We start from the raw sequence: 228,966 nt of genomic DNA on the forward strand, positions 1-228,966 counted from the left end.
GTGTCGATCAGCTCCAGGACGCGCTCGGTGCCGGCGCGGGCCTGCTGCCCCACCGTGAGCACCACGGCCAGCATGCGGACCGGGCCGACGAGCTGGGCGAGGTAGGTGGAGAAGGCGACGAAGGTGCCGAGGGTGATGTGCCCGCCGACCGCCAGCCAGCCGCCGATGGCGAGCATGGCGACCTGGCCGAGGGCGGGAACGGCCTGCAGGGCCGGGGTGTAGGTGGAGTTCAGCCGGATGGTGCGCAGCCGCCCGGCGAAGAGCCGGCGGCTGACCTCGCGCAGCTTCCCGGTCTCCTGGTCCTCCTGCCCGAAGCCCTTGACCACGCGGACGCCGCTGACGGCGCCGTCGACCACGCCCGCGACGGCGGCGGCCTGGGCCTGGGAGTACCAGGTGGCGGGGTGCAGACGGGAGCGGCTGCGCCGGGCGATCCACCACAGGGCCGGCGCGACCGCGAGGGCGACCAGGGTCAGCGGCAGCGACAGCCAGGCCATGATCACCAGGGAGATCAGGAAGAGCAGGATGTTCCCGATGGTCATCGGGAGCATGAAGAGCAGGCCCTGGATCAGCTGGAGGTCGCTGGTGGCCCGCCCGACGACCTGGCCGGTGGACAGCTCGTCCTGCCGGCGGCCGTCGAGCCGGGTGATCGTCCCGAACATCTCGGTCCGCAGGTCGTGCTGGACGTCGAGGGCGAGGCGGCCGCCGTAGTAGCGGCGGACGTAGGTGGCGGCGTAGACGAGGACGGCGGCGCCGAGCAGGGCTCCCACCCAGGGGCCCATGGAGCGGCTGTGGTCGCCGATCACGTCGTCGATGATCACCTTGGTGATCAGCGGGACCACGGCCATGACGGCCATGCCGGCGAGCGAGGAGCCGAGCGCGAGGACGACGTCCTTCGGGTACCGCCACGCGTACGCGGCCAGTCGCCGTGCCCATCCCCGTTGCTCGCTCACGCGGGTGCCCTCCGTCGAAATCTCCTGATCTACCGGAAGGCACCAACACACGAAGAAGCGGATTTCATCCCTCCGCAACAAAACGGGGGCGGCGGCGGGCTCCGTGCCCGCGGTGGACTCAGATCCGTACGCGCAGGTGGTAGAACCGCGTCGTCTGTACCGCGTTCTGGTTGTCGTCGCTGACCAGCAGCACCTTCAGGCGACCCTTCGAGTACCCCGTGACGGCCATCCCCTCGATGGTGTCGAGCAGCGGGTTCGGCTGGGGCTGCTTGGCGGTGGCACCGAGGGAGGGGCAGGCGGCGAGGTCGGCGAGGTCGGCGAGGAGGGTCTTCCTGATCGGGCGGACGCCCGGCTGCCCGGTCAGATTCCCGACGCCGGAGGTGTCCGTGGCATGACGCGGGTCGGCCAGGTAGAGGCGGACGGTGTTGCCGACGCCTGAAGTGAAGCCGCGCTCCAGGACCAGGAGGCGGCCGTCGGGGGTGGCGTGCACCTCAGGGACGCCCAGGCCGGCATCGAGGGGATGGCGTACTGCGCGGCCGGGCGGAAGCGGCCGCCCTTCGCGCGGGTCCAGGTCTGGAAGCGGACGAGGGTCGCCGAGTCGCCGGAGAGCGCGTTCTCCATCGAGGCCGGCAGGGTGCGGCCGCCGGGCAGGAGGGTCAGGCCCGCGAAGGTCTGGTTGGCCGTGGCGCGGCTGGCGGGGGCGACCAGGAGCGGGGACGGGACCGGGAGCCGGTCGAGGATCCTGCCGTCGGCGCTGTAGCGGCGGATCGACGGCTCGGTCTCGGAGGTGATCAGCCGGGTGCCGTCCCGGTCGACGACCAGGACCCTGTTGATGGCTCTCCGTGGGAGAAGGAGCGGCGTTCGGTGCGTGCGCTCGGCGTGCGTGCCGGGCGTCGCGACGCCACGGAGAGCCGTCAGAAGGGTCCTAGGCCCTCACTGTCGAGCGCGGCGCCCTGCTCGTCGGCGAGCCGCACGACCCGCTTGGGGGCGAGGGTCCGGGCGTCCAGGTCGAACAGGGAGGAGCGGTCCTCCAGGGCGGCGATCGAGCCGTCCGTGTCCACCGCGAGCGCGGAGAAGTCGCCGACGAAGGTGCCGTCGTACGTCGTCTTGTCGAGCGCGTCGGAGAAGCGGTCGACGGAGACGGCCGGCGAACAGGAGTGAGAGGCGCGGGTGGTGGCCGCGGCGGGCCCGGCGGCGGTCAGGCAGGTGGCCGCCGCCAGGGCCGCGGTGGTGGTCGCGAGTACGGATCTCAGGCGCATCGGCGCCCCCGTAGGACGGGACGGTGACGGGCGGGAGACCGGCGGGCCTCAACTGGCGGCGAGATCCCTGTGGATGACTTTCGCAACGCCCTGGATGGAGTTGATGCCGTAGCTCATGGTGCTGTTGCCCCACGTGAGCACCGTGATCATGTAGTCGTGGCCGCCGCCGTTGAACGTGCCCAGGCTGTGCACCCGCCAGCCGTGCGTGGAGCGCTGCAGCCAGCCGTTCTTGACGTGCCAGGTGACCCCGGACGGGGTGCCGTACGGCGTTCCCCAGCGCTGCGAGGAGATGACCTGGCCCATCAGCTTCAGAATGTAGGCGCGGGAGTTGTCGCTCAGCACCGAGTTCTTTCCGGTGATCAGCTTCAGCAGCTTCTGCTCGTCGGTGACGTTGACCTGCGTCAGGCCCCAGTAGTTGTTCGCGCCGGGGACGGTGTTCGTCATCCCGGCGGCGGTGAGGAAGCCCTTGATCTTCGTCATGCCGAGCTGCTTCCACAGCTTGCTGGCCGCGGTGTTGTCCGACTGGGTGATCATGGCCTTGGCGAGCGAGATCTCGGTGTCCGTGAGGTAGCGGTTGTGCTTCTTCGCGTCCCACAGCAGCGTGGCGAGGATGGTGACCTTGACGATGCTGGCGGAGTCGTAAGAGTTGCCGGCGCGCAGCGAGCAGGTCGTGTTGGTGGTGCGGTCGTAGAGGCCGACGGCGATGGTGCCCGAGCGGCCCGCGACGGCGGTGGTGATGTCCTTCTGCAACTTGGTGGCCAGCGCCGCCTTGGAGGACGTGCAGCTGACGGCGGTGACCGCCGAGGCGGGCGCGGCGGCCACGACGGGTATGAGGACGCCGAGTCCGACGGCGCCGGTGACGAGCGCTCTGGCACGTCTGGTGGAAGTCCCGAGATTCATGCCCCTGTTGACACACAGGTTCGGGTGAAAGGTTGTACGCGTGATCTGCCGCCTTGGGCAAAGCCTGTCCCATGCGTGACCGGGGCTTGGCCGATTCACAGCCGGGAGCTAGGTCCGGCACAGCCCGCACCCACGCCCCCTCTGCACGATGCGCTCGTGACATCTGCCACCGATCCGCACCCCCACACCGAGCCCGCGTCCGCCGACTGGCCGCCGCCCGCCCCACCGACGGCACCGCCGGACCGGGCGCCGCGCTGGTCGCTGCCCGCCCTGATCGCGATTCTCGTCGTGGCGGCCGTCCTGTACGCCTGGAACCTGTCCGGGTCCGGCATGAACACCTTCTACAGCGGTGCCGTATGGGCCGGCACCCAGAGCTGGAAGGCCTGGTTCTTCGGCTCGCTGGACCCCGGCAACTTCCTGACCGTCGACAAACCGCCGTTCGCCCTCATGGTCATGGGCCTGTCGTGCCGCCTGTTCGGCTTCGGCACCTGGCAGATGATGGTGCCTCAGATCGGCGCCGCCCTGGCCACCCTGTGGATCCTGCACTCCTCCGTGAAGCGGGTGTGGGGCCATGTCGCGGCGACCGTCGCCGCGCTGGTGCTGGCGCTGACCCCGATCACCGTCGCCATCAACCGCGACAACAACCCCGACACGCTCCTGGTGTTCCTGATGGTGGCGGGTGCGGCCCTCGCGCTGCGCGCCACCCGTGACGAGCGGCTGCTGCCGCTGCTCGGCTCGGCCGCCTGCTTCGGCCTTGCCTTCAACACCAAGCTGCTCGCGGGCTGGATCGCCCTGCCGGCCGTCTTCGCCCTCTACGTCTACGCGTCGAAGGCGCCCTGGGCGAAGCGGATCGTCAACCTGCTGCTGGCCGCGGTCGTGCTGGCCGTCTCCAGCTTCTGGTGGGCGATCGCGGTCTCCCTGGTGCCGGCCGCCGACCGGCCGTACATCGGCGGCTCCACGGACGGCTCCGCCTGGGACCTGATCATGGGCTACGACGGCCTCGGCCGGGTCTTCGGCGGCGAGGGCAACGGCGGGGGCGGGGGCGGCGGAGGAGGCGGCTTCTCCGGCTCCGCGGGCCTGGGCCGCATGTTCAACGACATCCTCGGCGGCCAGATCTCGTGGCTGCTGCCGTTCTCCGCGATCGCCCTCGTCGGCGGCCTGGTGCTGTGCGGGCGGGCCCCGCGCACCGACCTGAGGCGGATGGCGCTGATGCTGTGGGGCGGCTGGACCGTCCTGCACTACGTCATCTTCGCGACCGCCCAGGGCACGATGCACCCCTACTACACGACCGCGCTCGCCCCGGGCATCGCGGCGCTGTGCGGCGGCGGTGGGGTGATGCTGCTGGACGCCTTCCGCCGCGACCGCCGCTGGGCGTGGGTGCTGCCCGTCGCCTTCGGCGTCACCGGGATCTGGGCGATCGTCCTGCTGCGCCGCGCCTCCGGCTGGAACAGCTGGCTGTGGCCGGTGGTCGGCGTGCTGACCGTGGCGGCCGTCGTGGGCATGCTGGTGCTGCGGTCCGGCAACCGGACCCGGCTGCTGACGGTCTCCGTGGCGGCGGCCGTGGTCGCCTCCCTCGCGGGCCCGACGGCGTACGCCGCGTCGGAGCCGTTCGGTTCGAGCGGCGGCGGCATGGGCGGCACCAACCCGACCGCCGGTCCCACCACGGGCGGCGGCTTCGGCGGGCCCGGCGGTGGCGGCAACCGGGGCGGCTTCCCGGGCGGCGGCGAGATGCCGGGCGGCACCGGGCAGGGCGGCCGGAACGGCCAGGCGGGCGGCTTCCCCGGCGGCGGCGAGATGCCGGGGGGCGGTCAGGCGATGCCGGGTGGCGGGAGCGGTGCCGGCCAGGCTCCCGGCGGTACCGGCGAAATGGGCGGTACGGCACCCGGCGGTACGGCACCCGGCGCGACCGGTGCGGCCGGGCGGCGCGGTGGCATGGGCGGCGGCCCGGGCGGCATGGGCGGCGCGGACAGCGAGCTCATCGCGTACCTGAAGAAGCACCGGGACGGCGCCAAGTGGCTGCTGGCGGTGTCCAACTCCCAGTCCTCCGCGCAGATCGAGCTCAGCGCCCGGGAACCGGTCATCTCCATGTGGGGCTTCACCGGCTCCGACAACGCGATGACCGTGGCCAAGCTCAAGGAGCTGGTGAAGAAGGGCGAGCTGCACTACGTCCAGATCGGCGGCGGCATGGGCGGCGGCACGGGCGGCCCGGGCGGTGGCAACTCCGTCAGCACCGCCGTGTCGAACTGGGTGAAGAAGCACGGCACGGCGGTCAAGGAGAGCGCGTACAGCAAGAGTTCGACGTCGTCCTCGACCTCGGCCACGTCGGGTACGAACTCCTCGTCCCTGTACCGACTGGACCCCTCCGGCGTCGGCTGACCGGCGACGGCTCCCTGAGAACGGCTCCCGACCACCCGGTCGGGAGCCGTTCTTCACATCCCGTTCATCGACAAGCCTGCATGTTCATGTCACCCTCACTGTTGCCGCCTTCAATCAACCCGCGTAGATGGGACAACCTTTATGCTGGCGACACGCGTACGGCGATGGAAGTCGGTGGCCCTGGCCACCGCAGCCGTGATGGTGGGCCTCGCGGCCCCGGCGCTGACGGCCTCCCCGGCCGCCGCCACGACGACCGCGTACGACTCGACGTACTACAAGAACGCGGTCGGCAAGACCGGCCCGAGCCTGAAGTCGTCCCTGCACACCATCATCAGCTCGGGCGTGACGAGGCTGTCGTACTCGGCGCTCTGGGACGCGATGAAGAAGACCGACCAGGACCCGAACAACAGCAACAACGTGATCCTGCTGTACTCGGGCATCTCCCGCAGCAAGTCGCTCAACGGCGGCGACAGCGGCGACTGGAACCGCGAGCACGTGTGGGCCATCTCGCACGGCGACCTCACCACCTCGACCGGCCCCGGCACCGACCTGCACCACATCCGCCCGGAGGACGTGGCGGTCAACGGCAAGCGCGGCAACCTCGACTTCGACGAGGGCGGCTCCACCTTCACCAACAGCGGTGGCAGCAAGGTCGATGCGGACTCCTTCGAGCCGCGCGACGCCGTCAAGGGCGACGTGGCCCGCATGATCCTCTACATGGCCGTCCGCTACGAGGGCGACGACGGCTTCGCGAACCTGGAGCCCGACGACAAGGTGGGCAACGGCTCGAACCCGTACATCGGCAAGCTGTCGGTGCTCAAGACCTGGAACGACGAGGACCCGCCGGACGCCTTCGAGGAGAACCGCAACAACGTCATCTACACGACCTACCAGCACAACAGGAACCCGTTCATCGACCACCCGGAGTGGGTGGACGCGATCTGGTAGTCCAAGGAACGAACGAGGGGCCCTGCCGGACGAACCCGACAGGGCCCCTCATCCATCCGGTCACCCAAGACGCAGAAGATCCTCGGGGAGGGCGTACCGGTAGCCGCCGGTCAGCACCTCATGCTCGAAGATCAGGACGTACTCCCGGTCCTCGTCGAACCCGCAGCCACCGCAGGCCTCTTGATACCCCAACACCCGTGCAGCCGCGGCACGACCGCCATGTTGTAGGCCCCCACGGACTCCACCTGTCACCATCAGTCCAGCCGCTCAGGACGAACTCTGTCGACCAGATGCACCAACGCTTCCTCCGGGCTCCTGCCGTAGAGGGCGAAAAACGCATCGTAGGCGCCGTACGTCCGGCCCCGCTCGGCGACGAGGAGCACGAGAGGACCGGAAGCCGCTGTGCCCACGGGCGTCAGCCTCTCTCCCGTTCGCTGCTCGTATCGCCTCAGCTTTTCGCCGTTGACGATGCGACTCGCACGCTCGGCGCTCAGTTCGCAGCGGTGCGTCCCCGGATCGAGGGGATGGCGCGGGTAATCGAACCCGCTTCCGTTGAATTCCTCGACGAAACGCAGCGCCGTAGGCGAGCAGTGAATGCCCAGCTCGTCCCATACATCCTGGACATGTCGAACGTCCGCTGCGGAGGCCACCCACCGGGCGTCCTCCGCCAGGATGTCCGACAGCCTTTCCCTCAGTCCTGCCTCGCGATCGCCGCTTTCGGGAAGTTCAGGAGGAGACATCTCGCCGTTCCTCAGCCCTACGCAGGCGTTCCGCGAGAGGTACCTGCCCCGGGGGCCTCAGGATGAACTTGTTCTTCATCTCGTCGAGGGCGTCCAGGGAGCAGGACACGCGGTCACCCACCTGATAGTTGTCGTCATCGTCGATGTAGAGAACATCGATGAGGCCGTCCCGTGACAGGCCCAGGTCAACGATGACTCCCCAGGGAAAAACCGCCGTGGCCTCTCCCTCGGCGCGCGGAACCAGGCAAGAGAGTCACTGATGCGTCGGCGCGAACATCCGTAGGACCGCCGGGAGTTCGACGACCGTCGGTCCCGGGGACGTCAGGGACTTTGCCAGGTCCTGTTCCAGGGTGTCGGGGGTCGTGCGGATCGCCGGGACACCGAAGGACTCCGCGAGGGCGGCGAAGTCCGGGCGGGTCAGTTCCGTGCCCGTGGTCTCGCCGTACGCGTCCGTCATGTACTCGCGCAGGATGCCGTAGCCGCCGTCGTCGACAATGAGCCAGGTGACGTTCAGGTCGTGCTGGCGAGCCGTGGCCAGTTCGGCGACGGAGTACAGAGCGCCACCGTCGCCGGACACCGCGAGGACCGGTCGGGTGGGGTCGGCCACCGCCGCGCCGAGCGCGGCCGGGAAGGCGTAGCCGAGGCCGCCGGCGCCCTGGGCGGAGTGCATGGTGTTGGGGCGCCGGGGGTCGAAGGCGGACCAGGCCCAGTAGGACAGGATCGTCATGTCCCAGAAGGACGGGGCGTCGGCGGGCAGCGCCTTGCGGATGGACGCCAACAGGCTCTGTTCCAGCGTGAGTTCCTGGGCGGCGATGCGCTCGGCCACCCGGGACAGCAGCTGGCGCACCCGCTCCGGCGCCGTGGTGTCCTCGCGCGGCGGCACCGTCTCCAGCAGGGCCTGGAGCGCGAGGCGGGCGTCGGCGTGGATACCCAGCGCCGGATGGTTGGCCTCCAGTTTGCCGAGGTCCGCCTCGATCTGGATCACCCGGCCGCGGGGCTTGAACGTGTGGTAGTTCGAGGAGAGTTCGCCCAGGCCCGAGCCGACCACGAGCAGGACGTCCGCGTCCTCCAGGAAGTCGGTGGTGTGCCGGTCCTCCATCCAGGACTGCAGGGACAGCGGGTGGTTCCAGGGGAACGCGCCCTTGCCGCCGGGAGTCGTGACGACGGGTGCCTGGAGCCTCTCCGCCAGCTGCCTGAGCTTGCCCGACGCGTCAGCCCGTACCACTCCCCCGCCCGCGATGATCGCCGGACGAACGGCGTGGGACAGCAAGTGGGCCGCGAGGGCGGTGAGTTCGGGGCGCGGGGGCAGGTCCTCCGGCGTCGCGTCCGCCGCCGTCACCACCGGCAGCGACGTCGTGGCCGCCAGCACGTCCTGCGGGATCTCCACCCACACCGGCCCGTGCGGGGCGGTCAGCGCCGACTTCCATGCCTCCGCGATCGCCGAGGGGATCTGGGACTGGGCGCGGACGGTGTGCACGGACTTGACCACGCCCCGGAACGAGGCGGCCTGGTCGGGGAGTTCGTGCAGATAGCCGTGGCGGCCGCCGCCCAGCCCGGCCGTCGGGACCTGGCTCGCGATCGCCAGCACGGGCGCGGAGGCCGCGCGGGCCTCCTGCAGCGCGGCGAGCGAGGTCAGCGCGCCGGGGCCGGTCGAAAGCAGCAGCGGGGCCGCCTCGCCGGTGATCCGGCCGTAGGCGTCCGCCGCGAACCCCGCGTTGTTCTCCACGCGCAGACCGACGTAGCGCAGGTCCGAGCGGCGCAGCGCGTCGAACATGCCGAGCGCGTGCTGGCCGGGCAGGCCGAAGACGGTCGTCGCGCCGAGCCCGGCGAGCGTCTCCACGACCAGGTCTCCGCCGGTGCGGCCGGGCGGAGGGTTCAGCGCGGCCCTCCGTCTGGGCCGGCGTCGGGCGGAGCTCCAGGTCGTGGTCGTGGGTCACTTCGCGCGGGCCTCGGCAATCTGGCGGGACATGATGGTGGTCAGTTCGTACGCCGTGTGGGACGCAGCCACCGACGTGATCTCCGCGTGATCGTACGCGGGCGCCACCTCCACGACGTCCGCCGAGACCAGGTTGCAGGACGCGAGGCCGCGCAGGATCTCCAGCAGTTCGCGGGAGGTCATGCCGCCCGCCTCGGGGGTGCCGGTGCCGGGCGCGTGGGCCGGGTCCAGGCAGTCGATGTCGATGGAGATGTACAGCGGGCGGTCGCCGATACGCAGGCGCAGCTGGTCGGCCACCTCGTCGGCCCCGCGGCGGTAGACGTCCGCCGAGGTGACGATGCCGAAGCCCATCTTCTCGTCGTCGGTGAGGTCCTGCTTGCCGTACAGCGGGCCGCGGATGCCGACGTGCGAGAGCGCCTCGGTGTCGAGGATGCCCTCCTCCACCGCCCGCCGGAACGGCGTGCCGTGCGTGTACTCGGCGCCGAAGTAGGTGTCCCAGGTGTCGAGGTGGGCGTCGAAGTGGAGCAGCGCGACGGGACCGTGCTGCTTGGCGACCGAGCGGAGCAGCGGCAGCGCGATGGTGTGGTCGCCGCCGAGCGTCATCAGCCGGGCGCCGGTGCCGAGCAGGTCGTCGGTCGCGGCCTCGATCGTCTCGACGGCCTCGTTGATGTTGAACGGGTTCACGGCGATGTCGCCGCCGTCCGCCACCTGGGCGAGGGCGAAGGGGGAGGCGTCCTGCGCCGGGTTGTACGGGCGCAGCAGCCGGGACGCCTCGCGGATCGCGTTGCCGCCGAAGCGGGCGCCGGGCCGGTAGGAGACGCCCGAGTCGAACGGCACGCCGACCACGGCGACGTCGGTGCGGCCGACCTCGTCGAGGCGGGGCAGCCGGGCGAACGTCGCGGGTCCGGCGTACCGCGGCACGCGGGAGGAGTCGACGGGGCCGCGGGGCGTGTCGTTGCTGCTCATGGGGTCATGCCTACTTTCCTACTCTTCGTCGCGTATGCACTGCTTCCGCTACGACTCTAGTGGGCGGCCGGAACCGGTCCGTCGCCGAATCCGGGGGCACCGGCCGCTTCGACAGTAGGTGGCCGGACGGCGGCGGCGAAGTGTACGTTTCCTCCACTCAGGCCATCGGGAATGGAGGAAACGCACATCATGCCGGATCCGTCCGTCCCGCCCACGCCGCCCGTGCCCCTGGCGGCCCTGCTGGCCCGTGAGGACCTGGCGCTGCGGCAGATCGCCGGGCCCCGCGACCCGGCCACGGCGATCCACTGGGCCCACGCCTCCGAGATGGCCGACCCCTACCCCTACCTGCTGGGCGGCGAGCTGCTGCTCACGGCGGGGGTGCACCTCCCGGAGGCGGAGGGTTCGGGCACCTCCTTCGACGCCTACGTCTCCCGGGTCGTCGCGGCGGGCGGCGCGGCCCTCGGCTTCGGCGTGGCGCCCGTGCACGACACGGTGCCGCGGGCGCTGGTGGCGGCCTGCGACGCGTACGGGCTGCCGCTGGTCGAGGTGCCGCCGCAGACCACGTTCTCGACGGTGGCCCGCGCGGTCTGGCAGCTGATGGCCGAGGCCAGGCTTGCGGAGCTGCGCCGGGTCACGGAGGCCCAGCGGTCCCTGGCGGCCGCGGCCTCCCGCCCGGACCCGGTGCCTTCGGTGCTGCGGCAGCTGGCCCGGCGGGTCGGGGGACGGGCGGTGCTGTACGGGCCGGAGGGCGCGCGGATCGCGTCCGCGGGGCGGGCGGCGGACAGCGGCGCCGGGGAGGCGCTGGACGCGCTCGCGGAGGTCGTGCGCCCCTCGGGCCCGGGGACCCCCGCGTCGGCCACCGACTCCGCCGCCGGTGCCCACCTCGCCGCCTACGCCCTGGGCGCCGGTCAGGGCTTCGTCCTCGGTGTCGCCGCCCCGCGGCGCGAGCCGGGCGACCACACGATCGCCTCCGTCGCGTCGGTGCTGCTGTCGCTGCTGACCGGGGAGCACCACGACGGCACCGGCGCCGCCCGCTCCTCGGCACTGGTCCGGCTGCTGCTGGGGGCGGCGCCGGAGGAGGTCGCCCCGCTGCTCGGCGCCGGCCGCTGGCTGGTCGTGCACGGCCGCCCGGACGCGGGGTCGGCCGACGCCCTCGCCGCCTCCGCCCTCGGTACGGCGCTCGGGTCGCCGCTGGTCGACCCCGCGGAGGATGTCGTACGGGTGCTGCTGCCCGCCGACCGCGACCCGGACCCGCAGCCCGGCTGGACGCTCGGCGTCAGCGCCGCCGTCGGCCCGGACGGCTGGGCCGACGCCGACGCCCAGGCCGCCCGCGCCCTGGCCCGCGCCCGGGCCACCCGCGGCGCCCTGGTCCGGCACGGCGAGCGGACGGCGCTCGCCGACCTGGTGCCGCAGGACCTGGCCGCCGCGCACGCCCGCAGTGTCCTCGCCCCGATCGCCGGCGCCCCGGCCCTGCCCGAGACGCTGCGCACCTGGCTGTCCCTGCACGGCAGTTGGGACCGTACGGCCGTCGCCCTGGCCGTGCACCGCAACACCGTCCGGCAGCGGATCGCCCGGTGCGCGGCGCTGCTCGGGGCGGACCTGGACGATCCGGACGTCCGCATGGAGTTGTGGTTCGCCCTGCGCGGGCCATAGGCGGTGGTACTCAGGGCGATGAGTACGTGACCCGCGTCGCAGCGTCCGGGACGCCAGGGACGCGCACAGTCGGCTGCCTCACAATGGGTTTCATGCCGATACCCGGGACACCCAGCCGCGCCGAGCTCGTCGACCATCTCGTACGGACCCGCATCGCGGGCGACGTGGCGACGCCCCGCGAGAACAACCTCAACCACTACCGCAAGCTGGCGAACGGCGACCGCCACTACTGGCTCGGCCTGGAGCTCGGCGACCGCTGGCGGGACGAGCAGGACGTGCTCGCGGTGATGGCGGAGCGGGTCGGCGTCAACGACGACCCGGAGTACCGGTACGGCCAGGACACCATCGACCCCGAGCTGACGGTCGCGGCGCTGGAGCGGATGGCGGGCCGGCTGCGCAAGGCGGCCGAGGGCCGGCAGCGGGTGCTGCTCGCGACCGGCCACCCGGGCGGCCTTCTCGGGGTGCACAACGCCACGGCCGTCGCGCTGCGGGCCGCCGGCTGCGAGATCGTCGTCATCCCGGACGGGCTGCAGACGGAGGAGGGCTACGTCATGCAGTTCGCGGACGTGGCGGTCCTCGAACACGGCGCCACCCTGTGGCACACCCACTCCGGGGAGCCGATGAAGGCCATCCTCACCGCGCTGGAGCGCGAGGGCCGCCCGCTGCCGGACCTGGTCGTCGCCGACCACGGCTGGGCGGGGTACGCCGGCCGGCACGGCGTGGACTCCGTCGGCTACGCGGACAGCAACGACCCGGCCCTCTTCCTCGCCGAGGCGGAGGGAACGGTGCAGGTGACGGTCCCGCTCGACGACCATGTGGTCAGCCCGCGCTACTACGACCCGATGACCGCCTACCTGCTGGCGGAGGCGGGTCTCGCCTAGCCTGTGGCCCGCCTAGATCCCGGCGATCGAGGCGGGCGCCCGTTCGGCGCGGGCCAGGGCGCGGACGACGTCGGCCGGGCCGTGGCGGCGGACCGCGAGGCGGGTGAGCAGGTCGATGACCGGGGCGGTGACGGACTCCGGGAAGCCGGGGGCGGGCAGGCCCACGCTGCACGCGAGGTCGTCGCTGTGGACGACGAGTTCCATCGTCCGGGTCAGCAGCAGGTCGTCCAGCTCCAGTGACCACGCGCCCCAGGTGGCGACGTGCACGGGGCGTTCCGCGGGGACGTCGGGAAGCAGGCCGCGCAGGGTGCCGATGACCTCGTCGACGCGCCGGCGCAGCCCCTCGTGCCCGTGGGCCGCGGCGGCCTCGCCGCCCTGCCGGATGCGCCCGCTGACCGGCGCGTCGACGCCCGCGTCCAGCCAGGTCACCCGCTCCAGGTAGTACGTGCGCAGGGAGACGACCGGCTCGGCCGGGACCGGTGCGGCGAGCATCCCCGGCAGCGCGAACTCCGGCCAGAACATGTGCCCGGCAAGGCCCCGCACGCTCCACTTCGGCAGCACGCTCGGGCCGTCCCAGGCCTCGGCGACGGCGGGCTCGGCCACCAGGCGGCCGGCGATGCCGGCGGCGGTCAGGTAGGCGTCCCGGATGCGTCCGCCCCGCCAGTTCCACGACTCGGTCATGGGCTCATCACACCCGCAACGCCCCGACGCCTCAACCGGATTCAGCGCGGGACGCGCACCACGCCCTCCTGGATGACCGAGATCGCGAGGCGGCCGTCCTGGGTGTAGATGCGGGCCTGCCCGAGGCCGCGCCCGCCGTGCGCGGACGGCGACTCCTGGTCGTACAGGAGCCATTCGTCGGCGCGGAAGGGCCGGTGGAACCACATGGCGTGGTCCAGCGAGGCGCCGACGACGTCACCGACCGCCCAGCCGCCGCGGCCGTGCGCGAGCAGGACCGAGTCGAGGAGGGTCATGTCGGAGACGTAGGTGGCGAGGACGACGTGCAGGAGCGGGTCGTCGTCGAGCTTGCCGTTGGTGCGGAACCACACCTGGGAGTGCGGCTCGCGCGGCTCTCCGAACTTGCCGTACGGCGGTTCCTCGACGTACCGCAGGTCGACGGCCTCGCGGGCCTCCAGGAACCGCTCGACGACCGCCGGGGCGAGATGGTCGTAGCCGCGCAGCCGCTCGTGCGAGGTCGGCAGCGTCGCCGGGTCGGGCGCGGGCGGCATGGGGGCCTGGTGGTCGAGGCCGTCCTCGTGGGTCTGGAAGGACGCCGACAGGTGGAAGATCGGCTTGCCGTGCTGGACGGCGACCACGCGGCGGGTGGTGAAGGAGCGGCCGTCGCGGATGCGGTCGACCTGGTAGACGATGGGCGCGCCCGGGTCGCCGGGGCGCAGGAAGTACGCGTGCAGGGAGTGCGCGGGCCGGTCGGCGGGCACCGTGCGCCCGGCGGCGACCAGTGCCTGCGCCGCCACCTGTCCCCCGAAGACCCGGGGGACGACGGCGGAGCGGGACCGGCCGCGGAAGATGTCCTCCTCGATCTGCTCGAGGTCGAGCAGATCGAGGAGGTCCTGAAGTGCCTGGCTCATGGCGTCCAGTGGTAGCGGCCGGTGATTGCGGTGGGTTTACAGACCCATGTCCTTCGCGATGATCGTCTTCATGATCTCGCTGGTGCCGCCGTAGATGCGGTTGACGCGGTTGTCCGCGTACAGGCGGGCGATCGGGTACTCGTTCATGAAGCCGTAGCCGCCGTGCAGCTGGAGGCAGCGGTCGATGACGCGGTGGGCGACCTCGGTGCAGAACAGCTTGGCGCTGGCGGCCTCGGCGGGGGTCAGCTCACCGGCGTCCAGGGCCTCCAGGGCGCGGTCGGCGACCGCCTCGGCGGCGTCCACCTCGGCCTTGCAGGCGGCCAGCTCGAACTTGGTGTTCTGGAAGGAGGCGACCGGCTTGCCGAAGACGGTGCGGTCCGTCACGTACTGCTGGGCGAACCGGACGGCGGCCTTGGCCTGCGCGTAGGCGCCGAAGGCGATGCCCCAGCGCTCGGAGGCGAGGTTGTGGCCGAGGTAGTAGAAGCCCTTGTTCTCCTCGCCCAGCAGGTCCTCGACGGGGACCTTGACGTCGACGAACGCGAGCTCGGCGGTGTCGGAGGTGCGCAGGCCGAGCTTGTCGAGCTTGCGGCCGATGGAGTAGCCCTCGGACTTGGTGTCCACAGCGAACAGGGAGATGCCGTGGCGGCGGTCCTCGGCGGTGGGCGCGGCGGTGCGGGCGCACACGATCACGCGGTCGGCGTGGACGCCGCCGGTGATGAAGGTCTTGGAGCCGTTGAGGACGTAGTGGGTGCCGTCCTCGCTGAGCTTGGCGGTGGTCTTCATGCCCGCGAGGTCGGAGCCGGTGCCCGGCTCGGTCATCGCCAGCGCCCACATCTCCTCGGCGGAGACGAACTTCGGCAGGAAGCGCTTCTTCTGCTCGTCGGTGGCGAGCATCTTGATGTAGGGCAGGGCGAGCAGCACGTGCACGCCGGAGCCGCCGAAGTGGACACCGGCCCGCGCGGTCTCCTCGTACATCACGGCCTCGAACTTGTACGAGTCGATGCCGGCGCCGCCGAACTCCTCGGGGACGTTGATGCCGAAGAGACCGAGCTCGGCGAGCTTGAAGTAGAAGTCGCGCGGCGCCTGGCCGGCCGCGAACCACTCGTCGTAGACGGGGACGACCTCGGCCTCGATGAAGGCGCGGAGAGTCTCCCGGAACGCCTCGTGGTCCTCGTTGAACACCGTACGGCGCACCGCCGCCACCCTTCTGTGCGCCTGGACCGGCGCCGCTCTCGCGTACCTGGTTGCTCGCCGTCGGGGTCGCTCAATGGCTGGTTGCGGTCCGATGGCTAAGCGCTTGCTCAGAGAAACAAGGTACCGGCGGGTAGGGAGGGGCGTCCAGAGGAGATCCCGTAACGCTCGTCACTCCGCCGCGGCGGCCGCGAACGCGCCTCTGGCCATCCGGTGCAGCAGTCCGGCGGTGGTCCCGCGGCCCGGCAGGGAGCCCGCGCGGCCCAGGTGGGGCGTGGAGTTCAGCAGGCCGAAGACGGAGTGCACGGCGGAGCGCGCGGCGGGCTCCGCCAGGCTCGGATAGACCTCGCGCAGGACCGACACCCACAGCTCGACGTACTGCCGCTGGAGCTGGCGCACCAGCTTGCGGTCGCTGTCCCGCAGGCGGTCCAGCTCGCGGTCGTGCAGGGTGATCAGGGGACGGTCGTCGAGCGCGAAGTCGATGTGCCCCTCGATGAGCGAGTCGAGGACCGCCTCGGCCGGAGTGCCGTCCACCTCCGCGAGCCGTCGCTTGGCGCCGGTCAGCAGCTGGCCGCTGATGCCGACCAGCAGCTCGGCCAGCATCGCGTCCTTGCCCGCGAAGTGGCGGTACAGGCCGGGGCCGCTGATGCCGACGGCGGCGCCTATCTCGTCGACTCCGACCCCGTGGAAACCGCGCTCGGCGAACAGCCGCGCGGCCTCCTTGAGGATCTGCTCGCGGCGGGTGGGGGCGTCGGTTCTGGTGGCCATGAAGCCAATTCTAGACAGGGAGGTTAGCGGTCGTTAACCTGAAGGAAATGGTTAACGCTCATTAACAGTCGATCACTGGGTGAGGGGACCGCAAGGATGCACGAGGCACCGGAGCTTCACAGCGCGGCCGACCCCGCGTCGGAGGCCTGGAAAGCCAACGAGCGGGCTCATCGCGCGCTCGCCGAGGAGCTGCGCGGCAAGCTGGCCGCGGCCCGCATGGGCGGGGGTGAGAAGGCGCGGGCGAGGCACACCGCGCGCGGCAAGCTGCTGCCCAGGGACCGGGTGGACGCGCTGCTCGACCCCGGCTCGCCCTTCCTGGAGCTCGCGCCCCTGGCCGCCGACGGGATGTACGACGGCGCGGCCCCGGCCGCCGGCGTGATCGCCGGGATCGGGCGGGTGAGCGGCCGCGAGTGCGTGGTCGTCGCCAACGACGCGACCGTCAAGGGCGGCACGTACTACCCGATGACGGTCAAGAAGCACCTGCGCGCCCAGGAGGTGGCCCTGGAGAACCGCCTGCCGTGCGTCTACCTGGTCGACTCCGGCGGCGCCTTCCTGCCCATGCAGGACGAGGTCTTCCCGGACCGGGAGCACTTCGGGCGGATCTTCTACAACCAGGCCCGCATGTCCGGCGCCGGTATCCCGCAGATCGCGGCGGTCCTCGGCTCCTGCACGGCAGGCGGGGCGTATGTGCCGGCGATGAGCGATGAGGCGGTCATCGTCCGCGGCCAGGGCACGATCTTCCTGGGCGGGCCGCCGCTGGTGAAGGCGGCCACCGGCGAGGTCGTCACGGCCGAGGAGCTCGGCGGCGGCGAGGTGCACTCCCGGATCTCTGGCGTCACCGACCACCTCGCCGAGGACGACGCGCACGCGCTGCGCATCGTGCGCAACATCGCCGCGACGCTCCCCGCGCGCGGGCCGCTGCCCTGGGAGGTCACCGAGTCCGTCGAGCCGAAGGTCGACCCCTACGGCCTGTACGGCGCGGTCCCGGTCGACTCCCGCACCCCCTACGACGTGCGCGAGATCATCGCGCGCGTGGTCGACGGCTCCCGCTTCGCCGAGTTCAAGGCCGAGTTCGGGCAGACCCTGGTCACCGGCTTCGCCCGCATCCACGGCCACCCGGTCGGGATCGTCGCCAACAACGGCATCCTGTTCTCCGAGTCCGCCCAGAAGGGCGCCCACTTCATCGAGCTGTGCGACCAGCGCGGCATCCCGCTGCTGTTCCTGCAGAACATCTCCGGGTTCATGGTCGGCAAGGACTACGAGGCGGGCGGCATCGCCAAGCACGGCGCCAAGATGGTGACCGCGGTGGCCTGCACGCGCGTGCCGAAGCTGACGGTCGTGGTCGGCGGCTCCTACGGCGCGGGCAACTACTCGATGTGCGGCCGCGCCTACTCGCCCCGCTTCCTGTGGATGTGGCCCGGCGCCAAGATCTCCGTCATGGGCGGCGAGCAGGCGGCCTCCGTCCTCGCGACCGTCAAGCGGGACCAGCTGGAGGCACGCGGCGAGGAGTGGCCGGCCGACGAGGAGGAGTCGTTCAAGGCGCCGATCCGACAGCAGTACGAACGCCAGGGCAGCGCCTACTACGCCACCGCCCGCCTCTGGGACGACGGCGTGATCGACCCGCTGGAGACCCGCCAGGTGCTGGGACTCGCACTGACCGCCTGTGCCAACGCGCCGCTGGGCGAGCCCCAGTTCGGCGTCTTCCGGATGTAAGGGGGGAGGACCCATGTTCGACACAGTGCTCGTGGCCAACCGGGGCGAGATCGCCGTCCGCGTGATCCGCACGCTCCGCTCGCTGGGCGTGCGCTCGGTGGCCGTCTTCTCCGACGCGGACGCCGACGCCCGGCACGTCCGCGAGGCCGACACGGCGGTACGGATCGGTCCGCCGCCGGCGTCCGAGAGCTATCTGTCGGTGGAGCGGCTGCTGGAGGCCGCGGCCCGCACCGGCGCCCAGGCGGTCCACCCCGGCTACGGCTTCCTCGCGGAGAACGCGGCCTTCGCGCGCGCGTGCGCCGACGCCGGGCTGGTCTTCATCGGGCCGCCCGCCGAGGCCATCGCCCTGATGGGCGACAAGATCCGCGCCAAGGAGACGGTGCAGGCGGCCGGAGTGCCGGTCGTCCCCGGCGGCCGCGACCCCGAACTCGCCGAGGCGGCCCGCGCGCTGGGCGCGCCCGTGCTGCTCAAGCCGTCGGCCGGCGGTGGCGGCAAGGGCATGCGGCTGGTGCGCGACCTGTCCGTGCTGGAGGACGAGATCGCCGCCGCCCGCCGGGAGGCCCGCGCCTCCTTCGGCGACGACACGCTCCTGGTGGAGCGGTGGGTGGACACCCCCCGGCACATCGAGATCCAGGTCCTGGCCGACGGCCACGGCAACGTGATCCACCTCGGCGAGCGCGAGTGCTCGCTGCAGCGCCGCCACCAGAAGATCATCGAGGAGGCGCCCAGCGTGCTCCTCGACGAGGCGACGCGGTCCGCGATGGGCGAGGCGGCGGTCCAGGCGGCGCGCTCGTGCGGGTACCGCGGCGCGGGCACGGTGGAGTTCATCGTGCCGGGCGACGACCCGTCGTCGTACTACTTCATGGAGATGAACACCCGCCTCCAGGTCGAGCACCCGGTCACCGAGCTGATCACCGGCCTGGACCTGGTGGAGTGGCAGCTGCGGGTGGCGGCGGGGGAGCGACTGCCGTACGGGCAGGACGACATCACGCTGACCGGGCACGCCGTCGAGGCGCGGCTGTGCGCCGAGGACCCCGCGCGCGGGTTCCTGCCCTCCGGCGGCACGGTGCTGAGGCTGGCCGAACCGCAGGGTGACGGCGTGCGCACCGACTCCGGGCTCAGCGAGGGCACGGAGGTCGGCTCGCTGTACGACCCGATGCTGTCCAAGGTGATCGCGTACGGGCCCGACCGGGCGACCGCGCTCCGCAAGCTGCGGGCCGCCCTGGCGGAGACGGTGACGCTCGGGGTGCAGACCAACGCGGGCTTCCTGCGGCGGCTGCTCGCGCATCCCTCCGTGGTCGCGGGCGAGCTGGACACCGGGCTGGTGGAGCGCGTGGTGGACGACCTGGTGCCCGCGGACGTGCCGGACGAGGTGTACGAGGCCGCGGCGGCCGTACGCCTCGACGCGCTGCGGCCGCGCGGGGGCGGCTGGACCGACCCGTTCTCGGTGCCGAGCGGCTGGCGGCTCGGCGGCACGCCCAGGCCGGTCGGTTTCCATCTGCGCGTGCAGGAGCCCGTCGAGTACGTGCCCCGCGGCACCCACACCGTCGGCGACGACACGGTCTCCGTCACCCTCGACGGCGTCCGCCACACCTTCCACCGCGCCGCCGACTGGCTCGGCCGCGACGGCGACGCCTGGCAGGTGCGCGACCACGACCCCGTGGCCGCGTCCCTCACCCGCGCGGAGCACGCGGGCGCCGACTCCCTCACCGCGCCCATGCCCGGCACGGTCACCGTGGTGAAGGTCGCCGTCGGCGACGAGGTGGCCGCCGGTCAGTCCCTGCTGGTGGTCGAGGCGATGAAGATGGAGCACGTCATCTCCGCCCCGCACGCCGGCACGGTCGCCGAACTGGACGTCTCCCCGGGCACCACGGTCGCCATGGACCAGGTGCTCGCCGTCATCACCCCGGTGGAGGAGGACGAGTGACGCTCCCCATGGTCGTACCGGCGGCGGGTCTGCCCGCGCGGGTCCGTATCCACGAGGTCGGCGCGCGCGACGGCCTGCAGAACGAGAAGTCGGCCGTGCCGACGGAGGTGAAGGCGGAGTTCGTGCGCCGCCTGGCCGACGCGGGACTGACGACGATCGAGGCGACCAGCTTCGTGCACCCCAAGTGGGTGCCCCAACTGGCCGACGCGGAAGCGCTGTTCCCCCTGGTCCGCGATCTGCCCGTGGACCTGCCGGTCCTGGTGCCCAACCAGCGCGGGCTCGACCGGGCCCTCGCCCTCGGCGCCCGCCGCGTGGCGGTCTTCGCGAGCGCCACCGAGTCCTTCGCCAAGGCCAACCTCAACCGCACCGTCGACGAGTCGCTCGCGGTGTTCGATCCGGTCGTGCGGCACGCCCGGGACGAGGGCGCCCATGTGCGCGGCTACGTCTCGATGTGCTTCGGCGACCCCTGGGAGGGCGCGGTCCCCGTCCCCCAGGTCGTCCGGGTCTGCAAGGCGCTGCGGGACATGGGGTGCGACGAGCTGAGCCTCGGCGACACCATCGGCGTGGCGACACCGGGGCACGTGGACGCGCTGCTCACCGCGCTCGACGCCGAGGGCGTGCCCGCCGACGTGCTCGGCGTGCACTTCCACGACACCTACGGCCAGGCCCTCGCCAACACCCTGGCCGCGCTCCGGCAGGGCGTCACGACCGTCGACGCCTCCGCCGGCGGGCTCGGCGGCTGCCCGTACGCCAAGTCCGCCACCGGCAACCTCGCCACCGAAGACCTCGTGTGGATGCTTCAGGGTCTCGGCATCGACACCGGAGTCGACCTCGGCCGTCTCGTCGCCACCAGCGTGTGGATGGCCGAACAACTGGGCCGACCCAGCCCGTCCCGCACCGTCCGAGCCCTCTCCCACCAGGAGCAGTGATCACCGCCATGGACTACCGACTCTCCCCCGAGCTGGAGGAACTCCGGCGCACCGTCGAGGAGTTCGCGCACGACGTCGTGGCTCCCAAGATCGGCGAGTTCTACGAGCACCACGAGTTCCCGTACGAGATCGTCCGCGAGATGGGCCGCATGGGCCTGTTCGGGCTGCCGTTCCCCGAGGAGTACGGCGGCATGGGGGGCGACTACCTGGCGCTGGGCGTGGCGCTGGAGGAACTGGCCCGCGTGGACTCGTCGGTGGCCATCACCCTGGAGGCGGGCGTCTCCCTGGGCGCCATGCCGATCCATCTGTTCGGCACGCCCGAGCAGAAGGCCGAGTGGCTGCCCCGGCTGTGCTCCGGCGAGATCCTCGGCGCCTTCGGCCTGACCGAACCGGACGGCGGCAGCGACGCCGGGGCGACCCGGACGACGGCCCGCCTGGACGAGGCGACGAACGAATGGGTGATCAACGGCACGAAGTGCTTCATCACCAACTCGGGCACCGACATAACGGGGTTGGTGACGGTCACGGCGGTCACCGGGCGCAAGCCGGACGGCAGGCCGCTCATCTCCTCGATCATCGTCCCGTCCGGCACCCCGGGCTTCACGGTCGCGGCGCCGTACTCGAAGGTCGGCTGGAACGCCTCCGACACCCGTGAGCTGTCCTTCCAGGACGTGCGGGTCCCGGCCGCCAACCTCCTGGGCGAACGGGGCCGCGGCTACGCCCAGTTCCTGCGCATCCTCGACGAGGGCCGGGTGGCCATCGCGGCGCTCGCCACGGGGCTCGCGCAGGGCTGCGTGGACGAGTCGGTGAAGTACGCCAAGGAGCGGCACGCCTTCGGGCGGCCGATCGGCGCCAACCAGGCCATCCAGTTCAAGATCGCCGACATGGAGATGAAGGCCCACACGGCCCGGCTGGCCTGGCGGGACGCGGCGGCCCGGCTGGTGTCGGGCGCGCCCTTCAAGAAGGAGGCGGCCCTGGCCAAGCTGCACTCCTCCACCGTCGCCGTCGACAACGCCCGTGACGCCACCCAGATCCACGGCGGCTACGGCTTCATGAACGAGTACCCGGTGGCCCGCATGTGGCGCGACTCCAAGATCCTGGAGATCGGCGAGGGCACGAGCGAGGTCCAACGCATGCTGATCGCCCGCGAGTTGGGGCTCGCGGGCTGAGCCGAAGGGCGTAGCGGCACAGGCTGCTCACCGGCTCGGCGCGGAGCGCACCGCCCCCTGGACAACGAGTGAGGTTAGGCTAACCTACATTCGAACTTGTCCGGCGGGCGCTCCGCCCCGTTCGAAAGCAGTCATACCCATGCCCCATGCCCGTGCCACCCACCTCACCCGACGCGGCGTCCTCGCCGCGGGCGGGGCCCTCGGCCTCGGTGCCGCGCTCGCGGCCTGCGGGGACGACGACGCGAAAAGCGGGAGCTCGGGCAGCGGCGAGACGGCTGCCGCCAAGTCCGGTCCCTGGTCCTTCGAGGACGACCGCGGCCAGACCGCGAAGAAGGACGAAATCCCGTCGAACATCGTCGCGTTCGTCGGTGTCGCCGCCGCGCTGTACGACTACGGCATCCAGGTCAAGGGCGTCTTCGGCCCGACGAAGACCAAGGACGGCAAGGCAGACGTCCAGGCCGGCGACATGGACGTCAGCAAGGTCACCGTCCTCGGCAACGAGTGGGGCCAGTTCAACATCGAGAAGTACGCGGTCCTCGCGCCCGACGCGCTGATCTCCACGATGTTCGACGACGCCGGCACGCTCTGGTACGTCCCCGAGGAGTCGAAGAAGAAGATCCTCGCCGTGGGTGCGCCGAGCGTCGGCATCTCCGTCTACGACCGCCAGCTCACCGAGCCGTTGCAGCGCATGCTCGAGCTCGCCAAGTCCCTCGGCGCGGACACCTCTTCGAGCAAGGTGACGGCCGCGAAGAGGGCCTTCGAGGACGCCGCGGCCCGGCTGCGCGCGGCCACCAAGGCCAACCCGGGCATCAAGGTGATGGCGGGCTCCGCGAGCCAGGACCTGTTCTACGTCTCCGGCTCGAACCTCTCCGTCGACCTGGAGTACTTCAAGGCCCTCGGCGTGAACCTCGTCGAGCCCCCGGAGAAGGCCAAGGCGAAGGGCGGCGGCTGGTACGAGTCGCTGAGCTGGGAGAACGTCGACAAGTACGCGGCCGACATCATCATGATGGACAACCGCACCTCGGCCATCCAGCCCGCCGACATCACCGAGGCGACCTGGAAGAAGCTCCCCGCGGCCAAGGCGGGCCAGGTCATCGCCCGCAACCCCGAGCCGATCCTGTCCTACGCCAAGTGCACGCCCCTGCTGACGAGCCTCGCCGAGGCCATCGAGAAGGCGAAGAAGGTCGCTTGACATGACTACGGCCGTAGCCGCCCCGTTCCGTTTCTTCTCTCTCCATGTGACCCGGACGAGGCGGCTCGGCCCGTCCCTGGTCCGCGTCACCTTCACCGGCGAGGACCTGACCCACTGCCTCTCCGACGGCCTCGACCAGTCCCTTTCGCTGTTCGTGCCGCAGCCCGGCCAGTCGGCGCCCGTGGTGCCGCTCGACCTCGGGGACGGCTGGTGGCAGGCGTGGCGCGAACTCCCGGACGACGTACGGGCCGTGATGCGCTCGTACACGCTCCGGGCGCTGCGGCACGACCCCGACGAGGTCGACATCGACTTCGTGCTGCACACCCCCGCCGGTCCCGCCTCCGCCTGGGCCGTCCGGGCGGTCGCCGGTGACCGCGTGCTCATCCTGGGCCCGGCGATCGCCGACAACCGCGCGATCCGCTTCCGTCCGCCCGAGGACACCGACCTCATGGTCCTGTGGGGCGACGAGAGCGGCCTTCCCGCGGTCTCGTCCGTCCTGGAGTCGCTGCCGCCCGGCACCCCCGCCCGGGTCTGGCTGGAGGTGCGCGACGCCGGGAACATCCAGGACCTGCCCACTGCCGCGGACGCCGAGATCACCTGGCTGGTCCGGGACGACGGCGACCCCGCCCCGTGCTCCCCCCTCGCCCTCGACGCCCTGCGCGAGGCCCGACTTCCCTTCAGCGAGTGGCCGTACGTGTGGATCGCGGGCGAGTCGGGCTGCGTGAAGGAGCTGCGCCGGCACTTCGTGCGCGAGCGCGGGATCGACCGCCGGCGGGTCACTTTCGTCGGGTACTGGCGACAGGGCCTGAGCGAGGAGCAGTTGCGCGCACAGGAGTGACGGCAGTCACGAGAGGGGGAGGATTGGACCCGAGTAACTTAGGTTAGGCTAACCTAAGTTGAAGCCGTGGCTTCCTTCTCTCTCCCACCCCGCACGGACTCCCCACCGGAGGGCCCCCACATGCGCTCGCACCTGCTCAATGACCTCACCGCGGAGCACTACCGCCGCTCCGTGACCGAAGGAGTAGAGCGGGTGGCGGCCAAACTCGCCACCACCGACCGTCCGTTCAGCGGTGTCACCGTCGACGCCCTCACCCCCCGGATCGACGCCATCGACCTGGACCGGCCGCTCGGCGACACCGGCGCCGCCCTGGACGAGCTGGAGGAGGTCTACCTCCGGGACGCGGTCTACTTCCACCACCCCCGCTACCTCGCCCACCTCAACTGCCCGGTCGTCATCCCGGCCGTCCTCGGCGAGGCCGTCCTGTCCGCCGTCAACTCCTCCCTGGACACCTGGGACCAGTCGGCCGGCGGCACCCTGATCGAGCGCAAGCTCATCGACTGGACGGCCGCCCGCATCGGGCTCGGCTCCGGCGCCGACGGCGTCTTCACCTCCGGCGGCACCCAGTCCAACCTCCAGGCGCTGCTGCTGGCCCGCGAGGAGGCCAAGGCCGACTCCCCGGCCGGGCTGCGCGTCTTCGCCTCCGAGGTCGGCCACTTCAGCGTGCAGAAGTCCGCGAAACTGCTCGGCCTCGGACCCGACGCCGTCGTGACCGTCCCCGTCGACCACGACAAGCGGATGCAGACCGTCGCCCTGGCCCGCGAACTGGAGCGCTGCCGCGCGGACGGCCTGGTCCCCATGGCCGTCGTCGCCACCGCCGGCACCACCGACTTCGGCTCCATCGACCCGCTGCCCGAGATCGCCGAGCTGTGCGCCCAGTACGGCACCTGGATGCATGTCGACGCCGCCTACGGCTGTGGACTGCTGGCCTCCCGGAAGTACCGGGACCGTGTCGACGGCATCGAGCGCGCCGACTCGGTCACCGTCGACTACCACAAGTCCTTCTTCCAGCCGGTCAGTTCCTCCGCCGTCCTGGTCCGTGACGCGGCGACGCTGCGGCACGCCACCTACCACGCCGAGTACCTCAACCCGCGGCGCATGGTGCGCGAGCGCATCCCCAACCAGGTCGACAAGTCCCTTCAGACCACCCGCCGCTTCGACGCCCTGAAGCTGTGGATGACGCTGCGGGTGATGGGCGCCGAAGGGGTCGGCGAACTCTTCGACGAGGTCTGCGACCTGGCGGAGGAGGGCTGGCGGCTCCTCGCGGCCGACCCCCGCTTCGACGTGGTCGTGCGGCCGTCCCTGTCCACCCTCGTCTTCCGCTACGTCCCCGCCGCCGTGACCGACCCCGCCGAGATCGACCGCGCCAACCTCCACGCCCGCAAGGCCCTGTTCGCCTCCGGGGCCGCCGTCGTCGCGGGCACCAAGGTCCACGGCCGCCACTACCTGAAGTTCACCCTGCTCAACCCCGAGACGACGGCCGACGACATCGCCGCCGTCCTCGACCTGATCGCCGGCCACGCCGAGCAGTACCTGGGAGAGTCCCTTGACCGCGCTTCCTGAACCCGCCGTGCACGCCTACGACTTCGTGGGCATCGGGCTCGGCCCCTTCAACCTCGGCCTGGCCTGCCTCACCGAACCGATCGCCGAACTCGACGGCCTCTTCCTGGAGTCCAAGCCGGACTTCGAGTGGCACGCGGGCATGTTCCTGGACGGCGCCCACCTGCAGACCCCGTTCATGTCGGACCTGGTCACCCTGGCCGACCCGACCTCGCCCTTCTCCTTCCTCAACTACCTGAAGGAAAAAGGCCGGCTGTACTCGTTCTACATCCGCGAGAACTTCTACCCGCTGCGCGTCGAGTACGACGACTACTGCCGCTGGGCGGCGAGCCGGCTCGGCAGCGTCCGGTTCGGTACGACGGTGCGCGAGGTGACGTACGAGGAGGGGCAGTACGTCGTGCGCACCGAGGCCGGCGACGCCTACCGCGCCCGCCACCTGGTCCTCGGCACCGGCACGGTCCCCTTCGTCCCGGAGCCGTGCCGGGGCCTTGAGGGCGACCTCATCCACACCGCGCAGTACATGCACCGCAAGGCGGAACTACAGCGCAAGGCGTCGATCACGGTCGTCGGCAGCGGCCAGAGCGCCGCGGAGATCTACCACGAACTCCTCGCCGAGATCGACGTCCACGGCTACGAGCTCAACTGGGTCACCCGCTCCCCGCGGTTCTTCCCGCTGGAGTACACCAAACTCACCCTGGAGATGACCTCCCCGGACTACATCGACTACTTCCGCGCACTGCCCGAGGAGACCCGCTACCGGCTGGAGAAGCAGCAGAAGGGCCTGTTCAAGGGCATCAACTCGGACCTGATCGACGCGATCTTCGACCTGCTGTACCAGAAGGACGTCGTCAGCGGCGACCGCCCGGTCCCCACCCGCCTGCTCACCAACTCCTCACTCGTCCGTGCCCGTCACCAGGACGGCCACTACACCCTCGGCTTCCACCAGGACGAGCAAGGCAAGGACTTCGAGATCCGCACCGAGGGCCTGGTGCTGGCCACCGGCTACCACTACGAGCCGCCGACCTTCCTCGCCCCGATCCGCGACCGCCTCCGCTTCGACGGCCACGGCCGCTTCGACATCGCCCGCAACTACTCCGTCGACACCACGGGCCGGGGCGTCTTCCTGCAGAACGCCGGCGTGCACACGCACAGCGTCACATCCCCCGACCTCGGCATGGGCGCCTACCGCAACAGCTACATCATCCGTGAGCTGCTCGGCACCGAGTACTACCCGGTCGAAAAGAGCATCGCCTTCCAGGAGTTCGCCGTATGACCTTCACCTTCCGCCCTCTCGACCCCCTCGAGGACGCCGAGCTCCTGCACTCCTGGGTGACCCACCCCAAGGCGGCCTTCTGGATGATGCGGGACGCGAAACCGGAGGACGTCGAGCGGGCCTACATGGAGATCGCCGCCGACGAACACCACCACGCGCTCCTCGGACTCGACGCCGACGGGGTGCCCGCCTTCCTCATGGAGAAGTACGACCCCGCCCACCGCGAACTCGTCGGGCTGTACGAGCCGTTGCCCGGGGACGTGGGCATGCACTTCCTGACCCCGCCCACCGACACCCCCGTACACGGCTTCACCCGTGCCGTGATCACCGCCGTGATGGCGCACCTCTTCGAGGACCCGGCGGTCCGGCGGGTGGTCGTCGAGCCGGACGTCGCCAACAAGGCCGTCCACGCCCTGAACGCAGCCGTCGGGTTCGTGCCCGAGCGGGAGATACAGAAGCCGGAGAAAAGGGCGTTGCTGAGCTTCTGCACACGGGAGCGGTTCGAGAAGGCGGTGCCGGCATGAGCCTCGCCGACTCCGTCGCCCACCTCTCCCCCGAGCGCTGGGAGAAGGCCAACCGCCTCCTGATCCGCAAGGCCCTGGCCGAGTTCGCGCACGAGCGGCTGATCACGCCGGAGAAGGACGGCGAGGAGTACGTCGTGCGCGGCGACGACGGCCTGACCCGCTACCGCTTCACCGCCGTCCGCCGCGCCCTCGACCACTGGCACATCGACCCGGCCTCCATATCCCGCACCCGGGACGGGGCCGAACTCCCGCTCGCGGCCCTGGACTTCTTCATCGAGCTGAAGGACACCCTCGGCCTGAGCCACGAGATCCTCCCGGTCTACCTGGAGGAGATCTCCTCCACGCTCTCCGGCACCTGCTACAAGCTCAGCAAACCGCAGATCCCGGTAGCCGAGCTGGCCCGCTCCGGCTTCCAGGCCGTCGAGACCGGCATGACCGAGGGCCACCCCTGCTTCGTCGCCAACAACGGCCGCCTCGGCTTCGGCATCCACGAGTACCTGTCGTACGCCCCCGAGACCGCGAGTCCGGTCCGCCTGGTGTGGCTGGCCGCCCACCGCTCCCGCGCGGCCTTCACCGCGGGCGTAGGCATCGAGTACGAGACCTTCGTGCGCGAGGAGTTGGGCGAGGCCAGCGTCGAGCGCTTCCACGGTGTCCTCAGCGAGCAGGGCCTGGACCCCGCCGACTACCTCTTCATCCCGGTGCACCCCTGGCAGTGGTGGAACAAGCTCACCGTCACCTTCGCCGCCGAGGTCGCCCGCCGCGACCTGGTCTGCCTGGGCGAGGGCGACGACGAGTACCTGGCCCAGCAGTCCATCCGGACCTTCTTCAACCGCTCCCACCCCGAGAAGCACTACGTGAAGACGGCCCTGTCCGTCCTCAACATGGGCTTCATGCGCGGGCTGTCGGCCGCGTACATGGAGGCGACCCCGGCGATCAACGACTGGCTGGCCCAGCTCGTCGAGGGCGACCCGGTGCTGAAGTCCACGGGTCTGACGGTCATCCGGGAGCGGGCCGCCGTCGGCTACCGGCACCTGGAGTACGAGCAGGCGACCGACCGCTACTCGCCGTACCGCAAGATGCTGGCCGCGCTGTGGCGCGAGAGCCCGGTGGCGGGCCTGCGGGAGGGCGAGTCGCTCGCCACCATGGCCTCCCTCCTGCACGTCGACCACGAGGGCGCGTCCTTCGCGGCGGCGCTCGTGGAGCAGTCGGGCCTGGCACCGCGGGAGTGGCTGCGGCAGTACCTGCGGGCGTACTACGTCCCGCTGCTGCACAGCTTCTACGCCTACGACCTGGTCTACATGCCGCACGGCGAGAACGTGATCCTCGTGCTGAAGAACGGCGCCGTGCAGCGGGCGATCTACAAGGACATCGCCGAGGAGATCGCCGTCATGGACCCGGACGCGGTGCTGCCGCCCGAGGTGCGGCGGATTCGGGTCGAGGTGCCGGAGGACAGGAAGCTGCTGTCGATCTTCACCGACGTCTTCGACTGCTTCTTCCGCTTCCTCGCCGCGAACCTCGCCGCCGAGGGCGTCCTTCAGGAGGACGACTTCTGGCGGACGGTCGCCGACGTCAGCCGCGAGTACCAGGCGTCGGTGCCGGAACTGGCCGAGAAGTTCGAGCGGTACGACCTGTTCGCGCCCGAGTTCGCGCTGTCCTGCCTCAACCGGCTCCAGCTGCGGGACAACCGGCAGATGGTCGACCTGGCGGACCCCTCGGGCGCCCTCCAGCTGGTCGGAACCCTAGGCAATCCCGTCGCCCGGTTCTGATCATGACGGGCGGGCACCCCGGAGTACGGTCCTCCGGGGTGCCCGCCCCGCATCAGCGGCCTACCGCGCGGGCCACGGCACCTGCGGCGACCGGTAGTAGCCGATGCCCAGTGCGTCCCAGCGCGGCCCCTGCGCGGCGAGCCGGACACGGTAGGCGTCCCAGTCGAGCGCGGAGGCCGGCGACCAGCCGAGTTCGGCGGCACCCGCGAGCCGCGGGAAGACCATCTGGTCGATGTCGGCGCTCGTCGCGATCGTCTCCGTCCACAGCGGCGCCTCGACGCCCTTGACCGCCGAACTCGGAGCTCCGGGCAGGTAGTTCCCCGGGTCCCAGTCGTAGGCCCGCTTCACCTCGACCAGTCCGGCCCAGTCCTGGCCGAGCGGGGTGTCCTCGGTGTACTTCATGTCGAGGTAGATCCGGTCGGCGGGCGAGAGGATCAGCCCGGTGCCGTTCTGGGCGGCCTTGGCGACCTGCTCCTTCTCCGGGGCGCTGGTGTCGTCCAGCCCCCAGTACTGGGCGAGGGCGCCCTTGGCCGGGTGCGCGCCGGTCAGCTGGTGCCAGCCGATGACGGTCTTGCCGTACTCGGCGACGACCGGCTGCACCCGGTCCATGAACTTCACGTAGTCCTCGTGGCTGGTGGAGTGCGCCTCGTCGCCGCCGATGTGCAGATAGCGGCCAGGCGTGATCGCCGCCAGCTCGCGGACGACGTCGTCGACGAAGTCGTAGGTGAGGTCCTTGCCGACGCACAGCGAGCTGAAGCCGACGTCGGTGCCGGTGTAGAGCGGGGGCGCCACTCCGTCGCAGTTGAGGTCCGCGTAGGAGGCGAGGGCCGCGTTGGTGTGGCCCGGCATGTCGATCTCGGGCACGACCTCCAGGTAGCGGGAGGCCGCATAGCGGACGATCTCCTTGTAGTCGGCCTTGGTGTAGTGGCCGCCCCGGCCGCCGCCGACCTCGGTCGAGCCGCCGTAGGTCGCAAGGCGCGGCCAGGAGTCGATCGCGATGCGCCAGCCCTGGTCGTCGCTGAGGTGCAGATGCAGCTTGTTGACCTTGTACAGGGCCAGCTCGTCGATGTACCGCTTGACCTGGGGGACGGTGAAGAAGTGGCGGGAGACGTCGAGCATCGCGCCGCGGTAGGCGTAGCGCGGGCGGTCCGTGATCGTGCCGCCCGCGACCAGCCACGGTCCGGGCTGGACGGAGTCCTTCTCGACGGCCGCCGGGAGCAGTTGGCGCAGCGTCTGGACGCCGTGGAAGAGGCCGGCGTACTCGTCGGCGGTGATGCGGACGCCGTCGGGTCCGCTGTCGAGGCGGTAGCCCTCGGCCCCGAACCGGCCGTGGGTCAGCCGCAGTTGGATGCCGGTGCTGCCGTGCCTGACCAGGGGCAGCCGGTAGCCGGTGGACGGGCGCAGGATGCCGGCGAGGTACTCGCCGATCCGGTGTGCTTTCGGGGTGTCGTCGACGCGGATGACGGTGGAGCCGGTGATGCGGTACGGCGCACCGCCCGGCCTGACCGACTCGGGCGCGGGAACCACCCGGCCCAGGGGGGCGGGTTCTGCCTTCGTCACCGAGGTCACCGTGGTCGCTCCTACCGTGAAGGTGCCTGCCGCCGCCACGAGCAGCAGCGATCCCAGAACGCGGTGCAGTCTCACATGCACTCCCTCCGATTGGTAGAGACCACTCTCCCGCACAACCGGTGAAACAATCCCCCCATGGCGGAAATCATCCAGAGGGACGGCACGTGGGCCTTCGACGGCGACGCCCTGCGGCTGACCCCCGGACGGGACAGAAACGTCAGCCTCCTCCGCCGGACCCTGGGTGAACTCGTCCTCCCGCTGGGCGCGTTGGCCGGTGTCTCGTTCGAGCAGGGCAAGAAGTCGGGGCGGCTGAGGCTGCGGCTGCGCGACGGCGCCGACCCGCTGCTGCACGCCTCCGGCGGCCGCCTGACCGAGCCCAACGACCCCTACCAACTGCTCGTGGAGTCCGACCGCTACGGGGTGGCCGAGTACTTCGTGGACGAGGTGCGCAGTGCCCTGCTGCTGGACGAGGTCCCGTCCGAGCCGGTGACCGAGTATCTGGTGCCGGGTCCTCCCGTCCCGCTGTCGGTCTCCGCCGGGGACGGCACGGCGAGCTTCGACGGTGAGCAGGTCCGCCTGGAGTGGAACTGGAAGACGGAGGACGCCAAGGCCGCCGCCGGCACCCGCACGCTCGCCGTCACCGACCTCCTCGGGGTGGAGTGGCAGCCGGCCGTCGGCCTGGAGAACGGGCATCTGCGGTTCGTGGTGCGGGGCGCGCAGACGAAGGCGCCGGCCAAGTACGACCCCCACTCCGTGGAGCTGTGGGGCTTCAAGAAGGACCCGCTGATGGCCCTGGTCGCGGCGGCCGTCCAGGCGCGGCTGCCGCACCCGTCGGCGGCGACCGCCGAGGAGCCGCCCAGGGAACTGCCCGAGGCGCCCCGGGACGACCACGACGCGCTGCTGCGCCGGCTGCGCGAACTCGGCGAGCTGCATCACACGGGCGTACTGACGGACGAGGAGTTCCGGATGGCCAAGCAGGCGATCCTCAAGCGGATGTGAGCACCGGCCGCACCTCCGGACGCCTGCCCGACATCGGGCAGGATTGTTGCGAAAGGCTCGCTCGTACCCCAGGATCTACCGAGTGCACGACGAACTCGTTGATCACCTGACGCGGTCCTCACCCCTGAGCCGGGGCGAGGCGCTGCGGGTGATCCAGGACGTGCTCGCCTACTTCGACGAGACGACCACCGAGTTCGTCCGTCGCCGCCACCGCGAGTTGCAGGCCCAGGGCCTGGTGAACGCGGAGATCTTCGAACGGATCGCGGCGGACCTGTCATACCGGGCGGTCGCGCCGCCGGAGCTCACGCTCCGGCAGCTGCGCCGTATGGTCTACGGCTGAGGAATACGTATACATGTGCGGAATCGTCGGATACATCGGGAAGCGTGACGTCGCTCCCCTCCTGCTGGAGGGCCTGCAGCGCCTCGAATACCGCGGCTACGACTCGGCGGGCATCGTCGTCACCTCCCCGAAGACGGCCGGCCTGAAGATGGTCAAGGCCAAGGGCCGGGTGCGCGACCTGGAGGCGAAGGTCCCGGCGCGCTTCAAGGGCACCACCGGTATCGCCCACACCCGCTGGGCCACCCACGGCGCCCCGTCCGACGTGAACGCCCACCCGCACATGTCGGCCGACCACAAGGTCGCCGTCGTGCACAACGGCATCATCGACAACGCCTCCGACCTGCGCCGCAAGCTGGAGGCGGACGGCGTCGAGTTCCTCTCCGAGACCGACACCGAGGTCCTCACCCACCTGATCGCCCGCTCGCAGGCCGAGAACCTGGAGGACAAGGTCCGCGAGACCCTGCGGGTCATCGAGGGCACGTACGGCATCGCCGTGATGCACGCCGACTTCCCCGACCGCATCGTGGTGGCGCGCAACGGCTCCCCGGTCGTCCTCGGCATCGGCGAGAAGGAGATGTTCGTCGCCTCGGACATCGCCGCGCTGGTCGCCCACACGCGGCAGATAGTGACCCTCGACGACGGCGAGATGGCCACGCTCAAGGCCGACGACTTCCGCACCTTCACCACCGAGGGCACCCGGACGACGTCGGAGCCGACCACCGTGGAGTGGGAGGCGGCCTCCTACGACATGGGCGGCCACGACACCTACATGCACAAGGAGATCCACGAGCAGGCCGAGGCGGTCGACCGGGTCCTGCGCGGCCGCATCGACGACCGTTTCTCGACCGTCCACCTCGGCGGCCTGAACCTGGACGCCCGCGAGGCCCGGCAGATCCGCCGGGTGAAGATCCTCGGCTGCGGCACCAGCTACCACGCGGGCATGATCGGCGCCCAGATGATCGAGGAGCTGGCCCGCATCCCCGCGGACGCCGAGCCGGCCTCCGAGTTCCGCTACCGCAACGCGGTCGTGGACCCCGACACCCTGTACGTCGCCGTCTCCCAGTCCGGCGAGACCTACGACGTCCTGGCCGCCGTCCAGGAGCTCAAGCGCAAGGGCGCGCGAGTCTTCGGCATCGTCAACGTGGTCGGCTCGGCGATCGCCCGCGAGGCGGACGCCGGCATCTACGTGCACGCCGGCCCCGAGGTCTGCGTCGTGTCCACCAAGTGCTTCACGAACACCACGGTCGCCTTCGCGCTGCTCGCCCTGCACCTGGGCCGCACCCGTGACCTCTCGGTCCGCGACGGCAAACGGATCATCGAGGGCCTGCGCAGGCTGCCCGAGCAGATCACCGAGGTCCTCCAGCAGGAGGACGAGATCAAGAAGCTGGCTGAGCAGTACGCCGCGGCCCGCTCGATGCTCTTCATCGGCCGGGTCCGCGGCTACCCGGTGGCCCGTGAGGCGTCCCTGAAGCTCAAGGAGGTCTCCTACATCCACGCGGAGGCCTACCCCGCCTCCGAGCTCAAGCACGGCCCCCTCGCCCTCATCGAGCCGGCCCTCCCCACGGTGGCGATCGTCCCCGACGACGACCTGCTGGAGAAGAACCGCGCCGCGATGGAGGAGATCAAGGCCCGCAGCGGCCGGATCCTGGCGGTCGCCCACCAGCCCCAGGAGAAGGCCGACCACACGATCGTCGTGCCCAAGAACGAGGACGAGCTCGACCCGATCCTGATGGGCATCCCCCTCCAACTGCTCGCTTACCACACGGCACTTGCCCTCGGCCGGGACATCGACAAGCCGCGCAACCTCGCGAAGTCGGTGACGGTGGAGTAGCGGCCGCCCGGCGGCAACCGCCCTGCCCGCGGCCGGACTTGGACGGCCCGGACGTGAACGACCCCCTGTGCGCCACCAGCACAGGGGGTCGTTCCTTCAGGGACCGGAGCCGCCCAACGCTCCGGTCCGCCGCTGCGTCAGCCGGTGGCCGTCACCCCCCGGCCTGCAGCGCGTCGCGCAAGAGGTATGCCCTTCACAAAGGCACAAACACCTCTACGCGCGAGTAGTTTCGCGCTGCACCAAGGGAGTTGGGGAGCGGGCGCCTCAGGGGATGACGATGACGGGCCGCTTCGCCCGCTTGGCGAGCCGTCCCGCGACGGAGCCGAAGATCCGCCCGACGATGCCGTGCGTCGACCCGACGACGATCGCGTCGGCCTCGTACTCGCGCCCCACCTCTTCGAGTTCGTGGCAGATGTCGCCACCGCGCTCGACCAGGATCCAGGGCACTTCGGCGAGGTACTCGGCACAGGCGAGCTCGAGCCCGAGCACCTCGGTGCGGTGATCCGGCACGTCCACGAAGACCGGCGGCTCGCAGCCGGCCCACACCGTGGTGGGCAGCCGGTTGGCGACGTGCACGATGATCAGGCCCGAGCCGGAGCGGTGGGCCATGCCGATGGCGTACGCGAGGGCGCGCTCACTGGACGTGGAGCCGTCGAAACCGACGACCACGCCGTGCTTGAAGGCGGGATCGCAGGAATGGCGTGGCTCTTCCGCCGCCAGGGGCTCGGCCGCCGTGGGGTCGGCGACGGGCCGCTTGCGGTCCCTGGGTTCGAAGAATTCGTGACCGGCCATGGCTGTCTCGGCGTTGTGATCCTTTATGGGAGGGACGACAGTGTGCGGCGGAGCTGTCCGGGAATCATCTTTCCCGCCCCATACCCCCAAGGGTACGGCGGCACGCCTCCTTAGCCCAGATCCCGCCCTCCGTCGGTGGGGGTTCCAGGGAGCATGCACGAGGGGGCGCCCGTAACGCAATGGTTGCTGCGCTGTACAGGCGGTTCGCGCAGGATTCAACCGTCGCGGCCCCACATCCGGTACGGACGCGCAGTGACCGACCGGTCGAACAGGCGTTGAACCCGGTGAGCCGTCCCCCAGGGAGCCCGCATGCCCGGACCGTCCCCCACCCCCGACCCGTCCCGCCCGCCCGAGAACCCCGCGACCGACGTCGTGCGCTGGGCGGCCTTCAGCTGCGTCCTGGTCCCGGTGGTCCTCCTCTGGTACGGCACCTCGCTCGCCGGGGCGGCGGGAACCGCCCTCGGCCTCGCCGCCGTCACAGCGGTGTGCCGGCTGCTGCTGCGCCGGTCCGAGCGGGCCGCGGCCCGGGTAGCGGCGGAGGAGAACGCACCTCACCGCGGGCGCCGTCACAGAACGGGTACGGGCGCTCACCGAGGCGGACGCCACACCGGCGGAAGTACACCGGTCGGCTGACCGGTTTCCCACTACGGGCCCGACGCTTTTCAGCCAACTTCCGAGACCCGTGCATCTCACCCCCGAACCACCCCCCAACCCCCGTTCGACCTGCACGGACAGGGGGTACGGAGCCCCGCGTACCCTATGTGGATTGGCCACCGCCACAAGGCGCACTTCCCTGCACGGCCCACGAGTGCAACGCTTCGTGATCGAATGCTTCACGCCAAGTTGCCATGTCGACAATGTGCCGGTTCCCGAACTGGGTCACCCCGGCACCACGGGACACAGTAGATTCGATCTTGACGTCTTACGGCGGGGGACTCGTGCAGGACCGAGGGGAAACGTGCAGGAGCGACACAACCGAGGAGCCGCGACCACCGAGGGGGGCTTAGCAGTATGAGCCACGACTCCACCGCCGCGCCGGAAGCCGCGGCCCGGAAGCTGTCCGGGCGACGCCGCAAGGAGATCGTCGCGGTGCTGCTGTTCAGCGGCGGCCCCATCTTCGAGAGTTCCATTCCGCTGTCGGTGTTCGGGATTGACCGCCAGGACGCCGGCGTGCCGCGCTACCGCCTGTTGGTGGCGGCCGGCGAGGAAGGCCCGCTGCGGACCACAGGGGGCCTGGAACTCACCGCGCCACATGGCCTGGAGGCGATCTCGCGCGCCGGGACGGTCGTCGTGCCGGCCTGGCGCTCGATCACCTCACCGCCACCGGAGGAGGCGCTCGACGCTCTGCGCCGGGCGCACGAGGAAGGCGCCCGCATAGTCGGGCTGTGCACCGGCGCCTTCGTGCTGGCGGCGGCGGGCCTGCTGGACGGCCGCCCGGCGACGACACACTGGATGTACGCACCGACGCTGGCCAAGCGCTATCCGTCGGTGCACGTGGATCCGAGGGAACTCTTCGTCGACGACGGAGACGTACTGACATCGGCCGGTACGGCGGCCGGAATCGACCTCTGTCTCCACATCGTCCGCACGGACCACGGCAACGAGGCGGCCGGCGCGCTCGCCCGCCGCCTGGTGGTCCCGCCACGCCGGACAGGAGGCCAGGAACGCTACCTGGACCGCTCTTTACCGGAGGAGATCGGCGCCGACCCGCTCGCCGAGGTCGTCGCCTGGGCGCTGGAGCACCTCCACGAGCAGTTCGACGTGGAGACGCTCGCCGCGCGCGCGTACATGAGCCGCCGCACCTTCGACCGCCGTTTCCGGTCGCTGACGGGCAGCGCCCCGCTGCAGTGGCTGATCACGCAGCGGGTGCTGCAGGCCCAGCGTCTGCTGGAGACGTCCGACTACTCGGTGGACGAGGTCGCGGGCCGCTGCGGCTTCCGCTCGCCGGTGGCGCTGCGCGGCCACTTCCGCCGTCAGCTCGGCTCGTCGCCGGCGGCGTACCGCGCCGCGTACCGGGCCCGGCGTCCGCAGGGCGAGAAGCCGGCCGACGTCGACAGCGCGTCCGGCCCGCCGCCCCTGCTGCACCCCGACCAACCGGTGCCGCTGCAGAGCCGGCGGGCGGCGGCCAGTGCGGTGGGAGCGGGACCGTCCCTATCGACGGCGACCGCCTCAGCGGACAACGGCCGCGAGGCCTACATGGCCGGCCGCGCGAGCGTACCGGGCCAGCGCAGCGGCACCTGACCTGACGGAGCCTCTTGAACGCCGGGCGGGAAAACTCAGCCCGTCCGGCGTTTGAGGACGAGGCCCCTTCAGGGCCGACGGCGGGGGTCCAGGGGGCGGCAGCCCCCTGGTACACCAACCCGGACACCGGTCACCCCAAAAGCAAGCGCCAGCTTTAGGGTGGTCGCATGAACGATCGCATGGTGTGGATCGACTGCGAGATGACCGGCCTCTCGCTGTCCGACGACGCGCTCATCGAGGTGGCCGCCCTCGTCACCGACTCCGAGCTGAACGTGCTCGGCGAAGGAGTCGACATCGTCATCCGGCCGCCGGACCAGGCCCTGGAGACGATGCCGGAGGTGGTGCGTCAGATGCACACCGCGTCCGGTCTGCTGGCGGAACTCTCCGGCGGCACGACCCTGGCGGACGCCGAGGACCAGGTCCTCTCCTACGTCCGCGAGCACGTCAAGGAGCCCGGCAAGGCCCCGCTGTGCGGCAACTCGGTCGGCACGGACCGCGGTTTCCTGCTGCGCGACATGCCGACCCTGGAGGACTACCTCCACTACCGCATCGTCGACGTCAGCTCCATCAAGGAACTCGCCCGGCGCTGGTACCCCCGCGCCTACTTCAACAGCCCCGAGAAGAACGGCAACCACCGCGCCCTCGCCGACATCCGGGAGTCGATCGCCGAGCTGCGCTACTACCGCGAGGCCATCTTCGTACCGCAGCCCGGCCCGGACTCGGACACCGCCAGATCGATCGCCGCCAAGCACGTCCTGCCTGCTCAGCAAGGATGACACCGGGCGCCGGAGGGGGGCCGCGAAAGCCGTGCGCGAGCACCCCTTCGGACCCTGTACACTTTTTCTCGGCCGGTCGGAAAGACGTCAAGTCCACCGCCGGTCATGGTGGGTGTAGCTCAGCTGGTAGAGCACCTGGTTGTGGTCCAGGATGTCGCGGGTTCGAGTCCCGTCACTCACCCTGAACGATCAGCCGGTGGCTCCGTGAAGACGGAGCCACCGGCTGATTCGCGTTTCCGGCACAGGGAGCCGACGATGACCGAGCCCCCTTCCCCGCTCACCGAGCCGTTCCGGACGCCCCGCCTGGACGCCGTCCCGCTGAGCGTCGGTCACGCCGACGAGATGGCCGCCGTGCTGTCGGACCCGGCGCTGCACACCTTCATCGGCGGCAGCCCGAGCTCCCCCGAGGCCCTGCGCACCCGCTACGAGCGGCTGGTCGCCGGCTGCCCCGATCCGGCCGTCTCCTGGTGCAACTGGGTCCTGCGGCGCCGCGAGGACTCCCGGCTGGTGGGCACGGTCCAGGCCACCGTCACGGGACCGGACGCGGAGATCGCCTGGGTGGTCGGCACGCCCTGGCAGGGCCGCGGCTACGCCTCCGAGGCGGCCCGCGGGCTCGTGGCACTGCTCGGCCGGCACACCTCGGTGTCCACGGTCACGGCGCACATCCACCCCGACCACGCGGCCTCCGCCGCCGTCGCCCGCGCGGCCGGCCTGACCCCGACGGACGAGGAACAGGAGGGCGAACGCCGCTGGCGCCTGGTCCTCCCCCGCTGACCGCACGGCCCGTCGTCGGCGCCTGTTCTCCACTCGCGGCGCCCCACGGCCCGTCGCCGGAGCCCAGCCCGCCACCGCCGGGCGGACGACCTCGCCTCGACGCCCGCGCACGCGCCTCGGGACGCCCTACCGAGCGGAGCCGTCAGGACGACGCCCGCGCCTCCAGCTCCGTGGCCAGCACCACCTGCCGCCGCTCCAGCCCGCGTGACGCCGCCGGGCGGCGGTCGGCGATCTCCTCCAGGAGGAGGTCGATCATGCGGCGGCCCATCTCCTCGATGGGCTGGCGGACGCTGGTGAGCGGTGGCTCCATGTGGCGGGCGATGGCCGAGTCGTCGTAGCCGACGAGCGCCACGTCGTCGGGGATGCGGCGGCCCTCCTCGCGCAGGACCTGGCGGGCGCCGGCCGCCATGACGTCCGAACCCGCGAAGACCGCGTCCAGGTCGGGGCAGCGGGAGAGCAGACGGGTCATCGCGCGGCGGCCCCCCTCCTCGGTGAAGTCGCCCGGTTCGATCAGGCTCTCGTCGACCCCGTGACCCGCGTCGCGCAGGGCGTCGCGGTAGCCGTCGACGCGGCGCTGGGCGCCGTAGACGTCGAGCCGGCCGGTGATGTGGGCGATCTTGCGGCGGCCCCGGGAGAGCAGGTGCTCGGCGGCCGAGCGGCCGCCGCCGTAGTTGTCGGAGTCCACCGAGGTCAGGGTCTCGGCGGCGGACCGGGGGCCGCTGATGACCGCCGGGATCTCCAGCTGGGACAGCAGGTCGGGGAGCGGGTCGTCCGCGTGGACCGAGACCAGCAGGACGCCGTCCACACGGTGCGCGGCCAGGTACTGGGCGAGCCTGCGGCGCTCCCGGTCGCTGCCCGCGAAGATCAGCAGCAGTTGCATCTCCGTGTCGGAGATCTCCGCCCCCACGCCCTTGAGCATGTCGGAGAAGTACGGCTCGGCGAAGAAGCGGGTCTCCGGCTCGGGGACCACCAGGGCGATCGCGTCGGTGCGGTTGGCGGCCAGGGCGCGTGCGGCCGTGTTGGGGACGTAGCCGAGCTCGGCGACCGCGGCCTCGACCGCCGCGCGGGTCGCCCCGCTGACGCGGGGGGAGCCGTTGATGACGCGGGAGACCGTGCCGCGGCCGACGCCGGCCCGCGCGGCGACCTCCTCGAGGGTGGGCCGGCCTCCGCTGCGACCCCGCGCTCCGTGGCCTGTTGCCATTGGCTCCGCCCTCCCATGGACCTACGTTGGCTGGAATCTAACAGCCCCGCCGTCAGCGGTGACTGCGACAGGGTGCCGTCGTCCCCGGGCCGGGGACCGTCTGGAGGGAGCAGGTCACGGACCCTGCTATTCCACTTAACGGCCAGATAACTGAACGCATAACTCCGCGTCTGCTCCCTTGACACCCTCGCCGGAACCGACGAACCTTCAACACATCACCTGTGGGAGCGCTCCCACGGTACCTGACACATACACATCCCGCACGTTCCCCGCCCGAGCCGCAGCGAGTATGAACGGGCCCAACAATGCCGTTGGCCGGGGGGTCGGCACGTCAGGCAACAGGAGGACGCAAATGGGCACGAGTACCCGACGGTCCCGCAGGCTCATGGCCGTCGCGGCCGTGGCCGCGCTGGCCACGGGGCTGCTGGCCGGCTGCTCCAAGGACTCGGACAGCGGTTCGTCGAACGACGGTGGGGGCAGCGGCAAGGGCAAGACCACGCTGACCATCGGCACCTTCGGTGTGTTCGGCTACAAGCAGGCCGGACTCTACGACGAGTACATGAAGCTGCACCCGAACATCAGCATCAAGGAGAACGTCACCACTCGTACCGACGTGTACTGGCCGAAGGTGCTCACCCGCCTTCAGGCCGGCTCCGGCACGGACGACGTCCAGGCCATCGAGGTCGGCAACATCACCGAGGCCGTGCAGACGCAGGGCAGCAAGTTCGTCGACCTCGGCAAGGACGTCGACAAGTCCCAGTGGCTGGACTGGAAGAACGCCCAGGCCACCACGAAGGACGGCAAGCTGATCGGGCTCGGCACGGACGTCGGTCCCATGGCGATCTGCTACCGCAAGGACCTGTTCAAGAAGGCCGGCCTCGAGACGGACCGCACCAAGCTCGCCGCGCAGTGGAAGGGCGACTGGGCGAAGTACGTCGACCTGGGCAAGGAGTACATGAAGAAGGCGCCCAAGGGCACCAAGTTCGTGGACTCGGCCTCCTCGATCTACAACGCGGCCCTCGGCGGCGCGAGCGAGCGCTACTACGACAAGAGCGGCAACGTCATCTGGGACAAGTCGGCGGGCGTGAAGAAGGCCTGGGACGTCGCGATGTCGGTGGCCACCAGCAACATGTCGGCCAAGCTGAAGCAGTTCGACAAGCCGTGGGACCAGGGCTACGCCAACGCGTCCTTCGCCACGGTGGCCTGCCCGGCCTGGATGATCGGCTACATCGAGCAGAAGTCCGGCGACGCCGGCAAGGGCAACTGGGACGTGGCCGCGGCTCCCACCGCGTCCAACTGGGGCGGCTCCTTCCTCGGCGTGCCGACGGCGGGCAAGCACCAGAAGGAGGCCATCGCCCTGGCGAAGTGGCTGACCGCGCCCGAGCAGCAGGCGAAGGTCTTCGCCAAGCAGGCCAGCTTCCCGTCGACCCCGTCGGCGTACGCGAACCTGAAGCCGGCCGCCGACACCACGGCGTACTTCTCCGACGCGCCGATCACGCAGATCTTCGGTGACTCGGCGAAGACCATCCCCGTCCAGGTCTTCGGCATCAAGGACCAGCCGATCAACACCGCGATCACGGACGTCGGCATCCTTCAGGTCGAGCAGAAGGGCAAGAGCCCCTCGCAGGGCTGGGACGCGGCCAAGAACGAGATCAAGGACGTGCTCGGCCAGTGACCAGCTCCAAGGCTCTCGCGCACCCCGCGACGAGCGCCGACGCCGCGCCCGGCACTTCGCCGGGCGCGGCCCGGGGCGCTCACGGTCGCGGTACACCCCCCCAGGGCCCCTCGTCCTGGCGCAGCCGGCTGTACCGCTGGGACATGAAGGCGTCCCCGTACGCGTTCATCGCTCCCTTCTTCATCATCTTCGGGGCCTTCTCGCTGGTCCCGCTGCTGTACACGGCCTGGTACTCGCTGCACAACGTGCAGCTCTCCTCGCTGGACACCCAGACCTGGGCCGGCCTGGACAACTACAAGAACCTGCTCAGCTCGGACTTCTTCTGGAACGCCCTGAAGAACACCTTCACGATCGGCCTGATCTCGACGGTGCCGCAGCTGATGGCCGCGATCGGGCTGGCCCACCTGCTGAACTACCGGCTGCGCGGCTCCACGGTCTGGCGGGTCGTGATGCTCACCCCGTACGCCACCTCGGTGGCGGCGGCGACGCTCGTCTTCACGCTGCTGTACTCGTGGGACGGCGGCATGATCAACTGGATCCTGCACTTCGTCGGGATCGACCCGATCAACTGGCGTGAGTCCGACTGGGGTTCGCAGTTCGCGGTGTCGTCGATCGTCATCTGGCGGTGGACCGGCTACAACGCGCTGATCTACCTCGCGGCGATGCAGGCGATCCCGACCGACCTCTACGAGTCGGCGGCGATCGACGGCGCCAACCGCTGGGAGCAGTTCCGGCACGTGACGATCCCGCAGCTCAGGCCGACCATCCTGTTCACCGTGGTGGTCTCCACCATCGGCGCGACCCAGCTCTTCGGCGAGCCCCTGCTGTTCGGCGGGGTCAGCGGGTCCAAGGGCGGCTCGGAGCACCAGTACCAGACGCTCGGTCTGTACATGTACGACCAGGGCTGGATCATCGGCAACCTCGGCAAGGCGTCGGCGATCGCCTGGTCGATGTTCCTGATCCTGATGATCATCGCGGTGATCAACCTGCTGTTCACCCGACGCCTGAGGAAGTCCCAATGACCACCAGTGACCTGACGCTGCCTCAGGCGAGGCCGAAGAAGACCCGCAGCCGCCGTGTGATGGGCGCGGGCAAGCAGCTGCACGCGGGCCCGGTGACCTACGTCGTCCTGGGGATCTTCGCGCTGGTCTCGCTGGCGCCCCTGGTCTGGACGGCGATCGCCGCCTCGCGCACCGACCGGCGGCTGGCCCAGACGCCCCCGCCGCTGTGGTTCGGCGGGAACCTGTTCAAGAACATGCAGGCCGCCTGGGACCAGGCCGGGCTCGGCACGGCGATGCTCAACAGCGTGATCGTCGCGGGCACCATCACCGTCAGCACGGTGGTGTTCTCCACGCTCGCCGGGTTCGCCTTCGCCAAGCTGCGGTTCAAGTTCTCCGGGGTCCTGCTGCTGCTGACCATCGGCACGATGATGATCCCGCCGCAGCTGGCAGTCGTACCGCTGTACCTGTGGATGTCGGACCTCGGCTGGTCGAACCAGCTGCAGACGGTCATCCTTCCGACGCTGGTGACGGCCTTCGGCACGTTCTTCATGCGCCAGTACCTGGTGCAGGCGCTGCCGAGCGAGCTGATCGAGGCGGCGCGGGTCGACGGGGCGAGCAGCCTGAGAGTCGTGTGGCACGTGGTCTTCCCCGCGGCGCGGCCCGCGATGGCCGTCCTCGGCCTGCTGACCTTCGTGTTCGCCTGGAACGACTTCCTGTGGCCGATCATCGCCCTGACCCAGCAGAACCCGACCGTGCAGGTCGCGCTGAACTCGCTCGGCACCGGGTACGTCCCCGACCAGGCCGTGATCATGGCGGGTGCGCTGCTGGGCACGCTGCCGCTGCTCATCGCGTTCCTGCTGTTCGGCAAGCAGATCGTCGGCGGCATCATGGCCGGCGCGATCAAGGGCTGACGCCCGGGGCCGAGGGCGACGCCCGAAAACCCCTCATACGAATTCTCCGGTCCGTACGACCTCTCATGGGAGCGCTTCCATGCCTCGACCCGCAACGCCGGCCACCCCGGTGACCTTTCCCCCCGCCTTCCTCTGGGGCGCGGCGACCTCCGCGTACCAGATCGAGGGGGCGGTGCGGGAGGACGGCCGTACGCCCTCGATCTGGGACACCTTCAGCCATACGCCCGGCAAGACCGCCGGCGGCGAGCACGGTGACATCGCTGTCGACCACTACCACCGCTACCGCGACGACGTGGCCATGATGGCCGAGCTGGGCCTGACGGCCTACCGGTTCTCGATCTCCTGGTCCCGGGTGCAGCCGACGGGCCGGGGACCCGCCGTCCAGGTCGGCCTGGACTTCTACCGCCGCCTGGTCGACGAGCTGCTGGACCACGGCATCAAGCCGGCCGTCACCCTCTACCACTGGGACCTGCCCCAGGAGCTGGAGGACGCGGGCGGCTGGCCGGAGCGGGACACCGCCTACCGGTTCGCCGAGTACGCGCAGATCGTCGGCGAGGCGCTGGGCGACCGGGTGGAGCAGTGGATCACGCTGAACGAGCCGTGGTGCAGCGCGTTCCTGGGCTACGCCTCCGGGGTGCACGCCCCGGGCCGCACCGACCCCGAGGCGTCACTCCGGGCCGCGCACCACCTCAACCTGGCCCACGGCCTGGGCACTTCGGCGCTGCGCGCGGCCATGCCGGCCCGCAACTCCGTCGCCCTCAGCCTGAACTCCTCGGTGGTGAGGCCGCTTTCGCCGCAGGACCCGGCGGACCTGGCCGCGGTGCGCAAGATCGACGACCTGGCGAACGGGATCTTCCACGGCCCGATCCTGCACGGCGCCTACCCGGAGTCGCTGCTGTCGGCGACCTCGTCGATCACGGACTGGTCGTACGTCCTCGACGGCGACCTGCGCGCGATCCACCAGCCGCTGGACGCGCTGGGCCTCAACTACTACACGCCGACCCTGGTCTCGGCGGCGAAGACCCCGGTGGCCGGCCCGCGCACCGACGGCCACGGCGCCAGCGAGCACTCCCCGTGGCCGGGCGCCGACGACGTCTCCTTCCACCAGACGCCGGGCGAGCGCACGGAGATGGGCTGGACAATCGACCCGACGGGCCTGCACGAGCTGATCATGCGCTACTCGCGCGAGGCTCCCGGTCTGCCGCTGTACATCACCGAGAACGGCGCCGCCTGCGACGACAAGCCCGACCCCGACGGCAGCGTCCACGACCCCGAGCGCATCGCCTACCTGCACGGGCACCTCTCGGCGGTCCGCCGCGCCATCACCGACGGCGCGGACGTCCGCGGCTACTACCTGTGGTCGCTGATGGACAACTTCGAGTGGGCGTACGGCTACGAGAAGCGCTTCGGCGCGGTCTACGTCGACTACGCCACCCTCGCCCGTACGCCGAAGTCGAGCGCCTACTGGTACGGACAGGCGGCACGGTCCGGAACGCTGCCGCCGGTGATCTCCGACTGACCGGAAGACCGGCCGCGCGGGCGGCGGGAGAGCGGGGGGCGGGGCGCGGCGGCCGAGGGGGACGCCGCGCCCCGTTTCTGTTCAGGGCCTGTGCGCGTGCCGGTCAGTTGAAGGCGCCGAAGGCCTTGGAGAAGGCGAACGCGCTCTGGGTGATCGAGCTGCAGGTGGCGTCGGCGGTGGGCTTGGTGCCGCCGGCGCACTGCTTGTCGCGGGTGGCGGACCACATCGACAGCCCGCCCAGGCCCTTGGACTTGGCGAAGTCCACCAGCTGGGTGGCGTCGTCGACCTTGAAGACCTCGGTGGAGACGTCGTTGACGCCGATCATCGGGGTCACGGCGACCGCCTTCCACGCCGCGCTGTCGGAGAGCCCGAGGACGCTCTTGACCTGGGCCTGGGTGGCGGTCGCGGCCTGCTCGGCGTAGGTGCCCATGTCGCCGCTGTAGGAGGCGCCGTAGTCCATCGCCATGATGTTGACGGTGGAGGTCTTCACACCGTTGGACTTGGCGTTCGACAGGAGGTTCACGCCGTCCTGGGTGAGGCCCTCGGGCATCACGGGCAGGGTGAACGACACGTCCAGGCCGGGGTGCTGGGCCTGGAGCTTGGCTATCGCCTGGGCGCGGCGGGTGTTGGCCGCCGTGTTCGGCAGCGCGCCGCCCTCGACGTCGAAGTCGACCTTGGTCAGCTTGTAGGCGTCCACGACCTTCCCGTACGCCGCGGCCAGCGCGTCCGCCGAGGAGCAGGTCGTGGCCAGCTCGGAGCCGGAGGCGCCGCCGAAGGAGACCCGGACGTCGCCGCCCTTGGCGCGCAGCGAGCCGATCTGGGCGGCGACGCCGTCGCTGCCGAGGTCCGTCACGCCGCCCCACTTGGGCGTGCAGCCGCCGCCGTCGGTGACGAACGCGAGGTTGTAGGTCTTCACTCCGGTGGCGTCGGCGCTCGCGAGCAGGTCGAAGGCCGGGTAGAGGGAGGTGTCGACGTAGGGCGCGAAGCCGGCGCTCGTGGTGGTGCCCGTGCCGGTGCCGGTGCCGGTGCCCGTGCTCTGGGAGGGGGTGGGGGTGGCGGTGGGGGTCGCCGTGGGGGTGGGCGTCGCCGTCGGGGTCGGGGACTCGGTGGGGCGGCCGCTCGGCTCGGGCGTCGGGCCGTCGTCCGCGGAGCACTTGGCGCCGTCGATGACACAGCCCTTCGGGTCCGCGGTGCCGTTGACGACGAAGCCGACGGTGACGGACTTGCCGGGCGCGAGGCCGTCGGTGTCCCACTTCGCCGGGGTCACGGTGACGTGCTGCCCGCTCACGGCCGACTCCGCGTTCCACAGGGAACTGAGCTTGGCGCCCGACGGCAGGTCGAACTCCAGCTTCCAGGTCTTCTCCGTCGCGCCGCTGTTGTTCGTCACGACGTACTGGGCGGTGTAACCCGTCGACCAGTCACTGGTCTTCGTGTACGCGGCCCCGATGCCGGCGGCCTGAGCGGTACCGCTGAGCAGGACGGCGCCACCGCCCACGACCGCCGCGGCCACCAGACCGCCGATCGCCTTGTTCCTGCCGCTGATCCTGCGCCGGTGCGTGCTCATGCGCGTGCCTGCCTTCGCTCTTCACGGGGGTGGGGTGCGGCAGCACGCTAGCGAGCCGAAATCGGGCAAAGCCCCTGATCCGGGCGGGGGTTGCGGATCTTAGGGTGCGCTTAAGGAAGGGATCGGGGGTGGTTAAAGGTAGAGACCAATACGGCCACCGCTGCCGGTCCTCGCGTTCCCGCTCACCTCGCGACGGCGCGCCTGCGCCGACGCACCGACCGGTGCCCGCGGCCGCCCGGCGTCCGGGCCCGGCCGTCCAGCTGGATCCAGATGCGCACCTCGGTCCCGCCGAGGACGGACGAGCCGATCCGCACGTCGCCGCCGGTCGACTCCGCGAGCCGCCGGACGATGTCCAGCCCGAGGCCGGTGGAGCCGTCGCTGCCCGATCCGCGCCCGCGCGCCATGGCCGCCTCGGGGTCGAGGATGCCCGGGCCCGCGTCGGAGACGAGCACGATCACCGCGTCCTCACCGTTGTGCAGGTCGACCGCGAAGGCCGTGCCCTCGGCGGTGTGCCGGAAGACGTTGCCGAGCAGGGCGTCCAGCGCCGCTGCGAGATCCGCCCGGGCCACGGGTATCCGCACCGGCCGGTCGGCGCCGGCGACCCGCCACTTGCGGCCCTCGTCCTCGGCCAGCGCCGACCAGAACGCCATCCGCTCGCGCACCACCTCGGCCGCGTCGCACCCGGCGCCCGGCCCGGCCGCGGCGGTCTGCGGCTTGGCCTCCCGGGCGGTACGGATGATCGTGTCGACCTCGCGCTCCAGCTGGGCGACCGCGGCCCGGGTCTGGTCCGCGGCGGGCCCTTCCCCGAGCGAGGCGGCGTTGAGCCGCAGCACGGTCAGGGGGGTGCGCAGCCGGTGGGACAGATCCGCGGCCAACTCGCGCTCATTGGCCAGGAGTTGGACGACCTGGTCGGCCATGGAGTTGAACGCGACCGCCGCCAGGCGCAGTTCGGTCGGCCCCTCCTCCGGCACCCGCGCCCCCAGCTTGCCCTCCCCCAGTTCGTGCGCGCCCTCGACCAGCCGCTGGGCGGGCTGCACCATCCGCACCCCCAGCCGGTCGGCGACCGCGACGGACCCGACGATCAGCGCGACGCCGACGCCGGCGAGCACCGCCCAGGCCGTGCCGACGCCGTTGCTGACCTCGGACTCGGGCACGAACACCTCGACCACCGCGATAGCGCCGGAGCTGACGGCCACCGGCGAGAGCAGCGTGAAGCCGCCGGGGACCTCTGTGGTGGAGGCGCGGCCCAGCTTGCGCACGGTGGCGATGTCCTTGCCGGCGGCGCGGCTGCGCCCGATGTCGACGGCGGCCCTGCCGTCGGCCGACGGTATGTGCACGGCCACGCCGGCGTCGGAGCCCGCCGAGGCGACGACCTTCTCCAACTGGTCGCGCTCGGTGGTGATGGACAGTGCCGGGGCGACGGCGGCGGCCTGCCGCTCGGCGTTGGAGAACGCCCGGTCCCGGGCCATCTCCTTGATGACGAGCCCGAGCGGCACGGCGAAGGCGACCACGACCATCGCCGTCACCGCCAGACAGACCTTGACCAGAGCCCATCTCATCGGGGCACCTCCCCGCCCGGCGGCTCCAGCTTCACGCCGACGCCCCGCAGCGTGTGCAGATAGCGCGGCTGCGCCGCCGTCTCGCCCAACTTCCGCCGCAACCAGGACAGATGGACGTCGATGGTCTGGTCGTCGCCGTAGGACTGCTGCCACACCTCGGCGAGGAGCTCCTTGCGGGCCACGACGACTCCGGGGCGGCCGGCCAGGAAGGCGAGCAGGTCGAACTCGCGGCGGGTGAGGTCGAGCCGGACGCCGTCCAGCTCTGCCTGGCGGCGCAGCGGGTCGACGGTCAGGCCGCCGACCCGCAGCACGCTGGACGGCGGGACCTCACCGGCGGCGGTGCGGGAGCGCCGTAGCACCGCCGCCATCCTCGCCGAGAGGTGCTCCACCGAGAACGGCTTGGTCAGGTAGTCGTCCGCGCCCGCGTTCAGCAGCCGGACGATCTCCGTCTCGTCGTCCCGGGCGGTGGCGATGATCACGGGCACGTCCGTGATGCCGCGCAGCATCTTCAGCGCCTCGGAGCCGTCCAGATCAGGCAGACCGAGGTCCAGGACGACCACGTCGAAACGGAAATGGGCGACCTCGCGCAGCGCCTCCAGCGCCGTGCCGACACTGCGCACGGTGTGCGCGGCATCGGTCAGGTGCCGGATCAGCGCCGAACGCACGAACTGGTCGTCCTCGACCACGAGCACACTTGCCATGCGCGGCACCGTACGCCATGCGGGCGGGCCGCACCGGAGCCTGTGGATAACTCCGAGCATGTGCGGCCCGTGGGGCGCGTGAGGCAGTATGACCGCGATGCGCAGAGGACTCGTACACGTACTGGCTTGGTCGCTCGCCACGGGCGCGGCGGTCACGCTGTCGTGGTGGGGCGTCCACACGGTGATGGCGGGCACGGCCTACGACCCGCCGCGCGCCCTGCCCATCACGGCGGCCGACGCGACCACGCAGGAGTCGAAGCCACTGGCGTCGTCGACGAGGCGGCCCTCCCCGAAGCCGAGGCGCAGCGCGTCGCCGAAGCCGTCCGCGACCTCGGCGCCGGCGCCCTCGAAGACACCGTCCCCCAAGCCGTCGCACAGCGCGTCCGGCCAGGTGAAGAGCTATGACACCGCCGGCGGCCGGGTGGTGTTCGACCTCGCTCCGGCCTCCGCGACGCTCGTCATGGCGGCCCCGGCCACCGGCTGGTCGATGCAGACGTGGAAGACGGACACGTGGATCCGGGTGGAGTTCACCTCGGGCACGGACAAGGTGTCGGTGATCTGCGCCTGGCACGACGGACCGCCGCACGTGGACGTGGGCAACTACTAGCCGGAGCTAGCGGAAGACGGAGGGGGGCGGGGCGGGGGACGCCGTCGCCTCGGCGTCGGTGACGGGGAGCGCGCCGCCGGTGAAGTCCAGCAGGGCGCGGCCGTGTTCGACGCGGGCCGGGTGCGGGTCGGAGGCGGCGCGGCGGGTGAGTTCGGCGACCGGCAGCGGGGTGTCGCAGGCGACGAGGACGGCGTTGCCGAAGCGCTTGCCGCGCAGCACGGCCGGGTCGGCGATCAGCGCGAGTTCGGGGAAGCGGGCGGCGGCGGTGGCGATCTGGCCGCGCAGGTGGGCCAGCGGCGGGCCGTCGGCGAGGTTGGCGGCATACGTCCCGCCCGGCCTGAGGACGCGGCGTACGTCGTCCAGGAACTCCGTCGAGTTCAGGTGGGCGGGCGTGCGGGCGCCGCTGAAGACGTCCGCGACGACGAGGTCGGCCCAGCCGTCGAGGACCTTGGCGAGCCCTTCGCGGGCGTCCGCGGAACGCACCCGGATCCGGGCGTTCTGGTCCAACGGCAGGCATCTGCGCACCAGTTGGACGAGGGCGGCGTCGCGCTCGACGACCTGCTGGGTGGAGCGGGGGCGGGTGGCGGCGACGTAGCGGGCGAGGGTCAGGGCGCCCCCGCCGAGGTGCACGGCGTGCACGGGTCTTCCGGCCGGGGCGGCGAGGTCGATGACGTGGCCGAGGCGGCGCTGGTACTCGAAGGAGAGGTGGGTGGGGTCGTCGAGATCGACGTGCGACTGCGGCGCCCCGTCGATCAGCAGCGTCCAGGCGCGCACCCGGTCCCGGTCGGGTATGAGCTCGGCGAGTCCCCCGTCGACGGCCTCGACGACGGCTTCGGCACCGGCACCGCCGCGCCGCGGACTCCTGGACTTTCCCATTGCGCCATTATCGGCACCCCGGGGCCGCCCCGCCCGCCCGGACCGGTGTCAGCGGCAGTTGTCGGCGGCCTCGATCAGCCGGGCCGCCTCGCCGAGCGCCGCCCGCAGCACCGCCGGATCGGTCGCGAGGTCGACGTCGCCGGGGGGCAGCAGCCAGTCGGACCCCTCGGCGAGCGGCTCGGGGGCCAGGCTCATCCGCCGCCCGTCGGTCTGCGTGCACGTACTGCCCGGCACGTCCCAGGCGGCGGCCGTGCCGGGCGGGACCAGGAAGCCGAGGGTGTCGCAGCCGTCGTCGTGCAGGACGGGCCCGACGGCGTCGCCGGCCCCGCGGCGCAGGATGTCGACGGCCTCCAGCCCCTGCCGGGCCGGCACGGTGACGAGATCGCAGGGGCCCTCGGGCAGGGGCGGCGGGCTGTGGTCCGGGGTCGGGGCGTGCCCCGCCGTCGTCATCGGCGTCGTCTTCATCCCGGCCTCCACCACGGAACCCCTCCTTGAACGAAGCGGCTCGGGAGTCGGGCGGCTCCCGGTCCACCGGGTTCAACGCGGGCACGCGTCAACGGCTACGGCGGAAATGCGCCACAAAGGATGGCAGTTCATGGCAGATCCGGGATGAGATATCCGGTTTGTAGGCAAACCCTGCGTGGCGGGTCCGGCACAGCGGGTACGTTCTTGCCCGCCGGAAACGGGGTTTCACGGATCAACCGACCTCAAACCCGGCATGGTTCGACGGTTCGCACGAGAGGACCCGGCCATGGCGTCGTCAAAGGTGACTTCGTCCCAGCCCATGCCCGCCCGGCCGGCACGGCCCAATGCCGCCTTCCGCCGGCTGCGCGGCCGGCGCTCACCGGCCGAGTTCGCCGCGGCGGTACGGCGGGCCGCGCGGGAGATCGGGGAGCGGGTCAGCTGCGACGCGCGCTACGTGGGCCGCGTGGAGGCGGGCGAGATCCGCTGCCCCAACTACGCCTACGAGCGGGTGTTCCTGCACATGTTCCCCGGCCGCACGCTCACCGACCTGGGCTTCGCTCCCCGGTCGTCCGTACGCGGGCGGCGGGCGCACACCGACGAGGACGCGCCGCCCGCTCCGCCGACGAGCCGGGCGGGGGCGATCGGTGAGACTCCGGGGGCGCGGGCGCCGTATGACACACCGCACCACGAGATGTACGACGACTTCGAGGAGAGCGACGTGCTGCGTCGCGCATTCATGACCGGCGGCGCCACCGTGGCCGCGGCCACGCTGGGCCCCATCGGGCTCGCCTTCGACGCCGCAGCGGCGGGGCGGCCCGTCCACCGCGCCGGGACCAGCCACGCGCACGCGTTGGAGGAGGCGGTCCGCAGGATCCGGCTGCTGGACGACCGGCACGGCGCGGACGGCCTCTACCGGCGGGCGTCGCTTCCGCTGCGCGCCGCCTACGCACTGCTGGACGCCGGCGCGACCCGGCAGACGACCGCCGACCGGCTGCACTCGGGCGCCGGTGAACTCGCCATCTCGGTGGGCTGGCTGGCGCACGACTCGGGGCGCCTCGACGACGCCCGCTCGCACTACGCGGAAGCCCTCGCGACCGCCCGGATGACCGGCGACGACGGGCTGGAGGCGCACGCCTTCTGCAACACCGCCTTCCTCGCGCGCGACGCGGGGCGGCCGCGCGAGGCGGTGCGGGCGGCACAGGCCGCGCAGCGCGTGGGCCGCGGCCTGGGGTCCGACCGCCTGATGTCGCTGCTCGCGCTGCGCGAGGCGGGCGGCTGGGCGGGGCTCGCCGACCGCACCGGCTGCGAACAGGCGCTCGCCCGCGCGCAGGTCCTCTTCGAGCGGGGCCCCTCGGACGCCGACCCCGAGTGGATGAGCTTCTACGGGGAGGCCGAGCTGGAGGGTTTGGAGGCGCAGTGCTGGTCGACGCTGGGCGACTGGCCGCGCGCCGCCCGGCACGCGCGCCGCGCCGCACACCTTCAGGACCCGCACTTCACCCGCAACATCGCCCTGTACACGGCGGAACTGGCGGACGACCTCGCGCGCGGGGGCCGCCCGGACGAGGCGGCGGACGCGGGGACGCGGGTGCTGGACCTGCTGGACCAGGTGCAGTCGTCCCGGGTCCAGACGATGCTCGCGGGGACGGCGAGGGTACTGCTGCCGCACCGGCGGGCGACGGGGGTCTCGGAGTTCCTGGAGCGACACGCCTCGGTGCCACGCACGGCATGAGGACACCGGCGCGCCCTAGGGCTGGTGGCCCGAGTCGTTCCAGCTCTCGATGGCCGGCTCCCCGTAGGCCCACCCCAGGACCGACAGCGACGTCGGGTTGAGCCTGATGCGCGCCGCGAAGTCGATCGGCAGGCCGAGCCAGCGCGCCCCGATCGACCGCAGGATGTGCCCGTGCGCGAACACCAGCACGTCCCGGTCGGCCGAGCGCGCCCAGGCCACCACCTCGTCGGCCCGGGCGGTCACCTCGGAGAGCGACTCCCCCTCGGGCACCCCGTCCCGCCAGATCAGCCAGCCGGGCCGCACGGCCTGGATCTCGTCCGGCGTCATGCCCTCGTAGGCCCCGTAGTCCCACTCCATGAGCGCGTCCCAGACGGCCGCCCGCTCACCGAACCCGGCGAGGTCGCACGTCTCACGCGCGCGTGCCAGCGGGCTGGTGCGCACCTCCACCCCGGGCAGGCCCTCGAACGGCGCCCGGTGCAGGCGCTCGCCGAGCAGCTTCGCGCCCCGGCGGCCCTCCTCCAGGAGCGGGACGTCGGTCCTGCCGGTGTGCTTTCCGGACAGTGACCACTCGGTCTGTCCGTGCCGGGCCAGCAGGATGCGCGGTGCCATGAGCGGGAAACCCTTCCGGAAGAAATCGCAGGCGGAACCGTTCCATCATCCCGCACCCCGTGCGGGGGCAACCCGGCGGTCGATCTCTGCGTCTTTGAGGGCCGGGGGCGCCCTGCGGGGCGGCGCGCGTACACCGTAAAGTGGCACGACCCGATCACCAGGTGCCGCGCGAGAATGAAGGGGGAGGCGATCGGATGCCGAAGACCGAGACGACACCGGGCATCGAGGCAGCAGCCCCGCGCACGCGCCTGCGCTGGTGGACCGAGCTGCCGTTGATCGTCCTGGTGTACGCCTGCTACTCGGCGGGCCGGCTCGTCGTGCGCGGTGACACGGCCGGGGCGGTCGACCACGGCCTGGCGATCCTGCGCGTCGAGAAGTTCCTGCACCTCAACGCCGAGCACCCGCTCAACCGGCTCTTCACGCGCGAGGCGTGGCTCGGCGTCCCGGCCGACTTCTGGTACGCCTCGCTGCACTACCTGGTCACACCGGCGATCCTGATATGGCTGTTCCGGTATCGGGCCGTGCACTACCGGGCGGCCCGCACCTGGCTGATGACGTCCACCTTCATGGGCCTGATCGGCTTCACGTTGCTGCCGACCTGCCCGCCCCGCCTGCTGTCGGCCGGCCACGGCTTCGTGGACACGATGGCCCAGTACAGCTCGTACGGCTGGTGGGGAGGCGCGGCCAGCGCCCCGAAGGGACTCGGGGGCATGACGAACCAGTACGCGGCCATGCCGAGCCTGCATGTGGGCTGGGCCCTGTGGTGCGGGGTCATGCTGTGGCGGTACGGCAGGACGCGTACGACCAAGGTGGCCGCCGTGGCCTATCCGCTGCTGACCACGATCGTGGTCATGGGCACCGCGAACCACTACTTCCTGGACGCGGTGGCGGGCGCGGCCGTGATGGGCGTCGGCCTGTTCCTGACGCCGTACGTCATGGGCGCCGTGGACCGGCTGCGGGCGCTGCTCTCCTTCGGCTCGCAGCCCTCCGGTGCCTCAGGTTCCTCAATTGTCAGTGGCGGATGCCAGACTTCCGCGGGTGAGCGATTTCCACGGCAGCACGAGCCCCTCGCCGGGTCCGGACCGAGAGGCGAGCCGAGTGCCTCCCCCAAGGACGCAGGGGAAGGCGCTGCGGCAGCGGCTCGCTGAGCTGCGCGGCCCGGGTGTCCCGGCCAAGGCGCTGGACGCACGCGCCCTGGCCGCCCTCGCCGCCAACCCGGGCTGCAGTCGGCGCGCGATCCTGGACGGCGCCGGGGTGAACAAGGCGGCACTGGCGGGCGCGCTGGGCTCGCCGTCGGCCTTCGGGCAGTCGCAGTTCGCCCTCACCCGGGGCAACGCCTTCGAGGCGAAGGTCAAGGCGGACGGCGGCGCGGAACTGCTGCGGCTGGTGCACGAGAAGCTGGACCGCGGCGCCGAGCCGCCCACCGGCGCTCAGGTGCCCGACCTGTCCGCGGCCGGTCCCGAGGGGCGGGCGGCGCGCACCGCCCTCGCCCTGCGCGAGGCGACCGCCGCGGCCGGCACCTGGACACTGCTCGACCACCCGATGCTGGCTCTGGACGTGGCCGGCTCCCCCGCCTTCCTGGAACCGGACGCCGTGGTGGTCCACCCCGACGGCCGCTGGACGGTCGTGGAGATCAAGTCCTTCCCGATGCTGGACGGTTCGGCGGACCCGGCGAAGGTCGGCGCGGCGGCCCGGCAGGCGGCGGTGTACGTCCTGGCGCTGGAGGAGGTCGCCGCCCGGCTCGATCCCGCTCCGGTCGTCCGGCACCGCGTTCTCCTCGTGTGCCCCAAGGACTTCTCCAACCTCCCCACCGCCTCCGCCGTCGACGTCCGCAAGCAGCGTGCCGTCACCGGCCGGCAGCTGGCCCGCCTCACGCGCGTGCAGGACATCGCCGCCGCGCTGCCCGAGGGCACCTGCTTCTCTCCCGAACTGCCCGCCGCCGAGCTGATGTCCGCCGTGGAGTCGGTCCCGGCCACGTACGCCCCCGAGTGCCTGTCCGCCTGCGAACTGGCCTTCCACTGCCGCACCCGCTCCCGCGAGGCCGGCGCGGTGACCGCCCTGGGCCGCTCGGTCCGCGCCGAACTGGGCGGCCTGACCACGGTCGAGGACGTCCTGGCGGCGGCCCGCGGAGAGACGGGCGACCCCGAGGACCCCGCGGTGGCGGCGCTGCGCCGGGCCGCCCGGCTGCGGGCCGAGGCCCTGGGGCAGGAGGCCGCCCCATGTCGCTGATCTCCACCCTCGCCCGCCTGGAGGCCGTCACCACCGGCCGCGCCCAGGCCGCCGCCACCGTGCGGCACCGGCATCTCGCCGAGCGGCCCCTGGTCCTGGTCCCGCTCACCACCGCCGGCGAGGCCGGCGCCCCGCTCGGCGCCCTCGTCGGCACCGACCGGGACGCCCCGCGCCTGCTCGTCGTACCGCAGCCGCGCGACCGCGACCTGCGGTTCGCGTTCCTCGCCGAGCTGGCCGACGTGGTCCTGCCGTACATCGACGCCTACGCCGCGCAGGTGGAGGCCGCCGAGCGCAACGAGACCGACCCGGAGACCGGCAAGCGGGTCAAGGTCGAGGTCGAACTGTGCTCGGACGCACCGCAGTTGATCGTCCCCAGCCGCCCGGGCGTCGACTTCCTGCGGCTCCTGGGCCGCTCCATGCGCTTTCGGCGTACGGCGGAACAGGACCCGGAGACGCCGTATCCCGCGCCCCCGCGCGTGCCGCTGCTCGGCCGCTGGCTGACCCACTTCGGGGAGCGGGCGCGGGTGCCCGGCTCCTCGCTGCTGCTCGCCATGACCGACGTCCTGTCCCGGCACTGGGCGACCGGCCAGTCCACGCTGGAGGACCAGCACCTGGGCGCCCTGCTGGCCTGGATCGCCCCGCCGGAGGGTTCGACGGGCGCGGAGGCGGCGCTGGACGCCGAGCTCGCCCGGGACGCCAAGGGCCAGCTGCTGTGCCCGCCCGCGGGCCCGGCCACCGACCCGGCGTTCGACAACAAGCTGCTCGCCCCGGCCATCGAGCGCTACGACCGCGCGCGTACCGCTCTCGCCGCCGCCGAGGACGGCCTGGAGGCGGACGACCGGCTCGGGGAGCTGACGGCCGCCGAGCGCGGCATCCGCGACCTGGTGCTCAGCCGCACCCTGCCCACCTGGGAGAAGGTCTGGCAGGGCCTCGACCTGCTGCGTGAGCTGCCCGTCGGCGCGCACGTCGAGGAGCGGTGGACCCGCGACCGCTGGTCGTTCACCGCGCACCGCGACCGGATCGCCGCGGGCGAGCCGCCGCAGCCGCGCCGCGACGACGCGGTGACCGCCGCGAACAAGCTGGCCTCCCGCGAGCGCGAGCAGGCCCGGCTGGAGGCCCAGGAGGCCCTCGACGACCCGCTGGTGATGGCCGGGCGCCGGCTGTCCGGGGAGGCGTTCGCGGGCGAGGTCATCGAGGTCGTGATGGCGTACAGCGAGAGCAAGCGGCCCAGCCCCCGCCCGCTGGTGACCCTGCGCACGGACGACCGGCCGCATCTGGGCGAGCGCGCCAAGGTCTACCGCTCGCTCGGCGGCAAGCCGCAGACGGCGGAGTTCGTGGGGCTGGAGGACTCCCCCGGCGACGGCGCCCTGCTGGTGCTGCGCGTCCTCGACAAGATGGGCCGCGGCAAGGAGCCGGAGGCAGGTTCCGTGCCGGAGAAGGGCGACCGGCTCTGCTTCACCCTCTTCGAGCACGAGCAGCGCGGCGGCCCGAAGCTGCCCGACCCGGAGCAGACGCCGTGGACACACGGCGGGCCGCCCGGTGAGGCCGTCGCGGAGGCGGCCGACCCGACGACCGCGGAGGACGTCCTGTGACCACCGTCTTCGACCCCGGCGCCGCGGCCGCCGAGGCCACCGACGCGATCCTCCACGACACCCTGCACGGCACCGCCCGGGGCGTGGTGGTGGACTCGCCGCCCGGCGCCGGCAAGTCCACGCTGGTGGTGCGCGCGGCGCTCGAACTGGCCGACGCCGGACTCCCGTTGATGATCGTCGCCCAGACGAACGCGCAGGTCGACGACCTCGTGCTGCGGCTGGCGGAGAAGAGCCCCGAGCTGCCGGTGGGCCGGCTGCACAGCAGTGACGCCGACGCGTACGACAAGGCGCTCGACGATCTGCCGAACGTCCGCAAGTCGGCGAAGGCGGGCGACCTGACCGGCCTTCCGGTGGTCATCTCCACGGCGGCGAAATGGGCGCACGTGAAGACCATCGCGCCGTGGGGGCACGCCATCGTCGACGAGGCGTACCAGATGCGCTCGGACGCGCTGCTGGCCGTCGCCGGGCTGTTCGAGCGGGCGCTGTTCGTCGGCGACCCGGGGCAGCTGGACCCGTTCTCCATCGTGGGCGGCGAGCAGTGGGCGGGGCTGTCGTACGACCCCTCGGCCTCGGCGGTCACCACCCTGCTGGCGCACAACCCGGAACTGCCGCAGCACCGGCTGCCGGTCTCCTGGCGGCTGCCCGCGTCGGCCGCGCCGCTGGTCTCCGACGCCTTCTACCCGTACACGCCGTTCCGCAGCGGCACCGCTCACCAGGACCGGTCCCTGGCCTTCGCCGTCCCCTCGGACGGCTCCGGCCCCGACCGGGTGATCGACGAGGCGGCGCACTCGGGTTGGGGCCTGCTGGAACTCCCGGCCCGGCACACCCCGCGCACCGACCCGGAGGCGGTGCGCGCGGTGGCCACCGTCGTACGGCGCCTGCTGGACCGGGGCGGCGCGGCCACGTCGGAGCGCTCGCCGGACGCGGCGCCGCTCACGGCCGACCGGATCGCCGTCGGCACCGCCCACCGGGACCAGGCGGCGGCGGTCCGGGCGGCGCTGGCGGAACTCGGCGTCGCGGACGTCACCGTCGACACGGCGAACCGGCTGCAGGGCCGCGAGTACGACGTCACGGTGGTCCTGCACCCCCTCTCCGGCCGCCCGGACGCCACCGCGTTCCACCTGGAGACGGGCCGCCTGTGCGTGCTGGCCTCCCGGCACCGGCACGCGTGCATCGTGGTCTGCCGGGCAGGAGTGAGCGAACTGCTGGACGCCTACCCCTCCACGGAACCGGTCCAGCTGGGAACGCTCGTGAAGTTCCCGGACGGCTGGGAGGCGAACCACGCGGTGCTGGCACGGCTGCGGGAACACCGGGTCGGCTGGTCACCGTGACGGCCCCCCGCCGCCGGGCGGGCCGGGAACATCGGGTGGTCCGGACGCCTTGACATCGCCGGAGCCGCGGGCGACCGCCCTCTTGCATACCCGCGGGACAATGGACGGTGGCCCAGGCACGGCCGGTGGGCCGTGACGGACGAGCGTGACCTACGAGGAGGAGAAGACATGGCGGAGCAGACGCCGCGTCGGAACGAACCGCGGCTGCGCCCCGCGCCCCTGCTCTTCGAGCCCGCGGAGGCCGCCGCGGATCCGGAGCACTTCTTCGACCTGGAGTCGATCGACGACCCCAAGGCGCTGCTGACCCGCGCGACCGAACTGGCGCACGCGTTCCGCGCGGCGGCGGACCGGGCGGTGGAGTTCCAGGCGATGGCGGCCGCGCAGCTCGCCGATCCGCGGCGGTTCGACCGGCTCACGACGGCCGACATCGCGGAACGGTCCGAGTGGACCGAGGACTACGCCAAGAAGATGGTCGAGTTCGGGCGCGATCTGATGCGCGGCGCCGAGGGCCGCGGGTCGGCGGACCCGGTCTGATCTGAACACGGCGCACTTCGCTTTGGCATATGCCAGGCGGGCAAGATACCCGGGTCCCCCTCGCCGTGTCCCGGTTTTCGGCAACCCTCGGAGACGCGGTGTTCACAGCCGGTAGATCTGGTTGCCATGACCAGCAACCTCACCACCCCGGACGGAGCAGCGTGGCTCGCCTCGGCAGGAACGTATCCGCGGAGCATGCTCGCCCTCTGGGAGGAGCGCCCCGAGGCGCCGGTCGTGCTGCCCTGCGGCTCCGCCTTCGACGTCGTCAGCGCGCCCGCGGTGTTCGGGCGCCGCATGGTGGACCGGCTGTGGGAGGAGGGGCCGGGATCGGGTCCGGTGGCCGGATTCCGCGGCCGGCTGCTGCTGTTCGCCGCGCCCGGTACGGCGCAGCGGCTGCCCTCGCTGCTGCGGTGGGAGGAGTTCGGCCGTACGGGCGCCATCCCGCCCCTGCTGTGCCACGGCAAGGGCGACGCGGTGACCGTCCCGGCCCTGCTCGCCGCCACCCCCGCGACCTCGGGTGATTCCCGCTGGCTGGTCGCTCCGGACACCCGCCGGCCCTGGCTGCCGGGCCCCGAGACCGTGCTGTGGGCGGCGGTCCGGGCGGCCCGCGCCGCGGTGCGGATATCGATTTCGTCGTCCGCCGATCAGGATGCTAAGGTCTACGACGTCAGCAGGCGCCGCTAGCTCAGTTGGTTAGAGCAGCTGACTCTTAATCAGCGGGTCCGGGGTTCGAGTCCCTGGCGGCGCACGTTGTCGATGGCGAGGCATGTTCGCGGAAACGCGACCCGGCCTCGCCATCGTCGTTTCCGCGCGGCTGCGCCGCGCGCTGTGGGGGCTCCGCCACCCACACCCCCTGCTCCGTCGGCCCGGGTGGCCGCCGGCCGGGATCTCATCCCGGCGTGATCTTCACCGTCCATGCCCCCGACGCCGTGCGGTCCTCCGCCTCCACCCGTACGCCCGTGCCCGGCACGGTGAAGTTCTCGCCGAGGGCGACCGGGGCGTCCGCGAGGGGTGGGTAGACGGAGTTCTCCCAGCAGGCCTCGGTGTGCGGGTGGGCGTCGATCACCTGGACGGGCCCGTCGCCGGAGGCGGTGTCGCCGTTGACGCGGTAGACGAGGATGCCGGAGCGGCAGGCGCCGGCGTCGTTGCCGACCGGGCCGCGCGCCTCGAAGGCGAGCACGCTGTCGGGACCGGTCCGCACCAGTGCCAGCTTGGTCCCGTCGCCGAGCCCGAAGGCGGGCGCCCCAGCCGCGCCCGTGACCGGCGTCCCGGGCCCGGCGCTCAGCGGCTCCAGGGTCAGCCGGGTGGTCCGCCGCACACACACCACCTGCCGCGGCCGCAGCCAGCCCAGCTTCCACTTGTGCCAGCCGAGGAAATCCGGCGCCAGCGCGAACTGGCTGCCCATCAGGTCCCAGTCGCCCACATAGGTGTCCCAGTCGCCCTTGCCGTCGGCCGGGCGGTGGTAGAGGTCGGGCAGGTCGAAGACATGGCCGGTCTCATGGGCGAGAACCAGCCGGTCCGGCGGGTGCTTCTCGAACACCGTGACGACCCGCCGGATGTCCCGGCCGTCGGCCCGCAGCGGGGTGTCGAGGTTGACGACCTTCGTCGCGTCCGAGTCCACGCCGGGCGCGTCCGGGTCGGCGACGAAGTAGACGATGTCGTAGCGGGAGAAGTCCACCCGGGGGTCGGCGGCGGTGAGCGCGTCGCGCAGGTAGGCGGCCCGGTCGGCGGGCGACCAGTCGCGCTGTATGGCGTACGCCGTCGACGGCTTCGGCATCCGGATCCACCGCTTCAGGGGATGCGGGCGCAGGGTGAACCGGCCGTAGGAGGCGCGCTCGTAGAAGCGGCTGGTTTCCGGGAAGTGGTCGGCGGTCAGTTCGGCGGGGGTGGTGCGCGGGACCGCGTCCGGGAAGGACAGGAAGACCAGCACCGCGTCCAGCCGGCGGGTGGGGCGCGGATAGGCGGCGTTCCAGGTGTCCACCCCCTCCGAGTGGTGGGCCGCGGTGCGCTCCAGGGCGCACGGTCCGGCCGAGAAGGGTTCGGCCACCGAGGGCCCGGTGATCAGGGAGGTGGCGGCGAGCGCGGACAGCGTGGTGCACACCGCGGCGGTGCTGCGCAGTCGGGGACCCCTGAAGCGCGCGCGGGGAAACTGACGCAGCACGAAGCACCTCCGGGAGCGGTTGACGGGACACCGCACCCAGCCTGTGTGAATTTGTCGTACTACGCCCTGTTTGTCTGCCCCAGACGAGTGAGGGAGCCGACGCCCCCTCAGATCCGACACCCCCGAATCGCTCACGGAACGTCACAACCGGTCCGAGGCCGAAGAACCCGTCCAGTTGCGGGCAGAAACGATCTGTCAGAAGGGGTGTCCGATCCGGGACACTGAACAGTGGGTGGAAGGCCCCCGGGTCTGCCTCTATGATCGGCACACTTTCCGGCACGGACAGGGATCGAGTGCACTGCGGGAGCTAGCGGTGAGCGGAACGTCCGAAGGGCCGGCGCCCACGGCAGACCTCGACCGGGGCGCCGCAACAGAGAGTGACCACATCTATCGGTCCGTCTTCACGGACGCTCCTCTCCCCATGGCGGTGGTCGACCGCGAGGGACTGGTCGTCAGTGCCAACGACGGCCTCGGCGCACTGCTCGGCAGCCCGCCCGCCACTCTGGTAGGCCGGATCGCGGCCGACCTGGTGGACCTGGCCTCCGACGCCCGGACCTGGCACGCCTACCGCGAGGTGCTGCGCGGCCGCGAGGCCCGGCTGCGCTGCACCCGGCGGCTCAAGCACCCCGACGGGCAGTCGGTCTGGGCCCAGGTCGCGGTGCACCCGCTGCCCGCGCCGGCCGACGGCCTTCTGCTGTCCGTCACCGACATCAGCGCCCAACGTGAACTCCAGGGCCGGCTGCGGCACTTGCAGATGCACGACCCGGTGACCCGGCTGCCCAACCGCACCCTGTTCTTCGAGCGGCTGACGGCCGCGCTGGAGGCGGGGGCGTACGAGGACGGCGGGACCGGCCGGATCGGCCTGTGCTACCTGGACCTCGACGGTTTCAAGGCGATCAACGACACCCTCGGCCACCGCGTCGGCGACCGGCTGCTGGCCGCCGTGGCCGAGCGGCTCACGCGCTGCGCCGACGAGGCGGGGTACGCGAGAGCGAGCGCGCCGCTGGTGGCGAGACTGGGCGGCGACGAGTTCGCCCTGCTCGTCGAGGACTCGACGGGCACCGACCAACTGGCCGAGCTCGCCGAGTCGGTACTCAAGGCCGTCCAGGCGCCCTTCGACCTCGCGGACCGCCGGCTGTCGGTCTCGGCGTCCATCGGCGTCGTCGAACGGCATGCCGCCGGCACCACCCCGACCGCCCTGATGCAGGCCGCCGACACCACCCTTTACTGGGCCAAGGCCGACGGAAAGGCCCGCTGGACGCTCTTCGACCCCGAGCGCAACGCCCACCGCATGACCCGCCAGGCCCTCGCCTCCACCCTCCGGCCCGCCATCGATCGCGGCGAGTTCGTGCTGGAGTACCAGCCGCTGGTGGGAATGGAGGACGGCCGGCTGCGCGGCGTGGAGGCCCTGGTCCGCTGGAACCACCCGCAGTTCGGTGTCCTGACGCCGAATCGGTTCATCGGACTGGCCGAGGAGGACGGCTCGATCGTGCCGCTGGGCCGCTGGGCCCTGCGCACCGCCTGCCGTCAGGCGCGCCGCTGGCAGCTGGACCACCCGGACCGGCCGCCGCTGTTCGTCAGCGTCAACGTGGCCGTGCGCCAGGTGTGGGACTCCGACCTGGTGGCGGACGTGGCGCAGACCCTGGCCGAGACCGGCCTCGCGCCCGATCTGCTCCAGCTGGAGCTGACGGAGTCGGCCGTGATGGGCTCGGCCGGCAGGCCGTTGCAGGCGCTGCAGGCCCTCAGCGACATGGGCGTCCACATCGCCATCGACGACTTCGGCACCGGCTACTCCAACCTGGCCTACCTCAGCCGGCTGCCGGTGTCGGTCCTGAAGCTGGACGGGTCCTTCGTACGGGGCTTCCAGTACGAGAGCGACAAGGACGGGGCCGTACCGCCCAACCCGGCCGACGAGGTGGTCGTGGAGGCGATGATCCAGCTCGCCCACCGGCTGGGCCTGACGGTCACCGCGGAGTGCGTGGAGACCTCGGCACAGGCCACCCGGCTGCGCCGCATCGGGTGCGACACCGGCCAGGGCTGGCTGTACTCACGGCCGGTCTCCCCTGGCCGGATCGCGGAGTTGATGGGCGATCAGGCCTACGCGGTCGGCAACCCGTAGGCGTCCGCGATCAGTTCGTAGGAGCGCAGGCGCAGCTTTCCGGTGTGGGCGTGCGAGGTGAGCATCAACTCGTCGGCGCCGGTGCGCTTCTGCAGCGCGTCCAGGCCGGAGCGCACCTCCTCCGCCGAGCCGTGCACGATGTTGGCGGTCCAGGACTGCACGAACTCCTCCTCGTACGGGCTGAATTCGTGCTTCTCGGCCTCCTCGGGGTCGGGGAAGAGACCGGGGCGGCCGGTGCGCAGACGGATCATGTTGAGCGCCATGGCGCGGGTCTGGCGCCGCGCCTCGTGCTCGTCGTCGGTGGCGAGGGCGGAGACGCCGATGAGGGCGTAGGGCTCGTCGAGGACCTCGGAGGGCCGGAAGGACTCGCGGTACAGCTCCAGCGCCGGGACGGTGTTCTGCGCCGAGAAGTGGTGCGCGAAGGCGAAGGGCAGGCCGAGGGCGGCGGCGAGGCGGGCGCTGAAGCCGGAGGAGCCGAGCAGCCAGACCGGGGGCCGGTGCGGGGACTGGATTCCGCCGGGCGTGCTCCCCTGGATCGGGCCGGGGATCGCGTGGATGCGGCGGTAGGGGTGGCCGTCGGGGAAGTCGTCGTCCAGGAAGCGGGTGAGCTCCAGCAGCTGCTGGGGGAAGTCGTCGGCGCCCTCGTTGAGGGTGTCGGTGCGGCGCAGGGCGGTCGCGGTGGCGCCGTCGGTGCCGGGGGCGCGGCCGAGGCCGAGGTCGACGCGGCCGGGGGCCATGGCCTCCAGCGTGCCGAACTGCTCGGCGATGACGAGGGGCGCGTGGTTGGGCAGCATGACGCCGCCGGAGCCGAGGCGGATGCGCTCGGTGTGGGCGGCGAGGTGGGCGAGGATCACGGCCGGGGAGGAGGAGGCGACGCCCGGCATGGAGTGGTGCTCGGCGACCCAGTAGCGGTGGAAGCCGCGGGATTCCGTGAAGCGGGCCAGGTCGACGCTGGTGCGCAGGGCGTCGGTGGCGGTACTGCCGGCCCCCACCGTCACCAGGTCCAGCACGGAGAGGGGGACGGGGGCGGTGCCCTGCACCACGCCTCGGATCTCGTCTGCCACCACGGGGGATGCCTCCTGTTCGGTACGACGCGGGGTGCGCGAGCGGGTAACAGGAGGCACTCTCCGTTTTATTCCCGACCGGCCGCTCAGGCCTGCACGAGCGGCTCCCTCGTGAACAGCGCCCCCAGTCGCGGCGCGTTCACCCGCCGGTCGGCCAGCCGCAGCCCCTCCCAGACCGTGACCTGGTTGGCGGTGAGGACCGGCTTGCCGAGCTCCTTCTCCAGGGCCTGGACGTGGGCCGCGGTGTGCAGGGCCGTGTCCGGCAGCAGCAGGGCGTCGACGTCCGGGCGGTCGGCGGCCCGGGCCAGCGTCAGGACCTCGGCCTCGCCCCAGGTGCCGACCTCGGCGGCCGTGACGATCCCGGCGCCGTGGACGTGCGCCACCTCGAAGCCGCCCGCCCGCAGGAAGTCCGCGAAGAGGCCGGCCACGTCCTCGGGGTAGGTCGCGGCGACCGCCACCCGGTGGGCCTTGATCTCGCGCAGCGCGTTGACGAAGGCGAACGACGTCGAGGAGGCCGGCATCCCGGCCGCGACGGCGAGGCCGCGCACCTGCTCGTGGGCACCCTCCCAGCCGTAGACGAAGCTGCCGCTGGTGCAGGCCCAGACCACGGACTCGGCGCCCGCCATGCGCAGTTCCTCGACGCCCGCCGCGAGCCGCTCGGCCGAGCCCATCCGCCGCAGCGCGTCCACGCGGTGCGCGTCCTCGCCGATCTCGGTGTGGATGAGGTCGAGGCGGATGTCGCTGCCGAGCAGCTGCTCGATCCGCGGGTAGTCGTCCTCGGCGGAGTGGCCGGGGTAGAGGAATCCGAGTGCGGTCATGCCATGCCTTCCTGCTGCTGTTCACCGTCCGGAAGTTCCGGCAGTACGGGGCCCGAGCGCGCCGCCGGATCGATCAGCGCCTGATACGGGCCCATGGCCCGAGTACCCATTCGGGCGAGCGCCGCCCACATCGTCACCTGGTTGGCCGAGATCACCGGCATGCGCAGTTCAGCCTCCAGCTGCGGGATGACGTCGTAGGTCGGCAGGTTGGTGCAGCTGATGAACAGCGCGTCCGCGCCGCGCCGCCCGCCGCCGCGCACGGCCTTGCGGGCCATGGCCGCCACCTCGCGGTACGGCACCTTCCAGATGTGCCTGGTCAGACCCATGAACGCGCACCCGGCGACGGTGACGCCCGCCTCGGCCACGTACTCCCGCAGCGCGCGGGTGACCGACACGGTGTACGGGGTCACCAGCGCCACCCGGTGCGCTCCGAGCGCCGCCAGCGCCTCCAGGAGCGCGCCCGAGGTGGTGACCGAGGGCATCGCGCCGGCGCGGGTCATCGCCGCGCACATCGCCCGCTCGCCGGCGATCCCGCCGACGAAGCTGCCCGAGGTGCAGGCGTAGGCGACGACCTCGGGCGAGATCGCGGTCAGGGTGCGCACCGCGTCGTCCAGGGTCTCGTGCTCGCTGACCAGCCGGGCCAGGTCGAGACTGACCTCGACCGGCACGTACGGCGTCCGCGTCAGATGCAGGGAGACGTCGTCGGGGACCCAGCGCCACAGCTCGCGGTCCAGCGCGAAGTCGAAGGGTGCCACGACTCCGACTCCGCGCTGCGGCCGCGGTCCGCCGAGAAAGGAGACATCCATGCCGGGCACCGCCCTCACTGAGGGAAAGGGGTGGGCAACGGACCGTGCGCACGCCCGTGTTGACGAAGGTAGGTTCGGGTGCGAGCGTGGTCAAACCTCGCATGTCAGACGGCCGCCACCCACCGGAATCGAGCCCTCCTGCATGACTGTCCCCACCCTTCTGGTCCTGGACGCCGATCCCCTCCCCCGCCTCGGCAGGCTCACCGGCCGGGTCCGCGTCGAGCACGCCGACGACTCCACGCTCGCCGAGCGGCTGCCGCACGCGGACGTGCTGCTGGTCTGGGACTTCGCTTCCACGGCGGTGCGGGACGCCTGGCCGGGCGAGGGCCCGCGGCCGCGCTGGGTGCACACGGCGAGCGCGGGCGTGGACCATCTGATGTGTCCGGAACTCGCCGCGTCCGACACGGTGGTGACCAACGCCCGCGGTGTCTTCGACCAGCCGATCGCGGAGTACGTCGCCGCCCTCGTGCTGTCCATGGCGAAGGAGTTGCCGCGGACGTGGGAGCTGCAGCGGGAGCGGACCTGGCGGCACCGGGAGACCCAGCGGGTGGCGGGCACGCGCGCGGTGGTGGTCGGCTCGGGGCCCATCGGCCGGACGATCGCCCGGCTGCTGAAGGCGCTCGACGTGACGACGGCGATCGTCGGGCGCACCCCGCACACCGGCATCCACGGCCCCGAGGACCTCGACCGGCTGATCGCCCGCGCCGACTGGGTGATCGCGGCGGCGCCGCTCACCGAGCAGACGTACGGCATGTTCGACGCGCGCCGGTTCGACGTGATGCAGCCCTCGGCCCGGTTCATCAACATCGGGCGGGGCGCTCTGGTGGTCGAGGACGCGCTGGCGGAGGCGCTGGCCAAGCGGTGGATCGCGGGCGCCGCGCTGGACGTCTTCGAGCACGAACCCCTCGCGCCCGACAGCCCGTTGTGGGAGGTCCCGGGCCTGATCGTGTCCCCGCACATGAGCGGTGACACCGTCGGCTGGCGCGATCAGCTCGGTGCGCAGTTCGTGGAGTTGTGGGAGCGCTGGGAGGCGGGCAGACCCCTGCTGAACGTGGTCGACAAGAAACGCGGGTACGTACCGGGACGCTGAACCGCCGAGCCATGGAGGGCAGATGACGGATCCCGACCTCACAGGACTGACCGCCGCACGACTCGTGGAGGGCTATCGCAAGGGCGAGTTCAGTCCGGAGGAGGCCACCCGGGCCGTACTGGAGCGGGCCGAGCGGATCCAGCCGGAGGTGAACGCGTTCGTACGGCTGCTGCCCGAGCAGGCGCTGGCGCAGGCCCGGGAGTCGACGGACCGCTGGCGGCGCGGTGAGCCGAGGGGCCTGCTCGACGGGGTTCCGACGACGGTGAAGGACATCATCCTGCTGCGCGGCGCCCCCACCCTGAGGGGCTCGAAAACCGTTTCGGAGCAGGGTGGTTGGGCCGAGGACGCGCCGTCCGTCGCCCGGCTGCGCGAGCACGGCGCGGTGTTCGTGGGCAAGACGACGACCCCGGAGTTCGGCTGGAAGGGCGTCACCGACTCGCCCCTGTCCGGGGTGACCCGCAATCCGCACGACCCGGCCCGTACCGCCGGCGGCTCCAGCGGCGGCGCGGCGGCCGCGGTGGCCCTCGGCGCGGGCCCGCTGGCCCTTGGCACGGACGGCGGCGGCAGTGTCCGCATCCCGGCGGCCTTCTGCGGGATCTTCGCGCTGAAGCCGACCTACGGCCGCGTCCCGCTCTATCCCGCGAGCGCCTTCGGCACGCTGGCGCACGTGGGCCCGATGACCCGGGACGCGGCGGACGCGGCGCTGCTGCTCGACGTGATCGGGACGCCGGACCCCCGCGACTGGTCGGCGCTCGGGCCGGCCCCGGCGTCGTTCTCGGCGGGACTTGCGGGCGGGGTGCGGGGGCTCCGCGTGGCGTACTCGCCGACGCTCGGCGGACAGGTGGCCGTGCAACCGGCGGTGGCCGCGGCGGTGCGGCGCGGGGTGGAGCGGATGGCGGAACTCGGCGCGTACGTCACCGAGGCCGACCCCGACTTCGCCGACCCGGTGGACGCCTTCCACACCCTGTGGTTCTCCGGGGCGGCCCGGGTGACCTCGCAACTCGGCCCGCGGCAGCGGGAGTCGCTGGACCCGGGGCTGAAGGAGGTCCGCGCGGCGGGGGCCCGGTTCTCCGCGCTGGACTACCTGGCCGCGGTGGACGTCCGCATGGAACTGGGCCGCCGCATGGGCCGCTTCCACGAGTCCTACGACCTCCTCGTCACCCCCACCCTGCCGATCACGGCGTTCGAGGCGGGCGCGGAGGTGCCGAAGGGCTCGGGGCACCGGCGCTGGACCGGGTGGACGCCGTTCACGTACCCGTTCAACATGACGCAGCAGCCGGCGGCGACGCTGCCCGTCGGCACGGACGCGGACGGACTGCCCATCGGCCTGCAGCTGGTGGCCGCACGGCACCGGGACGACCTGGTGCTGCGGGCGGCTCATGCGCTCTACGAGGCCAGGCCCCTCTGATGGATCTCCGTGGGGGAAGGAGCGGCGTTCGGTGCGTGCGATCGGCGTGCGGCGGTGAGGGTCGTGTGGCGGAGCCACCTGGCCCTCACCGTCGTGCGGCGAGCGTGTGTGCCGGGCGTCGCGACGCCGCGGAGATCCCTCAGAGGGGCCTGGGTCAGCGGCGCCGGAAGCTGAGCGTCTCCCCCGCCGCTCCCGAGCGCCACAGGTCGTTGCAGGCCTCGGCCATCGCCTCCAGGCCCTCGACGACCTGGCCCCAGACGATGCCGGGCACCCAGCCGACGTCGGCGTTGAGCAGCAGGTTGTTGCGCTCGTAGAACAGGGCCAGGTCGACCACCGTCGTGCCCGGGCGGACCTCGCGGTCGTAGCCGTAGGCCTTGGTGCCCAGTTCCGTGCCCGCGAAGGAGAAGTAGCACAGGTCGCCGGGGATGGGGGTGACCGTCGGGTTCTCCAGGGGTGGCTCCCGGTCGGCGAACGGCGGGAAGAGGGCGTAGATCTCGTTGCGCGCGTACTTGGCGTGGTAGACGTCGCCGCCCAGGGGAAGGGCGTCCCACACCGCGGCGCAGGTGCGGGGCGCGCGTTCGTCGAGGAGTCTCGCCGTGCAGCTGACGCCCCGCCTGTCCAGGGAGACTTCGATGTGACGGTCGGCCATGTGCCCTCCTGTCGGCCTCTGCCTTCCCTGTTGCTGCCCGCACAGTGAACGGCCGCAAACGGCCGGCATAGGCACGATCGGCCTGGGTAGGCGCGCGCCCATGGCTCCACCACAGGGGAAGAATCCAGCAGACGACATAAGAACCGACGAGGTGAAAGGCATCCGGCGCCGCTCGCTGCTCGCGGGGGTGGCGGCGCTCGGCGTGGCGGGCACGACCAGCGCGTGCAGCAGAGTTGCGACCGCAGACACCGGCGACGGCGGCCATCTGCTGGAGCAGCTGCGGGCGAAAGGCGTGGTCCGGCTGGGCCTGGCGGGCGAACAGCCCTACGGCTACATCGGCAAGGACGGAAAGATGACGGGCTCGGCGCCCGCCATCGCCGAGCGCATCTTCAAGCGGCTCGGCGTCGACCGGGTCGAGCCGTTCGCGACGGAGTTCGGCTCGCTCATCAGCGGCCTGAACTCCCTTCAGTTCGACTGTGTCGCGGCGGGCATGTACATCACGCCGGAGCGCTGCGGCCAGGTCATCTTCGCCGACCCCGAGTACCAGATGCGCGACGCCTTCATCGTGCCGAAGGGGAACCCGAAGAACCTGCGCACCTACAAGGACATCGCCAGGACGGGCGCCCGGATGGCCACCGGCGTCGGCTACGCGGAGATCGACTACGCCAAGGAGGCGGGGGTCGAGCACATCACGACCCTGCCGGACCAGCTGGCCGGTCTCCTCGCGGTCGAGCAGGGCCGCGTCGACGTCTTCGTCGGCACGGCGGTCACCGTGCGCAACGTCGTGAAGGAGACCGGCTCCACGAAGGCGGAAGGGACCCCGGAGGTCACCCCGTACATGGACGGCAAACCGGTCATCGACGTCGGCGCCTTCGCCTTCCGCAGCCCGGAGACCCACCTCCGCGACGCCTTCAACCGCGAACTGCGCACGATGAAGCGCAGCGGTGAACTGCTGGAGGTCATGCGGCCCTTCGGATTCACGAAGGACCAGATGACGACCATCACCGCCGAGGAGAAGTGCAAGCCATGAGCGAAATCAGCTGGGGTTTGTGGAAACTCCTCCTCAACGGCGTGTGGATCACCGTCCAGCTCACCGTCTTCAGCGCCGCGCTCGCCGCCGCGGTGGCCTTCGTCATCGGGCTGGCGCGCACGCACCGCCTGTGGGTCGTGCGCTTCGTCTCCGGCGCCTACTTCGAGATCTTCCGCGGCACCTCCGCGCTGATCCTGATGTTCTGGATCTTCTTCGTGCTGCCGATCGGCTTCGGCTGGCAGCTGGTGCCGATGTGGGCGGCCGTGCTGGCCCTGGGTCTGAGCTACGGCGCCTACGGCTCGGAGGTCGTACGCGGCGCGGTCCAGGCCGTGGCACCGGCCCAGCGCGAGGCGGGCGTCGCGCTCAGCTTCACGCCCGCCCAGCAGCTGCGCAAGATCATCCTGCCGCAGGCCTGGCCGGAGATGGTCCCGCCGTTCAACAACCTGCTCATCGAGCTGCTCAAGGGCAGCGCGCTGGTGTCGATCATGGGCGTCGGCGACATCGCCTTCGGCGCCTCGCTGGTGCGCAACGCCACCGGCCAGAGCGCGCCCGTCTACACGGTCATCCTCGTCATGTACTTCGTGCTCGCGTTCGTCCTCACGCGCGGCATGCGCCTGGTGGAGCGGCACGCCAAGGCGAGCGTCGGCCGCGCCCCGCACAAGCGCGAGGGCCTGCGGATTCGGATGAACGGCGGCCGCGGCGACGAGCTCGCGTCCTCCGGCGCTACCACCGCGGGAGGTGCCCGATGACCTGGGACTGGAACGCCGTCGGCGACTTCATGCCGATGTTCTGGCACGGCCTGCTGGTCACCCTGGAGGCACTGGCGCTCGGCGCCCTGCTCGCCTTCACCCTGGGCCTGGTGTGGGCGGTGCTGCAGCGCTCGGAGCACGCCGTGGTGCGCTGGCCGGTGACGGCGGTCACCGAGTTCGTCCGCAACACCCCGCTGCTGGTGCAGCTGTTCTTCCTCTTCTACGTGCTGCCCGAGTGGGGTCTCACGCTCTCGGCGCTCGCCACCGGTGTGATCGGCCTGGGCCTGCACTACTCGACGTACACCGCCGAGGTGTACCGCGCCGGCATCGACGGCGTGCCCGCGGGCCAGTGGGAGGCGGCCACCGCGCTGAGCCTGCCCCGCCCGCGCACCTGGTTCGCGGTGATCCTGCCGCAGGCGATCAGGCGTGTCGCGCCGGCGCTCGGCAACTACGTCGTCGCGATGCTCAAGGACACGCCGATGATCTTCGTGATCGGTGTGCTGGAGATGCTGGGCGAGGCGCGGCAGTACTCCGCCCAGACCTTCCACACCGTCGAGCCCATCACGGTCGTCGGCATCGCCTTCATCCTCATCTCCTACCCGGCATCCCTTCTCCTGCGAGTCCTGGAGCGTCGTCTTGTCCGCTGACAGCAACCTCTCGAAGGAAAGCGCCGCGCTGACGGCGGCCAACCCCGCGGTGGACGGCAGCGAGCTGATCCGCTTCGACAAGGTCACCAAGCGCTTCGGCAGCAACACCGTCCTCGACTCCCTCGACTTCACGGTCTCCTCCGGCAAGCACGTCACCCTCATCGGCCCGTCCGGATCGGGCAAGACGACGATCCTGCGGCTGCTGATGACCCTGACCAGGCCGGACGAGGGCACCATCAAGGTCGACGGCGACTACCTCACGCACGAGGAGCGCGGCGGCGCGCTCGTCCCGGCCGGCGAGAAGCACGTGCGCGAGGTCCGCAAGAAGATCGGCATGGTGTTCCAGCAGTTCAACCTGTTCCCCAACATGAAGGTGATGCGGAACATCACCGAGGCCCCGGTCCACGTCCTCGGCCTGTCCGCGGACGAGGCGGAGGCGCGGGCCCGGGAGCTGCTGGAGCTGGTGGGGCTGACCGAGCACGCCGACAAGTACCCGACCCAGCTGTCCGGCGGCCAGCAGCAGCGCGTCGCCATCGCCCGCGCTCTCGCCATGCGCCCGCAGGTGCTGCTGTTGGACGAGGTGACCTCCGCGCTCGACCCGGAGCTGGTGGCCGGGGTGCTGGACGTGCTGCGCGACATCGCGCACACCACGGACATCACGATGCTGTGCGTCACCCACGAGATGAACTTCGCGCGGGACATCTCCGACGACGTCCTGATGTTCGACGCGGGCCGGGTGATCGAGTCCGGCTCCCCGGAGAAGATCTTCAGCGAACCGGACCACGAGCGCACCCGGCAGTTCCTCAGCGCGGTGCTGTGACCGGTCCCGGGTTTTCGACCTCGGAAGTTGAACCCATTTCAACTTCCGAGGTCGAAGCGTCGGGGCACGCCTCTGGCATATGCCAGAGGTCCCGCGCTCCTGCTGGGAGCCGTGCACGGACCTCCGGAAACTCGTCAACAGCCGCTCACAACACGCTTCTTGGCCGTTATCGTGGAACGGATTCGCTGTCCAGGACTACGGCCCAGTTGTAGAGCGACGCTTACAGACCGGAGCGTCGCGGAGCTACCGAGCGAGCGCAGGGGGAACACCGTGGCGCTGAAGCACGAGCCGACCGCGCCGTACCACTCGGCCCAGGACGCCTTGCGCGTCCTGGAGACCGTGGCACGGCACACGACCGGAATCAACGACACCGAGCTCGTCCGGCACACCAACCTCGACCCGGAGCGGCTGACCACCCTCCTGAGGATGCTGCGCCGCGAGGGATACGTGGAGCAGATCACCGACGGGGCGTACATCTCCGGCGACGCCCTCAGTCGCCTCGGCTCCGCGCAGGGCCGCGAGAAGGCGCTGCGCGACAAGATCCAGCGCACGCTGGACCGGCTGCGCGACTCCGTGGGCGCGGCCGTCTACCTCAGCCGATACGTCGACGGCGAGGTGAGGATCGCCCAGTACGCGGACGGCCCGACCACGCCGGTGGTCCACGAGTGGGTGGACTTCCGCTCCTCGGCCCACGCCACCGCGATCGGCAAGAGCCTGCTCGGCCAGCTCGACCCGGCCGGCCGGCGCGACCATCTGGCCCGCCACAAGCTGCCGAGGCTCACCTCGCGCACGATCACCAGTGACCGGCTGCTGCTGTCCCGGCTGGAGTCCCAGCCGCCCACCATGCCCCACCTGGACCTCCAGGAGTACGCGATCGGCACGGTCTGCGCGGCCGTGCCGATCACCGCCGGGTCGGCAGTGGGATGCCTGGCGCTGTCCCTGCCGGTGGAGCACGCCCACCGGCTGCGCCGGGCCGCCGACACCCTCAACCGGAACGCGGCTCCCGTGCTGCTGAGCCTGACGATCTAGACCGTCCGGCCTCCCGGGGAGTGGTCGGAAGCACCCCCCGGGACCGGGTAGTATTTTCTTCGTCGCCGACCACAGGCCCCCAGGTCAAGTGGTGGGTGAGAGTCATGCGCCGCTAGCTCAGTTGGTTAGAGCAGCTGACTCTTAATCAGCGGGTCCGGGGTTCGAGTCCCTGGCGGCGCACCGGACCGATGGGTCTCTCGTGGGAGCGAGAGGCCCATCGGCGTTTTCCGGGGTCAGTCTCCGATAGGTGCGCTCCCCCGGCGGGCGCCACCACACCGGCTCGGGGCATCGCAGGCCCTCGCGCCTGAGTGCGGCCCGGTGGATCTTGTTGGTGGCGGTGACCGGCATCCGCTCCACCACTCGCACGAACCGGGGCGCCATCTTCGTGCCGAGATCCGGCTGGGCGGCGAGGAAGGCGGCGAACCCGGCCGGCTCGAAGCTCCCGGCGATCGTCGCCATCACCTGGTCGCCGGTCACCGGGTCGGGCACCGCGTACACGGCGACGGCGTCGGCGCCCTCGTACCGGGCGAGGATGTTCTCGATCATCGCGGCGGCCAGGTTCTCGCCGTCGACGCGGATGCGGTCGTCGGTGCGGCCGGCGAAGTACAGGTATCCGGCGGCGTCCCGGTAGAAGAGGTCACCGGTCCAGTAGGCGCCGCCGCGGCGCCGCTCGGCCTCCGCCGCGGGGTTGCGCCAGTACCCCTCGAAGGGGTTCGGACCGCGGTTGACCAGTTCCCCGATCGCCTCGTCCCCGTTGAGCAGCCGCCCCTCGGCGTCGAACCGGGCCGTCCGGCACTCCCGCCCCGTCTCCCGGTCGAGTACGACGAGACCGGGCCCCGCCCGCCCCACCGCCCCGGCCGGCGTCCCCGGCGACCACTGGATTGCCGCCCCGCCCTCCGAGGAGCCGTAGCCCTCCACCAGCCGCACCCCGAACCGCCGCTGGAAGGCCGCCGCGTCCACGGCCCCCGCCTCCGTGCCGAAGCCGAGCCGGAGGGGGTTGTCGCGGTCGTCCGCGCGCTCCTCGGTCGCCAGGACGTACTGCACGGCCCGGCCGACATAGGTGAAGTACGTCGCCCCGAACCTCCGCACGTCCGGCAGGAAGCCCGAGGCGGAGAACCGCCGCCTGAGCGCCACCCCCGCCCCGGCCACCAGCGCGGGCGCCCAGTCGGCGATCACGGCGTTGCCGTGGAACATCGGCATGCAGACGTAGTGCACGTCCTCGCGCCGCACCCCGAACTGCCCGGCCAGGGAGGCCCCGGCGGCGGCGAGCCGGCCCTGGGTGCAGATCGCGGCCTTGGGGGCGCCGGTGGAGCCGGAGGTGAAGTAGAGGAGCAGACGGTCCTCGGGGCAGGCGCGGGACGGGTCCGGCACGGCGGTCGCGTACGGGGCGAGGAGGCGGTCGTACTCCTCGCCGTCCGTCGACAGCACGCGCACGTCCGGGAGTTCGAGGCCGGCGAGGAGCGGGAGGTGGGCGTCCTCGGTGACGACGATCCGGCACTCGGTGTGCAGGATGTCGCGGGCCAGCTCCGGGCCGCGACGGGTGGGGTTGACGCCGGCGACGGCGGCCCCGGCGAGGGCCGCGGCCGCCAGCCACAGCGGGTACTCGAGGGTGTTGTCGAGCAGCACGCCCACGTGCGGTTCGGCGCCGGGCGGCAGGAGGTCGGCCAGCAGGGCCGCCCGGGCCGCGGCACCGGCGGCGAACTCGTGATGGGTGAGCACCCGGTCCTCGCACCACAGGCCGGGACGGTGGTCGCCCCACCGCCCGGCGACGAGCTCCGCGACCGTGCGCCTTTTCGCCTCACTGGACTCCATGGCGGCGCACGGTAGTTGACGGTACGTCAGATGTGGAGGGCTACGGCATCACGTCGCCCAGCATGCTGAAGCCGGCGTGCACGGTGAGCATGAAGAGGAGGCAGAAGGCGATGAACACGCCGAAGAAGGCGAGCAGGCAGCCCTGTTCGGCGAGCAGCCGACCGGGGCGGGGCGGCTTCGCCGTGGCCCGCTCGGGGTGCACGGCGGTGTAGCGCACGGTGACGATGTCGCCGGTGACGATCGTCCGCGGCCCGTCGCGCTCCTCGAAGCGGACGGCGCGGCCCTCGCGGGTGGTGAACTCGTAGACGTGGTGCAGTGTCGTGCTCACGGAGCTGTCGCCGCCGCCCCCGCTGGTCGTGGTGTAGGTGTTCAGGCAGCGCGCCTCGGCGGTGAGCCCGCTGTTCCAGGCGCCGCTGATGTGCCGGGCGCGGCGCATCATGCCGATGATGGCGCTGAGCGCGAGGGCGATCATGAGGCCGGGCACGATGTAGAAGAAGGTTTCCATGGACGTCCCCCGAGGTCGAAACGCCGGCCTCAGACGGCCGGCGTGGCAGGAACCTACCCACGCCGGCCGGGCGATTGGCTCAAGGAACCCTCAGAACGTGACGTCCGAGCAGGCGTAGAACGCGTTGCCCGTGTCGGCGATCGTCCACACGGCGACGATCACATGGCGTCCGCTGAGCCCGGACGGCAGGGTGCCGCTGTGCGAGAGGGTGGAGGGGGGCCGCCGGCCGCCGTAGGGGACGGTCAGGAACGGTGTGGTGTCGAGGTCGGAGCGGGCCAGGTTGTGGTTCTGGTTCCAGCCCTGCCGGGTGACGTAGTACTTGAAGTCGGTCGTGGCGTGCATGGCGGTGAACTGCCAGCGGAAGGTGTAGCTCTGACCACCCGTCACCTTGGTGGCGGGCCAGGTGCCGCCGGACGGCGTCCGAGGGCTGTCGAGCTGGGCGAAACGGGTGTTGCCGCCGGAGCAGATCGCGCCGTCGGCCGGTCCGGAGGCCGGGAAGCCCTTGGGGCCCTCGACGCTCTGCGGCTCGTACTGGATGTCGCCGCAGTTGGTCACCGTGCCGTTGGCGCAGAGCTTCTGCCTGCTGATGGGGAGGTCGGTGTAGCCGTGGCCGCTGGCGCCGCCGGTGGACAGCACGAGTGCTCCGGTGGTCGCGAGGCCGACCACGGCCCCGTAGAACTTGGTCTTTCTGCGCATGCTGCCGCTCCTGGAGAACGTGGGGGAAGTTCCGTGAGGCGTGCAGGTCTAGACCAAGTCTCAGATTATTGCCGCGGGTTGACCATGTCCATACCATTCACGGCGTCTGTTCTCCGCGTCCGGAGCAGAAGGCGACCGTCAGGTCCTTCACCAGCGCCTTGCGTTCGTAGTCGTCCAGTTGGACCAGTCCGCGCACGGTCAGCCGGGTCACCGTGTCCTCCACCGAGTCCACCACCGACGTCAGCACGCTCGCCCGGTGCTGGGCGTCCAGCGCGGCGATACGGCGGCGGTGCATCGCGGCGGCGACCTCGGGGGCGTACTCGATACGGACCGGCCGGACCGAGAACACCTCGAGACCGACCGGCGCCGCGTCCGCCGCGACCACCCGGGTCAGCGCCTCCCCGGCCGCCTCGACCGAGTCCCGCGGCCCGCCCGGCATCTCCACCGGCACCCGCGCCAGCCCCGCCTCCACGCACTCGCGCAGGTACGTCTCGTGGTCCTCGACACCGAGCACCGCCCGCGCGGTGTCCCGCACCCGCCACACCACCAGCACCACGACCCGGAGCGCGACCCCGTTGCCGTCGGCCGCCGGCATGGGCTCGCTCCGCCAGTGCCGCAGCCGTACGTCGACCCGGCGGCGCAGCAGCAGGGGGTTGACCCACAGCAGGCCGGTGCGCCGGACCGTCCCCCGGTAGCGGCCGAACAGCCCCAGCACCCAGGCCCGCCCGGTCCGCCCGCGCGCCAGGCCCCCGAAGCCGAACAGACCGAGGGTGCCGGCGCCCGCGTACGCGGCCCACTGCGCGGGGCCGAGACCGGCGCCCGCGTACGCCGGCAGCCTGAGCGCCTCCACCGCGAGCGGCGGCAGGACGCCCGCCCACCAGGAGTTCGCCAGAGCGCCGGCCAGCCCGCACGTCCCGGCGAGGACGCCCGCCGCGCCGGGCAGCACCCTGGCCCGGCGTTCGGCCAGTTCGGGGTCGACCTGCGGTGCCGGGCGGGGTTTGACCGGTACCGGGTGGCGCAGGCGCGGTTGCTCGCCGGTGCCCTGCCGGCGGCCGACGACCGCGGGGCGCACCGGCACCGGCGCGGGGTCGGGATCGTCGCGGAAGAGCAGGTGGACGGGGATTTCCATGGTCGCCTCGTTCTGGATGAGACGGGCGGGTCCGGATCTGCTCGGCCCCTCGGACTCGGGGTTCGGTGAAGTGGTCGTCGTGCTCATGCGTGCCTCCAGCCTCCGCGCCAGATGCGTCACAACAGATGGGTCACCACGGGTGGATCACAACAGGTGGTCACAGCCGAACGGCTCAGGAGAACAGGCGCCTCCACGTCTCCGGCCCCGGAAAGCCGTCCGCCGCGCCGCCCCGCCAGCCCTGGGTGCGCTGGAACGCCTCGACGTTACGGCGGTCCGCCTCGCCCCATCGCGGACCCGGACCCTTCGTGTAGTACTTGCCGAACCCTTTCTTCACCAGCTGCCTCCCGAGCAGCGTGACGTACCGGTTGTTCGCGCCCGGCCGGAACATCGAGCGTCCCGGATAGCCGGGCACACCGTGGGAGGCGGGCGGTCCCGCGGCGCCGGTCGACGGAGCCGTGCCCGTGCCGCCGGCCGGGGTCGTGCCCGCCGCCGGCACGTTCCTGCCCTTCCCCGTCACCAGCAGCGCCCAGGTCTCCGGCCCCGGCAGCCCGTCGGCGTCCGCCCCCTGCCAGCCCTGGGCCAGCTGGAAGGCCTGGGTGGCCCGCCGGTCGGCGTCGGACCAGCGCGGGCCGGGGCCCGAGGTGTAGAAGCGGGCGGCGCCCCGCGCCACGAGCATCTGCCCGAGCTGGGTGACGTACGGGTTGTCGGCTCCGGGGCCGAAGTACCCCGCTCCGGGGAACACCGTGGCCGGGTGGTCCGAGGAGGCCGGTGTGACCGGCGTCGACCCCGTCCCGGAGCCGCCCGCGTCCGCCGCGAGCCCCTTGTACCGGTAGGCGAGGTACTGGTCCGAGTGGCTCCAGTAGGCGTACGGGGTGGCCTGCCGGCGGGCGTGCGGGGGGGTCTCCTCGTAGGCGATGTAGTAGGTGTGCGTGTAGTCCGTCCAGCCGCCGAAAATGACGACGTGCGAGCCGCTCTCCGGGTTCGCCGGATTGTGGAACAGCAGAATGTCGCCGGGTTCCAGGGCGTCCTTGGGAATGCGGTCCCCGAACTTGTCGAGGCTGCCCGTCCATTCGTTCCCGGGCAGGTTCCAGGCCATCGAGACGAACCCCGAGCAGTCCTGCCGGTAACCGTCGGACCAGTAGTCCGTCATGCTGTACGGCACCTCGGCGGCCACCCACACCTTGGCCCGGTTGATGATCTCCGCGCGGGTGGTCGTGGGCGTCCGGAGGGTCTGGGCCGGCTCGACGGGCTTGCCGCCCGGCCCGTGCAGCGGGGCCTTGCCGCCCTGTGGGGTGGCGGGCTCGTCACCCGTGTCACCTGCGGGAACGCCAGGTCCCGGGGGTACGTGGGGCGCGGCGACCGCCGGTGGGACATGTCCGGCGCCCAGAGCCGCGGCGGCAGCGGCGACGATCACCGCCCGGTGGGCGGCGGGGTGGTGGAACGTGCGGGAACGGGGAAGGACCCGGCGCCAGTGAAGGCATCCGGGGCAGTCGCAGTCGCTCGCGGGATCGAATTCCTCGAATACCGGAGTCTCCATGCGATTCCCCTCACACTGCAGGCCGAAATCTCCGCACTCGTGCACGTCGATCAGTTTCCCAACTGTCCTCCGCGCGCGCATTCTGACGGTCCGAATGACGTAACGCCGCTCACCCTCGCCCCGGCTCGCCGGCCCGCCCGCGGTCCGGAGCACCCCCGGAGATCGGGTAGAGTGACGACGTCAGCAGGCGCCGCTAGCTCAGTTGGTTAGAGCAGCTGACTCTTAATCAGCGGGTCCGGGGTTCGAGTCCCTGGCGGCGCACGTTGTCGATGGCGAGGCATGTTCGCGGAAAGCGCGAACCGGCCTCGCCATCGTCGTTTCTGCGCGGCTGCGCCGCGCGCCGTGGGGGCTCCGCCACCCACACCCCCGGCACCGGCGGGGGGCCCTTCGCATGTGGCTGGAAGCGGGGACCTCGCCCTGTTTGGCCGGATACCCTCTCGCCATGGCAGCCCGAGACCTCCAGGAGCGGATCAAGAAGCTCATCATCGACCGCAGACTGCCCTCCGGGGCCCCGCTGCCGACCGAGCCGGAGCTGATGGAGTTCCTGGGCGCGAGCCGGAACTCGGTGCGCGAGGCGCTCAAGGCGCTGCAGGCGATGGGCATCGTGGAGATCCGGCACGGATTCGGGACGTACGTCGGCCCGATGTCGCTGGCCCCGATGATCGAGGGCCTGGCCTTCCGCACGGTGGCCGGGCACCACCGCGGCGAGGACTCCCTGCTCCAGTTGCTGGAGCTGCGCGAGGCGGTGGAGACGGGGCTGGTGTCGCGGCTCGCGGGCCGGATCCCGGAACGGGACCTCGTTGAACTCGACGCGCTCGTGGACCGTATGGAACGGCAGGCCGCACAGGGAGGTGCCGGCCTGGCCGAGACCGACCGCGCGTTTCACGCCACCCTCTACCGGGGTCTGGACAACGTGTTGCTGGGCGAGGTCCTGGAGGCGTTCTGGGACGCCTTCCACCGTGTGCACACGGACCTGGGAGGCGCTCCGCCCGACCACAAGATCACCTGCAGACAGCACCGGGACATCCTCGACGCGGTGCGGTCCGGCGACTCGGCACGGGCGGAGGAGGCCATAAGAGAGCACTTCGGCAACCTTCGCGCACGGCTGTCCACCACTGACCCACAAGACCCCCACAGGCACCGCAATGAACGTGTATGACCGGTAAACAGCGCGTTTCGCATCTTGCGATCATGCTGAACGCCGTAGAACCCTGTTCTCCACGATGCTGCGGATACGCGGCAGTTGGGGGACTAGTAAGCGGTTGCGTCGTTCTGCGGGGATAGGGGGCCCTGTTCACGAGCCGATGCCGAGGGGGGCATCATGCAACCGGAAGGGCGCGGTTCCATGTCTACGGCTGTGGAAAGCGTGGTGGCCGTGGCCCGCCGCTGACACGCCTGTGAGGGGTCGAGGGGGACCTTTCACGGGTGGTAAGGAAACGACACGACACGCGGTCACCCGCGTGTGGGGGGATGACTCATGACGTCGACGCCGACGGGCGCCCGGCATAACTTCGACCCGTCCGAAACCACCCAGCTCAGAACGGATCCGCACCGGAACAGCACGACGGGCCAGTTCCGGCGGATCAAGAAGACCCTGCCGAGATACGACTACGAGCACTACAGCCGGCTGGCCGGCCCCCTCACCCAGCCCGACCCGGACAAGCCCTACAAGGTGCAGTACCGCTCCCTGCTCTCGCAGGAGCCGCACCGCATCAGGGCCGCCCTCATGCTGGGCGCGGCCCCGCTGCTGTCCCTGGTCCTGCTGGCCTGGCTGCTGCAGCCGGAGCACTGGACCGAACGCGACTACCCGGCCTTCGACTTCCTGCCGGTGCTGGACGTCGTGATGCTCGTCTCGATCGGCCTGATCGAGTTCTTCCGCTGCATGAACGTGCTGTCGAACGCGCACGCCACCCTGGTCGCCCGCGACCCGGTCCCGGTGGTGCCGGAGACCGGCACGAGAGTCGCGTTCATCACGACGTACGTGCCCGGCAAGGAACCCCTGGAGATGGTCACGAAGACCCTGGAGGCGGCCGTACGGCTGCGCCACCGGGGCCTTCTGCACATCTGGCTCCTGGACGAGGGGGACGACGACGAGGTCAAGGCGGTCTGCGAGCGCCTCGGCGTGCACCACTTCTCCCGCAAGGGCGTCGAGCAGTGGAACCGGCCGAAGGGCCCGTTCCGCGCGAAGACCAAGCACGGCAACTACAACGCCTGGCTCCAGGCGCACGGCGACGACTACGACTACTTCGCCTCCGTCGACACCGACCACGTGCCGCTGCCCAACTACCTGGAGCGGATGCTGGGCTTCTTCCGCGACCCGGACGTCGGCTTCGTCATCGGCCCGCAGGTGTACGGCAACTACGACAACCCCATCACCAAGGCGGCCGAGTCCCAGCAGTTCCTCTTCCACGCCCTCATCCAGCGGGCCGGGAACTTCTACGGCGCCCCCATGTTCGTCGGTACGTCGAACGCCGTACGCATCAAGGCGCTGAAGCAGATCGGCGGCCTGTACGACTCGATCACCGAGGACATGGCGACCGGCTTCGAGATCCACCGCCACAAGAACCCGGCGACGGGGCGGAAGTGGCGCTCGGTGTACACACCGGACGTCCTCGCCGTCGGTGAGGGCCCGGGTGCCTGGACGGACTTCTTCACGCAGCAGCTGCGCTGGTCGCGGGGGACGTACGAGACGATCCTCAAGCAGTACTGGAAGGGCTGGTTCTCGCTGCCTCCGGGCAAGCTCTTCAACTACACCATGATGATCATCTTCTACCCGATGTCCGCCCTCAACTGGATCCTGGCGGCACTGAGTTGCGCGCTGTTCCTGGGCCTGGGCGCCTCGGGTGTGAACATCGACCCGACCGTGTGGCTGATGCTGTACGGCAACGCCTCCGCGCTGCAGATCGGGCTGTACATCTGGAACCGCCGGCACAACGTCTCCCCGCACGAGCCCGAGGGCTCCGGCGGTGTGGCGGGCATGGTGATGTCGGCGCTGTCGGCGCCGATCTACGCCCGCTCGCTGATGGACGCGGTGCTGCGGCGCAAGAGCAAGTTCGTGGTGACGCCCAAGGGCGACTCGGCCAGCCCGGACACCCTGTTCGGGACCTTCCGCATCCACCTGTTCTTCATCCTGGTCTTCGGCGGCTCGATCGCCGCCGGTTTCGCGCTGGGGCACTCGCACCCGGCGATGATCACCTGGGCCGTGTTCGCCCTGCTGATCACCGCGTCCCCGATCTTCGCCTGGCGGTACTCGCTGCGGAAGGCGAAGAAGGAGCCGGTTCCCGTGTACGCGGAGCCGCAGGACGCGCCGCCCGCCGTGCCGTACCAGCCGCGGCCGCTGCCGGAGCGGCAGGCGACGCCGCCGCACGGCACCGGGCACAAGCCCACCTGGGCCGCCGCGGACGGCGCCTCGGAGACGGGCAACGACCAGACGATGCAGATAGCGCTCGGTGGATTCGGGGGACGTAAGGAATGAACGACCGTGCAGGCCGCCGCCGCGCCCGCAGGCTCGCGATCGGGACGGCGGTGGTGCTCGCGCTGGCCGGGATGAACGGTCCGTGGCTGTACCGCTTCGGGACGGCGAAGTATCACCAGTACCAGATCAACAAACCCGAGTACAAAGCGGACAACGGCCACTGGCAGATCGTCGAGTTCCCCAAGGAGTACCGCCAGGACACCATCCACGCGGCGCTTCTGCGCACGGGCAAGGTGCTGATGATCGCCGGCTCGGGCAACAACCAGGACAACTTCAACGCCAAGAAGTTCGACACCCGGATCTGGGACCCGGTCAAGGGCACGATCAAGAAGGTCCCGACGCCCAAGGACCTGTTCTGCACCGGGCACACCCAGCTCGCCAACGGCAATCTGCTGATCGCCGGCGGCACCAAGCGGTACGAGAAGCTGAAGGGTGACGTCACCAAGGCCGGTGGCCTGATGGTGGTGCACAACGAGAACCCGGACAAGCCGATCACGCTGCCCGCGGGGACCGTGTTCACCGGCAAGGAGAACGGCAAGACCTTCGTCTCCAAGGACCCGGTGCTCGTGCCGCGCGCCAAGAAGGTCTTCGACCCTGGGACCGGGAAGTTCCTGCGCAACGACCCCGGGCTCGGCCGTATCTACGTCGAGGCGAAGAAGAGCGGCACCAAGTACGAGACCGGCACCCAGGACAACTACCGCATCCAGGGCCTGACCGGTGCCGACGCGCGCAACACCTACGGCATCGCGCAGAAGCTCGCCCTCGACAAGAAGGACTTCCAGGGAATCCGGGACGCCTTCGAGTTCGACCCGGTCGCCGAGAAGTACATCAAGGTCGACCCGATGAACGAGGCCCGCTGGTACCCGACGCTCACCACCCTGAGCGACGGCAAGATCCTCAGCGTCTCCGGGCTCGACGACATCGGGCAGCTGGTGCCGGGCAAGAACGAGATCTTCGACCCGAAGACGAAGAAGTGGACGTACACCTCGAAGATCCGGCAGTTCCCCACCTACCCGGCGCTGTTCCTGATGCAGAACGGCAAGATCTTCTACTCGGGCTCCAACGCCGGGTACGGGCCGGACAACGTCGGCCGTGAACCCGGCGTCTGGGACGTGGCGACCAACAAGTTCACCAAGCTGCCCGGGCTCAGCGACGCCAACGAGATGGAGACCTCGGGGACGGTGCTGCTGCCGCCGGCGCAGGACGAGAAGTTCCTGGTGATCGGCGGCGGCGGGGTCGGCGAGTCCAAGCTGTCCAGCAACCGGACCCGCCTGATCGACCTCAAGGACAAGAACCCGAGGTTCACGGACGGGCCGATACTGGAGAAGGGCACCCGCTATCCGCAGTCGTCGATCCTGCCGGACGACTCCGTGCTGGTGTCGGGCGGCTCCGAGGACTACCGCGGGCGCGGCGACTCCAACATCCTGCAGGCCCGGCTCTACCACCCGGACACCAACACGTTCGACCGGGTGGCCGACCCGCTGGTGGGGCGCAACTACCACTCCGGGTCGATCCTGCTGCCGGACGGGCGCGTGATGTTCTTCGGCTCCGACTCGCTGTACGGCGACAAGGCCAACACCAAGCCCGGCACGTTCGAGCAGCGGATCGAGATCTACACGCCGCCCTATCTGTACCGGGACTCCCGGCCGTCGCTGTCCGGCGGGCCGCAGACGATCGCGCGGGGCGGGACGGGCACGTTCACCTCACCGCAGGCCTCCGCGATCAAGAAGGTGCGGCTGATCCGGCCCAGTGCGTCCACCCACGTGACCGACGTCGACCAGCGGTCGATCGCCCTGGACTTCAAGACGTCGGGGAACAAGCTGACGGTGACCATGCCGAAGAACCGGAACCTGGTCACCGCCGGCTGGTACATGCTGTTCGTGGACGACGACCAGGGGACGCCGAGCAAGGCGCAGTGGGTCAAGGTGCCGTAGCCCGCGGCTACTTGGCGGCCTCGGCGAGGGCGAGTGCGTAACTCGCCCACCACTGCCCCGCGTTCGGTCCGCCCCGGCACGTGCCGTCCGACTCCCCCGGCCGCTTGACCCACAGGTAGGCGTCGACGAGGGGGTCGGACGTCCTGGTCGTCGGCGTCTCCCCGAGCGCCCGGCCCGGCGGGTTGCACCAGTTCTCGTCGGGCTTGCCGCCCGTGTACGGGCCGTTGCCGTTGCGGCTGGTGTCGACGACGAAGTGCTTGCCGCCGACCTTGGCGGAGAGCTGCTTGCCGTAGGCGATGGAGTCCTTGGTCGAGTAGAAGTTGGAGACGTTGACCGCGAAGCCGTCGGCCTGGGCGATGCCCGCACGCTGGAGGGGCTGGAAGATCTGGTCGGGGTGGCCCCAGCCGGCGTTGCCCGCGTCCAGGTAGACCCTGGTGGACTTCAGTGACTTCAGCTTGCCGACGGCGTAGTCGAGCAGGGCGTAGCGCTCCTCCTGGAACTGGCCCGGCGTGCAGCCGTCCACCAGGTGCAGTACGGCGTCCGGTTCGAGGATCACCATCGCCGGACGGTCCTGGATGCCCGCGGCCACCCCGTCGATCCAGGCGCGGTAGGCGTTGCCGTCGGCGGCGCCGCCCTGGGAGTACTGGCCGCAGTCGCGGTGCGGGATGTTGTAGAGCACGAGCAGGGCCGTGCGGCCGGCCTTGTCGGCGGCCTCGGTGAAGCCCCTGGCCTCCTGCTCGGGGTTCTCCGGGCCGATCCACTCACCGGTCGGCTGCTCGGCGATCTTCCGGATCCGCTCGGCCTCGGGGTCCTTGCCGGCCTTGGCGTACGCGGCGACCTGGCGGGCCGCGTTGCCGTCCGGGTTGACCCAGAACGGGTCGCTCTCCTTGGGCTGTTGGGTGATCTTCGCACCGGCGTCGCCGTCCTTGCCGTCGCCGCCGGAGGAACACCCCGCCACCAGCAGTGCCACCCCTAGCACCACCGCGGAGGCCCTCATCGCGGCCCCGGAGGCGAACACCGATCCAGCCCCCCTGCTGCCGTACATCCAACTCCCCCTTGGGTGCACCGGTCCAAGTCTCAATCCTGACATAGCGGCGCGGCGCCCACGAGATCGCCCGGGTCTTGTCGGACAGCTGTTACGGCTCGGACGGTGAGGGGTAGGCGCGCGTCGGCACGGACGCGGGAGACGGGAAGCGAGGGAGGCGGGGAGAAGGGGAGGCGCGGTCACGCACCACAGCACCCGGGAACTTCGGCCGGCCGAGGCGCTGGTGGAGGCGGGTGACACCCTCGGCGACGACTTCGACCTCGAGCGGTACCCGCGTCGGCCGGCGGACCGGTGCGTCGAGTTGCCGGCCGCCCGGGCCGCGGGGGTGATATTCGTCGACGGCGGGCGGAGCGTGTCGCTCGCCGGATGCGGCGGGCAGGAGGAGACGGCGCTCGACCTGTTGCAGGCCCGGCACGACGGCGGCCCCTGCCTGGAGGGCTTCGCCTCCGGCGCGCCCGTCGCGCCGGTCTCGATCCGGGCGGCCCGGCAGGCCGCGCGCTGGCCGGAGTTCACGGAGCGGGCCCTGCGGCACGACGTCGTCACCACCTTCGCCGTACCCCTGCGTCCGGGCGGCGAGGCGCTCGGCGGACTCAACGTGTTCGTGCCCACGCTGCCCGAGGACGACCGGCCCGACGCGTGCACGGACTTCCGGCCTGCCCAGCTGCTGACCGACTGCAGCGCCCTGGGGCTGCGGAACGACCTCGCGTACGTCCGCTGCCGCACCGTGGCGGGGCAGTTGCAGCAGGCGCTGTCCAGCAGGGTCCGTATCGAGCAGGCCAAGTGGATGCTCGCCGAGCGGTGGAACATCCGGGCCGACGAGGCCTTCGTGGTGCTGCGCGGGTTCGCCAGGCGGCGCCGGCTGCCCCTCGACGAGGTCGCCCGGGCGGTCGTCGAGCGGATCGCGCACGACGAGGCACTGCGGCGCGAGCGGGAGTGACACGGTCTTCGCGCCGCTGTGGAACCTCGCATCACCAGGGCATATGACGCAGAGCCACCGGAGCGGAACCTGACGTCATAACCCTCTAGGCTCCGGCGCTCATTCGTTCTAGGGTGGTCCCACATGGCCCCGGTCCCCGGCCAGTCGGTCTCTACCGGACCTCCCGCACCTCCCGCGCCGGTCGCCGGGTTACTCCCGCAGCCCGTGCGCCCGCGGTCGAGGACCAGCCCGGTCGGCGGCTTCGGGGGGAGCGGGCCGTCGACCGGGCCAGGTGCCCGCGCGTCTCACACGCCGGTGGCGGTGAGGTACGCCGACACGACCACGTTCGCCGAGTAGCTGCGGCGGGCCGGGTCGAAGGTGCCGCCGCAGGTGATCAGGCGCAGTTCTGCGCGGCCGGGCCGGTGGACGCCGTAGGCCTGCCGGGCGTCGAAGTGGTCGCGGCTGAGGACCTGGACGTCGTCGACGGTGAACTCGGCGACACGGCCGTCGGCGCGGACGACGCGGACGGCCCGGCCCGGTGTGAGGGTGCTGAGCTTGTAGAAGACGGCGGGCCGGGTCTCGGTGTCGACGTGCCCCACCATGAGGGCGGCTCCCGGGGCCCCCGGCTCGACGCCCGCCGCGTACCACCCGACCACGCCCGCCTGGTCGAACGGCGGCGGTTCGATCGCTCCCCGCCGGTCCAGCCCCCGCCGCACCACCGGCGCCTGGACGCCGAGGTCGGGGATGTCCAGGCGCAGCGGCAGCGCGTTGGCCAACGGCCGTGCGGCCGGGGGCAGTTCCGCCTCCGGCGGCCGCACGCCCGCCGCCATGTCACCGGTGGCCGGACCGGACGTCTCCGGGCGCACCTCGGTCAGCTCCCGTCCCCACAGCCACAGGCCGAGCAGCAGCACGGCCCAGGCGACACCGGTCACCAGCCGCCCGGACCCACCGGACCGCCGCCGATCGAACGAGCAGTCGGAGAAGTCGTCACGCATGGGCGGGAGGTTCCGTCGGCGGGGGCGGCTGGGAGCGGGGAGGGCGGGCCGGCGCCGTCACGGGAACCGGCTGCGCGGCCCTGTCCGGGTGCGGTCCGGCGGGGTCGGCCGGGGCAAGCGGAAGGCGGGCGAGGGGCGGGGCGGTGCCGGCGGCATGTGCGCCGGCGGCGGCGAGGGCGGATGCGGGTGCGGGCACGGTCCGCTCACTCCGTCTCGCGGCGCCGGCGGGCGCCCAAGACGGCCACGGTGGTCGCGGCGACTCCGGCGAGGATCAGTCCGGTGACCGCGTGCGCCGTGCCGGGACCGGTGGTGCGGGTGTCGACGGTGGCGAAGTGGGCCGTACCGCCGCCGCCCGCGTCGACCGGGGCGACGGGCGAGGCCGGCGGGGAGGGCCGCGTCCCCCGCGCCACGACCGTGATCGTGCCCTTGATCTCGGCCTCGGCACAGTGGACCCGCACGTCGTAGGTGCCGGGCCCGGCCGAGGAGCGAACGCGGGTCTCCCCGGCCAGGGTGCCGTCGGTGGCGCCCGCGAGGCGCGCGTCCGCGACGAACGCCGCGGAGACCGCGGTGGCCGTCCTCCCGGTGCACCCGGTGACCCGCAGGCCGATGTCGGCGCCGGCGGCCGGGGACGAGGGGGTCACCGAGACGGTGCCGCCTCCTCCGTCCGCCGCGTGCGCCGCGGGGGTGAGGGCGCAGGCCCCCAGGATTCCCGCACAGAGAGTGAGGCGTAGTGAGCCCATCGTGAAACCTCCAGATATCTGGAGGCTCCCCCGGACACCCCGGCCCCGCACGCTCAGCGGGCCGGGACTGCTCCGAACGGGTTCAGAAAGGTTTCAGCACCGTCGGACGGCACCGTCGGACGGCGCCGTCAGATCAGGTCGACCAGGTCCGCGATCGAGTCGACGACGTGGGACGGCCGGTAGGGGAAGTCCTCGATCTGTCCCGGCCCGGTCAGCCCGGTGAGGACCAGGAACGTCTGCATCCCCGCCTCCATCCCGGCGAGCACGTCGGTGTCCATGCGGTCGCCGATCATCGCGCTGGTCTCGGAGTGCGCGCCGATCGCGTTGAGCCCGGTGCGCATCATCAGCGGGTTGGGCTTGCCCGCGAAGTACGGCTTCTTGCCGGTCGCCTTGGTGATCAGCGCGGCCACGGCGCCGGTCGCCGGGAGCGGGCCCTCGTGGGAGGGGCCGGTCTCGTCGGGGTTGGTGGCGATGAAACGGGCGCCGTTGCGGATGAGCCGTACCGCCTGGGTCATGGCCTCGAAGGAGTACGTGCGGGTCTCGCCGAGTACGACGTAGTCGGGCTCGTGGTCGGTGAGGATGTACCCGATGTCGTGCAGGGCGGTGGTCAGGCCCGCCTCGCCGATGACGTACGCCGAGCCGCCCGGCCGCTGGTCGTCCAGGAACTGGGCGGTGGCCAGCGCCGAGGTCCAGATGGACTCGATCGGCACGTCCAGGCCCATGCGCCGCAGCCGGGCGTGCAGGTCGCGCGGGGTGTAGATGGAGTTGTTGGTCAGGACCAGGAAGGGCCGGCCGGACTCGCGCAGCTTCTTCAGGAAGGCGTCCGCGCCGGGGATCGGCACACCCTCGTGGATGAGCACACCGTCCATGTCGGTGAGCCAGGACTCGATGGGCCTGCGTTCTGCCATGTGCGGGTTCTCCTGCCGTACGCATGGACGCGGTGCTGCGTGCGTCCAGCCTAGACAGAGGTCGGATCTTGAGGGAATGGGCGTCTCACCGGCGCGCTCGCGAGCGGCGGGCCAGCAGGAGCGCCCCGCCGACGGCGAGGAGGAGGACGGCGGTGGCGGCCAGGGCGGTACGGGGGGTGGCGATGCCCGTCCGGGCGAGTTCGTCGGCGAAGGGGAGGTCGTCGCGGCTGCGGACGGGAGGAGCGGTACCGGTATCGGTCCCGGTACCCGTGCCGGTACCGGTGGCGGTACTGGTGGCGGTGCCGGGCTCGGTGGGTGGGTCGTGCCGGACGCGGAAGCGGTAGTCGTTGGACTGGCCGATCCAGTCGCCGTCGTCGTCGTGACGCTGCACCACGGCCGCGTTCGCCGTGACCTCGTCGGCCACGGCGTCGGAGGTCAGCGCGAGCCGGACCTTGACGGTGACGGTCCGGCGGGGACCGACGGTGAAACCGGGGAAGCCGTCGTCGAAGGCGCCGACGAGTTCCGCCTCGTCGGTGGCCTGGAAGCGGACGGGGTGGGAGCGCGCGCCGTCGGAGAACTCCAGGCGCACCTGGGAGGGCTTCAGGGTCCGGTCGTCGTCGACGAGTACGACGACCGGGTGCACGGCCGTGCAGGTCCGGGTGGTGGTGTTGGTGAGGTCCAGGGACCAGGTGCCGTATCCGCCGCCTGCCTCATAGGTGTCGGGCGCGTCATGGATACGGGTACTGAGGGGGAAGTCCGGACCCCTCGCACAGGTGGGAGCGGCGGAGGCGGGAGCGGCGGAGGCGGGAGACGCCGAGGAGAAGAGGGCGGCTGCTGCCAGGCAGAGGGACAGGGGCGTACACAGTCGCATAAGCACATGAGCATGTCGGTGAGATCGGGGCGGCGGCGGCCGACGCTCCGTACGGCCGGGCAGGTCCCCCCGATCGGCGCACGCCGGTGCGTCAGCCGTCGGTCCGCCCGAACACCGGTCCCAGTACCAGCTGCGCGGCGCCTTCGGCGACCCCGCCGCGGGCGACCCGCACGGGCACGGCCTCCTCGCCCGCACGCCGGGCACGGTCGCCGAGGACGGCGGCCACGCCCCGTACGAACTCCTCCGCAGCGGCGGCGACGGTACGGCCGCCGAGCAGGACGAGGTCGACGTCGAGCAGGGCGACGAGGTTGCCGGCGCCGACGCCGAGCACCCGCGCGGCCCCGGCCAGATCGCCGCGCGCCACGGCGTCCAGGCACAGCGCCTCGACGCAGCCCCGGTTGCCGCAGCCGCACGGCGGCCCGTCGAGCTGCACGACCTGGTGCCCGAACTCCCCCGCCCCGGTCCGGGCGCCGCGGTGCACGGTCCCGCCGATGACGAGCCCCGCCCCGAGCCCCGTACCGAGGTGCAGGTAGGCGAAGGAACCGGCTTCGCCCGCCACCGCCAGCCCCAGCGCCGCCGCGTTGGTGTCCTTGTCGACGACGACCGGCACGCCGAGCCTCCGCTCCAGCGCGTCCCGCAACGGGAAGCCGTCCCATTCGGGGAACCCGGTGACACGGTGCAGGACGCCGTGGGTGTGATCGAGGGGCCCCGGCAGAGCGATCCCCACCCCCAGCCCGTCACCGGACGGCCCGTCCCCCATCAGCTCTTGCGCCTCGCGCGCCACGGTCCACACCACCGCGTCCGCGCCCACCCCGAGATCCACCGGCACGCGTCGCTCGGCCACCACGGCCCCCGTGAGGTCGACCCGGACCGCGCGCAGTTCGTCGCGGTCCAGGTGCACACCGACCGCGTGTCCCGCCTCCGGCACCAGGCGCAGTACGGTCCGCGGCTTGCCGCCCGTCGACGCCCGGCGGCCCGCATCCGTCGCGAGCCCGGCGGCCCGCAGCCGGGCGGTGATCTTGCTGACGGCCTGCGGGGTCAGCGCGGTGCGCTCTGCGAGCTCCAGCCGGCTGATGCCGTCCGGGCCGGCGGTGCGCAGCAGGTCGAGGACGAGCGCGGTGTTGTGGCTGCGCAGGGCGAGAAGGTTCACGCCTTCGATTGTCCCTGGCGCTTGCACTTTGGCAACAGCGTTGCGAAAGTGGACGGCATGACTGGTACGACAGCCTCTCCCCGCCGCGTCGGCCTCATCGGCTACGGGCTCGCGGGTTCCGTCTTCCACGCCCCGCTGATCGCGGCCACCGAGGGCCTGGTCCTCGACACGGTGGTCACCTCGAACCCGGAGCGGCAGGAGCAGGCCCGCGCCGAGCACGCGGGCGTGCGGGTGGCCGCCACCCCGGACGAGCTGTTCGCACGCGCCGCCGAGCTGGACCTGATCGTCGTCGCCTCCCCGAACCGGACGCACGTCCCGCTCGCCACCACCGCCCTGAAGGCCGGTCTCCCGGTCGTCGTCGACAAGCCGGTCGCCGGCACCGCCGCCGAGGCGCGCGAGCTCGCCGCTCTGGCCGAGGACCGCGGCCTGCTGCTGTCCGTCTTCCAGAACCGCCGCTGGGACAACGACTTCCTCACCCTCCAGCGGCTGCTCGCCGAGGGCGAGTTGGGCGACGTATGGCGCTTCGAGTCGCGGTTCGAGCGGTGGCGGCCGCAGCCGAAGGGCGGCTGGCGCGAGTCCGGCGACCCGGCAGAGATCGGAGGTCTCCTCTACGACCTGGGCAGCCATGTCGTCGACCAGGCGCTGACCCTGTTCGGCCCCGCCACGCAGGTCTACGCCGAGTCGGACGTCCGCCGCCCCGGCGCCGAGGCCGACGACGACACCTTCATCGCCCTCACGCACGCGAACGGCGTCCGCTCCCACCTCTACGTCTCCGCGACGGCCGCCCAACTCGGCCCGCGCTTCCGGGTGCTGGGCTCGAAGGCGGGCTATGTGAAGTACGGGCTCGACCCGCAGGAGGCGGCGCTGCGGGAGGGCGAGCGCCCGGGTCCGGACTGGGGACGGGAGCCGGAGCAAGCGTGGGGCACGCTCGGTGCCGGGGAGTCTCCGGCGACCGGCGGCGGCACGCCCGTACCGACCCTTCCCGGCGACTATCCCGCGTACTATGCGGCCGTGACCAGGGCCCTCGACGACGACGGCGCCAACCCGGTGACCGCCGACGAGGCGGCCGCGGCCCTCGACGTGCTCGAGGCGGCCCGCCGTTCGGCCCGCGACGGAGTGGCGGTGAAGCTGTGACGCACCACACCGAGCTGACCCCGAAGTTCCACCCGGAGATCACCCCGTCCCTGGAGGAGCTCCAGGCGCAGCAACGGCGCCTGGTCTTTCGCCGGTTCACGTACGAGGACGCGTGGGCGCTGGGCTCGCTGCTCGTCGGCCTGGCCCGGGAGCGCCAGGCCCCCGTCGCCATCGACATCCACCGGGCCGGCCAGCAGCTCTTCCACGCGGCGCTGCCCTGCTCGACGCCCGACAACGACGCCTGGATCGCCCGCAAGCGCCGGGTTGTGGAGCGCTACGGCGAGGCCTCCTACCTGGTGGGCGCCCGGTTCCGGGCCAAGGGCACGACCTTCGAGGAGTCCTCCCGCCTCGACCCCGACCGGTACGCGGCGCACGGCGGCTCCTTCCCGATCACCGTCGAGGGCGTCGGGGTGATCGGCGCGGTGACGGTGAGCGGGCTGCCGCAGTTGCAGGACCACCGGTTCGTGGTGGAGGCGCTGGAGGAGTTCCTGCGCGAGGACTGAGGCCGCCGGGGGCGCGGGGAACCGCGCGGCCGGCCGCCGCACGGCCCACGGCCGACAAGCCGTCGCGGTTCTCCGGTTTCCCCGGCGGAGCGGCTACGCGTCCTTCAGTTCCTGGCGCTGCCGGCCCAGGCCCTCGATCTCGAGCTCGACGACGTCGCCCGCTCGAAGGAAGGGCTTGGGCTCGGGCCGTCCGAGCGCGACGCCCGCCGGTGTGCCGGTGTTGATGACGTCGCCGGGGTACAGGGTCATGAACTGGCTTACGTAGCGCACGACTTCGGCGACGGGGAAGATCTGCTCGGCCGTCGTGCCGTCCTGCTTCAGCTCCCCGTTGACCCACAGCCTCAGCGACAGGTTCTGCGGGTCGGCGACCTCGTCCGCCGTCACCAGCCAGGGGCCCAGCGGATTGAACGTCTCGCAGTTCTTGCCCTTGTCCCAGGTGCCGCCCCGCTCGATCTGGAACTCCCGCTCGGAGACGTCGTGGGCGACCGCGTACCCGGCGACATGGCCGAGCGCGGCCTCCGCCGACTCCACGTACCGGGCCGTCCGCCCGATGACGACGGCCAGTTCGACCTCCCAGTCGGTCTTCACCGACCCGCGCGGCACGAGCACCGTGTCGTTCGGTCCGACCACGGTGTCCGCGGCCTTGAAGAAGATCACGGGCTCGGTGGGCGGCTCGGCCCCGGTCTCCCGGGCGTGGTCGTGGTAGTTCAGGCCGATGCACACGATCTTGCCGATCCGGGCGAGCGGCGGCCCGGTGCGCAGCCCGGCCGGGTCCAGTACGGGCAGCTCGCCGGACTCGGCGGCGGCGCGGACCCGGCCGAGCGCGGCGTCGTCGGCGAGCAGCGCCCCGTCGATGTCGTCGACGACGCCGGACAGGTCCCGCAGGGTCCCCTCGGCGTCCAGCAGCGCGGGCTTCTCCGCTCCGGCCGTACCGACTCGCAGCAGCTTCATGGTGACAATCTCCCTCGATCGCGGGCGGCCATCCGACGGGTGCAGCCATCGGATGACTGGTCGATCGTCCAAGGTCGGCGTCCAGTCCGCAATACCCGGTTCACGGACTGGACCGCTCGCCGGCCGGCTCAGGAGTGGAGCACGGCCCGCTCGACGGCGCTCCAGGTGGTGCTGGTGATCACGTAGAGGGCGGCGGCCAGCGGCACCACGGCGACGGTGAAGAGGGTGAAGAAGGACATGAACGGCATCACCTTGTTCATCGCGCCGAGTCCGGGCACCTGCTGCCCGCCGTCCGCCGGCGCGAGCGCGGCGGCCGCGGCCATCGTCCGCTTGGTGCGCCGGTAGTTGAAGGCGGCGACGGCCGCGACGAGCGCGAACAGCGCGAGGTACACGAGCCCGGCCCCGTCCAGCAGCCCGCCGCCGAGCGCGTCGGCGAACCGGCCGCCGAGCGGCGCCGCGAACAGCTGATGGTCCAGCAGGGAGTTGGCCCGGCCGCCGATGCTCGTGCTGGAGAACAGGCGGTAGAGCAGGAAGAACGCGGGCAGCTGCAGCAGCGCGGGCAGGCACCCGGACAGCGGTGACACCTTCTCCTCGGCGTGCAGCTCCAGCATCGCCTGCTGGAGCTTCCGCGGGTCCTTCGCGTGCTTGCGGCGCAGTTCGGCGATCTTCGGCTGGAGCGCGGTGCGCGCCTTCTGGCCGCGGGCGGCGGCCCGGGACAGGGGGTGGACGAGGAGTCGTACGAGCGCGGTGAACAGGACGATCGCGGCCGCGGCCGCGGTGGCGCCGAACAGCGGCTGGAGCAGGTCGGCGAGGTCTTCGACGAGCTGGGCGAAGACGGTGAAGACGGACATGGGTGAGCCCTCCGAGGGTCATGCCGGAAGTGGAGCGGTGCGGGCGGCATGACGACCGCGCGAGGGCCGGTGAGAGAGGTGCGCGTGCCCTACGCGGCGGTCGCCGGAAGGGCCGATCCGGGGGCTCGGGGCCGGGTGCGCCCCCTGGCGTCGGGGTCGCGCTGCGGCAGGAAGGCGGTACGGCGGGCGCGGTCCCGGATCGCCGTGCGCACCCGGGTGGGCGGTACGGCAGGGGCGCAGCGCGCCGCGACGAGGGCGCAGGCGGCGAGCGCGGAACCGGCCGCGGCGGTGGCGGCCAGCGCGACGGTGGCGGCGAGGGTGCCGGTGTCGAGCAGGGCGATCTGCAGGAGCAGCAGGACGAGCACGGCGAAGGGACGCGCGCCGATCCGGTCGCGGATCACGGCTTCCCCCTTCCCTCGGTCGTACGGCTGTCTTCCCTGCCGTCGGTTATACCTGACCGGTCTCGATCGGCTCCAGGAGCCTCTTCGGTGCGAGCAGGGCCCGGCTGACGGGGTCCGCCGCGTCCGGGCTCAGATCGGGTCCCGGCTCCATGACGACGTCCGCGACCGGCACGATGGTTCCACAGGCGGGGCATTCGCCGTACGTACCGAGTTCGGTGCCGCAGTCGGCGTGCCGGAAGACGCGCAGCTGTTCCTCGGAGAAGTGCTCGCGGCCCCAGCGGCCGAGGGAGCGCAGGGTCGGCCACAGGGCGATGCCGCGCTCGGTGATGACGTACTCGTCGCGCGGCGGTGACTGCTGGTAGCGGCGCTTCTCCAGGATTCCCTCGGCCGTCAGCGTCTGGAGGCGGGCGGCGAGGACCGCGCGCGGGATGCCGAGGTGGACGAGGAAGTCGTTGTAGCGCCGGACGCCGTACAGCGCGTCCCGGACGACGAGCAGGGTCCAGCGCTCGCCGACGATCTCCAGCGCGCGAGCGATGGAGCACTCCTGTGTCGCGTAGTCCTTGCCCAGTGCCATGGCGCCTACTGTAACCATTTTTCGCCCATAGGTTCAATGAGCGAACCTTGAGTGCTACGGTGCACGGCATGACTAGGTTCAATGAACGAACTCTTACAAGGTCCGACCCGCCCACCGGGCCGCGCACGACGACACCGGCACCCTCCACGGAGGCACCCCCGCACCCGCGCGCCACGCTCGCCGTGACCAGCGCGGCGACGGCCGTCGCCCTGATGACGTACACCGCGCCGGTGGTCACGCTCCCCGGCACCGCGGCCGCCCTGCACACCTCGCCGTCCGCCCAGGGCCTGGCTCCTCAACGGCACCCCGCTGGGCCTGGCCGCCCTCCTGCTGGTGGCCGGCAGCCTCGCCGACGACTACGGCCGGCGCAGGATCTTCCTGCTGGGCACCCTCGCCCTCGGCCTGACCACCGTCCTCGGTGCGCTGACCTCCTCCACCTGGCAGTTCACGCTCGCCCGCATCGCCCAGGGCGCCGCGAGCGCGGCGATCCTGGCGAGCAGCCTGGGCCTGCTGGTGCACGCCTTCCCCAGCCCGCGCGGCCGGCTGCACGCGACCGGCGTGTGGGGAGCCTTCGTCAGCGGCGGGATCGCGGTCGGTCCGCTGGTGGCGGGCGCGCTGCCCAGCTGGCGGGTGGCCTACGGCGTGCTGGGCGCGCTGGCCCTGGCGGTGGCCGCGGCGGGCGTGCGCCCCCTGTCGGAGTCGCGCTCCCCGAGAGGCGGACGACCGGACCTGGCGGGCGCCCTGACGTTCGGGCTGGCACTGGTCTCCCTGGTCGCCGCCCTCACCCTCGGCCGGGACGGCTGGCTGCGCCCGCAGGTGGGCGGGCCGTTGCTGGCGGCCGTCCTGCTGGTCGGCGTCTTCGCCCGGTTGGAGCGCCGTACGACGACCCCCATGATCGACCTCTCCCTGCTCCGCCACCCCCGCTTCCTGGCCTCCTCCGTGAGCGGGCTGTTCACGGGCCTGGCGGTGATCGGCCTGTTCAGCTTCGTGCCGGCACTGCTCCAGCAGGTGCTGGGGCTGTCCGCGCTGAACACCGCCTGGCTGCTGCTGCTCTGGTCGGGCCTGTCCTTCGGGGTGGCCCTGCAGGCCAAGCGGCTGGCGGGCCGGGTCTCCACCCGCTGGCAGCTGGCGGTCGGCTTCGCCCTGCACGCGGTCGGCGTCCTGACCATGCTCGGCGCCATCGGCTCGGGCTCCTGGCACCGCCTGCTGCCCGGCCTGATCGTGGGCGGCATCGGCAACGGCCTGCTGAACGCCGCCCTGCCCCTGCTCGCGGTGGAGTCGGTGCCGGCGGCCCGCGCCGCCATGGGGTCCGGCGCCCAGCAGACCTTCCGCTACATCGGCTCCTGCGCCGGTGTGGCCCTGACCATCGCGATCGTCACGTCGTCGGGCGGCGGCCCGGGCCACGGCGCGGACGTCGCGATGACGGTGTCGGCGGTACTGGCACTCGTGGCGGCGGTGGCCGTGGTGGGGCTGCGGGAGCGGGCGTGAGGGGGCCGGGTGGGGGGCCGGGTGGGGTGGTTCTCAGCGCGGGCGCGTGGCGACGAGCCTGCCCCACACCACCAGGCGGTAGCGGGAGGTGAACTCCGGTGTGCAGGTGGTCAGGGTGATGTAGGAGCCGGGCTCGCTGTACCCGTATCCCGGCCGGACGAGAGAGCGCGGAATCGGCCGCACGACCCCCGAGTCACGGGCCGAGGTCTGCGGCAGCGTCCGGTCGACGGCGTAGGTGTAGGTCGCGTCGCGCGTCTCCACCTCCACCAGATCCTTCGGCCGCAGCCGGTTGATGTACCGGAAGGGCTCGCCATGGGTGTTGCGGTGGCCCGCGACCGCGAAGTTGCCTGCCTGGCCGGGCTGTTGGGTGCCGATGTAGTGACCGACGTAACCCTTGTTCAGGACGTTCTGCTTGCTGACGCCCTCGGCGACCGGGACGCGCAGACCGAGACGGGGGATGACGAGGACGGCGTAGGCCTGGGACCGCAGGGGGCGTGACGACCGGGCGGTGCCGGACTGTCCGCGAGCCCGGGCGCCGCTCTCCTCACGAGCCGGCGGGGCCGAGGCGCCCGTACCGGAGCCGTCCTGGTCACCACTGCCACCGCCTCCGTCGGCGCCGGCGCCCCACTGCCGCTCCAGCGCCTGCACCTTGTGCTCGGCGCCGCGCCGGGCCTCCCGGTTGGTCCACCACAGCTGATGGACGACGAGCAGCAGGAGCACCAGCCCCGCGGTGACGAGGACCTCGCCACCGGTCCACAGCGCACGGCGCCGCCGGAGCGACCGCCGCAGACCACTGTGCTGCACCACGCGAACCCGCATCCGCACGCCTCGCCTCCCGGCCCGGCACCCAGCCGCCCGCACGATAGGCGCAGGGCCTTCAACTCACCACCGCCAGGCGCCGTTCGACCCTTCGTACACAGGTTTTAGAAAGTGCTGTCGCAACCCTCGACAACCGCGCTCGGCACGCCCGATGCTTCGTCGTGGCATGCACGGGACACGCCACCCCGCCGGGTCGCGCGCCGGCTCGGGACCGGCCCGCACACCCCGCCGAACGAAGCGGAGCAGAAGCCATGATCCGACGCAGAACCCTGCTGACAGCGGCCGGCGGCGCCGTCCTGGGCAGCGCCCTCGCCACCGGCACCGCACGCGCCGACGCCACGATCGCCGTCTCCCCCGGCACCTCCTACGGCACCTGGGAGGGCTGGGGCACCTCCCTGGCCTGGTGGGCCAACGTCTTCGGCGCCCGGGACGACTTCGCCGACATCTTCTTCACCACCAAGTCGACGACGTACAACGGCACTTCGCTCCCCGGCCTCGGGATGAACATCGCCCGCTACAACCTGGGCGGATGCAGCTGGAACACCGTGGGCGGCGAGAGCATGGCCGTCTCCCCCAACATCCCCGCCTTCAAGCAGATCGAGGGCTACTGGCAGGACTGGAACAACGAGGACCCCACCTCCTCGGCCTGGAAGTGGACGGCGGACGCCACCCAGCGCGCGATGCTGACGAAGGCAGCGGCCCGCGGCGCGACCACCGAGCTCTTCGCCAACTCCCCCATGTGGTGGATGTGCCTGAACCACAACCCCTCCGGCGCCTCCGGCGGCGGCAACAACCTCCAGTCCTGGAACTACCGCCAGCACGCCTCCCACCTCGCCGCGGTGGCCCTCTACGCCAAGAACAACTGGGGCGTGAACTTCGCGACCGTCGAGGCCTTCAACGAGCCCTCCTCGTCCTGGTGGACGGCCACCGGCACCCAGGAGGGCTGCCATATGGACGCGACGGTCCAGGCGGCCGTACTGCCCTACCTGCGCAGCGAGTTGGACAAGCGGGGCCTGACGGGCACGAGGATCTCGGCGTCCGACGAGACCAGCTACGACCTGGCCCGCACCACCTGGAACTCCTTCTCCTCCACCACCAAGGGCTACGTCAACCGCGTCAACGTCCACGGCTACCAGGGCTCCGGCGGCCGCCGCGACCTGCTCTACACCGACGTCGTCCAGACGGCGGGCAAGGCGCTGTGGAACTCGGAGACCGGCGACAACGACGGCACCGGCTACACCCTCGCCTTCAACCTCCTCTACGACTTCCGCTGGCTGCACCCGACCGCCTGGGTCTACTGGCAGGTCATGGACCCCTCCACCAACTGGGCGATGATCGCGTACGACGCGAGCACCCTGCAGGCGGGCGCGGTGCAGACGAAGTACTACACGATGGCCCAGTTCAGCCGGCACATCCGGCCCGGCATGAAGATCCTCGACACGGGCGTGAGCAACGCGGTCGCCGCCTACGACTCCTCGGCCAGGCGCCTGGTGATCGTGGCCCTCAACACCTTCACGTCCGCGCAGACGTTCACCTTCGACCTCTCCAAGTTCACGACGGTGACCGGCGGTTCGGGCGGCCTGGTGCCGCGCTGGAACACGGTGACGACGGGAGGCGACCTGTACAGGTCGTACTCCGACACCTACCTGAACGGGAAGTCCGTCGCGGTGTCGGTGGCGGGCAAGGCGGTGCAGACCCTGCAGATCGACGGAGTGACGGTCTGACGCGGAAGGGCTCCGACGCGCGGGCGGGGTCCGGCCCCCGGACAACACCGGGGACCGGGCCGCCGCCCGCCCGGCTCCCGGCCGGACTGCTCGCCCTGGCCCTCGGCGGATTCGGCATCGGGCTGACCGAGTTCGTGATCGCCGGGCTGCTGCCGCAGGTGGCCCGCGACCTCGCCGTGTCCGAGGCCGCGGCCGGCCGGCTGATCTCCGGATACGCCCTGACCGTCGCGGTCGGCGCGATCGCGGTGACGGCCGCGACAGCGCGGCTGCCCCGCAAACCGGTCCTGACCGGCCTGGTGGTCCTGTTCGTCGCGGGAAACCTCCTCTCGGCGCTCGCGCCCGACTACCCGGTGATACTCCTGGGCCGCATGGTCGCCGCCCTCTGCCACGGCACCTTCTTCGGCCTCGGCTCCCTGGTGGCGCGCCGCATGGTCGCACCCGAGCGCGCGTCGCGGGCAGTGGCGGTGATGTTCGCGGGCCTGACGGCGGCGAACGTCCTGGGCGTCCCCTTCGGCGCCCTGATCGGCGACCGCTGGGGCTGGCGGGCGACGTTCTGGGCGATCACCGGGGTCGGGGTCGTGGCGGCGGTGGCGATCACGGTGCTGGTACCGGCGTGGGCGGGCCGACCGGAGCCGGGCCAGGACGAGCCGAGCGGCCTGGCCGCCCAGCTCCGGGCCATGCGCGCCCGCCAGGTGTGGCTGACCCTGACCGCCACGGCCCTCGGCTACGGCGGCATGTTCGGCGCCTTCAGCTACATCGCCTACACCTTCACCGAGGTCACGGGCTTCTCGGCCACGGACGTCGCCTGGCTCCTGGTGGTCTACGGCAGCGGGCTGGTCGTCGGCAACATCGCGGGCGGCCGGGCGGCGGACCGCGACCGCGACCGCACCCTGCTGGTGTCCCTGGCCGCGCTCACGGCGACCCTCCTGGGACTGGGCCTGCTCGCCGGCAGCCCGGTGGCGACCGTACTCCTCACCTTCCTCCTGGGCGCGGCCGGCTTCGCCCCCGTCCCCGGCCTGATCACCCGCGTGGCGGACGCAGCCCACGGAGTGCCGCTCGCGGCCGCCGCCAACGTCTCGGCGTCGAACGTCGGCAACGCGGTGGGCGCGTGGCTGGGTGGGGCGGCGATCAGCGCGGGCCTGGGCTACACGGCACCGCTGTACGTGGGCGCGGCCCTCGTGCTGGCCGGGCTGCTGACGATGGCCTGGGCGGCACGCGAGCCCGTACCTCGCCGCTGAGCCGTCGTGAACCGGGGCCGCGCCCCCGCTGAACCGTCGCGCACCCGGGCCACGCCCCCACTGAACCATCGCGCACCCGGGCCACGCCCCCGCTGAACCGTCGCGCACCCGGGCCTCGCCCCCGCTGAGCCGTCCCGTGACCAGCACGGACCTCTTCATCGTCAGCGAGGGGCAGTACGGTTTCCCTCATGCGCCCCGACACGCCTGCCGAGAACGTCGACCACACCGCCGAAGCGGCCCGCCTGGAGCGAACCGCCGGCCTGTATCCCGAGGACGCCGAGGCCCTGCTCCTCCAGGCCGCGGCCCACCTGGAACTGTCCGGCGACCGCCCCGCCGCGAGCACCCTCTACGACCGCCTGCTCTCCTCCGCGGACGGCCTGGAGAACCCCTATCTGGTACGGGCCCTGAAGGCCTCCAACCTCTGGGAGTACGGCCACGAGGCCGAGGCCAGGGCCATCATCACCGGCATCCGTGTGGCAGCACCCCGCGACCCGGCGCCCTGGGTGATCGTGGCGGAGTCCCTGGAGGCGCACGACGAGCTGGAGGCGGCCCACGAGACGTTCACGGAGGGCGCCCGGCTGCTGCTGACGGACGTGGCGGAGCCCCCGTACTCGACGCACCCGCTGCTCTTCGGCCGCCACCGGGTCCGCCGCATGCTGGGCGTGGCGCACGACGACTGGGACGTCCTGGCCGACACCCTGTCCTCCTCGCCGGTCCCCCTGGACGAACTGCACGACCCCAAGCGGGTGTGGTCCCTGGGCTCGGACAACCCGGCGGAACTGCAGGCGGAGATCTCCCGCCTGCGCGCGGAGCTCGGCACCTACCGGGAGGCCCTGTCCCGCCCGTTCCCGGTGGCGGTCCTGCACTGGCCGGCGAACGAGCTGGCGGAACTGGTGGCCGCGTACCCGACCCTGGCCGAGGAGTACCCCTCCCACGAGGCCCACCTCGCGACGATAGAGGCCTCGCTGCGGGAGCTGGCGTCCAGCGGCACGCCGAACCTGGGAATCGTCACGGGCACGGTCCCGTCGTACGAGGCCTTCGCCGCCTCGGAGGGCGCGTCCCCCTCGGACACGGACCTCCTCCCCCAGTACGCGACCACGCTGGCGGCCCGGGGACGCGCCGTGGAGTGGCCGCCGCAGCGGGGGGCGGTGTGCTGGTGCGGGTCGGGGCGGGGGTACGAGGAGTGCCACGGCGCCTGACCGTCCACCCCTGACACCCACTTTCCCGGGCCGCCCACCGGTTGACACCGGTGCTGGAGCGGCCCGGGCCAAGTGCTGCCCCCCAAAAGAACTTCGCTTGTCAGTGCCTGGTGTTAGAACAGATCCACTATCGCGGTGAGGGATCAAGGGCGAGACATCGAAGGAGCGGTCGTGACCGAATCGGGGGGCGTAACGCAACCGGTCGCCGGTGTCTACGAGAAACTCGTCACTCAGGAGCTGCTGGAGCAGATCGAGGGCCTCGAAGCCGCTGGCTGGAGAGCCATCGACGCGGAGGTAAGCGCAGAGTCCACACCGCACGTGCTGGCTCGGCATATCGGCGATGCCATAGGACGGCGACTGGCTCAACTGCCGCACAAGCAGCAGGTCGCCGTCGCCAACCAGATCATGAAGTCACTCGCTGACCACGCGCCCGATTCGGATGACACGTCGGGCGCCATCGCCGACGGCCCCCGCCAGTTGCTCGCCCTGGCTGAGCAGGAAGCACCCGGCGTCTACGCGATCCGCCCTTTGACTCCGCTCTCCGAAACCGCGCTGATCACCAACGCCCCGGACGATCCCAACCTGGGAGCCGAGTTGCGGGCGGAGTTGGCCACCGCCGATCACATCGACTTGCTGTGCGCATTCGTGAAATGGCACGGGATCAGGGTTCTTGAGGACTCACTTCGCGCCGCCAGGAAGCGAGGCGTCCCGATCCGGATCATCACGACCACCTACATCGGTGCCACGGACCGGCATGCCCTGGACCGCTTGGTCCGCGAGTTCGGCGCAGAGGTGAAGGTCAGCTACGAGATCCGGTCGACGCGTCTCCATGCCAAGGCGTGGCTGTTCCGCCGCCAGACCGGCTTCAACACCGCGTACGTGGGCAGCTCCAACCTGTCCAAGGCCGCACTCCTCGATGGTCTGGAGTGGAACGTACGGCTCTCGTCGGTCGCCACTGCCCGAGTGCTGGACAAGTTCGAGGCGACCTTCGACGCGTACTGGGATGACCCCGCCTTCGAGTCGTACGACCCCGATACAGACGGAGAGCGCCTCTCCGATGCGCTCGCGCGGGCCGGGGGCCACGGGCCGGGCGACGACCTCAAGATCAACCTGTCGGGTCTCGAGGTACAGCCGTTCCCGCACCAGCGGGACATGCTGGAGCGCCTGCGGGTCGAGCGCGACATCCGCGGACACCACGAGAACCTCCTGGTCGCCGCCACAGGCACGGGAAAAACCGTCATGGCCGCCCTGGACTACCGCTCCCTGCGCGACCACCGCGACGGGGAACTCCCTCGGCTGCTCTTCGTCGCTCACCGCAAGGAGATCCTGAGGCAGTCCTTGCGCACCTACCAAGAGGTGCTCGCCGACGCCTCGTTCGGGGAACTTCTCCACAACGGCCAGGAGCCTCGCGACTGGACCCACGTCTTCGCCAGCGTCCAGTCCCTCAACCTTCAGCGGTTGGAGCAATTGGACCCCGGCCACTTCGACGTCATCGTCATCGACGAGTTCCACCACGCCACGGCGAGCACCTACCGCCGCGTACTCCAGCATTTTGAGCCGGCCGAACTGCTTGGCCTCACTGCGACACCGGAGAGGATGGACGGCCTCAATGTGCAGGACGAGTTCTTCAACGGCCGGATCGCCGCCGAGATGCGCCTGTGGGAGGCCCTGGAGGCCGACCTGCTGTGCCCCTTCCACTACTTCGGGATCCCCGACGGCACGGACCTGACTCGGCTGAAGTGGCGATCGGGTACTTACGACCGGGAAGAACTCGGCAATGTCTACACGGCCGGGGACGGGCAAGCCCTGATCGTCCTCAAGCAGGTGAAAGACAAAATCTCCCATCCCGCGGCCATGCGTGCCCTGGGCTTCTGCGTGACCAAGAAGCACGCCCACTTCATGGCGAAGCAGTTCAACGAAGCGGGATCCGGGCCGCGGCCCTCGACAGCGACTCTTCTCCGGCAGAGCGGAACCAGGCGCTGGACGACCTCAAGAGCGGCACAATCCAAGTCATCTTCTCCGTCGACCTGTTCAACGAGGGCCTGGACATCCCCGACGTCGACACCCTGCTGCTGCTCCGTCCCACGAACAGCGCGACCGTCTTCCTGCAGCAGCTGGGACGCGGCTTGCGCCGTACCCCGAACAAGCCGGTGCTGACGGTGCTGGGACTTCATAGGGCAGCATCGGGCGGAGTTCCGCTTCGAGGAGCAGTTTCGCGCTCTGACGAACCTGTCCCGCAACCGCCTCCTCGACAGCATCGAGCGGGACTTCCCGCAGCTGCCCTCGGGCTGCCAGATCATCCTGGAGGGCAAGTCCAAGGATCTCGTCCTCGACAACATCCGGACACAACTCAACGCCACCATCAACACGCTGGCGAAAGAGGTCCGGGTCTACAGCACGCCCAAGCTGGACGCGTATCTACGCGAAAGCAGGAGAGACATCAAGGAGCTCTACAAGAGCGACAACTCCTGGACCAAGGTGCTACGTAAGGCCGGAATCATCAAGGAGGCCCCGACGCCGGGCGAGGAGGATCTCCTCAAGCGCGTTCACGCCTTCCTGCACGTCGACGACCCCGAGCGAGCCGAGGCGTACCTCCGCCTCCTCGCGGACGACGCTCCTGACTATCACTCAATCTCTCCCACCGAGCAGGCATACGCACGCATGCTCTTCTTCAACCTGTGGGACAGGGCGGGTGGCTTCTCCAGCTACAGCGAGGGGCTGCGATCCCTCCGCCCGCAGCATCGGGTCCGCGATGAGCTACGCCAGGTCCTGACGTACGTCCTCGACCGCACCGACCACTTCCCGATCCCTCTCGACGGACCGCTCGGCCACCTTCCGCTGAAGATCCACAGTGCGTACAACCGCTCTGAGGTCCTCGCGGCACTCGGGGTTGCCCGATTGGGCGGCCAGATGCCGGGCGTGTTCGCACAAGGGGTGACCTGGGTCGAGGACATCGAAACCGACGCGCTGCTGATCACTCTGGAAAAGAACGAACGGGACTTCTCCCCAAGCGTCCGCTACAAGGACTACGCGATCAGTCCCACTCGCTTCCACTGGGAGTCACAGAGCACGACCCCAGAGACATCCAAGACGGGATTGCGCTATCAACGCCACGCGGAACTAGGCAGTCATGTCCTGGTCTTTCTGCGCCGTTACAAGTCCAACGCCGTCGGCAAGTCCGAGCCGTGGATGTTCCTCGGCCCGGCTACCTATGTGAAGCACACGGGCAGCAAGCCGATGGCCATCACCTGGGACCTGCAACACGAGCTTCCGGCTGACGTGTGGACGTACTCGACGATCGCAGCCGGTTAGCAACGTCGAGCGCTTACCCGCCAGGTAATGGAACTCGCTTGTGCCGCCTGCCACGATCGTCGGTGTAGGGAGCCGGCAGAGCCGACGCAACCGCCCGACAACGACTCGGAGGACCCCATGCCCGCCTACGTCATAGGCCATCTGCGAGAGGCCACCCCGCACCCCGAGATCGCCGAGTACATCGAGCGGATCAGTGCCACGTTCGAGCCGTACGGCGGGCGGTTTCTGGTGCATGCCTCGCAGCATGAGGTGAAGGAGGGGAGCTGGCCCGGGCATGTGGTGGTGATCGGGTTTCCGGGGATGGAGGAGGCGCGGGCCTGGTGGGATTCGGACGCGTACCAGGAGATCGCGCCGTTGCGGTCGCGGCACATCGTCGGGGACATCATCCTCGTGCCGGGCGTGCCCGAGGGGTATGACCCGGCGACCACCGCGAAGGCGATGCGCGAGGGCATGGTCCAGCAGTAGCGGGTCGTCTCGGCTCAGCAACCGGTCTGCCAACGAACTGAATTAGGGGCCTCAAGCGCGCCCAGGATGGGGGCGTGCGGGGCTTCCGCGGGTCCCGGGGCGGGCGACGCCCCGCCTCTGGGGCCTCCCCGCCGACCGCCTCCCCGTAGACGCGCAGGCGCCCACCCACACGGTCACTACACCCACGCTGACCTGGCCTTTTCCGGAATTTCCCCTAGGCTGGCGGCGTCTGCCGGGCATCCACGGGAGGGGTCTTCGTGAGTGGGGATGGCATGGAGTACAGCGCTGTCGGCATCGAGGTGCTGGAGGGGCGGGAGGCCGTTCGCAGGCGGCCGGGGATGTGGGTCGGTTCGGTCGGGGAACGGGGGCTGCATCAGGCCGTGTTCGAGGTCGTCGGCCGGGCCGTGAACGCCGTCCTGGCCAGGGGCACCGGCTCCGTCGACGTCACGCTCACACCCGACGGCGGCGTACGGGTCGTCGACGACGGTCCGACGGTGCCGTTCGAGGCCGACGCCACCGCGAGCCTCGACGCTCAACTGACCGCCCTCCAGACCGAGTCCGAACCCCGCCCCGAACGGCTCACCCTCGTGGGCGCCTTTGCCGTCGGGCCCTTCGTCACCAACGCCCTGTCGAGCCGGCTGACGGCGGAAGTGCGGTACGGCGGGGTCCGGCACGTGCGGGAATACGTGCGCGGGGTCCCCGTCGGCGCGCCGGTGACGGGTGGGCCCGCCACCCATGACGGCACGACCATCACCTTCCGGCCCGATGCCGAGATCTTCGAGACGACATCGTGCTCCTTCGCGGTGCTGGCCGAGCGCTTCCGGCAAGTGGCCTTCCTCAACCGGGGGCTGGCCGTCTCGCTCACCGACGAACGTCCGGCCGACGGTCCCCGGGCGGTGCGGTTCCGATTCCCGGACGGCGTGCGGGACTTCGTGGCGGCTCTCGTGGCCGGGGAAGGAGTGGCCCTCGGCCCGGACGTCATCGGCTTCGAGCGTGAGGACCCGCGAATGGCGGGGAGAATGGAAGTCGCCCTCGCGTGGCGGGGCTTGCACGGGACGGGGGTGCGGGGCTTCGTCAACGGTCTTCGCACGCCGGAGGGCGGTACCCATGTGGACGGCTTCCGTGACGGCGTGACGGCCGCGATCACCTCGTACGCCGCCGGCCTCACACCCTCCCGGGTCGACGGGGTGGTGACGGCCGTCGTGTCGGTGAAACTGGACCGTCCCGAACTCCTCGGCTCCACGCACGGGTCGCTGGGCAACGCCGAGGTCCGCGTCTGTGTCGCGGAGGCCGTCCGCGAGCACCTCGACAGCTGGTTCGGGGAACATCCGGAGTCGGCGGCGGAGGTCGTCCGCCGCATCGCCCAGGACGGCGAACCCGACTGACGCGACAGTCCCTCCGTACTCTGTCGCCATGCCCGGACACGACAGCCCGATCACCGTCCTCCGTCCCGCGACCGCCGCCGACGTACCGGCCGTGGCCGCCATCTGGCGCACCGGATGGCGGGACGGTCACCTGGGGCATGTGCCCGACGAGCTCGTCGCCCTCCGCACGCCGGAGTCGTTCACGGCGCGGGCCGCCGAGCGGGTCGTGGACACCGTCGTCGCGGTGGCCGGTGGAGAGGTCGCCGGGTTCGTCGTGGTCGTCGGTGACGAGGTCGAGCAGCTGTACGTGGCGGCCGGGCACCGGGGTGCCGGAGTGGCGGGCGCGCTGCTGACGCGTGGCGAGGAGGTCGTACGGCGCCGGGGGCACCGTCGGGCATGGCTCGCGGTCGTCGCCGGGAACGCCCGTGCGCGGCGGTTCTACCAGCGTCAGGGCTGGGTCGACGAGGGGCCGTTCACGTACGCGGCGGAGGGGCCGGACGGGCCGGTCGGCGTGGAGTGTCACCGGTACACGAAGGACCTGCTCCCCCGCTGATCCGGTAGCACCGCGCGTCAGGCCGTCGGTTCGTTCAGACGCTGGAGCAGCTTCAGCAGCACCGCCCGCTCATCCTCCCCCAGCCCGGCGAAGCACTCCTCCAGCACCGCGTCCGCGACCGTGTGCCCCGCCTCCAGCACGCGCTCCCCCGCCCCGGTCAGGTGGTGTTCGATACGGCGGCCCCGTCCCGGACGCCGGTCGACCAGCCCCTGCGCCGTCAACCGGCCCACGAGCGTCCCGAAGGCCTGTTCGGTCTGGAAGGTGGCAGCGGCCAGCTCGCGGGCGGACGCCCCCGGCGTACGGCCGATCGCGCGGAGTGCGTCCCACTGGGCGAGCGTGGTCCCGACCTCGGCCAACGCGCTGTCGAGCGCCCGGTGTTGGCGGTACTGGGTCTGCTTCACCGCCCGGCCGAGAAGTTGCAGCTGAACGTGCAGGTCATCGCGCATGAGCCCAGCCTATCCCACCGACTAAGCTAGCTTATATAAAGATGTTTAGTTACAGTGTCCTCATGACTACTGATCTCACCGCAGACACCGGCCGCACCGTCCTCGTCCTTCACGGCGGCGGAGGCCCCGCCACCGTCGCCGGACTGGCCCAGCACTTCTCCTCGACCGGCGCGCCCACCCTGGCCCCCGTCCACCCCGGCTGGGACGGCACCCCGCGCCCCGACCGGTGCACCGGCATCGACGACCTCGCCCTCTCCTACCTGCACCTCCTGGAGGACGGCGACCTGACCGACGTGGTGGTCGTGGGCTCCTCGCTCGGTGGCTGGATCGCCGCCGAGATGGCCGTACGGGACAACGCGGGGCGCATCGGCGGGCTCGTACTGATCGACGCCGTCGGGATCGACGTCGAGTCCGAGCCGATCACCGACTTCTTCGCGCTCGACCCGCGCGCCGCCGCCGAGCACTCCTGGCACGACCCGGACCGCTTCTACGCCGACCCCGCCACCCTGCCCGCCGAGGAACTCGCGCGCCGCCAGGGGAACATGGCCACCATGCGGCTGCTCGCCGGCGACCCCTACATGCACGACCCCAAGCTGATGCGACGCCTGGGGCGGGTACGGCAGCCCGCGCTGCTGGTGTGGGGGGAGAGCGACCGGATCGTCACGCCGGAGTACGGGGCGGCGTACGCGAAGGCATTCGGGAACGGGCGGCTGGAGGTCGTACCCCAGGCCGGCCACCTCCCCCACGTCGAGCAGCCGGACGCCACCTTCGCCCTCATCGACGCCTGGCTGCGCGCCTAGGCCGGCTCACCCTCTCCTCGTGAGCTCCGCGCGACCGAACAACAGGGCGTATCCGCGAGGCAGTTGGGCCAGGACACGGTCGATCAGCCCGGCGTCGACCTCCTCGACCAGTTCGCCCAGCACGCCCAGTACCGAGCTGACGTCCCAGCGGGCGGTGGCCGGGGTGGCTCCCGGGACGCGGGCGGCCACCGAGTCCACGAACTCGGCGGCGGTCAGCGGGCGGGTGGCCGGTATCTGCGCGGCGACCACGTGGGCCGCCTCCTCGGGCAGGGCGCGGGCGAGGTCGACCCGCTCGTCTCCGACGACGTGGCCGCCGAGGGCCGACAGCACGACACGGGTGACGCGTTCCGCCTCCGCGCGGGTGGGGTACTGCCCCGACTCCTGGACGCCGTCGATCAGTTGACTCCACCGGACCGCCGTGGTGGTCGTCGGGGTGGGATCCAGGGTCGTCGCCGCACTCATCTGATGGCTCCTCCTCCGATGCGCTCGGGTGTGCCGCGTCCCGCCGACGGTGCACGGTCGGCGGGACGCCTTTGGCCGGATGTGGGATGTGGGACGTACGGGATGTACGGGATGTACGGACTGCTCGCCGGGGCTAGTGGCCGATCTCCTTGCGTCCGCCGCCGCCCCCGCTGATCTGGATGCGGCGCGGCTTGGCCTGTTCGGCCACGGGGATGCGCAGGGTCAGGACGCCGGCCTCGTACGAGGCGTCGATGCGTTCCGTGTCGAGGGTGTCGCCGAGGAAGAGCTGACGGGTGAAGGTGCCCGTGGGACGCTCGGCGACGATCATCTCCGCACCCTCGGGTGCGGGGTTGCGGCGCTCGGCGCGGACGTTGAGGACATGGCGCTCGACGTCGAGGTCGATCGTCTCGGGGTCGATGCCGGGGAGGTCGAAGTGGACGATGAAGTCGTCCCCGGACCGATAGGCGTCCATCGCCATCGCGGCGGGACGGGCTGCGGTGGAGCCGAGGACCTGCTGCGCGAGACGGTCGAACTCACGGAACGGGTCGGTACGCATGAGCATCACGGGTCACTCCTCTCATCAGGCGCTGAGGTGCGATGCCCTTACGCCTTCTTATATAGCTCCGTGGAGGAAACTTGACAAGCCTGGACTCAGGTACGAGGCCCGCGTCCTCGCGGATTAGCCTCGGGGCAGATCGATCGGATCGATCGCATGCGCATCGCGAGGAGGCAGACATGGCCAGGGTTCCCAGCGCGGCAGTGGCCGCTACCGGGCTCGTCGGCGGGTACGGGGTGGCCCGCTGGACGAAGAAGCGGCAGCTGGGCGGGGCCGTCCTGGCCGTCGCCGGGGCCGCGGCCGCTCAGCAGTGGCGGCAGCGGGCGGGCGGGAAGGCGGCGGGGGCGCTGACGGCGGCGTACGTCGCCGCGTTCGCCGGGTCGCATCCGCTGGCCAAGAAGGTGGGTGCCTGGCCGGCCGTGTTCGGGGTGGCGGGAGCGGTGGCGCTGGCGTCGTGGGCGGTGGCGGACCGGAACGCCTGAGCCCCACGGAGATGCACGGCCCGGCGCGACGGGGTGCCGCCGCGCCCACCCGTGCCGCCCCAGGCGGCACCGACCGCCCGCGACGGCAGCCCACCGCACCCTAGGCGGTAGCCGGCCTCTCCTTCTCGCGCCCCCGCGTCACCGCCGAGGCCGCCGCGGTCAGCGGCCGAGCGACATCCTCCAGCGACCGCCGCTCCGCCCGTACCGCCAGCAGAGCCGCCACCAGTCCCGCCGCGCACATCAGCCCCGCGCCGATCTGGAAGGCCAGCACCGTGTCGGCGACCTTGCCCGTGCTCGTCAGGTCGGCGAACAGCAGCGGTCCGCTGATGCCGCCCGCCGCCGTACCGAGGGCGTAGAAGAACGCGATCGACATCGCCCGGGTCTCCATCGGGAAGATCTCGGACACCGTCAGGTAGGCGCTGGACGCCCCGGCGGACGCGAAGAACAGCACGCCGCACCAGCAGGCCGTCAGGGTGCCCGCGCTCAGCGACCCCTGGCTGAACAGCCAGGCCGTGAGGAACAGCAGCAACCCGGAGATCAGGTATGTCGACGAGATCATCACCCGCCGCCCGACCGTGTCGAACAGCTTGCCCAGCAGCAGCGGCCCACAGAAGTTGCCGATCGCGATGACGGCGAAGTAGTAGCCGGTGTCACCGGTCGGCACGTCGAAGAACTTCGTCAGGATCGCCCCGAAGCCGAACGTGATCGCGTTGTACAGGAACGCCTGGCCGATGAAGAGCGAGAACCCGAGCACCGACCGCTTCCGGTAGTCGGAGAACAGGGTCCGGGCGATCTCGGTGAACTTCACGTTGCGCCGCTGGTGGATGGTGATCTCACCCTCGGGCCGCTTCAGCGGCTGCCCCTTCTCGGCCTCCACCTGCTCCTCGATCGAGGTGACGATCTCTTCAGCCTCCCGGTCCCTGCCGTGGATCAGCAGCCACCGTGGACTCTCCGGAACGTGCCGTCGTACGAGAAGGATGACGAGCGCGAGCACGGCCCCCAAGGCGAACGTCAGCCGCCAGCCGACGTCCTTGGGTAGATAGGCGGTGTTCAGGGCGACGATCGACAGCAGCGAACCGCCCACCGCGCCCAGCCAGAAGCTGCCGTTGATGATCAGGTCCACGCGCCCCCGGTACAGGGCCGGAATCAGCTCGTCGATCGCGGAGTTGATGGCCGCGTACTCGCCGCCGATGCCGAATCCGGTCAGGAACCGGAAGGCGAAGAACCACCAGTTGGAGAACGACACCGCGGTCAGCGCGGTCGCCGCCAGGTACACGCCCAGCGTGATCATGAACAGCTTCTTGCGGCCCCAGATGTCCGTCAGCCGCCCCCAGAACAGGGCTCCGGCACACGCACCCGCCACATACAGGGCGGCCGCCATGCCGGTGACCTCTCCGGAGGAGATGGGCAGTCCGCTGCCCGATTCGGACAGACGGCTCGCGATGTTGCCGACGACCGTGACCTCCAGGCCGTCGAGGATCCATACGGTGCCGAGTCCGATGACGATCGTCCAGTGCCAGCGCGACCAGGGCAACCGGTCGAGCCTGGCAGGGATGTCGGTCGTCACGGTGTGGCCGCTCGCGGCCTCCGCGGTGGTCATGGGCTCCCTCCTCAGCGTCCCCTCGCCCTCGAGAGGCACTCCGCACAGGTGCCCGCGCTCCGCCGCCCTAAGCTCGCCTCACGCCCCCAGCGCCCGCGACACGGTGTAGATCAGCAGCCCGACCAGGGAACCGACCACCGTGCCGTTGATCCGGATGAACTGCAGGTCACGCCCGATGTGGGCCTCGATCTTGCGGGTGGTGTGCTCGGCGTCCCAGCCGGCCACGGTGTCGGTGATCAGGGAGGTGATCTCCTTGCGGTACGTCGTGACGACGTACACCGCCGCCCCCTCCACCCACCCGTCGACCTTCCCCTGGAGCTTCTCGTCGACGGCCATCCGCGTGCCCAGGGACAGCAGCGAGGCCCGTACCCGCAGGCGCAGTTCGCTGCGCTCGTCCTCGGCGGCGGAGACGATCATCGACCGTACGGCGGTCCAGGCGGAGGCGATGAGGTCCTGCACCTCGCCCCGCCCGAGCACCTCGCCCTTCAGCCGCTCGACACGCGCGCGTGTGTCCGTGTCGGACTGCAGGTCGGAGGCGAAGTCGGTGAGGAACCGGTCCAGCGCCCCGCGCGCCGGATGGGAGGGCATGTCCCGCATCTCGGTGACGAACCGCAGGAGTTCCTTGTAGACGCGTTCGCCGACCTTCTTGTCGACGAACCGCGGCGTCCAGCCGGGCGCCCCGCCCTGTACGGCGTCCATGATCTCGTTGTCGTGCCACACCAGCCAGTCGTGGGCCCGCGTGACGATGAGGTCGACGACCCTCTTGTGCCCGCCGTCGGCGACGACCTTCTCCAGCATCTTGCCGATGCCGGGCGCGATCTCCTGCGCGTCGGCCCGCCGGGTGATCGCCTCGCCGACCACGGCCTGGACGTCGGAGTCCCGCAGGACGGTCATCGCGCCGCGCAGGGCGGCCGAGAGTTCCGCGGTCACCCGGTCCGCGTGCTCGGGCTCGGCGAGCCACGCGCCGAGCCGGCTGCCGATGCCGACGGCGCGCAGCCGCTGCCGTACGACGTCCTGCGACAGGAAGTTCTCCCCGACGAACTCCCCCAGGGAGACGCCCAGCTGGTCCTTCTTCGTGGGGATGATCGCGGTGTGCGGGATGGGCAGTCCGAGCGGCCGGCGGAACAGGGCCGTGACCGCGAACCAGTCGGCCATGGCGCCGACCATCCCTGCCTCGGACGCGGCGGCGACATAGCCGGCCCACGCGCCGGCGCCGGAGTTGTCGGCCCATTTGGCGAGGACGTAGATCAGCGCCACGAACAGCAGCAGACCGGTCGCGGTGAGCTTCATCCGCCGTACCCCGCGCTGCTTCTCCACGTCGGCGGCGCTGAAGGTGTTCATGGCACGGGCGGCGGAGGCGGGGACGCCCCGGAAACCGGCGCCCACGACCGACCTCTCCGCCGCGGCCGCCCGGTCTCCCACCCCGCGCGCCGCCTTGTCTCCCGCTTTGTCCGGGTCCGTACGTTCCATTCACTCCACCCGTTCGTGATCCCCTGCACATATTGTCCCTTCCTGACCGACTCCTGGAACGAATCGAGAGTTCCCGGCGTCTGTGAGGAGGGGGAGTTCGTCGTGAACTCCGGTGGCCCAATGGGGGGTCCTGCCGAGCACCCTCGTCCCAGGCCGCATCGCCCATGCCGCATCATTGGGATGATCACCACGGAGCCTCGGGGCTCCACTGCCCGAGGAGACACGCACCGCATGACCAAGCGTCACGGTTATGCCCTGCTTTCCGCGATCGTGGCCCTCATCGTGGGCCTCTCGACCGCGATCTATGTCGGCGTCACCGCCGACGACGGCACCACCACCAACGCACTCGCGGGCGGCGGCGTCCCGCGCAACCCGGCTGCCCCCGCCTCCACCGGCACCTGGGTCGGCGCCTGGTCCGCCTCCCCGGGAGGCGCCGAGCCCGGCACCGAGGTCGCGGGCATGGCGGGCCGCTCGGTCCGCAACGTCGTCCACGCGAGCGTCGGGGGTACGAGTGCCCGCATCACGCTCTCCAACCTCTACGGCCAGTCGGCGCTGACCATCACGCACGCCTCCATCGCCGTGGCGGCCGCCTCCGAGACCGCGGCGGCGAACGCCGAGACGATGCGGAGGCTGACGTTCAACGGCGGCACCGCGGTCGTCATACCGGCCGGCGGCCAGGTCCTGAGCGACGCGGTCCGCATCGTCGTCCCGCAGGGGGGCGACATCCTGGTCACCACGTACTCCCCGACCGCGTCCGGCCCGGTCACGTACCACCAGCACGCGCGCCAGATCTCCTACGTCGCCCAGGGCGACCTCACCGAGGACGTGAGCGGCACCGGGTACACCGAGCAGTCGCCGTACTGGCGTTACCTCACCGCCCTCGACGTGCTGAGCAACGACGCCGACGGCACCGTGGTCGCCTTCGGCGACTCGCTCACCGACGGCATCACCTCCACGCAGGGCGCCGACCACCGCTGGCCCGACCTCCTCTCCGAGCGGCTGCGCTCGGCGGTCGCCTCCGGCGGGGACGTGCCCCGCTACAGCGTGGTCAACCAGGGCATCAGCGGCAACCAGGTCCTCGCGAACGGGCTGGGCCGGCCGGCCGACAACCAGAGCGGCCTGCTGCGCTACTCCCGTGACGTGCTGTCCCGTACGAACGTCAAGGTCGTCGTGATCGACCTGGGCGTCAACGACATCCTGCGCAACCCCCGGCTCGCCGACCCGAACAGGATCCTCACCGGCCTGCGCACCCTGGTCCGCCAGGCCCACGCCCGGGGCATCAAGGTCATCGGCGCGACGCTCATGCCCTTCCAGGGCCACCGGGGCTACACGACGGCGCGGGAGGCGGTACGGCAGCAGGTCAACGCCGAGATCCGCGCGGGCCGCGTCTACGACGCCGTGGTCGACTTCGACCAGGCCCTGAGGGACCCCTACAACCCGCGTCGGCTGCGCTCGGACTACGACTCGGGCGACCACCTCCACCCCAGCGACAAGGGCTACGCCCGCATGGCCCAGACCGTCGACCTGAACCAGCTCAAGGGCGCGGCCCCGGCCCAGCTGTAGCAACCCGCGCCCCGCGACGGCTCAGTACTCGTCGCGGCGGCGCCTCTCGCGGCGCTCCTCGTGGCGCTCGCGCTGGCGTTCGCGGCGCTCCTCGCGCAGTTCGCGCCGGAACTCGCGGTGCTCCTCGAGCATCCGCGTGTGGCCGCCGGCGCCCTCGTCGAGCGCCCGGCCGGACCTGCGCTCCAGGCGCTCCTGGCGGCGCTCCTCCTTCAGGCGGCGCCGCTCCTCGCGGGTCACCTTGCGCTCGACGCCGACGCCGCCCATCAGGGCGAAACCGGTCACGATCACCCGCGGGGCGCCCGGCGCCGGGGGCACGCCTTCCTCGGTGTGGTCGAAGCCGCCCATGATCCCGATGCCGCGGACCACGACCTCGACGCCGGGCGGCACGATGACGTTCACCCCGCCCATGATCGTCACGCAGTTGATCTCGACCTGCCGGTCGGCGAAGTTCGCGTCGCGCAGGTCGAGTTCGCCGCCGCCCATCATGGCGAAGCAGTTGAACCGCCTGGGCACGGTCCAGCGGCCCTTGCGCTCGAACCCGGACATCACGGCGACGGCCCAGCTCGACGATCCCTCGCCGCCGACGATCCGCCCCGCCCAACCCCCGCTGTCCGGCTCGTCCTTGACCAAGGACACGGCGGGATGGGCGACCTGCCCGACGGGCAGATCACGGGTGATCGGCGCCAGCTCGCCGTACGTCCGCGCCTTGTACGTGGCCTCCAGCCGCTCCTCGAACTCCGTCATGTCCAGGCGGCCCTCCGCGAGGGCGTCCCGCAGGACCTCGGCGACTCGTTCACGGTCGGCGTCGGATGCGCGGAGTTCCGGGACTGCGGCGTCATCGGTCATGGACAGCAGCCTACGAGTTCCCCCGGCGGGAGGCTACGACACCGCTTTCTCCGCCTCGTCCTGAGCCGTCCCGCCCGCGTACATCCGGGCGATCACCGCCTCGATGTCGGGCTCCCGCACCGACAGGTCCACCAGCGGGTACCGCGCCGCGATCCGCGCCACGAGCTCCGCCGCGGACTGCGCCGCCGGGAACGCCAGCCACTGCCGCGGCCCCTCCACCCTGACGACCCGCGCGGGCGCGGCCTCGATCGGCGGCAGTTCCCGCTCCAGGTCGACCACGAGGGTCCGCTCGCTCTCACCCACCTCGTGCAGCCCGGCGAGCGCGCCGTCGTACATCAGGCGCCCGTGGTCGATGACCATCACCCGCGAGCACAGCTGCTCGATGTCCTGCAGGTCGTGCGTGGTCAGCAGCACCGTCGTGCCGCGCTCGGCGTTCAACTCCCGCAGAAAACCCCGCACCTTGGACTTGGAGATCACGTCGAGACCGATCGTCGGCTCGTCCAGGTAGAGCACCTCGGGGTCGTGCAGCAGCGCCGCCGCGATGTCGCCCCGCATCCGCTGCCCCAGCGACAGCTGCCGCACCGGGACGTCCAACAGCTCCCCCAGCTCAAGGAGTTCGACGCACCGGTCCAGGTTCTCGCGGTAACGGACCTGAGGGATGCGGTACATGCGGTGCGCCAGCCGGTAGGAGTCGATCAGGGGCAGGTCCCACCACAGCGTCGTCCGCTGCCCGAACACCACCCCGATCCGGCGCGCGAGCCGCGTCCGCTCGCGGGAGGGGTCGATGCCGGCGACCCGCAGCCGGCCGCCGGACGGGGTCAGGATGCCCGTGAGCATCTTGATCGTCGTCGACTTGCCCGCGCCGTTCGGCCCGATGTACCCGACCATCTCGCCGCGCGCGACCGTGAAGGACAGGGAGTCCACGGCGCGCACCGACCGCCGCTCCCGCCGCAGGAACCCGGTCTTCCTGCGCACGTCGAAGACCTTCTCCACCCGGTCGAGTTCGATGAAGTCGTCGTCCATCAGTCCTCCGCAGCCCTTTCCGTTCTCGCCGGCCCTCAACTGCCCGTGCTCCGGTACGACCTGAGCCCCGCCCGCCACGCCAGCCCCGCCAGCCCCACGCACCCCGCGGCCACCAGCGGTGACAGGAACGCCGCCCACTCCGGCAGCCCCAACGGGTAGGGCAGCCCCAGCACATAGGTCGCCGGCAGCCAGTTCACGAACGCCAGCGGCAGCACGTACGTCACCCCGCGCAGCAGCTCCGTCGCGAACACCGTCGGCGGGTACTGCAGCAGCGTCGTACCGCCGTAGGTGAACGCGTTCTGCACCTCGGCGGCGTCCTGCGCCACGAACTGGAAGGCCGCGCCCGCGACGAACACCGCGCAGAAGATCGCGCAGCCGCTCACCAGCATCACCGGCATCAAGAGCACCCGCAGCGGCGTCCAGTCGATGTCGAGCCGCAGCAGCGCCCAGGTCAGCACCAGCGCGCCCTGACCGGTGCGGCCCAGCCGGCGCAGCGCGAACTGGTCGGCCGCCATCTGCGCGAGCACCGGCGCCGGACGCACCAGCAGGGTGTCCAGCGTGCCGTCCCGCACCCGCCGCCCCAGCCGCTCCATGGAGCCGATCACCATGTCGGCCAGTCCGAACGTGGTGCTGGAGACCCCGTAGAGGAAGGCGACCTGCTGCAGCGAGTAGCCGCCGAGCGCGTCGACGCGGGAGAACATCAGCAGGATCGCGACGAAGTCGAGCGCAGTCGTCGCGAAGTTCGTCAACGTCATCAGAACGAAGGACGTCCGGTAGGCCATCGTGGAGCGGATCCACATGCCCGCGATCAGGAAGTACGCCCGCACCCCCTCTCGGACCCGGCCGCCGGGAACCTCCTCGGCCGCCCAGCGGGCCCCGGCGTCCACCCGAAGGCTCTCAGCCACCCTGCACCACCACCCTCCGCGTCGCCGCCGCCTGCACCATGCGCCCGGCCGCCAGCAGGACCACCGCCCACACCGCCTGGAAGGCGTACGTGCCCAGCGGGTCGGCCCGGCCGAGGAACACGTCGGCGGGCGCCTGCAGCAGCGACGACCAGGGCAGCGCCCGCACGACCTCGCCCAGCGCGCCCGGGAAGACGTTCAGCGGCAGCAGCATGCCCGAGCAGAACCAGCCCACCAGCCACGCCATCTGGATCACACCGGTGCCGTCCATCAGCCAGAACGCGGTCAGCGCCACCAGATAGCGGATCGCGAAACTGACCAGCATCGCCAGCGCCACGGAGACCAGGAAGGCCAGCCAGGTGATCACGTCCGCGGGCAGCGCCATGTCGAAGAACAGCGCGCCGAACACGAACGGCACCACCCCGCGCCCCAGCAGCTCGAACCCCGCCCGCCCCAGATCCGTGGCCAGCCACCACAACTGCAGATCGGCCGGCCGGTACAGGTCGACGGCGACGTCACCGGTGCGGATACGCTCCATCAGCTCCGTCTCGACGCCCCCGCCGCCGTTGGCCAGGGTCTTGAACAGCGCCTGCCCGATCCACACATAGGTGACCGCCTGCGCCAGGTCGTAGCCCCCGAGATGCGGCCGCTCGTCCCACAGCGCCGTGTACGTGTAGACGAGGATCAGCCCGAACGCGGTGTTGGTGAACACCCCCGCCACCGTCGCCGCCCGATACGTCGCGTATCTTCTGAATCCCCCCGCCGCGACGGCGACGTACAACCGCCCAGCGCCCACACCACAGCCCTCCTCGGCCCGCCGACACCGAAGCGCAGGAGCCTAGCGGCGCGCCGGCCGGCCCGGCCACCGAATTTCCGGGCCGCGCCGACCCGATACTTTTCGGCCTCCGCCATGCGTGCCGCGATTCGGGGAACTGATCGACGGATGGGACAGTCTTCATCAAAGGAGGCGTGAGTAGCCTCCCTTCACGAAGGCGCCCAAAGCGCGCCAGAGACGTACGAGCCCTTCGGGTCGTACGAGATACCGCACCACAGGAGTCTCCGCACACCATGAGCGACGAGCCGCAGCCGCAGCCGCCGGCCCCGGGCCGGGCCATCACAGAGCCGCAGGCGGCCGAGGCGGCGGCCGAGTCCCCCGCCGGACCGGCGGACACCGGGGGCAAGAAGCCCAAGCGGCCCAAGCGGACCGGCTGGCGCCGGCTCCTGCCGACCTGGCGCATGGTCCTGGGCGGCTTCGTCATCGGCGTCCTGCTGCTGGTCGGCCTGTTCTTCGTCGGCTACTCCATGGTGCAGATCCCCACGGCCAACGACCTCGCGACCAAGCAGGCCAACGTCTACCTCTACGCCGACGGCACCCAGCTCGCCCGCGACGGCGAGGTCAACCGGGAGAACGTCACCCTCGCCCAGGTCTCCAAGGAGGCCCAGCACGCCGTCCTGGCCGCCGAGGACCGCGACTTCTACACCGAGTCCGCCGTCGACCCCAAGGCGATGCTGCGCGCGGCCTGGAACACCGCCACCGGCAAGGGCAAGCAGTCCGGCTCCACCATCACCCAGCAGTACGTGAAGAACTACTACCTGGAGCAGGAGCAGACCGTCACCCGCAAGGTGAAGGAGTTCTTCATCTCGATCAAGCTCGACCGCGAGAAGTCCAAGAACGAGATCCTCGAGGGCTACCTCAACACCAGCTACTTCGGCCGCAACGCCTACGGCATCCAGGCCGCCGCCCAGGCCTACTACGGCCAGGACGCCACCGACCTCGACGCGGCCCACGCCGCCTACCTCGCCGCCCTGGTCAACGCGCCCAGCGAGTACGACGTCGTCGCCCACCCCGAGAACAAGGCCGCGGCCGTCGCCCGCTGGAACTACGTCCTGGACGGCATGGTCAAGAAGGGCTGGCTGACCGAGTCGCAGCGGGCCGGCCTGAAGTTCCCCGTGCCGAAACAGCAGACCGCCTCCACCGGCATGTCCGGCCAGCGCGGCTACGTCGTCCGCGCCATCAAGGAGTACCTGGACAAGAACAACATCGTCGACGAGGACACCCTCGCGCGCGGCGGCTACCGCATCACCACCACCCTGCAGAAGAGCAAGCAGGACGCCTTCGTCAAGGCGGTGAACGACAAGCTGATGTCCAAGCTCGACAAGAAGGGCCGCAAGGCCGACAGCTACGTCCGCGCCGGCGGCGCCTCCGTCGACCCGAAGACAGGCAAGGTCGTCGCCATGTACGGCGGCATCGACTACGTCAAGCAGTACACCAACGGCGCCACCCGCGAGGACTTCCAGGTCGGCTCCACCTTCAAGCCCTTCGTGTTCGCCTCCGCCGTCCAGAACCACTCCCAGACGCAGGACGGCGACCTCATCACCCCCAACACCTACTACGACGGCACCAACAAGCGCCCCGTCCAGGGCTGGAACGGCGCCTACGCCCCCGCCAACGAGGACGACGTCTCCTACGGCGACATCACCGTGCGCACCGCCACCGACAAGTCCGTCAACGCCGTGTACGCGCAGATGGCGGTCGACGTCGGCCCGTCGAAGGTCAAGCAGACGGCCATCGGCCTGGGCCTGCCCTCCGACACCCCCGAGCTGTCCGCCTACCCGTCGATCGCGCTGGGCGTGGCCAGGGCCAGCGTCCTCGACATGGCCGAGGCCTACGCGACCCTCGCCAACCACGGCGAGCACGGCACGTACACGATGATCGAGTCGATGACCAAGGACGGCCGGCCCGTCACGCTGCCGAAGGTCACGACCACGCAGGCGGTCAGTCGCGAGGCCGCCGACACCACCACCTCCGTGCTGCAGAGCGTCGTCGACAACGGCACCGCGACCGCCGCCCAGGCCGCCGGCCGCCCCGCCGCCGGCAAGACCGGCACCGCCGAGAAGGACACCGCCGCCTGGTTCGCCGGCTACACCCCCGACCTCGCCACGGTCGTGGCGGTCATGGGCCAGGACCCGGTGACGGCCGCGCACCAGCCGCTCTACGGCGCCCTCGGCCTGCAGCGCGTCAACGGCGGCGGGCCGCCCACCGAGATCTGGGCGCAGTACACCCGGGACGCGCTGCAGGGGAAGCCGGCCACCGACTTCGACCTCCAGCTCCAGCCGGGCGCCGACGAGACCCAGGCCCCGCCGACCGACCTCGTGACCCCCGGCACCGGCGGCCAGGACAACGGCGGCACCCCGGGCACCGGCGGGCAGACCACCGGCGGCACCCCGGGCCAGACCACCGGCGGCACGCCCACGAACGGCACGCCGGGCACCACCACGGGCGGTGCCACCACGAACGGCGGCACCACCACGGGCGGCACGACCAACGGCGGCACCACGACCGGCGGCACCACCAACGGCGGCACGGACACCGGCACCACCACCGGCGGCACCACGGGCGGCACGGACACCGGGGGGACCACCGGCGGGACGACGGGCGGCACGGACACCGGGGGGACGACCGGCACCACGGCGGGCCCCCAGTTCACGGGCCGCAGACAGTAGCCGGGCAGGGAGTACGCGAAAGGGCTGGTGACCGAGGTCACCAGCCCTTTTCGACGCCGCGACCACTGCTTACAGATACAGCCCCGTCGTGTCCTCCGACCCCTCGAAGCGGTCGGCGGCCACGGCGTGCAGGTCCCGCTCGCGCATCAGCACGTAGGCCACGCCCCGCACCTCGACCTCGGCCCGGTCCTCCGGGTCGAACAGGACACGGTCGCCGGGCTCCACCGTGCGCACGTTCTGGCCGACGGCGACGACCTCGGCCCACGCCAGCCGACGCCCGACCGCCGCGGTGGCGGGAATCAGGATGCCCCCGCCGGAACGACGCTCACCCTCACCGGTCTCCTGCTTGACCAGGACCCGGTCGTGCAGCATCCGGATGGGCAGCTTGTCGTGACTGGTGCTCTGGTCGTTTCTGATGGCGCTCACGTCCCCGAACCTACAGCTCTCGCTCAGCCTTTGCGGCGCCGGGTACCGAGGGCCAGCAGGCCCACCAGGCCGACGGCGACGAGCGCGACGGGCACGATCCGCTCCAGGCGCGGCGCGCCGTCCTCGTCCACGAAGCGGGACCGTACGTCGCTGACGGCCTTGTTCACGCCGACGTAGGCCCGGCCCAGCGTGTGGTCGATATTGGACACGACCTTGGCCTTGGCGTCGCCGACGATCGTCTTGGGGTGCACCCGCACCCCGATCTCGTCGAGGGTCTCGGCCAGCACATCGCGTCGGCGCCTGATGTCCGCCTCGATCTGCGCCGGGGTTCTGGTGTCCGACGTGTCCGCCACGGTTGCGCCTCCGAAGTCAGCCGATGCCTGTTGCTGTTCTGGACAGTCTGTCAGTTCCGTCGTCCGCCGCACTGTCAGGACCCCCGGTTACGCTGGTCCGATGAGCGAGCGACTCCAGCCGGGGGACGTGGCCCCCGACTTCACCCTCCCCGACGCCGACGGCAACGACGTCTCCCTGTCGTCCCACAAGGGCCGCAAGGTCATCGTCTACTTCTACCCGGCGGCCCTCACTCCAGGCTGCACCAAGCAGGCGTGCGACTTCACGGACAACCTCGACCTCCTGGCCGGCGCCGGCTACGACGTCATCGGCGTCTCCCCCGACCAGCCGGAGAAGCTGGCGAAGTTCCGCGAGAAGGAGTCCCTGAAGGTCACCCTCCTCGCGGACCCGGAGAAGACGGTCACCGAGGCCTACGGCGCCTACGGCGAGAAGAAGAACTACGGCAAGACCTACATGGGCGTCATCCGCTCCACGATCGTCGTGGACGAACAGGGCAAGGTGGAACGGGCCCTCTACAACGTCCGAGCGACAGGCCACGTAGCCAAAATCATCAAGGACCTGGGCATCTGAGGCCCTCCAGCAGAACGAGCGGCCCGCACCGGGGGAGACCCCGGCACGGGCCGCTTCTCGCTTCCAGGCGTGACCGCCGCACGAACTGATCGTTACTCCGTACGAGCCACGAACACACGGCCGGAACGGAGGGGGCTCGATGGGCACCAGCGCATACACCAAGGAGCGGCTCGCACCGATCGTTGCCGACGCTCGTAACTGGGCCGACCTGATGCGGCGGCTCGGCCTGAGAGCGAGCGGAGGACAGCGGCGTGTGCTGCAGGAGAAAGTGGCCGAGCACGGACTCGACACGAGCCACTTCGTCAAGCGCAGCCCGTGGCGCAAGTACCCGGACTCCTCCATCGCCGAAGCCGCCGCCTCGTCGTCCTCGCTGCGCGAAGTGGCACTGAAGCTGGGCGCCACGCCGGCCACCGGCACGCTGTCGCACATCCGCCGCCGCATCCACGCGGCGGGCATCGACATCAGCCACTTCCCCGGCATGGACCGGCCCGACCTGGATCTGCCCTTCACCGCTGAAGAGCTCCGGTCGGCCGCGGCGGCGGCGACCAGCGTACGGGGCGTGGCCCGCGCCCTGGGTGTGCCGGACGACAGCCGCTCACGGGCAACCCTGAACCGCATGCTGCGCGCGCAGGACATCGACACAGGACACTTCTCCCACCACCGCGTAGCGCTGCCCGAGGCCAGGCTTCGCCACCTGATACAGCACTGCACGAGTTATGCCGAAGTGATGCGCGGCCTCGGCCTGGACGTGACCGACACCAACCATCGACGCGTCCGCCGCGCGGTGAATCGGCTCGGCCTGGACACGAGCCATTTCAAGCGCCGGTCGTGGGCGCGTCCGGAGCGCCCCGCTCCCGAGTCCGTCTCTGGCCGGGTACTGGTGGTCCTGCCTCCCGATGCGGGACGCACCAGCAGAGCTCAGCTTCACCGCGCCCTGACCGAGATCGGGGTGCCGTACGCGTGCGAGACCTGCGGCAACACCGGCGTGTGGCTGGGCCGGCCCATCACCTTGCAGATCGACCACGTCAACGGGGACTGGCGCGACAACCGCCGCGAGAACCTGCGGTACCTGTGCCCCAACTGCCATGCCCTGACGGAGACCTGGTGCCGCCAGAAGGCGAAGGTGACTTTCGCCGCTTGATTTGTCTACCCGTACACTGAGCCCGTCGGTCGAGCATGATGACCGCTTTGGGCGGCGGTGGCGCAACGGCTGACGCAGCAGGTTTAGGTCCTGTGGCCCTTGATCGGGCTTGAGGGTTCGAATCCCTTCCGCCGCACCGAGAACGGCCTGTGCATCCGAGACACGATGCGCAGGCCGTCGTCGTACGTGCTCTCAGCCCAGCAGCTCCCGGACCACTGGTACCAGGGCGCGGAACGCCTTGCCTCGGTGGCTGATCGCGTTCTTCTCCTCCGGGGTGAGTTCCGCGCAGGTGCGGGTTTCGCCGTTCGGCTGGAGGATCGGGTCGTAGCCGAAGCCGTTGGTGCCCGTGGGGGCGTGGCGGAGGGTGCCGGGGAGGCGGCCTTCGACCACGCGCTCCCTGCCGTCCGGCAGGGCGAGGGCCGCGGCGCAGGCGAAGTGGGCGGCCCGGTGGGCCTCGTCGATGTCGGACAGCTGGGCGAGGAGGAGGTCCAGGTTGGCCTTGTCGTCGCCGTGCGTGCCGGCCCAGCGGGCGGAGAAGATGCCGGGTGCGCCGCCGAGGACGTCCACGCACAGGCCCGAGTCGTCGGCGACGGCGGGCAGGCCGGTGGCCTGGGCGAGGGCGTGGGCTTTGAGCAGGGCGTTCTCGGCGAACGTGACGCCGGTCTCCTTGACGTCGGGGATGTCGGGGTAGGCGTCCGCGCCGACGAGGTCGTGGGGCAGGCCGGCGTCGGCGAGGATCGCCCGGAGTTCGGTGATCTTCCCGGCGTTGCGGGTGGCGAGGATCAGGCGGGTCATGGCGACCAGTATCGCGGGCCGTCCGTCGGCTCCGTCAGGTGGTGCAGACCTTGGTCAGTTCGCCGGCGGCGTCGGTGACCGGGCTGACGTCGGGGGTGTTGTCGCCGTTCTTGATGGCGGCGCGGACGTTGTCGACGGCCTTGCCGAGGTCGTCGACCGCCTTGTTGACGTCGGCGTTGTCGGTCTTGTCGCCGATCTTGTCGAGGTTCTTGTCGATGGAGGCGAGGGATTCGTCGAGCTGGGTGGGGTCGTTGGAGGCGTTCTCCACGGCCTGCTGGAGGTCGGTGACGCTGTCGGCGATGGTGTCGGCGGTCTGGACGCAGTCCAGGGCCTTGTCGACGGCGTCGCAGCCGGTGGTGAGGCCGGCCGTGAGGGCGACGGCCGCCACGGCCGCGAGGGCGGTGGCGATGCCACGGCTGCGGGCACCCCGGTCGCGTCGAAGACTGCGGCGGCCTCGGCTGACGGCCATGACTGTGGTCCCTCCCTCTGCTCGGGCCCCGGTGGCCCCGCACTGGTCGGGCGCACGGCGGTGTGCCGTGCGCCCGCATTCACTGGGACGCCGGGGCGGGCGCCGGGGGTTGCTTCTCCGGCGGCCTTTCCTTGGCGTTCCCTTTACTTTTCGAGGACCGTATCAAGTGCCTTGCGCTGGAGGGCGGCGAGCTCGTTGCAGCCGGTGACGGCCAGGTCGAGGAGGGCGTTGAGTTCGTCGCGGGCGAAGGGCTCGGCCTCGGCGGTGCCCTGGACCTCGACGAAGCGGCCGTCGCCGGTGCAGACGACGTTCATGTCGGTGTCGGCCCGTACGTCCTCCTCGTAGCGGAGGTCGAGCAGGGGGACGCCGCCGACGATGCCGACGGAGACGGCGGAGACGGTGCCGGTCAGCGGCTGGCGTCCGGCCTTGATCAGCTTCTTGCCCTGGGCCCAGGCGACGGCGTCGGCGAGGGCGACGTAGGCGCCGGTGATGGCGGCGGTGCGGGTGCCGCCGTCGGCCTGGAGGACGTCGCAGTCGAGGACGATGGTGTTCTCGCCGAGTGCCTTGTAGTCGATGACGGCGCGCAGGGAGCGGCCGATGAGCCGGGAGATCTCGTGGGTGCGGCCGCCGATCTTGCCGCGGACGGACTCGCGGTCGCCGCGGGTGTTGGTGGCGCGGGGCAGCATGGCGTACTCCGCGGTGACCCAGCCCTCGCCGCTGCCCTTGCGCCAGCGGGGGACGCCTTCGGTGACGGAGGCGGTGCAGAAGACCTTGGTGTCGCCGAAGGAGACGAGGACGGAGCCCTCGGCGTGCTTGCTCCAGCCGCGTTCGATGGTGATGGGGCGGAGCTGTTCGGGGGTGCGGCCGTCGATTCGTGACATGCCGCTGAGCCTAGCCGCAGGAGCGGAAGCGGAAAGGGGCCCTCCCGTACGGAGAAGACGCATTCATACGGAGCGGGGTCGGCCCCGGTACGGCGAAGGCCCCCGCCGGTCGGGCGGGGGCCTCGGGGTGAACCGGCCGGCGGTTCACATCATGTCTTCGATCTCCGCGGCGATCGGGTCGGCGTCGGTGCCGATGACGACCTGGATGGCGGTGCCCATCTTCACGACCCCGTGCGCGCCGGCGGCCTTGAGGGCGGCGTCGTCGACCTTGGCCGCGTCGACGACCTCGGTGCGCAGGCGGGTGATGCAGCCCTCGACCTCTTCGATGTTGTCGATGCCGCCGAGCCCGGCGACGATCTTCTCTGCCTTGCTGGCCATTTCGGTCTCCTCACGCACAGTTGGCCCAACTTCGCGAGCGATTGTGCCGTGTGTACCGAAGGATGACGTCACAGCAAACCCACTCGTCCACGACTGGTCTACACCACACGACAGGCGGTCGCCAACCGATGACCACGAACGCCGAGGTGAGCCCGGGCCGCGCCCGCTGGAACAGGGCGTTTCAGGGACTGCAGAAGATGGGTCGCAGTCTGCAGCTGCCGATCGCGGTGCTGCCGGCCGCGGGCATCCTCAACCGCCTCGGCCAGCCGGACGTGTTCGGGGCGGACGGGCTGGGGTGGGACAACGTCTCGAAGGTGATGGCGGGCGCGGGCGGGGCGCTGCTCGACGGTTCGCTGGGGCTGCCGCTGCTGTTCTGCATCGGCGTGGCGATCGGCATGGCGAAGAAGGCGGACGGGTCGACGGCGCTGGCGGCGGTCGCCGGGTTCCTCGTCTACCACAACGTGCTGCTGCAGTTCCCGAAGGACTGCCCGCCCGGTTCGAAGGCGCTGCCCGGTATCGGCTGTCAGGCGACGGTCGACCAGTCGGTGGTGGGGTTCACGTACCAGAACCCGGGGGTGTTCGGCGGCATCGTGATGGGGCTGCTGGCGGCGTTCTTCTGGCAGCGCTACCACCGCACGAAGCTGGTGGACTGGCTCGGCTTCTTCAACGGCCGCCGGCTGGTGCCGATCATCATGGCGTTCGTGGCGATCGCGTTCGCTGCGCTGTCGCTGTGGGTGTGGCCGCCGATCGGCGACGGTCTGGAGAGTTGCTCCAACTGGCTGAAGGATCTGGGTTCCTGGGGTGCGGGTGTGTTCGGTGTGGCCAACCGGGCGCTGCTGGTGGTGGGGTTGCACCAGTTCCTGAACGTGCCCATCTGGTTCCAGTTCGGCAGTTACACCAAGCCGGACGGCACGGTGGTGCACGGTGACATCAACATGTTCCTGGCGGGCGATCCGCACGCGGGCCAGTTCACGTCGGGGTTCTTCCCGATCATGATGTTCGCGCTGCCGGCCGCGGCCCTGGCGATCACGCACTGCGCCCGGCCGGAGCGCCGCAAGGAGATCGGCGGCCTGATGCTGTCGGTCGCCCTGACGTCGTTCGTCACGGGCATCACAGAGCCGATCGAGTACTCCTTCCTGTTCGTGGCGCCGGGGCTGTACGCGATCCACGCGCTGTTGACGGGTGTGTCGATGGCGGTGACGTGGGGGCTCGGGGTGCACGACGGGTTCAGTTTCTCGGCCGGGCTCATCGACTACGTCATCAACTGGAACCTGGCGACGCGGCCGTGGGCGATCGTGCCGATCGGTCTCGGCTTCGCCGTCGTGTACTACGCGATCTTCCGTTTCGCGATCACGAGGTTCGACCTCACGACTCCCGGAAGGGAGCCGGAGGAGGAGCGCGAGGACGTCACCAAGGCGTAGCTCCGGGGGCCTTCGAGACGTAGCCCACCGTAGTACCACAGTCACGGGAATCGCGGGTTCCTTATGCCACCTTCATCGTGCTACAACAGGTCTACACCACTGAGTGGTGTAGACCACCACCCGATGGAGGAAGTCTATGAGCACCGCCACCGCGCCCACGGCGGCCCCCACGAAGAAGTGGGGATCAGGCCTGTTTCAGGGCCTGCAGAAGATCGGTCGCAGTCTGCAGCTCCCGATCGCCGTACTGCCGGCCGCGGGCATCCTGCTGCGCTTCGGCCAGCAGGACATCCACGACAAGCTGCACCTGCCCGACAAGGTCACGGCGGTCTTCGCCACGGCGGGCGGCGCGATCTTCGACAACCTGCCGCTGCTGTTCTGCATCGGTGTGGCGATCGGCTTCGCGAAGAAGTCCGACGGCTCGACGGCTCTCGCGGCGCTCGTCGGCTTCCTGGTCTACAGCAATGTCCTCAAGGCGTTCCCGGTCACCGACGCGAAGATACTCAAGGGCGCGGACATAGCCGCGACCTACAACAACCCCGGTGTGCTCGGCGGCATCATCATGGGCCTGCTGTCCGCGGTGCTCTGGCAGCGCTTCCACCGCACCAAGCTGGTGGACTGGCTCGGCTTCTTCAACGGCCGCCGGCTGGTGCCGATCATCATGGCCTTCGTCGGTCTGGTCATGGGCGTCTTCTTCGGTCTGGTCTGGAAGCCGATCGGTGAGGGCATCTCCAACCTGGGCGAGCAGATCACCGGCCTCGGGGCCTTCGGCGCCGGCCCTGTTCGGTCTGATCAACCGCGGGCTCATCCCGATCGGCATGCACCAGTTCGTCAACTCCGTGGCCTGGTTCCAGATCGGCGACTTCAAGAACGCCGCCGGCACCGTCGTCCACGGCGACCTGACCCGCTTCTTCGCCGGTGACCCGACCGCCGGTCAGTTCATGTCCGGCTTCTTCCCGATCATGATGTTCGGTCTGCCGGCCGCCGCGATCGCCATCGCGCACTCCGCCCGCCCCGAGCGCCGCAAGGCCGTGATGGGCATGATGATCTCGCTCGCGCTGACCTCCTTCATGACCGGTGTGACCGAGCCGATCGAGTTCTCGTTCATGTTCATCGCCCCGGTGCTCTACGGCATCCACGCGGTGCTCACCGCCCTGTCCATGGCCGTCACCTGGGCGCTGGGCGTGCACGCGGGCTTCACCTTCTCGGCGGGCGCCATCGACTACGGGCTCAACTGGAGCCTGGCCACCAAGCCGTGGCTGATCATCCCGATCGGCCTCGTCTTCGGCGCGATCTACTACGTCGTCTTCCGCTTCGCCATCTCGAAGTTCAACCTCCCCACCCCGGGCCGCGAGCCCGAGGAGGAGGTCGAGGACCTCACCAAGGCGTAGGCCCCACCGCCGCACGAAGGCCCCCGGAGCTCCACGGCTCCGGGGGCCTTCGTCATGTCGTGGGCGTCAGATGTCGTACGACATCCTCGGCGTCGCCAGCTCCACCGGTCCCGCGTACGCGGCACGCGCGTCGGCCAGGTTGATCTGCGGGTCGGTCCACGGCGGGATGTGGGTCAGGAGCAGGCGCCGGGCGCCCGCCCGGGCCGCCGACTCCCCCGCCTCGCGGCCGTTGAGGTGCAGGTCGGGGATGTTCTCCTTGCCGTGCGTGAAGGCCGCCTCGCACAGGAACAGGTCGGTGTCGCGGGCGAGTTCGTCCAGCACGGAGGTCACGCCCGTGTCGCCGGAGTACGTCAGGGACCTGCCGCCGTGCTCGATCCGGATGCCGTACGCCTCCACCGGATGGGCCACGCGTTCCGTGTGCACCGTGAACGGGCCGATCTCGAACGTGGACGGCTTGACGGTGTGGAAGTCGAAGACCTCGCTCATGGAGGAGGCGGTGGGGGTGTCCGCGTAGGCGGTGGTCAGGCGGTGTTCGGTGCCTTCGGGGCCGTAGACGGGGATCGGGTCGCAGCGGCCGCCGTCGTGGCGGTAGTAGCGCGCGACGAAGTACGCGCACATGTCGATGCAGTGGTCGGCGTGCAGATGGCTGAGGAAGATCGCGTCGAGGTCGTAGAGACCGCAGTGGCGCTGCAGCTCGCCGAGGGCGCCGTTGCCCATGTCGAGGAGCAGCCGGAAGCCGTCGGCCTCGACGAGGTAGCTCGAGCAGGCCGATTCCGCGGACGGGAACGACCCCGAGCAGCCGACGACGGTGAGCTTCATGAAACAGAAACCTCCGCTGGCTGGAAATCCAGAGAATCCAGAAGATCGGGGATGGGGCGTCGGGGGTCGTGCGGTCCGTCGAGCGTAAGGCGCAAAACCCCTCGTCGCTCCTCCGCCAAGGGCTGTTGTGGGCGAACTCACCTGTGGTGTCACCGGTTCGGCTGGAAGTGGGGCGCGTGAGACATCGGAGAGGGCGCGCGCCGAGCCGCGCGCCCCGGTACCGTCGTCCGCATGGACACGTCCTGGTGGCTGGCGCTCGCCGCGGTGGTACTGCTGGCGCTGGTCGCCACGCTCGTCGACGGCTGGGGACGCGGCAGGCGTCCAGAGGGGCGGCGGACACGGCCGCCGGGGCGGCCGGGCGAGCGGGGCCGGCAGCGGCCCAGGCCCGCCGAGATCTGGTGGGCCAACGTCCCCTTCGAGGACGGGCCCGGCAAGAAGGACCGGCCCTGCCTGGTGCTGGTGGTGCACGGGGAGCGGGCGACGGTCGCGAAGATCACCAGCAAGTACCACGACGAGCGGCCCGGGGTGATCGCGCTGCCTCCGGGGGCCGTGGGCGACCGTCAGGGGCGGGCGAGTTTCCTGGAGACGGACGAACTGCGCGAGGTGCCGGTGTGGGAGTTCCGGCGCCGGGCCGGTGTGGTGGACCCGGTCCTGTGGGACCAGGTCCGTCACCTCGCGACGTGAGACGCGCCTACGCCCAGAGCTGTCCCTGGAGCGTCTCGATGGCTTCCTCCGTCGTGGCCGCCGTGTAGACGCCCGTCGACAGGTACTTCCAGCCGCCGTCGGCGACGACGAACACGATGTCGGCGGACTCCCCCGCCTTCAGGGCCTTGTTGCCGACGCCGATGGCCGCGTGCAGGGCCGCGCCCGTGGAGACGCCCGCGAAGATGCCCTCCTGCTGGAGGAGTTCGCGGGTGCGGGTGACTGCGTCCGCGGAGCCGACCGAGAAACGGGTGGTGAGGACGGACGCGTCGTACAGCTCGGGTACGAAGCCCTCGTCGAGGTTGCGCAGGCCGTACACCAGGTCGTCGTAGCGCGGTTCGGCGGCGACGACCCTGACGTCCGGCTTGTTCTCGCGGAGGTAGCGGCCGACGCCCATCAGGGTGCCCGTCGTGCCGAGGCCGGCGACGAAGTGGGTGATGGAGGGCAGGTCGGCGAGGATCTCCGGGCCGGTCGTGGCGTAGTGCGCGCCGGCGTTGTCGGGGTTGCCGTACTGGTAGAGCATCACCCAGTCGGGGTGCTCGGCGGCGAGCTCCTTGGCGATGCGCACGGCGGTGTTGGAGCCGCCCGCGGCCGGGGAGGGGATGATCTCGGCGCCCCACATGCCGAGCAGGTCCCGGCGCTCCTGCGAGGTGTTCTCGGGCATCACGCACACCATGCGGTAGCCCTTGAGCTTGGCGGCCATGGCGAGGGAGATGCCGGTGTTGCCGGAGGTCGGCTCCAGGATGGTGCAGCCGGGGGTGAGCCGCCCCTCCTTCTCCGCCTGCTCGATCATGTGCAGGGCGGGGCGGTCCTTGATCGAGCCGGTGGGGTTGCGGTCCTCCAGCTTGGCCCAGATGCGGACGTCCTCGGACGGCGACAGCCGCGGCAGGCACACCAGGGGGGTGTTGCCCACCGCGGCGATCGGGGAGTCGTAGCGCATGGGGATCAGGCCATACCGCCGGCCACGGCCGGCAGGATCGTGACGTTGTCGCCGTCGGCGAGCTTGGTGTTGATGCCGTCGAGGAAGCGGACGTCCTCGTCGTTCAGGTAGACGTTGACGAACCGGCGCAGCTCGCCGCCGTCCACGATGCGGGCCTGGATGCCCGCATGCCGGGTCTCGAGGTCGGCGAAGAGCTCGGCGAGGGTGTCCCCGGTGCCCTCCACCGCCTTCTGACCGTCGGTGTAGGTGCGGAGGATGGTGGGGATGCGGACCTCGATGGCCATGGCTCAGGGCTCCTGTCGGAAGTTTTCGGCTGGTCGGTGCGCGCGCGGCAGCGCAGTACTGCGGGGGTGGTGCGGTGAGGCGCCGCGGCCCACGGCCGTACGGCGGCAGGGGTCAGCTCGGACAGAGGGCGCTGTTCAGCCTGCACAGGTCGACGTGCAGCCGCGCCACGAGCAGGGTGCCCGGCGTCTTTTCGCTCACGTCGTTGAAAACCATGCGGTCATCGTATCGATTCCCGGTCCCCGACCCGGAGTGTGATCTCACACTCCGGACGCATTCCGACCGGCTGCTGAGACCACCCTGCTCAGGCGGACGCCGGTGTCACCGGTCGGGCCGGGTGTACGGGGCTCAGTATGCCTCGACGACGGTGACCTCCTCCTCGGTCACCTCGCCGTCCACGATCCGGAAGGAGCGGAACTGGAACTCGCCGAGGCCGTCGGTGTCGGCGGTGGAGACCAGGACGTAGTGGGCGCCGGGCTCGTTGGCGTAGGAGATGTCGGTGCGGGAGGGGCGGGCCTCGGTGGCCGTGTGGGAGTGGTAGATGACCACCGGCTCCTCGTCGCGGTCGTCCATCTCGCGGTAGAGCTTGAGCAGGTCGCCGGAGTCGAACTCGTAGAAGGTCGGCGACATGGCCGCGTTGAGCATGGGGATGAAGCGCTTGGGGCGGTCCGTACCGGCCGGCCCGGCGATGACGCCGCACGCCTCGTCGGGGTGGTCCTTGCGCGCGTGGGCGACGATCTGGTCGACGAGGGCCTGGGTGATGGTCAGCATGCCGGCAAGGATAAGCAGAGGGGCCGCCCCGTACCGAAGGGTGGTACGGGGCGGCCCACATGCTGAACGGGAGGTCAGCCGACCTTCTCCAGCTCCGGCTCGCGCCGCTCCGCGACCTGCGGGTTGCGGGCCTTCAGCACGGCCCAGCCGACGCCCAGGGCGGCGGCCCAGCCGGCCATCACGTAGAGGCAGACCCGTGAGTCGGCGTCGTAGGCGATGAGGCCGGTGACGAAGAGCAGGAAGACGATGGCGATCCAGCTGCACACCGCGCCGCCCGGCGCCGGGAAGGCGGAGGCGGGCAGGCGGCCGGCGACGACCGCGCGGCGGTAGCGGACGTGGCTGACGAGGATCATCAGCCAGGTCCAGATGCCGGCCGCGGTGGCCACCGAGGTGACGTAGCCGAAGGCCTTCTCCGGGACGACGTAGTTCAGGACGACGCCGATGCCCATGAAGAGGACCGAGACGGTGATGCCGAAGGCCGGCGTCCTGGTCGAGGAGAGCTTCCGGAAGACCGCCGGGGCCTCGCCGTTGTCGGCGAGGGTGCGCAGCATGCGGCCCGTGGAGTACATGCCGGAGTTGCAGGAGGACAGGGCCGCGGTCAGTACGACGAAGTTGACGATGCCGGCGCCGGCCGGGATGCCGATCACCGCGAACGCCTTCACGAAGGGGCTGACGCCGGCCGCGAAGTCGGTCCACTTCACCACGCACAGGATGACGGTGAGGGCGCCGACGTAGAACAGCGCGATGCGCCAGGGCAGGGTGTTGATCGCCTTGGGCAGGGTCTTCTCGGGGTTCTCGGACTCACCCGCGGTGACACCGACGAGCTCGACGGCGAGGTAGGCGAACATGACGCCCTGGAGGGTCATCAGGGACGAGCCGATGCCCTTGGGGAAGAAGCCGTCGAACTGCCAGAGGTTGGCGACCGAGGCCGTGTCACCGGCGTTGCTGAAGCCGAGGGTGAGCACGCCGAGGCCGATCACGATCATGCCGATCAGGGCGGTGACCTTGACCATGGAGAACCAGAACTCGAGCTCGCCGAAGACCTTCACCGAGATCAGGTTGACCCCGAAGAGGATCACCAGGAAGACCAGGGCCGTCACCCACTGGGGGACCGCCGGGAACCAGTAGTTGACGTAGATCGCGGCGGCGGTGAGCTCGGCCATGCCGGTGACGACCCACATCAGCCAGTACGTCCAGCCGGTGAAGTAGCCGAAGAACGGGCCGAGGAACTCGCGGGAGTACTCCGCGAAGGAGCCCGAGACCGGGCGGTACAGGAGCAGTTCGCCGAGCGCCCGCATGATGAAGAAGACGATGGCGCCGGCTAGGGCGTACATCAGGATGAGGCTGGGACCGGCCTTGGCGATGTTCGCCCCGGCTCCCAGGAAGAGGCCGACGCCGATGGCGCCGCCGATCGCGATCATCTGGACCTGGCGGCTGCCGAGTCCGCGCTCGTACCCCTCTTCGGAGGTCTGCTCCGAGCCTGTGTCGACCTGAGCGGAGGTCATGTGTGTGGTGCGCCTTTCTCCATGCCGACCCGGGCCTCTCGTCGGCCTCGGATCGGGTCTCGATCCCCCCGGACTGAAATGGAGCTGAGCGGGCCTGAGGACCGCTCGTGCCAGGCCGACGGTCGTCGGCGCTGTGGCGCACCCGGCCGAACATTCGGGTGGTGTTCGCCGGGCGGTCGTGAAGATTTATCACGGCCGCACCGCAGATCACCGGGGGAACTTGTGGCGCATCACACAAGGAGAAGGGACCAAACAGCGCAGAAAACGGACACACCCGGCCGGACCGGTGACTCGATCGTTATCCGGATTTGAGCGTCCTCTGAGCGAACACGAAACCCTTCACTTTTCAGGGCAGGAGGGTGTTCACCAGCGTCTCCTGGAGCCCGCCCAGCCACAGATAGGCCATCACCATGGGCTTACGGGGGTCGTCGTCCGGGAGCCGGTAGAGGGCGTCGGTGTCGTCCTCGTCGGTGATCTCCAGCCGGGAGCCGATCGCCAGGCGCAGGTCGTTGAGGGAGCTCAGCCACTGCCGGGACTGCTCGACGGACAGCTCCAGGACCGCTCCGCCGTCGGCGGCCGGGATGAGCGCGTCGAGGGTGCGCACGACCGTGAGCGCGTTCTCCCGCTTGCCGGCCCGCAGGTCGTTCTCGGTGTAGCGGCGGAACTCGGCGGAGTGGGCCTGCCGCTCCCGGGCCTCCTCGGGCGCGGGGGTGCCCTCCGGGTCGCTGTAGGCGTCCGGGAAGAGCCGCTTGAGCACGGGGTCCTTCGGCGGTTCGCTCGGGCCCTCGGCGAAGAGCTCCGCGAGCGGGTCGTCGGAGGCGTCGGCGCCGGGTCCGGGTCCGATGAGCTCCAGCAACTGGACGGCGAGCGACCGGATGATGGAGATCTCGACGTCGTCGAGCGCGACGGCCGCGCCGCCGCCGGGGAGCGGTTCGAAGTGTCCTGGCATGGAGGAGGTTCGCTACTTCCGGTCCTGCGCGCGGGAGGGGGTCATTTCCGGTCCTGCTGGAGGGTGGCCCACAGGCCGTAGCCGTGCATCGCCTGCACGTCGCGTTCCATCTCCTCGCGGGTACCGCTGGAGACGACCGCCCGGCCCTTGTGGTGGACATCGAGCATGAGTTTGGTGGCCTTGTCCTTCGAGTACCCGAAGTACGTCTGGAAGACGTAGGTCACGTAGCTCATGAGGTTGACCGGGTCGTTGTGGACGATCGTGACCCAGGGGACGTCCGGCTCGGGTACGGCGAAGACCTCCTCCGCCGACTCGGTGCGTTCGATCTCTACGGGAGCGGGTGACGTCACAAGGCCCATGCTGCCACGGCCCCGATAAATCGTCACACTGACGCGAAGGGGTGTAGCATGCTTGCCATGAACACAGCGGACCTTGGGCTGCCGGTGGACGTTCCCTCGACGGCGCTCTTCACGGACCAGTACGAGCTGACGATGCTGCAGGCGGCCCTCAAAGCCGGTACCGCCGAACGGAGGTCGGTCTTCGAGGTCTTCACCCGGCGGCTGCCCGAAGGGCGCCGCTACGGCGTCGTCGCCGGCACCGGGCGGGTCCTGGACGCCGTGGAGAACTTCCGCTTCGACGCCGGCGTCCTGGCCTTCCTGCGCGAGAAGGGCATCGTCGACGAGCCGACCCTGGAGTGGCTCGCCGGCTACCGGTTCAGCGGCGACGTGTGGGGCTACCCCGAGGGCGAGGTGTACTTCCCGGGCTCGCCGATCATGCGCGTCGAGGGGTCGTTCGCCGAGTGCGTGCTGCTGGAGACCGTGATCCTGTCGATCCTCAACCACGACTCCGCGATCGCCGCGGCCGCCTCCCGGATGTCCTCGGCCGCGGGCACCCGCCCGCTGATCGAGATGGGCGCCCGCCGCACCCACGAACTCGCGGCCGTCGCCGCCTCCCGCGCCGCCTACCTCGGCGGCTTCGCCTCCACCTCCGACCTCGCGGCCGGCTTCCGCTACAACATCCCGACCGTCGGCACCTCCGCACACGCTTTCACCCTGCTCCACGACCACGAGCGGGACGCCTTCCGCGCCCAGGTCGACTCGCTGGGCCGGGGCACGACCCTGCTCGTGGACACCTACGACGTCGCCGAGGCCGTCCGCACGGCCGTCGAGATCGCCGGGCCGGAGCTCGGCGCCGTGCGTATCGACTCCGGCGACCTGCTGCTGGTCGCGCACCGGGTGCGCCAGCAGCTGGACGAGCTCGGCGCGACCGGCACGAAGATCATCGTGACCTCGGATCTGGACGAGTACGCCATCGCCTCGCTGGCGGCGGCGCCCGTGGACGCGTACGGCGTCGGCACCCAGCTGGTGACCGGGTCCGGGCACCCGACGTGCTCGATGGTCTACAAGCTGGTCGCCCGCGCCGAGTCCGCCGACCCGAAGGCGCCGCTGGTGCCGGTGGCGAAGAAGTCCAGCGGCGGCAAGACGTCCGTCGGCGGCCGCAAGTGGGCCGCGCGGCGGCTCGACGCCGACGGGGTCGCGGAGGCCGAGGTCGTCGGCACGGGACTCGTCCCGGCCGAGCTCGCCGACCGGCAGCTGCTGGTGGAGCTGATCAAGGGCGGCGACGTGATCGCCCGCGAGCCGCTGGACGTCGTCCGCGACCGGCATGCGGCCGCGCGGGCCGGCCTGCCGCTGTCGGCCACCCAGCTCTCGCGCGGGGAACCCGTCATTCCGACGGAGTACGTACAGGCGCGCTCGGGTAGCTAGAAGCGGGCGCTCACCGCACGCTCCCGCGGATACGCCCTCTCGTGCCCCTCCCCTGCGCCCCCCGAACTCAATAGGCTCGGAAGTTCACCGGCCGGGCCCGCACCCCCTTCTCTCCCCCGACCCCATAGTCGAAGGACACCGACCATGCGCCGCGCCTTGATCGTCGTAGACGTGCAGAACGACTTCTGCGAGGGGGGCAGCCTCGCCGTGGCCGGGGGTGCCGACGTGGCCGCCGCCGTCACCGAGCTGATCGGGCAGGCGGCCGGCTCCGGCTACCAGCACGTGGTGGCCACCCGCGACCACCACATCGCGCCCGGCGGCCACTTCGCCGACAACCCCGACTTCGTCCACTCCTGGCCCGCGCACTGCGTCGCCGGCACGGAGGGCGTCGGCTTCCACCCGAACTTCGCCCCCGCCGTCGCCTCCGGCGCCGTCGACGCCGTCTTCGACAAGGGGGCGTACGCGGCGGCCTACAGCGGCTTCGAGGGCGCCGACGAGAACGGCGTGCCGCTGGCCGACTGGCTGCGCGCCCGGGACGTCGTCGAGGTCGACGTGGTCGGCATAGCCACGGACCACTGCGTGCGGGCCACCGCGCTGGACGCGGCCCGCGAGGGCTTCCGCACCCAGGTGCTGCTCGACCTGACGGCCGGCGTCGCCCAGGAGACCACCGACCGCGCCCTGGAGCAGATGCGAGAGGCGGGAGTGGAACTCACCGGCAAGCCGGTGGTCGCGTAGCCCGTCCCGCCCCCGCCACGCAACGCCGTGGCTGATCACCACCGCGGCGGAGCGAAGCGCACGGGCGCGGGGGCGCCCGCCAGAGACGCCCCTGCGCCCCGCCGGTCACCGCAGCGACACGGCCAAGCCCGGGACGGCACCGCCGAACCGCGGCGTCGTGGCTAGTCGCCGTCGCGGCGGAGCGAAGTGCACCGGCGTAAGGACCGGCCTGAGACGCCCGGTCAGACGCCCGCGCCTCCGAGACGACCGGCCCACCGCCCCAGCGTCCCGCCGGTCACCGCAGCGACACGGCCAAGCCCGGGACGGCACCGCCGAACCGCGGCGTCGTAGCTGGTCGCCGTCGCGGCGGAGCGAAGTGCACCGGCGAGGGGCGCCCGGCCGGCTGTCTCGGACCCGACACGGTCGGCCGGTGCGCGCGGTCAGGGGCTGGTCATGCCGGGGCCGCCGGTCTGCGGAGGAGGGCCTTGATCGGGTGCCAGAGTTCCTGGACCAGGTCCGGGGCGGGCAGGACACCGTTGTCAGGGGCTGTGCGCCATATCAGGCCGTCGGGGTGGTGCAGGACGGCCGTGATCTCGTCCGGGGTCGGCGGGGCGGCGTTGCCCCGCAGGTAGACCGCCCGCATGCCCAGGTTGCGCAGCCTGGTCAGGGCGCGCGCCCGGTTGCGGGCGTGGACGAGGACACGGACGCAGTCCGTGCCGTCGGCGGTGGGGCTGGGCAGGTTCAGCGCCACCACCACGCTGCCGCTCGGCAGCTTGCAGAAACCTCCTGCGGCCATGCAGGTCACACCCCCGTGCGTGTCGGTGTCGAAGGGACTGTCAATAAGAACGGCACAGCACGCACCTAAACACGATCGGCGGCGACCCGCCAAGGGGTCACCGCCGATACGTCTCTGACCTGCGAAAACTCGAACTACTTCACCGCACGCCCCACCTCGAGCGAGATCGTCGAGCCGTCAAGGGCCTCCCGGACGATCTTGATCTTGGTGTTGGTGTCAGTGACCTTCACGCCCGCGGCCGGGTTCGAGGCGTCGTAGTAGGTGCTCGCGTGGTCGTTGAAGACCGGCACCCCCCACGACCACTTGATCTTGGTCGCGACGTCCGCCTTGTGCAGCGTGATGCCGTCCGTCGGGTACAGGCTGAACGGCGAGTCGTAGGCCTGGATGCGGCCCCGCATCAGCGTGCCGTCGGACCATTTCAGCGGCACCGGGTGGGAGTCGATCGGCAGGATCTGACCCGTGCCCGGGTGGTCACCGGTGTTGTTGTCCGGCTGGGAGGTGTCCCACTTCCAGATCAACAGGCCGTTCTGGTACGGGTAGTGCTCGACCCAGTCCGGACGGGTCGTCGAGAAGCCGAAGTTGTACGGGCCGACCTTCAGGGTCTTGTCGTACGACACGTACTGGCGGTTCTCGGCGATGTAGTACTGCTTGTAGTCCTTGGTGAAGGACGCGCCGATGCGGGAGAAGCCGCTCGCGGTCCAACCGGCGTCCGCGGACTCGGCGTTGTCGGAGAAGACCGCGGCGCCGTCGGCCGTGACGGTGATCTCGTCGGCCGCGAAGCCCTTGAGCGCCACCCCGCCGTCCGTCTGGTAGCGGAAGCGCAGGTCGATCTTCTTGCCGGCGTAGGCGTCGAGCGAGTACGACAGCTTCTTGTAGCCGTCGACCGTGCCCGTCAGGGCCGGCTTGTCGCTGCCGTCGCGCGGGATGGCCTGGCCGTCCACCGTGCCGTCGAGAGCGGTCCAGTTGGCGCCGCCGTCGGTCGAGACCTCCGCGTACAGGAAGTCGTAGTTCGCCTCGATGTCGTAGTAGCCGTCGAGGGTCAGGGCCGCCGAGGACTTGCCGGTGAGGTCCACCGACCGGGTCAGCGTGTTCTTCAGGTCGTTGCCGCTGCCGCTCCACCACTGGGTCGCGCCCTGCGCCGGGGTGACCACCTCGGTGGTGACCGCCTTGTCGGGCAGCGTGACCACGAGGGCCTGCTTGTTCTTGGTGTTGTACTCGGCGACGCCCAGCTTGTGCTTCGACTTCGTCGCGGCCTTGGCCGTGTCGTAGTTGAGCCAGCCCAGCTGGAGCTTGTCCCAGGCGTTCATGTCGCCCGGCAGGTCGCCGATGGCGTTCTTGCCGGTGCCGAGCCAGGAACCGGAGGACATCAGCGTCCAGAACCCGGTGGAGTTCTCGCCGCCGTTGGTGTCGTACTCGTCCGGCAGGCCGAGGTCGTGGCCGTACTCGTGGGCGTAGACGCCGAGTCCGCCGTTCTCCGGCTGCATCGTGTAGTCGCCGACCCAGACGCCGGTGTCGCCGACCTGGGTGCCGCCGAGCCTGTTGTTCGCGGGGCCGGTGGCGCCGGCGTCGGAGCCGAAGGCGTACCAGCGGTGCGCCCAGATCGCGTCGGTGCCCTGGGCGCCGCCGCCCGCGGACTCGTCCTCGCCGGCGTGCACGATCTGGAAGTGGTCGACGTAGCCGTCGGGCTCGTTGAAGTTGCCGTCGCCGTCGAAGTCGTAGCGGTCCCACTGGTCGTACTGCGCGAGGTCCGCCTTGATGTCGGCGTCCGACTTGCCGGCCGCCTTCTGGCCGGCGACCCAGGAGGTCAGGCCGTCGCGCACCAGGTTCCAGACGCTGGAGCAGGTCGTCGAGCCGCAGGCGTTGTTGCCGTAACGGGCCTCGTTGTAGGGGACCTTGACCCAGTCGGTGACCTCGCCGTCGACCGAGTAGCGGCCCGAGGACTGCTTCTCGTAGTACTTCTTCAGCGACTCGGTGTTCTTGCCGGTGCCGAAGTACAGGTCCTGGAAGTGCTGCTGGTCGTAGTCCGCCTGCCAGGCCGTGGAGTTGTCCTTGGCCCGGTCCGGCTGGGCTATCTGGTTGTGCAGCGGGCCCGCGGTGCCGCCGTAGCGGCTGTCGGTCTGGTCCCCGAACTCGACCAGGATCGTGAAGATCTTGTCCGTCTTCTCACGGCCCAGTTCGACGTACTTGGCGTCGCCCTTCTTGCTCTTGAGCTGGACGACCCGCGAACCGTCGCGGTCCTTGACCGAGGTCTTGCCGGATATGACCTGGTTCAGGGCCTCCTGGCGCTGGGCCTCCTGGGTCTTGGAGAGCGGACCGTCGAGGTCGTGCTCCTTCGTGCTCTGGGCCGCGGCCGGGTCACGGCGGTCCACGGTGGCGGACTTGGCGCTGTCGGCGGCCTGCGCCACGCCGAACGTCGAGAGCGTGGCCGTCGCCGCCGCGAGTGCGACACCGACCGCGCCGGCTCTGAACGTCCATGGTTTAAGAGTCACTTGAGTTCCTCGTGGTCACGGTGGTAAGTCAAGTGACGCAATTTGACTAGAGGACGGTAAGAAAAGACAGACCTTGACTTGAGCAGGACAAGTGCACTATGCGGAGCCCGGGTTCGCTCAGCGGACACCCCGACCGGCGCGTTCGAACGTCCACTTGATGGACGCCATGAATCCGTGCGCCCCCTGTGCACCGGCACTGTTGGTTAGGTCACGCTTACTGTTCGTTCCTGTCGGGCACACACGCGATTAGAGTCGGATGGCGGCACGCCCAGAAACCGGCGGAAAGCCAGGCCGACGCCCCCCGTGGACCCCCACTTCCGAGGACACGATTGCCATGCCTCGTCCGACTGCCGCACAGCTGACCTACGGCTCCTGCACCGTCATCTTCTCGACGCTCGCCATGCTGCTGCTGTCCCAGACGAGTTCGGGCCTGGGGATCGCGGTCATCGCCGTCTCGGCGCTCGCCCTCGGCCTCCTCGTCGCCATGACGGTGCCGCTGCCGAGGACGAGGGTCGTCGCGGTCTCCCGGCCCGCGCCGGAGCAGGCGGAGGAGCCCGTGCCCGCCGTGGCATCGGGCTCGTCGAAGGCCGCCTGAGCCGGGGCGGCCGGTTGGTGCCGGCGGCGCCGGTCAGCCGGTGCTGACCACCACCGTCTTCGCCGCCTTGTCGTGCAGGCCCCTGCTTGTAGGGCCGGTCGAAGTAGCTCCAGCCGCCACAGATCGCGGTCCAGATGCAGGCGCAGCAGAACGCGAACGGGATCCACAGCACCGCCGCCCGCGCGAGCGAGGTCTGCACCGAGGGCGTGGCGCCGTTGTCGAGGTTCGCCACCCGCATCTTCAGCCACTTCTTGCCGAGCGTCTGCCCGGAGTTGCTGATCATGAAGGTGTCGTAGGCGATGTAGAGCACGGCGGCGATGAGGGACTGCGTGAAGGACTTGCCGACCGCCACGTTGTTGCCGTTGACCGTGTACTCGTGCACGCCGATCGGCCAGGTGACCAGCCAGACGACGATGCCGACGAGGATCAGGTCGATGATCCGGGCCAGTGTGCGCCTGCCGCTGTCGGCGAGCGGGGGCATCCCGGCGAGCGGGTCGCCGGGGTGGGGACCGCCGCCGTAGGGACCGCCGCCGTAGGGCGGCGGCTGCTGTCCCGGAGGCGGCTGCTGACCGTAAGGCGGCTGCTGACCGCCATGGGGGGGTTGTTGACCGCCGTACGGCGGTTGCTGACCGCCTGGGGGCGGTTGCTGGCCGGGCGGAGGCTGTTTCCTGAACGGGTCGTCTTCCGGCGGCTGCTGTCCCGAGCCGGGCGGTTCGGTCGTCATGGCCCGAGTGGACCGCGAACCCCCCGGCTCCGCATCCGGCGGACGGCCGTCCGGAGTACCGATTCGCGTACGCCGTACGGCCGACCCCCTCAGCCCGCGACGAACGTACGCGCCGCCTTGTCGTGCCAGCACTGGCGCCACGGCCGGTCGAACAGGCACCACGCCACGCCCACGACACCGATGCCGAGCAGCCCCGGCACGCAGTAGACGAGCCAGCGGCGCAGCGCCCCGCCGAAGGTCGGCGGCTGGTGCGCCTCGATGTCCCGCACCTCCAGGCCGAGCAACTTCTTGCCGAGGGTGCGGCCCCATTTGGCGGTGGGCAGCGCCTCGTAGAGGACCCCGACGACGAGCAGGACGGCCAGGATGATGCCGAAGTAGACCGAGGTCGTCCCGTCCAGCAGCCAGACGGTGACGGTCCGTCCGCTGAGCTTCGCCTCGTCGATCTTGGCGTTGATGTGGTCGACCGCCTTGGTGCCGAGCGGCACGGCGGCCACGGCGGTGACGCCCGCGACGACGACCGTGTCCACCAGCCGGGCGGCGAGCCGCTTGCCCAGGCCCGCCGGGCGGGCGGCGGCCGCGTTCATGGCGGCCTGCTGGAAGATGTCCGCCACCGGCGGCTTCCAGGGCGTGACGTGCTGCTCCTCCTCGGCCCCCGCGAGCCGGTGCACCTGCTGGGCCCAGGAGGCCTGGCCGCCGCCGGGCCCGGCGGCCATCGGAGTGGCGGCGGGCTGGGGGCCGCCGGGCTGGGACGGCACCGAGACGGAGGGCTGCTGGGAGAGCGCGGACGGGGCGGCGCCCTGGGCGGCCTGCGCCTGCGCCTGTGCCGCGTGTTCGGCGGCGGCCAGGCCGGCGTTGAACCCGGGAGCACCGGGCGCGGCGGCGGAGGCCGGCGGCCCGAAGGCCGGGCCGCCGGAGGCGCCGGCGGACGCGGCGGCCCCGGACGACGGCGGCTGGGCGCCGGAACCGGCCACGCCCGGCCCACCGGACGCGGCGGCCCCCGGAGCCTGCCGTGCTCCTCCCCCGGCGCCCGCGGGCGCCCCCGGGCCGCCGCCCTGCGCCCCGCCCTGCTGCCCCGTGCGCTGGGACACGGCACGGAAGGTCATGGTGCCCTCGTCGGCGGCCGGGCCGCCGGGGGCGGGCGTGGCGGAGGAGCCGTCGGCCGCGCCGCCCCGCGGGCCGTCGTCCGCCGTCACCCTGCGGAAGACGAACGTGCCGGGTGAGTCGGCCTCGGAGGGGTCCGTCCGGGCGGGCGGGATCGTAGCCGAGCCGTCGGTGCTGGCCGTGCGGTCCGGGCCGGCGGACGCGACACGGGGGTCGGCGCCCCAGGAGACGCGGCGGTCCTGGTCGCCGCCGAAGCCGGACTGCCGGGAGCGGTCGGCGCCCCAGGCGGACGCAGGTTCGGAAGGGCCGCCCTGCGGGGGTTCCGCGGAGGCCGGCTGCCCCGGGTCGGGGTCCTCGTCGAAGAAGTGCGGGCCGGTCTCCTCGACCAAGGGGACCGAGGCCGCCTGGGCCTGCGCCGGGACCGGGCCCGATCCGGGCGGCGGGTCGAGCGACTCGCCGTCCGACGGCGCCGGACGGCTGGTGCCCGGTACCCAGGCGGCACCGTTCCAGTACCGGACATATCCAGGAATGGACGGGTCCGGGTAGTACCCTTCGCGGGGCCTGTCGTCGCCGGGGGCCGGGGATGGGGCGCTCATGTCCGTCGTCCCGTATCTGCTCGCGGGTGAATATGGGGGCCACCACATCTATCAGACCGGCGCGGGCCGCACCCCCGGTCCCGCCGGACCCACCCTTTTCCGGGCAACCTCATGCACCGGATTCACACGGTCGGAAAAAACTTCTCCGAACCCGCGTAATGGCTGCGGCCCCACCTCTCTCTCCCCTGTACGGACCCGCCCTCAGGGCCCCGTACACCTGCCCGAGAGAGGAATCGGACGTCATGCACTACACCGTCGTGGAACGCGAGTTGGAACTCAGGCTGATCCTGTCGCCGGAGCGAGGTGTGCCGGTACCGGCCCGGCTCAGCTACCGCACGGACGACCCGTATGCCGTGCATGTCGCCTTCCACATCAACTCCCGGCACCCCGTGGCCTGGACGTTCTCGCGCGAGCTGCTGGTGGAGGGGGTGTTCCGGCCGTGCGGGCAAGGTGACGTGCGCGTGTGGCCGACGAAGACCGAGGGGCGCAGTGTCGTGCTGATGGCGCTGAGTTCACCGGACGGGGACGCCCTGCTGGAGGCGCCCGCCGGGCAGGTGTCCGCCTGGCTGGAGCGGACGCTGCGGATGGTGCCACCGGGGACCGAGGGCGGGCAGCTGGGGATCGACGACGCGCTCGACCAGCTGCTCGCCCGGTGACCGCAGCGCTGACCCGGTCAGAAGAGCTTGCCGGGGTTGAGGATGCCCAGCGGATCGAAGACCTGCTTGATCTGCCGTTGCATCTCGACCCCGACCGGCCCGATCTCGCGCGCCAGCCACTCCTTCTTCAGCACGCCCACGCCGTGTTCGCCGGTGATCGTGCCGCCGAGCTGCAGGCCGAGGGCCATGATCTCGTCGAAGGACTCGCGGGCGCGCCGGGACTCGTCGGGGTCGGCCGCGTCGAAGCAGACGGTGGGGTGGGTGTTGCCGTCGCCGGCGTGCGCGCAGACGCCGATGGTGAGGTCGTACTTCTCGGCGATCCGCTCCACGCCCCGCAGCATCTCGCCGAGCCTGGAGCGGGGCACGCACACGTCGTCGATCATCGTCGTGCCCTTGACCGCCTCCAGCGCGGTCAGCGACAGCCGCCGCGCCTGGAGGAGGAGTTCGGACTCGGCGGCGTCGTCGGCGGGCACCACCTGGGTGGCGCCGGCCGCCTCGCACAGGGCGCCGACGGCGGCGAGGTCGGCGGCGGGGTCCGGGGTGTCGAAGGCGGCGAGCAGCAGCGCCTCCGTGCTCTCGGGCAGACCCATGTGCGCGAGGTCGTTGACGGCCTTCACCGTCGTACGGTCCATGAGTTCGAGCAGCGAGGGGACGTGGCCGCCGGCCATGATCCGGCACACCGCGTCGCAGGCGGCGGCCGCGGAGGGGAACTCGGCGGCCAGCACGAGCTGTTCGGGCGGCTGCGGCTTGAGCGCCAGGACCGCCCGGACGACGATGCCGAGGGAGCCCTCGGAGCCGACGAAGAGGCGGGTGAGGTCGTAGCCGGCGACGCCCTTGGCGGTGCGGCGGCCGGTGGACATCAGGCGGCCGTCGGCGAGGACGACGTCGAGGCCGAGGACGTACTCGGCCGTGACGCCGTACTTGACGCAGCACAGGCCGCCCGAGGCGGTGCCGATGTTGCCGCCGATGGTGCACATCTCCCAGCTGGAGGGGTCGGGCGGGTAGTACAGGCCGTGTTCGTTGACCGCGCGGGAGAGCGTGGCGTTGACGACGCCGGGTTCGACCACGGCGATGCGGTCGACCGGGTTGATCTCCAGGATGCGGTCCATCTTGGTCAGGGACAGCGCGATGCTGCCCTCGGAGGTGTTGGCGCCGCCGGACAGGCCGGTGCGGGCGCCCTGCGGGACGACCGGGACGCGCAGTTCGGTGGCGATGCGCATGACGTGCTGGACCTGCTCGACGGTGCGGGGCAGCACGACCACGGCCGGGGGGCCGGCGGGACAGAAGCTGGCCATGTCGTTGGCGTAGGACGCCGTGACGTCGGGGTCGATCAGGACGGCCTCGGCGGGCAGACCGGTCAGGAGCCGGTCGACGAGGTTTCCGGTGGCTGCGTCGGAGGGCGCTTCGATACGGCTCATGATCACAGCGTCGCACCCGGGGCCATCGGTGTGAACCCCGTCTACGGCAGTGGACGTATGCCGGGTGTGGTCGTCGTACTGGCGCAGAGTGAGCGGCATGGAGAAGGAGCAGGAGGAACGGCGTCCGCGGACCGGCGGGCGGGCACTGATCGCCGCTCTCGCCGGGTCCCTGGTGCTCGGCGCGGCGGTGGTGCTGTGGCCCTGGGAACGGCCCGTGACCAGGCCCGTCGTCGCTCCGGCGGCGGGCGCGCAGGCGCTGTCGGCCGTCGTCGCGGGGGTGCCGGCCGGGCTGCCGGAACTGGGGTCGCTGATCGGGGAGCGGGAGGCGTGGGTGCGGGGGCATCCACGGGACGCGCGGGCCTGGGCGGTGCTGGGGGACGCGTACGTGGAGCAGGGGCGCAGGACCGCGGACGCGGCGAACTATCCGCGGGCCGAGCAGGCGCTGCGGACCTCGCTGCGGGTGGCGGGGGCGCGCGAGGACGTGCGGGTCGCGGCGCTGGACGGGATGGCGGCGCTGGCGAACGCCCGCCGGGACTTCCCGGCCGCGCGGGCCTGGGGCGAGACGGCGCTGAAGGTGGACCCGAAGCGGTGGACGACGTATCCGCCGCTGCTCGACGCCTACACCGGGCTCGGTGACTACAAGGCGGTCAAGCGGACCCTGGACCGGCTGCTGGAGCTGCACAGCGGGCCGGCCGTGCGGGCGCGGGCGGCGGCCGTCTACCGCGACCGGGGCTGGCGGGAGGACGCGGCGGCCCAGCTGTCCGACGCGGCGGCGGGGGCGTCGTCGCCGGCCGAGCGGGCCGCGTGGCTGGAGCGGGCCGGTCAGCTGTCCTTCGAGCGCGGGGACCTGCAGGACGCGCTGCGGCGTTTTCAGGAGGCGGTGCGGATCGATCCCGACCAGCGGGCGGCGCTGGCCGGGCAGGGGCGGACGCTGGCCGCGCTGGGGCGGGCGACGGAGGCCCTGAACGCCTACCGGGTGGCCCTGGCCAAGCAGCCGTGTCCCCAGTACGCCCTGGAACTGGGCGAGTTGTACGAGTCGCTGGGGCTCGGCGAGGCGGCCCGGGTGGAGTACGACGCCGTGCGGGCGCGGGTGCGCGAGGTGGCCGAGGCGGGGGTCGACGAGACGCTGGTGCTCGGGCGGCTGGAGGCCGACCACGGGGACGCGCGGGCCGCCGTGCAGCTCTTGCGCGCCGAGTGGCGCAAGCAGCCCGGCATCGAGGTGGCCGACGCCCTGGGGTGGGCGCTGCACCGGGCCGGGCAGGACAAGGAGGCGCTGAAGTTCGCGACGGTGGCGACGGACCCGGTGCACGGGGGCGGGGTGCGCAGTGCCCTGTACGCCTACCACCGGGGCATGATCGAGAAGGGGTCGGAGCTGCCCGGGCCCGCCCGGCGGCACCTGCAGGAGGCGCTGCGCATCAACCCGTACTTCTCCCCGTTGCAGGTCCCCGCGGCGCGGCAGGCGCTGGCGGCACTGGGCGAGCCGCCGGACGTGCCGGTGCCGGGCGGCGAGGAGAGCACGGAGGCTCAGGACGAGGAGGGCTGAGTCATACGGCGGCGGTGCCGATGAGCGCGTTGCGGGTCACCAGCGCGGCCAGCTGCTCCTCCCCCAGCTCCTGTGTGCCCTCGGGCCGGCGCGGCAGCACCATGTAGCGGGTCTCGGCGCTGGAGTCCCACACGGTGATGTCCGTGCCGGCCGGCAGTTCCAGGCCGAACTCCGTGAGCACCGCCCGTGGTTCACGCACCACGCGGGAGCGGTAGGCCTCGGACTTGTACCAGCTGGGGGACGGTCCGAGCAGGCGCAGCGGGTAGCAGGAGCACAGGGTGCAGACGATGACGTTGTGGGTGGTCGCGGTGTTCTCGACGACCCTCAGCCGCTGGTACGAGCCCTCCATGAAGCCGAGTTCACGCACCGCGGCCGTCCCGTCCGCCAGCAGGCGGGACCTGAACTCCTCGTCCACCCAGGCCCGCGCGACGACCCGCGCCCCGTTCGCCGGGGTCGCCCCGGTGAGGGTCGCGTCGATGATCTCGTCGAGGCGGGCGCCGGAGAGGACGCCCTTGTCCTCCAGCAGGGTCTCCAGGCGTCGTACCCGGCGGGCGATCGTCGCGTCGGAGTGGTCACCGCTCATGCCCGTGGTCCTCTTCCAGATAGCTTTCCCACAGATCCAGTACGACGTGGTGGTCGCCCTCGCCCCACAGGTCGCGGGCCGCGAATCGGACCGCGTAGACCTGCTCCACCGGCGCGTCCCCGCGGCCCTGGGCGCTGACGTCGGCCAGTTCCGCCGGCCCCTCCGGCTCGATCACGACGCCCCGTTTGCCGCGGGCGTAGCGCGGCAGGCGGGTGTGGTGGGGCGGGTCGTGGGGGAAGGTGCGAACGCGGGTGCCGGGCGGGAAGCGGTCAGCCGGCATCGAGCTCACCCGGCCTCAGCACGCCCTTGCGCTCCAGCAGGATGCGGATCGCCTCGAACCAGCGCTCGTAGTACGACGTCGTCAGGTACTCCGCCGGCGGCATGGACTCGATCGCGTCACGGAACTCGTTGGTGTTGAACAGCCCTTGCTCGCGCAGGGCGTTGAGCATCCCGACGACCCGGGCCTCCCAGTCGGCGTGGAAGGGTTCGGCGTCGTCGGTGATGTCGACGGCGCCGAAGCCCTGCGTGCCGCCCACGTCGTTGATCCTGGCCATGCGCCCAGGCTACGACGCGGTTCGGTCGCTGTCCTCCTTGACGAAGATCGAGAAGCGGCGCGCGCCGAGATCCCCGGAGGCGAAGCCGATGTGCACCTTCGGGTCGGAGCCGGCGCGCACCGCGACGCCCTCCGGCTCGCGGTGGGTGAGGTTGTAGCCGGCCTGGGTGCGCTGCTGCTGGAGCAGTTCTCCGGTGGTGACGGAGACGCTGGAGACGTAGGAGTTGCCGTGCCCCGCGGCCGGGTTGGTGGTGGCGTTGTAGGCGGTGCCGGCGAGCTGGTAGACGGCGTCGCGGTACAGGGCGTACCCCTGGAACGGGATCCTGGGGTCGGGGTGGGCGCCGACCTGGGCGAAGTCCGCGATCGGGTCGCCGTAGTCGCGGGCCGTGAAGGCGTCGAGGTCCCAGACGCGGTAGCGGGGCCTGTTCGCCGGGTCGCGGTAGCGGACGGCGATGCGACCCGAGTCCTGGCAGACCGAGGGCTGGTTGTTGGTGGAGCCCGTTATCGGCTTGCGCATCCTGACGTTCGCGGCGGTGCGGGTGGCGCCGTCGGCGAAGTGGAAGCGGGTGACGCCCTGGCCGTAGCCGTGGACGGCGGCGGCCTCGGTCCAGATCCAGGTGGAGCCGTCCTCGGCGTCGCGCTGGACGCCCATGCTGACGCCGTGGCCGAAGCCCTTGAGGTACATGTGGCCGAGCCGGTCGCCCTGGTAGTCCAGCTTGTTGAGGCACAGATCGCCGGCCGCGTGGCCGCTGGCGGTGACCTGGAGCACGTACAGGTGCTTGTTCGGCTCGTCGAAGGCGAACGACTGCAGCACCGTCGGCTCCCTGAGGGTGGCCTTCTGCCACAGCCAGCGAACCGACGGCACCGCGAGGTTGATCGCAGAGGTCACTGGAGTTCCCCGAGTCCTGTGGGCACCCCTTCGGCACCCGCAGGACTCGAGGGTGTCAACCGGCGTTCACCGGTCGCAAGGCTTTGCGCTCACAGGTTTCCGCGCTTGGCCTGCTCCCGCTCGATCGCCTCGAACAGCGCCTTGAAGTTGCCCTTGCCGAAGCCCATCGAGCCGTGCCGCTCGATGAGTTCGAAGAAGACGGTCGGCTTGTCCTGGACCGGCTTGGTGAAGATCTGCAGCAGGTAGCCGTCCTCGTCGCGGTCGGCGAGGATCTTCAGCTCGCGCAGGGTCTCGATCGGCACCCGGGTGTCGCCGACCCACTCGCCGAGGGTGTCGTAGTACGAGTCCGGGGTGTTGAGGAACTCCACGCCGGCCGCCCGCATCGTCCGTACCGTCTGAACGATGTCGTTGGTGTTGAGCGCGATGTGCTGGACGCCCGCGCCGCCGTAGAACTCCAGGTACTCGTCGATCTGGGACTTCTTCTTGGCGATGGCGGGCTCGTTGATCGGGAACTTGACCTTCAGCGTGCCGTCGGCCACCACCTTCGACATCAGCGCGCTGTACTCGGTGGCGATGTCGTCGCCCACGAACTCCTTCATGTTCGTGAAGCCCATGACCTTGTTGTAGAACTCCACCCACTCGTTCATCCGGCCGAGTTCGACGTTGCCGACGCAGTGGTCGACGGCCTGGAAGGTGCGCTGGGCCGGGGGCTCGACGATCGGGGTGGCGGCGACGAAGCCCGGGAGGTAGGGGCCGTCGTAGCCGGTGCGCTCGACCAGGGTGTGGCGGGTCTCGCCGTAGGTGGCGATCGCGGCGAGGACGACCGTGCCGTTGTCGTCCTTCAGCTCGTACGGCTCGGCGACGCTCTTCGCGCCGTGCTCCAGCGCGTAGGCGTACGCGGCGCGGGCGTCCGGGACCTCGATGGCGAGGTCGACCACGCCGTCGCCGTGCTCGGCCACGTGCCGGTCGAGGAAGTGGCCCCAGGTGGTGGCGGGCTTGATGACCGAAGTGAACACGAAGCGGGCGGAGCCGTTCTCGAGCACGTAGCTCGCGGTCTCGCGGCTGCCGTTCTCGGGTCCCGAGTAGGCGACCAGCCGCATGCCGAAGGCGGTGGAGTAGTAGTGCGCCGCCTGCTTCGCGTTGCCCACGGCGAAGACGACCGCGTCCATTCCCTTGACCGGGAAGGGGTCGGCCTGCCGGGCGGTGTCGGGAGTGTGGTGTGTGGTCTGGGTCATAGCGGCAGCCTGATGCGGAGCCGCAAGGTGCGCAATAGTTTGCGTATTCGCTGGACAATCTGTTCAGCGGGAGGGCCGTCGGCGCGGTCCTTCTGTACAGGATGACCATCGCATTCGGGAGGCTGCTGTGGCGATCGACCAGCTCGACGGCCGGATCCTCGTCCTGCTGGCGCGGGAGCCGCGGATCGGGGTGCTGGAGATGTCCCGGCGGCTGGGGGTGGCGCGCGGGACGGCGCAGGCGCGGCTGGACCGGCTCCAGTCCAACGGCGTCATCCGCGGTTTCGGACCCCAGGTCGATCCGGCGGCCCTCGGATATCCGGTCACGGCGTTCGCCACCCTGCAGATCCGCCAGGGCCAGGGCGCCGACGTCCGCGCGCACCTGGCGTCCGTGCCGGAGGTGCTGGAGCTGCACACCACCACCGGCAGCGGGGACATGCTGTGCCGGCTGGTGGCCCGCTCCAACGCGGATCTCCAGCGGGTCATCGACCGGGTCGTCGCCATCGACGGCATCGTCCGGGCCGCCACCGCGATCGTGATGGAGAACCCCGTTCCGCTGCGGATCATCCCACTCGTGGAGCAGGCGGCGCGGGACGCGGCGGACGGCTAGGGCGGGTGTCGAAAGTCCCGCCGCCCGCCCGAAGGGCGGGCCCCGCGGCGCCTGGTGCGTGCGATGGCAAGGCGCCGGAGCGCCCTGATGGCGGAGCTGTTCGGGCGTTTCGGCAACGCCGCGAGCGCGCGTGCCGGACGCCGCGGGGCAGGCGGGGCCTTCGACACCCGCCCTAGGGGTCGTCGTCCGGATCGGGTCGGCGTCGCGCGGGCCCGGGCCGGGCATCAGCAGGCGGCGACGGAACCCTTCCCGCTCTCCAGCGCCACCAGCGAGTCCACGGCGCCCTTCAGCGTCGTCACCGGGATCAGCCGCAGCCCCTTCGGCAGCTCGGACTTGGCGTCGGAGCACTCGTCCTTCGGGACCAGGAACACCGTGGCCCCGTCCCGCCGGGCGGCCTGCGTCTTCAGCGCGACGCCGCCCACCGCGCCGACCTTGCCGGCGGCGTCGATGGTCCCCGTACCGGCGATTTTGCGGCCGCCCGTGAGGTCTCCGCCGCTGCCGTTGCCGTCGAGCTTGTCGATGATGCCCAGCGTGAACAGCAGCCCGGCGCTGGGCCCGCCCACGTCGGCGAGCTTCAGGGTGACCTTGACGTCCTTGCCGCTCAGATGGAGGTAGTCCAGCGCGGCCTCGGTCGCGGCGTCCTGGGACTCCTTCATCTGCGCGCTGTTGTGCTGCTCGATCTGCCGGGTGGACTGCCCGCTGGGGTAGACGGCGTCGCGCGGCATGACGGCCTTGTCCGTGGCGAACCACGCGGAGAGCACGTCACCGAGGGAGACCCGGGTGTCCGGGTTGGTCGCCTCGATCGTCGTCATCCGCAGCTGCCCGCTGGTCGTACGGGTCTTCGCGCCCGAGATCGTGATCACCGGGGTGCCCTTGTTCTCCCCGAGCACGTTCGCGGTCATACCGGGCTGCGCCAGAGAGAACGGCAGCGGCGCGAAGACCGCGGTGGCGATCAACGCCACGACGGGCAGCGCACAGACGGCGAGGGCCTGGGGGCGTGTGAGGCGAGAGAGCACGGGATCAATCTAACGCGAAGAACCCTTTCGGCCGCCTTCGGGCCACCGGGCCCGCGGGCAGGCTGTTTCCCGCCTGCGGCGGCCCCGCGCACTCGGCTGAGCCGCGGCTCACTGCAGGGCTTCGGCGACCTCCCGTGCCGCGTCCACCACCCGCGGCCCCACCCGCTCGGGCACCGCGTCGGCCAGCATCACGACCCCGACGCTCCCCTCGACCCCGGTGACCCCGAGCAACGGCGCCGCGGCGCCACTGGCGCCCGCCTCCAGCTCGCCGTGCGTGAGGGTGTACCCGCACTCCCCCGACGGCTTGGCCCGCGCCGCCAGGATCGCCTTGCCGGCGGCCCCCCGGTCCAGCGGATGCCGGAAGCCCGCCCGGTAGGCCACGTGGTAGTCGGTCCACGAGGGTTCGACGACGGCGACCGCCAGCGCGTCCGCGCCGTCCACCAGCGTCAGATGAGCCGTCGCCCCTATGTCCTCGGCGAGCGAGCGCAGGGCCGGCAGCGCGGCCTCCCGCACTAGCGGATGCACCTGCCGTCCCAGCCTGAGCACGCCCAGCCCGACCCGGGCACGTCCGCCCAAGTCACGGCGTACGAGGGCGTGTTGCTCCAGCGTGGCGAGCAACCGGTACACCACGGTCCGGTTCACGCCCAGTTTGGTGGAAAGCTCGGTGACGGTCAGCCCATGGTCCGTGTCGGCCAGCAGCTTGAGGACGCGCAGTCCCCGGTCGAGCGTCTGAGAGGTCTCCGCGGTCACGACGCCCACTCCTCCAAGTGGTGAGGTCGGCGACCTCCGAGCGGCAATGCGTCACCGAGTCCCGTCGGCGACGCGCAACAGAGGCCGCCGATCGGCCGGCGACCCGGCCTGTACCGGGCCGCGTCGCTTCACGGCTGCGCTCCGCGGCGGCGCTGCCACGGGGCGTGTGCGTAGCGGGACAGTAGCGAAGGGGGTTCGCTGAGCGGAAGTCTCCGTCCACAATCCGGGCATGGGGCAGGAGGGACTACCTGGGTTTGTCCCGATACGCGCACAGGCCCCACGTGCCCCGGTGGCCGGCCGGGGCGGCAGCGTCACCGCATCCGCGTGGCCCACTCCTGCACCTTGGCGATCCGCTGCCTGAGCTGCCCGGCCGTCGCCTCCGCGCTCGGCGGCCCGCCGCACACCCGCCGCAGCTCGGTGTGGATCACGCCGTGCGGCTTGCCGCTCTGGTGGACGTAGGCGCTGACCATGGTGTTCAGCTGCTTGCGCAGCTCCATCATCTCCTTGTGCGAGACGACGGGCCGCCGCTCGGCCGGCAGCTCCAGCAGGTCGGCCTCGGTGTCCGGCTTCTTGCGGCTGTGCGCGATCTGCCGGGCCTGCCGCTTCTGCAGCAGCAACTGCACCTGGTCGGGCTCCAGCAGCCCCGGGATGCCGAGGTAGTCCTGCTCCTCCTCGCTGCCCGGGTGGGCCTGCATGCCGAACTCGGCACCGTCGTAGAGCACCCGGTCGAAGACCGCCTCGGACTCCAGCGCCTCGAAGGCGAACTGCTCCTGCTCGCCGGTGTCCTCGTCCTGCTCCTTGTTCGCCTCCTCCATCTCCTTCTCGGACTCGGCGTACGGGTCCTCCTCGCCCTCCTTCTTCGGCTTGTCGAGGGCGTGGTCGCGCTCGACCTCCATCTCGTTGGCGAAGGTGAGCAGGTCGGGGACGGTCGGCAGGAACACGGAGGCGGTCTCGCCGCGGCGCCTGGAGCGCACGAAGCGGCCGACGGCCTGGGCGAAGAAGAGGGGGGTGGAGATGGTGGTGGCGTACACGCCGACCGCCAGCCGGGGCACGTCGACGCCCTCGGACACCATGCGGACGGCGACCATCCAGCGGTCGTCGCTCTCGCTGAAGTCGTCGATCCGCTTGGACGCGCCGGCGTCGTCGGACAGCACGAGCGTCGCTTTGGTCCCCGTGATCTCGCGGATGAGCTTGGCGTAGGCGCGCGCGGAGTCCTGGTCGGAGGCGATGACCAGGGCGCCCGCGTCCGGGATGCCCTTCCTGACCTCGGTGAGCCGCTGGTCGGCGGCGCGCAGCACGCTCGGCATCCACTCGCCGCGCGGGTCCAGGGCCGTCCGCCAGGCCTGGCTGATCGCGTCCTTCGTCATCGGCTCGCCGAGCCGTGCGGCGATCTCGTCGCCCGCCTTCGTCCGCCAGCGCATGTTGCCGCTGTAGGAGAGGAAGATGACGGGCCGCACGACGTGGTCGGCCAGCGCGTTGCCGTAGCCGTAGGTGTAGTCGGCGGCCGAGCGGCGGATGCCGTCGTTGCCCTCCTCGTACGTGACGAAGGGGATCGGGTTGGTGTCGGACCGGAAGGGCGTACCGGTGAGCGCGAGGCGGCGGGTGGCCGGCTCGAACGCCTCCAGGCACGCCTCGCCCCACGACTTGGAGTCACCGGCGTGGTGGATCTCGTCGAGGATGACGAGCGTCTTGCGCTGCTCGACCCGGTTGCGGTGCAGCATGGGCCGCACGCCGACACCGGCGTAGGTGACGGCGACGCCGTGGTAGTCCTTGCCGAGCGGCCCCGCGCTGTACTCGGGGTCGAGCTTGATCCCTATCCGCGCGGCCGCCTCCGCCCACTGCTTCTTCAGGTGCTCGGTCGGCGCGACCACCGTCACCTGCTGCACGACGTGGTGGTGCAGCAGCCAGGAGGCGAGCGTCAGCGCGAAGGTCGTCTTGCCGGCGCCGGGCGTGGCGACGGCGAGGAAGTCGCGCGGCTGCTCCTGGACGTACTTCTCCATGGCCCCCTGCTGCCAGGCACGCAGCTTGCTGGCGGTGCCCCAGGGGGCGCGGCCGGGGAAGGCGGGAGAGAGGTGGTGGGAGTGCGAGGCGGAGCTGGTGGCGGCGGTGGTAGTCACGATCTCCGGGGGTGGGTCGGGCGGCTCGGTCTACGACGGTCGGGGTCCGGCTCGATGTGCGAGGTCGGTCGGGGTCCGGCTGGGTGTGCGAGGTCGGGGTGCTCGGCTGGGTATGACAACCGGGCCACCCTACCGGCGGCCCACCGGTGTCAACGCGCGGACAAGGCCGGGTCGCCCGTGGGTGGGACCCACGTCACAGCCGCCACCGCTACGACCGCCCCCGCAGCCGGGTGGCCACCCAGGCCCCGACCAGGGCGACGCCGGCCATCGGCAGGAAGACCGCGGCGAAGGCCACCGGATGCGAACCGGAGGCCTGGGTCGCGGTGTGGCTCACCGCTCCCCCGCCGAGCGCCGCGAAGGCCGCGCCGCCCGCCGCGAGCAGGACGGTGTTGGACAGGCCGTCGGAGATCTGCAGGGCGGCGGAGTTCGCACCGGCCTCCTCGGGGGCGGAGAGCTGGAGCAGCAGGACGCTGGTGGAGGAGATCACCAGGCCCATGCCGAAGCAGCCGACGGCCCAGGCGACGGCCACGGTCCACACGGGCACCGAGTGGATCAGCACACTGGGAGCGGTGGCGATCGCGGCCGTCACGAGCAGCATGCCCACGGTCATCAGCCGTTCCCGGTACGGCTCCACCCGCGCCCGGGACTGCAGCCACGACCCCAGGGCCCAGGTCCCGCCGCCGGCCGCAAGCGAGAACCCGGCCAGCGTCGGGGTGAGCCCCCGCTCGGTGACCAGCATCAGCGGCACGAAGGACTCGGCGGCGACGAAGGACCCCGCGGAGACGCCGCGCAGCAGCACGACGGACGGCAGCCCGCGCGCCGCCCGGTAGGTGCCGCGCGGGAGCAGCCCGCGCACGGCGGGCACGAGCAGCGCGGCGCCGGCGAGGCCGGGGAGCAGGGAGAGCCAGCGCAGGTCCTGGGCGGCGTACTGGAGCAGTCCGGCGCCCAGCGAGACGCCGAGCGCGAGCCGGATGCGGCGCCGGTCGGCGGAGGGGGCGGCGGTGTCACCGGGGGCGCCGGGGACGGCCACCGGGCCGGCCGCGCGCCGCCGTATCTGCGGCAGGGCGAGCGCGAGGGGGAAGACGACGAGGACGGGGATGCCGATGAACACCCAGCGCCAGCCGAGGTGTTCGGTCACCGCGCCGGACGCCAGCGGCCCCACGATCGACGGTACGACCCAGCCGGCCGCGAAGCCCGCCATGATCGCGGGCCGCAACCGTTCGGGGTAGGCCCGCCCGACGACGACGTACAGGGCGACGATCACGAGCCCGCCGCCCAGCCCCTGCACGGCCCGTCCGAGGATGAACAGCCACATCGCGGACGCCGTCCCGGCCAGCAGCAGCCCCGCCGCGAAGCAGCCGATCCCCGTCGTCAACGCCCCGAGCGGGCCCCGCCGGTCCGACCACTGCCCGGCGAACACCATGCCGAACAGGCTGGTGGTGAAGTACCCCGAGAACGCGAACGCGTACAGCCCCACCCCGTGCAGCTCCCGCGCCGCCACGGGCATCGCCGTCCCCACGGCCGTGGCCTCGAAGGCGATCAGCACCACGACGGACACGATCCCGACGCTGAGAGCCCGGTACTCCCGCCCCAGCACGCCTTCTTCACTACGGCCCGGGACCTGTTCTGCGACGGCGGCGTCACGCGGTTCGAGGACGGTCATGCCCGCCAGAGTAAGGTGCGCAGCCGCCCGTCACCCCTGTCGGAGGTCTCCCCCGCCCTCGTCCCTTGGTCGTACGCCCGACTCCCTTTCATGAACGGCGTATGGCAGTCCCGTTGCACCATCCCGGATTCCCTTGAGCCCCGCCACCCCCGCCCCTACGGTCGACACACCGAGTTCGGGAGCCCTCCCCGGCCCACCCGACCCGGCCGTGTGCCCGAGTGGTTCAGGGACTCGCCTGCAAAGCGAGTTACGCGGGTTCGATTCCCGCCACGGCCTCAAGTGGTTTGACCAGGAAAAACAACAGGGCGGCATCCACTCGTGGGTGCCGCCCTGTTGTCTGCCCGTCTCAGTTCCCGTCTCGCTTCGCCCGGCGCACGCAGGCTCCGTTGATGACGAACCGCGTCGCCGGGTTGTCGCATGTGATGACACCATGCTGACCATTCGGCCCTTCAGCGATCCTCCAGTTGACGAACTGGCCCGCCCGGCCGGGCGCCACGCGCCACGTAATGTGCGCGACCCGCCGGGTTCGTGTCGCGAGCTGGCGCGAAGCCGTTGAGGCAGACCTCTCGCCGCCCCGCCGGGAAGGCCACGAGCGAGACGGTGAGGGCATCAGACGGGTTCTGCGAAGATGCGGTTGCGGACCTCGTCGGGCGGGTGCGATTCGATCACGTAATCGCCGCCCTCTGTGTCGTTGGACAGGAAGATGAACCCTTGCGCATCGGCGCTCCAGAACGTCCAGCTTCCGTCCGACTGCAAGTTGGGGAAGAAGCTGTTCCGGGGTTCATGCTCGTATGGGTGCGCTTCGACCACCCGGTCGCCAGCTTCCGTGTCATTGGAGACGAACAGGTAGCAGTCCGTTGCTGGGTTGTAGAGGCGGACACCGCCGTTGCCGTCAGGCTTGGCCTCGAACTCATTGCGGAACTCGCCCGCATAGGGATGCGCCTCTACGACTCGATCAGGGCCTTTCATGTCGCCGGAAACGAAGAGCCACTGGCCGTTGTGCTGGTAGCTGTGAAGCCTGAACCTTCCGCTCGGAAGAGGCATAACCCGATCCCTTTCTTCCGAATATTCTCCCGTATGAACCATTTTCCCACAGTCCAGCTGTGACGGCGACATGACCAAAACACGATGAGCAAGGGGACGCCCCACCAGAGAGATCTTCAGCGGCTGAGGGTTCTCCACACCCTGTAACTCGCGTCTTTAAAGATCTCTAAATGGAAAGGGCGGTCTCGCAGAGACCGCCCTTTCAGGCGCTTCTGACTCAGTCAGCCCGCACGAGCGCCCCGGCGAGTCCGTCGTCATCGTCCGGTCGGTCTGCCTCGGCCTTCCAGATCAAGCCGTCAACCTGCCGCGCTACGTCGCCCCGTACCGCGTCGACCATGTGCTGATACCGAGCGGCCATGGCTGTGGTCGACCACCCCATGAGGCCCATGACGGCCCGTTCGGGAACTCCGAGGATGAGTAGGACGGTGGCGGCCGTGTGGCGCGCGTCGTGCAGCCTTCCGTCCCGCACCTTCGCCTCAGCCAAGAGATCCTTCCACTCAGTCCAGTCACGACGGTGGGACGGGCTACGGCCGTGCTCGTCCGGGAAGACCAGGCCGTTCTCCTCCCACCGCTTCCCGGCCGCTTCCCGCTCGGCTTCCTGCGCCTTGAGGTGCGTACGGAGTAGGTCAACGAGCTGTTCGGGGAGACCGACCGCCCGGCGGCCGGCGCGTGACTTGGTGACGGTCAACTCGGGGTTGGTCCGTCGCTTCTGCGGGCAGTACCCGGCGGCCTTGCGTCCGCAGGGCTCCACGCATCCGTGGGCGTACTGCGGCCGGTGGCGACTACGGCGGACAACGAGGAACCCTCCCTCGATGTCCACGTCATCCCACCTCAGCGCGAGCACCTCCCCTTGGCGGAGTCCGAGCGCGAGGGCAACGGCCCAGCGTGCGGAATTGCGGTGCTGATCAGCAGCCTTGAGCAACCGCTGCACCTCATGCACGCTGTAGGGCTCTACCTCGTGATCCCCTGTCTTCGGCGCCTTCGCCAACAGCACCGGGTTCCTGCCGAGATGTCCCCGCCGTACAGCCTCGTTGAGCGCGGCCCGAAAGGTCCGGTGCACCTGGTGAGCGGTCGCAGGCTTGCTGCCGTTGGCCTGCATCTTGGCGTAGAACACCTCAATGTGCTCGGGCTTCAGCCTGTCGAGACGGTGAGCGCCCAAGCCGGGAATGAGATGCTTCCGGACGGCCACGCCGTACCCAACCATCGTGTTGTCGTTCACGGCGAGAGGCGCGACGTTTTCAATCCAGTGCGTGAGCCATGACTTGACCGTCCACGCCTTGCCGGGCTTCTTCACGGTCTTGGCATCGCGTTGCTTCTCCAGCTCACGTACGGCCGCCGTCACTTCAGCGCGGGTCTTGCGTTCGACATGGCGCCGGTCCGGCGTGCCGTCGTCGCGGATACCGACGGTGACACGGCCGTGCCATTTCCCGTCCTTGCCGAAGTAGATCGAGCTGCGGCCGTTGGGCTGGCGGGTGCGCTTCTTCCTGTCCTCTGCCATGGGCAGGCTCCTGTTTCTTGCGTGTCGGGATGGGGACCGGGGCGGCGGGCTGTCCTGTCCGGGAGTGCCGCCGCCCCGGGCGTGGTCAAGCGGTGCGTTGGGCTGCACGGAGACGGGCGACGTACGCGGCCGGGGCGTCGGCGGGGACGCGGCGCAGGCGGCCGACGGGTACGGACTCCAGCTCTCCGGAGCGGATGAGCGCGTAGCAGGTGGTGCGGCCGATGCGGAGGCGGCGGGCGGCCTCTTCGACCTTGAGGAGGACCAGGGTGGGGTCGTCGTCGACGGGGGTCGTGAGGGTGCCGTGCTCGTCCAAGGCTCACTCCTGTGGGGCTGAGTTCGTGGGCAAGTGCCGCCGCACAAACCGCAAAATCCGCAGAAAAGCCGGGTGATGGCGCTGACCTGCGGTGATCCGGTGCGGGGGTAGCGGCGGTCGGGGCTCCGCAGAAACCCGCGTTATTCCGCAAAAATCAGCGGCACCCCTGGGCGGCCGTCGGCCGGTGCGGCGGGGCTCGGGTTTTTTGCGGAATTTCGCGGGATTGTGCGGCGGGACTCTCGCCGGACCGGTGCGGGGGTCCCGTCGCAGGTCAGCGGGGGCGCCGGGGGTTTATTGCGTTTTTGCGGTTTGTGCGGGAGGGGTTGAGGGTGCAGGGGCGGGTCAGCCGCCGCCCTGCCAGAGGCCGGGGTGGACCAGCAGACGGGGTGCGGGGGGTCGGCCGCGCTTGCCGGTGCGTTCGGGTTGGTAGGACCGCAGATATCCGTGGTCCTCCAGCAGGGCGAGGGCGGGTTCGAGGTCGGCGATGGTGGGCACCTCGGGGCGCGAGAGGACGGTGAAGACGTCCCGTCGGCTTACGTCCTCCCATCGGTTGTCCTTGAGCGCGTCCAAGACGCTGCGGGCGCGGGACAGGACGGGGTCGGCGCCCATGACGTCGAACACGGCGAGGGCGTGGGCGGTGTAGTACTCCCCCAGCTCGATGGCCGCGCGCATGGTGTCTTCCGTGACCGGGTGGGCGTAGCCGTTGCCGCCGTGTTCAGCGAGGTGCAGGAGAGCGGCCATGCGGGCGGTCGCCCCGGCCAGCTTTCCGGCCCAGTTGGAGATGTGGCCCAGCTTGCCGCCGCGCGCCTTGAGCTGCGGTTCGATGCGCTCCTGATAGGCGATCAGCGCCGCGTCCGCTTCCGGGGTGAGCTGGATGACGGCCGGGTCGGTCCACTCCGCCAGGGACAGGGCGAGGTCGATGACCTTCGCGGTGTAGGCGGCGGCCGTCTGCTCGGGGACCGGGTCGGTGATGATCTCGCGGTCGCCGACCGTAGAGACCGGCAGGGAGTACAGGAAGCGGGCCAGCAGTCCGCGTCCCTCGAACCCCTTCACCTTCCCGATGTCCTTGAGGACGTCCGGCTGCACGGCGAGGCCGATGGTCAGCGCGGGGGCGTCGATGTATTCGCGGCGGGTCTGCCGATTCACCCTCAGACGGTCCCCGGCATGCCCCTTGAGAAAGACTTCCATGTTGGGGGCGCCCGAGTAGCGGCCGGCGATGATGTCGAAAATCCCGCCCTCGGCGCTCATCACCGACAGCCGGCCGCCCTGTTCCGCCATGAGCGAGGTGACCGTCTCGGGGGTGGAGTCGTCCGCCAGCAACACCGGTTCGGCCGGCACGGTGAGCGTGTCGGCCGTCTGCGCCAACCCAACGGCGGTCTTCACCATGTCATCGCGCTTGTCGCCGTCGGCGGACGCGGCCTTAGCGGCTGCCTTGTCGGCCGCTTCCTTGGCCAGCCGCGCGGTCAGCTCCGCTTCCACGATCACCGGCTTCATCGCGGTCTTGAGCTGTTTCTCCGCCTCGTACAGGGGGTCGGTCAGCAGCGCAAAGACGGCCGACTTGCGGTTAGCGGGCGGGAGCGCCACCACGGTGTAGAGGTTGGTGGGCTCGCGCCAGTTGCCGCGCACGTGGACCACGGACCGGCCGCCGGCCGCCGTGGCGAGCACGGCCAGCGCGATCGAACCGGCGAGGTCGACGGGGGTTTGTGTCTCCTCGGCGACGGCGGTCACGAACTCCCCGAGCCATGCGGGCAGGACGTGGGCGGGGAACGGGGGCCGTTCGCGGCGGCCGGTGAGGGGGATGGGGTCCTCCCACGCCTCCGGTCCCGCGTCGTCGGCGGGCGGTTCCTCTTGCAGGGTGGGCAGTCCGGCCCACAGGTCGGGGCTGTCCACAGGCTGTGGAGTCATGAGGCGGCCCTCCCTTCGGTGGTGGTGTGCGGGCAGATGCCGGTGATGACGCGGGCGGTCAGTCGGATGACGGCGGCGCGGCCCCGGCGCGTTCGTGGGCCCCGCAGGCACAGAGCCAGTCCGCGACGGCGATGCCCTCGCACTGGATCTGTAGCCCCGGGGTGATGCCGGTGATGGTGACCGTCTGCGGGTCAGGACCAACGGCAGAAAGGACGCCCTTGCGGGCGGCGACCTTCGGTTCGCCCACGGTCGGCCGTTGCGGGCCCTGTAGGGCGTCCTGAGGGCCGTTCGTTGTGTTTCGTGATGCTTTGTTCATGCCGCCCGCTCCCCGGCCGTCGCAAGGCCGTTGGCGACCGCGCGGCGCGCGTAGGGCTCCGGGACACCGACCGAGACGGCGGTCGTCACGATTTCCTCGCCCATCGCGGCGAGGCCGCACGGTCCGGGGCAGGCGGTGTGTTGGGCGGCGAGGAACCGGGCGACGCCGAACGCTTGTGAGCCGGCGCCGGATTCGGTGCGGGCCCGCACCAGGGCGAGGCCGCGTTCGAGGCCGGTGCGGACGTAGCGCTCGGTGTGGCGGCACCCGGTGGCCACCTGCCGCGACCACGGGGCGCGCGCCGGGAGAGAAGAGGCCACCCCGCCCGGGGCGGGGGTGGTGTCTTCCTTCACCACCAGGGCGCGCACGGCGGCCGGGAGAACGGCCATGCGGCCGATCCCGGGTCCGAGCCAAGGGGCATACTGCGCTGCGGATTTGATGTCGACGCCCGGCTGTACCCCGTTCGCGGACGGCATGGCGCCCTGGTAGAGCCAGTGTTCGCCGCGCGTCGTCGCAACAGTGCGGGTGGCGGGCAGGGCCTTGCGGGCCCATGCGACGGCCGCCGCGTTGTCGAGGTCGACCACGGTCAGTCCGGCCCCGCCGGGGTGGTAGGCGACCGCCACCGCCCCACGCCAGGCTGGTACCCACATGGGCGAGGTGAGGACGTGCGCGTCGGCGGTCGCGGCGGCCCACGCGTGGCACGGAGCGGGGCACCGGCAGGGGCCCGCGGCCTTCATGTTGGGCCGGCCGCCGCACGCGTGTGCCTTGCAGGTGCGGCAGTTGCCGAACGGAACCTTGCCGCGCCGCAGGGGCAGGACCGGGACGCCAGCCGCCGCGAGGGCGAGGGCGACTTTGAGCGGTTCGGTCGTCGCGTTCATGCCGCCGCCCCCGATGTCGCCGTGGCGGCGAGGTAGGCGCGGCCGATGAACTCCGTGTAGGCGGGCGGGATCGCCTCTGTCAGTTCCTCGCGGACATCGGTCCACGTGATGCCCATGGCCGTCTGGAGTTCGGCCACGGTCGGCTTGCCGCCGCCGTTGCCGTACGCGGCCACGTAGGGGCCGTCGTAGAACCGGCCGTGCCGGTAGCCGCGTACCCGGCCCCGGTGCGGGACGTGCGCCGGCGTCGCGGCCGTCCACCCGCTCAACTCGAAGTTGCGGTGCCGGATGACCCCGAGCCCGAACATCTCGCCGCACAGCGTCAGATCCTTGCGGATCTGCGCGCGGCCGTTGGGCTGCTCGATGACGTACGGAAGACCGGTCGCGTCCAACATGTCTCGGGTGGGCGCCACCAAATCGGTGTGCGTGCGGCCCCATCCCTGCGAGGCGTTGGTGCCCACGGTCAGCGCGCATCCGTGCTGACACGGCAGCGACGCGTGGACGAACGCGTACCGGCGGATCTCGCCCGAGGCGATCAGGTGGGCGAGGTAGGTGAGGGCGTCGCCCCGGTGGCACGGGAAGGGGTAGTTGGGGCGGGCGGCGATGTCGCAGCCGTCGACCGCGAACCCGGCACGGTGGTAGCCCGTGCCGGCACCGCCGGCGCACGAGAAGAGGTCCAGCAGACGTGGCCGTGACCGGTGACTCATCAGGGTGGTGTGGGCCATCCGGCCCTCGCCGAGAAGATGCAGTTGGGGCATGCTGTAGGTCTCCTGTTCTGCTACGTCGGGATAGGAAGACCGGGGGCGGCGGGCTGTCCTTGTCCGGGAGTGCCGCCGCCCTCGGGCGTAGCTAGCCGTGGAAGTGGTTGCGCTTGATGACGGCCTTGCGGATGTTGACCGTGGTCCCGCCGCCGTGGCCGCTCGCGCTGAAGACCTGCACGGCGATCCAGCCGCCGAAGATGACGGCGGCGAGGATGATGAGCTGGTGGATGAGCGCGGCGAGGGCTGCGATGAAAGTGGTGAGCAGGACCAGTCCGCCGCACACCGCGCCGAAGCCGATTCCCCCGAGGGCGATGTTCACCGCCGCCCGGGATACGGCCGGCTTGGCCGCGACCGGTTCGGGCTTGGCGGGTTCGATGGCGTAGCCAGTGACGACGCGGCCGTCGGGCAGGACGACGCTCGCCACGGTCGGGACGGTGCCCGGCTGCACGGAGGTGAGCGGCGCGGTGTGCTGCATCGGTGTGAGCGGTGTGGGGTGGTGGATCTCCACGGCCGCCACCTCGTTCCCGGTCGGACGGCCGTATGCGGTGGGTTCGTTCACGATGCTGTGTCCGTTCTAGCGGCCGATGCCGGCGAGGGCGCCGGTGACGGCGGTGACGAGTTGGTTGACGGTGCCGGCCGCGCCGGTCCCGGCGAGGTAGAAGCCGAACAGGGCGACGGCGACGGCCGCGCCGAAGCCGACGGCCTTGAAGCGCAGCAACAGAAGCGCTCCGATGCCGAGCAGCAGGACGAGCGGGATGGTGATGACCACGGATGCCTCCCGAGGGGGTCAGCGGGTGCCGGCGCGGTAGGTGCGCGCGGCGCGGTTGTAGATCCAGCGGCCGACGCGTATGCGCTTGCCGGTGGCGTGGCAGCGGCGGCAGTCACGGCCGCGCTTGAGGCGTCCCTTGCGGTCGTGCTTGAGTTCGTGGCCCATGCCGGCGCAGGCGCGGCAGTCGCCGAACGGGCTGACCCAGCACTTGACGCTGTAACCGAGAGTGACGGCGAATATGCAGGCGATAGCGAGCAGAGGAAGGCTCATCAGGGGCCTCTCAGGCGGGGTTCGGGGGGTTTCCGCAGGTCGGCCGCTAGCCGCTAGCGGCCTGATCAGACGTGATTTGGGTCGCTAGCGGGGTCGCTAACGCTAGCGACGGCTGCCGCTAGCGTTAGCGACCCTCGGGGCTATCCGGCGTCGCGCTTCTCGTTGCGCTGTGTAATCGCGGCGGCGAGGTGGTCCCGCTTGATGCCGCGTTTGTTGACCGTCTTGCCGTCCACGCGACGGCCGATCTGCTCCGTGGCCACCCCGAACGGCTTGAGTGCTGCGGTCAGTGCTTCGGCCTTGGGCTTGGCCTCCAGTTCGGCCCATGCGCCGTAGGTGTCGGGGCGCAGGTCGGCGAGGCGGTCGAGGATGGTCTCGGACCACACCTTGGCCTCGCCCTTGCCGAGCACGGCCGCGACATCGTCCAGGATTGTCACGGACACCTCCGGGGCGGGAGCCTCGCCGGCCGCATCGCCGGTCAGCGTGCCCTCGGCCTCCCGCAGCGCGGCGGCCCGGGTGAGGATGCGTTCCGCGTCGCGGCCGTCGGCGAGGTAGGTGCGCACGATCCCCGAGTCATCGGACATGCCCTTGAGCAGGCCCACACCCTTGTGGGACTTCAGCAGCTTGGACGCGTCCAGACCCTCGCTGTACGAGCCGGCGCCCAAGACGACGTCGGAGACCTGCCAGGAACCCACCCGCAGGGCCAAGCGAGCCTGGTGCTGGTCCCGCAGCTCCGAGGGGCACGCCTTGTCGTCCGGCTTCTGCGTGGACGTCATCACCGAGACACCGACCGCTGGGGCGACCCGGGCGAGGTAGACCAGCAGCGACAGGATCTCCTTGCCGTGCTCGGGGTGCTGCAAGTACTCCTGCACCTCATCGATCACGAACAGGGTCAGGGGCATGTTCAGCTTCTTGTCCCGGCTGATCTCCGGGGTGAGCTTGCCCTCCGGGCAGATGTGCAGCGGCAGCTCCGAGAGCCGGTGGTAGCGGTCCTCGACGTCCGCCTTCAGCTCCCGCAGCGAGGTCAGCAGATGCGCCACCGGGTCGAACCCGTTCTTGGGCACGATGCCGAACGCGATGCGGTGCGCGACCAGCGCGAACTTGCGCCAGTCCGGTGACGCCTTGCCGTCGAACACGTACAGGCGCACGTACGGGTCCAGCGCGGCGGCAAGGGCGATGGCGCGGGCGGAGAACGTCTTGCCCTGCCGGGGTACGGCGCCGACCAGCAGCGACAGCCACAGCATGGTGGCCATGACCGGGTTGCCTCGCTCGTCCACGCCCCACGGGAACGGCTTCCAGAAGTCCACCCGCGTCGCCCCCAACAGCGGGGACTTGCCCGACGGGACGGCGAGCGGGTCACGGTCGGCGATCCAGTACGACACCCGCCACCCGCTCGTCTCGTCCTTGTCCAGGAAGAGCTGAGTGGGGGCGATATCCATACCGGAGGCGAGCCGACCGTGCGCCTTCAGCGCGTCCTCGAACGTCTTGCCGTACGGCAGATCCACCACCACCCGCCAACCGTCGCCGTCCCGGCCGATCGGCCGCGGGAACGCGATGGACTGATCCTTGGTGGTCAGCGAGGCCGCCTCATGGGCGCGGACGACGATGTCCGAGGACAGGCGCCGCTTGCGGAACGTCACCTTGGCCATGTCGATCAGCGGCCGGTCGGGGGGCGCCCCGACCGCCCCGAGCGTGGTAGTCAGCGCGGCCATGGCCAGCAGGAGCAGCCACGACGGCGCCATGACGTACAGGGTCAGGGCGGCGGCGAGGCCGACCACGGAGGCGATCGCGGCGACGATGCCCCGCAGGCGGACGCGGTCGTTGCGCTGCCGCGACAGCTTCAGGTACTCCGCCGCGTCCTCGTTGGCCACGGCCGCCAGCCGCAGGCCCTTGCCCTCGGCGTCGAACACCCACCGGCCGATCGCGGCCGACCAGCGCCACGCCCCGCGCGGCGAGTACCACAGCACCTTGGGCGTGTAGATGCACGGCAGGCGAACGGCGTGATAGCCGACCACGGCCGAGTAGTGCCGCAGAGCCCACTTGCGGACGGCCTTGCGCTGATCGGGCAGCTTCACCCAGTCCGGCAGGACAGGCATCCGGGCCTTGTCCTTGGCCTCCATCCACTCCGCCACCGAGGGCGGGTAGACCTCGCGCGGCGGGTCCACCGGGGCCCCCTCGGCAAGGCCCTCGCCCTCGGGGCCGTCGGTGTCGGGGAGTTCGGCCTCCCACTCACCCGGCTTCGCCTCATCCTCAGCAAAACTGGGCGGCGGGGCGGGGGTCTTCTTCAGCGTGAACGGCAGCACGGCGGCCGTCTGCTCGTCGGTGCCCTCCGGGGCGTCCGGGGGTGGGAAGGTGGGGTTCTCGGTCACGATGGACGTGCTCCTTCGGGAGTCGAAGGGTCCGGCCGGCTTGCTGTGGAAGGTGGGGCGGCCGGACCCGGGATGCGGGATGGTTCAGGCAGCGCGCTGTTCTTCGGGGTAGGCGCAGGTCACGCAGGTTCCGAGCGTGGGCGGGATGACGTATCCGGCATCCCGGCGGCACTCGGGGCAGCGGCGGCGGGCGCGCATCATCGCTTCGTGCGCACGCCACCGGCCCTCGGTCATGGGGCGCACCGGCCGGGCGAGGTCGACCCGGTACAGGTACGCGGTCAGCGGCTCCCGGCGACGACGCGGGCGCAGGATCTGTGCCGCGATGTCCTGGCCGCCTGGCCGCAGTCCACGGATGCGGAGTTGGCGGCGGGTGGCCAAGTCGTCGGGGGCGCACCGCCATGGGAAGGTGGGGATGCCGAAGTGCTCCCCGGTCGGGTCGAAGCAGTCGGCGAGGGTCAGCCGCTTCACGCGGCCTTACCACCGTCGTCGGCGCGCTCGGCGAGCAGCGTGTCCCGCAGCATCCGCGCGTTCGCCGGCGAGGTGCGGACCGTGCGGCGGATGCCCTCCGCCGTGATCCGGTCGGCGGGCCAATCAGCGGTCGCGGTGCGAGCCTCGGCGAGCAACTGTTCGCGCGTGCGCTTGGGTCGGGGCGATCGTGCCACCTCCGGAACCCGACCGGTCGCCCGACGGGATCGGGGGGAGTCGGCCGCCACCGCCCGACGTCCGGTCGGCGCAGGATCGGCCTTGACCGGGTCGACCGCCGGGGCGATCGCGGGAACCGGCTTGAACGGGAGAGTCGGCTTCACGAAGTCGACCGACACCGGATCGGGCACCGACAGCCGCGTCAACACCACGGACGGGCGCGAGGGCGGCATCCGCGCCGTCCGTGATCCGGTCGCGCTGGACGCCCAGCAGCCTCGATCCGAGGGCCGCGTCGCCGACTCCGACCTTGCGGGCCAGTCGCCACGATGCCCGATCGGAGCGCTTACGCACTCGGTTGACCGGGTGGTGTGCGGCACGGGCCCGGTGGTAGGCGAGGGCCTGCACGATGTCGGCGGTACGCCGCTCGTTCTCTGCATCCCGGCCGTCGGTGTGGACGACGATCCGACGAGCGAGGAACGCCATGCCCTCGGCTGAGACGGACATACCCATCGGGGTCAGGGCGTAGATCACGGTCCGGCCGGTGTCCGGTGCTGATTCGCCAGTGGAAGCGCTGGGAGTCCGGCCAAGCACCGAACGATTTCTACCAGCCGATCATCGCGGCGGTGTTCGGCACGGTCACACATGCACTCTTCCCCGCTCCGTCACGGCGGGACGGTGACAGGGAGATCCTGACAGCGAGCGGGATGGAGACTCTAGAGATCGTGAGTCGCCTGAACCGGTCCGATGTGGATAGCGCGACCCTCGATGCCCTCCGGATCACCACGGATCGGCTTTGCTCTGAATACCCCTACATGCCGAGTGGACAGCTGCTTATTGAGGGGCGGCAGTGGCTGCGCCGCGTCGTTGACCTGACCGGGAAGAACCTTACGCTCGCCCAACACCGCGAGGTACTCGCCCTGTCGGGCTGGCTCGCTCTGCTGGTCGGCTGCGTCGAGTACGACTCAGGAGACCGCCACGCGGCCGAGTCGACGCGCCGTGCCGCACTGTCGCTCGCGACGGAGGCAGAACACCCCGAGGTGGCGGGGTGGGCTCACGAGATGCGGGCTTGGTTCGCCCTCACGACCGGGGACTATCGCAGCGTCATCGCGGCAGCGCAGGCCGGATCAGAGGCAGCGCCGAACCACAGCGTTGCGGTGCAACTTGCTGGCCAGGAAGCAAAGGCGTGGGCGCGACTCGGAGACCGCCGGCAGGTTGAGGTAGCGCTGGACAAGGGGCGTCGGCTGCTTGAAGGGATGCCGCATCCCGAGAACCTCGACAACCACTTTGTGGTAGACCCCGCCAAGTTCGATTTCTACTCGATGGACTGCTACCGGCTGGTCGGCGAAGACCGACTTGCCCGGACACTCGCGGAAGAGGTTCTACGCGCCGGAACGGACTTCGACGGCATGGAACGCTCGCCCATGCGGAACGCCGAAGCGCGGGTGACGCTCGGAGTCACGGCAGCGCGTGAGGGCGACCTCGAACAGGCACTCATTCATGGCCAGCGAGCGCTACAGGGCGACCGACAGTCCGTCCCCTCCCTCATCATGACCAGCCGAGAACTCGCGGCCGTCATGAGGCAGCGCTACGGCAAGGAACCGGCGGCACAGGACTACTTGAACAACCTGCAAGACCTGGGCCGTGGGAAACCGGGATTCCTCCCTGCCTGAGCGGCACGAACAGAAGCGGGCGCGGCCTCCTAGTGAGGCCGCGTCTTCCGTCTATTTGGGCTATCGCGGGCAAGAGGGCGCCAGCATCCCTGAGCCAGAGCACACATAAAAGGGACTCCACCACTAACGCTCTTCACCAGAAAGCATATTCAGCAAACGGTCGACTACTGGCGAGTATTCGATCTCCGCGACCTCACCAACTTCGATATAGCCAGCAGCGAATTCCCGCACCATGTAACTGCGCACCTCAGCGGCAAGACCTTTCGCAATAATCGCATCGACAATGCGGCCAGCGATGCTGGTCTCCCATCTCAAGTCGAGCGATTCGATGAGGATCGAGCAGAATTCTGCCAGCTCAAACATGTCACACATGCCAGCAAGCAGCAACTCGGCCATCAACGGGTTCGAGTATCTGTCAGCTTTCTGGATTTGACGTAGAAGCATATGGGGTTGGAGCTTATCACTTCGCTTAACTGACTGAAGAAACTCGGTCACCAAGATTCTTACTTCAGCATCACGACCCGACTCGGCGATTACTGGACCGAAAACTGATGAAATTCCAGTTAAGGTCACGGTTTGCCTGACAAGATCAGCTGAAGCCCCCTGCTCCCCAATGGAAATCAAATGGTCTACGACATCAAAAAATCGCCCCACCCTCTCTGGAAAACTCCGATGGTGACCAAACCACCGGTAGGTAATATCGGCTAGCTTGATACGATTGGTCTTTGAGTGCTGGCGCGCTTCTGCGTAGAGCGTGCAGAACTGAAGCAGGTCCTCGCAACTCCTCCTACCGACCACTTTGTATACCTGCCCAGTGACGCCCATATAGGACAGTGTTCGCGCGGGGCCCAGCACTTCATAGTTAAGGACCAAGTCCACGATGTTGAGAATAGGGCGCTGCCGGCAATAATCGCTTACAAGCTGATTCGCGGGTTCCTCCATTCCTTGACCGAACAGCCAAATGGAGAGTTGAGCCACGTCGACACTGGAGCGACTCAACGCGAATTCTGCAAGCTCCCGATAGATTTCAGCATCTTCAGCCGTCTGCAATTTAGCCTGGACGAACCCAATCGGTACATCAACACCGTCGACCCCATCCCTTTCCCGTCTCTCAGCCACGTCGATTTCTATCGCAATAGCCTGTGCTTCCAGCTGAGTACACCGATGCTCGGCTTCCCTCTTCTGCTCGACTGTATCCTTCAGCTCCGCTCTCAATCGCGCGATTTGCTCCAGTAGTTCTTGACGCTCATCTCGATGCCTTTGCGCTTCTCCCTTTAAAGCCAAAAGTTCGGCATCGCTCCGAATGCGATCTGCAATCCAGTCTGATTGGGCCTGCGCGAGTTCACGTCGGCTTTCTTCTGCTTCGGGCCTGCCGCCGCTCAAGCAACCCCTCAAGCGCTTCTTGATGCAGAAGTAGACGCTTCACTTCGCGCTGATACTTGCTCACCTCACTGCGCATGGTTTCGACTCTGAATAGCTCCGGGTCATAAACCCGCAGGGCACCATTACGCAATTGCTCTAAGCGCACACGAGTTTCATCCGTGATCAATGTCCGACGATGGCTTTCAACCTCGCGCAACAGTCGATCAATGAACTCTTGCGTAGCCACCCGCCTGCCATTCAGGAAACGAGAAACGTAGCTTTTGTCATAGTTTGCCCTTATTGCGTACTGTTGCTGGCTGATACCGAGACTCTTGAAGATGATGGTCAACTCGGTTGCCAGAGCTGCAACCTCCGGCAGAGTGCTTACCTCTATCTCTGACCGACGTCTGGCTGACCTGCGGTCTTCCCCCAATGCTTACCTCCCACTGTTGATGCCCATTGTTGCATCGAAAGAGTCAACAGATGCGGCTTCTTGCAACTGAGAGCCGACGTGCAAGGTGAGCAGCGTCCGAACGAACCCAAGGGGTGTCCGTTGCTCACACCGACGATGTTTTCCCAACTAGCCTCCGCATCGCTCGCTCTGCAGCGCGTTGTTTTGGTTGCCTTGTGTCTCGTACCGGTTGTGCTGGTGACTATTGCCAGCGTTCCGGCGTTGTTGGTGCTGCCTTTCACTGCGCACGGTGCACAAAGATCCAGCAAGCTAATCCGCCAGCTTGTGGCGTGGACGCAGCGGATGCTTACCCACAGCAGACCATGAGCCACGCTATGCGGCGATGGGACCGGCTTCATCCGCCTCCCCGCAACCACGATGAGGAAGATTCATCGACGCCCTTGCGCGTCCAAGCGGAGCCTGATTCCGTGACCAGTCCTTGTCCTGGTCTTTGTCCAGTGCGCTGACGGCCGCCACCGTTCATCGCCGTACGTGGACCCCGTCTGACCTGCACCGTGAACGCCCGTGAACGACCCCGAACGGCCGCGCGGACAGTTGGAAAGCGTGTTGGGGGCCATCCGCGCGCGTGACCGCAACGGGAAGCCCGTGGCGTCACGACACCCCGAACATCAGCGAGGCTCGGAGGGTGGAGTCTGAACCGGGATGTCGCCCACAGCGAGCGCCGGCAAGTACAGACGTGAGTGGACGAGCTGCGCAAACGTCATCATTTGAGCCTGCAGAGGGGCCGTCGTTGACACGAAGCGCTCCGTCTGGCCTGGAGGACGGCCCGAACCATCGAGGCTCTGCGCGAGCCACTCATCACCATCGTGGATCAGTGCATCGTGCGCCACGTAGACGGCGTCCAAGAGCTGGCTAAGAGAGTCCTGTTCATCGACTGAGAGCATGAGTCTCAAGACCCACTCGGCTGCTTGCATCTCGCGTATCCGGTCGTGCACGGCGAGGCGCTTAGCGTGGAAAACGTCGGCAGAACCATCCGCACCCTCGATTTGCTGTCGCACTACGCGCATTTGACGTCGGACTGTGTCCACCGACAAGATCAGCTCCGCGCAAGCCGTCCGCTTACGGTCGATCGTCTCCACGTACTGTGCAGACTCGTGTTGCAACCGGGCGATGTCCAGATGCGAACGGCTTTGGAGTCGTGCGCTCGCCCACGTGGTTAGCGCACCAACGACGGCCCCGCTGGCGCCCAATGCCGCCCCCACGACCACTGCCCACTGACCATCCATGGGCGAGACAGTATGACGTGGGTGACCAGCGACGCGAGACCAGGGGCGACCGTCTCAGTTTCCGTCTCATTCATCGCTGTACGCGGCCGTCCGGGGCAGTGCACGCTGCCTCAACGGCCACGGCGTCCGTCCGGCATTGAACGCAGACGAGCCCGCCGGGATCACACTCTGGCTGGCCCGGACAAACCTGCAAAGCGCGCCTTGTGGTCGGCCCGGCTCGAACTCGGGGAGAGGCCGTACCACGCACAGTGCCCACCGCCTCTGGGCGATGGGCACTGTGCCTGGCCGTTCCCTCAGGTGAGCCTTACTCACCTGCGGGTTCAGCCCCACATGTCGTAGTACTGGAAGCCGTTGCCGACCGAGACCCGTGTGGCGAAGATCCCGGTGGTCGCCTGCCCGGTGCCCTTATAGAGGTAGAGCGTGCCGCCGGGGGTGCGGGCCAGGAAGTCGGCGAGGCCGTCGCCGGTGATGTCGCCGACCGCGTCGAAGGCGTTGTAGCCGGTCCAGGCGCTGCGCACCTTGATCCGGGAGGAGAAAGCCTCGGAGCCGGTCTTGCCGGTGCCCTTGTACAGGTACAGGTCGCCAGTGCTGGCCTGGCGGGCGATCAGGTCGGCCCTGCCGTCGCCGGTGAAATCGCCGTGGCCGCGCACGGAGTTGTACTGGTTCCACCCGGTGCGGCACGAGAAGCGGGAGCCGAAGGTGCCGTTGCCCTTGCCCGGGTAGATCCACAGTGTCCCACTGGAGTCCACCGACAGGATGTCGGGCACGTAGTCGCCGGTGACGTCACCCGGCGCGATGATGCGGGTGCGGGTCTTCCAACCCGTGAAGATCTTCGTGTCGGTCCAGGAGCCGTCCGTGCGGGCGCTGTTCAGCACGAAGTGCTCCCAGTAGACGTCACCGGTGGAACTGACCCGGTAGATCAGGTCCTGGTAGCCGTCGCGGTTGAGGTCCGTCTGGAGGGCCAGGTTGACGCCACCCCAGTTGCCCCAGGAGGATCGGGCGCCGAAGGAGGTGCCGCCGGAGTTGGAGTCCTTCTCGTAACCGGTCTTCGTGGAGGATTCCCGGACGAAGATGTCGGCCCTGCCGTCGGGCTTGTTGTTGAAGGTGCTCAGGTTCGTGTCGTCGATCTGGTGGTAGGCCGAGCCTACGTAGAAGCTGGTCTTGGTGAAGACGCTGTAGTCGCCCTGCTTCACGCAGTCGTTGTAGTAGCCCCAGGAGGCCACGCCTGCGATCCTGCCGCCCACCACGAGTGGGCCGCCCCAGTCACCGTCGCAGATCGCGCTGGTACCGGTGTCGCTCCCGGTCTGGGTGCCCGCGCAGGCCATGCGCCCCGCGACGAAACCCGTGTCGTAGACGCCGGAGCAGGTGCTGTCGGACTGCAGGGTCAGTGTGGCCGCCCGCAGCGTCTGGGAGGTGTCCTGGCTGGTGGAGCTGGTACGGCCCCAGCCGTAGACCTTGGCCTGGGTGCCGACGGCGTAGGAGGCGGTGTCGCCGGAGGTGACCATGCGGATCGGCGTGGCCTTGACCGGGACGGCCAGGGTGAGCAGGCCGAGGTCGTCCTGGTTCCTCCCTGCCTCCCTGTCCACCGGGTCGTATCCCCCCTGCCACCACTGGCGCAGCACGGCCGTGGCCTGCCCGCCGTGCAGGTCCGTGGTGCCGGTGGAGTCGGTGGTGGGCAGTTGGTCGGTACCCGTGACGACGACGCCGTAGGTCTTCCAGTCGTAGTCCCTGTTGTCGTTCCTGAGGCAGCGGGCGGCGGTCAGGATCTTCGTCGGCGCCACGACCGCACCCCCGCAGAAGACGTTCACGTCGTCGCTGGTGTCGGTGGTGTTCCTGTCGTTGTGGTACCAGAGCTGGGCCATCCACGGGGCCGTGCTGATGGTGGTGTCGGTGCCACCGATGAGCATCGGTACGGGGCTCGACGTGTTCGTGCCGGAGCTCAGCGACGACATCTTGGTGGCCTGGCTAGTGGCGGCGTCGTCGGCGAGGGCGCCCGCGATGCGCTTCTCCAGGGTGGAGAACGACGGTGAGCCGATGGCTGGCTTGACCGTCGGGATCGGCACGGCGGTGGCCGCACTGGCGGAGGAGGTCATCACCGCGACGGCGACGGCCGCGGCGACACCGGCGGCGGCGACGGGCAGGGCGATGCGTATCCGGCGTCTGTGACGGCCGCCGGACGGGGTCGTGGTCAAGGAGTCTCCCCAGAGGAATATGAGACTGATCGGACGCCTGGGGCGCCCCTCCTCTCAGCGCCGAGGAACCGATCTCCGTTACTGAGTATTTACCGAACATTCGTCGCGCACTTACCAGTGATCTCTAGGCGTGATGGGTTTGTCCGGTAGCGCCTCCGTCTCAGTTTCCGTCTCGTTCGTCCCCGTCCACGGCCGGCCAGAGCCGTTCACTCCACCACGACGGGCAGGGCACCCGTACAGGAACGAACGCCACTGGACACTCCCGGATCATGTCCTGACCAGGCCGGACAAACCTGCAAAGCGAGTTACGCGGGTTCGATTCCCGCCACGGCCTCCGATGTGTTCGTCTCCTCCTCGACGGCAGCACAACCCCGGGCGCCCCTCGGGGGTCCATCACATGACCGGTGGGCGAACCACCGGTCGTCGTGCTGTCTGTCTTCGACGAGGAGATCCACGTGCGCCAGCGCATGCGCTCGTACATCCGGGCCTCGGCCGCCTTCGTGGCCGCCGTCGCGATCGCCGGCGGGGTCGCTCCCGCGGCGCATGCCGACGGTGACGGCGCCGATCTGGTGGTCTCGGCGCTGCCGGCGGCGGCGCCCAAGCCCGGTGAGGTGTACGACCAGGACGTCGTCGTCACCAACAAGGGGACCGCGGCCGCGGACGGGGTCAGCTTCCGGGTGCGGTTGACCCGGGGGCTCGACTTCCCGGAGCCGGTCACGGGCTGCACCTACTCGACCGTCGCGGACCAGGTCCGGCAGGCCGTGTGCGCGCTCGACGAGGTCGTCGAGCCCGGCGCCTCCATCAAGACCGCCGTACGGTTCAAGGCGCTGCCCAAGGCGCTGATGGAGGCCGTCGAGTACGGCACGGGGAAGAGCGGGGAGACGCCGGGCGAGGGCTTCGGCGACAGCTACCGGCGGCTGGCCCTCGCCGCCGACAGCAGCGCCGATCTCGTCGCCGTCGGCGACGACACCGAGGCCCTCGCGGGGGACCGGCAGTCCGTCACGGTGGCCCTGCGCAACGACGGCCCCGGCTGGATACGCAACCAGGAGAGCGACGACCAGCCCGCGCTCATGGTGCACATCCCGGCGGGCACCGAAGCCACCAAGGTGCCCGAGGAGTGCTCGCCGTTCGGGATCGACGGGCCGAACGCTCCCGGCGGGACGCCGGGCCGAGACGTGTACGTCTGCACGCCCGCCGACCACACCACCGAAGTCGGCCAGTCGCTCCTCTACACCTTCATGCTGAAGATCGACGCCGATGCGAAGACCACCACCAGTGAGGTGAAGGCGACCTCGGTCTACGACATCCACCCGGCCTTCGACAAGAACCCGGCCGACGACAAGGCCCAGATCCACATCGCCATCCCCACCGACAACGAGGAGGACCCCACCACCTCGGGCGGCTCCACCGGCGGTTCCACGGACGGCGGTTCGACCGGCGGCGGGTCCGGCAGCGGCGGCCACGGCAACGACCCGCAGGGGCAGGCCGCCGGTGGTACCGGGGCCTCGGGTACCTCGGCGGGCGGCGCCTCCAGCGGCGGCTCGGTGACCGGCAGCCTGGCGAGCACCGGCTCCGACGGCATCCCGGCGGTCGCCGGTGTCGCGAGTGCCGCGGCCGGACTCGGCGGCCTCCTCGTCCTCGCCGCACGCCGGCGCCGCACGGGCACCAGGGCTTCCTGAGTCCGGGCGGCGTCCCTCAGAGCACTCCGCCGGCCTCGTCCTGGAATGCCTGCGTCCAGTAGTGCCAGTCGGCCGGCGTGGTCGCGGCCGTCGGGTCGACCGAGGCGAGCACCTGGAGCATCGTCGCGGCGAGTTGGTCGTAGGCCCGGGTCGTGAGTTCGTGGGAGAGGTACTTGTCGATGCCTCGCTCGCGGTGGTGCAGCCAGAGGGTGAAGGCGAGCGTGGAGACGTCCGTGTTGAGCGGGTGGAGTCTCGCCTCAGGCTCGCTCCAGTTCAGGACCTCGCCCGTCGCGCCGTCCACCACCAGGCTGTTGTCCTCGACGAGGTGGCCGAGGCGTATCAAGTGGTCGGCGCGGGCGGGGAGTTCGAACGGCGAGGCGGTGCCGGGGCGGTCGTCCGCCGCGTACTCCGCGAGGGTCTGCAGCGGCACCTCCGTGTCGAGGTGGAACAGGACCGTGTCCTCCGGCAGGCCCGTCTCGCGCAGGAAGCGGCGGGTCGGCTCGTGCGTGAGCGTGGCCGGGAAGTCGACGTCCTCGTAGCGGACCACGCGCGCGTGGCCGAACTCTTCGTCCAGCAGGCGGGCGGGGACGTCCAGGGTGAGGCCGGTGCGCGTTCCGGGGCCGGCGGCGAGGGCGAGGGGGCGGATCAGCGCGGCCGCCTTCCAGTACGGCGGGACCCGGCCGTCCGTGTCCTGCTCGAACAGCGCCAGCAGCTGCCGGGACGCCTCGGCCGCCGCCTTGCTGCCGTGGCGCCCGGCGAAGGACGCGAACTGCCCCCGCAGGTCCGCCAGTTCCTCGGTGACCGCGGCGAACCGCACCAGCGCCTCCAGCGAGGGCGCCAGGGGGCGGTCGTCCCGCGCCTCGAAGAGGTACGCCGTGCTGATCTCGCCCGTGCCGCCGTCGAGGAGGATCGACTCCGCCTCCATGCCGGCGGGCGCGAGGAGTTCGCCTATCACCAGCCGGTCCCGCAGCCCGCGGCCCGGTCCCGGCGCCGCGTCGGTGCTCTCCGCCAGCGTGCGCAGGCCCTCGGTGCGCAGCACGGCGAACGTCAACAGGGCGCTGGCGCCCGGCAGTCCGGGACCCGTCAGCCGGCGCCGCGTCGGGCCGTGCGTGACGTACGGGTCGAGTTGGTCCTCGGTGAACGTGATCGCCGCGACGGCGGTGTCGGTCGTCATGCCTTCTGCTCCCCCGGATTTCCCGCTGCGCCCGGCCCGCTGTGCCCGCCCGCAGTCCCGCACGGGGACAGCCGACCGGACATGGACGCGACCTGCCGTCCGCCTCGTGGCCGGCAGCCGTCCCACTGCTCGGAACAGTACGCCCCGCCACTGACAACGGCCCCTGAACACAAGACGCTCGGGGCACCCTCCCGCGTTCCCTCCACGCGAAACCAGCGAGACCCGCGAGACCAGCGGGATGCGCCGGCCCCCGCGGGATGCGTTGCCCCCCGATACGCCGCCCTCCGTCCGCCCCCGGACACCTCGAAGGTGTCCGGCGGCGGCTACTGCGACGTGACGACCGCGGCCTGGGGGCGGATCGGCAGGCGGTTGACCGGGCGGCCGGTCGCGGCGCGGACGGCGGAGGCGATCGCGGCGGGGGACGTGACCACGGGCACCGCGCTCACCGCCTTCGCGCCGAACGGCGCCACCACGTCCCGCTCCTCCACGAGCTTGACGATGCGGATGTCCGGGGCGTCCAGGGCCGTGGGCAGCGCGTAGCCGGTCAGGTCGGGGTGGCGGATCAGCCCGCGCGCGGTGCGCAGGTTCTCCGTCAGGGCGATGCCCACGCCCTGGGTGACGCCCGCCTCGATCCGGGCGGCCAGCTGGGCCGGGTTCAGGACGCGGCCGACGTCCTGGGCGAGCGCCAGCTCCACGACCCGTACCGAACCGAGCTCGATGTCGACGTCGACCACCGCGCGGATCGCGCAGAACGCCATGCCGACGAACGCGTCGCCCTGGCCGGCCTCGTCGAGCGGCTCCGTGGGGTGCGGCCGGCACTGGGCGGTCGCCCACAGTTCCTTGCCGTCCATCGCCTCGGTGACGGTCGTCGACAGGACTCCGTCGTACGAGGTGATCTTGCCGTCGGTGATCTGCAGCAGCTCGGTGGACATGCCGAACTTGTGGGCGAGCGGCTGCAGGAGCTGGGTGCGGACCATCTTGGCCGCGCGTTCCACCGCGCCGCCGGAGACCCAGGTGTGGCGGCCGCGGCAGCCCGCGCCGGCCGGGGGCTGGTCGGTGTCGACGGGGGCCACGTGCACCTCGTCGATGCCGAGGGTCTCCTGGACGATCTGGCGGGCCAGCGTGGTGAAGCCCTGGCCGGTCTCGACGGCCGCGCAGAGCACGGTCGCGACGCCGTCCTGGACCTTCACGGTCGCCGTGGAGACCTCGTCGGCGCCCTCCGCGCCGAGCATGTGGACCATGCCGAGGCCGTAGCCCACGCCCCGGCGGACCGCGCCCGGCTCGCCCGCGCCCTCGGGGCCGCCGGGCAGCAGCCACTCGTCCTCGGGGGTGTCCTTGGGCAGCGCGGGAAGCGGGAAGTCCCGTACGGCCTGGAGCAGTTCGGCGACCGGCGCCGGGCAGGTCACCGTCTGCCCGGTCGGCAGGACGTCACCGGTGGCCAGGACGTTGCGCAGGCGCAGTTCGGCCGGGTCGACGCCGAGCTTCTTGGCCAGCTTGTCCATCTGGGCCTCGTAGGCGGCGCACACCTGCATGGCGCCCTCGCCGCGGACGTGGCCGGAGGGCGGGTTGTTGGTGCGTACGGCCCAGCCCTCGATGAAGGCGTTGGGCACGACGTACGGGCCGCAGGCGAAGCCGACGGCGGCGGCCAGGGCCTCGGAGGAGGTGTCGGCGTAGGCGCCCGCGTCGAGCAGGATCTGCGCCTCGACCTTGACGAGCCTGCCCTCGGCGTCGGCGTGGTGGCGGTATCTGAGCAGGGTGGGGTGGCGGTGGACGTGGCCGAGGAAGGACTCCTCGCGCGTCGCGGTGAGTTTGACCGGGCAGCCGGTGCGCAGGGCCAGCAGGCCGAGCGGGAGCTGGAAGCCCTGGTCCTCGCGGTCGGCGGTGGCGCCGGGGACACCGGTGACGACGATCTTGACGCGCTCGGGTTCCAGGCCGTAGCAGGCGGCGGCCGCGTCGCGGTCGGCGTGCGGGTCGGTGGAGGCCAGGTAGAGCTCGACGCCGCCGTCCGGGCGCGGGACGGCGAGGCCGGCCTCGGCGCCGATGGGGGCGGGGTCCTGGCGGCCGATGCGGTACAGGCCCTCGACGACGATCTCGCCGGCCGCGTCCGGGTCGCCGTGACGCAGCGGGATGTGCCGGATCAGGTTGCCGTCGGGGTGCAGCGGCTCGGCCTCGAAGGCCTGCTCGGGGTCGGTGACGGGGTCGAGGACCTCGTACTCGACCATGATGGCCGCGGCGGCCATGCGGGCGGTGTCGGGGTGGTCGGCGGCGACGGCGGCGATGGGTTCGCCGTGGTGGCGTACGACCTCCGAGGCGAAGACCGGGCGGTCGGCCGTGCCGCGGCCGTGCAGCGGGGTGCCGGGGACGTCCTCGTGCGTGACGACGGCCCGGACGCCGGGCATCTCGCGCGCGTGGGAGGCGTCGATCGACACGATGCGCGCGTGCGGGTGCGGGGAGCGCAGGACGGCCGCCCACAGCAGGCCCTCGGCCCACAGGTCGGCCGCGTACGGGAACGTGCCCTCGGTCTTGGCCCGGGCGTCGGCGGCCGGCAGGGAGACGCCGAGGCCGTGCGGGATCGGCTCGGGGGCGGGTGCTGCCTCCGCGGCGGTGGTCGCGGTGGCGGCTTCGTTGCTCACGCCTGGCCTCCGTCCTGTCCGTACGCCTGGTCGTGCGGGGCGGGGTCGAACGCCGACGGGTTGACACCGCCGGCTCCGGGACCCGCCTGGTGGGGAATACGTGCGTCGTCGCCGTCGTGTTCGGCGTCCGCGGCGTGGTGCGCCTGCCGTTCGGCGACGACCTCCTGGACGGCGTCGACGACGCCCCGGTAACCGGAGCAGCGGCACAGGTTGCCGCACAGGGCCTGGCGGGTCTCCAGCTCGGTCGGCGCCGGGTTGCCCTCGAGCAGGTCGTGCACGGTCATCGCCATGCCGGGCACGCAGAAGCCGCACTGGACGGCGCCGCAGCGGGCGAGCGCGCGCTGCACGTCCGAGGGCTGCCCGTCCTCGGCGAGGCCCTCGACGGTGCGGACCTCGCTGCCGGCGGCGGTCACGGCGGGCACCAGGCAGGAGGCGACGAGGCGCCCGTCGACCTGGACGTTGCACGCCCCGCACTCGCCCTGGGAGCAGCCGTCCTTGGCTCCGGCGAGGCCGAGGCGCTCGCGCAGCACGTAGAGCAGCGACTCGCCGATCCAGGCGTCGGAGACGGGGCGTTCCACGCCGTTGACGCGCAGGACGTAGGCGGCGAGGGGGTGCTCCTCGCCGGGCAGCGCGGGCGGGGGCTCCTCGGAGGTGTCCGGGGTGTCCTCGGCCGGTGCGACCTCGGAGTCCGGGCCGTCGGAGGCGGGCGCGGTGTCGGCGGTGTCCCGACCGTCCTCCGGCGCGGTGGCGGCTCCGGCCGCGGCGGACTCGGCCTCCGCCCCGTCACCGGGCGCCGTGAACGCCTCTACGGGGCCCTCGGCGCCCTCGGTGGCCTCCTGGGCCGCCTCGGCCACCGCGGCGGCCTCACGGGCGTCGTGGACGGCCTGTGAGGCGGCTGCGGCGGCGTCGGAGGCGTAGCTCTCGCCGTGCCCGGCGGTCGGCGGTCCGGCGGGGGCGGTGGCAGGCGATGCCTCCCGCGGCTGTTCGCCGGCGTGCCCGCGCGCGGCGTCCGGCGCGTATTCGGTGCCGTCCTCGTCCGCGGGTCCGTGTCCGGTGGGCTCCCGGTGGTGCGGCTGGTGCGGGCCGGGCGTGGCGCCGGGGCCGTGGCCGCCCGGCATCGGCGGTGCGCCGGGGTGGCCGTAGGGCTGCCCGCCGTCCGTCGGGGCCGGGGCGGTGTCCGTGCCCGCGGCCGACGCGAGGGGCCGGCCGGCGCCGTCGGTTCCCGTGGGCTCCGCGGCCTCCTGTCCCCAGGGCAGGCCCGCGCCCTCCGTCGCCCAGGGGGCGGCCGCGCCGCCGGGGAGGGTCGCCGGGGGCGTCCCGCCCCACTGCTGGACCAGGGACGACGTGGTGAACTCGCCCGATTCGTCCGGAAGGTCACCGCCTGCGACGGGAATCGACCACTGGCCGGTGACGTGCTGACCGGACCCGGGCCCGCCCTCCGCGCGCGGCGGCTCCTCGTAGGCCCACTGCTGCGTGGTTGCGGGGTTGTACGTGAACTGGTCGCTCCCGGCGCCGTGCGGCACGGCGTTGGGGTCGGGCCACTGGGCGCCGTCGGCCGGTGCGCCCCAGGCGCCCGGGGCCTCGGGGTCGGTGCCCGGGCCCGGCGTGGACTGAATCTGCGGCGGCACGTAGCCGTGGCCGCGTGCGGCGAGGGGGCTGTCCGCGGCGGCGAGGAGGGCGTCGATGCCGCCCTCGGGAAGCTTCACGAAGGCGGTCGCGCCGTCGTCGTAGTCGCCCTGGGGCAGCGGGTCCCAGCGGCCGCCGCTCTGGGGCGGGGTGCCCTCTCCGTGCTGGTCGTCGGTCACGACAGCGCCCTCCCCAGTGCTCGTCGGGCCAGTGCGGCGACGGTGCGCCGCAGGTGCAGAACGGCGGGCGGAAGCTGCGGTACGGAGCCGTCGGCCTCGGGGGCCGGGTCGGGGATGCAGGCCGCGGCGACGTACTCGCCGAAGGCGTGCAGCGCCTCGGGGACGATCGCGCGGCCGTTGTCCCAGTCGATCAGCCGGGCGACCCACTGCTCGGCGTCCAGCGGGCGCAGCGGCATCGGCGCTATGGCACCGACGGCGCACCGCACGCCGCGCCGCGCGGGGTCCAGGACCAGGGCGACGGAGGCCAGCGCACGGCCCGGTCCGGTCCGGCCGGTCGCCTTCAGGAAGACCTGCGGCGCGTGCAGCAGGGGCACGCGCACGTACCCGATGAGTTCGCCGCCGCGCAGCATGTCGACGCCCGCCAGCAGGTGCGACACGGGGATCTCCCGGCGGGCTCCGCCCGGGCCCGCGATGACCAGTGTCGCCTCCAGGGCGGCCAGGACCGGCAGCGCGTCCCCGGTGGGCGCCGCCGTGGCGATGTTGCCGCCCAGGGTGCCCGCGTTGCGGATCTGCGGCGGGCCCGCGGCGCGGGCGGCGGCGGCCAGCGCCGGGATCAGGGCGGCGAAGTCGGGACGGCCCATACGCGCGTGCGTGAGGCCGGCGCCGAGGAGTGCGTGCCCGTCCTGGTACTGCCAGCCGCGGATCTCGCTGATCCGCCCCAGGCCGACCAGGGCGGCGGGCCTGAGCTGTCCGGAGTTGACGGCGGCCATGAGGTCGGTGCCGCCCGCCACGGGCACGGCGGCGGGCGTGGCGACGAGGGCCGCCACGGCCTCGTTCAGCGTCGTGGGCAGCGTGACGGACTGCGCCGCCTGCGGTGCGTGCGTGGTCAAACCGGCTGCCCCTTCCCGCTGCCCCACCTGGTCCCACCTGTGTTGCCGTACGGTACGTGCTGACAGGGCGGACGTGGCAACTCTGGCACATCTTCGAGGCACCCGAAGACGTGGGTCCACTACGAGGCATTCGCCCCCGCCACCTGGGAGATGGTCCGTTTTGGCACGGCATCGCCGGTGCGCGCGATTTGCCACTCTTCGGTGATGCTTACGACGGTTTTCCACCGCGCGTTCGGGAGGGCCGGTTGCCCGTTCGGGGACTACCTGTTCGGGGGCGCGCCCTCGATCGGGCGGCCGGGCACCCCGGGGCGCCGCTGCCACGGCCGGGGCCCGGACGGTGGCCGATAGCCGACCCCCAGGGCGTCCAGCCGCCGGTAGTGCTCGGCCATCCGCTCCTCGAATCCGGCGAAGTCCCGCTGCTCGGGGGCCGGCAAGCGGCTCCAGGCGACCTCGGCGAAGGCGGCGAGCCTGGGGAAGGCCTGGTAGTCCACGCGCGCGTGGTCCTCCATCACCTCGGTCCACACGTTGGCCTGCGCGCCGAGGACGTGCGCGGCCTCCTGGGGCGTCAACTCCGGCGGCACGGGCTCGAAACGGTAGACGTCCTCCAACGTGCGGACGTAGCCGATGGGCACCGGCTCCTCCGTACCCGCGTCCTGACGGTAATCCAGATACACGTACTGCTCGGGGCACATGACGACGTCGTGGCCGGCCCGCGCGGCGGCGACCCCGCCCGCGTAGCCCCGCCAGGACGAGACCGCGGCACCCTTCGCGAGGCCGCCCTCGAGGATCTCGTCCCAGCCGATCAGACGGCGTCCGCGCGCGGTCAGCCAGGCGTCGAAGTGGCCGACGAACCACGCCTGGAGGCCGTCCTCGCCGTCGAGTCCGAGGTCACGGATGCGGGCCTGCGCGGTCGCGGACGCGGCCCACTGGTCCTTGAGGCACTCGTCGCCCCCGATGTGAACGAAACGCGAGAACCGCGCGGCGTCCGCGGGGAAGAGACCGAGCAGCTCCTCGAAGACGTCCTCGTAGAAACGCAAAGTGGTGTCGGTGGGGGCGAGTACGTGGGGAGAGATTCCCCAGTCGTCCCAGACGGAGAGGGCGGTGGTGTCGATGACGTCGGTGTTGCCCAGTTCCGGGTACGCGGCGATGGCGGCCTGCGAGTGCCCCGGTACGTCGATCTCGGGGACGACGGTGATGTGCCGCTCGGCGGCGTAGGCGACGATCTCCCGGATGTCGTCCTGGGTGTAGAAGCCGCCGTGGGGTCTGCGCTCCCACAGCGGCGAGGCCCGATGGCCGAATCTCGTCCGCGCCCGCCATGAGCCGACCTCGGTCAGCCGGGGGTACTTGAGGATCTCGACCCGCCAGCCCTGGTCGTCCGTCAAGTGCAGGTGCAGGACGTTGAGTTTGTGCGCGGCCATCAGGTCCAGGTAGCGCAGGACGCCGTCCTTGGGCATGAAGTGCCGGGCCACGTCGAGCATGAGGCCGCGCCAGCGGAAGCGGGGCGCGTCGCGCACGGTGACCGCGGGCACCTCCCACTGCCGCCCGGAGGTGACGGGGGCGCGGCGGAAGGCGTCGGGACCCAGGAGCTGGCGCAGGGTCTGGGCGGCATGGAACAGTCCGGGCTCGGCGGCCGCCCGCAGCGTGATCGCGTGCCGGTCGACGGTCAGGCCGTAGCCCTCGGGGTCATCGGACTCCCGCGGGTCGAGGCGCAGGACGATGCCGTCGCGGTCGCCGGTGTGCGGCGGCAGCGGCAGCCCGGTCGCCGCGCCGACCGTGGCGCGCAGCCACTGCGCCACCCGCTCGGTGCCCGGCCCCGCGTCGATGCCGGAGCCGGCGTCGAGCAGATGGCCCGCGCCGTCGCCCGGCGGCGAGAACTCGGCGGGCGCGGGAACCAGCCCCGTCCGTACCGTCACATCAGCCCCTCAGCGTCGCGCAAAAGGTCCCCGGGGCACGCCGGAAGGCGCCCCGGGGACCCGACGGAGCCCGGCCGGAGACCGGCAGGGCTACTTGTCGCCGCCCTTGCCCTTGTCGCCGCCGCCGGCGCCCATGGAGTCGTAGATCTCCTTGCACATGGGACACACGGGGTACTTCTTCGGGTCGCGGCCCGGCACCCAGACCTTGCCGCACAGCGCCACGACGGGGGTCCCGTCGAGGGCGCTCGCCATGATCTTGTCCTTCTGGACGTAGTGGGCGAAGCGCTCGTGGTCGCCGTCGCCGTGGGACACCTGTGGCGTCGGCTCTACGAGGGTCCCCGTACCAGTCCCGCGCTCGGGCTCGAGAGTGCTCATGCCGCCAAGGGTACTGAAGCTCACACGCATCAGTTGAGCGAAGGGTCGTCCGGGTACGTGGCCACCATCGCGAGTTCGTTGCGCTGCCGGCGCAGGACCTCGCGCCAGAGCCGCTCGGGGGCCGGCGAGGAGACGTCGCCGGGCTCGGACTCCACCACGTACCAGGCGCCGTCGACCAGCTCGTCCTCCAGCTGGCCCGGGCCCCAGCCCGCGTACCCGGCGAAGATCCGCAGCGAGCCGACGGCCGAGGCGAGCAGCTCCGGCGGTGCCTCCAGGTCGACCAGGCCGATCGCGCCGTGCACCCGGCGCCAGCCGAGCGGGGCGCCGTCGACCGAGGAGCCGCCGGGGATGACGGCGACGCCGAGCGCCGAGTCGAGGGAGACCGGGCCGCCCTGGAAGACCACGCCGGGCTCGCCGGCCAGGTCCGCCCAGCCCTCCAGGATGTCGCCGACGTCCACCGGCGTCGGACGGTTGAGGACGACACCGAGCGAGCCCTCCTCGTCGTGGTCGAGAAGGAGCACCACCGCACGGTCGAAGTTCGGGTCCGCCAGGGCGGGTGTTGCCACGAGCAACCGCCCTGTGAGCGAGGACACCTCGGTCATGCCAGACATGATCCCGCATCTTGCGGCGACTCGGGGAGGCAATGGGGGTAAGAAGGGTGATTGCAGCTCAGGGTGCAAGGAAGCGCGCCGGGCGCACACGTGCCGCCGGTGACCCCATGTGCCCGACAGGGAACGGCCCGTGTTGTGACACAGCTATGACATAGCTGGGCCGTACTTGGGCTTACTCAAGGGGGGTGGGCGGCGATTACTCTTCCCTTCTGGCCCCTGCCCCACTCATCGGAACGCGAGTTACATGACCGTCAACGACGATGTCCTGCTTGTCCACGGCGGAACCCCGCTGGAGGGCGAGATCCGTGTCCGCGGTGCGAAGAACCTCGTACCGAAGGCCATGGTCGCCGCCCTGCTGGGCAGCTCGCCGAGTCGACTGCGCAACGTTCCGGACATCCGTGACGTGCGTGTCGTACGCGGTCTGCTGCAACTGCACGGGGTGACGGTCCGTCCGGGTGAGGAGCCGGGCGAGCTGGTGATGGACCCGTCGCACGTCGAGAGCGCGAACGTCGCCGACATCGATGCCCACGCCGGTTCGAGCCGTATCCCGATCCTCTTCTGCGGCCCCCTGCTGCACCGCCTCGGCCACGCCTTCATCCCCGGTCTCGGCGGCTGCGACATCGGCGGCCGGCCCATCGACTTCCACTTCGAGGTGCTGCGGCAGTTCGGCGCGCGCATCGAGAAGCGCGCGGACGGGCAGTACCTGGAGGCGCCGCAGCGGCTGCGGGGTACGAAGATCCGGCTGCCGTACCCGTCCGTCGGCGCCACCGAGCAGGTGCTGCTGACGGCGGTGCTGGCCGAGGGCGTGACGGAGCTGTCCAACGCGGCCGTCGAGCCGGAGATCGAGGACCTGATCTGCGTCCTGCAGAAAATGGGCGCGATCATCGCGATGGACACCGACCGCACCATACGCATCACCGGTGTGGACACTCTCGGCGGCTACAACCACCGCGCGCTGCCGGACCGTCTGGAGGCGGCCTCCTGGGCGTCCGCGGCGCTGGCGACCGAGGGCGACATCTACGTCCACGGCGCCCAGCAGCGCTCGATGATGACGTTCCTGAACACCTACCGCAAGGTGGGCGGTGCCTTCGAGATCGACGACCAGGGCATCCGCTTCTGGCACCCCGGCGGGCAGCTGAAGTCCATCGCGCTGGAGACGGACGTGCACCCGGGCTTCCAGACCGACTGGCAGCAGCCGCTCGTGGTCGCCCTGACGCAGGCCACGGGCCTGTCCATCATCCACGAGACGGTGTACGAGTCCCGGCTCGGCTTCACCTCCGCGCTGAACCAGATGGGCGCCCACATCCAGCTCTACCGCGAGTGCCTGGGCGGCTCCGACTGCCGCTTCGGCCAGCGCAACTTCCTGCACTCGGCCGTCGTCTCCGGCCCGACCAAGCTCCAGGGCGCCGACCTGGTCATCCCCGACCTGCGCGGCGGCTTCTCGTACCTGATCGCCGCCCTCGCGGCCCAGGGCACCTCCCGGGTCCACGGCATCGACCTGATCAACCGAGGCTACGAGAACTTCATGGAGAAGCTGGTGGAGCTCGGCGCCAAGGTCGAACTCCCCGGCAAGGCGCTCGGCTGACCCCAGACGCGACTCCCCGGCCCCGGACACGCCGCCTCGGCTGGGGGTCCGGGGGTCATCCCCCGGGCAGACACAGCATGGAGAAGCTGGTGGAGCTCGGCGCCAAGGTCGAACTCCCCGGCAAGGCGCTCGGCTGACCCCAGACGCGACTCCCCGGCCCCGGACACGCCGCCTCGGCTGGGGGTCCGGGGGTCATCCCCCGGGCAGACACAGCATGGAGAAGCTGGTGGAGCTCGGCGCCAAGGTCGAACTCCCCGGCAAGGCGCTCGGCTGACAGTGTTCATGGCGATGGGGCGGTCACCCGGAAACCGGGTGACCGCCCCATCGGCGTTCAGGTTGCGCCCCCGAAAGGGGCGCGGGGAACTGCGCGACCGGCCACGGCCGGCCCGCAGTCGCCCACGACGCTCATCGCCACGGCGCTTCGAACGGCGCTCGAAGCGGAGCGCTTACTTGCCCTTGGCGGCTTCCTTGAGCTTCGAGCCCGCGGAGACCTTCACGCTGTAGCCGGCCGGGATCTGGATCGGGTCGCCGGTCTGCGGGTTGCGGGCGGTGCGAGCGGCACGGTGGGTGCGCTCGAAGGTCAGGAAGCCGGGGATGGTGACCTTCTCGTCGCCCTTGGAGACGATGTCGCCGACGACCTCGGCGAACGCGGCCAGGACGGCGTCGGCGTCCTTGCGGGTCACCTCGGCGCGGTCGGCCAGCGCGGCCACCAGCTCACTGCGGTTCATGTTGTTACTCCCGTGTTCTTCTTGCCGTTGGGGTGTGCCACCCGGCGAGAGCCGCATGGTGGCACAGCGAAGCCGATGCGCTCGCGCCCAGGGACGCATCCTGCCCCTACCTGCGACGGGAAAGCCAATCCGGCACCCGTCGGAGGCGTGAGACCACCCGAGGGAGTCACACGAAGGAGGGCCTGGGAGGCCTGAGCGCGGCGCCGCCACCCTAGAGGGTGGCGCCGGACGCCTGGTTCCACGACTCGCCGTATGCCGATCGTGGTGATGCTCACAAGCCCGCGCACGCCATGGCCGGGCCTACTAGGCACCGTACGCCACGTCTACGGGGCGACGCCTGCCGCCTTGGCCGCCTCGCGCACCGCTCCGGCCACCGCGCCCGCGACCTTGTCGTTGAAGACGCTGGGGACGATGTAGTTCGGGTTGAGCTCGTCCTCGGTCACGACCTCCGCGAGGGCGGTCGCCGCGGCCAGCATCATCTCGGTGTTGACGGTGCGGGACTGGGCGTCCAGCAGGCCGCGGAAGACGCCCGGGAAGACCAGCACGTTGTTGATCTGGTTCGGGAAGTCGGAGCGGCCGGTGGCCACGACGGCCGCCGTCTGACGGGCGATCGCCGGGTCCACCTCGGGGTCGGGGTTCGCGAGCGCGAACACGATCGCGCCGTCGGCCATGGCGGCCACGTCGTCGCCGTCGAGGACGTTCGGGGCGGAGACGCCGATGAAGACGTCCGCTCCGCGAACGGCCTCCTTCAGCGTGCCGGTCAGCCCCTCGGGGTTGGTGTTGTCGGCGATCCAGCGCAGCGGCGAGTCGGCCGCGGCCTCGCGCAGGTCGTCGCGGCCGGCGTGCACGACGCCGCGGATGTCGGCGACGACGGCGTTCTTCACGCCGGCGGCGAGCAGCAGCTTGAGGATGGCGGTGCCGGCCGCGCCGGCGCCGGACATCACGACCCGGATGTTCTCGATCGGCTTTCCGGTGCAGCGCAGCGCGTTCTTCAGGGCGGCCAGGACGACGATCGCGGTGCCGTGCTGGTCGTCGTGGAAGACGGGGATGTCCAGGGCCTCGCGCAGCCGCGCCTCGATCTCGAAGCAGCGGGGGGCGGAGATGTCCTCGAGGTTGATGCCGGCGAACCCGGGGGCGATCGCCTTGACGATCTCGACGATCGCGTCGGTGTCCTGGGTGTCGAGGCAGATCGGCCAGGCGTCGATGCCGGCGAACCGCTTGAACAGGGCCGCCTTGCCCTCCATGACCGGCAGGGCGGCCTTGGGGCCGATGTTGCCCAGGCCCAGCACGGCCGAGCCGTCCGTCACGACCGCAACGGAGTTGCGCTTGATGGTCAGACGGCGGGCGTCCTCGGGGTTCTCGGCGATGGCCATGCAGACGCGGGCCACGCCCGGGGTGTAGACCATGGACAGGTCGTCACGGTTGCGGATGGGGTGCTTCGACGCCATCTCGATCTTGCCGCCGAGGTGCATCAGGAACGTACGGTCGGAGACCTTGCCGAGGGTGACACCCTCGATGCCCCGCAGCTTCTCGACGATCTCCTCGGCGTGGGCCGTGGAGGTGGCGGCGATGGTGACGTCGATCCGGAGCTTCTCGTGGCCGGAGGCGGTGACGTCGAGGCCGGTCACCGAGCCTCCGGAGGACTCCACGGCGGTGGTGAGCTGCGATACGGCGGTTCCGCTCGCGGGCACCTCCAGCCGGACCGTCATCGAGTAGGAGACGCTGGGCGCCGTTGCCATGGCCGACTTCCTCTGCTTTCACCGTGTGACGCTGGTATGCCGTCCGATCGTCGCACCTACCCCTGAGTACGCGGTAGCCGCCTTGGATTGCGGACGTTTTGTTCACAGGGCGGTGGCGTTTTCGGAAAACGAATTCCACCATACGAGAAGCGATCAGGCAAAGAAAGAGGCCCACGTCACGTCGTGACGTGGGCCTCCTCAACGTTCAGTGGCACCGACCCGCCATGCTCGCCTCGCGGCAAGTGGTCCCTCTGAGGGACGAAGGTTGGGCCCGGGGGCTTGGATCGAGCCGGTGCCACACCCAGGCTAACAAACAGATCCCGTAAGGCCATTCCCGTACCGAGAGTTCATGCGCTTCTAATCCCTCAGCAGGTCCGGCACCCCGTCCCCGTCCGGTTGGTCCCTGTCCGTCGAGACGAGCGTCAGCTGCTGCGTCGCCCTGGTGAGGGCGACGTAGAGCACCCGCAGACCGGCCGGGGACTCGTCGGCGATCTCCGCGGGCGAGACGACCACCGTGGCGTCGTACTCCAGGCCCTTCGCCTCCAGGCTGCCGAGGGCCACCACCCGGTCGCCGAGTCCGGCCAGCCACCGCGCGGCCTCCTCGCGCCGCCGCATGGCGACGACGACGCCGACGGTGCCGTCGACGAGGTCGAGCAGGCGGGCGGCCTCCGCGCGGACGGTCTGCCCCAGGGACTCCCGCTGCACCACGAAGCGCGGCCGCACTCCGGTGGAGCGGACCGCCGAGGGGGCCGTGGAGCCCGGCATGGCGAGGGCGAGGACCTTCGCCGCCAGCTCGGCGATCTCCGCCGGGTTGCGGTAGTTGACGGTGAGCTCGAAGCGGCGGCGCGGGCGGGTGCCCAGGGCCTCGTCGCGGGCCTCGGCCGCCTCGTCGACGTCCGACCAGGAGGACTGGGCGGGGTCGCCGACGACCGTCCAGGTGGCGTGCCGGCCGCGGCGGCCGACCATGCGCCACTGCATCGGCGTGAGGTCCTGGGCCTCGTCGACGATGACGTGGGCGTACTCGGTGCGCTCCTGGGCCAGCCGCTCGGCGCGCTCGCGCTGGGACTCCTCGCGCACCGGCATCAGCTCGTCGAGGCCGGTCAGCTGGTCCAGCGGGTCCAGCTCGCGCTTCTTCCTCGGGCGGGCCGGGACGCCGAGGATCGCCTGGAGTTCGTCGAGCATGGCGATGTCGTGCACGGAGAGCCCGTCGCGTCTGAGTGAGCGGGCGACCCTGCGGACCTCGCCGGGGTTGAGGATCCGGCGGGCCCAGCGGCCCAGCCGCCGTTCGTCGGTCATGGCGGCGAGGACGGCCCTCGGGGTCAGCTCGGGCCACCAGGCGTCGAGGAACTCGACGAAGGAGTCCTCGGAGGCGATGTCCTCGTCGAAGGAGGAGCGCAGCTCGGCCGCCAGCTCGGGGTCGGTGTGCCGGCCCGCGGCGCCGGACTGCTCCCACAGGGCGTCCAGGAGCAGCTTGCGGGCGCGCGGGCGCAGGAGGTTGACGGGTGCCGTGCCGCCGAGTGCGGTGCGGCGGACCCGTTCCAGCGCGGGCGCCTCCAGCTCCAGACGCCGCCCGAAAGCGACGACGCGGAGTCGGGTCGGGGTCTGTGCGGGAGCCGCAGCGTCGCCGTCGCCGTCGTCGCCGAAGGCGAGCTGCCCGGTGGGCGCGGCGCCGGGCCGCCCCAGCTCCAGCGCCCCTCGCGCCGCCTTCCGCAGCACCTTCAGCATCCGGTACGAGCCCTTGGCGCGGGCCACCGACGGGGCGTCGTACAGCGTGGCCTCGGCGCCGTCGACGAGCGAGCCGATCGCGCGGATGGCGACCTGGCCCTCCTCGCCCAGCGACGGCAGCACGCCCTCGGTGTAGGCGACGAGCAGCGGGGTCGGCGAGACGATCAGGATGCCGCCCGCGTACCGGCGCCGGTCCTGGTAGAGGAGGTAGGCGGCGCGGTGCAGGGCGACGGCGGTCTTGCCGGTGCCCGGTCCGCCCTCGACGTACGTCACCGAGGCGGCGGGGGCGCGGATGACCAGGTCCTGCTCGGCCTGGATGGAGGCGACGATGTCGCGCATGGTGTGGCTGCGGGCCTGCCCGAGGGCGGCCATGAGGGCGCCGTCGCCGATGACGGGCAGCTCGCGGCCGTCGAGGAAGGCCCGCAGCTCGGGCCGCATGAGGTCGTCCTCGACGCCGAGGACGCGCCGCCCCTTGGAGCGGATGACCCGGCGCCGCACGACCCGCCCCGGGTCGACCGGGGTGGAGCGGTAGAAGGGAGCGGCTGCCGGGGCCCGCCAGTCGATGACGAGGGGCGCGTAGTCGGAGTCGAGGACGCCGATGCGCCCGATGTGCAGGGTCTCGGCGATGTCGGCCGTGCCGTCGTCCCGGACGGCGCCGTCGGCGGGTTCGACGGCGGTGTAGGCGCCGTCGGGACCCTTCTTGCCGTCCTTGCCGAGGAGGAGGTCGATCCGCCCGAAGAGGAAGTCCTCGAACTCGTTGTTGAGCCGGTTGAGGTGGACGCCGGCCCGGAAGACCTGGGCGTCCCGCTCGGCGAGGGCGCCGGGCGTACCGACCTGGCCGCGCTTGGCCGCGTCGTTCATCAGGAACTCGGCCTCGTGGATCTTCTCCTCGAGCCGCCGGTACACCCGGTCCAGATGTTCCTGTTCGACGCTGATCTCTCGTTCACGACTCGAGTCGTGATCCGAGCCGACCGCGGTTTCCTGCTGAGCCTGAGCGGCCACCGGGCCCCCTTCTGACGTGCTGGGCAGCCGTCAACCGTACGCGAAGGGGACCCGGCAAAGCTACGTGGACACAGGAGCAGTCCTACGCGTCGACCTGCACGAGCTTCTTGCCGTCGAAGGTCATGACCTCGAAATGGTCGATCTCGTTGGGCTTGAAGGCGGCGCCGCCCTGCGCGTACAGGGGCTGCTTCGACTCCGGGGTCTTGCCGTTCGGGATGCCGTATCCCCACTTGGGGACCGCCCAGGTCGACATCGTCTCGCGCTCGCCGTTCTTGCCCACCGCGATGAGCGAGCACTTCAGCGGGCCCTTGACGTTGCTGAGCTCGACGACGCCCCAGGTGCCCCAGTCCTTCTGCTCCATGGCCACGGTCGCCTTGACCTTGGAGGAGGCATCCGTCGCCGAGACCTTGGCGTCGATCGCCTTGAAGGACGCCTTGGCACCGGCCGCCAGCGGGGTGGCGTTCTTCGCGCCGGAGTCGCCGCCGGTCGCCGCCATGACGGTCAGCGGACCGCCGATGATCAGTGCGGCAGCGGCCGCCACCAGGTAGAACCCCTTGCGCCGCTTGACCGCACGCCGCTCCGCGACCTCGTCGACCAGCTTCTCGGCGAGCCGCGGGCTGGGCCTGGCGGAGAGGGACTCCCCTATGGCCGGCGTGCCCGTGCCCGGCAGGTCCGCGAGCGCCGCCAGCATCGGCTCCATTCCGGCCAGCTCGTCGAGCTGCCGCGCGCACCATTCACAGGTGGCGAGATGTGCCTCGAAAGCGGTTGCCTCGGCGTCGTCGAGAATGCCGAGGGCGTAGGCGCCGACCGTCTCGTGCTCGCTCGGGCCCGGAGATCCCATCATGGGTCCAGACATACCCGACCCACCTGTGCCGAATCCCTGGTTTCCCCCGTAAACACTCATCACGCCGTCACCCCCCGCTCCTCCAGTGCGAGCTTCATCGACCGCAGGGCGTAGAACACCCGGGACCGCACAGTGCCACTGGGAATGCCCAGCGTCTCGGCAGCCTCATTGACGGTACGCCCCTTGAAATACGTCTCGACGAGCACCTCCCGGTGGGCCGGGGTCAGGTCGTCCAGCGCATCCGACAGCGTCATCAACCACAGCGCCTTGTCGATCTCGTCCTCCGCGGGGATGACCTCCAGCGGCGACGGATCGACCTCCTGCGGCCGGGCCTGCCGGCTGCGGTGGCCGTCGATGACGATGCGCCGAGCGACCGTCACCAGCCAGGGGCGTACCGATCCGGTCGCTCGATTGAGCTGGCCGGCGTTCTTCCAGGCACGGATGAGTGTTTCCTGCACCACGTCCTCGGCTCTCTGGCGGTCACCCGCGACCAGACGAAGGACGTACGCAAGGAGAGGTCCGGCGTGCTCCCGGTACAGGGCACGCATCAGCTCCTCATCAGGTTCCGAGGGCTGGGACATGCGATGTCGGGCCCTCGATCCACGTTCATTGGCCACGACGGAATCCTTGCGCACGCCCACCTCCGATGTCCGGGGGTTCCCCCAGTCGGTCGCTCGTGCACAGGTACGGATGTGGCATGCGTCATGTTCAAACTACGCCGACACTTTTCTTCGGGGTGTCGTGATGAGAGGGACATGAGAGCACATTCCCACCGCGCGATCTTTACATTTCCGCCACACCGGCAACATCACGTCGACTGACCGTGACGATCGAAGGCCAAACGGAGTGTTGTCGAAATCACTTCGACACCACACAACCCTGTCCTCTCAGAACGCGCATACCGGACAGCTAGGCGCGCGCGAGAGCGGCCCGGCGGCGGTGCCGGGCGACCCTTTCCCGGTTCCCGCAGACCTCACTGGAGCACCAGCGCCTCCTGCGCCCCCGGGACGAATCGACATAAACGATCGGGCAGTTGTCCCCCTCGCACTGCCGCAGCCCCGCCCGCGCGACAGGGTCGGTGAGCAGCCCCACGAGGTCCCGGGCGACGGTCCCGAGCAGCGCCGCGCACGCGGGCGGGCCGTCCAACTCCCTGATGAGCGACCCGTCCTCGCCGCGGACGGCGCGCGGGGCCGGGGGCGCGACGAGAGCGATCTCGTTCACCCGGCCGAGCGCGATGTCGTACGACGGCCGGGTCCGGGCGGTGACGCCCACGGCCGTGCCGCGCACCAACTGCCCCACATGTCCCCTCAGTTCCCGGAACCCCACGAGCCACGACGCGTCGGCGTGCGCCAGCGAGGTGCCCGGTGGCACCAGCCCCGCCCCCACGATCCAGGCGCACAGCACCTCGACCGAGTCGAACCGTTCCTCGGGATGCGTGGTCGCGAGGAGATCGAGGCAGATCCGCCCGGAGTCGAAGCGCAGTTCGTACGCGGGCGTGGCCGTACCCAGTGCCATGTGCCTGTCACCGCCTAGGGGTTACCAGGGACCGGGGAAGCGTTCCTTCTTACAGTGCCCTCCCCCGGCCACGGCTGGAACCCCTTCCGCTGGACGGGCGCTTATGCGGCCGCGCGTCTCGGCGATGTCCCCGGCGGAATGGGGTCCGTTGACTGGGCGCATGACACGAAACAGGACCGCCGCGGGAGCCGTACTGGGCGCGGCCACGGTCGCCATGGGCCTGATCGCCGGGGTCTACTTCGTCTTCGCCTGCTGTGTGATGCCGGCGCTGGCCCGCAGCGACGACCGGACCTACGTCCAGGTCATGAACGACATCAACGACGTCATCCAGAACCCGGTGTTCTTCCTCGCCTTCCTGGGCGCGCCGGTGCTGACGGCCGTCTCGGCGTGGCAACTGCGGGATCGGCCCTGCCGATCATGGATCCGGACGGCCCTGGCCGCGTACGTGCTCGGCTTCCTGACGACGATCGCCTTCAACATCCCCCTCAACGACGCCCTCGCCCACACGACCGACCCGGCGACGGCACGCGAGCACTTCGAGGACCCGTGGGTCGCGTGGAACGCGGTACGGGCGGGGCTGACGGTGGTGGCACTGGGGTGCCTGGCACGGGCGTCGGTGCTGTACGGGCGCCGGACGCCACCTCCCGGCCCGTCCGGGGGAGTGTGAGGACGAGGCCGTTCAGGCCGGCACACGGCACCGCCTCACACGTCCGCGTACTTCGCGTCCGCCGCCGGATCCAGCGCCAGCCGGTACCCCCGCTTCACCACCGTCTGGATCAGCTTCGGCGCCCCGAGTGCCGTCCGCAGCCGGGCCATCGCGGTCTCCACCGCGTGCTCGTCGCGTCCCGCCCCCGGCAGCGCCCGCAGCAGCTCCGCCCGGGCCACCACCCACCCCGGCCGCCGGGACAGGGCCCGCAGCAGGGACATCCCGGCCGGCGGGACCGGCTTCAACTCCCCGTCCACCAGCACCGCGTGGCCCCGGATCTCCACTCGGTGCCCGGCGACGGGCAGCGCGCGGGCCCGCCCCGGCAGCTCCTGGCACAGCAGCTGCACGAGCGGCCCGAGCCGGAACCGCTCCGGCTGCACCGTGTCGACACCCCGCGCCTGCAGCGGCAGCGCGGTGACCGGTCCGACGCAGGCGGGCAGCACGTCGTGGTGGAGCGCGGCGATCAGCTCGGGCAGCAGGCCCCGCTCCTCGGCGCGGTTCAGCAGCGACGCCGCGGCCGGTGCGCTGGTGAAGGTGAGCGCGTCAAGGCCCCGGGAGACGGTGGCGTCGAGCAGCCGGTCCACCGGCCCGATGTCCTCCGGCGGCATCCACCGGTACACCGGCACCCCGACGACCTCGGCGCCCGCCTCGCGCAGCGCCTCCACGAACCCCGGCAGGGGCTCGCCGTGCAGCTGTATGACGATCCGGCGCCCCTCGACGCCCTCCTCCAGCAGCCGGTCGAGCACCTCGGCCATGGACTCGCTGGACGGCGACCAGTCCTCGGTGAGGCCGGCGGCCCGGATCGCGCCCTTGACCTTGGGTCCGCGCGCGAGCAGTTCGACGGTCCGCAGCCGCTCCAGCAGCGGTTCGCCGAGCCCCCACCCGTCGGCGGCCTCGACCCACCCCCGGAATCCGATGGCGGTCGTCGCCACCACCACGTCCGGCGCCTGGTCGATCAGGTCCTTCGTCGCCGCCAGCAGTTCGCTGTCGTCGGAGAGGGGCACGATGCGCAGGGCGGGTGCGTGCAGGACGGCGGCTCCCCGTCGCTGCAGCAGTGCGCCCAGTTCGTCGGCCCGGCGGGCGGCGGTCACGCCCACCGTGAAGCCGGCCAGGGGCCCGTGCTGCCCTGACTGCGGTCGCTGCTGTTCGTCGTACATGGCTCTCGTCCCGAAGTCGAGTCGTCGTACAGGAGGTACGGCGGTACCCACATGCCGATCGAGCCTGTCAACGGTGCGTGACAGGCTCGGTTCGGCTTCATGTCGCCGGTGTTACGTCACACCTCGGCATAGCTGAGCTGCGGCTTCGCCTCCGCGGCAGCCGTGGTGGGGGTGGCGGGGGCCGTACGGCGAAGGTATACGGCCCAGGTGAGGGCGAAGCAGAGGGCGTAGTAGGCGAGGAAGGCGACGAAGGCGCCGGTGCCGGAGCCGTAGGAGAGGAAGGACTGGCGGAAGGCCATGTTGATGCCGACTCCGCCGAGCGCGCCGACCGCGCCGATGAGGCCCATGGAGGCTCCGGAGAGCCGGCGGCCGTACTTGACGGCCTCCTCGCCCTCGAGGCCCTTGGCGAGGGCCTTGGCCTGGAAGATGCCGGGGATCATCTTGAAGGTGGAGCCGTTGCCGATGCCGGTCAGCGAGAACAGCACCACGAAGGCGGTCACGAACAGGGGCAGCGACTTCTGCATGCTGGCGGCGACCAGGACGGCGGTGGCGGCGGCCATGGCGACGTAGTTGTACAGCGTGATCTTCGCGCCGCCGTACTTGTCGGCGAGCCAGCCGCCGACGGGCCGGATCAGGGAGCCGAGCAGCGGGCCGATGAAGGTGAGGTAGGTGGCCTGCAGCGGCGTACGGCCGAACTGGTTGGTGAGCACCTGGCCGAAGGCGAAGCTGTAGCCGATGAACGAGCCGAAGGTCCCGATGTAGAGGACGGACATGATCCAGGTGTGGCCGTCGCGGGCGGCGTCCTTGGCGGCGCCGGTGTCGTTCCGGACGTTCTCGATGTTGTCCATGAACAGCGCGGCGAGGACGGCGGCGACGACGATGAGCGGGATGTAGATCCCGAGCAGCACGCGCGGACCGCCACCGGCACCGATCACGGCGAGGGCGACGAGCTGGATGGCCGCGACGCCGATGTTGCCGCCGCCGGCGTTGAGCCCGAGCGCCCAGCCCTTCTTCCTCAGCGGGAAGAAGGCGTTGATGTTGGTCATGGAGGAGGCGAAGTTGCCGCCGCCGATGCCGGCGAGGAGCCCGACGCACAGGAAGGTGGCGAACGACGTGCCCGGCTTCATCACGGTGAACGCGGCGATGCTCGGCACGAGCAGCAGACCGGCCGAGATGATCGTCCAGTTCCGGCCGCCGAAGACGGCGACGGCGAAGGTGTACGGCACCCGGACGACCGCGCCGACCAGCGTCACCATGGACGTCAGCAGGAACTTGTCGGCCGGGGTGAGCCCGTACTCGGGGCCCATGAAGAGCACCAGCACCGACCACAGGGTCCAGATCGAGAACCCGATGTGCTCGGAGAGGACGGAGAAGGCGAGGTTGCGGCGGGCGACCTTCTCCCCGGTCTGCTTCCAGAAGGTCTCGTCCTCGGGATCCCACTGCTGGATCCAGCGGCCTCCCCTGCTGGATGCGGGGGCTGTGCTAGGGGCTGTCATGACGCCTCCACGGTGCTCCGGGGCTCGGTGGTCCTCGGGGTGCTGAGCGGTATGAGTCCCGAAGGTAGGGAGGGCGCGTTTCCTCGCTGTGGCACCGGGTGACCGGAAGGGAACGTTGCTCTCACCCCGGGCGGGGGCGGGATGAGAGGTACCGCGCCGGTACGTTACGAAGGCCTCCCGCGCCGCGCGGGGCGGCCTGTGAGCCGCCGGCGACCGTCAGCGTCCGCCGGGGGCCGTGTCCGGAACCCATGCCCCCTCCGGCACCCCGAGCCACCCCTCCCCCGCCGACAGCTCCGCCGCCGCGCGTCGCAGGGCGTCGAACGCCGGGTGGACCAGGCCCCTGCGCCAGACCAGGGACACGGGGGACAGCGGCACCGGTTCGACCAGGGGGCGCAGGACCGTCCGGGGCAGGGACGGGAAGTCGATCACCGCGAGGATCGGGCACCGCATCTTGGCCATGATCCGTTCGAACTCCTCGTCGCCGACGGCCAACGGCGCGGGTGGCGCGATCTCGATGCCGCGGCCGTCGAACAGGCGGCGCGCGAGGTCGGTCCACTCGGGGGTACGGGGGTTCCCGGCGCCCGCGTACACCGTCTCGCCCGCCAGCGCGGCCAGCGGCACCGCGTCCAGGGACGCGAGGCGGTGGTCGTCGGGCAGGACGACCGCCATCGGCTCGTGGCGGACGAGCTGGTGCTCCAGCCGGCCGCGCAGTGCCGGGTCGAGGCCCCCGTACCGTCCGAACGACGCGTCCAGGCGCCCGGCCAGCAGATCCTCCGCCGCGCCGGTCAGCCCGCTCTCGTAGCGCGCCATCAGCTCCTGGTCGGGGGCGAGTTCACGGGCCCGGTGCAGGACGCGGCGGGCCGTGGCCGCGTCCCGGTAGTTGAGGTCGACCAGCAGGGGGCGGGCCTGTCCGAAGGCGCCCAGCAGCTCGTCCTGCGCCGCCAGTACACGGCGGGCGTACGGCAGCAGCCGCTCGCCGTCGGCGGTGAGCGTCACCTGCCGGGTGGAGCGCACGAACAGCTCCGCCCCCAGCTCCCGCTCCAGCCGCCGTACGTCCCGGCTGAGCGCCTGCTGGGCGACGTAGAGCCGGGCGGCGGCCCGGGTGAAGTGCAGTTCGTCGGCGACCGTCACGAACGCGCGGAGGAGGCGGGGGTCGAGGTGGCGCGGGTCGGGCATCCGGCGAACCTACAGCACCGATTCACATCACAGGTGCGTGAATCGGTGCGAAGCAGGTGTTGGACCCCTTGATCGTCCTCGGGCGACCGTGGTGGACATGCCGCAGCCCGAGTCCCGCAGGCCACCGATGTTCACCGTCACCGCCGACACCCTCGTCGCCGTCGACTTCAGCCCTCGTACGCGAACGCCCGGCCCCTACCGCCGCCTCCTGTCCACCCCGGGCGCCCGCGCCTTCACCCTCCCCAACCTCCTCGCCCGTCTGCCGATGGGCATGTTCAGCGTGAGCGCGGTGGTGATGATCGCCGGTTCGCGTGGCTCGTACGCCCTCGCCGGCGCCGTCACCGCGACCGGCCTCGCGGCGACCGCCCTGGTCGCCCCGTGGATCGCGCGGCTCGTCGACCGGCACGGGCAGGCCCGGGTCGCCGTACCCGCGACCGTCCTCGCCGTCCTCGGCTCCCTCGCGCTCCTGCTGTGCGTCCGCTACGACGCCCCCGCCTGGACGCTGTTCGCCTCCTACGCCGCCACCGCCACCACCCCCAACACCGGCGGCATGTCCCGCGCCCGCTGGGCCCATCTCCTCGAGGGCGACGAGCGGGCCCTGCACACCGCGAACTCCTTCGAACAGGCCGCCGACGAGGCGTGTTTCATGCTGGGCCCGGTGTTCGCGGCCTTCCTGTGCGCAACGTTCTTCCCCGAGGCGGGCACGCTGGTGGGGGCCGTGCTGCTGCTGACCGGCGTGCTGCTGTTCGCCGCGCAGCGCTCGACCGAGCCGCCCGTGCGCCGGCTCCCGCACAGCGGGCCGCCGTTCCGGGCGCCCGGCATGCCCGCGCTGCTCACCGTCTGTCTGGCCATGGGCGCGGTGTTCGGCTCCATGGAGGTGGTCACCATCGCGTTCGCCGACGCGCAGGGGCACCGCGCGGCGGCGGGGGTCGTGCTGGGGCTGCAGGCGGCCGGCTCGTGCGCGGCGGGGCTGCTGTTCGGGACCCTCAGGACCACCGGGTCCGCCGCGGAGCGGCTGCCCTGGTGCATCGCCGCGATGACCGGTCTGCTCACCCTTCCCCTGCTCGCCGCCACCCTCACCGGCTCCCTCCCCCTCCTCGCGCTCGCCCTTCTCGTCGCCGGCATGGCGACCGCCCCGACGATGGTCACGACCATGACGCTGGTCCAGCAGCGCACCCCCGAGGGCCGTCTCAACGAGGGCATGACCCTCGCCGTGACCGGCCTGCTCGGCGGCATCGCCTGCGGCTCGGCGACCGGCGGCTGGACGGTGGACCATATGTCCCGGACGGCCGGATTCGGGGTGCCGGTGACCGCCGCGGCCGTAGCCCTGATGATCTCTCTCGCCCACCAGCCGGCCACCACCGCGAGCAGCGATTCCCGTCAAATGCATTGACGCGCCCCCGGCACCCACATACGGTCCCCCGTCGAAGCGCTTCGACGTCACGCATCGAATCGATTCGACGATGGCCCGTTCGCAGCGTGACGTCCCGATACCCATCCGACTCTCCTGCGGAGGCACGGGATGTTGACGACACGAAGGCGTGTGATGACGGTCGCGGCGGCGGTCCTGGGAGGGTCGCTGCTCGTGACCGCCTGCGGCGGCTCGGACGGCGGCGGGTCCGCGGACGGCAAGACGCTCAAGCTGTGGCACTACGAGGGTGCCGACAGCGCGATGGGCGCCGCCTGGAACGAGGCGATCAAGGAGTTCGAGGCCAAGCACCCGGGCGTGAAGGTGAAGTTCGAGGAGAAGGGCTTCGAACAGATCCAGAAGACGGCGCCCATGATCCTCAACTCCTCGGACGCGCCCGACCTCATGGAGTACAACAAGGGCAACGCGACCGCGGGCCAGCTGTCGAAGCAGGGCCTGTTGACCGATCTGTCGGCGGAGGTCACCAAGCGCGGCTGGGACAAGATGCTCAGCGCGGGCGTGGCCACGACCAGCAAGTACGACACCAACGGCGTCATGGGCTCCGGCAAGTGGTACGGCATACCCAACTACGCCGAGTACACGATGGTGTACTACAACAAGGACCTCTTCAAGAAGTACGGGGTCGCCGAGCCGAAGACGTTCGACGAACTCACGGCCGCCATGGACAAGTTCGTCGCCAAGGGCGTCACCCCGCTCGCCAACGCCGGCGCCGAGTACATGGCGCAGCAGTACCTCTACCAGCTCGCCCTGTCCAGGGCCGACCGCTCCTGGGTCGACAAGTACGAGCTGTACAAGGGCAAGAACGACTTCCACGACCCGGCGTGGACGTACGCGGCCACCACCTTCGCCGACTGGGTGAAGAAGGGCTACATCAGCAAGAAGTCGACCGGCACCAAGGCCGAGGACGCGGGCGTGTCCTGGATCCAGGGCAAGACCCCGATCCTGTTCTCCGGCAGCTGGTGGTACGGCCGCTTCCAGTCGGAGGCCAAGTTCGACTGGGACAGCGGGCTGTGGCCCGGCTCGAACCTGACCCTGGGCTCGGGCGGCAACCTCTGGGTGGTCCCCAAGAACGCCAAGAACAAGGAGCTCGCCTACGACTTCATCGACATCACCATGTCGAAGAAGATCCAGAACATCCTCGGCAACAAGGGCGGAGTCCCGGTGGCGGCCGACACCTCGGCCATCACCGACCCGAAGTCCAAGGAGCTGATCTCCGACTTCAACACCGTCAGCAAGCGCGACGGCCTCGCCTTCTACCCGGACTGGCCGGTCAACGGCTTCTACGACGTCCTCGTCTCCGAGACGCAGAAGCTGATCACGGGCAGTGAGAAGCCGGACGCCTATCTGTCGAATCTCCAGCAGGCCTACGACAAGGGCGTGCCGCAGCAATGACGGTCACCGTCGAACGGGGTGCGCGGACCGGCGGCGGGCAGCCGCCCGCCGGTCCGCGCCGGCCCCGGACCCGCGACTCCTACGCCCTGTTCCTGCTGCCCGGCTTCCTCGCCTTCACGGCGATCATCATCGTCCCGTTCCTGATGAACACGGGCGTGAGCTTCACCGAGTGGCAGGGCATCGGCAGCCCGAAGTGGACCGGCCTCGCCAACTACCGTGACCTGCTGGACGACTCGGAGTTCTGGGCGTCCTTCCGGCACAGCCTGTTCATGGTCGTCGCCATGGCCGTCGTGCCGACGGTGATCGGACTCGTCCTGGCCGCCGCCCTGTTCGACTACGTCGGCAAGCACTTCGGCGGCAAGGTCGCCGCCGTACTGCGCGCCTGCTTCTACCTTCCGCAGGTGCTGCCGATCGCGGTCGCCGGCATCGTGTGGAGCTGGATCCTCGCGCCCGACAACGGCTCCCTGAACGAACTGCTGAAGGCGGTCGGGCTGGGGAGCTGGCAGCAGGACTGGCTCGGCGATCCCGACATCGCGCTCTACAGCGTCATGGGGGTCATGGTCTGGGTCCAGATCGGCTTCCCGCTGGTCGTCTTCATGGCCGGACTGCAGCGCGTGGACCCGCAGTTGCACGAGGCGGCCGAGCTGGACGGGGCCGGCTGGTGGCGGCGCTTCTGGCACATCACGCTGCCGCAGATCCGGCCGGAGATCTACGTCGTACTGACCTGGTGCACGATCGCCGCGCTGAAGGTGTTCGGCGCGGTGTACGTCCTGACCAAGGGCGGCCCGGGCGGCGCGACCGACGTGCCGTCGTACTTCTCCTTCACCACCTTCTTCGAGAAGACGCAGGTCGGCTACGGCGCCGCGATCTCCACGATCCTCACGGTGATCATCCTGGCGCTGTCCATGATCCTGCTCAAGCTCCAGACCCGCAGCGAGGAAGGGGACCGCGCATGACGACCGCCCTGCGCCGCTACCCGGTGCTGATCGCCCTGTGCATCGCCGCCCTCTTCATGGTCGTGCCGTTCCTGATCGTCGCGATCAACGCGGTCAAGTCACCGACCGAGTACTCCCAGAACGGCCCCCTCAGCCTGCCCAGGGGCCTCTACACCACCGGCCTGAAGGACTTCTGGGAGCGGGTCGACTACGGCCAGAAGCTGTTCAACTCCGTGCTGATCAGCGGCTCGGTCGCGGTGCTCGCCGCGGCGCTGTCGGTGCTCAACGCGTACGCGATCGGCATCGGCCGGATCAAGGGCCGCACCTGGGTGCTGGCCTTCTTCGTGCTCGCCAACATGCTCCCGCAGGAGGCGCTGGTCTACCCGGTGTACTACCTGAGCAAGCAGGCCGGGCTGTACGACACCAGACTGAGCGTGATCATCGTGTTCACGGTGATCCAGGCGGCCTTCGGCACGTATCTGCTCTCCTCCGTCCTGGGCCAGTTCCCCCGCGAGATCATCGAGGCGGCCCGGATCGACGGCGCGAACAAGTGGCAGGTGCTGTGGCGGATCGTCGTCCCCGTCAGCCGGCCCACCATCGGCGTGCTCCTCGTCTTCTTCTTCATCTGGACCTGGAACGAGTTCCTGCTCCCGCTGGTCATGCTGATCTCCAACGACAACCAGACGGTGTCGGTGGCCCTCGGCGTGCTGCAGGGCCAGCGCCTGATGGACGCCACCATGACCAACGCGGCGGCCCTGCTCGGCGTGCTGCCCGCCCTCGTCTTCTTCCTCGTCTTCCAGCGGACGCTCACCCGCGGCATCGCCGTGGGAGCCGTGAAGTAAGGACCCCCACATGAAGTTCACCGACGGCTACTGGCTGCTGCGCGAGGGCGTCACCGCGGCCCACCCGGTCGAGGTCCTCGACGTCACCGCCGCCGAGGGCGCGCTGGACATCCACGCGCCGACCCAGCCCATCCGCCACCGCGGCGACCTGCTGAAGGGACCGGTCGTGACGATCAGCGCGCACGCCCCGATGCCCGACGTCATCGGCGTCACCTTCACGCACTTCGAGGGCGAGCAGCCCCGCGGCCCGCGGTTCGAGCTGGGCAGCGAGGACTTCGCGGTCCACACGGAGTACGACGAGGAGCACGCGACGCTGACCTCCGGCGCGCTCTCGGTCCGGGTGGCCCGCACCGGCCCCTGGCACGTGGACTTCCTGGCCGACGGCCGCACCCTGACCACCAGCGGCCCCAAGAACATGGGCATCATGCGGGACGCCACCACCGGCGCCCACTACCTGCGCGAACAGCTCAACCTGACGGTCGGCACGTCCGTCTACGGCCTCGGCGAGCGCTTCGGGCCGCTGGTCAAGAACGGCCAGGTCGTCGACATCTGGAACGCCGACGGCGGCACGGCCACCGAACAGGCCTACAAGAACGTGCCGTTCTACCTCACCGACGCGGGCTACGGCGTCTTCGTCGACCACCCGGGCAGGGTGTCCTTCGAGGTGGGCTCGGAGGCGGTGTCGCGGGTGCAGTTCAGCGCGGAGACCCAGCAGCTGACGTACTACGTCATCTACGGGCCCACGCCCAAGGACGTGCTGCGCAAGTACACCGCCCTCACCGGCCGCCCCGCGCTGCCGCCCGCCTGGTCGTTCGGCCTGTGGCTGTCGACGTCCTTCACGACGTCGTACGACGAGGAGACGGTGACGTCGTTCATCGAGGGCATGCGGGAGCGCGAACTGCCGCTGTCCGTCTTCCACTTCGACTGCTTCTGGATGCGCGAGTTCAACTGGTGCGACTTCGAGTGGGACCCGCGGGTCTTCCCCGACCCCGAGGGCATGCTCGCCCGGCTCAAGGCCAAGGGCCTGCACATCTGCGTCTGGATCAACCCCTACATCGCGCAGCGCTCGCCGCTGTTCGCGGAGGGCAAGGCGCTGGGCCACCTGCTGAAGCGGCCGGACGGCAGCGTGTGGCAGTGGGACCTGTGGCAGCCCGGCATGGCCCTGGTCGACTTCACCAGCCCGGCGGCCCGCGACTGGTACGCCGCGAAGCTGGAGGCACTGCTCGCGCAGGGCGTCGACTGCTTCAAGACGGACTTCGGCGAGCGGGTCCCGGTCGACGTCGCCTACGCGGACGGCTCGGACCCCGAGCGGATGCACAACTACTACACCTACCTCTACAACCGCACCGTCTTCGACGTGCTGCGCAAGCATCGCGGCGAGGGCGAGGCGGTCGTGTTCGCCCGGTCGGCGACGGCCGGCAGCCAGAAGTTCCCCGTGCACTGGGGCGGCGACTGCGAGGCGACCTACGAGTCGATGGCGGAGTCGCTGCGCGGCGGGCTGTCGCTGGGCTTGTCCGGCTTCGGCTACTGGAGCCACGACATCGGCGGCTTCGAGGGCACCCCGACACCCGCCCTGTTCAAGCGCTGGCTGGCCTTCGGCCTGCTGTCCTCGCACAGCCGGCTGCACGGCAGCTCCTCCTACCGCGTCCCGTGGCTCTTCGACGAGGAGTCCGTGGACGTGCTCCGCCTGTTCACCCGGCTGAAGCTGAGCCTCATGCCCTACCTGTACGAGGCGGCGCGCACCGCGCAGGCCGAGGGCGTGCCGATGATGCGGGCGATGGTGCTGGAGTTCCCCGACGACCCCGGGTGCGCGCACCTGGAGCGGCAGTACATGCTGGGGCCGGACCTGCTGGTGGCGCCGGTGTTCAGCGACGACGGCGACGTCTCGTACTACGTCCCCGAGGGCACCTGGACGCACTTCCTGAGCGGGCGGACGGTGACCGGGCCGCGCTGGGTGCGCGAGCGGCACGGCTTCTCCAGCGTGCCGCTGCTGGTCAGGCCGGGCGCGGTGATCCCGGTCGGCGCGGTCGACGACCGGCCCGACTACGACTTCGCCGACGGGGTCACCCTGCGGGCGTTCGACCTGCGGCGGGGCGCGCAGGTGACAGTCCCGGTCGGCGAGGTCGTCTTCACCGTCGTACGCGAGGGGGACACCCTGCGGGCCTCGTGCAGTGATCCGGCGGCGCCGTGGGCGCTGACGGCCGGGGACCGCACGGCGCGGGCACAGGCGGGCACCGGGTTCCTCTCCCTGGAGCTGGGCTGATGGTGAAGATCACCGATGTGGCGCGGCACGCCGGGGTCTCCCCCAGCACCGTCTCCTACGCCCTCAGCGGCAAGCGGCCGATCTCGGAGGAGACCCGGCAGCGGGTCGAGGAGGCGATCCGCGAGCTGGGCTACCGGCCGCACGCCGGCGCGCGCGCCCTGGCCAGCAGCCGGTCCAACGTCCTGGCGCTCGTCGTCCCCTTACGGGCCGGGATCCACGTCCCCGTGGTGATGCAGTTCGCGGTGTCGGTGGTGACGACCGCCCGGCGCCACGACCACGACGTGCTCCTGCTGACCCAGGAGGAGGGCGAGGACGGGCTGCGCCGGGTCGCCGACACGGCACTGGTCGACGCGCTGATCGTCATGGACGTCCAGCTCCACGACCCCCGGCTGGGCCTGCTGCGCTCACTGGAGCGGCCGTCCGTGCTGATCGGCTTCCCCGCCGAGCCGGCCGGGCTGACCTGCGTCGACCTGGACTTCAAGGCGGCGGGGGAGGCGTGCGTGGAGCATCTGGCGCGCCTCGGCCACCGGGTCGTGGCGCTCGTCGGATCGCCGCCGGAGGTGTACGTGCGCGGGACGGCGTTCGCGCAGCGGGTCGTGCAGGGGTTCACGGCCGCCGCCGACCGGGGCGGGCTGTCGTCCTCCGTGCACCCCTGCGAGGCCACACCGGCGGCGGCCCGGCTGGTCGCCGAGCAACTCCTGCGCGAGCAGCCCGCGTTGACCGGGATCGTCGTGCACAACGAGGCGATCCTGGAACCCCTCACGGACGCCTTCGAACAGCTCGGGCTGCGCGTCCCCGGCGACCTGTCCGTCACCGCCATCTGCCCCGACGAGATCGCCGAGTCCGTCCGCGTCCCCGTCACCTCCGTCGCCCTGCCGTCCGCCGAACTGGGCGAGCGGGCCGTGCAGTTGCTGATGAAGAAGCTGGACGGCGGCGCCGTACCGGACGCGACCCTGCTCGCGCCCCGCATCACGGAGCGGGCGAGCACCGCACCGAGAAACACCTGACCTACCTCAACACCCGTCTGCAAGGCGCTGCCGTCACATTCCCGTCGTCCGCCCGGAGGGCGGCCCCGGCGGGGCCTGGCGCGTGCGATCGCAACGCCGCGAGCGTGCGTGCCAGGCCCCGCCGGGCAGGCGGGAATGTGACGGCAGGGCCTTGGGCCCTACCTGAGGGAGCCGCGTCATGACAGGCAAGAGAAGACACAGATTCGCGTACGTCCTGGCCCTCACCCTGGTCGCCGCGCTCGGCGCCGCCGTGCCCGCGCACGCCGACCCCCCGTATCCCTTCCGCGATCCGGGCCTGCCGGTCAACGCCCGGGTCGCCGACCTCCTCGGCCGCCTCACCCTGGACGAGAAGGTCTCCCTGCTCCACCAGTACCAGCCCGCGATTCCCCGCCTGGGCATCCAGTCGTTCCGCACCGGCACCGAGGCCCTGCACGGCGTGGCCTGGCTGGGCAAGGCCACCGTCTTCCCGCAGGCCGTCGGGCTGGCCTCCACCTGGGACCCTGCGCTGATGCGGGACGTCGGCTCGGCGGTCGGCGACGAGGCCCGCGGCTTCCAGCAGACCCGCCCGGACGGCTGGGGCCTGAACCTGTGGGCGCCGGTGGTCAACCCGCTGCGCGACCCGCGCTGGGGACGCAACGAGGAGGGCTACTCCGAGGACCCGTACCTCACGGGCGCGATCTCGACGGCGTACGGCACGGGCCTGACGGGCGGTGACCCCGACCACCTCAAGACGGCCCCCACCCTCAAGCACTTCCTCGCCAACAACAACGAGGCCCACCGCGACACGACCAGCTCCGAACTGCGCCCGCGCGTCGCGAAGGAGTACGACGAGCAGGCCTTCAAGCCGGCGATCGAGGCGGACGCGGCGACCGGCGTGATGTCCTCGTACAACCTCGTCAACGGCCGCCCGAACACGGTGAACCCGGCCCTCGACGACACCGTCCGCACCTGGACCTCCCAGCGGCTGCTCAACGTCACGGACGCCTACGCGCCCGGGAACCTGGTCGGCAGCCAGAAGTACTACGGCACCCAGACGGAGGCCGACGCGGCGGCGCTCAAGGCCGGCATCGACAGCTTCACGGACAACGACCGGGACTCCGGGCCGACGACCACGGCGATCAAGTCGGCGCTGGCCGACGGCCTGCTGAAGGAGTCGGACGTCGACAAGGCCGCGGGTGACGTGCTCGACGTCCGCGTCCGGCTCGGCGAGTTCGACCCGGGCGGCGGAAAGTACGGCTCCATCGACGCCTCCGTCATCGACAGCCCGGCGCACCGGAGGCTGGCGCGGAAGGCGGCCACCGAGGCGGCGGTGCTGCTGAAGAACCAGGCGGGCGCGCTGCCGCTGAAGAAGTCCGCGAAGGACGTGGCCGTGGTCGGCCCGCTCGCCGACACCCTGTACACCGACTGGTACTCGGGCACCCTGCCCTACGCCGTCACGCCCAAGGACGGCATCGAGGCCAAGCTCGGCACCTCCGTCGCGAGCAGTGAGGGCGTCGACCGGATCGCGCTGAAGGACACGGCGACCGGGAAGTACGTCACGGCGGGCGCGGGCGACGCGGGCGCGGCGCTGAAGGAGAGCGCCACGACCGCGGGCACGGACGCCCAGTTCGACGTGTTCGACTGGGGCTCGGGCATCGTCACCCTGCGCTCGGCCGCCAACGGCAGGTACGTCGGCTACAACTGGTCCGGCTTCGTCAACGACCAGACGCAGCCCAACGGCTGGTACGTCCAGCAGCAGTTCAAGCTGGAGGCGCAGGACGACGGCACGTACCTGCTGCGGTACGCCGGCTACGAGACCCAGGAGTCCTGGTGGGCCAACCCGGTCTACCTCGGCCCGACGGGCACGGACGGCACGCTCGGGCTGGTGCCGATGGACCGGGCCGCGCACTACACGAAGGACGTGGTCCGCAGCGGCGCCGCCGACGCGGTGGCGGCGGTGAAGGGCCGGGACGCGGCGGTCGTCGTGGTCGGCTCCGACCCGTCGATCAACGGCCGCGAGGCCCACGACCGCACCGACATGGGCCTGGCACCCGCACAGGAGTCCCTGGTCAGAGCGGTGCGCGCGGCCAACCCGCACACGGTGGTGATCGTCGAGAACAGCTACCCGACGACCCTCGGCCCGCTGCAGAAGGAGGTCCCGGCGCTGCTGTGGACCACCCACGCGGGTCAGGAGACCGGCAACGCCCTGGCCGACCTGCTCTACGGCGACGCGAACCCCTCGGGCCGGCTCACGCAGACCTGGTACCGATCCGAGTCCGACCTGCCCTCCCTCCTGGACTACGACATCATCAAGTCCGGCCGCACCTACGAGTACTTCACGGGCCGGCCGCTCTACCCCTTCGGCTACGGGCTGTCGTACACCTCGTTCCGCTACGGCAAGGTGAGGCAGGTCAACGGCGGCTACGAGGTCGCGGTCACCAACACGGGCGGCCGGAGCGGTGCCGAGATCGTCCAGCTCTACGTCCACCAGCGCGCCTCCCGCGACGAGCAGCCGCTGAAGCAGCTCAAGGCCTTCCAGCGGGTGTCGCTGAACCCGGGCGAGACCCGGACGGTACGGCTGAAGGTGCGGCCCTCGGACCTGGCGCACTGGGACGTCACCCGCTCCAAGTGGGTCGTGGAGAAGGGCACGTACGACGTCCTGGTGGGCTCCTCGTCCGCCGACCTGCCCGCCCGGACGGCCTGGCGGGTCGACGGAGAGACGATCCCGCCCCGCGACCTGTCGAAGGTCACGCGCGCGGAGAACTTCGACGACTACTCCGCGGGCATCCACCTCGTCGACGAGTCCAAGGCCGCCGGTACGGCGGTGTCGGCGGCCTCCGACGGCGCGTGGCTGAAGTTCGCGGACACCCGGCCGGCCAAGGGCGCGGGCGAGTTCAGCGCCCGCGTCGCCGGCTCCGCCGGGCCGGTCGAGGTGCGGCTGGGCTCGCCCACCGGGCCCCTCGCCGCGACCGCGCGTTTCGCGGGCACCTCGTCGCCGTACGACTACACGACGGTGACAGCGAAACTGTCGGCGGCGGCGAAGGGCCGCGGGGACGTCTATCTGGTCCTGGGCAAGGGCGTACGGCTGTCGACGTTCAGCCTGCGCTGAGGCCCCAGGCCTGCCCGAGCCGGTAGGCGGCGCACAGGTTCACGTCCAGGAGGTAGGCCCCGGCGGCCCCGCACTGCTCGGTACCGCTGCCGGGGTCCACCGGCTGGCCGTGTCCCATGCCGGTGATGCTGTACGTCTCGACGGCCGGGTTCCCCGCCGGGTCCTTGAAGACCTGGTGGGGATAGCCGGCCACGGTGTCGCTGACGTCGGCGCTCTGGTCGGCGCCGTGCACGTTCGTCCACTGGCGCATCAGGTCGGTCATGTTGACCGGCTTGACGGTGTAATCGGCGGTGCCCTGGAAGACGGTCAGCGTCGGCCAGGGCCCGGAGTACCCGGGCCGGGCGGCGCGCACCCGGTCGCCCCACTGCGCCGGGGTCTGCGTGGCGCCGACGTACATGCACACGTACGGCGATCCGGCGGCCTGCGCGCACCCGTAGGGCAGTCCGGCGACGACCCCGCCGGCCGCGAACTTCTCCGGATAGGCCGCCATCATCACGGCGGTCATGGCGCCGCCGGCGGACAGCCCGGTGACGTACACGCGTGAGGCGTCGCCGGCGGTGTCGGCGAGCTGGCGGTCCACCATCTGCGCGACGCTCGCCGCCTCGCCCTGTCCGCGTTCGATGTCGCCGGTCTGGAACCAGTCGAAGCAGGAGGAGACGTTGTTCGCGGATGTCTGCTGCGGCAGCACCACGGAGAAGCCCCACCGGTCGGCGAGCTGGATCCAGCCGCTGCCGGTGCCGTACCCGGCGGCGTCCTGGGTGCAGCCGTGCAGGGCGACGACGACCGGGCGGCCGGCGGGCAGACCCGCGGGGACGTACCGGAACATGCGCAGGGCCCCGGGGTTGGACCCGAAACCGGTGACCTCCTGGAGGGAGGCGGCACGGGCCTGACCCGAGGGGATCAGGGCGAACAGAGCGGTCAGGGCGATCAGCAGGGTCGCCAGGCGGGCAGGACGGCTTGCGGCTCTGGTGTGTGTCATGGGGAGGGACCGTAGAAGCGTGAACCAGTCGCGGATATGGAGCCGGACCCCATAAACACACCGAGGGCCCGGTGGTCTGAGACCACCGGGCCCTCACATGAGGAGTGGAGATGGCGGGAATCGAACCCGCGTCCAACGGTGCGGAACCAGGGCTTCTCCGTGTGCAGTTCGCTGCGATTTTCTCGGCCCCGGCGATCACGCGAACAAGTCGCCGACGGGCCCAGTCACTGTTTGATTTCCCTCTTCACCCCGTGACCGGGATCAAGGTTTAGTCCCCTAGCTGATGCCAGGATCCGGGTCGGGAACACCCCCGGGCTGACACTCCCGTCAAGGAGCTATTCGATCACTACCTGATCAGGCAGCGAGAGCGAAAAGCTCGGGAGAATCGCTCTTGGAATTGGCGATTATTTGTTTCGGCCTGTGGTTTACGAGATCATGGCCGCTTTCTCGACACGCTTCCCCTGCTTCGACAGCCGCTGTCGAAACCGATCATCCCCATGTTGTGTTTTCAAACCGCGCACCCTCTGTGGGGTGCAGTCCCATCGTACGTGACCAACGCCCGCCGATGCCACCGTATTCCCGCGAGGTCAGGCGTCCCGCTGCTTGCGCTTCGCCGCCGCGATGGCGCGGTCCGACTCCCGCCGGTCCTGCTTCTCCCTCAGTGTCTGGCGCTTGTCGTACTCCTTCTTGCCTCGCGCCAGCGCGATCTCGGCCTTCGCCCGGCCGTCCTTGAAGTACAGGGCGAGCGGCACGACGGTGTGACCGGTCTCCTCCGACTTGACGGCCAGCTTGTCGATCTCCTCGCGGTGCAGCAGCAGCTTGCGCTTGCGGCGCGCGGAGTGGTTGGTCCAGGTGCCCTGGGCGTACTCGGGGATGTGGGCGTTGTGCAGCCACGCCTCGCCCCCGTCGATCTGGACGAAGCCGTCCACCAGCGAGGCACGGCCCTGGCGCAGGGACTTGACCTCGGTGCCGGTCAGGACGAGGCCGGCCTCGTAGACGTCGATGATCGCGTAGTCGTGCCGGGCCTTCTTGTTCTGGGCGACCAGCTTGCGCTTGCCGCCCTTCTCGCCGTCCTTGGCCTTGGCGGCGCCCCCGCCCTGCTTGGGCTGGGCCTCCTTGGGTACGTACATTCCCTTGCTCATAGTGCCGTCCATTTTCGCACTACGCGGGGGGCCCGGGGCCAGTCCTTAATCCGCGTCGCCCAGGCCGCTGAGCACGGTCTCCGCCCGCTGGACGGCGAGCGGCCCGTCGGCCCGGTCCACTTCCAGGTCGGGAGTGATGCCGTGGTCGTCGACGGTGCGCCCGGAGGGGGTGCGGTAGTGGCCGACGGTGAGTTCGGCGACGGAACCGCCGGGGAGCCTGCTCGGCATCTGGACCGAGCCCTTGCCGAAGGTGCGGGAGCCCACGACGACCGCGCGCCCGCGGTCCTGCAGGGCCCCGGTGAGCATCTCGGCCGCGCTCATCGTGCCGCCGTCGACGAGCGCGACCAGGGGTCTGGTGGTGTCGCCGCCGGCCGCGGCGTGCAGAACGCGCTGCTCGCCGTCCACGTCGTACGTGGCGACGAGGCCGCCGTCGAGGAAGGCGGAGGCGGTGGTGACGGCCTCGGTGACCAGGCCACCGGAGTTGCCCCGCAGGTCGAGGATGACGCCGGTGTCGGCGCCGGCCCGGCGCACGGCGGTGCGGACGAGGTCGCCTGAGCCCTTGGTGAACGCGGCGATCTTGATGACGGTGATACCACCGGGGAGCTTGCGGACGGTCACCGAGTCGGTGGACAGCCGGGCCCGCCGCAGCGTCTGCGTCCACGCGCGAGTGCCCCGCTCCAGGCCGAGCCGGACCGCCGTGCCGGCGGGGGCGTCGGTGGCGTCGCCGCGCAGTAAGGAGACGACCTCGGTGACGGGCTGCCCGTCGACGTCCCGGCCGTCGATGCTGCGCAGCCGGTCGCCCTGGTGGATCCCGGCGTCGGCCGCGGGGGATCCGGAAGCGACCTTGGTGACCTCGATCCGGCCGTCGCCTTCGCGCCGCGCCCACAGGCCGACGCCGGTGTACCGGCCGTCGAGGGCTTCCTGGAACTCCTCGTACTCGCCTTGGGAGTACACGGCGCCCCAGCGGTCCCCGCTGCGGCTGACGGCGCGCTCGGCGGCCTCCATGGGGGACTTGCCGTCGGCCAAAGCCTCCTCGGCGGCCCTGGTGACGTCCCCGTGGTGCCCGGCCGGAACGGCCGAACGGGCCTGTCCGGCAGCGGATTTGCGGTCGAGGTCCGAAAAGGAGCCCGTGGCCGCGCCGGCGACGAGGACACCGGTGAAGAGCAATGTCAGGGCGGCCCCGCGGCGGCCGCGGCGGGGCTGGCAGAACAGGTCACGACCTGACATGCCGGTGAGTCTAGGACAACGACAGGGGCCGTACGGCTTCTTGACCGTACGGCCCCCTTGGCATGCGTCACACCTTCAGGTACTTGCGCAACGCGAAGAACGCCGCCAGCGCGGGCATCAGCAGACTCGTCGCGAGGATCAGCGGCAGCTTGGTCAGCACGGCGTCCCAGCCGATGAAGTTGATCAGATTCAGCTTGTGGGACAGGTCGAGGCCGTGGTCGATGATGAAGTACCGGGCGATCACCAGGAAGCCGCACGCGACCGTCCCGCCGATGAGCCCCGCGACCGCGGCCTCCATGATGAACGGCGCCTGGATGTAGAAGCCCGAGGCACCGACCAGGCGCATGATCCCGGTCTCGCGCCGCCGGCTGAACGCGGACACCCGCACCGTGTTGACGATCAGCATCAACGCCACCACGAGCATCAGGGCCATGATCGCCCGCGCCGCCCAGTTCATGCCGTTGAGCAGCCCGAAGAGGTTGTCGAGGATGCCCTTCTGGTCCTGCACGGACTGCACGCCGTCCCGCCCGTCGAAGGCGGTCGCGATGACCTGGTACTTCTGCGGGTCCTTCAGCTTGATCCGGTACGACTCCTGCATCTGGTCCGGTGTGAGGGAGCTGGCCAGCGGGGAGTCGCCGAACTGCTCCTTGTAGTGCTTGTAGGCGTCGTCCTGCGACTCGTAGGTGACCTTCTGGACGACGCCCATCTTGTTCAGGTCGGCGAGGATCGACTTCTTCTGGTCCTCGGTGACCGCGCCCTTGGCGCAGTTGGGGTCCGACTCCGCGTCGCTCTTGTTGCAGAGGAAGATCGAGACGTTGACCTTGTCGTACCAGTAGCCCTTCATGGTGTTGACCTGGTCGCTCATCAGGAGCGACCCACCGAAGAGCGCCAGGGACAGGGCGACAGAGACGACGACGGCGAACGTCATCGTCAGGTTGCGGCGGAGACCGACACCGATCTCGGACAGTACGAACTGGGCGCGCATGGCGTGTTGTTCAGGCCTTTCCGTGGACAGTCGTCAGGTGCGTCAGTGCTGGTAGCCGTAGACGCCGCGGGCCTGGTCGCGGACGAGGCGGCCCTTCTCCAGCTCGATGACGCGCTTGCGCATCTGGTCCACGATGTTCTGGTCGTGCGTCGCCATGACCACCGTCGTACCGGTGCGGTTGATCCGGTCGAGCAGCTTCATGATGCCGACGGAGGTCTGCGGGTCGAGGTTGCCGGTGGGCTCGTCGGCGATGAGCAGCTTGGGCCGGTTGACGAAGGCGCGCGCGATGGCCACACGCTGCTGCTCGCCACCGGACAGCTCGCCGGGCATCCGGTCCTCCTTGCCGCCGAGCCCGACGAGGTCGAGCACCTGCGGCACGGACTTGCGGATCTCGCCCTTCGACTTGCCGATGACCTCCTGCGCGAAGGCGACGTTCTCCGCCACCGTCTTGTTCGGCAGGAGCCGGAAGTCCTGGAAGACCGTCCCCAACTGGCGCCGCATCTGCGGCACCTTCCAGTTGGAGAGGCGCGCGAGGTCCTTGCCCAGCACGTGCACCTGACCGTGGCTGCACCGCTCCTCGCGGAGGATCAGCCGCAGGAAGGTGGACTTACCGGAGCCGGAGGACCCCACGAGGAACACGAACTCGCCCTTCTCCACTTCCAGGGACACATCCCTGAGTGCGGGGCGGGTCTGCTTGGGGTAGACCTTGGAGACGTTGTCGAATCGGATCACGGATGCACCACGGGTAGCCGGGGGTAGATGAGCGTGACCATACGCGAGTCCGGAGGGCGACCGCAGGCGCGAGCACGGGTTGGGTACTGGATGCGTCTTTTGTGCACCGGCGGCGACGAGACGAACAGCACGCACCCTGTCGCAGCGACCCCCGCGCACCCTTCCGAGGAACCTGGCACAGTAGAGAAGGGAACGTTCGCCGACCTCCGAGCGTTCTTCCAGTGAAACCGTGGGTCAAGGAGGGCGAGCGCATGACGTACGACCGGCTGGTGTGCGCTAACTGCGCGGCGCCCGTGAGCGAGGGCCGGTGCCCCGTGTGCCGCGCGAACCGCGAGCGGCTGCAGCAGGAGAACTTCTTCGCGGGTCTGAACCCCATGGCGCTGATCGCGCTGCTGGCGGTGCTCATCGCCACCGTCGCGCTGCTCGCCCACCAGACCGCGTAACGCCCGCACAGAGGCACCAGGACGCCCGAAGGGCCCGGAGCGAGGCACGCTCCGGGCCCTTCGTCGTACGTCGTCGCACACGGTGTGCGCCGGGGCGGCTACCGTCAGGCAGCCGTACCGCCGCGGCCGCCCACGAGACGCGGCAGCAGCCGGAAGCCCACGCCACCGGCGATCATCGTGGCCGCGCCGACCAGCAGGAACGCGGTCTGGCCGGCACCGGTCTCGGCGAGCTGCCCACCGCTGCCCTGGGCCGAGGTGTTGGTCGAGCTGCCGGTGTCGGTGAGGGCCGAGGAGCCCTCCTCCTGGGTGGAGTCGTTGGAGCCGCCGTTGGGGTCGGTCTCGTTGCCGCCCGTGGAGCTGCTGCTGCCGCCACCGGTCGAGCTGCCGCCACCGACGGTCGAGCTGCTGCCGCCACCGGTCGAACCGGAACCGCCGGAGTTGCCGCTGCCGCCCGAGTTGCCGGAGCCACCGGAGTTGCCGGAGCCGCCCGAGTTGCTGCTGCCGCCCGAGTTGCTGCTGCCGCCCGAGTTGCTGCTGCCACCGGAGTTGCTGCCGCCGGTGCTGTCGTCGCCGCCGGTGGTGGTGCCACCGATAGAGACGGTGCCGCCGATCGCGGCGGCGCCGCCGCCGGTGGTGGTGTCACCGCCCGTCGTGGTGTCACCACCGGTCGTGGTGTCACCGCCCGTCGTGGTGTCACCGCCCGTCGTGGTGTCACCGCCCGTCGTGGTGTCACCGCCCGTCGTGGTGTCACCACCGGTCGTGGTGTCACCACCGGTCGTGTCGCCGGGCGGGCAGTCCGGGTTGGTCGCGATGTCACAGGAAGGGTCGCCCCCGGTGGTGCCACCGTCGGCGCTCACCCCGACACTGATGTCCAGGGCGGAAGCGGCGCCTGCGGCGGTCAGCGAGGCACCCGCGGCGATCACGGCGCCCGCGGCTATCCGCGCGACGCGGATCCGCGTCTTCTTCGTCATATGTGTGCTACCCCCAGTAGCTGATCGTCAGTAGGGCGGCGCTCGGGGCCGTGATCGACGGAGACAGCTACGAAGCCCCCCGGTTCACATGCGCCCCAGAGATACGCATGCCACGCTTTACCCTTCCGATTTTTCAAAGCAACGTCAAGGCCGTTGCGTGCGCAATGTCCACTTGCGTCTCGTTTACAGGGAGTTGGAACCTGTGAGTGTGATGTAAAACCCAGACAAACGACAACTGCCGCCACAGGGGCGGCAGTTGTCAAGTCGACAAAGGTACTCGGGGAGGCTACTTCTCCTGCTGCTTGCGCCAGCGAATACCGGCCTCCAGGAACCCGTCGATCTCGCCGTTGAACACGGCCTCCGGGTTGCCGACCTCGTACTCGGTGCGCAGGTCCTTGACCATCTGGTACGGGTGCAGGACGTACGAACGCATCTGGTTGCCCCAGGAGTTGCCGCCGTCGCCCTTGAGCGCGTCCATCTTGGCCTGCTCCTCCTGCCGGCGCCGCTCGAGCAGCTTGGCCTGGAGGACGTTCATCGCGGTGGCCTTGTTCTGGATCTGCGACCGCTCGTTCTGGCAGGAGACGACGATGCCGGTGGGGATGTGGGTCAGGCGCACCGCGGAGTCCGTGGTGTTGACGCCCTGGCCGCCGGGACCCGAGGAGCGGTAGACGTCCACGCGCAGCTCGGACTCGTCGATCTCGATGTGGTCGGTCTGCTCGACCACCGGGAGCACCTCGACACCCGCGAAGGAGGTCTGGCGGCGGCCCTGGTTGTCGAAGGGCGAGATGCGCACGAGGCGGTGGGTGCCCTGCTCGACCGAGAGGGTGCCGTAGGCGTACGGCACGTGCACCGCGAAGGTGGTCGACTTGATGCCGGCCTCTTCGGCGTACGACGTCTCGATGAGCTCCGTCTTGTAGCCCTTGCCCTCCGCCCAGCGCAGGTACATGCGCTGCAGCTTCTCGGCGAAGTCGGCGGCGTCCACGCCACCCGCCTCGGCGCGGATGTTGACCAGCGCCTCACGGGAGTCGTACTCGCCGCTCAGCAGCGTGCGGACCTCCATCTCGTCCAGCGCCTTCTTGACGGCGGTGAGCTCGGACTCGGCCTCGGCGCGGGTGTCCGGGTCGTCCTCCTCCTCGGCCATCTCGAAGAGCACGGAGAGATCGTCGATCCGCCCGCGCAGCGCCTCGGCCTTGCGCACCTCGGCCTGCAGGTGGCTCAGCTTGCTGGTGATCTTCTGCGCCTCGTCCGGGTTGTCCCACAGGGACGGCGCGGCCGCCTGCTCCTCGAGCACGGCGATGTCTGCCCTCAGCTTGTCGAGGTCCAGAACGGCCTCGATCGACTCCATGGTCGAGGAGAGGGACTTGAGCTCTTCGGATACATCGACGACTGCCACGCCCTCCAGCCTAACGGCTCCGCCGAGGGACGAGCGTCCGGCTACGACGCCGCAGCCGCGGGCAGTCGTGCCGCTGGGGCGGCACGGGTGGGCGCGGCGGCACCCCGCACGCGCGGTGGAGCGAACCGGCCCCGGCCCGGGACGACCGGGACGCGGAGGTCAGGGGGACGCCGGTGCCGAGTGCTTCGTGTCCTGCGGTGTCGCCCCCGCGCCGTCGTCGGAGGTCGCCCACCAGGTCCCGACCCCGACCGCCGCGACCAGCACCACCGCACCGGCCCCCAGGGCGATCCGCCTGCGCCGCGTCACCGCCCGGTGGCGGGCCGATCCCGGCCTCGGCGCCCCGGCGGCCCGGGGCACCCGGGCCGTCCCGCGGGCCCCGCCGGCCAGCTCGTCCGGCCCCGGCACCCGCATCGAGGTGTGGGTGTCCCGGTTGGAGTCGGCCGGCTTCGCGCCCGGCACCAGGGGCACCGCGCCGCGCCGCCGCACCGGCTCCCCGGACCGCACCGCCGCGGGCGCCTCCTCGGCCTCCTCCGCGGGCTCCACGTCCGGCTCGTCGACGTCCAGCGGCGGCATCCCGGCGATCAGCGGCAGCAGCTCGCGCAGCCGCGCGCCCAGCTCGGAGGCCCGCAGCCGGGAGGCCGGCGCCTTGGCAAGGCACTGGACGATCAGCTGCCACAGCTCGTCGGGGATGCCCGGCAGCGGGGCCACCGTCTCCGTGACGTGGCGGCGCAGCACCGCGCCGGGGTGTCCGCCGCCGAACGGGGTGAAGCCGGCCAGCAGCTCGTACAGGACGGTCGCGAGGGCGTAGATGTCGACCGCGGCCCGGGGCGGCAGGCCCTCGACGATCTCCGGGGCCAGGTAGTCCGGCGTGCCGATGATCTTCGTGGCGCGGGTCCGGCGGGGAGTGTCGATCAGCTTGGCCACGCCGAAGTCGGTCAGCAGGGCCGGGTGCGCGCCGCCCGGGCCCAGCGGGCCCTGCATGTCGAGGAGCACGTTCTCCGGCTTGACGTCGCGGTGCACGACCCCGGCGGCGTGGGCGGCCGCCAGCCCGTCCGCGACGTCGGCGACTATCGCGACCGCCGCCTCGGGGGCGAGCCGCCGCTCGCGGTCGAGGCGGGTGCGCAGATCGGTGCCCCGGACCAGGTCCATGACCAGCGCGAGGTCGTTGCCGTCCACGACCAGGTCGCGGACGGAGACGATGTGCGGGTGCTCCAGCCCCAGCAGGGCCGTGCGCTCCTGTACGAAGCGTCCGACGAGCTCCTGGTCGGAGGCGAGATCCTCGCGCAGCAACTTGATGGCGACGGGCCCTTCCGGTCCCTCGCCCAGCCACACCGTGCCGGCGCTGCCCCGCCCCAGGATCTGGTGCGCGGTGTAACGGCTGCCGATCTTCCGTCCCAAGACTGCTCCTACCGACGCGTGTGAGTCGCTGCTGCGTCATTCCGGGGGACGCCCCCCGGACCCCCGGCCGACAGGCCAGGACTTCCAGCCGACAAAACTACGCGCCGGACGAGCCAACCTTCACCGCGGAGACGGAAATCACCCGCCGGATGTCGACAAGTCACCAAACTGGCGAGCCGTGGATCAGTTGCCGCCGGATTTGCTGCTCAGATCGCCGATCCAGCCGCTGACGTTGTCGTACAGGTGCTTGAGCTCGGAGAAGTAGCCCCGGCCCGTGCCGATCCAGTGCTGCAGCGGGGTGAGTTCCCAGACCAGCCACGCGGCGACGAACAGGATGACGACCATGAACAGACAGCCCTTGAGGCAGCCGAGGCCGGGGATCTTCATCCGGTTGGGGCTCGGCTGGCGGGGCTGCCGGGGCTCACGGACGGGCCGCTGCGGCTCCGGCGCGGGCGCGTACCGCTGGGGCTGGTGGTGCTGCGGCGGGGCGTACTGCTGGGGCTGCTGCTGCGGATAGCCGTACCCCTGCTGCTGCCCGCGCTGCGGCGGCCGCTGCTGCTGGGGGCGGGGCTGCTGCTGCGGCCGGGCGACCTGGCGTTGCGGGCGCCGGCGCAGCGGGTCCTCGTTCGGGTCGAGGTACTGCACCTGGGTCTGCTCGTTGCGGTCGCGGGCGGCGCGCAGCTGGTTCTGCCACGGGTGCGGCTGCTCGGGCTGCTGCCCCTGGGGCACCGGCGGCATGACCGCGGTCGGGTCGGCGGCCCCGGTGTTCGGCAGTACGGCGGTGGGGTCGGCGGCGCCGACGGGGCCCGGGCGGCCGGTGGTCGGCATGACGTTCGTCGCGGCGTTCGGGTCGAAGCCGCCCCCGGTGTGCGGGAGGACCTGCGTGGGGTCGGCGGAGCCGGGGACCGCGGCCGGGGCCGGGTCGGGGGCCAGCAGGACGGCGACGTTGTCCGCGGCGGCGATCTGCGCGGAGTTGGCGTGCACGCCGATGCCCTCGGCGACCACGCGCAGAGCGCGGGCGAGGTTCTCGGCGCTGGGGCGTTCGTCCGGGTTCTTGCGCAGGCAGCGCTCGATGACCGTCCACAGCGGGTCGGGGACCGTGGAGGGGCGGCGCGGCTCGGCGCTGAGATGCTGGTGGAGGACTTCGAGCGCGGAGCCGCCGTTGAACGGCGGACGCCCGGTGACCAGCTCGTACAGCAGGATGCCGGCGCCGTAGATGTCGACGGCGGAGGTCTGCGGGCGGCCCTCGGCGGACTCCGGCGCCACGTACGCGGGCGTGCCGACGAACTCGTGGGTGCGGGTCAGCCCCGGGGAGTCGGCCAGACGGGCGATGCCGAAGTCGGTGAGCATCGGGTGCATCTGGCCGCCGTTCTGCGCGAGCAGCACGTTGGCCGGCTTCAGGTCGCGGTGGACGACGCCGTCGACGTGGCTGGCGGCGAGCGCGTCGGCGATCTGGGCGGTCAGCAGGGCGGCGCCGACGGGGCTGAAGGGGCCGTTCTCCCGCAGGTAGCGGTGCAGGTCGGGGCCCTCGACGAGGTCCATGACGAGCGCCAGCAGATCGCCCTCCACCACCAGGTCGCGGACCCGGACGATGTTCGGGTGGGTCAGGCGCAGCAGGACGGAACGCTCTCTGAGGAACCGCATCACGATGTCGGCGTCGTTCGCGAGCTCCTCCTTGAGGACCTTGATCGCGACCGTCTCGCCGGGCTGACCGGGCACGGCCGCCTCGGCCCCCGCGGTCTCTCGCTGGCGGGCTCGCCAGACGGTGCCCGTGGCGCCGCGTCCGAGCGGCTCCTCGAGCAGGTACTTGCTGCCTACCGGCCGCACGTCATGCGCTCCCTGCTTGCTTGCCTGTGTTCCGGTCCACTCTAGTGCCGCCGCGCCGGGCGGCATCCTGTCCGCTTTCTGTGGCTTGCGCCGCGCGTCGATCTCCGCGCCGTTCCGTGCGCCGTCTGTGCCTCTTACGTTCCGGTTCCCGTCCTTGTTCGAAGGAAAGACGCTCGCTCCGGTCGGCCGGTTGCCCGTGGCCGGACGTGACCGATCTCAACTGATCGCCGACGCGCCGACGGTCAGGCACTTTTAGGGGCAGAGCTGACCAATCAAGATCACTTGGGACCGGGGCATGGGCGTGTTGTCGGTGGCAGGTGCGAGGATGCCTCCAGTACTGGCCGACGTGCTCGTGTGGGGTGGGGGGATTCCGCGCCGCCCGCGCAGAAGGGACCGCTGACGGCGATGCAGATCCGGCTGACCGTCGTAGACCCGCTGGGCCCGCCCGAGAAGGCGCGGGGCCGCGCAGCGAGCCGCGACGTGCTGGTCACGGCGCCCGCCGGCACGGCCCTGGCCACGGTGGCCTCGGCACTGGCCTCCGCGGTCTCCGGGGACGCCGGCGCCGCTTCCGGAGGCGGCGCGGTCGTGCTGTACGCGGGCGCGCAGCGGCTCGACGACCAGCGGTGCACGCTGGGCGAGCCGCCGCTGATCGACGGAGCCGTGCTGTCCCTGGGCGCCCCCGCCGAGCCGGAGCCGCACCCCGAGCTCGACGACGCCCCGACCCAGCTGCACGTCGTCTCGGGCCCGGACGCGGGCGGCGTCCACCTCCTGCACGGCGGCGAGATCCGCATCGGCCGCTCCGCCGACGCCGACGTCCCGCTCGACGACCCGGACGTCTCCCGCCTGCACTGCGCGGTGACGGTGGCCGCCGACGGCCGCGTCTCGGTCGCCGACCTCGGCTCCACGAACGGCACCACCCTGGACGGCACCCGGCTGACCACCCGCCCGGTCCGCTTCACCCCGGGCGCCCTGCTCCGCGTCGGCGAGTCGGCCCTGCGCCTGTCCCCGGCCGGCGGTCCGGGGGCACGGATGCGGACGGTCGCCGACGGTGAGGGCTGCGTGCGGGTCCCCGCCAGGGGGGAGGCGGGGGAAGCGCGGCCCGACACGGGTCCGGTCGCACCGGCCGCGTCGGCCGCGGAGGCCCGGGTGACGGTTCCGTCCGCGGGCCGGGACGGGCTCACGGCCGTTCCGCACGCGCGTGCGGCCGACGGCGAGGACCCGTCAGTGACACCGCACGCCCCGGGGCGCCCTTCCGCCGAACCGCCGGTCGTGCCGGGGCAGGGCCGAGCGCCCCGGATCGAGAACCGGGGTGACGCGGCGGGCGACACGCACGCGGGACGCTCCGGCGCCCTGGCGTGGAACGCCTCCGTCACCGGGCCCGACCCGCACGCCCCCGCGCCCGACGAGGCGTCTTCCGGTGCACGCGCCCGCGGGGCCGCCGACGAGGAGAGCATGGTCCCGGGCCCCGGAACCGGCCGTCGCAAGGGCACCCCCCTGCGGGGCACGGACGTCCCCCCGGGCGTGCGCAGGCGCGGCGGCCTGTCCTCGTGGGCGCGGAAGCTGGCCGGCGGACGCGCGGAGCAGACCTCGACCGCGCCCGAGGCGTACGGCGCCCCGGACTCCGTTTCCCCGGCCGCGGGGCCCGTCCCGTACGCCGGTTCCCAGCTCCCGGAGACCTGGCCGGACCCGGCCGCCCTGCTGCTGACGGCGCTCGGACCGGGCCCCCGGCTCTGGGAGCGCGGCCCCGGGCACCCGGAGGCGCTCACGGTTCGGCTCGGCACGGCGGACCGGCCCGCCCTCGACGGCTCCGGCCTGCTGCCCGCGGTGCCGGTGACGGCGAACCTGCGCGAGGCCGGGGCGCTGGGCCTGGCCGGCCCGCGCGACCGGCTGGCCGGACTGGCGCGCGCGGTGCTCGCCCAGCTCGCGGCCCTGCACTCGCCCGAGACCCTGGAGATCGTGCTGATCAGCGCGGACCGCTCCCGCTCCGTGGAGGAGCGCACGGCGGAGTGGTCCTGGCTCGGCTGGCTCCCCCACCTGCGCCCCGCCCACGCCCAGGACTGCCGCCTCCTGCTGGCCTACGACCGCGAACAGGCGACGGCCCGCACGGAGGAACTGCTGCGCCGGCTGGAGGACCAGCAGGCGGAGACGGCGAACGGAACAGGCATACCGACCGGCACGCGGGCCCCTGTCCCCGGCACCGCGACCGCCGGCACTCCGCAGCCGAACGGCTCGACAGCGCCGTACACGACCGGCCTCGACGGCCCGAGCGGCGCCCGGCTGGCGGACGGGCCGGCCGGTGACGAGCGTCGCGCCCCGGCCCGTGGGGCCCTGCACAGGCCCTCCTGGGCCCGGGACGACGACGGTGCCGACGGACCGGAGGGCTTCCCGGGGCCGTACACGGTGGTCGTCGTGGACGGCGACCCCGGTGGCCTCGACGTGCGGGAGGCGGTGGCGCGGCTCGCGGTGGAGGGACCCGACGCCGGGATCCACCTCGTGTGCCTCGCGGAGACGGCCCCCGCCTCCCCGGCCTCGCCGCTGGCGGAGACGTACGAGGCGGCCTGCGAGGCGGCGCCGACCTTCCGGGAGTGCGGCGCGGTGGCGCTGCTGAGCGGCGACGTGGCGACGGCGCTGCGGCTGATACGGGTGGCACGGGCCGCCACGCCACCCGGAAGCGCCACCGGCACCGCAGAGGCCCCCCGCCCGGCTGCCGGCACCGGCGCCGGCACCAGCACCAGCACCAGCACCAGCACCAGCAGCAGCAGCAGCAGCAGCAGCCGGGGCATCCCCACCGCCGCTGCCACCGCCACCGCCCTCCCCTCCAACTCCCCCACGCCACCCGCCACATCCGCCGCGTCCGGCGCCCACCCCCCGCACACCGGCCTCATAGCCCCCGGCACCGTCGCCGCCGTCGACGCCGTCTCGGCGGCCTGGGCCGAGCGGTTCGCACGGGCGCTGGCGCCGCTCAGGCCCGACGGCTCCGGTGCCGACCGGCAGCCGAGGGTGTCCGTGCCGCTGCCCCAAACGGCGCGGCTGCTGGACGAGTTGGGTCTCGCCAGAGCCACCCCGGCGTCGCTCATGGCGCGTTGGGCGGCCGCGGCGGACGACCCCGGCTCGCTCGGCGGACGGGCCTGCGCCGTGCTCGGCGCCGGACCGCGCGGCCCGGTCGGCGCGGACCTCGCCGCCGACGGACCGCACCTGCTGATCGAGGGCCCGGCAGGCAGCGGCCGTACGGAGCTGCTGCGGGCCGTGGTCGCCTCACTCGCCGCGGCCGAGCGCCCCGACCGCCTCGGCATCGTCCTGGTGGACGGCCGGGACGGCGTGGGCACCGCAGCGGGGGGTCATGGCGAGGGCCTGCGCGTGTGCACGGACGTCCCGCACGTCACGACCCACCTGACCGCCAACGACCCGGTGCGGATGCGGGAGTTCGCCCAGTCGCTGAGCGCAGAGCTGAAGCGCAGGGCGGAGCTGCTGGGCCGTTCCGACTTCGCCGAGTGGCACACGGGCCGTGCACTGTCGGGCCGGATGGTGTCCCAGCGGTCCACGGCGGCGCGCGGCGCTTCGGCCTCCGGCGCGGCCGGCGCCGGGGATCTGGACAGCCCGCCCAGTTCGACGATGCGGCTGCGTCCGGCGGCGTCCCGCCGGCAGACGGAGGCGGCACCGCCGCTGCCCCGACTCGTGGTGGTCGTCGACGACCTGGACGCCCTGGTCTCCCCGGCGCTCGGCTCCCCCGGCCGCCCGGCGGCGGGTTCGGTCGTGCGGGCGCTGGAGGCGGTGGCCCGCGAGGGCGAGCGGCTCGGCGTCCATCTGGTCGCCGCGGCGGGCCCGGGCGGCCGTACGGCGGAGTCGGAACCGGCACGGCTGGCGACCGTACGGGTCACTCTGGAACCGCCGGGTTCCGGCCCGGAGGAGCCGTCGCCGGGCCGCGGCCGGCTGACCGCGGCGGACGGCCGGACGACTCCGTTCCAGGGCGGCCGCGTCACGGGCCGCATCCCGCGAACGGCCACCCTGCGCCCCACCGTCGTCCCGCTGGACTGGCAGCGCATGGGCGACCCGCCGGCCCGCCGTCCCGTACGGGAACTGGGCAACGGCCCGACGGACCTGGCCCTGCTGGCGAGCGCGCTGGAGCGGGCGGCCCGCGAGGTCTCGGCGGCGGAGGTGCCGTCGCTGCTGTAGCGGGCGGCCGCATCCGCTCATCACCTCATGCCCAGTCACGACGTGGTCACGATCCTGGAGTTGACACGGGACGCGTACTTGCCGACCCCATCCCTCAGGCGTAGACCAGATCACACGGGACAGCGCTCGACGTTCGACGAGAACCGAAGAACGGGGCAGTGATGCGCAGCACGAGCAGCAAGAACCGCACACTCAGGGCCGCCAAACCGGCGGCCGCTCTCCTCGCGGCCGCTCTCACACTCGCGTTGGCGGGCTGTGGCGGCAGCGACAACAAGAGCGGCGGCGGAGGAGGAGGCTCGGAGAGCAGCAGTGGCCTGAAGCTCCCCAAGCTCAACGGTCAGACCCTGGAGGTCGCCGCCGTCTGGACCGGCGCGGAGCAGGCCAACTTCATGAAGGTCATGGACGAGTTCAAGAAGCGCACCGGCGCGAAAATCAACTTCGTCCCCACCGGAAACAACACCTCCACCTTCCTCGGTACCAAGATCCAGGGCGGCAAGCCGCCGGACGTCGCGTTCCTGCCCCAGGTGGGCGTGCTGCACCAGTTCGCGGACAAGGGCTGGCTCAAGCCGCTCGGAGCGGACGCCAAGGCCCAGCTGACGAAGAACTTCTCCAAGGGCTGGGTGGATCTGGGCGGTTGGAAGGGCACCCAGTACGGCGTCTACGCCAAGGCCGCCAACAAGTCCCTGGTCTGGTACAACACCGCGGCCTTCGACGCGGCGGGCATCAAGGACACCCCGAAGACCTGGAAGGACTTCCTGACCACCGCGCAGACGCTGTCCGACGCCGGGTCCCCGGCCGTCTCGATCGGCGGCGCGGACGGCTGGACGCTCACCGACTGGTTCGAGAACGTCTATCTTTCGCAGGCCGGTCCGGACAAGTACGACCAGCTGGCCGCGCACAAGATCAAGTGGACGGACCCGTCCGTCAAGCAGGCCCTGACCACGCTCGCCCAGCTGTGGGGCAAGAACGACCTGATCGCGGGCGGCACCAAGGGCGCGCTGAACACGGAGTTCCCGAAGTCGGTCACCCAGACCTTCTCCGGTTCCACCCCGGCCGGCATGGTCTTCGAGGGCGACTTCGTGGCCGCGAACATCAACGGCGACACGAAGGCGAAGCTGGGCACGGACGCCAAGGTGTTCCCGTTCCCGGCGGTCGGCTCGCAGGCCCCCGTGGTCAGCGGCGGTGACGTCGCCGTGGCGCTGAAGAGCGGCACCGGCGCGCAGGCGCTGCTCACGTTCCTGGCCTCGACGGACGCGGCGGAGATCTGGGCGGCGCAGGGCGGCATCCTGTCGCCGAACAAGGAGATGGACATGTCCCAGTACAAGGACGCCATCACCAAGCAGATCGCCCAGCAACTGCTCGCGGCCGGCGACAACTTCCGCTTCGACATGTCCGACCAGGCCCCGGCGGCCTTCGGCGGCACGGCGGGCACCGGCGAGTGGAAGGACCTGCAGGACTTCCTGCGCAACCCGAAGGACGTCGCCGGCGCCCAGCAGAAGCTGGAGGCCGACGCGGCCAAGGCGTACGGCTCGAGCTGACGGTCCGGCGATGACGTCAGTGGCGAGCACGACGGAGGGCGCCGGCGCGCTGCCGACGCCCTCCGCCGAACCGCGCAAGAGCGTCACGGGCACACGGCTGTGGGTGGCGGCGCTGTTCCTGCTGCCCGCGCTCGTGCTGCTCGGGGCGCTCGTGGTCTACCCGATCGGGTACTCGGTCTGGCGCAGCCTCTACGACGCCGACGGGTCGGGCTTCGTCGGGCTGAAGAACTACGGCGACATCTTCTCCAACGACGCCACGCTGACCGCCGTACGCAACACGGCGATCTGGGTGGCGGTCGCACCCGCGGTCGTCACCGCGCTCGGCCTGATCTTCGCGGTGCTGACCGAACGGGTGCGTTTCGGTACGGCGTTCAAGCTGATCGTCTTCATGCCGATGGCGATCTCGATGCTGGCGGCCGGAATCATCTTCCGCCTGGTCTACGAGCAGGACCCGAACCTCGGCGCCGCCAACGCGGTCGCCAAGTCCGTCCACGACACCTTCGTCTCGTCGTCCGTCTACCCCAACGCCCGTCCGAACGCGGCCGTCAGCGATCTCAAGCCTTCCGGCGGCGGCTCGTTCACCAGCACCGGCACCGTGCACGCGGGCACCCCCGCACTGCTCCCCCTGGTCGGCATCGCCCCCACCAAGCTGCCCGGCACCCCGGAGAACGCGAAGACGCCGTCCGGCTCCGGCATCACCGGCACCGTCTGGCTGGACTTCAAGCTGGGCGGCGGCGGCACCAAGGGCAAGGTCGACCCCGGTGAGAAGGCGCTGAAGGGCGTGAAGGTGGAGGCGGTGAAGGGCGGCAATGTGGTCGCCTCCGCCAAGAGCGGCGCGGACGGCACCTTCACCCTCCCCGCGAAGGCGGAGGGGGCCCAACTGCGGCTGCCCGCCTCGAACTTCTCCGCGCCCTACAACGGCATCGACTGGCTGGGCCCGACCCTCGTCACCCCGGCCATCATCGGCTCGTACGTGTGGATGTGGGCGGGCTTCGCGATGGTGTTGATCGCGGCGGGCCTGGCGGGCGTGGACCGCAACCTGATCGAGGCGGCGCGGGTCGACGGCGCCAACGAGTGGCAGGTGTTCCGGCGGATCACCGTGCCGCTGCTCGCGCCGGTCCTGGCCGTCGTCCTCATCACGTTGATGATCAACGTGATGAAGATCTTCGACCTGGTCTACATCATCGCCCCGCAGCCCAGTCAGGACGACGCCAACGTCCTGGCCCTGCAGCTGTTCCTGTCGTCGTTCGGCGGCGGCGGCAACGAGGGCGTCGGCAGCGCGATCGGCGTGATCCTGCTGCTGCTCGTGCTGCCCGTGATGATCGTGAACATCAGGCGCCTGCGAAGGGAGCGGCAGCGGTGACGACCCTCGACACGACCGTGCGCGCCAAGCGCTCCTTCGCCGCGAAGGTGGCGAGCGGGGCGGGGGGCGGCGTCCTGCGCGTCGTCCTCGTGCTGGTCGCGGTGTTCTGGCTGGTGCCGACCTTCGGCCTGCTGGTCTCCTCCTTCCGCGATCCGACCGACATCGCCACCTCGGGCTGGTGGAAGGTGTTCGGCGCGCCCGGTCAGCTGACCGCCAAGAGCTACAAGTCGCTCCTGGAGAACGACGCGATCACCCACTCGCTGTTCAACACCATCTGGATCACGGTCCCGGCGACGCTGCTGGTGGTGCTCTTCGGCGCGATGGCCGGATACGCCTTCGCCTGGATGGACTTCAAGGGCCGCGACTGGTGGTTCCTGGTCGTGGTGGCGCTGCTCGTGGTGCCCGTCCAGGTGGCGCTGATCCCGCTCGCCGACCTCTTCGGCAAGATCGGGATCTTCGGCGACATCATCGGCGTGGTCCTCTTCCACGTGGGTTTCGGCCTGCCGTTCGCCATCTTCCTGCTCAGGAACTTCTTCGCGGAGATCCCCCGCGAACTGCTGGAGGCGGCACGGCTGGACGGCGCCGGTGAGACCCGGCTGTTCCTCACCGTCGTCCTCCCGCTGGGCGCCCCGGCGATCGCCTCGCTGGGCATCTTCCAGTTCCTGTGGGTGTGGAACGACATGCTGGTCGCGCTGGTCTTCTCCGACTCGCAGTCGCAGCCGCTGACGGTCGCCCTGCAGCAGCAGGTACGGCAGTTCGGCAACAACATCGACGTGCTCGCGCCCGGCGCGTTCATCTCGATGGTGATCCCGCTCGTCGTGTTCTTCGCGTTCCAGCGGCAGTTCGTGTCCGGTGTGATGGCGGGTGCCGTCAAGTAGCCGGAAGCGCACCGTAGGTGGGGACATCCGTTCGCCGGGTGTCCCCCTTATGCCGTACGAAGCCGTAACCAAGTCACTCCATCGGCCGTTCCCGGGCAAGGCCCCGTCGTCCGCGCCGACCCCATGGA

General features: G+C 71.1%; 198 protein-coding genes, 6 tRNA genes, 1 other RNA gene and 9 pseudogenes (1 of these 214 cut by a window edge). 92 read left to right on the forward strand and 122 right to left on the reverse strand.

What is annotated here, in order from left to right; translation table 11 throughout:
- The 4 genes and pseudogenes from LN251_RS08870 to LN251_RS08885 form a co-directional block, all read right to left on the reverse strand.
- Positions 1-950 carry the 5' end (the start) of an ABC transporter ATP-binding protein gene (locus tag LN251_RS08870; RefSeq protein WP_458243921.1) on the reverse strand. 2,770 nt of this gene lie to the left of the window's left edge, so the window shows 950 of its 3,720 coding nt (coding positions 1-950); its start codon is at positions 948-950; its stop codon lies off the left edge, out of view.
- A 118-nt stretch (positions 951-1,068) separates the two neighbouring features.
- Positions 1,069-1,772: pseudogene (locus LN251_RS08875) on the reverse strand (esterase-like activity of phytase family protein); the annotation flags it as partial.
- A 107-nt stretch (positions 1,773-1,879) separates the two neighbouring features.
- Positions 1,880-2,209: pseudogene (locus tag LN251_RS08880) on the reverse strand (esterase-like activity of phytase family protein); the annotation flags it as partial.
- A 48-nt stretch (positions 2,210-2,257) separates the two neighbouring features.
- Positions 2,258-3,109, reverse strand: a complete 852-nt coding sequence (locus LN251_RS08885) for a serine hydrolase (RefSeq protein WP_458243922.1) — start codon at positions 3,107-3,109, stop codon at positions 2,258-2,260.
- Positions 3,110-3,265: 156 nt separating this feature from the next.
- Between LN251_RS08885 and LN251_RS08890 the strand changes: the two genes are divergently transcribed.
- Together LN251_RS08890 and LN251_RS08895 are read left to right on the forward strand one after the other, a co-directional pair.
- Positions 3,266-5,485, forward strand: a complete 2,220-nt coding sequence (locus LN251_RS08890; RefSeq protein ID WP_458243923.1) for an ArnT family glycosyltransferase — start codon at positions 3,266-3,268, stop codon at positions 5,483-5,485.
- A gap of 141 nt (positions 5,486-5,626) precedes the next feature.
- Positions 5,627-6,433: an endonuclease I family protein gene (locus tag LN251_RS08895; RefSeq protein ID WP_458243924.1), complete on the forward strand. Its 807-nt coding sequence runs from the start codon at positions 5,627-5,629 to the stop codon at positions 6,431-6,433.
- A 60-nt stretch (positions 6,434-6,493) separates the two neighbouring features.
- Here LN251_RS08895 and LN251_RS08900 read toward each other — a convergent pair whose 3' ends face one another.
- The 4 genes and pseudogenes from LN251_RS08900 to speB all read right to left on the reverse strand — a co-directional run bounded on the left by LN251_RS08900 (position 6,494) and on the right by speB (position 10,075).
- Positions 6,494-6,628: a hypothetical protein gene (locus tag LN251_RS08900; RefSeq protein WP_458243925.1), complete on the reverse strand. Its 135-nt coding sequence runs from the start codon at positions 6,626-6,628 to the stop codon at positions 6,494-6,496.
- A gap of 59 nt (positions 6,629-6,687) precedes the next feature.
- Positions 6,688-7,173 (reverse strand): SUKH-3 domain-containing protein, encoded by a 486-nt coding sequence (locus tag LN251_RS08905; protein WP_458243926.1) that lies wholly within the window; start codon positions 7,171-7,173, stop codon positions 6,688-6,690.
- Positions 7,174-7,426: 253 nt separating this feature from the next.
- Positions 7,427-9,110, reverse strand: a pseudogene (locus tag LN251_RS08910) (thiamine pyrophosphate-binding protein).
- Positions 9,107-10,075, reverse strand: a complete 969-nt coding sequence (speB, locus tag LN251_RS08915) for an agmatinase (protein WP_458243927.1) — start codon at positions 10,073-10,075, stop codon at positions 9,107-9,109. The pseudogene LN251_RS08910 and the gene speB overlap by 4 nt, the downstream one beginning before the upstream one ends.
- 189 nt (positions 10,076-10,264) lie before the next feature.
- Here speB and LN251_RS08920 point away from each other — a divergent pair, with 189 nt between their 5' ends.
- A complete protein-coding gene (locus LN251_RS08920) occupies positions 10,265-11,728 on the forward strand; it encodes a PucR family transcriptional regulator ligand-binding domain-containing protein (RefSeq protein ID WP_458243928.1) in 1,464 nt (487 codons plus the stop codon).
- 92 nt (positions 11,729-11,820) lie between these two features.
- Positions 11,821-12,609: a phosphatase gene (locus tag LN251_RS08925; RefSeq protein WP_383675100.1), complete on the forward strand. Its 789-nt coding sequence runs from the start codon at positions 11,821-11,823 to the stop codon at positions 12,607-12,609.
- A 12-nt stretch (positions 12,610-12,621) separates the two neighbouring features.
- Here the strand turns inward: LN251_RS08925 and LN251_RS08930 are convergent, their stop codons facing one another.
- The 4 genes from LN251_RS08930 to LN251_RS08945 all read right to left on the reverse strand — a co-directional run bounded on the left by LN251_RS08930 (position 12,622) and on the right by LN251_RS08945 (position 16,157).
- Positions 12,622-13,290, reverse strand: a complete 669-nt coding sequence (locus LN251_RS08930; protein ID WP_458243929.1) for a maleylpyruvate isomerase N-terminal domain-containing protein — start codon at positions 13,288-13,290, stop codon at positions 12,622-12,624.
- A gap of 41 nt (positions 13,291-13,331) precedes the next feature.
- Positions 13,332-14,198 (reverse strand): acyl-CoA thioesterase II, encoded by an 867-nt coding sequence (tesB, locus tag LN251_RS08935; protein WP_249837004.1) that lies wholly within the window; start codon positions 14,196-14,198, stop codon positions 13,332-13,334.
- A 36-nt stretch (positions 14,199-14,234) separates the two neighbouring features.
- On the reverse strand, positions 14,235-15,392 hold the full coding sequence (locus tag LN251_RS08940; protein ID WP_383675096.1) for an acyl-CoA dehydrogenase family protein: 1,158 nt from the start codon (positions 15,390-15,392) through the stop codon (positions 14,235-14,237).
- A 168-nt stretch (positions 15,393-15,560) separates the two neighbouring features.
- The gene (locus tag LN251_RS08945; RefSeq protein ID WP_458243930.1) at positions 15,561-16,157 is read right to left on the reverse strand and encodes an SACE_7040 family transcriptional regulator; all 597 of its coding nucleotides are present in this window, start codon (positions 16,155-16,157) and stop codon (positions 15,561-15,563) included.
- 96 nt (positions 16,158-16,253) lie between these two features.
- Between LN251_RS08945 and LN251_RS08950 the strand changes: the two genes are divergently transcribed.
- From LN251_RS08950 to LN251_RS08995, 10 genes are all read left to right on the forward strand, one after another.
- Positions 16,254-17,870 (forward strand): carboxyl transferase domain-containing protein, encoded by a 1,617-nt coding sequence (locus LN251_RS08950; RefSeq protein ID WP_058925151.1) that lies wholly within the window; start codon positions 16,254-16,256, stop codon positions 17,868-17,870.
- Between the two features lie 13 nt (positions 17,871-17,883).
- Positions 17,884-19,797 carry an ATP-binding protein gene (locus LN251_RS08955; protein WP_458243931.1) on the forward strand — a complete coding sequence of 638 codons (1,914 nt, stop codon included), beginning with the start codon at positions 17,884-17,886 and terminating at the stop codon, positions 19,795-19,797.
- Positions 19,794-20,726, forward strand: coding sequence for a hydroxymethylglutaryl-CoA lyase (locus LN251_RS08960; protein WP_458243932.1), 933 nt, complete (start codon positions 19,794-19,796; stop codon positions 20,724-20,726). Before LN251_RS08955 ends, LN251_RS08960 begins: the two co-directional genes overlap by 4 nt.
- Before the next feature lie 8 nt (positions 20,727-20,734).
- Positions 20,735-21,895, forward strand: coding sequence for an acyl-CoA dehydrogenase family protein (locus tag LN251_RS08965; RefSeq protein ID WP_458243933.1), 1,161 nt, complete (start codon positions 20,735-20,737; stop codon positions 21,893-21,895).
- Between the two features lie 139 nt (positions 21,896-22,034).
- Positions 22,035-23,087 carry an ABC transporter substrate-binding protein gene (locus LN251_RS08970; RefSeq protein WP_458243934.1) on the forward strand — a complete coding sequence of 351 codons (1,053 nt, stop codon included), beginning with the start codon at positions 22,035-22,037 and terminating at the stop codon, positions 23,085-23,087.
- A gap of 1 nt (position 23,088) precedes the next feature.
- Complete coding sequence (locus tag LN251_RS08975) at positions 23,089-23,925, forward strand: siderophore-interacting protein (RefSeq protein WP_458243935.1); 837 nt, start codon at positions 23,089-23,091, stop codon at positions 23,923-23,925.
- Positions 23,926-24,045: 120 nt separating this feature from the next.
- Complete coding sequence (desA, locus tag LN251_RS08980) at positions 24,046-25,488, forward strand: lysine decarboxylase DesA (protein WP_458243936.1); 1,443 nt, start codon at positions 24,046-24,048, stop codon at positions 25,486-25,488.
- Entirely contained in the window at positions 25,472-26,758 is a 1,287-nt protein-coding gene (locus tag LN251_RS08985; RefSeq protein WP_458243937.1) for a lysine N(6)-hydroxylase/L-ornithine N(5)-oxygenase family protein, read from the forward strand. Before desA ends, LN251_RS08985 begins: the two co-directional genes overlap by 17 nt.
- On the forward strand, positions 26,755-27,282 hold the full coding sequence (locus tag LN251_RS08990) for a GNAT family N-acetyltransferase (protein ID WP_458243938.1): 528 nt from the start codon (positions 26,755-26,757) through the stop codon (positions 27,280-27,282). The genes LN251_RS08985 and LN251_RS08990 overlap by 4 nt, the downstream gene beginning before the upstream one ends.
- Positions 27,279-29,048 (forward strand): IucA/IucC family protein, encoded by a 1,770-nt coding sequence (locus LN251_RS08995; protein ID WP_458243939.1) that lies wholly within the window; start codon positions 27,279-27,281, stop codon positions 29,046-29,048. The genes LN251_RS08990 and LN251_RS08995 overlap by 4 nt, the downstream gene beginning before the upstream one ends.
- Before the next feature lie 60 nt (positions 29,049-29,108).
- Here LN251_RS08995 and LN251_RS09000 read toward each other — a convergent pair whose 3' ends face one another.
- On the reverse strand, positions 29,109-30,692 hold the full coding sequence (locus LN251_RS09000) for a beta-N-acetylhexosaminidase (protein ID WP_458243940.1): 1,584 nt from the start codon (positions 30,690-30,692) through the stop codon (positions 29,109-29,111).
- 60 nt (positions 30,693-30,752) lie between these two features.
- On the opposite strand from LN251_RS09000, the gene LN251_RS09005 reads away from it, so the two are divergent.
- The 3 genes from LN251_RS09005 (at position 30,753) to glmS (ending at position 33,787) form a co-directional block, all read left to right on the forward strand.
- Positions 30,753-31,616, forward strand: a complete 864-nt coding sequence (locus LN251_RS09005; RefSeq protein ID WP_458243941.1) for a DUF4429 domain-containing protein — start codon at positions 30,753-30,755, stop codon at positions 31,614-31,616.
- 82 nt (positions 31,617-31,698) lie between these two features.
- Positions 31,699-31,956, forward strand: coding sequence for a hypothetical protein (locus LN251_RS09010; protein ID WP_058925140.1), 258 nt, complete (start codon positions 31,699-31,701; stop codon positions 31,954-31,956).
- A gap of 13 nt (positions 31,957-31,969) precedes the next feature.
- Positions 31,970-33,787, forward strand: a complete 1,818-nt coding sequence (glmS, locus tag LN251_RS09015) for a glutamine--fructose-6-phosphate transaminase (isomerizing) (protein WP_458243942.1) — start codon at positions 31,970-31,972, stop codon at positions 33,785-33,787.
- A 264-nt stretch (positions 33,788-34,051) separates the two neighbouring features.
- Here the strand turns inward: glmS and LN251_RS09020 are convergent, their stop codons facing one another.
- Positions 34,052-34,579 carry a universal stress protein gene (locus tag LN251_RS09020; RefSeq protein ID WP_058925138.1) on the reverse strand — a complete coding sequence of 176 codons (528 nt, stop codon included), beginning with the start codon at positions 34,577-34,579 and terminating at the stop codon, positions 34,052-34,054.
- Between the two features lie 309 nt (positions 34,580-34,888).
- Here LN251_RS09020 and LN251_RS09025 point away from each other — a divergent pair, with 309 nt between their 5' ends.
- From LN251_RS09025 to LN251_RS09045, 5 genes are all read left to right on the forward strand, one after another.
- A complete protein-coding gene (locus LN251_RS09025; protein ID WP_458243943.1) occupies positions 34,889-35,212 on the forward strand; it encodes a hypothetical protein in 324 nt (107 codons plus the stop codon).
- A gap of 378 nt (positions 35,213-35,590) precedes the next feature.
- On the forward strand, positions 35,591-36,820 hold the full coding sequence (locus tag LN251_RS09030) for a helix-turn-helix domain-containing protein (protein WP_458243944.1): 1,230 nt from the start codon (positions 35,591-35,593) through the stop codon (positions 36,818-36,820).
- Positions 36,821-36,987: 167 nt separating this feature from the next.
- Positions 36,988-37,596: an oligoribonuclease gene (gene orn, locus LN251_RS09035; RefSeq protein WP_249836980.1), complete on the forward strand. Its 609-nt coding sequence runs from the start codon at positions 36,988-36,990 to the stop codon at positions 37,594-37,596.
- Between the two features lie 108 nt (positions 37,597-37,704).
- Positions 37,705-37,777, forward strand: a tRNA-His gene (locus LN251_RS09040).
- Between the two features lie 74 nt (positions 37,778-37,851).
- Entirely contained in the window at positions 37,852-38,370 is a 519-nt protein-coding gene (locus LN251_RS09045; RefSeq protein WP_458243945.1) for a GNAT family N-acetyltransferase, read from the forward strand.
- A gap of 142 nt (positions 38,371-38,512) precedes the next feature.
- On the opposite strand, the gene LN251_RS09050 is transcribed toward LN251_RS09045, so the two are convergent.
- Positions 38,513-39,571, reverse strand: a complete 1,059-nt coding sequence (locus LN251_RS09050) for a LacI family DNA-binding transcriptional regulator (RefSeq protein WP_458243946.1) — start codon at positions 39,569-39,571, stop codon at positions 38,513-38,515.
- 352 nt (positions 39,572-39,923) lie between these two features.
- Here LN251_RS09050 and LN251_RS09055 point away from each other — a divergent pair, with 352 nt between their 5' ends.
- The 4 genes from LN251_RS09055 (at position 39,924) to LN251_RS09070 (ending at position 44,677) form a co-directional block, all read left to right on the forward strand.
- Positions 39,924-41,246 (forward strand): ABC transporter substrate-binding protein, encoded by a 1,323-nt coding sequence (locus tag LN251_RS09055; RefSeq protein ID WP_458243947.1) that lies wholly within the window; start codon positions 39,924-39,926, stop codon positions 41,244-41,246.
- Positions 41,243-42,268: a carbohydrate ABC transporter permease gene (locus LN251_RS09060; protein ID WP_458243948.1), complete on the forward strand. Its 1,026-nt coding sequence runs from the start codon at positions 41,243-41,245 to the stop codon at positions 42,266-42,268. Before LN251_RS09055 ends, LN251_RS09060 begins: the two co-directional genes overlap by 4 nt.
- Positions 42,265-43,158, forward strand: a complete 894-nt coding sequence (locus tag LN251_RS09065) for a carbohydrate ABC transporter permease (protein WP_458243949.1) — start codon at positions 42,265-42,267, stop codon at positions 43,156-43,158. The genes LN251_RS09060 and LN251_RS09065 overlap by 4 nt, the downstream gene beginning before the upstream one ends.
- 79 nt (positions 43,159-43,237) lie before the next feature.
- Positions 43,238-44,677 carry a GH1 family beta-glucosidase gene (locus tag LN251_RS09070; RefSeq protein WP_458243950.1) on the forward strand — a complete coding sequence of 480 codons (1,440 nt, stop codon included), beginning with the start codon at positions 43,238-43,240 and terminating at the stop codon, positions 44,675-44,677.
- A gap of 103 nt (positions 44,678-44,780) precedes the next feature.
- Here LN251_RS09070 and LN251_RS09075 read toward each other — a convergent pair whose 3' ends face one another.
- The 3 genes from LN251_RS09075 to LN251_RS09085 form a co-directional block, all read right to left on the reverse strand.
- Positions 44,781-46,241 (reverse strand): glycoside hydrolase family 18 protein, encoded by a 1,461-nt coding sequence (locus LN251_RS09075; RefSeq protein ID WP_458243951.1) that lies wholly within the window; start codon positions 46,239-46,241, stop codon positions 44,781-44,783.
- Positions 46,242-46,423: 182 nt separating this feature from the next.
- Positions 46,424-47,800 carry a sensor histidine kinase gene (locus LN251_RS09080; RefSeq protein WP_458243952.1) on the reverse strand — a complete coding sequence of 459 codons (1,377 nt, stop codon included), beginning with the start codon at positions 47,798-47,800 and terminating at the stop codon, positions 46,424-46,426.
- Positions 47,797-48,501, reverse strand: coding sequence for a response regulator transcription factor (locus LN251_RS09085; protein WP_362989512.1), 705 nt, complete (start codon positions 48,499-48,501; stop codon positions 47,797-47,799). The genes LN251_RS09080 and LN251_RS09085 overlap by 4 nt, the downstream gene beginning before the upstream one ends.
- Before the next feature lie 97 nt (positions 48,502-48,598).
- Between LN251_RS09085 and LN251_RS09090 the strand changes: the two genes are divergently transcribed.
- On the forward strand, positions 48,599-49,108 hold the full coding sequence (locus LN251_RS09090; RefSeq protein WP_458243953.1) for a hypothetical protein: 510 nt from the start codon (positions 48,599-48,601) through the stop codon (positions 49,106-49,108).
- A 6-nt stretch (positions 49,109-49,114) separates the two neighbouring features.
- On the opposite strand, the gene LN251_RS09095 is transcribed toward LN251_RS09090, so the two are convergent.
- Positions 49,115-49,984 (reverse strand): spermidine synthase, encoded by an 870-nt coding sequence (locus LN251_RS09095; RefSeq protein WP_458243954.1) that lies wholly within the window; start codon positions 49,982-49,984, stop codon positions 49,115-49,117.
- A gap of 48 nt (positions 49,985-50,032) precedes the next feature.
- A complete protein-coding gene (locus tag LN251_RS09100) occupies positions 50,033-50,464 on the reverse strand; it encodes a hypothetical protein (RefSeq protein WP_458243955.1) in 432 nt (143 codons plus the stop codon).
- 271 nt (positions 50,465-50,735) lie between these two features.
- Here LN251_RS09100 and LN251_RS09105 point away from each other — a divergent pair, with 271 nt between their 5' ends.
- Positions 50,736-52,178 (forward strand): hypothetical protein, encoded by a 1,443-nt coding sequence (locus tag LN251_RS09105; RefSeq protein ID WP_458243956.1) that lies wholly within the window; start codon positions 50,736-50,738, stop codon positions 52,176-52,178.
- Between the two features lie 15 nt (positions 52,179-52,193).
- Here the strand turns inward: LN251_RS09105 and LN251_RS09110 are convergent, their stop codons facing one another.
- The gene (locus tag LN251_RS09110) at positions 52,194-52,787 is read right to left on the reverse strand and encodes a histidine phosphatase family protein (protein WP_458243957.1); all 594 of its coding nucleotides are present in this window, start codon (positions 52,785-52,787) and stop codon (positions 52,194-52,196) included.
- Positions 52,788-52,981: 194 nt separating this feature from the next.
- Between LN251_RS09110 and LN251_RS09115 the strand changes: the two genes are divergently transcribed.
- From LN251_RS09115 to LN251_RS09145, 7 genes are all read left to right on the forward strand, one after another.
- Positions 52,982-53,935, forward strand: coding sequence for a phosphatase PAP2 family protein (locus LN251_RS09115; RefSeq protein WP_458243958.1), 954 nt, complete (start codon positions 52,982-52,984; stop codon positions 53,933-53,935).
- Positions 53,886-55,016 carry a hypothetical protein gene (locus LN251_RS09120; RefSeq protein WP_458243959.1) on the forward strand — a complete coding sequence of 377 codons (1,131 nt, stop codon included), beginning with the start codon at positions 53,886-53,888 and terminating at the stop codon, positions 55,014-55,016. Before LN251_RS09115 ends, LN251_RS09120 begins: the two co-directional genes overlap by 50 nt.
- Entirely contained in the window at positions 55,007-56,608 is a 1,602-nt protein-coding gene (locus tag LN251_RS09125; RefSeq protein ID WP_458243960.1) for a hypothetical protein, read from the forward strand. The genes LN251_RS09120 and LN251_RS09125 overlap by 10 nt, the downstream gene beginning before the upstream one ends.
- Positions 56,605-57,939, forward strand: a complete 1,335-nt coding sequence (locus LN251_RS09130) for an AAA domain-containing protein (protein WP_458243961.1) — start codon at positions 56,605-56,607, stop codon at positions 57,937-57,939. The genes LN251_RS09125 and LN251_RS09130 overlap by 4 nt, the downstream gene beginning before the upstream one ends.
- A 168-nt stretch (positions 57,940-58,107) precedes the next feature.
- On the forward strand, positions 58,108-58,473 hold the full coding sequence (locus LN251_RS09135) for a hypothetical protein (RefSeq protein ID WP_458243962.1): 366 nt from the start codon (positions 58,108-58,110) through the stop codon (positions 58,471-58,473).
- A 126-nt stretch (positions 58,474-58,599) separates the two neighbouring features.
- The gene (locus tag LN251_RS09140) at positions 58,600-59,157 is read left to right on the forward strand and encodes a bifunctional DNA primase/polymerase (protein ID WP_458243963.1); all 558 of its coding nucleotides are present in this window, start codon (positions 58,600-58,602) and stop codon (positions 59,155-59,157) included.
- Positions 59,148-59,221, forward strand: a tRNA-Lys gene (locus LN251_RS09145). Before LN251_RS09140 ends, LN251_RS09145 begins: the two co-directional genes overlap by 10 nt.
- A gap of 141 nt (positions 59,222-59,362) precedes the next feature.
- Here LN251_RS09145 and LN251_RS09150 read toward each other — a convergent pair.
- Positions 59,363-60,634 carry a M6 family metalloprotease domain-containing protein gene (locus LN251_RS09150; protein WP_458243964.1) on the reverse strand — a complete coding sequence of 424 codons (1,272 nt, stop codon included), beginning with the start codon at positions 60,632-60,634 and terminating at the stop codon, positions 59,363-59,365.
- A gap of 313 nt (positions 60,635-60,947) precedes the next feature.
- Between LN251_RS09150 and LN251_RS09155 the strand changes: the two genes are divergently transcribed.
- Positions 60,948-62,753 (forward strand): putative bifunctional diguanylate cyclase/phosphodiesterase, encoded by a 1,806-nt coding sequence (locus tag LN251_RS09155; protein ID WP_458243965.1) that lies wholly within the window; start codon positions 60,948-60,950, stop codon positions 62,751-62,753.
- Here the strand turns inward: LN251_RS09155 and LN251_RS09160 are convergent.
- The 3 genes from LN251_RS09160 to LN251_RS09170 all read right to left on the reverse strand — a co-directional run bounded on the left by LN251_RS09160 (position 62,732) and on the right by LN251_RS09170 (position 65,441).
- Positions 62,732-63,820 (reverse strand): LLM class flavin-dependent oxidoreductase, encoded by a 1,089-nt coding sequence (locus tag LN251_RS09160; protein WP_458243966.1) that lies wholly within the window; start codon positions 63,818-63,820, stop codon positions 62,732-62,734. The two genes, LN251_RS09155 and LN251_RS09160, sit on opposite strands and share 22 nt — an antisense overlap.
- Before the next feature lie 83 nt (positions 63,821-63,903).
- Entirely contained in the window at positions 63,904-64,635 is a 732-nt protein-coding gene (locus tag LN251_RS09165) for a maleate cis-trans isomerase family protein (protein WP_458243967.1), read from the reverse strand.
- Positions 64,632-65,441: a maleate cis-trans isomerase family protein gene (locus LN251_RS09170; RefSeq protein ID WP_458243968.1), complete on the reverse strand. Its 810-nt coding sequence runs from the start codon at positions 65,439-65,441 to the stop codon at positions 64,632-64,634. The genes LN251_RS09165 and LN251_RS09170 overlap by 4 nt, the downstream gene beginning before the upstream one ends.
- A 142-nt stretch (positions 65,442-65,583) precedes the next feature.
- On the opposite strand from LN251_RS09170, the gene LN251_RS09175 reads away from it, so the two are divergent.
- Together LN251_RS09175 and LN251_RS09180 are read left to right on the forward strand one after the other, a co-directional pair.
- Complete coding sequence (locus LN251_RS09175; protein ID WP_458243969.1) at positions 65,584-66,531, forward strand: D-2-hydroxyacid dehydrogenase; 948 nt, start codon at positions 65,584-65,586, stop codon at positions 66,529-66,531.
- A 22-nt stretch (positions 66,532-66,553) separates the two neighbouring features.
- Positions 66,554-67,939 (forward strand): amidase, encoded by a 1,386-nt coding sequence (locus LN251_RS09180; protein ID WP_458243970.1) that lies wholly within the window; start codon positions 66,554-66,556, stop codon positions 67,937-67,939.
- A gap of 154 nt (positions 67,940-68,093) precedes the next feature.
- Here the strand turns inward: LN251_RS09180 and LN251_RS09185 are convergent, their stop codons facing one another.
- A complete protein-coding gene (locus tag LN251_RS09185; protein ID WP_458243971.1) occupies positions 68,094-68,588 on the reverse strand; it encodes a DUF3830 family protein in 495 nt (164 codons plus the stop codon).
- 100 nt (positions 68,589-68,688) lie between these two features.
- On the opposite strand from LN251_RS09185, the gene ehuB reads away from it, so the two are divergent.
- The 6 genes from ehuB (at position 68,689) to LN251_RS09215 (ending at position 73,043) form a co-directional block, all read left to right on the forward strand.
- Positions 68,689-69,618 (forward strand): ectoine/hydroxyectoine ABC transporter substrate-binding protein EhuB, encoded by a 930-nt coding sequence (gene ehuB / locus LN251_RS09190; protein ID WP_458243972.1) that lies wholly within the window; start codon positions 68,689-68,691, stop codon positions 69,616-69,618.
- Entirely contained in the window at positions 69,615-70,367 is a 753-nt protein-coding gene (gene ehuC, locus LN251_RS09195) for an ectoine/hydroxyectoine ABC transporter permease subunit EhuC (protein WP_458243973.1), read from the forward strand. Before ehuB ends, ehuC begins: the two co-directional genes overlap by 4 nt.
- Positions 70,364-71,014, forward strand: a complete 651-nt coding sequence (gene ehuD, locus LN251_RS09200; RefSeq protein WP_458243974.1) for an ectoine/hydroxyectoine ABC transporter permease subunit EhuD — start codon at positions 70,364-70,366, stop codon at positions 71,012-71,014. Before ehuC ends, ehuD begins: the two co-directional genes overlap by 4 nt.
- Positions 71,015-71,063: 49 nt before the next feature.
- Positions 71,064-71,834 carry an ectoine/hydroxyectoine ABC transporter ATP-binding protein EhuA gene (gene ehuA / locus LN251_RS09205; RefSeq protein ID WP_458244157.1) on the forward strand — a complete coding sequence of 257 codons (771 nt, stop codon included), beginning with the start codon at positions 71,064-71,066 and terminating at the stop codon, positions 71,832-71,834.
- A 270-nt stretch (positions 71,835-72,104) separates the two neighbouring features.
- Entirely contained in the window at positions 72,105-72,863 is a 759-nt protein-coding gene (locus LN251_RS09210; protein WP_458243975.1) for an IclR family transcriptional regulator, read from the forward strand.
- 106 nt (positions 72,864-72,969) lie between these two features.
- A tRNA-Lys gene (locus tag LN251_RS09215) sits at positions 72,970-73,043 on the forward strand.
- Here LN251_RS09215 and LN251_RS09220 read toward each other — a convergent pair.
- From LN251_RS09220 to LN251_RS09240, 5 genes and pseudogenes are all read right to left on the reverse strand, one after another.
- Positions 73,009-74,675, reverse strand: a pseudogene (locus LN251_RS09220) (AMP-binding protein). The gene LN251_RS09215 and the pseudogene LN251_RS09220 sit on opposite strands and share 35 nt — an antisense overlap.
- Before the next feature lie 40 nt (positions 74,676-74,715).
- A complete protein-coding gene (locus tag LN251_RS09225) occupies positions 74,716-75,180 on the reverse strand; it encodes a hypothetical protein (protein WP_458243976.1) in 465 nt (154 codons plus the stop codon).
- A gap of 90 nt (positions 75,181-75,270) precedes the next feature.
- Positions 75,271-75,876 (reverse strand): lytic polysaccharide monooxygenase auxiliary activity family 9 protein, encoded by a 606-nt coding sequence (locus LN251_RS09230; protein ID WP_458243977.1) that lies wholly within the window; start codon positions 75,874-75,876, stop codon positions 75,271-75,273.
- Positions 75,877-75,973: 97 nt separating this feature from the next.
- The gene (locus LN251_RS09235; protein WP_458243978.1) at positions 75,974-77,092 is read right to left on the reverse strand and encodes an SPFH domain-containing protein; all 1,119 of its coding nucleotides are present in this window, start codon (positions 77,090-77,092) and stop codon (positions 75,974-75,976) included.
- Positions 77,093-77,177: 85 nt separating this feature from the next.
- A complete protein-coding gene (locus LN251_RS09240) occupies positions 77,178-78,542 on the reverse strand; it encodes a peptidoglycan-binding protein (RefSeq protein ID WP_458243979.1) in 1,365 nt (454 codons plus the stop codon).
- Between the two features lie 187 nt (positions 78,543-78,729).
- On the opposite strand from LN251_RS09240, the gene LN251_RS09245 reads away from it, so the two are divergent.
- The 4 genes from LN251_RS09245 to glxA all read left to right on the forward strand — a co-directional run bounded on the left by LN251_RS09245 (position 78,730) and on the right by glxA (position 83,951).
- A tRNA-Lys gene (locus LN251_RS09245) sits at positions 78,730-78,803 on the forward strand.
- Between the two features lie 181 nt (positions 78,804-78,984).
- Positions 78,985-79,701, forward strand: a complete 717-nt coding sequence (locus LN251_RS09250) for a FadR/GntR family transcriptional regulator (RefSeq protein ID WP_458243980.1) — start codon at positions 78,985-78,987, stop codon at positions 79,699-79,701.
- Between the two features lie 318 nt (positions 79,702-80,019).
- Positions 80,020-82,017, forward strand: coding sequence for a glycosyltransferase family 2 protein (locus tag LN251_RS09255; RefSeq protein ID WP_458243981.1), 1,998 nt, complete (start codon positions 80,020-80,022; stop codon positions 82,015-82,017).
- The gene (gene glxA / locus LN251_RS09260; protein ID WP_458243982.1) at positions 82,014-83,951 is read left to right on the forward strand and encodes a radical copper oxidase GlxA; all 1,938 of its coding nucleotides are present in this window, start codon (positions 82,014-82,016) and stop codon (positions 83,949-83,951) included. The genes LN251_RS09255 and glxA overlap by 4 nt, the downstream gene beginning before the upstream one ends.
- Positions 83,952-83,958: 7 nt before the next feature.
- On the opposite strand, the gene LN251_RS09265 is transcribed toward glxA, so the two are convergent.
- The gene (locus LN251_RS09265) at positions 83,959-84,996 is read right to left on the reverse strand and encodes a glycoside hydrolase family 6 protein (protein WP_458243983.1); all 1,038 of its coding nucleotides are present in this window, start codon (positions 84,994-84,996) and stop codon (positions 83,959-83,961) included.
- Positions 84,997-85,219: 223 nt separating this feature from the next.
- Between LN251_RS09265 and LN251_RS09270 the strand changes: the two genes are divergently transcribed.
- Positions 85,220-85,933 carry an ANTAR domain-containing protein gene (locus tag LN251_RS09270; RefSeq protein ID WP_458243984.1) on the forward strand — a complete coding sequence of 238 codons (714 nt, stop codon included), beginning with the start codon at positions 85,220-85,222 and terminating at the stop codon, positions 85,931-85,933.
- A 284-nt stretch (positions 85,934-86,217) separates the two neighbouring features.
- Here LN251_RS09270 and LN251_RS09275 read toward each other — a convergent pair whose 3' ends face one another.
- The 5 genes from LN251_RS09275 to LN251_RS09295 all read right to left on the reverse strand — a co-directional run bounded on the left by LN251_RS09275 (position 86,218) and on the right by LN251_RS09295 (position 90,603).
- The gene (locus tag LN251_RS09275; RefSeq protein ID WP_458243985.1) at positions 86,218-86,907 is read right to left on the reverse strand and encodes a class F sortase; all 690 of its coding nucleotides are present in this window, start codon (positions 86,905-86,907) and stop codon (positions 86,218-86,220) included.
- Positions 86,908-87,110: 203 nt separating this feature from the next.
- Positions 87,111-87,647 carry a hypothetical protein gene (locus tag LN251_RS09280; RefSeq protein WP_458243986.1) on the reverse strand — a complete coding sequence of 179 codons (537 nt, stop codon included), beginning with the start codon at positions 87,645-87,647 and terminating at the stop codon, positions 87,111-87,113.
- A gap of 128 nt (positions 87,648-87,775) precedes the next feature.
- Complete coding sequence (locus tag LN251_RS09285; protein ID WP_058925096.1) at positions 87,776-88,555, reverse strand: HAD-IIA family hydrolase; 780 nt, start codon at positions 88,553-88,555, stop codon at positions 87,776-87,778.
- An 85-nt stretch (positions 88,556-88,640) separates the two neighbouring features.
- Positions 88,641-89,426: a hypothetical protein gene (locus LN251_RS09290; RefSeq protein ID WP_458243987.1), complete on the reverse strand. Its 786-nt coding sequence runs from the start codon at positions 89,424-89,426 to the stop codon at positions 88,641-88,643.
- Positions 89,427-89,517: 91 nt separating this feature from the next.
- The gene (locus LN251_RS09295) at positions 89,518-90,603 is read right to left on the reverse strand and encodes an ROK family transcriptional regulator (protein WP_458243988.1); all 1,086 of its coding nucleotides are present in this window, start codon (positions 90,601-90,603) and stop codon (positions 89,518-89,520) included.
- A gap of 30 nt (positions 90,604-90,633) precedes the next feature.
- Here LN251_RS09295 and LN251_RS09300 point away from each other — a divergent pair, with 30 nt between their 5' ends.
- Entirely contained in the window at positions 90,634-91,710 is a 1,077-nt protein-coding gene (locus LN251_RS09300) for a Gfo/Idh/MocA family oxidoreductase (RefSeq protein ID WP_458243989.1), read from the forward strand.
- Positions 91,707-92,213: a heme-degrading domain-containing protein gene (locus tag LN251_RS09305; RefSeq protein WP_458243990.1), complete on the forward strand. Its 507-nt coding sequence runs from the start codon at positions 91,707-91,709 to the stop codon at positions 92,211-92,213. The genes LN251_RS09300 and LN251_RS09305 overlap by 4 nt, the downstream gene beginning before the upstream one ends.
- A gap of 93 nt (positions 92,214-92,306) precedes the next feature.
- Here LN251_RS09305 and LN251_RS09310 read toward each other — a convergent pair whose 3' ends face one another.
- The 4 genes from LN251_RS09310 to LN251_RS09325 all read right to left on the reverse strand — a co-directional run bounded on the left by LN251_RS09310 (position 92,307) and on the right by LN251_RS09325 (position 94,990).
- The gene (locus LN251_RS09310; RefSeq protein WP_458243991.1) at positions 92,307-93,164 is read right to left on the reverse strand and encodes a fumarylacetoacetate hydrolase family protein; all 858 of its coding nucleotides are present in this window, start codon (positions 93,162-93,164) and stop codon (positions 92,307-92,309) included.
- Between the two features lie 128 nt (positions 93,165-93,292).
- Positions 93,293-94,015: a YidC/Oxa1 family membrane protein insertase gene (locus LN251_RS09315; RefSeq protein ID WP_458243992.1), complete on the reverse strand. Its 723-nt coding sequence runs from the start codon at positions 94,013-94,015 to the stop codon at positions 93,293-93,295.
- Positions 94,016-94,104: 89 nt separating this feature from the next.
- Positions 94,105-94,416 (reverse strand): DUF6412 domain-containing protein, encoded by a 312-nt coding sequence (locus LN251_RS09320; protein ID WP_458243993.1) that lies wholly within the window; start codon positions 94,414-94,416, stop codon positions 94,105-94,107.
- 46 nt (positions 94,417-94,462) lie between these two features.
- On the reverse strand, positions 94,463-94,990 hold the full coding sequence (locus tag LN251_RS09325) for a winged helix-turn-helix transcriptional regulator (protein WP_458243994.1): 528 nt from the start codon (positions 94,988-94,990) through the stop codon (positions 94,463-94,465).
- Between the two features lie 68 nt (positions 94,991-95,058).
- On the opposite strand from LN251_RS09325, the pseudogene LN251_RS09330 reads away from it, so the two are divergent.
- A pseudogene (locus LN251_RS09330) lies at positions 95,059-96,478 on the forward strand (MFS transporter).
- A 33-nt stretch (positions 96,479-96,511) separates the two neighbouring features.
- On the opposite strand, the gene LN251_RS09335 reads toward LN251_RS09330, so the two are convergent.
- Positions 96,512-97,297: a class E sortase gene (locus tag LN251_RS09335; protein ID WP_458243995.1), complete on the reverse strand. Its 786-nt coding sequence runs from the start codon at positions 97,295-97,297 to the stop codon at positions 96,512-96,514.
- A gap of 251 nt (positions 97,298-97,548) precedes the next feature.
- Here LN251_RS09335 and LN251_RS09340 point away from each other — a divergent pair, with 251 nt between their 5' ends.
- From LN251_RS09340 to LN251_RS09370, 7 genes and pseudogenes are all read left to right on the forward strand, one after another.
- On the forward strand, positions 97,549-99,021 hold the full coding sequence (locus LN251_RS09340) for a beta-1,6-galactanase (RefSeq protein ID WP_458243996.1): 1,473 nt from the start codon (positions 97,549-97,551) through the stop codon (positions 99,019-99,021).
- A 134-nt stretch (positions 99,022-99,155) separates the two neighbouring features.
- Complete coding sequence (locus tag LN251_RS09345) at positions 99,156-100,259, forward strand: MFS transporter (protein WP_458243997.1); 1,104 nt, start codon at positions 99,156-99,158, stop codon at positions 100,257-100,259.
- A 188-nt stretch (positions 100,260-100,447) separates the two neighbouring features.
- Positions 100,448-101,458, forward strand: a complete 1,011-nt coding sequence (locus LN251_RS09350) for an SEC-C domain-containing protein (protein ID WP_458243998.1) — start codon at positions 100,448-100,450, stop codon at positions 101,456-101,458.
- A 171-nt stretch (positions 101,459-101,629) separates the two neighbouring features.
- Positions 101,630-104,770, forward strand: a pseudogene (locus LN251_RS09355) (DUF3427 domain-containing protein).
- Between the two features lie 117 nt (positions 104,771-104,887).
- Positions 104,888-105,235 (forward strand): DUF1330 domain-containing protein, encoded by a 348-nt coding sequence (locus LN251_RS09360; protein ID WP_458243999.1) that lies wholly within the window; start codon positions 104,888-104,890, stop codon positions 105,233-105,235.
- A gap of 272 nt (positions 105,236-105,507) precedes the next feature.
- Positions 105,508-106,620 (forward strand): DNA gyrase subunit B, encoded by a 1,113-nt coding sequence (locus LN251_RS09365; RefSeq protein ID WP_458244000.1) that lies wholly within the window; start codon positions 105,508-105,510, stop codon positions 106,618-106,620.
- 28 nt (positions 106,621-106,648) lie between these two features.
- Positions 106,649-107,152, forward strand: a complete 504-nt coding sequence (locus LN251_RS09370) for an N-acetyltransferase family protein (RefSeq protein ID WP_458244001.1) — start codon at positions 106,649-106,651, stop codon at positions 107,150-107,152.
- 17 nt (positions 107,153-107,169) lie between these two features.
- Here the strand turns inward: LN251_RS09370 and LN251_RS09375 are convergent, their stop codons facing one another.
- Positions 107,170-107,598, reverse strand: coding sequence for a MarR family winged helix-turn-helix transcriptional regulator (locus LN251_RS09375; RefSeq protein WP_458244002.1), 429 nt, complete (start codon positions 107,596-107,598; stop codon positions 107,170-107,172).
- Positions 107,599-107,660: 62 nt separating this feature from the next.
- On the opposite strand from LN251_RS09375, the gene LN251_RS09380 reads away from it, so the two are divergent.
- Positions 107,661-108,398: an alpha/beta fold hydrolase gene (locus tag LN251_RS09380; RefSeq protein WP_458244003.1), complete on the forward strand. Its 738-nt coding sequence runs from the start codon at positions 107,661-107,663 to the stop codon at positions 108,396-108,398.
- A gap of 6 nt (positions 108,399-108,404) precedes the next feature.
- Here LN251_RS09380 and LN251_RS09385 read toward each other — a convergent pair whose 3' ends face one another.
- Together LN251_RS09385 and LN251_RS09390 are read right to left on the reverse strand one after the other, a co-directional pair.
- Positions 108,405-108,860 (reverse strand): DUF2267 domain-containing protein, encoded by a 456-nt coding sequence (locus LN251_RS09385; RefSeq protein WP_458244004.1) that lies wholly within the window; start codon positions 108,858-108,860, stop codon positions 108,405-108,407.
- Between the two features lie 133 nt (positions 108,861-108,993).
- Positions 108,994-109,422 (reverse strand): Hsp20/alpha crystallin family protein, encoded by a 429-nt coding sequence (locus LN251_RS09390; RefSeq protein ID WP_200701693.1) that lies wholly within the window; start codon positions 109,420-109,422, stop codon positions 108,994-108,996.
- A gap of 173 nt (positions 109,423-109,595) precedes the next feature.
- Here LN251_RS09390 and LN251_RS09395 point away from each other — a divergent pair, with 173 nt between their 5' ends.
- Positions 109,596-109,898 (forward strand): hypothetical protein, encoded by a 303-nt coding sequence (locus tag LN251_RS09395; RefSeq protein ID WP_058925068.1) that lies wholly within the window; start codon positions 109,596-109,598, stop codon positions 109,896-109,898.
- A 100-nt stretch (positions 109,899-109,998) separates the two neighbouring features.
- Here the strand turns inward: LN251_RS09395 and LN251_RS09400 are convergent, their stop codons facing one another.
- On the reverse strand, positions 109,999-111,498 hold the full coding sequence (locus LN251_RS09400; protein ID WP_458244005.1) for an MFS transporter: 1,500 nt from the start codon (positions 111,496-111,498) through the stop codon (positions 109,999-110,001).
- 78 nt (positions 111,499-111,576) lie between these two features.
- Positions 111,577-112,968: a DUF445 domain-containing protein gene (locus tag LN251_RS09405; protein WP_458244006.1), complete on the reverse strand. Its 1,392-nt coding sequence runs from the start codon at positions 112,966-112,968 to the stop codon at positions 111,577-111,579.
- A gap of 231 nt (positions 112,969-113,199) precedes the next feature.
- Between LN251_RS09405 and LN251_RS09410 the strand changes: the two genes are divergently transcribed.
- Positions 113,200-114,531 carry an SGNH/GDSL hydrolase family protein gene (locus LN251_RS09410; RefSeq protein ID WP_458244007.1) on the forward strand — a complete coding sequence of 444 codons (1,332 nt, stop codon included), beginning with the start codon at positions 113,200-113,202 and terminating at the stop codon, positions 114,529-114,531.
- Positions 114,532-114,552: 21 nt separating this feature from the next.
- On the opposite strand, the gene LN251_RS09415 is transcribed toward LN251_RS09410, so the two are convergent.
- The 4 genes from LN251_RS09415 to LN251_RS09430 are packed head-to-tail and all read right to left on the reverse strand — an operon-like array spanning position 114,553 to position 118,098.
- Entirely contained in the window at positions 114,553-115,377 is an 825-nt protein-coding gene (locus LN251_RS09415; protein ID WP_458244008.1) for a DUF1707 SHOCT-like domain-containing protein, read from the reverse strand.
- A gap of 33 nt (positions 115,378-115,410) precedes the next feature.
- Entirely contained in the window at positions 115,411-116,400 is a 990-nt protein-coding gene (locus tag LN251_RS09420; RefSeq protein ID WP_458244009.1) for an ABC transporter ATP-binding protein, read from the reverse strand.
- Positions 116,401-116,435: 35 nt separating this feature from the next.
- Positions 116,436-117,305 carry an ABC transporter permease gene (locus LN251_RS09425; RefSeq protein WP_458244010.1) on the reverse strand — a complete coding sequence of 290 codons (870 nt, stop codon included), beginning with the start codon at positions 117,303-117,305 and terminating at the stop codon, positions 116,436-116,438.
- Positions 117,298-118,098, reverse strand: a complete 801-nt coding sequence (locus tag LN251_RS09430; RefSeq protein ID WP_458244011.1) for an ABC transporter permease — start codon at positions 118,096-118,098, stop codon at positions 117,298-117,300. The genes LN251_RS09425 and LN251_RS09430 overlap by 8 nt, the downstream gene beginning before the upstream one ends.
- A 272-nt stretch (positions 118,099-118,370) precedes the next feature.
- Here LN251_RS09430 and LN251_RS09435 point away from each other — a divergent pair, with 272 nt between their 5' ends.
- On the forward strand, positions 118,371-120,806 hold the full coding sequence (locus LN251_RS09435) for a transglycosylase domain-containing protein (protein WP_458244012.1): 2,436 nt from the start codon (positions 118,371-118,373) through the stop codon (positions 120,804-120,806).
- A 69-nt stretch (positions 120,807-120,875) separates the two neighbouring features.
- Here LN251_RS09435 and LN251_RS09440 read toward each other — a convergent pair whose 3' ends face one another.
- The gene (locus tag LN251_RS09440) at positions 120,876-121,178 is read right to left on the reverse strand and encodes a GroES family chaperonin (protein WP_234490819.1); all 303 of its coding nucleotides are present in this window, start codon (positions 121,176-121,178) and stop codon (positions 120,876-120,878) included.
- Between the two features lie 77 nt (positions 121,179-121,255).
- Complete coding sequence (locus tag LN251_RS09445; protein ID WP_058925062.1) at positions 121,256-121,585, reverse strand: DUF3618 domain-containing protein; 330 nt, start codon at positions 121,583-121,585, stop codon at positions 121,256-121,258.
- 100 nt (positions 121,586-121,685) lie between these two features.
- On the opposite strand from LN251_RS09445, the gene bcp reads away from it, so the two are divergent.
- From bcp to LN251_RS09460, 3 genes are all read left to right on the forward strand, one after another.
- Positions 121,686-122,153, forward strand: coding sequence for a thioredoxin-dependent thiol peroxidase (gene bcp, locus LN251_RS09450; protein ID WP_362989000.1), 468 nt, complete (start codon positions 121,686-121,688; stop codon positions 122,151-122,153).
- Between the two features lie 139 nt (positions 122,154-122,292).
- Positions 122,293-123,294 carry an HNH endonuclease gene (locus LN251_RS09455; protein WP_458244013.1) on the forward strand — a complete coding sequence of 334 codons (1,002 nt, stop codon included), beginning with the start codon at positions 122,293-122,295 and terminating at the stop codon, positions 123,292-123,294.
- Positions 123,295-123,345: 51 nt separating this feature from the next.
- Positions 123,346-123,430: transfer RNA gene (locus tag LN251_RS09460), tRNA-Leu, on the forward strand.
- Positions 123,431-123,486: 56 nt separating this feature from the next.
- Here LN251_RS09460 and rdgB read toward each other — a convergent pair.
- From rdgB to LN251_RS09480, 4 genes are all read right to left on the reverse strand, one after another.
- Entirely contained in the window at positions 123,487-124,089 is a 603-nt protein-coding gene (gene rdgB, locus LN251_RS09465) for an RdgB/HAM1 family non-canonical purine NTP pyrophosphatase (RefSeq protein WP_458244014.1), read from the reverse strand.
- A 34-nt stretch (positions 124,090-124,123) separates the two neighbouring features.
- Complete coding sequence (locus tag LN251_RS09470; protein ID WP_458244015.1) at positions 124,124-124,558, reverse strand: hypothetical protein; 435 nt, start codon at positions 124,556-124,558, stop codon at positions 124,124-124,126.
- A gap of 143 nt (positions 124,559-124,701) precedes the next feature.
- Positions 124,702-125,439 carry a ribonuclease PH gene (gene rph / locus LN251_RS09475; protein WP_458244016.1) on the reverse strand — a complete coding sequence of 246 codons (738 nt, stop codon included), beginning with the start codon at positions 125,437-125,439 and terminating at the stop codon, positions 124,702-124,704.
- 144 nt (positions 125,440-125,583) lie between these two features.
- On the reverse strand, positions 125,584-125,817 hold the full coding sequence (locus tag LN251_RS09480) for a glucose PTS transporter subunit EIIB (RefSeq protein ID WP_058925056.1): 234 nt from the start codon (positions 125,815-125,817) through the stop codon (positions 125,584-125,586).
- Positions 125,818-125,945: 128 nt separating this feature from the next.
- Here LN251_RS09480 and LN251_RS09485 point away from each other — a divergent pair, with 128 nt between their 5' ends.
- Both LN251_RS09485 and LN251_RS09490 read left to right on the forward strand, forming a co-directional pair.
- Positions 125,946-127,238 carry a PTS transporter subunit EIIC gene (locus tag LN251_RS09485; RefSeq protein ID WP_458244017.1) on the forward strand — a complete coding sequence of 431 codons (1,293 nt, stop codon included), beginning with the start codon at positions 125,946-125,948 and terminating at the stop codon, positions 127,236-127,238.
- Between the two features lie 136 nt (positions 127,239-127,374).
- Positions 127,375-128,626, forward strand: a pseudogene (locus LN251_RS09490) (PTS transporter subunit EIIC).
- A 66-nt stretch (positions 128,627-128,692) separates the two neighbouring features.
- Here LN251_RS09490 and LN251_RS09495 read toward each other — a convergent pair.
- A complete protein-coding gene (locus tag LN251_RS09495) occupies positions 128,693-129,445 on the reverse strand; it encodes an MBL fold metallo-hydrolase (protein WP_058925053.1) in 753 nt (250 codons plus the stop codon).
- A 231-nt stretch (positions 129,446-129,676) separates the two neighbouring features.
- Between LN251_RS09495 and LN251_RS09500 the strand changes: the two genes are divergently transcribed.
- Positions 129,677-130,129 carry a type II toxin-antitoxin system PemK/MazF family toxin gene (locus LN251_RS09500; RefSeq protein ID WP_249836905.1) on the forward strand — a complete coding sequence of 151 codons (453 nt, stop codon included), beginning with the start codon at positions 129,677-129,679 and terminating at the stop codon, positions 130,127-130,129.
- Between the two features lie 7 nt (positions 130,130-130,136).
- Here the strand turns inward: LN251_RS09500 and LN251_RS09505 are convergent, their stop codons facing one another.
- From LN251_RS09505 to clpS, 7 genes are all read right to left on the reverse strand, one after another.
- Positions 130,137-131,087 (reverse strand): PLP-dependent cysteine synthase family protein, encoded by a 951-nt coding sequence (locus LN251_RS09505; RefSeq protein WP_458244018.1) that lies wholly within the window; start codon positions 131,085-131,087, stop codon positions 130,137-130,139.
- 5 nt (positions 131,088-131,092) lie between these two features.
- Entirely contained in the window at positions 131,093-131,371 is a 279-nt protein-coding gene (locus LN251_RS09510) for a MoaD/ThiS family protein (RefSeq protein ID WP_200700721.1), read from the reverse strand.
- Positions 131,372-131,483: 112 nt separating this feature from the next.
- Positions 131,484-131,585 carry a putative leader peptide gene (locus LN251_RS09515; RefSeq protein WP_351574676.1) on the reverse strand — a complete coding sequence of 34 codons (102 nt, stop codon included), beginning with the start codon at positions 131,583-131,585 and terminating at the stop codon, positions 131,484-131,486.
- A gap of 132 nt (positions 131,586-131,717) precedes the next feature.
- The gene (locus LN251_RS09520) at positions 131,718-132,140 is read right to left on the reverse strand and encodes a Mov34/MPN/PAD-1 family protein (RefSeq protein ID WP_458244019.1); all 423 of its coding nucleotides are present in this window, start codon (positions 132,138-132,140) and stop codon (positions 131,718-131,720) included.
- A 74-nt stretch (positions 132,141-132,214) separates the two neighbouring features.
- A complete protein-coding gene (locus tag LN251_RS09525) occupies positions 132,215-133,645 on the reverse strand; it encodes an amino acid permease (protein WP_458244020.1) in 1,431 nt (476 codons plus the stop codon).
- 346 nt (positions 133,646-133,991) lie between these two features.
- Entirely contained in the window at positions 133,992-134,594 is a 603-nt protein-coding gene (locus LN251_RS09530; protein WP_458244021.1) for a DUF2017 domain-containing protein, read from the reverse strand.
- 41 nt (positions 134,595-134,635) lie between these two features.
- Positions 134,636-134,953, reverse strand: a complete 318-nt coding sequence (gene clpS / locus LN251_RS09535; protein WP_249836901.1) for an ATP-dependent Clp protease adapter ClpS — start codon at positions 134,951-134,953, stop codon at positions 134,636-134,638.
- A 57-nt stretch (positions 134,954-135,010) separates the two neighbouring features.
- On the opposite strand from clpS, the gene LN251_RS09540 reads away from it, so the two are divergent.
- On the forward strand, positions 135,011-136,357 hold the full coding sequence (locus LN251_RS09540; RefSeq protein WP_458244022.1) for a nicotinate phosphoribosyltransferase: 1,347 nt from the start codon (positions 135,011-135,013) through the stop codon (positions 136,355-136,357).
- Positions 136,358-136,501: 144 nt separating this feature from the next.
- Complete coding sequence (locus LN251_RS09545; protein ID WP_058925044.1) at positions 136,502-137,092, forward strand: isochorismatase family protein; 591 nt, start codon at positions 136,502-136,504, stop codon at positions 137,090-137,092.
- Between the two features lie 430 nt (positions 137,093-137,522).
- Here the strand turns inward: LN251_RS09545 and LN251_RS09550 are convergent, their stop codons facing one another.
- On the reverse strand, positions 137,523-137,867 hold the full coding sequence (locus LN251_RS09550) for a hypothetical protein (RefSeq protein WP_058928382.1): 345 nt from the start codon (positions 137,865-137,867) through the stop codon (positions 137,523-137,525).
- 134 nt (positions 137,868-138,001) lie between these two features.
- On the reverse strand, positions 138,002-140,356 hold the full coding sequence (locus LN251_RS09555; protein ID WP_458244023.1) for an immune inhibitor A domain-containing protein: 2,355 nt from the start codon (positions 140,354-140,356) through the stop codon (positions 138,002-138,004).
- Positions 140,357-140,690: 334 nt separating this feature from the next.
- Between LN251_RS09555 and LN251_RS09560 the strand changes: the two genes are divergently transcribed.
- The gene (locus LN251_RS09560; RefSeq protein ID WP_458244024.1) at positions 140,691-140,951 is read left to right on the forward strand and encodes a hypothetical protein; all 261 of its coding nucleotides are present in this window, start codon (positions 140,691-140,693) and stop codon (positions 140,949-140,951) included.
- 33 nt (positions 140,952-140,984) lie between these two features.
- Here LN251_RS09560 and LN251_RS09565 read toward each other — a convergent pair.
- A pseudogene (locus tag LN251_RS09565) lies at positions 140,985-141,675 on the reverse strand (RDD family protein).
- Between the two features lie 89 nt (positions 141,676-141,764).
- Positions 141,765-143,372: an RDD family protein gene (locus LN251_RS09570; protein WP_458244025.1), complete on the reverse strand. Its 1,608-nt coding sequence runs from the start codon at positions 143,370-143,372 to the stop codon at positions 141,765-141,767.
- Between the two features lie 242 nt (positions 143,373-143,614).
- Between LN251_RS09570 and LN251_RS09575 the strand changes: the two genes are divergently transcribed.
- Entirely contained in the window at positions 143,615-144,028 is a 414-nt protein-coding gene (locus LN251_RS09575) for an SsgA family sporulation/cell division regulator (RefSeq protein WP_458244026.1), read from the forward strand.
- A 17-nt stretch (positions 144,029-144,045) separates the two neighbouring features.
- On the opposite strand, the gene LN251_RS09580 is transcribed toward LN251_RS09575, so the two are convergent.
- Positions 144,046-145,452 carry an FAD-binding oxidoreductase gene (locus tag LN251_RS09580; protein WP_458244027.1) on the reverse strand — a complete coding sequence of 469 codons (1,407 nt, stop codon included), beginning with the start codon at positions 145,450-145,452 and terminating at the stop codon, positions 144,046-144,048.
- Positions 145,453-145,543: 91 nt separating this feature from the next.
- On the opposite strand from LN251_RS09580, the gene LN251_RS09585 reads away from it, so the two are divergent.
- Entirely contained in the window at positions 145,544-146,989 is a 1,446-nt protein-coding gene (locus LN251_RS09585; RefSeq protein ID WP_458244028.1) for a tetratricopeptide repeat protein, read from the forward strand.
- 1 nt (position 146,990) lies between these two features.
- Here the strand turns inward: LN251_RS09585 and nthA are convergent, their stop codons facing one another.
- The 5 genes from nthA to hppD all read right to left on the reverse strand — a co-directional run bounded on the left by nthA (position 146,991) and on the right by hppD (position 150,249).
- Positions 146,991-147,572 (reverse strand): nitrile hydratase subunit alpha, encoded by a 582-nt coding sequence (gene nthA / locus LN251_RS09590; RefSeq protein WP_458244029.1) that lies wholly within the window; start codon positions 147,570-147,572, stop codon positions 146,991-146,993.
- Positions 147,562-147,852, reverse strand: a complete 291-nt coding sequence (locus tag LN251_RS09595) for an SH3-like domain-containing protein (RefSeq protein ID WP_283949280.1) — start codon at positions 147,850-147,852, stop codon at positions 147,562-147,564. Before LN251_RS09595 ends, nthA begins: the two co-directional genes overlap by 11 nt.
- Positions 147,842-148,126 carry an SH3-like domain-containing protein gene (locus LN251_RS09600; protein ID WP_058925034.1) on the reverse strand — a complete coding sequence of 95 codons (285 nt, stop codon included), beginning with the start codon at positions 148,124-148,126 and terminating at the stop codon, positions 147,842-147,844. Before LN251_RS09600 ends, LN251_RS09595 begins: the two co-directional genes overlap by 11 nt.
- Positions 148,127-148,135: 9 nt before the next feature.
- Positions 148,136-149,014: a phage baseplate protein gene (locus LN251_RS09605; protein ID WP_458244030.1), complete on the reverse strand. Its 879-nt coding sequence runs from the start codon at positions 149,012-149,014 to the stop codon at positions 148,136-148,138.
- A gap of 89 nt (positions 149,015-149,103) precedes the next feature.
- Positions 149,104-150,249 (reverse strand): 4-hydroxyphenylpyruvate dioxygenase, encoded by a 1,146-nt coding sequence (gene hppD, locus LN251_RS09610; protein ID WP_458244031.1) that lies wholly within the window; start codon positions 150,247-150,249, stop codon positions 149,104-149,106.
- A 127-nt stretch (positions 150,250-150,376) separates the two neighbouring features.
- Between hppD and LN251_RS09615 the strand changes: the two genes are divergently transcribed.
- Complete coding sequence (locus LN251_RS09615) at positions 150,377-150,856, forward strand: Lrp/AsnC family transcriptional regulator (protein ID WP_458244032.1); 480 nt, start codon at positions 150,377-150,379, stop codon at positions 150,854-150,856.
- A gap of 224 nt (positions 150,857-151,080) precedes the next feature.
- Here the strand turns inward: LN251_RS09615 and LN251_RS09620 are convergent, their stop codons facing one another.
- The 4 genes from LN251_RS09620 to LN251_RS09635 all read right to left on the reverse strand — a co-directional run bounded on the left by LN251_RS09620 (position 151,081) and on the right by LN251_RS09635 (position 156,402).
- Complete coding sequence (locus tag LN251_RS09620) at positions 151,081-151,872, reverse strand: YlbL family protein (protein ID WP_458244033.1); 792 nt, start codon at positions 151,870-151,872, stop codon at positions 151,081-151,083.
- A 108-nt stretch (positions 151,873-151,980) separates the two neighbouring features.
- Positions 151,981-152,622: an IclR family transcriptional regulator gene (locus LN251_RS09625; RefSeq protein WP_362988954.1), complete on the reverse strand. Its 642-nt coding sequence runs from the start codon at positions 152,620-152,622 to the stop codon at positions 151,981-151,983.
- A 311-nt stretch (positions 152,623-152,933) separates the two neighbouring features.
- Complete coding sequence (locus LN251_RS09630; RefSeq protein ID WP_458244034.1) at positions 152,934-154,739, reverse strand: DEAD/DEAH box helicase; 1,806 nt, start codon at positions 154,737-154,739, stop codon at positions 152,934-152,936.
- A 208-nt stretch (positions 154,740-154,947) separates the two neighbouring features.
- Positions 154,948-156,402, reverse strand: a complete 1,455-nt coding sequence (locus LN251_RS09635; RefSeq protein WP_458244035.1) for an MFS transporter — start codon at positions 156,400-156,402, stop codon at positions 154,948-154,950.
- A 204-nt stretch (positions 156,403-156,606) separates the two neighbouring features.
- On the opposite strand from LN251_RS09635, the gene LN251_RS09640 reads away from it, so the two are divergent.
- Positions 156,607-156,678, forward strand: a tRNA-Cys gene (locus LN251_RS09640).
- Between the two features lie 333 nt (positions 156,679-157,011).
- Here LN251_RS09640 and LN251_RS09645 read toward each other — a convergent pair.
- The 13 genes and pseudogenes from LN251_RS09645 to LN251_RS09705 all read right to left on the reverse strand — a co-directional run.
- Positions 157,012-157,446, reverse strand: a complete 435-nt coding sequence (locus LN251_RS09645) for a hypothetical protein (protein ID WP_458244036.1) — start codon at positions 157,444-157,446, stop codon at positions 157,012-157,014.
- A 217-nt stretch (positions 157,447-157,663) separates the two neighbouring features.
- The gene (locus LN251_RS09650) at positions 157,664-158,944 is read right to left on the reverse strand and encodes a tyrosine-type recombinase/integrase (protein ID WP_458244037.1); all 1,281 of its coding nucleotides are present in this window, start codon (positions 158,942-158,944) and stop codon (positions 157,664-157,666) included.
- Between the two features lie 85 nt (positions 158,945-159,029).
- Positions 159,030-159,257 (reverse strand): helix-turn-helix domain-containing protein, encoded by a 228-nt coding sequence (locus LN251_RS09655; protein ID WP_249841058.1) that lies wholly within the window; start codon positions 159,255-159,257, stop codon positions 159,030-159,032.
- A gap of 342 nt (positions 159,258-159,599) precedes the next feature.
- Entirely contained in the window at positions 159,600-161,162 is a 1,563-nt protein-coding gene (locus LN251_RS09660) for a YfjI family protein (protein WP_458244038.1), read from the reverse strand.
- A 58-nt stretch (positions 161,163-161,220) separates the two neighbouring features.
- On the reverse strand, positions 161,221-161,478 hold the full coding sequence (locus LN251_RS09665) for a hypothetical protein (protein ID WP_458244039.1): 258 nt from the start codon (positions 161,476-161,478) through the stop codon (positions 161,221-161,223).
- Positions 161,475-162,353 carry a bifunctional DNA primase/polymerase gene (locus LN251_RS09670; protein WP_458244040.1) on the reverse strand — a complete coding sequence of 293 codons (879 nt, stop codon included), beginning with the start codon at positions 162,351-162,353 and terminating at the stop codon, positions 161,475-161,477. The genes LN251_RS09665 and LN251_RS09670 overlap by 4 nt, the downstream gene beginning before the upstream one ends.
- Positions 162,350-163,075 carry a DNA methylase gene (locus tag LN251_RS09675; protein ID WP_458244158.1) on the reverse strand — a complete coding sequence of 242 codons (726 nt, stop codon included), beginning with the start codon at positions 163,073-163,075 and terminating at the stop codon, positions 162,350-162,352. Before LN251_RS09675 ends, LN251_RS09670 begins: the two co-directional genes overlap by 4 nt.
- A gap of 124 nt (positions 163,076-163,199) precedes the next feature.
- Entirely contained in the window at positions 163,200-163,670 is a 471-nt protein-coding gene (locus LN251_RS09680; RefSeq protein WP_458244041.1) for a hypothetical protein, read from the reverse strand.
- A gap of 15 nt (positions 163,671-163,685) precedes the next feature.
- Positions 163,686-163,880, reverse strand: a complete 195-nt coding sequence (locus LN251_RS09685) for a hypothetical protein (protein ID WP_458244042.1) — start codon at positions 163,878-163,880, stop codon at positions 163,686-163,688.
- Between the two features lie 18 nt (positions 163,881-163,898).
- Positions 163,899-164,150 (reverse strand): hypothetical protein, encoded by a 252-nt coding sequence (locus tag LN251_RS09690; protein ID WP_458244043.1) that lies wholly within the window; start codon positions 164,148-164,150, stop codon positions 163,899-163,901.
- Positions 164,151-164,290: 140 nt separating this feature from the next.
- A complete protein-coding gene (locus LN251_RS09695; RefSeq protein WP_458244044.1) occupies positions 164,291-166,516 on the reverse strand; it encodes a cell division protein FtsK in 2,226 nt (741 codons plus the stop codon).
- An 84-nt stretch (positions 166,517-166,600) separates the two neighbouring features.
- The gene (locus tag LN251_RS09700) at positions 166,601-166,984 is read right to left on the reverse strand and encodes an RRQRL motif-containing zinc-binding protein (protein WP_458244045.1); all 384 of its coding nucleotides are present in this window, start codon (positions 166,982-166,984) and stop codon (positions 166,601-166,603) included.
- Positions 166,981-167,713 (reverse strand): annotated as a pseudogene (locus LN251_RS09705) (conjugal transfer protein); the annotation flags it as partial. The gene LN251_RS09700 and the pseudogene LN251_RS09705, both read right to left, overlap by 4 nt.
- 68 nt (positions 167,714-167,781) lie before the next feature.
- On the opposite strand from LN251_RS09705, the gene LN251_RS09710 reads away from it, so the two are divergent.
- Complete coding sequence (locus LN251_RS09710; protein ID WP_458244046.1) at positions 167,782-168,828, forward strand: XRE family transcriptional regulator; 1,047 nt, start codon at positions 167,782-167,784, stop codon at positions 168,826-168,828.
- A gap of 123 nt (positions 168,829-168,951) precedes the next feature.
- Here the strand turns inward: LN251_RS09710 and LN251_RS09715 are convergent, their stop codons facing one another.
- From LN251_RS09715 to LN251_RS09730, 4 genes are all read right to left on the reverse strand, one after another.
- Positions 168,952-170,211, reverse strand: a complete 1,260-nt coding sequence (locus LN251_RS09715; RefSeq protein WP_458244047.1) for a hypothetical protein — start codon at positions 170,209-170,211, stop codon at positions 168,952-168,954.
- Positions 170,171-170,623 (reverse strand): helix-turn-helix domain-containing protein, encoded by a 453-nt coding sequence (locus LN251_RS09720; RefSeq protein ID WP_458244048.1) that lies wholly within the window; start codon positions 170,621-170,623, stop codon positions 170,171-170,173. The genes LN251_RS09715 and LN251_RS09720 overlap by 41 nt, the downstream gene beginning before the upstream one ends.
- 647 nt (positions 170,624-171,270) lie before the next feature.
- Positions 171,271-171,888 (reverse strand): hypothetical protein, encoded by a 618-nt coding sequence (locus LN251_RS09725; protein WP_458244049.1) that lies wholly within the window; start codon positions 171,886-171,888, stop codon positions 171,271-171,273.
- Between the two features lie 320 nt (positions 171,889-172,208).
- Entirely contained in the window at positions 172,209-173,981 is a 1,773-nt protein-coding gene (locus LN251_RS09730; RefSeq protein WP_458244159.1) for a trypsin-like serine protease, read from the reverse strand.
- Between the two features lie 503 nt (positions 173,982-174,484).
- Between LN251_RS09730 and LN251_RS09735 the strand changes: the two genes are divergently transcribed.
- Complete coding sequence (locus LN251_RS09735; protein ID WP_458244050.1) at positions 174,485-175,759, forward strand: hypothetical protein; 1,275 nt, start codon at positions 174,485-174,487, stop codon at positions 175,757-175,759.
- 16 nt (positions 175,760-175,775) lie between these two features.
- On the opposite strand, the gene LN251_RS09740 is transcribed toward LN251_RS09735, so the two are convergent.
- The 7 genes from LN251_RS09740 to LN251_RS09770 all read right to left on the reverse strand — a co-directional run bounded on the left by LN251_RS09740 (position 175,776) and on the right by LN251_RS09770 (position 185,151).
- The gene (locus LN251_RS09740) at positions 175,776-176,933 is read right to left on the reverse strand and encodes an SUKH-4 family immunity protein (RefSeq protein WP_458244051.1); all 1,158 of its coding nucleotides are present in this window, start codon (positions 176,931-176,933) and stop codon (positions 175,776-175,778) included.
- 323 nt (positions 176,934-177,256) lie between these two features.
- Positions 177,257-179,566, reverse strand: coding sequence for a xanthine dehydrogenase family protein molybdopterin-binding subunit (locus tag LN251_RS09745; protein WP_458244052.1), 2,310 nt, complete (start codon positions 179,564-179,566; stop codon positions 177,257-177,259).
- Positions 179,563-181,371: a 2Fe-2S iron-sulfur cluster-binding protein gene (locus LN251_RS09750; protein ID WP_458244053.1), complete on the reverse strand. Its 1,809-nt coding sequence runs from the start codon at positions 181,369-181,371 to the stop codon at positions 179,563-179,565. The genes LN251_RS09745 and LN251_RS09750 overlap by 4 nt, the downstream gene beginning before the upstream one ends.
- A complete protein-coding gene (locus tag LN251_RS09755) occupies positions 181,368-182,261 on the reverse strand; it encodes an FAD binding domain-containing protein (RefSeq protein ID WP_458244054.1) in 894 nt (297 codons plus the stop codon). Before LN251_RS09755 ends, LN251_RS09750 begins: the two co-directional genes overlap by 4 nt.
- 260 nt (positions 182,262-182,521) lie before the next feature.
- The gene (locus LN251_RS09760; protein WP_458244055.1) at positions 182,522-184,174 is read right to left on the reverse strand and encodes a beta-N-acetylhexosaminidase; all 1,653 of its coding nucleotides are present in this window, start codon (positions 184,172-184,174) and stop codon (positions 182,522-182,524) included.
- Between the two features lie 90 nt (positions 184,175-184,264).
- The gene (locus LN251_RS09765; protein ID WP_058925017.1) at positions 184,265-184,549 is read right to left on the reverse strand and encodes a DUF3039 domain-containing protein; all 285 of its coding nucleotides are present in this window, start codon (positions 184,547-184,549) and stop codon (positions 184,265-184,267) included.
- Positions 184,550-184,578: 29 nt separating this feature from the next.
- A complete protein-coding gene (locus LN251_RS09770) occupies positions 184,579-185,151 on the reverse strand; it encodes a YqgE/AlgH family protein (protein WP_174267348.1) in 573 nt (190 codons plus the stop codon).
- A 253-nt stretch (positions 185,152-185,404) separates the two neighbouring features.
- Here LN251_RS09770 and murA point away from each other — a divergent pair, with 253 nt between their 5' ends.
- Entirely contained in the window at positions 185,405-186,745 is a 1,341-nt protein-coding gene (murA, locus tag LN251_RS09775) for a UDP-N-acetylglucosamine 1-carboxyvinyltransferase (protein ID WP_458244056.1), read from the forward strand.
- A gap of 446 nt (positions 186,746-187,191) precedes the next feature.
- Here the strand turns inward: murA and LN251_RS09780 are convergent, their stop codons facing one another.
- The 6 genes from LN251_RS09780 to LN251_RS09805 all read right to left on the reverse strand — a co-directional run bounded on the left by LN251_RS09780 (position 187,192) and on the right by LN251_RS09805 (position 194,298).
- Positions 187,192-187,473 carry an HU family DNA-binding protein gene (locus LN251_RS09780; RefSeq protein WP_004000874.1) on the reverse strand — a complete coding sequence of 94 codons (282 nt, stop codon included), beginning with the start codon at positions 187,471-187,473 and terminating at the stop codon, positions 187,192-187,194.
- Positions 187,474-187,796: 323 nt separating this feature from the next.
- Positions 187,797-189,212: an NAD-dependent malic enzyme gene (locus tag LN251_RS09785; RefSeq protein WP_058925014.1), complete on the reverse strand. Its 1,416-nt coding sequence runs from the start codon at positions 189,210-189,212 to the stop codon at positions 187,797-187,799.
- 357 nt (positions 189,213-189,569) lie between these two features.
- Complete coding sequence (locus LN251_RS09790; RefSeq protein ID WP_458244057.1) at positions 189,570-191,939, reverse strand: HelD family protein; 2,370 nt, start codon at positions 191,937-191,939, stop codon at positions 189,570-189,572.
- 82 nt (positions 191,940-192,021) lie between these two features.
- Positions 192,022-192,843 (reverse strand): anti-sigma factor family protein, encoded by an 822-nt coding sequence (locus LN251_RS09795; RefSeq protein WP_458244058.1) that lies wholly within the window; start codon positions 192,841-192,843, stop codon positions 192,022-192,024.
- Positions 192,843-193,364: a sigma-70 family RNA polymerase sigma factor gene (locus LN251_RS09800; RefSeq protein WP_010039908.1), complete on the reverse strand. Its 522-nt coding sequence runs from the start codon at positions 193,362-193,364 to the stop codon at positions 192,843-192,845. The genes LN251_RS09795 and LN251_RS09800 overlap by 1 nt, the downstream gene beginning before the upstream one ends.
- Before the next feature lie 328 nt (positions 193,365-193,692).
- On the reverse strand, positions 193,693-194,298 hold the full coding sequence (locus LN251_RS09805; RefSeq protein WP_458244059.1) for a CGNR zinc finger domain-containing protein: 606 nt from the start codon (positions 194,296-194,298) through the stop codon (positions 193,693-193,695).
- A gap of 160 nt (positions 194,299-194,458) precedes the next feature.
- Between LN251_RS09805 and LN251_RS09810 the strand changes: the two genes are divergently transcribed.
- Positions 194,459-194,965, forward strand: a complete 507-nt coding sequence (locus LN251_RS09810) for an anthrone oxygenase family protein (protein WP_458244060.1) — start codon at positions 194,459-194,461, stop codon at positions 194,963-194,965.
- Positions 194,966-195,000: 35 nt separating this feature from the next.
- Here the strand turns inward: LN251_RS09810 and LN251_RS09815 are convergent, their stop codons facing one another.
- The 3 genes from LN251_RS09815 to LN251_RS09825 form a co-directional block, all read right to left on the reverse strand.
- Positions 195,001-196,161, reverse strand: a complete 1,161-nt coding sequence (locus tag LN251_RS09815; RefSeq protein ID WP_458244061.1) for a uroporphyrinogen-III synthase — start codon at positions 196,159-196,161, stop codon at positions 195,001-195,003.
- 116 nt (positions 196,162-196,277) lie between these two features.
- Positions 196,278-197,657 (reverse strand): nitrate/nitrite transporter, encoded by a 1,380-nt coding sequence (locus LN251_RS09820; RefSeq protein WP_458244062.1) that lies wholly within the window; start codon positions 197,655-197,657, stop codon positions 196,278-196,280.
- A 216-nt stretch (positions 197,658-197,873) separates the two neighbouring features.
- Positions 197,874-198,833: a LysR family transcriptional regulator gene (locus LN251_RS09825; protein WP_458244063.1), complete on the reverse strand. Its 960-nt coding sequence runs from the start codon at positions 198,831-198,833 to the stop codon at positions 197,874-197,876.
- A gap of 97 nt (positions 198,834-198,930) precedes the next feature.
- Between LN251_RS09825 and LN251_RS09830 the strand changes: the two genes are divergently transcribed.
- The 7 genes from LN251_RS09830 (at position 198,931) to LN251_RS09860 (ending at position 209,789) form a co-directional block, all read left to right on the forward strand.
- Positions 198,931-200,226: an MFS transporter gene (locus LN251_RS09830; RefSeq protein WP_458244064.1), complete on the forward strand. Its 1,296-nt coding sequence runs from the start codon at positions 198,931-198,933 to the stop codon at positions 200,224-200,226.
- 129 nt (positions 200,227-200,355) lie between these two features.
- Positions 200,356-201,654 carry an ABC transporter substrate-binding protein gene (locus tag LN251_RS09835; RefSeq protein WP_458244065.1) on the forward strand — a complete coding sequence of 433 codons (1,299 nt, stop codon included), beginning with the start codon at positions 200,356-200,358 and terminating at the stop codon, positions 201,652-201,654.
- Positions 201,651-202,610, forward strand: coding sequence for a carbohydrate ABC transporter permease (locus LN251_RS09840; protein ID WP_458244066.1), 960 nt, complete (start codon positions 201,651-201,653; stop codon positions 202,608-202,610). The genes LN251_RS09835 and LN251_RS09840 overlap by 4 nt, the downstream gene beginning before the upstream one ends.
- Positions 202,607-203,431 (forward strand): carbohydrate ABC transporter permease, encoded by an 825-nt coding sequence (locus LN251_RS09845; protein WP_458244067.1) that lies wholly within the window; start codon positions 202,607-202,609, stop codon positions 203,429-203,431. The genes LN251_RS09840 and LN251_RS09845 overlap by 4 nt, the downstream gene beginning before the upstream one ends.
- 10 nt (positions 203,432-203,441) lie before the next feature.
- Positions 203,442-205,694 carry an alpha-xylosidase gene (gene yicI / locus LN251_RS09850; RefSeq protein ID WP_458244068.1) on the forward strand — a complete coding sequence of 751 codons (2,253 nt, stop codon included), beginning with the start codon at positions 203,442-203,444 and terminating at the stop codon, positions 205,692-205,694.
- Entirely contained in the window at positions 205,694-206,701 is a 1,008-nt protein-coding gene (locus LN251_RS09855) for a LacI family DNA-binding transcriptional regulator (protein WP_458244069.1), read from the forward strand. Before yicI ends, LN251_RS09855 begins: the two co-directional genes overlap by 1 nt.
- 178 nt (positions 206,702-206,879) lie before the next feature.
- The gene (locus LN251_RS09860; RefSeq protein WP_458244070.1) at positions 206,880-209,789 is read left to right on the forward strand and encodes a glycoside hydrolase family 3 C-terminal domain-containing protein; all 2,910 of its coding nucleotides are present in this window, start codon (positions 206,880-206,882) and stop codon (positions 209,787-209,789) included.
- Here the strand turns inward: LN251_RS09860 and LN251_RS09865 are convergent.
- The 6 genes from LN251_RS09865 to ftsE form a co-directional block, all read right to left on the reverse strand.
- Positions 209,776-210,768, reverse strand: coding sequence for an extracellular catalytic domain type 1 short-chain-length polyhydroxyalkanoate depolymerase (locus tag LN251_RS09865; protein WP_458244071.1), 993 nt, complete (start codon positions 210,766-210,768; stop codon positions 209,776-209,778). The genes LN251_RS09860 and LN251_RS09865 overlap by 14 nt on opposite strands.
- Before the next feature lie 102 nt (positions 210,769-210,870).
- Positions 210,871-211,265: a transfer-messenger RNA gene (ssrA, locus tag LN251_RS09870) on the reverse strand.
- 90 nt (positions 211,266-211,355) lie between these two features.
- Positions 211,356-211,898 (reverse strand): SsrA-binding protein SmpB, encoded by a 543-nt coding sequence (gene smpB, locus LN251_RS09875; RefSeq protein WP_458244160.1) that lies wholly within the window; start codon positions 211,896-211,898, stop codon positions 211,356-211,358.
- 57 nt (positions 211,899-211,955) lie between these two features.
- On the reverse strand, positions 211,956-213,137 hold the full coding sequence (locus tag LN251_RS09880; protein ID WP_458244072.1) for a S41 family peptidase: 1,182 nt from the start codon (positions 213,135-213,137) through the stop codon (positions 211,956-211,958).
- A gap of 67 nt (positions 213,138-213,204) precedes the next feature.
- The gene (ftsX, locus tag LN251_RS09885; protein WP_458244073.1) at positions 213,205-214,122 is read right to left on the reverse strand and encodes a permease-like cell division protein FtsX; all 918 of its coding nucleotides are present in this window, start codon (positions 214,120-214,122) and stop codon (positions 213,205-213,207) included.
- 42 nt (positions 214,123-214,164) lie between these two features.
- Positions 214,165-214,854, reverse strand: a complete 690-nt coding sequence (gene ftsE / locus LN251_RS09890; RefSeq protein ID WP_030943440.1) for a cell division ATP-binding protein FtsE — start codon at positions 214,852-214,854, stop codon at positions 214,165-214,167.
- Positions 214,855-215,105: 251 nt separating this feature from the next.
- Here ftsE and LN251_RS09895 point away from each other — a divergent pair, with 251 nt between their 5' ends.
- Positions 215,106-215,297, forward strand: coding sequence for a hypothetical protein (locus tag LN251_RS09895; RefSeq protein WP_058928376.1), 192 nt, complete (start codon positions 215,106-215,108; stop codon positions 215,295-215,297).
- 104 nt (positions 215,298-215,401) lie between these two features.
- Here the strand turns inward: LN251_RS09895 and LN251_RS09900 are convergent, their stop codons facing one another.
- The 4 genes from LN251_RS09900 to LN251_RS09915 form a co-directional block, all read right to left on the reverse strand.
- The gene (locus LN251_RS09900) at positions 215,402-216,268 is read right to left on the reverse strand and encodes a hypothetical protein (RefSeq protein WP_458244074.1); all 867 of its coding nucleotides are present in this window, start codon (positions 216,266-216,268) and stop codon (positions 215,402-215,404) included.
- A 286-nt stretch (positions 216,269-216,554) separates the two neighbouring features.
- On the reverse strand, positions 216,555-217,661 hold the full coding sequence (gene prfB, locus LN251_RS09905) for a peptide chain release factor 2 (RefSeq protein WP_249840568.1): 1,107 nt from the start codon (positions 217,659-217,661) through the stop codon (positions 216,555-216,557).
- Positions 217,662-217,820: 159 nt separating this feature from the next.
- A complete protein-coding gene (locus LN251_RS09910) occupies positions 217,821-219,059 on the reverse strand; it encodes a serine/threonine-protein kinase (protein WP_458244075.1) in 1,239 nt (412 codons plus the stop codon).
- A 183-nt stretch (positions 219,060-219,242) separates the two neighbouring features.
- Positions 219,243-220,886 (reverse strand): protein kinase domain-containing protein, encoded by a 1,644-nt coding sequence (locus tag LN251_RS09915; protein WP_458244076.1) that lies wholly within the window; start codon positions 220,884-220,886, stop codon positions 219,243-219,245.
- A gap of 405 nt (positions 220,887-221,291) precedes the next feature.
- Here LN251_RS09915 and LN251_RS09920 point away from each other — a divergent pair, with 405 nt between their 5' ends.
- The 4 genes from LN251_RS09920 (at position 221,292) to LN251_RS09935 (ending at position 228,838) form a co-directional block, all read left to right on the forward strand.
- Positions 221,292-225,059, forward strand: a complete 3,768-nt coding sequence (locus LN251_RS09920) for an FHA domain-containing protein (RefSeq protein ID WP_458244077.1) — start codon at positions 221,292-221,294, stop codon at positions 225,057-225,059.
- Positions 225,060-225,220: 161 nt separating this feature from the next.
- Positions 225,221-226,597, forward strand: coding sequence for an ABC transporter substrate-binding protein (locus LN251_RS09925; protein WP_458244078.1), 1,377 nt, complete (start codon positions 225,221-225,223; stop codon positions 226,595-226,597).
- A 10-nt stretch (positions 226,598-226,607) separates the two neighbouring features.
- Positions 226,608-227,960, forward strand: a complete 1,353-nt coding sequence (locus tag LN251_RS09930; RefSeq protein ID WP_458244079.1) for a carbohydrate ABC transporter permease — start codon at positions 226,608-226,610, stop codon at positions 227,958-227,960.
- Positions 227,957-228,838: a carbohydrate ABC transporter permease gene (locus tag LN251_RS09935; RefSeq protein ID WP_249840808.1), complete on the forward strand. Its 882-nt coding sequence runs from the start codon at positions 227,957-227,959 to the stop codon at positions 228,836-228,838. Before LN251_RS09930 ends, LN251_RS09935 begins: the two co-directional genes overlap by 4 nt.
- Positions 228,839-228,966: the final 128 nt, after the last annotated feature.

This window comes from Streptomyces sp. MAI_2237, assembly GCF_054189285.1.

Coding starts and splice junctions, on each gene's coding strand:
- LN251_RS08920 (WP_458243928.1), top strand. CDS start 10,265: ATGCCGGATCCGTCCGTCCCGCCCACGCCGCCCGTGCCCCTGGCGGCC.
- LN251_RS09810 (WP_458244060.1), top strand. CDS start 194,459: ATGACACGAAACAGGACCGCCGCGGGAGCCGTACTGGGCGCGGCCACG.
- LN251_RS08950 (WP_058925151.1), top strand. CDS start 16,254: ATGCACGAGGCACCGGAGCTTCACAGCGCGGCCGACCCCGCGTCGGAG.
- LN251_RS09110 (WP_458243957.1), bottom strand. CDS start 52,787: ATGGCACCGCGCATCCTGCTGGCCCGGCACGGACAGACCGAGTGGTCA.
- LN251_RS09780 (WP_004000874.1), bottom strand. CDS start 187,473: ATGAACCGCAGTGAGCTGGTGGCCGCGCTGGCCGACCGCGCCGAGGTG.
- LN251_RS09050 (WP_458243946.1), bottom strand. CDS start 39,571: ATGGCAACAGGCCACGGAGCGCGGGGTCGCAGCGGAGGCCGGCCCACC.
- LN251_RS09185 (WP_458243971.1), bottom strand. CDS start 68,588: ATGGCCGACCGTCACATCGAAGTCTCCCTGGACAGGCGGGGCGTCAGC.
- LN251_RS09410 (WP_458244007.1), top strand. CDS start 113,200: ATGACCAAGCGTCACGGTTATGCCCTGCTTTCCGCGATCGTGGCCCTC.
- LN251_RS09730 (WP_458244159.1), bottom strand. CDS start 173,981: ATGACCTCCTCCGCCAGTGCGGCCACCGCCGTGCCGATCCCGACGGTC.
- LN251_RS09230 (WP_458243977.1), bottom strand. CDS start 75,876: ATGCGCAGAAAGACCAAGTTCTACGGGGCCGTGGTCGGCCTCGCGACC.
- LN251_RS09840 (WP_458244066.1), top strand. CDS start 201,651: ATGACGGTCACCGTCGAACGGGGTGCGCGGACCGGCGGCGGGCAGCCG.
- LN251_RS09830 (WP_458244064.1), top strand. CDS start 198,931: ATGCCGCAGCCCGAGTCCCGCAGGCCACCGATGTTCACCGTCACCGCC.
- LN251_RS09070 (WP_458243950.1), top strand. CDS start 43,238: ATGCCTCGACCCGCAACGCCGGCCACCCCGGTGACCTTTCCCCCCGCC.
- rph (WP_458244016.1), bottom strand. CDS start 125,439: ATGTCACGAATCGACGGCCGCACCCCCGAACAGCTCCGCCCCATCACC.
- LN251_RS09570 (WP_458244025.1), bottom strand. CDS start 143,372: ATGAGCGCCCCATCCCCGGCCCCCGGCGACGACAGGCCCCGCGAAGGG.
- LN251_RS09530 (WP_458244021.1), bottom strand. CDS start 134,594: ATGCCAGGACACTTCGAACCGCTCCCCGGCGGCGGCGCGGCCGTCGCG.
- LN251_RS09650 (WP_458244037.1), bottom strand. CDS start 158,944: ATGGCAGAGGACAGGAAGAAGCGCACCCGCCAGCCCAACGGCCGCAGC.
- LN251_RS09725 (WP_458244049.1), bottom strand. CDS start 171,888: ATGGATGGTCAGTGGGCAGTGGTCGTGGGGGCGGCATTGGGCGCCAGC.
- LN251_RS09025 (WP_458243943.1), top strand. CDS start 34,889: ATGCCCGGACCGTCCCCCACCCCCGACCCGTCCCGCCCGCCCGAGAAC.
- LN251_RS09835 (WP_458244065.1), top strand. CDS start 200,356: ATGTTGACGACACGAAGGCGTGTGATGACGGTCGCGGCGGCGGTCCTG.
- LN251_RS09300 (WP_458243989.1), top strand. CDS start 90,634: ATGACTGGTACGACAGCCTCTCCCCGCCGCGTCGGCCTCATCGGCTAC.
- LN251_RS09090 (WP_458243953.1), top strand. CDS start 48,599: ATGCGCAGAGGACTCGTACACGTACTGGCTTGGTCGCTCGCCACGGGC.
- LN251_RS08930 (WP_458243929.1), bottom strand. CDS start 13,290: ATGACCGAGTCGTGGAACTGGCGGGGCGGACGCATCCGGGACGCCTAC.
- desA (WP_458243936.1), top strand. CDS start 24,046: ATGCGCTCGCACCTGCTCAATGACCTCACCGCGGAGCACTACCGCCGC.
- LN251_RS09140 (WP_458243963.1), top strand. CDS start 58,600: ATGACCAGCAACCTCACCACCCCGGACGGAGCAGCGTGGCTCGCCTCG.
- LN251_RS09785 (WP_058925014.1), bottom strand. CDS start 189,212: ATGGCAACGGCGCCCAGCGTCTCCTACTCGATGACGGTCCGGCTGGAG.
- LN251_RS09825 (WP_458244063.1), bottom strand. CDS start 198,833: ATGCCCGACCCGCGCCACCTCGACCCCCGCCTCCTCCGCGCGTTCGTG.
- rdgB (WP_458244014.1), bottom strand. CDS start 124,089: ATGACCCGCCTGATCCTCGCCACCCGCAACGCCGGGAAGATCACCGAA.
- LN251_RS09085 (WP_362989512.1), bottom strand. CDS start 48,501: ATGGCAAGTGTGCTCGTGGTCGAGGACGACCAGTTCGTGCGTTCGGCG.
- LN251_RS09770 (WP_174267348.1), bottom strand. CDS start 185,151: ATGACCGAGGTGTCCTCGCTCACAGGGCGGTTGCTCGTGGCAACACCC.
- LN251_RS09495 (WP_058925053.1), bottom strand. CDS start 129,445: ATGAAGCTCACCGTCGTCGGCTGCTCGGGGTCGTTCCCGTCCGCGGAA.
- LN251_RS09880 (WP_458244072.1), bottom strand. CDS start 213,137: ATGTCAGGTCGTGACCTGTTCTGCCAGCCCCGCCGCGGCCGCCGCGGG.
- LN251_RS09470 (WP_458244015.1), bottom strand. CDS start 124,558: ATGGCCGTCAGCCGAGGCCGCCGCAGTCTTCGACGCGACCGGGGTGCC.
- LN251_RS09170 (WP_458243968.1), bottom strand. CDS start 65,441: ATGGATGTCTCCTTTCTCGGCGGACCGCGGCCGCAGCGCGGAGTCGGA.
- LN251_RS09360 (WP_458243999.1), top strand. CDS start 104,888: ATGCCCGCCTACGTCATAGGCCATCTGCGAGAGGCCACCCCGCACCCC.
- LN251_RS09095 (WP_458243954.1), bottom strand. CDS start 49,984: ATGGGAAAGTCCAGGAGTCCGCGGCGCGGCGGTGCCGGTGCCGAAGCC.
- LN251_RS09175 (WP_458243969.1), top strand. CDS start 65,584: ATGACTGTCCCCACCCTTCTGGTCCTGGACGCCGATCCCCTCCCCCGC.
- hppD (WP_458244031.1), bottom strand. CDS start 150,249: ATGACCCAGACCACACACCACACTCCCGACACCGCCCGGCAGGCCGAC.
- LN251_RS09385 (WP_458244004.1), bottom strand. CDS start 108,860: ATGAGTGCGGCGACGACCCTGGATCCCACCCCGACGACCACCACGGCG.
- LN251_RS09240 (WP_458243979.1), bottom strand. CDS start 78,542: ATGGAGACTCCGGTATTCGAGGAATTCGATCCCGCGAGCGACTGCGAC.
- LN251_RS08945 (WP_458243930.1), bottom strand. CDS start 16,157: ATGGCCACCAGAACCGACGCCCCCACCCGCCGCGAGCAGATCCTCAAG.
- LN251_RS09380 (WP_458244003.1), top strand. CDS start 107,661: ATGACTACTGATCTCACCGCAGACACCGGCCGCACCGTCCTCGTCCTT.
- LN251_RS09255 (WP_458243981.1), top strand. CDS start 80,020: ATGACGTCGACGCCGACGGGCGCCCGGCATAACTTCGACCCGTCCGAA.
- LN251_RS09550 (WP_058928382.1), bottom strand. CDS start 137,867: ATGGCCGCAGGAGGTTTCTGCAAGCTGCCGAGCGGCAGCGTGGTGGTG.
- LN251_RS09665 (WP_458244039.1), bottom strand. CDS start 161,478: ATGAACAAAGCATCACGAAACACAACGAACGGCCCTCAGGACGCCCTA.
- LN251_RS08905 (WP_458243926.1), bottom strand. CDS start 7,173: ATGTCTCCTCCTGAACTTCCCGAAAGCGGCGATCGCGAGGCAGGACTG.
- LN251_RS09135 (WP_458243962.1), top strand. CDS start 58,108: ATGGCGGAGCAGACGCCGCGTCGGAACGAACCGCGGCTGCGCCCCGCG.
- LN251_RS09865 (WP_458244071.1), bottom strand. CDS start 210,768: ATGACACACACCAGAGCCGCAAGCCGTCCTGCCCGCCTGGCGACCCTG.
- LN251_RS08975 (WP_458243935.1), top strand. CDS start 23,089: ATGACTACGGCCGTAGCCGCCCCGTTCCGTTTCTTCTCTCTCCATGTG.
- LN251_RS09225 (WP_458243976.1), bottom strand. CDS start 75,180: ATGGAAACCTTCTTCTACATCGTGCCCGGCCTCATGATCGCCCTCGCG.
- LN251_RS08995 (WP_458243939.1), top strand. CDS start 27,279: ATGAGCCTCGCCGACTCCGTCGCCCACCTCTCCCCCGAGCGCTGGGAG.
- LN251_RS09325 (WP_458243994.1), bottom strand. CDS start 94,990: ATGGCACTGGGCAAGGACTACGCGACACAGGAGTGCTCCATCGCTCGC.
- LN251_RS09315 (WP_458243992.1), bottom strand. CDS start 94,015: ATGTCCGTCTTCACCGTCTTCGCCCAGCTCGTCGAAGACCTCGCCGAC.
- LN251_RS08955 (WP_458243931.1), top strand. CDS start 17,884: ATGTTCGACACAGTGCTCGTGGCCAACCGGGGCGAGATCGCCGTCCGC.
- LN251_RS09235 (WP_458243978.1), bottom strand. CDS start 77,092: ATGAGCACGACGACCACTTCACCGAACCCCGAGTCCGAGGGGCCGAGC.
- yicI (WP_458244068.1), top strand. CDS start 203,442: ATGAAGTTCACCGACGGCTACTGGCTGCTGCGCGAGGGCGTCACCGCG.
- LN251_RS09125 (WP_458243960.1), top strand. CDS start 55,007: ATGTCGCTGATCTCCACCCTCGCCCGCCTGGAGGCCGTCACCACCGGC.
- LN251_RS09820 (WP_458244062.1), bottom strand. CDS start 197,657: ATGACAGCCCCTAGCACAGCCCCCGCATCCAGCAGGGGAGGCCGCTGG.
- ehuB (WP_458243972.1), top strand. CDS start 68,689: ATGGCTCCACCACAGGGGAAGAATCCAGCAGACGACATAAGAACCGAC.
- LN251_RS09080 (WP_458243952.1), bottom strand. CDS start 47,800: ATGAGATGGGCTCTGGTCAAGGTCTGTCTGGCGGTGACGGCGATGGTC.
- LN251_RS09440 (WP_234490819.1), bottom strand. CDS start 121,178: ATGCTGCACGACCGGGTCCTGGTCAAGCAGGAGACCGGTGAGGGTGAG.
- ehuD (WP_458243974.1), top strand. CDS start 70,364: ATGACCTGGGACTGGAACGCCGTCGGCGACTTCATGCCGATGTTCTGG.
- LN251_RS09500 (WP_249836905.1), top strand. CDS start 129,677: ATGGACACGTCCTGGTGGCTGGCGCTCGCCGCGGTGGTACTGCTGGCG.
- LN251_RS09480 (WP_058925056.1), bottom strand. CDS start 125,817: ATGGCCAGCAAGGCAGAGAAGATCGTCGCCGGGCTCGGCGGCATCGAC.
- ftsX (WP_458244073.1), bottom strand. CDS start 214,122: ATGCGCGCCCAGTTCGTACTGTCCGAGATCGGTGTCGGTCTCCGCCGC.
- LN251_RS09335 (WP_458243995.1), bottom strand. CDS start 97,297: ATGCGGGTTCGCGTGGTGCAGCACAGTGGTCTGCGGCGGTCGCTCCGG.
- LN251_RS08990 (WP_458243938.1), top strand. CDS start 26,755: ATGACCTTCACCTTCCGCCCTCTCGACCCCCTCGAGGACGCCGAGCTC.
- LN251_RS09805 (WP_458244059.1), bottom strand. CDS start 194,298: ATGGCACTGGGTACGGCCACGCCCGCGTACGAACTGCGCTTCGACTCC.
- smpB (WP_458244160.1), bottom strand. CDS start 211,898: ATGTACGTACCCAAGGAGGCCCAGCCCAAGCAGGGCGGGGGCGCCGCC.
- LN251_RS09525 (WP_458244020.1), bottom strand. CDS start 133,645: ATGACCTCCGCTCAGGTCGACACAGGCTCGGAGCAGACCTCCGAAGAG.
- LN251_RS09375 (WP_458244002.1), bottom strand. CDS start 107,598: ATGCGCGATGACCTGCACGTTCAGCTGCAACTTCTCGGCCGGGCGGTG.
- ehuC (WP_458243973.1), top strand. CDS start 69,615: ATGAGCGAAATCAGCTGGGGTTTGTGGAAACTCCTCCTCAACGGCGTG.
- LN251_RS09520 (WP_458244019.1), bottom strand. CDS start 132,140: ATGCTGACCATCACCCAGGCCCTCGTCGACCAGATCGTCGCCCACGCG.
- LN251_RS09545 (WP_058925044.1), top strand. CDS start 136,502: ATGCGCCGCGCCTTGATCGTCGTAGACGTGCAGAACGACTTCTGCGAG.
- orn (WP_249836980.1), top strand. CDS start 36,988: ATGAACGATCGCATGGTGTGGATCGACTGCGAGATGACCGGCCTCTCG.
- LN251_RS09340 (WP_458243996.1), top strand. CDS start 97,549: ATGATCCGACGCAGAACCCTGCTGACAGCGGCCGGCGGCGCCGTCCTG.
- LN251_RS09740 (WP_458244051.1), bottom strand. CDS start 176,933: ATGACGACCGACACCGCCGTCGCGGCGATCACGTTCACCGAGGACCAA.
- LN251_RS09660 (WP_458244038.1), bottom strand. CDS start 161,162: ATGACTCCACAGCCTGTGGACAGCCCCGACCTGTGGGCCGGACTGCCC.
- LN251_RS09250 (WP_458243980.1), top strand. CDS start 78,985: ATGGCAGCCCGAGACCTCCAGGAGCGGATCAAGAAGCTCATCATCGAC.
- LN251_RS09275 (WP_458243985.1), bottom strand. CDS start 86,907: ATGCGTGACGACTTCTCCGACTGCTCGTTCGATCGGCGGCGGTCCGGT.
- LN251_RS09595 (WP_283949280.1), bottom strand. CDS start 147,852: ATGCCGGCTGACCGCTTCCCGCCCGGCACCCGCGTTCGCACCTTCCCC.
- LN251_RS09645 (WP_458244036.1), bottom strand. CDS start 157,446: ATGCCTCTTCCGAGCGGAAGGTTCAGGCTTCACAGCTACCAGCACAAC.
- LN251_RS09795 (WP_458244058.1), bottom strand. CDS start 192,843: ATGAGTGTTTACGGGGGAAACCAGGGATTCGGCACAGGTGGGTCGGGT.
- LN251_RS09350 (WP_458243998.1), top strand. CDS start 100,448: ATGCGCCCCGACACGCCTGCCGAGAACGTCGACCACACCGCCGAAGCG.
- LN251_RS08925 (WP_383675100.1), top strand. CDS start 11,821: ATGCCGATACCCGGGACACCCAGCCGCGCCGAGCTCGTCGACCATCTC.
- LN251_RS09455 (WP_458244013.1), top strand. CDS start 122,293: ATGGGCACCAGCGCATACACCAAGGAGCGGCTCGCACCGATCGTTGCC.
- LN251_RS08970 (WP_458243934.1), top strand. CDS start 22,035: ATGCCCCATGCCCGTGCCACCCACCTCACCCGACGCGGCGTCCTCGCC.
- clpS (WP_249836901.1), bottom strand. CDS start 134,953: ATGGGCCTTGTGACGTCACCCGCTCCCGTAGAGATCGAACGCACCGAG.
- glxA (WP_458243982.1), top strand. CDS start 82,014: ATGAACGACCGTGCAGGCCGCCGCCGCGCCCGCAGGCTCGCGATCGGG.
- LN251_RS09800 (WP_010039908.1), bottom strand. CDS start 193,364: ATGTCCCAGCCCTCGGAACCTGATGAGGAGCTGATGCGTGCCCTGTAC.
- LN251_RS09675 (WP_458244158.1), bottom strand. CDS start 163,075: ATGGCCCACACCACCCTGATGAGTCACCGGTCACGGCCACGTCTGCTG.
- LN251_RS09855 (WP_458244069.1), top strand. CDS start 205,694: ATGGTGAAGATCACCGATGTGGCGCGGCACGCCGGGGTCTCCCCCAGC.
- LN251_RS09115 (WP_458243958.1), top strand. CDS start 52,982: ATGCCGAAGACCGAGACGACACCGGGCATCGAGGCAGCAGCCCCGCGC.
- bcp (WP_362989000.1), top strand. CDS start 121,686: ATGAGCGAGCGACTCCAGCCGGGGGACGTGGCCCCCGACTTCACCCTC.
- murA (WP_458244056.1), top strand. CDS start 185,405: ATGACCGTCAACGACGATGTCCTGCTTGTCCACGGCGGAACCCCGCTG.
- nthA (WP_458244029.1), bottom strand. CDS start 147,572: ATGAGCGGTGACCACTCCGACGCGACGATCGCCCGCCGGGTACGACGC.
- LN251_RS09280 (WP_458243986.1), bottom strand. CDS start 87,647: ATGGGCTCACTACGCCTCACTCTCTGTGCGGGAATCCTGGGGGCCTGC.
- speB (WP_458243927.1), bottom strand. CDS start 10,075: ATGAGCAGCAACGACACGCCCCGCGGCCCCGTCGACTCCTCCCGCGTG.
- LN251_RS09815 (WP_458244061.1), bottom strand. CDS start 196,161: ATGTACGACGAACAGCAGCGACCGCAGTCAGGGCAGCACGGGCCCCTG.
- LN251_RS09005 (WP_458243941.1), top strand. CDS start 30,753: ATGGCGGAAATCATCCAGAGGGACGGCACGTGGGCCTTCGACGGCGAC.
- LN251_RS09045 (WP_458243945.1), top strand. CDS start 37,852: ATGACCGAGCCCCCTTCCCCGCTCACCGAGCCGTTCCGGACGCCCCGC.
- LN251_RS09390 (WP_200701693.1), bottom strand. CDS start 109,422: ATGCTCATGCGTACCGACCCGTTCCGTGAGTTCGACCGTCTCGCGCAG.
- LN251_RS09165 (WP_458243967.1), bottom strand. CDS start 64,635: ATGACCGCACTCGGATTCCTCTACCCCGGCCACTCCGCCGAGGACGAC.
- LN251_RS09415 (WP_458244008.1), bottom strand. CDS start 115,377: ATGACCGATGACGCCGCAGTCCCGGAACTCCGCGCATCCGACGCCGAC.
- LN251_RS09670 (WP_458244040.1), bottom strand. CDS start 162,353: ATGAACGCGACGACCGAACCGCTCAAAGTCGCCCTCGCCCTCGCGGCG.
- LN251_RS09400 (WP_458244005.1), bottom strand. CDS start 111,498: ATGACCACCGCGGAGGCCGCGAGCGGCCACACCGTGACGACCGACATC.
- tesB (WP_249837004.1), bottom strand. CDS start 14,198: ATGAGCCAGGCACTTCAGGACCTCCTCGATCTGCTCGACCTCGAGCAG.
- LN251_RS08965 (WP_458243933.1), top strand. CDS start 20,735: ATGGACTACCGACTCTCCCCCGAGCTGGAGGAACTCCGGCGCACCGTC.
- LN251_RS09285 (WP_058925096.1), bottom strand. CDS start 88,555: ATGGCAGAACGCAGGCCCATCGAGTCCTGGCTCACCGACATGGACGGT.
- LN251_RS09585 (WP_458244028.1), top strand. CDS start 145,544: ATGGAGAAGGAGCAGGAGGAACGGCGTCCGCGGACCGGCGGGCGGGCA.
- LN251_RS09365 (WP_458244000.1), top strand. CDS start 105,508: ATGGAGTACAGCGCTGTCGGCATCGAGGTGCTGGAGGGGCGGGAGGCC.
- LN251_RS09075 (WP_458243951.1), bottom strand. CDS start 46,241: ATGAGCACGCACCGGCGCAGGATCAGCGGCAGGAACAAGGCGATCGGC.
- LN251_RS09860 (WP_458244070.1), top strand. CDS start 206,880: ATGACAGGCAAGAGAAGACACAGATTCGCGTACGTCCTGGCCCTCACC.
- glmS (WP_458243942.1), top strand. CDS start 31,970: ATGTGCGGAATCGTCGGATACATCGGGAAGCGTGACGTCGCTCCCCTC.
- LN251_RS08895 (WP_458243924.1), top strand. CDS start 5,627: ATGCTGGCGACACGCGTACGGCGATGGAAGTCGGTGGCCCTGGCCACC.
- LN251_RS09690 (WP_458244043.1), bottom strand. CDS start 164,150: ATGAGCCTTCCTCTGCTCGCTATCGCCTGCATATTCGCCGTCACTCTC.
- LN251_RS09575 (WP_458244026.1), top strand. CDS start 143,615: ATGCACTACACCGTCGTGGAACGCGAGTTGGAACTCAGGCTGATCCTG.
- LN251_RS09030 (WP_458243944.1), top strand. CDS start 35,591: ATGAGCCACGACTCCACCGCCGCGCCGGAAGCCGCGGCCCGGAAGCTG.
- LN251_RS09560 (WP_458244024.1), top strand. CDS start 140,691: ATGCCTCGTCCGACTGCCGCACAGCTGACCTACGGCTCCTGCACCGTC.
- LN251_RS09510 (WP_200700721.1), bottom strand. CDS start 131,371: ATGGCCATCGAGGTCCGCATCCCCACCATCCTCCGCACCTACACCGAC.
- LN251_RS09600 (WP_058925034.1), bottom strand. CDS start 148,126: ATGGCCAGGATCAACGACGTGGGCGGCACGCAGGGCTTCGGCGCCGTC.
- LN251_RS09920 (WP_458244077.1), top strand. CDS start 221,292: ATGCAGATCCGGCTGACCGTCGTAGACCCGCTGGGCCCGCCCGAGAAG.
- LN251_RS09105 (WP_458243956.1), top strand. CDS start 50,736: ATGGCGTCGTCAAAGGTGACTTCGTCCCAGCCCATGCCCGCCCGGCCG.
- LN251_RS09540 (WP_458244022.1), top strand. CDS start 135,011: ATGAACACAGCGGACCTTGGGCTGCCGGTGGACGTTCCCTCGACGGCG.
- LN251_RS09895 (WP_058928376.1), top strand. CDS start 215,106: ATGACGTACGACCGGCTGGTGTGCGCTAACTGCGCGGCGCCCGTGAGC.
- LN251_RS09020 (WP_058925138.1), bottom strand. CDS start 34,579: ATGGCCGGTCACGAATTCTTCGAACCCAGGGACCGCAAGCGGCCCGTC.
- LN251_RS09055 (WP_458243947.1), top strand. CDS start 39,924: ATGGGCACGAGTACCCGACGGTCCCGCAGGCTCATGGCCGTCGCGGCC.
- LN251_RS09765 (WP_058925017.1), bottom strand. CDS start 184,549: ATGAGCACTCTCGAGCCCGAGCGCGGGACTGGTACGGGGACCCTCGTA.
- LN251_RS08885 (WP_458243922.1), bottom strand. CDS start 3,109: ATGAATCTCGGGACTTCCACCAGACGTGCCAGAGCGCTCGTCACCGGC.
- LN251_RS09065 (WP_458243949.1), top strand. CDS start 42,265: ATGACCACCAGTGACCTGACGCTGCCTCAGGCGAGGCCGAAGAAGACC.
- LN251_RS09310 (WP_458243991.1), bottom strand. CDS start 93,164: ATGAAGCTGCTGCGAGTCGGTACGGCCGGAGCGGAGAAGCCCGCGCTG.
- LN251_RS09930 (WP_458244079.1), top strand. CDS start 226,608: ATGACGTCAGTGGCGAGCACGACGGAGGGCGCCGGCGCGCTGCCGACG.
- LN251_RS09290 (WP_458243987.1), bottom strand. CDS start 89,426: ATGCGACTGTGTACGCCCCTGTCCCTCTGCCTGGCAGCAGCCGCCCTC.
- LN251_RS09505 (WP_458244018.1), bottom strand. CDS start 131,087: ATGCGCTACGACTCCCCGATCGCCGCGGTGGGCAACACCCCCCTGGTG.
- LN251_RS09515 (WP_351574676.1), bottom strand. CDS start 131,585: ATGGTTTTCAACGACGTGAGCGAAAAGACGCCGGGCACCCTGCTCGTG.
- LN251_RS09845 (WP_458244067.1), top strand. CDS start 202,607: ATGACGACCGCCCTGCGCCGCTACCCGGTGCTGATCGCCCTGTGCATC.
- LN251_RS09435 (WP_458244012.1), top strand. CDS start 118,371: ATGAGCGACGAGCCGCAGCCGCAGCCGCCGGCCCCGGGCCGGGCCATC.
- LN251_RS09900 (WP_458244074.1), bottom strand. CDS start 216,268: ATGACGAAGAAGACGCGGATCCGCGTCGCGCGGATAGCCGCGGGCGCC.
- LN251_RS09370 (WP_458244001.1), top strand. CDS start 106,649: ATGCCCGGACACGACAGCCCGATCACCGTCCTCCGTCCCGCGACCGCC.
- LN251_RS09925 (WP_458244078.1), top strand. CDS start 225,221: ATGCGCAGCACGAGCAGCAAGAACCGCACACTCAGGGCCGCCAAACCG.
- LN251_RS09265 (WP_458243983.1), bottom strand. CDS start 84,996: ATGTACGGCAGCAGGGGGGCTGGATCGGTGTTCGCCTCCGGGGCCGCG.
- LN251_RS09485 (WP_458244017.1), top strand. CDS start 125,946: ATGACCACGAACGCCGAGGTGAGCCCGGGCCGCGCCCGCTGGAACAGG.
- LN251_RS09405 (WP_458244006.1), bottom strand. CDS start 112,968: ATGGAACGTACGGACCCGGACAAAGCGGGAGACAAGGCGGCGCGCGGG.
- LN251_RS09395 (WP_058925068.1), top strand. CDS start 109,596: ATGGCCAGGGTTCCCAGCGCGGCAGTGGCCGCTACCGGGCTCGTCGGC.
- LN251_RS09420 (WP_458244009.1), bottom strand. CDS start 116,400: ATGGACGACGACTTCATCGAACTCGACCGGGTGGAGAAGGTCTTCGAC.
- LN251_RS09635 (WP_458244035.1), bottom strand. CDS start 156,402: ATGACCGTCCTCGAACCGCGTGACGCCGCCGTCGCAGAACAGGTCCCG.
- LN251_RS09180 (WP_458243970.1), top strand. CDS start 66,554: ATGACGGATCCCGACCTCACAGGACTGACCGCCGCACGACTCGTGGAG.